General features: G+C 72.3%; 157 protein-coding genes. 67 read left to right on the top strand and 90 right to left on the bottom strand.

Going from position 1 to position 172,907, the window contains the following annotated elements:
* Positions 1-740, bottom strand: a 740-nt coding sequence (locus tag J2X46_RS21120; RefSeq protein ID WP_310254076.1) for a DNA alkylation repair protein, incomplete at its 3' end; no start/stop codon positions are given.
* Positions 741-771: 31 nt separating this feature from the next.
* Positions 772-1,866 (bottom strand): class I SAM-dependent methyltransferase, encoded by a 1,095-nt coding sequence (locus tag J2X46_RS21115; RefSeq protein ID WP_310254074.1) that lies wholly within the window; start codon positions 1,864-1,866, stop codon positions 772-774.
* A gap of 114 nt (positions 1,867-1,980) precedes the next feature.
* Here J2X46_RS21115 and J2X46_RS21110 point away from each other — a divergent pair, with 114 nt between their 5' ends.
* Positions 1,981-4,104: an alpha/beta fold hydrolase gene (locus J2X46_RS21110; RefSeq protein ID WP_310254072.1), complete on the top strand. Its 2,124-nt coding sequence runs from the start codon at positions 1,981-1,983 to the stop codon at positions 4,102-4,104.
* Here J2X46_RS21110 and J2X46_RS21105 read toward each other — a convergent pair.
* The 12 genes from J2X46_RS21105 to J2X46_RS21050 all read right to left on the bottom strand — a co-directional run bounded on the left by J2X46_RS21105 (position 4,041) and on the right by J2X46_RS21050 (position 15,125).
* Positions 4,041-7,241 (bottom strand): AAA family ATPase, encoded by a 3,201-nt coding sequence (locus J2X46_RS21105; RefSeq protein WP_310254070.1) that lies wholly within the window; start codon positions 7,239-7,241, stop codon positions 4,041-4,043. The genes J2X46_RS21110 and J2X46_RS21105 overlap by 64 nt on opposite strands.
* Positions 7,242-7,282: 41 nt before the next feature.
* Positions 7,283-7,663 carry a DUF3037 domain-containing protein gene (locus J2X46_RS21100; RefSeq protein WP_310254069.1) on the bottom strand — a complete coding sequence of 127 codons (381 nt, stop codon included), beginning with the start codon at positions 7,661-7,663 and terminating at the stop codon, positions 7,283-7,285.
* The gene (locus J2X46_RS21095) at positions 7,660-8,433 is read right to left on the bottom strand and encodes a HipA family kinase (protein ID WP_310254068.1); all 774 of its coding nucleotides are present in this window, start codon (positions 8,431-8,433) and stop codon (positions 7,660-7,662) included. The genes J2X46_RS21100 and J2X46_RS21095 overlap by 4 nt, the downstream gene beginning before the upstream one ends.
* Positions 8,433-9,302, bottom strand: coding sequence for a PPK2 family polyphosphate kinase (locus tag J2X46_RS21090; protein ID WP_397215533.1), 870 nt, complete (start codon positions 9,300-9,302; stop codon positions 8,433-8,435). The genes J2X46_RS21095 and J2X46_RS21090 overlap by 1 nt, the downstream gene beginning before the upstream one ends.
* Positions 9,292-10,041, bottom strand: a complete 750-nt coding sequence (locus J2X46_RS21085) for a GNAT family N-acetyltransferase (protein ID WP_310254064.1) — start codon at positions 10,039-10,041, stop codon at positions 9,292-9,294. Before J2X46_RS21085 ends, J2X46_RS21090 begins: the two co-directional genes overlap by 11 nt.
* Positions 10,042-10,047: 6 nt before the next feature.
* The gene (locus tag J2X46_RS21080) at positions 10,048-10,539 is read right to left on the bottom strand and encodes a phosphoribosyltransferase family protein (RefSeq protein ID WP_310254063.1); all 492 of its coding nucleotides are present in this window, start codon (positions 10,537-10,539) and stop codon (positions 10,048-10,050) included.
* A gap of 15 nt (positions 10,540-10,554) precedes the next feature.
* Entirely contained in the window at positions 10,555-11,283 is a 729-nt protein-coding gene (locus J2X46_RS21075) for a regulatory protein RecX (RefSeq protein ID WP_310254061.1), read from the bottom strand.
* A complete protein-coding gene (gene recA / locus J2X46_RS21070) occupies positions 11,283-12,335 on the bottom strand; it encodes a recombinase RecA (RefSeq protein WP_310254059.1) in 1,053 nt (350 codons plus the stop codon). The genes J2X46_RS21075 and recA overlap by 1 nt, the downstream gene beginning before the upstream one ends.
* Positions 12,336-12,539: 204 nt before the next feature.
* Positions 12,540-13,796 carry an MFS transporter gene (locus J2X46_RS21065; RefSeq protein WP_310254057.1) on the bottom strand — a complete coding sequence of 419 codons (1,257 nt, stop codon included), beginning with the start codon at positions 13,794-13,796 and terminating at the stop codon, positions 12,540-12,542.
* A complete protein-coding gene (locus tag J2X46_RS21060; protein WP_310254056.1) occupies positions 13,793-13,987 on the bottom strand; it encodes a DUF3046 domain-containing protein in 195 nt (64 codons plus the stop codon). Before J2X46_RS21060 ends, J2X46_RS21065 begins: the two co-directional genes overlap by 4 nt.
* Complete coding sequence (locus J2X46_RS21055) at positions 13,984-14,601, bottom strand: class I SAM-dependent methyltransferase (RefSeq protein WP_310254053.1); 618 nt, start codon at positions 14,599-14,601, stop codon at positions 13,984-13,986. Before J2X46_RS21055 ends, J2X46_RS21060 begins: the two co-directional genes overlap by 4 nt.
* Positions 14,598-15,125, bottom strand: a complete 528-nt coding sequence (locus J2X46_RS21050; protein ID WP_310254051.1) for a DinB family protein — start codon at positions 15,123-15,125, stop codon at positions 14,598-14,600. Before J2X46_RS21050 ends, J2X46_RS21055 begins: the two co-directional genes overlap by 4 nt.
* A 43-nt stretch (positions 15,126-15,168) precedes the next feature.
* Between J2X46_RS21050 and J2X46_RS21045 the strand changes: the two genes are divergently transcribed.
* Positions 15,169-15,648 (top strand): N-acetyltransferase family protein, encoded by a 480-nt coding sequence (locus J2X46_RS21045; RefSeq protein WP_310254050.1) that lies wholly within the window; start codon positions 15,169-15,171, stop codon positions 15,646-15,648.
* Position 15,649: 1 nt separating this feature from the next.
* Here the strand turns inward: J2X46_RS21045 and J2X46_RS21040 are convergent, their stop codons facing one another.
* From J2X46_RS21040 to J2X46_RS21005, 8 genes are all read right to left on the bottom strand, one after another.
* Positions 15,650-17,266: an AMP-binding protein gene (locus J2X46_RS21040; RefSeq protein WP_310254047.1), complete on the bottom strand. Its 1,617-nt coding sequence runs from the start codon at positions 17,264-17,266 to the stop codon at positions 15,650-15,652.
* A gap of 342 nt (positions 17,267-17,608) precedes the next feature.
* Positions 17,609-18,415, bottom strand: coding sequence for an ABC transporter permease (locus tag J2X46_RS21035; RefSeq protein WP_310254045.1), 807 nt, complete (start codon positions 18,413-18,415; stop codon positions 17,609-17,611).
* Position 18,416: 1 nt separating this feature from the next.
* Positions 18,417-19,223: an ABC transporter permease gene (locus J2X46_RS21030; RefSeq protein WP_310254042.1), complete on the bottom strand. Its 807-nt coding sequence runs from the start codon at positions 19,221-19,223 to the stop codon at positions 18,417-18,419.
* Positions 19,223-20,137: an ABC transporter ATP-binding protein gene (locus tag J2X46_RS21025; RefSeq protein WP_310254077.1), complete on the bottom strand. Its 915-nt coding sequence runs from the start codon at positions 20,135-20,137 to the stop codon at positions 19,223-19,225. The genes J2X46_RS21030 and J2X46_RS21025 overlap by 1 nt, the downstream gene beginning before the upstream one ends.
* Positions 20,138-20,179: 42 nt before the next feature.
* Positions 20,180-21,010, bottom strand: a complete 831-nt coding sequence (locus J2X46_RS21020) for a hypothetical protein (RefSeq protein WP_310254041.1) — start codon at positions 21,008-21,010, stop codon at positions 20,180-20,182.
* A gap of 28 nt (positions 21,011-21,038) precedes the next feature.
* Positions 21,039-22,463 (bottom strand): hypothetical protein, encoded by a 1,425-nt coding sequence (locus J2X46_RS21015; protein WP_310254040.1) that lies wholly within the window; start codon positions 22,461-22,463, stop codon positions 21,039-21,041.
* Positions 22,460-23,449, bottom strand: a complete 990-nt coding sequence (locus tag J2X46_RS21010; protein WP_310254039.1) for a hypothetical protein — start codon at positions 23,447-23,449, stop codon at positions 22,460-22,462. The genes J2X46_RS21015 and J2X46_RS21010 overlap by 4 nt, the downstream gene beginning before the upstream one ends.
* A complete protein-coding gene (locus J2X46_RS21005; RefSeq protein WP_310254037.1) occupies positions 23,446-23,901 on the bottom strand; it encodes a hypothetical protein in 456 nt (151 codons plus the stop codon). Before J2X46_RS21005 ends, J2X46_RS21010 begins: the two co-directional genes overlap by 4 nt.
* A 191-nt stretch (positions 23,902-24,092) precedes the next feature.
* Between J2X46_RS21005 and J2X46_RS21000 the strand changes: the two genes are divergently transcribed.
* From J2X46_RS21000 to J2X46_RS20970, 7 genes are all read left to right on the top strand, one after another.
* Positions 24,093-24,800 (top strand): hypothetical protein, encoded by a 708-nt coding sequence (locus J2X46_RS21000; protein WP_310254035.1) that lies wholly within the window; start codon positions 24,093-24,095, stop codon positions 24,798-24,800.
* Between the two features lie 144 nt (positions 24,801-24,944).
* Positions 24,945-25,292: a YciI family protein gene (locus J2X46_RS20995; RefSeq protein WP_310254033.1), complete on the top strand. Its 348-nt coding sequence runs from the start codon at positions 24,945-24,947 to the stop codon at positions 25,290-25,292.
* Between the two features lie 35 nt (positions 25,293-25,327).
* Complete coding sequence (locus tag J2X46_RS20990) at positions 25,328-26,611, top strand: sigma-70 family RNA polymerase sigma factor (RefSeq protein ID WP_310254030.1); 1,284 nt, start codon at positions 25,328-25,330, stop codon at positions 26,609-26,611.
* Between the two features lie 55 nt (positions 26,612-26,666).
* Positions 26,667-29,738 carry an FtsX-like permease family protein gene (locus J2X46_RS20985; protein ID WP_310254028.1) on the top strand — a complete coding sequence of 1,024 codons (3,072 nt, stop codon included), beginning with the start codon at positions 26,667-26,669 and terminating at the stop codon, positions 29,736-29,738.
* A complete protein-coding gene (locus tag J2X46_RS20980; RefSeq protein WP_310254026.1) occupies positions 29,738-30,565 on the top strand; it encodes an ATP-binding cassette domain-containing protein in 828 nt (275 codons plus the stop codon). The genes J2X46_RS20985 and J2X46_RS20980 overlap by 1 nt, the downstream gene beginning before the upstream one ends.
* A complete protein-coding gene (locus tag J2X46_RS20975; protein ID WP_310254024.1) occupies positions 30,562-31,215 on the top strand; it encodes an ATP-binding cassette domain-containing protein in 654 nt (217 codons plus the stop codon). The genes J2X46_RS20980 and J2X46_RS20975 overlap by 4 nt, the downstream gene beginning before the upstream one ends.
* Before the next feature lie 40 nt (positions 31,216-31,255).
* The gene (locus tag J2X46_RS20970) at positions 31,256-32,089 is read left to right on the top strand and encodes an SCO6745 family protein (protein WP_310254022.1); all 834 of its coding nucleotides are present in this window, start codon (positions 31,256-31,258) and stop codon (positions 32,087-32,089) included.
* 4 nt (positions 32,090-32,093) lie between these two features.
* Here J2X46_RS20970 and J2X46_RS20965 read toward each other — a convergent pair whose 3' ends face one another.
* Positions 32,094-32,939, bottom strand: coding sequence for a LysR family transcriptional regulator (locus J2X46_RS20965; protein WP_310254020.1), 846 nt, complete (start codon positions 32,937-32,939; stop codon positions 32,094-32,096).
* A 103-nt stretch (positions 32,940-33,042) separates the two neighbouring features.
* Between J2X46_RS20965 and J2X46_RS20960 the strand changes: the two genes are divergently transcribed.
* From J2X46_RS20960 to arr, 3 genes are read left to right on the top strand one after another with little or no spacing between them, the layout of a single operon-like run.
* Positions 33,043-33,777: an SDR family oxidoreductase gene (locus J2X46_RS20960; RefSeq protein WP_310254019.1), complete on the top strand. Its 735-nt coding sequence runs from the start codon at positions 33,043-33,045 to the stop codon at positions 33,775-33,777.
* A 53-nt stretch (positions 33,778-33,830) separates the two neighbouring features.
* Positions 33,831-34,730, top strand: a complete 900-nt coding sequence (locus J2X46_RS20955) for an NAD(P)-dependent oxidoreductase (protein WP_310254017.1) — start codon at positions 33,831-33,833, stop codon at positions 34,728-34,730.
* Position 34,731: 1 nt separating this feature from the next.
* Positions 34,732-35,181, top strand: coding sequence for an NAD(+)--rifampin ADP-ribosyltransferase (gene arr, locus J2X46_RS20950; protein ID WP_310254015.1), 450 nt, complete (start codon positions 34,732-34,734; stop codon positions 35,179-35,181).
* 260 nt (positions 35,182-35,441) lie between these two features.
* On the opposite strand, the gene J2X46_RS20945 is transcribed toward arr, so the two are convergent.
* Positions 35,442-36,143, bottom strand: a complete 702-nt coding sequence (locus tag J2X46_RS20945; protein ID WP_310254013.1) for a hypothetical protein — start codon at positions 36,141-36,143, stop codon at positions 35,442-35,444.
* Positions 36,144-36,334: 191 nt separating this feature from the next.
* On the opposite strand from J2X46_RS20945, the gene J2X46_RS20940 reads away from it, so the two are divergent.
* Positions 36,335-40,852 (top strand): ATP-dependent helicase, encoded by a 4,518-nt coding sequence (locus tag J2X46_RS20940; RefSeq protein ID WP_310254011.1) that lies wholly within the window; start codon positions 36,335-36,337, stop codon positions 40,850-40,852.
* The gene (locus J2X46_RS20935; RefSeq protein WP_310254009.1) at positions 40,845-41,639 is read left to right on the top strand and encodes a DNA-formamidopyrimidine glycosylase family protein; all 795 of its coding nucleotides are present in this window, start codon (positions 40,845-40,847) and stop codon (positions 41,637-41,639) included. The genes J2X46_RS20940 and J2X46_RS20935 overlap by 8 nt, the downstream gene beginning before the upstream one ends.
* A gap of 8 nt (positions 41,640-41,647) precedes the next feature.
* Here J2X46_RS20935 and J2X46_RS20930 read toward each other — a convergent pair whose 3' ends face one another.
* Both J2X46_RS20930 and J2X46_RS20925 read right to left on the bottom strand, forming a co-directional pair.
* The gene (locus J2X46_RS20930) at positions 41,648-41,956 is read right to left on the bottom strand and encodes a helix-turn-helix transcriptional regulator (protein WP_310254007.1); all 309 of its coding nucleotides are present in this window, start codon (positions 41,954-41,956) and stop codon (positions 41,648-41,650) included.
* 45 nt (positions 41,957-42,001) lie between these two features.
* On the bottom strand, positions 42,002-42,538 hold the full coding sequence (locus J2X46_RS20925) for a CinA family protein (RefSeq protein ID WP_310254005.1): 537 nt from the start codon (positions 42,536-42,538) through the stop codon (positions 42,002-42,004).
* An 18-nt stretch (positions 42,539-42,556) separates the two neighbouring features.
* Here J2X46_RS20925 and J2X46_RS20920 point away from each other — a divergent pair, with 18 nt between their 5' ends.
* A complete protein-coding gene (locus J2X46_RS20920) occupies positions 42,557-44,323 on the top strand; it encodes a glycoside hydrolase family 15 protein (RefSeq protein ID WP_310254003.1) in 1,767 nt (588 codons plus the stop codon).
* A 36-nt stretch (positions 44,324-44,359) separates the two neighbouring features.
* On the opposite strand, the gene J2X46_RS20915 is transcribed toward J2X46_RS20920, so the two are convergent.
* The 5 genes from J2X46_RS20915 to J2X46_RS20895 form a co-directional block, all read right to left on the bottom strand.
* A complete protein-coding gene (locus J2X46_RS20915) occupies positions 44,360-46,654 on the bottom strand; it encodes a bifunctional UDP-sugar hydrolase/5'-nucleotidase (RefSeq protein ID WP_310254001.1) in 2,295 nt (764 codons plus the stop codon).
* A gap of 164 nt (positions 46,655-46,818) precedes the next feature.
* Positions 46,819-47,454: a CDP-diacylglycerol--glycerol-3-phosphate 3-phosphatidyltransferase gene (gene pgsA / locus J2X46_RS20910; RefSeq protein ID WP_310253999.1), complete on the bottom strand. Its 636-nt coding sequence runs from the start codon at positions 47,452-47,454 to the stop codon at positions 46,819-46,821.
* Complete coding sequence (gene rimO / locus J2X46_RS20905; RefSeq protein ID WP_310253997.1) at positions 47,451-48,935, bottom strand: 30S ribosomal protein S12 methylthiotransferase RimO; 1,485 nt, start codon at positions 48,933-48,935, stop codon at positions 47,451-47,453. The genes pgsA and rimO overlap by 4 nt, the downstream gene beginning before the upstream one ends.
* An 81-nt stretch (positions 48,936-49,016) precedes the next feature.
* Positions 49,017-50,633 (bottom strand): helix-turn-helix domain-containing protein, encoded by a 1,617-nt coding sequence (locus J2X46_RS20900; RefSeq protein WP_310253996.1) that lies wholly within the window; start codon positions 50,631-50,633, stop codon positions 49,017-49,019.
* A complete protein-coding gene (locus tag J2X46_RS20895; protein WP_310253994.1) occupies positions 50,633-53,248 on the bottom strand; it encodes a DNA translocase FtsK 4TM domain-containing protein in 2,616 nt (871 codons plus the stop codon). Before J2X46_RS20895 ends, J2X46_RS20900 begins: the two co-directional genes overlap by 1 nt.
* 283 nt (positions 53,249-53,531) lie before the next feature.
* Between J2X46_RS20895 and J2X46_RS20890 the strand changes: the two genes are divergently transcribed.
* The gene (locus tag J2X46_RS20890; protein ID WP_310253992.1) at positions 53,532-56,762 is read left to right on the top strand and encodes a M4 family metallopeptidase; all 3,231 of its coding nucleotides are present in this window, start codon (positions 53,532-53,534) and stop codon (positions 56,760-56,762) included.
* A gap of 88 nt (positions 56,763-56,850) precedes the next feature.
* Here J2X46_RS20890 and J2X46_RS20885 read toward each other — a convergent pair whose 3' ends face one another.
* The gene (locus J2X46_RS20885) at positions 56,851-57,714 is read right to left on the bottom strand and encodes a M56 family metallopeptidase (protein WP_310253990.1); all 864 of its coding nucleotides are present in this window, start codon (positions 57,712-57,714) and stop codon (positions 56,851-56,853) included.
* 21 nt (positions 57,715-57,735) lie between these two features.
* On the bottom strand, positions 57,736-58,104 hold the full coding sequence (locus J2X46_RS20880) for a BlaI/MecI/CopY family transcriptional regulator (protein ID WP_310253988.1): 369 nt from the start codon (positions 58,102-58,104) through the stop codon (positions 57,736-57,738).
* A gap of 102 nt (positions 58,105-58,206) precedes the next feature.
* Between J2X46_RS20880 and J2X46_RS20875 the strand changes: the two genes are divergently transcribed.
* Genes J2X46_RS20875 through cydD form a run of 3 tightly spaced genes read left to right on the top strand, consistent with a single transcriptional unit; the run spans position 58,207 to position 64,021 of the window.
* A complete protein-coding gene (locus tag J2X46_RS20875; protein ID WP_310253985.1) occupies positions 58,207-59,655 on the top strand; it encodes a cytochrome ubiquinol oxidase subunit I in 1,449 nt (482 codons plus the stop codon).
* A 20-nt stretch (positions 59,656-59,675) separates the two neighbouring features.
* The gene (gene cydB, locus J2X46_RS20870; RefSeq protein WP_310253984.1) at positions 59,676-60,695 is read left to right on the top strand and encodes a cytochrome d ubiquinol oxidase subunit II; all 1,020 of its coding nucleotides are present in this window, start codon (positions 59,676-59,678) and stop codon (positions 60,693-60,695) included.
* Positions 60,692-64,021, top strand: coding sequence for a thiol reductant ABC exporter subunit CydD (cydD, locus tag J2X46_RS20865; protein WP_310253982.1), 3,330 nt, complete (start codon positions 60,692-60,694; stop codon positions 64,019-64,021). Before cydB ends, cydD begins: the two co-directional genes overlap by 4 nt.
* On the opposite strand, the gene J2X46_RS20860 is transcribed toward cydD, so the two are convergent.
* The 3 genes from J2X46_RS20860 to dapA form a co-directional block, all read right to left on the bottom strand.
* Complete coding sequence (locus J2X46_RS20860) at positions 63,981-65,762, bottom strand: GAF domain-containing sensor histidine kinase (RefSeq protein WP_310253980.1); 1,782 nt, start codon at positions 65,760-65,762, stop codon at positions 63,981-63,983. The genes cydD and J2X46_RS20860 overlap by 41 nt on opposite strands.
* Positions 65,763-65,828: 66 nt before the next feature.
* On the bottom strand, positions 65,829-67,514 hold the full coding sequence (locus tag J2X46_RS20855; RefSeq protein WP_310253978.1) for a ribonuclease J: 1,686 nt from the start codon (positions 67,512-67,514) through the stop codon (positions 65,829-65,831).
* A gap of 29 nt (positions 67,515-67,543) precedes the next feature.
* Positions 67,544-68,434 carry a 4-hydroxy-tetrahydrodipicolinate synthase gene (gene dapA / locus J2X46_RS20850; RefSeq protein ID WP_310253976.1) on the bottom strand — a complete coding sequence of 297 codons (891 nt, stop codon included), beginning with the start codon at positions 68,432-68,434 and terminating at the stop codon, positions 67,544-67,546.
* Between the two features lie 62 nt (positions 68,435-68,496).
* On the opposite strand from dapA, the gene J2X46_RS20845 reads away from it, so the two are divergent.
* Positions 68,497-68,835, top strand: a complete 339-nt coding sequence (locus tag J2X46_RS20845; protein ID WP_310253974.1) for a TfoX/Sxy family protein — start codon at positions 68,497-68,499, stop codon at positions 68,833-68,835.
* On the top strand, positions 68,835-69,623 hold the full coding sequence (locus J2X46_RS20840; protein WP_310253972.1) for a nucleotidyltransferase domain-containing protein: 789 nt from the start codon (positions 68,835-68,837) through the stop codon (positions 69,621-69,623). Before J2X46_RS20845 ends, J2X46_RS20840 begins: the two co-directional genes overlap by 1 nt.
* A gap of 6 nt (positions 69,624-69,629) precedes the next feature.
* On the opposite strand, the gene J2X46_RS20835 is transcribed toward J2X46_RS20840, so the two are convergent.
* The 4 genes from J2X46_RS20835 to J2X46_RS20820 form a co-directional block, all read right to left on the bottom strand.
* On the bottom strand, positions 69,630-70,028 hold the full coding sequence (locus J2X46_RS20835) for an NUDIX domain-containing protein (protein ID WP_310253971.1): 399 nt from the start codon (positions 70,026-70,028) through the stop codon (positions 69,630-69,632).
* A 205-nt stretch (positions 70,029-70,233) separates the two neighbouring features.
* Positions 70,234-70,590, bottom strand: coding sequence for a GntR family transcriptional regulator (locus J2X46_RS20830; RefSeq protein ID WP_310253969.1), 357 nt, complete (start codon positions 70,588-70,590; stop codon positions 70,234-70,236).
* On the bottom strand, positions 70,583-71,065 hold the full coding sequence (locus tag J2X46_RS20825; protein ID WP_310253967.1) for a dihydrofolate reductase: 483 nt from the start codon (positions 71,063-71,065) through the stop codon (positions 70,583-70,585). Before J2X46_RS20825 ends, J2X46_RS20830 begins: the two co-directional genes overlap by 8 nt.
* The gene (locus J2X46_RS20820; RefSeq protein WP_310253966.1) at positions 71,055-71,849 is read right to left on the bottom strand and encodes a thymidylate synthase; all 795 of its coding nucleotides are present in this window, start codon (positions 71,847-71,849) and stop codon (positions 71,055-71,057) included. The genes J2X46_RS20825 and J2X46_RS20820 overlap by 11 nt, the downstream gene beginning before the upstream one ends.
* A gap of 215 nt (positions 71,850-72,064) precedes the next feature.
* Here J2X46_RS20820 and J2X46_RS20815 point away from each other — a divergent pair, with 215 nt between their 5' ends.
* The gene (locus J2X46_RS20815; RefSeq protein ID WP_310253964.1) at positions 72,065-73,543 is read left to right on the top strand and encodes a von Willebrand factor type A domain-containing protein; all 1,479 of its coding nucleotides are present in this window, start codon (positions 72,065-72,067) and stop codon (positions 73,541-73,543) included.
* 33 nt (positions 73,544-73,576) lie between these two features.
* Here the strand turns inward: J2X46_RS20815 and J2X46_RS20810 are convergent, their stop codons facing one another.
* On the bottom strand, positions 73,577-74,353 hold the full coding sequence (locus tag J2X46_RS20810) for a methyltransferase domain-containing protein (RefSeq protein WP_310253962.1): 777 nt from the start codon (positions 74,351-74,353) through the stop codon (positions 73,577-73,579).
* A 159-nt stretch (positions 74,354-74,512) separates the two neighbouring features.
* Between J2X46_RS20810 and J2X46_RS20805 the strand changes: the two genes are divergently transcribed.
* Positions 74,513-75,154, top strand: coding sequence for a PilZ domain-containing protein (locus tag J2X46_RS20805; protein WP_310253960.1), 642 nt, complete (start codon positions 74,513-74,515; stop codon positions 75,152-75,154).
* A 15-nt stretch (positions 75,155-75,169) separates the two neighbouring features.
* Here J2X46_RS20805 and J2X46_RS20800 read toward each other — a convergent pair whose 3' ends face one another.
* The 3 genes from J2X46_RS20800 to gcvT are packed head-to-tail and all read right to left on the bottom strand — an operon-like array spanning position 75,170 to position 77,439.
* On the bottom strand, positions 75,170-76,030 hold the full coding sequence (locus J2X46_RS20800) for a hypothetical protein (protein ID WP_310253959.1): 861 nt from the start codon (positions 76,028-76,030) through the stop codon (positions 75,170-75,172).
* Between the two features lie 46 nt (positions 76,031-76,076).
* Positions 76,077-76,328, bottom strand: coding sequence for a hypothetical protein (locus J2X46_RS20795; protein WP_310253957.1), 252 nt, complete (start codon positions 76,326-76,328; stop codon positions 76,077-76,079).
* Between the two features lies 1 nt (position 76,329).
* Positions 76,330-77,439 carry a glycine cleavage system aminomethyltransferase GcvT gene (gene gcvT / locus J2X46_RS20790; protein WP_310253955.1) on the bottom strand — a complete coding sequence of 370 codons (1,110 nt, stop codon included), beginning with the start codon at positions 77,437-77,439 and terminating at the stop codon, positions 76,330-76,332.
* Positions 77,440-77,505: 66 nt separating this feature from the next.
* Between gcvT and J2X46_RS20785 the strand changes: the two genes are divergently transcribed.
* Positions 77,506-79,014, top strand: coding sequence for a leucyl aminopeptidase (locus J2X46_RS20785; RefSeq protein ID WP_310253954.1), 1,509 nt, complete (start codon positions 77,506-77,508; stop codon positions 79,012-79,014).
* Positions 79,015-79,026: 12 nt separating this feature from the next.
* On the opposite strand, the gene J2X46_RS20780 is transcribed toward J2X46_RS20785, so the two are convergent.
* On the bottom strand, positions 79,027-79,398 hold the full coding sequence (locus tag J2X46_RS20780; RefSeq protein ID WP_310253952.1) for a hypothetical protein: 372 nt from the start codon (positions 79,396-79,398) through the stop codon (positions 79,027-79,029).
* A gap of 158 nt (positions 79,399-79,556) precedes the next feature.
* On the opposite strand from J2X46_RS20780, the gene lpdA reads away from it, so the two are divergent.
* The 4 genes from lpdA to J2X46_RS20760 all read left to right on the top strand — a co-directional run bounded on the left by lpdA (position 79,557) and on the right by J2X46_RS20760 (position 87,601).
* Entirely contained in the window at positions 79,557-80,933 is a 1,377-nt protein-coding gene (lpdA, locus tag J2X46_RS20775) for a dihydrolipoyl dehydrogenase (protein WP_310253950.1), read from the top strand.
* 51 nt (positions 80,934-80,984) lie between these two features.
* Positions 80,985-82,877, top strand: coding sequence for a 2-oxoglutarate dehydrogenase, E2 component, dihydrolipoamide succinyltransferase (gene sucB / locus J2X46_RS20770; protein WP_310253948.1), 1,893 nt, complete (start codon positions 80,985-80,987; stop codon positions 82,875-82,877).
* 275 nt (positions 82,878-83,152) lie between these two features.
* Positions 83,153-86,665, top strand: coding sequence for an ABC transporter ATP-binding protein (locus J2X46_RS20765; protein WP_310253946.1), 3,513 nt, complete (start codon positions 83,153-83,155; stop codon positions 86,663-86,665).
* A gap of 45 nt (positions 86,666-86,710) precedes the next feature.
* Entirely contained in the window at positions 86,711-87,601 is an 891-nt protein-coding gene (locus J2X46_RS20760; protein WP_310253944.1) for a TIGR01777 family oxidoreductase, read from the top strand.
* Here J2X46_RS20760 and J2X46_RS20755 read toward each other — a convergent pair.
* Positions 87,547-88,110, bottom strand: a complete 564-nt coding sequence (locus tag J2X46_RS20755; protein WP_310253942.1) for a hypothetical protein — start codon at positions 88,108-88,110, stop codon at positions 87,547-87,549. The two genes, J2X46_RS20760 and J2X46_RS20755, sit on opposite strands and share 55 nt — an antisense overlap.
* Positions 88,111-88,202: 92 nt before the next feature.
* On the opposite strand from J2X46_RS20755, the gene lipB reads away from it, so the two are divergent.
* Positions 88,203-88,943 carry a lipoyl(octanoyl) transferase LipB gene (gene lipB / locus J2X46_RS20750; protein WP_310253940.1) on the top strand — a complete coding sequence of 247 codons (741 nt, stop codon included), beginning with the start codon at positions 88,203-88,205 and terminating at the stop codon, positions 88,941-88,943.
* A 6-nt stretch (positions 88,944-88,949) separates the two neighbouring features.
* Here the strand turns inward: lipB and J2X46_RS20745 are convergent, their stop codons facing one another.
* Positions 88,950-89,588, bottom strand: coding sequence for a MerR family transcriptional regulator (locus tag J2X46_RS20745; protein WP_310253938.1), 639 nt, complete (start codon positions 89,586-89,588; stop codon positions 88,950-88,952).
* 72 nt (positions 89,589-89,660) lie between these two features.
* Here J2X46_RS20745 and J2X46_RS20740 point away from each other — a divergent pair, with 72 nt between their 5' ends.
* Genes J2X46_RS20740 through J2X46_RS20730 form a run of 3 tightly spaced genes read left to right on the top strand, consistent with a single transcriptional unit; the run spans position 89,661 to position 91,985 of the window.
* Positions 89,661-90,230, top strand: a complete 570-nt coding sequence (locus J2X46_RS20740) for a DUF4188 domain-containing protein (protein WP_310253936.1) — start codon at positions 89,661-89,663, stop codon at positions 90,228-90,230.
* A gap of 54 nt (positions 90,231-90,284) precedes the next feature.
* On the top strand, positions 90,285-91,226 hold the full coding sequence (gene lipA, locus J2X46_RS20735; RefSeq protein ID WP_310253935.1) for a lipoyl synthase: 942 nt from the start codon (positions 90,285-90,287) through the stop codon (positions 91,224-91,226).
* A gap of 51 nt (positions 91,227-91,277) precedes the next feature.
* A complete protein-coding gene (locus tag J2X46_RS20730; RefSeq protein WP_310253933.1) occupies positions 91,278-91,985 on the top strand; it encodes a DUF4191 domain-containing protein in 708 nt (235 codons plus the stop codon).
* 49 nt (positions 91,986-92,034) lie between these two features.
* Here J2X46_RS20730 and J2X46_RS20725 read toward each other — a convergent pair whose 3' ends face one another.
* On the bottom strand, positions 92,035-92,436 hold the full coding sequence (locus J2X46_RS20725; protein ID WP_310253931.1) for an RDD family protein: 402 nt from the start codon (positions 92,434-92,436) through the stop codon (positions 92,035-92,037).
* A gap of 378 nt (positions 92,437-92,814) precedes the next feature.
* On the opposite strand from J2X46_RS20725, the gene glnA reads away from it, so the two are divergent.
* Positions 92,815-94,236 (top strand): type I glutamate--ammonia ligase, encoded by a 1,422-nt coding sequence (glnA, locus tag J2X46_RS20720; protein ID WP_310253929.1) that lies wholly within the window; start codon positions 92,815-92,817, stop codon positions 94,234-94,236.
* A 186-nt stretch (positions 94,237-94,422) separates the two neighbouring features.
* Here glnA and J2X46_RS20715 read toward each other — a convergent pair whose 3' ends face one another.
* Genes J2X46_RS20715 through trxA form a run of 3 tightly spaced genes read right to left on the bottom strand, consistent with a single transcriptional unit; the run spans position 94,423 to position 95,458 of the window.
* Positions 94,423-94,689: a metal-sensitive transcriptional regulator gene (locus tag J2X46_RS20715; protein ID WP_310253928.1), complete on the bottom strand. Its 267-nt coding sequence runs from the start codon at positions 94,687-94,689 to the stop codon at positions 94,423-94,425.
* Positions 94,689-95,099 carry a DUF302 domain-containing protein gene (locus J2X46_RS20710; protein WP_310253926.1) on the bottom strand — a complete coding sequence of 137 codons (411 nt, stop codon included), beginning with the start codon at positions 95,097-95,099 and terminating at the stop codon, positions 94,689-94,691. The genes J2X46_RS20715 and J2X46_RS20710 overlap by 1 nt, the downstream gene beginning before the upstream one ends.
* A complete protein-coding gene (gene trxA, locus J2X46_RS20705; protein WP_310253925.1) occupies positions 95,099-95,458 on the bottom strand; it encodes a thioredoxin in 360 nt (119 codons plus the stop codon). The genes J2X46_RS20710 and trxA overlap by 1 nt, the downstream gene beginning before the upstream one ends.
* A 190-nt stretch (positions 95,459-95,648) precedes the next feature.
* On the opposite strand from trxA, the gene J2X46_RS20700 reads away from it, so the two are divergent.
* The 7 genes from J2X46_RS20700 (at position 95,649) to J2X46_RS20670 (ending at position 102,677) form a co-directional block, all read left to right on the top strand.
* The gene (locus J2X46_RS20700) at positions 95,649-95,969 is read left to right on the top strand and encodes a rhodanese-like domain-containing protein (RefSeq protein WP_310253922.1); all 321 of its coding nucleotides are present in this window, start codon (positions 95,649-95,651) and stop codon (positions 95,967-95,969) included.
* A 59-nt stretch (positions 95,970-96,028) separates the two neighbouring features.
* On the top strand, positions 96,029-97,402 hold the full coding sequence (locus J2X46_RS20695) for an MBL fold metallo-hydrolase (protein WP_310253920.1): 1,374 nt from the start codon (positions 96,029-96,031) through the stop codon (positions 97,400-97,402).
* Complete coding sequence (locus tag J2X46_RS20690) at positions 97,399-98,229, top strand: sulfite exporter TauE/SafE family protein (protein ID WP_310253918.1); 831 nt, start codon at positions 97,399-97,401, stop codon at positions 98,227-98,229. Before J2X46_RS20695 ends, J2X46_RS20690 begins: the two co-directional genes overlap by 4 nt.
* 49 nt (positions 98,230-98,278) lie before the next feature.
* Positions 98,279-100,471: an MMPL family transporter gene (locus J2X46_RS20685; protein WP_310253916.1), complete on the top strand. Its 2,193-nt coding sequence runs from the start codon at positions 98,279-98,281 to the stop codon at positions 100,469-100,471.
* 45 nt (positions 100,472-100,516) lie between these two features.
* Positions 100,517-100,717 (top strand): hypothetical protein, encoded by a 201-nt coding sequence (locus J2X46_RS20680; RefSeq protein ID WP_310253914.1) that lies wholly within the window; start codon positions 100,517-100,519, stop codon positions 100,715-100,717.
* Between the two features lie 317 nt (positions 100,718-101,034).
* On the top strand, positions 101,035-101,703 hold the full coding sequence (locus J2X46_RS20675) for a hypothetical protein (protein ID WP_310253912.1): 669 nt from the start codon (positions 101,035-101,037) through the stop codon (positions 101,701-101,703).
* 32 nt (positions 101,704-101,735) lie between these two features.
* Entirely contained in the window at positions 101,736-102,677 is a 942-nt protein-coding gene (locus J2X46_RS20670) for a formylglycine-generating enzyme family protein (RefSeq protein ID WP_310253911.1), read from the top strand.
* On the opposite strand, the gene J2X46_RS20665 is transcribed toward J2X46_RS20670, so the two are convergent.
* Together J2X46_RS20665 and J2X46_RS20660 are read right to left on the bottom strand one after the other, a co-directional pair.
* On the bottom strand, positions 102,599-103,444 hold the full coding sequence (locus J2X46_RS20665) for an AI-2E family transporter (RefSeq protein ID WP_310253909.1): 846 nt from the start codon (positions 103,442-103,444) through the stop codon (positions 102,599-102,601). The genes J2X46_RS20670 and J2X46_RS20665 overlap by 79 nt on opposite strands.
* 447 nt (positions 103,445-103,891) lie before the next feature.
* Positions 103,892-104,113 (bottom strand): hypothetical protein, encoded by a 222-nt coding sequence (locus J2X46_RS20660; RefSeq protein WP_310253907.1) that lies wholly within the window; start codon positions 104,111-104,113, stop codon positions 103,892-103,894.
* A 186-nt stretch (positions 104,114-104,299) separates the two neighbouring features.
* Here J2X46_RS20660 and J2X46_RS20655 point away from each other — a divergent pair, with 186 nt between their 5' ends.
* Positions 104,300-104,587 carry a YetF domain-containing protein gene (locus J2X46_RS20655; RefSeq protein ID WP_310253905.1) on the top strand — a complete coding sequence of 96 codons (288 nt, stop codon included), beginning with the start codon at positions 104,300-104,302 and terminating at the stop codon, positions 104,585-104,587.
* Here the strand turns inward: J2X46_RS20655 and J2X46_RS20650 are convergent.
* The 5 genes from J2X46_RS20650 to J2X46_RS20630 all read right to left on the bottom strand — a co-directional run bounded on the left by J2X46_RS20650 (position 104,542) and on the right by J2X46_RS20630 (position 113,066).
* Positions 104,542-105,843, bottom strand: coding sequence for a DJ-1/PfpI family protein (locus J2X46_RS20650; protein WP_310253903.1), 1,302 nt, complete (start codon positions 105,841-105,843; stop codon positions 104,542-104,544). The genes J2X46_RS20655 and J2X46_RS20650 overlap by 46 nt on opposite strands.
* Positions 105,840-107,276 carry an MFS transporter gene (locus J2X46_RS20645; protein WP_310253901.1) on the bottom strand — a complete coding sequence of 479 codons (1,437 nt, stop codon included), beginning with the start codon at positions 107,274-107,276 and terminating at the stop codon, positions 105,840-105,842. Before J2X46_RS20645 ends, J2X46_RS20650 begins: the two co-directional genes overlap by 4 nt.
* Positions 107,277-107,380: 104 nt before the next feature.
* Positions 107,381-108,850 carry an MFS transporter gene (locus J2X46_RS20640; RefSeq protein ID WP_310253899.1) on the bottom strand — a complete coding sequence of 490 codons (1,470 nt, stop codon included), beginning with the start codon at positions 108,848-108,850 and terminating at the stop codon, positions 107,381-107,383.
* A gap of 39 nt (positions 108,851-108,889) precedes the next feature.
* Positions 108,890-110,275 (bottom strand): alpha/beta fold hydrolase, encoded by a 1,386-nt coding sequence (locus tag J2X46_RS20635; RefSeq protein ID WP_310253897.1) that lies wholly within the window; start codon positions 110,273-110,275, stop codon positions 108,890-108,892.
* 61 nt (positions 110,276-110,336) lie between these two features.
* A complete protein-coding gene (locus tag J2X46_RS20630) occupies positions 110,337-113,066 on the bottom strand; it encodes an AAA family ATPase (protein WP_310253896.1) in 2,730 nt (909 codons plus the stop codon).
* A 130-nt stretch (positions 113,067-113,196) separates the two neighbouring features.
* Here J2X46_RS20630 and J2X46_RS20625 point away from each other — a divergent pair, with 130 nt between their 5' ends.
* Positions 113,197-114,195 carry an NAD(P)-dependent alcohol dehydrogenase gene (locus J2X46_RS20625; RefSeq protein WP_310253894.1) on the top strand — a complete coding sequence of 333 codons (999 nt, stop codon included), beginning with the start codon at positions 113,197-113,199 and terminating at the stop codon, positions 114,193-114,195.
* A gap of 25 nt (positions 114,196-114,220) precedes the next feature.
* On the opposite strand, the gene J2X46_RS20620 is transcribed toward J2X46_RS20625, so the two are convergent.
* Complete coding sequence (locus tag J2X46_RS20620) at positions 114,221-115,996, bottom strand: histidine kinase N-terminal 7TM domain-containing protein (RefSeq protein WP_310253893.1); 1,776 nt, start codon at positions 115,994-115,996, stop codon at positions 114,221-114,223.
* Between the two features lie 110 nt (positions 115,997-116,106).
* Here J2X46_RS20620 and J2X46_RS20615 point away from each other — a divergent pair, with 110 nt between their 5' ends.
* The gene (locus J2X46_RS20615; RefSeq protein ID WP_310253892.1) at positions 116,107-117,753 is read left to right on the top strand and encodes an ABC-F family ATP-binding cassette domain-containing protein; all 1,647 of its coding nucleotides are present in this window, start codon (positions 116,107-116,109) and stop codon (positions 117,751-117,753) included.
* Here J2X46_RS20615 and J2X46_RS20610 read toward each other — a convergent pair.
* Positions 117,750-118,313, bottom strand: a complete 564-nt coding sequence (locus J2X46_RS20610) for a GNAT family N-acetyltransferase (protein ID WP_310253890.1) — start codon at positions 118,311-118,313, stop codon at positions 117,750-117,752. The two genes, J2X46_RS20615 and J2X46_RS20610, sit on opposite strands and share 4 nt — an antisense overlap.
* 36 nt (positions 118,314-118,349) lie before the next feature.
* On the opposite strand from J2X46_RS20610, the gene J2X46_RS20605 reads away from it, so the two are divergent.
* The 4 genes from J2X46_RS20605 to J2X46_RS20590 all read left to right on the top strand — a co-directional run bounded on the left by J2X46_RS20605 (position 118,350) and on the right by J2X46_RS20590 (position 123,796).
* Positions 118,350-119,282, top strand: a complete 933-nt coding sequence (locus J2X46_RS20605; protein ID WP_310253888.1) for an NADP-dependent oxidoreductase — start codon at positions 118,350-118,352, stop codon at positions 119,280-119,282.
* Positions 119,283-119,451: 169 nt separating this feature from the next.
* Positions 119,452-119,892 (top strand): hypothetical protein, encoded by a 441-nt coding sequence (locus J2X46_RS20600; RefSeq protein WP_310253887.1) that lies wholly within the window; start codon positions 119,452-119,454, stop codon positions 119,890-119,892.
* Positions 119,892-123,542: a choice-of-anchor D domain-containing protein gene (locus tag J2X46_RS20595; protein ID WP_310253886.1), complete on the top strand. Its 3,651-nt coding sequence runs from the start codon at positions 119,892-119,894 to the stop codon at positions 123,540-123,542. Before J2X46_RS20600 ends, J2X46_RS20595 begins: the two co-directional genes overlap by 1 nt.
* A gap of 23 nt (positions 123,543-123,565) precedes the next feature.
* Complete coding sequence (locus J2X46_RS20590; RefSeq protein WP_310253884.1) at positions 123,566-123,796, top strand: hypothetical protein; 231 nt, start codon at positions 123,566-123,568, stop codon at positions 123,794-123,796.
* A 3-nt stretch (positions 123,797-123,799) separates the two neighbouring features.
* On the opposite strand, the gene J2X46_RS20585 is transcribed toward J2X46_RS20590, so the two are convergent.
* Positions 123,800-125,263: a phospholipase D-like domain-containing protein gene (locus J2X46_RS20585; RefSeq protein ID WP_310253882.1), complete on the bottom strand. Its 1,464-nt coding sequence runs from the start codon at positions 125,261-125,263 to the stop codon at positions 123,800-123,802.
* 157 nt (positions 125,264-125,420) lie between these two features.
* On the opposite strand from J2X46_RS20585, the gene J2X46_RS20580 reads away from it, so the two are divergent.
* The 3 genes from J2X46_RS20580 (at position 125,421) to J2X46_RS20570 (ending at position 131,153) form a co-directional block, all read left to right on the top strand.
* Complete coding sequence (locus J2X46_RS20580) at positions 125,421-126,110, top strand: hypothetical protein (RefSeq protein WP_310253881.1); 690 nt, start codon at positions 125,421-125,423, stop codon at positions 126,108-126,110.
* Positions 126,107-127,687: a DNA polymerase Y family protein gene (locus J2X46_RS20575; RefSeq protein WP_310253880.1), complete on the top strand. Its 1,581-nt coding sequence runs from the start codon at positions 126,107-126,109 to the stop codon at positions 127,685-127,687. Before J2X46_RS20580 ends, J2X46_RS20575 begins: the two co-directional genes overlap by 4 nt.
* A gap of 70 nt (positions 127,688-127,757) precedes the next feature.
* The gene (locus J2X46_RS20570) at positions 127,758-131,153 is read left to right on the top strand and encodes an error-prone DNA polymerase (RefSeq protein ID WP_310253878.1); all 3,396 of its coding nucleotides are present in this window, start codon (positions 127,758-127,760) and stop codon (positions 131,151-131,153) included.
* Positions 131,154-131,156: 3 nt separating this feature from the next.
* Here the strand turns inward: J2X46_RS20570 and J2X46_RS20565 are convergent, their stop codons facing one another.
* From J2X46_RS20565 to J2X46_RS20545, 5 genes are all read right to left on the bottom strand, one after another.
* A complete protein-coding gene (locus J2X46_RS20565; RefSeq protein WP_310253876.1) occupies positions 131,157-132,047 on the bottom strand; it encodes a universal stress protein in 891 nt (296 codons plus the stop codon).
* 20 nt (positions 132,048-132,067) lie between these two features.
* Positions 132,068-133,003, bottom strand: a complete 936-nt coding sequence (locus tag J2X46_RS20560; protein WP_310253875.1) for a universal stress protein — start codon at positions 133,001-133,003, stop codon at positions 132,068-132,070.
* Positions 133,004-133,107: 104 nt separating this feature from the next.
* Positions 133,108-134,475 carry an MBL fold metallo-hydrolase gene (locus J2X46_RS20555; protein ID WP_310253873.1) on the bottom strand — a complete coding sequence of 456 codons (1,368 nt, stop codon included), beginning with the start codon at positions 134,473-134,475 and terminating at the stop codon, positions 133,108-133,110.
* Positions 134,476-134,612: 137 nt separating this feature from the next.
* Positions 134,613-135,815: a glycoside hydrolase family 16 protein gene (locus tag J2X46_RS20550; RefSeq protein ID WP_310253872.1), complete on the bottom strand. Its 1,203-nt coding sequence runs from the start codon at positions 135,813-135,815 to the stop codon at positions 134,613-134,615.
* A 45-nt stretch (positions 135,816-135,860) separates the two neighbouring features.
* Entirely contained in the window at positions 135,861-136,139 is a 279-nt protein-coding gene (locus J2X46_RS20545) for a DUF2218 domain-containing protein (RefSeq protein WP_310253870.1), read from the bottom strand.
* Positions 136,140-136,246: 107 nt separating this feature from the next.
* On the opposite strand from J2X46_RS20545, the gene J2X46_RS20540 reads away from it, so the two are divergent.
* Positions 136,247-136,786, top strand: a complete 540-nt coding sequence (locus J2X46_RS20540; RefSeq protein WP_310253868.1) for a cupin domain-containing protein — start codon at positions 136,247-136,249, stop codon at positions 136,784-136,786.
* Here J2X46_RS20540 and J2X46_RS20535 read toward each other — a convergent pair.
* Together J2X46_RS20535 and J2X46_RS20530 are read right to left on the bottom strand one after the other, a co-directional pair.
* Positions 136,783-139,002, bottom strand: a complete 2,220-nt coding sequence (locus J2X46_RS20535; protein WP_310253866.1) for a family 78 glycoside hydrolase catalytic domain — start codon at positions 139,000-139,002, stop codon at positions 136,783-136,785. The genes J2X46_RS20540 and J2X46_RS20535 overlap by 4 nt on opposite strands.
* A gap of 4 nt (positions 139,003-139,006) precedes the next feature.
* Positions 139,007-140,158 carry an alpha/beta fold hydrolase gene (locus J2X46_RS20530; RefSeq protein WP_310253865.1) on the bottom strand — a complete coding sequence of 384 codons (1,152 nt, stop codon included), beginning with the start codon at positions 140,156-140,158 and terminating at the stop codon, positions 139,007-139,009.
* Positions 140,159-140,267: 109 nt separating this feature from the next.
* On the opposite strand from J2X46_RS20530, the gene J2X46_RS20525 reads away from it, so the two are divergent.
* Both J2X46_RS20525 and J2X46_RS20520 read left to right on the top strand, forming a co-directional pair.
* The gene (locus tag J2X46_RS20525; protein ID WP_310253863.1) at positions 140,268-141,506 is read left to right on the top strand and encodes a family 1 glycosylhydrolase; all 1,239 of its coding nucleotides are present in this window, start codon (positions 140,268-140,270) and stop codon (positions 141,504-141,506) included.
* 170 nt (positions 141,507-141,676) lie between these two features.
* Positions 141,677-142,366, top strand: a complete 690-nt coding sequence (locus J2X46_RS20520; RefSeq protein WP_310253861.1) for a pentapeptide repeat-containing protein — start codon at positions 141,677-141,679, stop codon at positions 142,364-142,366.
* Here J2X46_RS20520 and J2X46_RS20515 read toward each other — a convergent pair.
* On the bottom strand, positions 142,347-142,514 hold the full coding sequence (locus J2X46_RS20515; RefSeq protein ID WP_310253860.1) for a hypothetical protein: 168 nt from the start codon (positions 142,512-142,514) through the stop codon (positions 142,347-142,349). The two genes, J2X46_RS20520 and J2X46_RS20515, sit on opposite strands and share 20 nt — an antisense overlap.
* A 108-nt stretch (positions 142,515-142,622) precedes the next feature.
* Here J2X46_RS20515 and J2X46_RS20510 point away from each other — a divergent pair, with 108 nt between their 5' ends.
* From J2X46_RS20510 to J2X46_RS20500, 3 genes are all read left to right on the top strand, one after another.
* Positions 142,623-143,318 (top strand): 4a-hydroxytetrahydrobiopterin dehydratase, encoded by a 696-nt coding sequence (locus tag J2X46_RS20510; protein ID WP_310253859.1) that lies wholly within the window; start codon positions 142,623-142,625, stop codon positions 143,316-143,318.
* A gap of 74 nt (positions 143,319-143,392) precedes the next feature.
* A complete protein-coding gene (locus J2X46_RS20505; RefSeq protein ID WP_310253858.1) occupies positions 143,393-143,833 on the top strand; it encodes a hypothetical protein in 441 nt (146 codons plus the stop codon).
* 48 nt (positions 143,834-143,881) lie between these two features.
* Positions 143,882-144,751, top strand: coding sequence for an SDR family oxidoreductase (locus J2X46_RS20500; protein ID WP_310253857.1), 870 nt, complete (start codon positions 143,882-143,884; stop codon positions 144,749-144,751).
* Between the two features lie 12 nt (positions 144,752-144,763).
* Here J2X46_RS20500 and J2X46_RS20495 read toward each other — a convergent pair whose 3' ends face one another.
* The 9 genes from J2X46_RS20495 to J2X46_RS20455 form a co-directional block, all read right to left on the bottom strand.
* On the bottom strand, positions 144,764-145,279 hold the full coding sequence (locus J2X46_RS20495) for an ACT domain-containing protein (RefSeq protein WP_310253856.1): 516 nt from the start codon (positions 145,277-145,279) through the stop codon (positions 144,764-144,766).
* A gap of 35 nt (positions 145,280-145,314) precedes the next feature.
* A complete protein-coding gene (locus J2X46_RS20490; protein ID WP_310253855.1) occupies positions 145,315-146,178 on the bottom strand; it encodes a fumarylacetoacetate hydrolase family protein in 864 nt (287 codons plus the stop codon).
* A complete protein-coding gene (locus J2X46_RS20485) occupies positions 146,175-146,930 on the bottom strand; it encodes an SDR family oxidoreductase (protein ID WP_310253854.1) in 756 nt (251 codons plus the stop codon). The genes J2X46_RS20490 and J2X46_RS20485 overlap by 4 nt, the downstream gene beginning before the upstream one ends.
* Position 146,931: 1 nt before the next feature.
* Positions 146,932-147,879 (bottom strand): VOC family protein, encoded by a 948-nt coding sequence (locus J2X46_RS20480; protein ID WP_310253853.1) that lies wholly within the window; start codon positions 147,877-147,879, stop codon positions 146,932-146,934.
* A 62-nt stretch (positions 147,880-147,941) separates the two neighbouring features.
* A complete protein-coding gene (locus tag J2X46_RS20475) occupies positions 147,942-148,715 on the bottom strand; it encodes an SDR family NAD(P)-dependent oxidoreductase (protein WP_310253852.1) in 774 nt (257 codons plus the stop codon).
* Positions 148,712-149,131 carry a VOC family protein gene (locus J2X46_RS20470; protein WP_310253851.1) on the bottom strand — a complete coding sequence of 140 codons (420 nt, stop codon included), beginning with the start codon at positions 149,129-149,131 and terminating at the stop codon, positions 148,712-148,714. The genes J2X46_RS20475 and J2X46_RS20470 overlap by 4 nt, the downstream gene beginning before the upstream one ends.
* Positions 149,128-150,504, bottom strand: a complete 1,377-nt coding sequence (locus J2X46_RS20465; RefSeq protein ID WP_310253850.1) for an NAD-dependent succinate-semialdehyde dehydrogenase — start codon at positions 150,502-150,504, stop codon at positions 149,128-149,130. Before J2X46_RS20465 ends, J2X46_RS20470 begins: the two co-directional genes overlap by 4 nt.
* Positions 150,504-151,484, bottom strand: a complete 981-nt coding sequence (locus J2X46_RS20460) for a fumarylacetoacetate hydrolase family protein (RefSeq protein ID WP_310253848.1) — start codon at positions 151,482-151,484, stop codon at positions 150,504-150,506. The genes J2X46_RS20465 and J2X46_RS20460 overlap by 1 nt, the downstream gene beginning before the upstream one ends.
* Positions 151,484-151,777, bottom strand: a complete 294-nt coding sequence (locus tag J2X46_RS20455) for a putative quinol monooxygenase (protein WP_310253846.1) — start codon at positions 151,775-151,777, stop codon at positions 151,484-151,486. The genes J2X46_RS20460 and J2X46_RS20455 overlap by 1 nt, the downstream gene beginning before the upstream one ends.
* Positions 151,778-151,931: 154 nt before the next feature.
* Between J2X46_RS20455 and J2X46_RS20450 the strand changes: the two genes are divergently transcribed.
* The 5 genes from J2X46_RS20450 to J2X46_RS20430 are packed head-to-tail and all read left to right on the top strand — an operon-like array spanning position 151,932 to position 157,312.
* Positions 151,932-152,927 carry a sugar ABC transporter substrate-binding protein gene (locus J2X46_RS20450; RefSeq protein ID WP_310253844.1) on the top strand — a complete coding sequence of 332 codons (996 nt, stop codon included), beginning with the start codon at positions 151,932-151,934 and terminating at the stop codon, positions 152,925-152,927.
* A gap of 9 nt (positions 152,928-152,936) precedes the next feature.
* A complete protein-coding gene (locus J2X46_RS20445; RefSeq protein ID WP_310253842.1) occupies positions 152,937-154,043 on the top strand; it encodes an ABC transporter permease in 1,107 nt (368 codons plus the stop codon).
* A 4-nt stretch (positions 154,044-154,047) separates the two neighbouring features.
* The gene (locus J2X46_RS20440; RefSeq protein WP_310253841.1) at positions 154,048-154,833 is read left to right on the top strand and encodes an ATP-binding cassette domain-containing protein; all 786 of its coding nucleotides are present in this window, start codon (positions 154,048-154,050) and stop codon (positions 154,831-154,833) included.
* Complete coding sequence (locus J2X46_RS20435) at positions 154,830-155,966, top strand: FAD-dependent monooxygenase (protein ID WP_310253839.1); 1,137 nt, start codon at positions 154,830-154,832, stop codon at positions 155,964-155,966. The genes J2X46_RS20440 and J2X46_RS20435 overlap by 4 nt, the downstream gene beginning before the upstream one ends.
* Positions 155,963-157,312, top strand: coding sequence for an FAD-binding oxidoreductase (locus J2X46_RS20430; RefSeq protein ID WP_310253837.1), 1,350 nt, complete (start codon positions 155,963-155,965; stop codon positions 157,310-157,312). The genes J2X46_RS20435 and J2X46_RS20430 overlap by 4 nt, the downstream gene beginning before the upstream one ends.
* Here J2X46_RS20430 and J2X46_RS20425 read toward each other — a convergent pair.
* Positions 157,302-158,243 (bottom strand): LysR family transcriptional regulator, encoded by a 942-nt coding sequence (locus J2X46_RS20425; RefSeq protein ID WP_310253835.1) that lies wholly within the window; start codon positions 158,241-158,243, stop codon positions 157,302-157,304. The genes J2X46_RS20430 and J2X46_RS20425 overlap by 11 nt on opposite strands.
* Positions 158,244-158,269: 26 nt before the next feature.
* On the opposite strand from J2X46_RS20425, the gene J2X46_RS20420 reads away from it, so the two are divergent.
* Positions 158,270-159,211, top strand: a complete 942-nt coding sequence (locus J2X46_RS20420; RefSeq protein ID WP_310253833.1) for a LysR family transcriptional regulator — start codon at positions 158,270-158,272, stop codon at positions 159,209-159,211.
* On the opposite strand, the gene J2X46_RS20415 is transcribed toward J2X46_RS20420, so the two are convergent.
* Positions 159,152-160,390, bottom strand: a complete 1,239-nt coding sequence (locus J2X46_RS20415) for a multidrug effflux MFS transporter (RefSeq protein WP_310253831.1) — start codon at positions 160,388-160,390, stop codon at positions 159,152-159,154. The two genes, J2X46_RS20420 and J2X46_RS20415, sit on opposite strands and share 60 nt — an antisense overlap.
* A 118-nt stretch (positions 160,391-160,508) precedes the next feature.
* On the opposite strand from J2X46_RS20415, the gene J2X46_RS20410 reads away from it, so the two are divergent.
* The 5 genes from J2X46_RS20410 (at position 160,509) to J2X46_RS20390 (ending at position 163,876) form a co-directional block, all read left to right on the top strand.
* The gene (locus J2X46_RS20410; protein WP_310253829.1) at positions 160,509-161,441 is read left to right on the top strand and encodes an MBL fold metallo-hydrolase; all 933 of its coding nucleotides are present in this window, start codon (positions 160,509-160,511) and stop codon (positions 161,439-161,441) included.
* A 371-nt stretch (positions 161,442-161,812) separates the two neighbouring features.
* Positions 161,813-162,466, top strand: a complete 654-nt coding sequence (locus J2X46_RS20405; RefSeq protein ID WP_310253828.1) for a hypothetical protein — start codon at positions 161,813-161,815, stop codon at positions 162,464-162,466.
* Between the two features lie 15 nt (positions 162,467-162,481).
* The gene (locus J2X46_RS20400) at positions 162,482-162,676 is read left to right on the top strand and encodes a hypothetical protein (RefSeq protein ID WP_310253826.1); all 195 of its coding nucleotides are present in this window, start codon (positions 162,482-162,484) and stop codon (positions 162,674-162,676) included.
* Positions 162,677-162,759: 83 nt separating this feature from the next.
* Positions 162,760-163,020 carry a hypothetical protein gene (locus tag J2X46_RS20395; protein ID WP_310253825.1) on the top strand — a complete coding sequence of 87 codons (261 nt, stop codon included), beginning with the start codon at positions 162,760-162,762 and terminating at the stop codon, positions 163,018-163,020.
* Positions 162,986-163,876, top strand: a complete 891-nt coding sequence (locus J2X46_RS20390) for a hypothetical protein (protein ID WP_310253823.1) — start codon at positions 162,986-162,988, stop codon at positions 163,874-163,876. The genes J2X46_RS20395 and J2X46_RS20390 overlap by 35 nt, the downstream gene beginning before the upstream one ends.
* Before the next feature lie 28 nt (positions 163,877-163,904).
* Here the strand turns inward: J2X46_RS20390 and J2X46_RS20385 are convergent, their stop codons facing one another.
* The 10 genes from J2X46_RS20385 to J2X46_RS20340 form a co-directional block, all read right to left on the bottom strand.
* Positions 163,905-166,202: a family 78 glycoside hydrolase catalytic domain gene (locus tag J2X46_RS20385; RefSeq protein ID WP_310253822.1), complete on the bottom strand. Its 2,298-nt coding sequence runs from the start codon at positions 166,200-166,202 to the stop codon at positions 163,905-163,907.
* 62 nt (positions 166,203-166,264) lie between these two features.
* Complete coding sequence (locus J2X46_RS20380; protein ID WP_310253820.1) at positions 166,265-166,762, bottom strand: VOC family protein; 498 nt, start codon at positions 166,760-166,762, stop codon at positions 166,265-166,267.
* 64 nt (positions 166,763-166,826) lie between these two features.
* The gene (pcaC, locus tag J2X46_RS20375) at positions 166,827-167,198 is read right to left on the bottom strand and encodes a 4-carboxymuconolactone decarboxylase (protein ID WP_310253819.1); all 372 of its coding nucleotides are present in this window, start codon (positions 167,196-167,198) and stop codon (positions 166,827-166,829) included.
* A 17-nt stretch (positions 167,199-167,215) separates the two neighbouring features.
* Positions 167,216-168,178 (bottom strand): lyase family protein, encoded by a 963-nt coding sequence (locus J2X46_RS20370; RefSeq protein ID WP_310253817.1) that lies wholly within the window; start codon positions 168,176-168,178, stop codon positions 167,216-167,218.
* Positions 168,171-168,698: a protocatechuate 3,4-dioxygenase subunit alpha gene (gene pcaG / locus J2X46_RS20365; RefSeq protein ID WP_310253816.1), complete on the bottom strand. Its 528-nt coding sequence runs from the start codon at positions 168,696-168,698 to the stop codon at positions 168,171-168,173. The genes J2X46_RS20370 and pcaG overlap by 8 nt, the downstream gene beginning before the upstream one ends.
* Positions 168,695-169,477, bottom strand: coding sequence for a protocatechuate 3,4-dioxygenase subunit beta (gene pcaH, locus J2X46_RS20360; RefSeq protein WP_310253815.1), 783 nt, complete (start codon positions 169,475-169,477; stop codon positions 168,695-168,697). The genes pcaG and pcaH overlap by 4 nt, the downstream gene beginning before the upstream one ends.
* Complete coding sequence (locus J2X46_RS20355) at positions 169,462-170,661, bottom strand: 4-hydroxybenzoate 3-monooxygenase (RefSeq protein ID WP_310253813.1); 1,200 nt, start codon at positions 170,659-170,661, stop codon at positions 169,462-169,464. The genes pcaH and J2X46_RS20355 overlap by 16 nt, the downstream gene beginning before the upstream one ends.
* An 83-nt stretch (positions 170,662-170,744) precedes the next feature.
* Positions 170,745-171,044, bottom strand: coding sequence for a chorismate mutase (locus tag J2X46_RS20350; protein ID WP_310253811.1), 300 nt, complete (start codon positions 171,042-171,044; stop codon positions 170,745-170,747).
* Between the two features lie 61 nt (positions 171,045-171,105).
* Positions 171,106-172,149 carry an iron-containing alcohol dehydrogenase gene (locus tag J2X46_RS20345; RefSeq protein ID WP_310253809.1) on the bottom strand — a complete coding sequence of 348 codons (1,044 nt, stop codon included), beginning with the start codon at positions 172,147-172,149 and terminating at the stop codon, positions 171,106-171,108.
* A 4-nt stretch (positions 172,150-172,153) separates the two neighbouring features.
* Positions 172,154-172,759 (bottom strand): adenylyltransferase/cytidyltransferase family protein, encoded by a 606-nt coding sequence (locus J2X46_RS20340; RefSeq protein ID WP_310253807.1) that lies wholly within the window; start codon positions 172,757-172,759, stop codon positions 172,154-172,156.
* Positions 172,760-172,907: the final 148 nt, after the last annotated feature.

Below are 172,907 nucleotides of genomic sequence, written 5' to 3'. Positions count from 1 at the left end.
GGGGCCCGCCGCACCCCCCCCCCTAGAGGGCCCGCGGGGGGGGCGGGCGGGGGGGGGGGGGGCGGGGGGGGGGGGGCGCGGGGGGGGGGGGGGGGGGGGGGGGGGGGCCGCCCCCCCCCCCCCCCCGCCGCGTCCGTCCGCGCGTGCTGGCGCAGCGCCCAGCCCAGCGCCTTGCGGATGAAGAACTCCTTGCCGAACGCCGTGTCGTCGAGGTTGGCGACGAGCACCCGCTCCAGCAGGTCGGTGTCGGTCGCGTCCTGGTGGTGGAGCTGCGCGATCATCGCCGTACGCCGGATCCAGAGGCTGTCGGCGTCGACCGACCACGCGTCCATCACCGGCGTGACGACCTCGCGGTGGTCGAGCAGCACCTGCCCGACGGGATGGGTGGCGGTCTCGTCGACGACGTCCCACCACGCACCCGTGCGCACGAGGTGCTCGAGCAGCGGCAGCAGGTCGGGGTCGAGCCACTGCCGGTAGGCGCGGTGCCGCAGCAGCGCGAGGGCCGCGTACCACTCCTCGCGGTGGGTGGCGTCGTCCCACAGCTCGAGGACGGCGTGCTCCCACTGGGCCCGGTCGATGAAGCGATGGTCGGTGAGGATCGGCCGGAGCAGGGCCCTGAGCTGCGGCGCGGCGAGGCCGACGTAGGGCAGCTCGGACTTCATGTAGGCGCGCTGCTGGGCGGCCCTGACCGGGTCCCCCTCCCCGGCCAGGGCCGCCCGCACCGCCCCCACGTAGGTCATGGCTCCATCGTGGCAGCCACCTCTGACACGGTCAGGGACGCGCCTCGTAGACGTGGTTGAACGGCGTCTCGGCCACCTTGCGGAACCGGGTGAAGCCGGCGTCGGTCACCACCTGGCGGATCGCGGCCTGGCCGGCCTGCGCGCCGAGGGCGTAGCCGCCCGGCTGGGAGACCGCGTTGGGCACGCAGAGGAACGTCGAGAAGCCGTAGAACACCCGGCCCACCGGGTTGAGGTTGTCGGCCACCGTGTCGCCGGCCGCGGGCTCGACGATCATCCAGGTGCCGTCGGGGGCCAGCGAGCGCCGGACGTGCTGCGCGGCCCCGAGCGGATCGCCCATGTCGTGCAGGCAGTCGAAGGTCGTGACCAGGTCGAGGTCGCGCTCGTCGAGCGTCTGCGCACCGGCCACGTCGAAGCGCACCCGGTCGCCGAGCCCCGCGGCGGCAGCCCGCTCGCGGGCGGACTCGATCGACCCCTGGTGGTAGTCCGAGCCCACGAAGCCGCTCGCCGGGAAGGCGTCGGCCATGAGGAGGGTGGAGGCGCCGTGCCCGCAGCCGAGGTCGGCCACGCGGGCGCCCCGCTCGAGCTTGGCCTGGACGCCCTCGAGCGCCGGGATCCACTCGGTGAGCAGGTGCATCAGGTAGCCGGGGCGGAAGAACCGCTCGCAGCCGGTGAAGACGTCCTCGTCGTGCTGGTGCCAGCCGTAGCCGGCGCCCGTGCGGAACGCCTGCTCGATCTCCGGACCCGCCTTGAGGGCCCCGAGCGCCAGCTCGAAGGCGCCGGGCAGGAAGACCGGTCCGGAGGGGTCGGTCAGCGCGAAGGCCTGCTCGGGGGTCATGGAGTACGTCGCGCTGCCGGCGTCGTACTGCACGTAGCCGCCGGCGGCCTGCCCACGCAGCCACTCGTCGACGTACCTCGGGTCGGTGCCGGTCCGCGTCGCGAGCTCGCGGGCGTCGGCCGGACCGGTGGCGAGCGCGCGGTAGAGGCCGAGCCGCTCGCCGAGCATGACGTTGCCGGCGCCGACCGTGGCGCCGAGGTCGCCGACGAACTTTCCGACGAACTCCATCAGCTGGTCCATGTCGATCGCCGGGGTCGCGTTCTCGTCGATGTTCTCTTCAACGGTGGTCATCTGGGTCTCCCTCGTGAGGGCATCTCGGGTGGATGCTGTGGGGAGACCGTGCTCCGGTGCGCTTGCGGAGCGATTGCAACGCCGCTGCAACCGGTCCGACGGAGGGTGGACGACGTGAGGGCACGGGAGCCGGACGAGCAGGGGTACGTCGAGCGCGCCGGGGTGCGCATCGGCTACGAGACGTTCGGCTTCGACGTGCCCGGCGCCGCAGACCGGCCGGTCGTGGTGTTCGTGCCGATCGACACGATCGTCCACAGCCGCGCGTGGAAGGGACAGGTCCCCTACCTCGCGCAGCACTACCGCGTCGTCACCATCGACCCCCGCGGCAACGGGCGCACCGACCGGCCGACCGTGTCCGCGGCCTACGACGACCTCGAGTTCGTCGAGGACACCGTCGCGGTGATGGACCACCTCGGCGTGGAGCGCGCGACCCTCGTGGGGATCTGCCTGAGCTCGTGGCACGCGGTCCTGGTCGCGCACCTCCACCCCGAGCGGGTGCAGGGAGTCGTCGCGGTCGGGCCGTGGGTCAAGGACGCGACGCCGCCGCACCCGTGGCGGCAGGAGGCCAAGGACGGCTTCGAGGAGGAGCGGGAGAGCTACGAGGGCTGGGGGCTGACCAACCGGCACGTCTGGCGCGACGACTGGCCGGCGTTCCCGCGCTTCTTCTTCGACCAGATGCTGCCCGAGCCGCACTCCACCAAGCAGCTCGAGGACGTGCTGGAGTTCGCCAACGAGACCTCCGGTGAGGTCATGCTCACCGCCGAGGACGGCGCCTACTACCCCGAGACCGTCGAGGAGGGCGAGCGGATCATGGCCGGCCTCACGGCCCCGGTGCTGGTGGTCCGCGGCACCGACGACCGCTGCCAGCCGCCTGGCCGGGCCGCGACCCTGGTCCGGCTGACCGATGCAGAGGAGGTCGTGATCGAGGGCGCCGGCCACCTGCCGATGGCGCGCCACCCGGTCGTGGTCGACCGGGCGATCAAGCGGTTCGTCGACCGGGTGAACGGGATCGCCCCGCCCCGACGTCGTACGCGTCGCGGGCGGCCGCGGGTGCTCTACCTCTCCTCGCCGATCGGCCTCGGCCACGTGCGGCGCGACCTCGCGGTGGCCGACGCGATGCGCGCGCAGCGGCCCGACCTCGAGGTCGAGTGGCTCACCCAGTCACCCGTCGCGGAGTTCCTCGAGAAGCGGGGCGAGTCGGTGCACCCGGCGTCGCGCCACCTGGCGAGCGAGTCGGGGCACTTCGAGGCCGAGTCGGGCGAGCACGACCTCCACGCCTTCGACGCCGTACGACGCATGGACGAGGTGCTGGTCAACAACTTCATGGTCTTCGACGACCTGGTCGAGCGTGAGCGGTTCGACCTCTGGGTCGGCGACGAGGCGTGGGACCTCGACCACTTCCTCCACGAGCACCCTTCCCTCAAGCGCGCGCCGTTCGTCTGGATGACCGACTTCGTCGGCTGGGTGCCGATGCCCGACGGGGGTGAACGGGAGGCGTTCCTCACCGCGGACTACAACGCCGAGATGGTCGAGCACGTCTCCCGCTCGCCCGGGCTCCGCGACCGGTCGGTCTTCGTCGGCGACCCCGACGACGTCGTGGACCTGCCGCTCGGCCCAGGCCTGCCGACCGCCCGCGCGTGGACCGAGCAGCACTTCGACTTCGCGGGCTACGTGATGGGCGAGCGGCCCGATCCCGGGCGGCGCGAGGAGCTGCGGGAGCGGCTCGGCTACCGGCCCGACGAGGTGGTGTGCCTGGTCTCCGTCGGCGGCTCGGGCGTCGGCCACCACCTGCTGAGGCGGGTCGCGGCGGCGTACGGCCCCGCGTCCCGCCGGATCGACGGGCTGCGGATGGTCGTGGTCACCGGCCCGCGCATCGACCGCGCCGCCCTCGACCTCCCCGACGGCGTCGAGGTTCACGGCTTCCTGCCCGAGCTCGACCTCCACCACGCCGCCTGCGACGTCGCGGTCGTGCAGGGCGGGCTCAGCACGACCATGGAGCTGACCGCGGCCCGACGGCCGTTCCTCTACGTCCCGCTCGAGCACCACTTCGAGCAGCAGGTGCACGTGCGCCACCGGCTCACCCGGCACGGCGCCGGACGGGCGCTGTCGTACGCCGACACGGACCCGGACCGGATCGCCGAGGAGCTGGTGGCCGCGCTGGCGCAGCCGGTGGACTACCTGCCCGTCCCGTCGGACGGCGCCGAACGGGCGGCCCGGCTGGCGCTCGAGGCGCTCTGACCGACCTCGCCAGCGATCGCCTCCACACGCTGCCGCAGGGCCGGCCACGACTCGGTGGTCGCCTCGCGCAGGGGGGCGATCAGGCGTGCGGCCTCTGCGTCGTCGCCGCGCACCTTGGCCGCACCCGCGAGCAGCAGGTAGGCGTCCGCCCCCATCACCCACGCCCGGCCCGGCGGGCAGTCGACCTCCGCGAGCGCGTCGGTGGCGCCGCGGGTCAGCTCCCCGGTCACGGCCGCCAGCGCCGACGCGCAGAGCAGCCGGCCCGGCCGCGCGGTGCCGCTCAGTGCAGCCAGCCCTGCGCGGGCGACCGACTCGGCCTCGTCGATGTCGCCGGTCTGCAGCAGGGTCGCGGCCAGGAGACCCGCCGCCCAGGAGTGCCACCACGGGTGGTCGACGGCCGACGTGGCCTCGACCGACAGCCGTCCGAGGCGGCGTGCGTCAGGCAGGTCACCGGCGAGCCGCGCGACCCAGCCCTCGTAGGCCTGGAGGTAGCCGGCGTAGGCCGGGAACCCGCTGCGGCGGTTGAGGTCGCGGGCGTCCTCGAGCAGCGCACGGGCTCCGTCCCAGTCGTCGCGCGCCGCCGGCACGAACGCCGACTCGAAGACCACCCACTGGAGCAGCCAGGGGTCCTGCCGCTCCCGCACCAGCGGCTCGAGCTCCTGCACGGCGCCGGCCAGGGTGGGGGCGTCGCCGAGGTGCCAGGCGACCGTCTTGAGGCCGTCGAGCGCCAGGACCACGCCGTCCGTCGACCCCGAGGCGCGGGCCCGCGCGAGCGCCCGGGCCGCCCGGTCGCTGGCGTCGACGAGCCTGAGCCGGCTCGCCTCCAGCACCGTGAGGCGACACGCGAAGTCGGCCTCGGCACGACGGTCACCCAGCTCGGCGGCGAGGCGTACACCGTCCTCGAGCGGCCCCAGCAGCTCGTCGGCCTGGATCTGCGCCCCGACGGCCGCGTCACCCCCGCGCGCCCGGAGCGCGGCGAGCTCGAGCCGACGCTCCCCGATGCTGCGGGCCCACGCGAGGGCCGCGTCGATGTCCTGGATGGCCGCCGACCAGCTCATCCCCGCCTCGTGCACGCGCCCGCGGACCAGCAGCGCGCGGGCCCGCATCTCCCCGGCCAGCCCCGGCACGGCCAGGCAGCGCTCGACGAGGGTCCGGGCGTCCTCGACGGCCGCGCGCCGCAGCGCCTCCTCGCCTGCCAGTAGCCAGCCCCGGGCGGCGCGGGCGTCGTCGCCCAGGGCGTGCGCGTGGGCCGCCATGACCTCGGGGCGGTCGCTGGTCAGGTCGGCGGCACGCCGGTGGTAGACCGCCGCGACCGCCTCCGGCAGCGCGGCGTACACGCACTCCTGGAACAGGTCGTTGGCGAACTCGTAGACCGCGCCGCTGCGCACGAAGAGGCCGACGCGGGTGAGCTCCTCGCCGTGGCGGGTGGCCGCGAGCTCGGACACCTCGGTGAGCGCGGCCAGCAGGCGCGGGTCGAGGCGGCGGCGCAGCACGGCGCCGGCCTCCACCACGGACCGCGACTCCGGTCCGAGCCGCTCCACCCGCGCCAGCACGCCCTGCGCCAGCGACGCCGGCACACCGGTGTCCCCGCTGCCGAGCGCGCGCAGGCACTCGACGACGCTCAACGTGTGCCCGGCGGTGCGCGCCATCACCTGGTCGCCGTGGGAGGCCAACCCGACCGCGGTGGCCAGCGCCTCGACCGCCTCCGGCCCGAGCGGCCCGAGCTGCACCCGCCGGGCGCGGTCGCCGAGGCGCTCCGCGACAGTCGGGTCCTCGCTGCGGACGGCCGCCACGAGCAGGACCCGGGCCGTGGCCACCTGACGGGCGAGGTAGCCGAGGAGGTCGACGGTGGCGGCGCCCGCGTCCTGGAGGTCGTCGAGCACGAGCACCACCGGGCGGGCAGCAGAGAGCCGGCGCAGGGTCACGGCCACGGCGTCGTACGTCGCCCGGCGCTGGAGGTCGCGGTCGGCCGGGAGCGCGGGGGCACCGGGGAGCACGCCCGCGAGGTCGGGGACGAGGGAGACCCAGGCGGCCTCGTGGTCGCGCACGGTCGCGGCCAGCTGGTCGCGCTGCAGGCCGGCGAGGGCCGGGCGCAGCGAGTCGACGTAGGGCTGGAGGAAGAGCGAGCGCTCGGCGGGGTGGCACCGGCCGCGCAGGACGAGCCCGCCCGTCGTCGTACCCAGGTCGGCGACGGCGTCGAGGAGCCGGGTCTTGCCGATCCCGCCCTCCCCCACGACGAGCACGAGGTCCGAGCCGTCCCCGGCGACCGTCGCCGCCCACGCCTCGCGGACGAGCGCGAGCTCCTCGTCGCGCCCGACCAGGCCTGCGCGCTCCGCGTCCTGCCGCGGTCGGGGCGGGGTCGGGGCCGCCTCGGCACGCGGGTCGGTCTCGCGGAGCAGCGCGAGGTGCAGGTCGGACGTGGCACGGTCCGGGTCGGTGCCCAGGTCCTCGCGCAGGGTGCGCGCCAGCCGGTCGTACGCCGTCAGCGCCGCGGCGACCTGGCCGTCTGCCGCCAGCGCGCGCATCAGGTCACGCACCGCGCGCTCGTCGTAGGCGTCGGCGGCGCTGCCCTCGCTCGCGACCCGGACCGCCGCGGCCGGGTCGAGCTCGAGGAGCGCCGTGACGCGGTGGTGCCGCGCCGTACGACGCAGACCCGCCACCTCGTCGCGCACCTGCAGCACCCAGTCGTCGTCGGCCTCGTCGAGCAGCGCCGGCTCGCTGCCCAGCTGGTCGAGGGCCGCCGCGGCCGCGGACTCGGCAAGTGCATGCTCACCCGCGGCCAGGCGCCCGGCGGCCTCCGCCACCCACTGCTCGGCCTCCACCAGGTCGAGCGACCAGGTGCCGCCGAGGGCATACGCGCCCGGCATCCCCTCGACCAGCGCTGTCCCCAGGGTGCGGCGCACCCGGCTCACGAGCGTCGCGACGTTGGCCGCCGGGTCGGCCGGCGGGCCCTCTGGCCAGAGCGCCTCGACGATGCGGTCCGTGGCCACCGGACGGCCGCGCGCGGCGGCCAGCAGGGCGAGCAGCGTGCGTGCCTTCCGGCTGCCGAGCTCACGTCCCGAGCGCGCGCCGTCGCCCGGGTCCACGGCGAGCGTGGACGACAGTCGGAGCCGGACGACGCCGCCGGGCGGGTTCACCCGTGCAGTATCCGCCGAGCCAGCGGCTCCCCCGCAAGGGCTCAGCCGACCAGCCGCTCCCGCAGGTGCTCGAGCTGTCGCGCCGGGTCGTCGGTGACACCACCGTGGACCGGACCGGGCTGCAGCACCGTGCTGCGGGGGGCCTTGAGGAAGCCGAAGCGCTGGCCGAGCGACTGGCGCGCGGCCTCACCCGCGCGCTCGTCACCCCGGCAGACCAGGTCGACGAAGGCCAGCGAGTCGCAGACCTGGTCGACGTCGATGGCGGCGTCGAGCGCGCGGAGCCGGTCGGCGTCGACGTTCCACATCACGTCGAGGAAGTCCGCGGACTGGCAGTGCAGCACGACCCCGACGTTGAGGAACTCCTCGCGATCGGGCCGCGGGACGCAGCGCAGGACGACGTACTGGTAGGCCATCCGGCTCATGACGCACCCCCCGGCAGCCACTGGCGCGTGCCGAGACGGGCGTCGAGGAAGTCGACGTACGCCGCCCGGAGCGCGTCGGGCGTCTCCGCTCCGGGTACGGGCTCCAGCCACACGTCGGGCACCGCGGCGACGACCTCCGTGAAGACGTCGCGGTCGAGCACGGCGGAGATCTCGTCGTCCAGCTCCTGGGCGCGGGCCGCGCACGTCTCGAACACGTGGCCGTCGACGTCCCACGGCTGGGCGGCGAACCGCGCGGGATCCGTGACCCCCGATCGCCAGCCGTGGTGGAAGTAGAGCGAGGCGCCGTGGTCGATGACCCAGAGGTCGCCGTGCCACACCAGCAGGTTGGGGTTGCGCCAGGAGCGGTCGACGTTGGCGGTGAAGGCGTCGAGCCAGAGCACCCGGGCACCCTCCTCGTCCGCGGCGCTGACCTGTCCGTCGACGCCGAAAGAGCCCGGCAGGAAGTCGATGCCGAGGTTGGGCCCGACGCTCGCGTTGAGCAGGTCCTGCACCTCCTCGTCGGCCTCGTAGCGGGCGAGCTCGGGGTCGAGGTCGAGGACCACGAGCCGCGGTGTGCGCAGGCCGAGGCGCGTGGCCAGCTCGCTGACGATGACCTCGGCGACGAGGACCTTCGCGCCCTGGCCGGCGCCGCGGAACTTGCACACGTAGGTGCCCAGGTCGTCGCCCTCGACGACGCCGGGCAGGCTGCCGCCCTCGCGCAGCGGCGTGACGTAGCGGGTGACGGTCACCAGCGGAAGAGCAGTGGACATCACTGGACGGGAGACTCCTCGTCGAGCCGCGCCTGCTGCTCCGCGACGTCGAAGTCGGCGGCCGGCCACTGGAGGTCGAGGCCGCGAAGGGTGCCGAGCAGCAGCTGGCCGATGGCGAGGTTGCGGAACCACTTCTTGTCCGACGGCACGACGTGCCACGGCGCGACGTCGGTGTTCGTGCGCTCCAGCGCGACCTCGTACGCCTCGCGGTAGGCCGGCCACAGCGCACGCTCGTCGAGGTCGCCGGGGTTGAACTTCCAGTGCTTCTCCGGGTTGGCCAGCCGCTCGGCCAGCCGCGCCTTCTGCTCGTCGGCGCTGATGTGGAGCATGCACTTGATGATCGAGACGCCCTGGCCGGCCAGGCGGGCCTCGAAGTCGTTGATCGCGCCGTAGCGACGCTCGATCTCGTCGGGCTCGGCGAAGCCACGCACCCGCGCGATCAGCACGTCCTCGTAGTGCGACCGGTCGAAGACCCCGACGTAGCCGGCGGCGGGCAGGCCCTTCTCGATGCGCCACAGGAAGTCGTGGGCGCGCTCCTCCTCGGTCGGCGCCTTGAAGCTCGTGATGCGCACGCCCTGCGGATCGACCAGGCCGATGGTGTGGCGCAGCACGCCTCCCTTGCCACTGGTGTCCATGCCCTGGAGCACGAGGAGCACGCGCCGCTCGGAGCCGGCGGTCCGCTCCGCCCAGAGCCGTTCCTGCAGGTCGGAGAGCTCGTCGCCCATCGCGAGGAGCGCTGCCTCGCCGTCGCTCTTCTTCCCGTCGAAGCCGGGAGCGGCGTCGGTGTCGATCGCGGTCAGGTCGACCGGTCCCGCGGGCAGGCGCAGGTGGGCGGCGATGTCGTCCGTCATGGGCACATCATGGCGCACGGTGCGGGGCGACCGGACCGAGGACGCGGGCCACGTCGAGGGTGCAGCCGACCACCGTCGAGGTCGTGCCGTCGCGCTGCGGCTCGTCGAACCAGGTGCCCTGCCGGAAGCCGGTCTTGTCGAGGATCCGCAACGACGCCGCGTTGGCGTGGTCCGGGGCGGCGAAGTACGCCGTCACGTCCGGGAAGCGCTGCCGCGCATTCTGCATCCACGTCCAGAGCACCCGCGCGCCCAGGCCGCGGCCGGCCCACTCCGGTTCGCCGATGGCGTAGTCGAGTCCGACGGCACCGGGGTCCGGCGTCAGCAGCGCGAACTGCGGGTAGTCCCGGATCCGGTAGTCCTGCACGAAGCCGATGGAGCGGCCGTTGACTTCGACGACCCACATCCGGGTCGGGGTCCGGCCGTCGACGCGCGGGCCGTACGACGTCGCCACCCGCTCCGGGGTCGGCTCGCCGTCGTGGTGCCACCACCGGCGTACGTGCGGCGCCTGCAGCCACCGAGCCAGCACTGGGAGGTCGCCGGGCACCATCGCCCGCAGGTCGATGCGCTGGTCGGGCTCGACCGCGAAGCGCAGCGGGTCGCCGGACAGGTCGTCTGCCACCGGCTCCCCGCCAGCCGTCGCGGACACCCGCGCGGCCGCCTCCGCCCACGACTCGCCGGGTCGCACGCTGCCGGTCAGCTCTCGGTCGCCGTGGCGGACGACGAGGGCAGGTCCGGCGCTGCCGTCGTGCTCAGGCACGCGTGCTCAGTGGGCCAGGGCGTCCGGGTCGACGACCGGCGGCAGCACCGACCACGGGAAGTCGATCCACCGCTCCGTGAGCCGCCAGGCGTAGTCGGGCTTGATCACCGACTGTGGCTTCTCGTAGATCACCACGGTGCGGGCCTCGGCGACGGTGCCTTCACAGAACTCGTGGACCAGCTCGAGGGTGCGTCCGGTGTCGGCGACGTCGTCGGCGATGAGCACCTTGAGGCCGGAGAGGTCCACCGCAGCAGGCGTCGGCGGAAGCATGATCGGGACGTCGAGGCGCTGGTCGACGCCGGTGTAGAACTCGACGTTGATCACTGAAAGGTTCTTCACCGCGAGCGCGTAGCCCAGGCCCATGCCGAGGCCGAGCCCGCCGCGGGCGATCGAGAGGATCATGTCGGGCTGGAACCCGGAGTCGGCGACCGCCTGCGCCAGCTCACGCGTGGCCGTGCCGAACAGCTCGTAGGTGAGGACCTCGCGCTCGTTGCTCACGGATCCATCCAACCACTAGAAGTCGGGGTGGTCGCCGATGCCGTCGTCGGCCTCACCAGCGTCGGCGAGCGCCTCGCGGACGACGGAGAACGCCAGCCCGGCGGCGTAGCCCTTGCGGGCGAGGAGGCCAGCCAGCCTGCGGGTCGCGACCTGCGGGTCGAGGCCTCGCATCGAGCGCAGCTTCTTGTCGACCAGCGCCCGGGCCGCGTCACGCTGGTCGGACTCGTCGATCTGCTCGAGCGCCTCGGCCGCGTCGTCGTCGCCCACGCCCTTGCGGCGCAGCTCCTGCTTGAGCGCCCGGGGCGCCAGGCCACGGCTGCGGTGCCGGCTCTCCACCCACTGGCGGGCGAAGGCCGCGTCGTCGATCAGGCCGACCTCGGTGAACCGGTCGAGCAGGCCCTTCGCGAGGTCGTCGGGGACCCCACGCTTTGCCAGCTTGTCGGCGAGCTCCTGACGGGTGCGCGCCTGGCCGGTCAGCGTGTCGAGCAGGATCTTGCGGGCGACTGCCTCGGGGTCGGCCTCGACCTCGGCGGCCGCGGCCTCCTCGCGCGCGACGCGGGCGGCCTCGCGCTCCTCCCACGTCCGACGAGGCTTCTTCTTGCCCGACCGGCCCGACCTCCCGGCCGACCGCGTAGCGGGCCGGCTCGGCTCGTCCGGCGTGGGCAGGGGCTTGCCCCCCACCCACGCCTGGACGCCGAGGCCGACGTCACCGGCCCATTCGGGGGCCGGGCGGGACTCCGACATCAGAAGTCGTTGACCCCGATGGGCTCGTCGCTCAGGTCGTCGGCGGGCTTGTCGACGGCGGGCGTCACGCCCAGCTTCTCGAGGATGAGCTTCTCGATCTCGTTGGCGAGGTCGGGGTTGTCGCGCAGGAAGTTGCGCGAGTTCTCCTTGCCCTGGCCGAGCTGGTCGCCCTCGTAGGTGTACCAGGCGCCGGCCTTGCGGATGATGCCCGCCTCGACGCCGACGTCGATCAGACCGCCCTCGCGGCTGATGCCCTTGCCGTACATGATGTCGAACTCGGCCTGCTTGAACGGCGGGGCCACCTTGTTCTTCACGACCTTGACGCGGGTGCGGTTGCCGACCATGTCGGTGCCGTCCTTGAGCGTCTCGATGCGGCGCACGTCGAGGCGCACCGAGGAGTAGAACTTCAGTGCGCGACCACCGGTCGTGGTCTCGGGCGAGCCGAACATGACGCCGATCTTCTCGCGCAGCTGGTTGATGAAGATGGCGGTCGTGCCGGAGTTGTTGAGGGCACCGGTCATCTTGCGCAGCGCCTGGCTCATCAGGCGGGCCTGGAGGCCGACGTGGCTGTCGCCCATCTCGCCCTCGATCTCGGCGCGCGGCACCAGGGCGGCGACGGAGTCGATGACGATCAGCGACAGGGCGCCGGAGCGGATCAGCATGTCGGCGATCTCGAGCGCCTGCTCACCGGAGTCGGGCTGGGAGACCAGCAGGGCGTCGGTGTCGACACCGAGGGCCTTCGCGTAGTCGGGGTCGAGCGCGTGCTCGGCGTCGATGAAGGCGACGATGCCGCCGGCTGCCTGGGCGCTGGCCACCGCGTGGAGGGCGACCGTCGTCTTTCCGGAGGACTCCGGACCGTAGATCTCGACCACGCGGCCGCGCGGCAGGCCGCCCAGGCCGAGGGCCACGTCGAGGGCGATCGACCCCGTGGGGATCACCTCGAGCGGGGCACGCGTCTCGTCGCCCAGTCGCATGACCGAGCCCTTGCCGAACTGCTTCTCCACCTGTGCGAGGGCGGCGTCGAGTGCCTTCTCGCGGTCTGCACCAGCCATTGCGGTGTCCCGTCTTCTCGTCGTTGTGTGAGGTACTTCTCCGACGCTAGGGCGAGCCACTGACAGTCCCTGATCAGGACGGTCTGACGCTGTGGACAACCTCGCCCCTCGTCGTACCTGTGGACGCACAGTAGCCCGAACAGGTGTTCGATGGCGCGTACGACACCGGCGTGTCGCGGGCGTGTTGCGAGGGACCTGACGGGGTCAGTCCCGAGCGCGGACGAACACTCCCGCTGCCACCACGGTGAGCGCCAGGAGCTCGGCGAAGACCGACAGCGCGGAGTAGCCCAGCCAGCCCACGATCACGCCGGCCAGCGCTCCTCCGCCGGCGGCGGTCAGCGCCATCGCCATGTCGGACGTGCCCTGCACGTCGGTGCGGGCACTGATCGGCGTCCGGTCGGCGATGACGGTCGAGGCGGCCACCGTGGCGAAGGACCAGCCGAGGCCGAGCAGGAAGAGACCGGAGGTGATCTCCCACGACGTGCCGTCCGGCGACACGGCGCACAGCGTGAGCGCCACCAGCAGCAGCACCCCGCCCGCGACGAGGACGGGACTGCGACCGAACCGGTCGGCCGCCCACCCGACGAGCGGCGAGAAGGCGAACATGCCGAGCACGTGGATCGAGATCACGAAGCCGATGATCTCGAGATGCGCGCCGCCGTGCTCCATGTGGAGCGGCGTCATGATCATCACGGTGACCATCGCCGCGTGGGCGCACGCCATGCCGACCACCGCTGCCCCGACGGCCGGCACCTCGCGCACGACCTCGGTGAAACGCTCCCACGACCGGCCGCGGGGCTGGACGCCGACCGTGGGAGACACTCCCGCCGCGGCCTGGGCCACGAGGAGCGGGTCGGGACGCAGCCGCACCCACACCCAGCCCGCGGTGAGGACGAGCACGACGGCGCCGATGGCGAAGCCGCCGGTGAGCTCGGGGATGCCGAGGGACCGGCCGGCCGCTCCCCCGACGCCCACCAGGTTGGGCCCCGCGACGGCTCCGATCGTGCTGGCCCACACCACGAGGGACAGCGCGCGTGCGCGGTGCGCCTCGGTCGCGAGGTCGGTCGCGGCGTAGCGCGAACCGGTGTTGACCGCGGTGGTCGCACCGAGGAGCAGGGAGCCGAGCAGCAGCACGGGCATCGAGTCGACGACGCCCGCCACCACCGCGAGCACGGCGCCGGTGGCACCCATCAGGTAGCCGGTGACGAGCCCGACGCGGCGGCCGCGTCGCCCCATCACCCGCGCCAGGCCGTAGGCCGCTGCCGCCGTGCCGAGCACCTGGAAGGTCTGCGCGAGCCCGGCCATCGTGTCGCTGCCTGTGATGTCGCGCGCGAGGAGCGAGGACGTCGTGACGCCGATCGTCACTCCGACGGCACCGACGGCCTGGGAGACCAGCAGCGTGCGGACGGTGTTGCGCTGGACGGCCTCGATGTCGAGGGCGGCCTCGGTGCCCGCGCTCACCGCTCGCTGTCCGGCAGCTCGAGCTGGCGCCACACGGCCGCCCACACCTGCTTCGGGGGCACGCCGGCGGCCAGCGCCTCCTGGGTCGTGCGGCCCTCGAGGTCGCGCACCACGGTCAGCTCGGCCCACGTGCGGGAGTAGTCACGCCCCAGCACGTGGTCGAGCCGGGCCCAGAACTCGGTGTGCCTCATCGCTGCATCGAACCACGGACCGCCGACAGCTCGAGCCACGTCTCCCCGCGCGTGCCGGGCACGCCCGAGCGGATCGCGACGTCGGACCATCCCGAGGACGCGACGACGTCCTCGAGGGCGGGCGCCTGCCAGTAGGTGAAGTGGCGCGGGTGGCTGATCGAGCCGTGGGTCGACCACCCCTCGCCGTCGCCCTCCTTCAGCGAGACGCGGAGGACCCCGCCGTCCCGCGTCACGTCCGCGAGCCGCGCCAGCACCGTCGGGAGGTCGGCCCGGTCGACGTGGAGCAGGGAGGCGTTCGCCCAGACGGCGTCGTACGGCCCCTCGGGCGAGGACAGGTCGTCGACGAGCGGGTCGAGGAGGTCGGCGGCATGGCCCTGCTCGCGGAGCAGCGCGACGAAGGCGGGCGTGATGTCGGTACGCCGCACGACGAGGCCGAGCTCCTCCAGCAGCGCGGCGTCGCGTCCGCCGCCCGAGCCGATCTCGAGCACACGTGCTCCCGTGCCGAGGCGTTCGACGAACTCCTCGATGTCGGCGCGCACGGAGTCAGGCATGACCGGGGACGCCTCGACGTAGGCGACGGCGTCGAGGTCGTACGCCTTGACGGTGTCGTTCATGTGTCGAGCGCCCCGACGTCGTGCAGGTGGTGGACCACGTCGTGGAGGTGGTAGCTGCCCAGCGACTCCACCGAGAACTGGTCGCCGTTGGACCTCGTGCCGCGTCGCGAGCTCGTCTCGTCGGTGACGGACGCGTAGATCCCCGCGACGGTCCCGGCGCCCTCGATCAGCGCGACCGCGACCTCGGCGGGGTCCTGGGCCGGGTAGTCGCGCTCCAGCGCCGTGGCGTCCTGGTCCCAGTTCGCGAAGGTCGGCGCGTCCTCGTCGAGCATCAGCCGCAGCCGTTCGGCGAAGAGCTCGTGGACGTCGCGCACGTGGCAGGCATACTCCAGCGGCGACCACACGTCCGGCGCCGGCCGCTCGCGGACGTCGGCACGTGCCAGCACGTCCGACCAGGTCATCGCCGTGTCGTGGACGAGCCGCGGCAGGTCGCCGAGGCCCTGCGCGGCGGGGTCGAAGCCGCAGTCCGGGCACGGACGGTCCAGGACCCACGTCCAGTCCTTGGTGTCGGGCGTGATGCTCATGGCCGCCATCCAACCAGTCGTCCGCCGGTGGACAATGTGCGGAATGGACATCCGCCGCGCACTTCCCGCCGACCTGCCGGCCGTGTCGGCGATCTACGCCCGCGAGGCGCGCGAGGGGTACGCCACCTTCGACCTCGAGCCGCGCCCGATGGCGCTCTGGGAGGAGAAGCTGGAGTCCGGGGACCACTTCCTCGTCGCGGAGCACGACGGCGACGTCATCGGCTATGCCTCGTCGGCGCCCTTCCGGCCCAAGCCGGCCTACGGCCACACGCGCGAGACGGGCGTCTACGTCGCGCCCGGGCACCAGGGGCTCGGCACCGGCCGCGCGCTGTACGACGCCCTGCTCGCGCGGCTGGTCGAGGACCGGGTCCACACGGTCGTGGCAGGCGTCGCCCTGCCCAACCCGGCCAGCCTGGCGCTGCACCGCGCGTGCGGCTTCGAGCAGGTCGGCGTGATGCGCGAGGTGGGGCGCAAGTTCGACCGGTGGATCGACCTGGCGTGGCTGCAGAAGGTGCTGGCCTGATTCAGGCCAGGCCGAGCTCCTTCGCCGACACCTCGCGCATCTCCACCTTGCGCACCTTCCCGGTGACCGTCATCGGGAACTCCTCGACCACCATGACGTAGCGCGGGATCTTGTAGTGCGCGAGCTTCCCGGTCGCGAACGCGCGGACGGAGTCGGCGTCGAGCGGCTCGGCGCCCGCACGCATCCGGACCCACGCGCACAGCTCCTCGCCGTACTTGTCGTCGGGGACGCCGATGACCTGGACGTCCTCGATGTCGGGGTGCGTGTAGAGGAACTCCTCGATCTCGCGCGGGTAGATGTTCTCGCCGCCGCGGATCACCATGTCCTTGATCCGCCCGGTGATCCGGACGTAGCCGGCGTCGTCCATCACCCCGAGGTCGCCGGTGTGCATCCACCCGTCGGCGTCGATCGCCTCGCGGGTCTTCTCCTCCTCGTCCCAGTAGCCGAGCATCACCGAGTAGCCGCGGGTGCAGAACTCCCCCGCCTCGCCGCGCGGCACGGTGTCGCCGCTGACCGGGTCGACGATCCGGATCTCCAGGTGCGGGCCGACGCTGCCGACCGTGCCGACCTTGCGCTCCAGCGAGTCGTCGGTGTGCGTCTGGGTCGACACCGGCGAGGTCTCGGTCATGCCGTAGCAGATCGTCATCTCGTCGATCCCGGCCGCGATGAGCTTCTTCATCATCTCCTCAGGGCACGGCGAGCCGGCCATGATGCCGGTGCGCACCGAGGAGAGGTCGAAGCTGTCGAGGTCGGGCAGCGCCCACTCGGCGATGAACATCGTGGGCACGCCGTAGAGCGAGGTGCACCGCTCCTCCGACACCGCCTTCAGGGTCAGTGCCGGGTCGAAGCCCGGCGCGGGGATGACCATCGCGGCGCCGTGCGAGGAGCACGCCAGGTTGCCCATCACCATGCCGAAGCAGTGGTAGAAGGGGACCGGGATGCAGACCCGGTCGACCTCGGTGTAGCGGCAGCCCTCGCCGACGAGGTAGCCGTTGTTGAGGATGTTGCGGTGGCTCAGGGTCGCGCCCTTGGGGAAGCCCGTCGTGCCCGACGTGTACTGGATGTTGATCGGGTTGTCGGGTGCCAGCGACGCGGAACGGGCAGCGAGGTCATCGGCGCTGATCCCCTCACCGTCTGCGAGCAGACCCGACCAGCTCGCCTCGTCGTCGAGGTAGACCACGCGCTCCAGGGCGTGGTTGCCCGAGGCCGTCTCCTCGACCATGCCGCGGTAGTCACTGGTCTTGAACGACGTCGCACACACCAGCAGCCGCATGCCCGACTGGTTGGCGACGTAGGCGAACTCGTGCGTGCGGTAGGCCGGGTTGACGTTGACCAGGATCGCGCCGATGCGCGCCGTCGCGAACTGCACCAGGGTCCACTCGGCGCTGTTCGGCCCCCAGATGCCGACCCGGTCGCCCTTGCCGACGCCGGCGCCGATCAGCCCGCGTGCCACCCGGTCGACGTCGGCGTCGAGCTCGGCCCACGTCCACCGCCGCCCGCTCGCGCACTCGACCAGCGCTTCGCGGTCGGCGTACGACGACACGGTGCGCGCCAGGTTGGCCCCGATCGTCTCCTCCAGCAGCGCCGGTGTGGACTCGCCCGTGGCGTAAGACTCCATGCCCGGCAACCTAGGACGGCCGTCGCGGCGTTGGCCAGAGGTTGGTCCGGGGTCCGCCGCCATGACGTCATGGAGACCGGTCGCCGGGTCCAACCCTCACCGTGACGCCGAGGGGCCTCGCACATCCTGATCTGGCGAGGTCTGGACAAAGCCGGAGCGTGCTCTGCGACGGACGCGCGCTCATGCCGCAATCAGATCGTCCGCACCCTGTCGCGTTGATCATCAGGCCTGAACGGCGTTCGCTCGAGAACGGCTCGGTTGCGCGGTTCTCGTGACGTGCCTGGTACGTCACGACGACCACACTCCGCACGAGGCCCGCTCGCGCGACCCCACTCCGCGCGATCAGGTCAGCAGCAGCCGGTCGAGCCGGCGGCGCACGACGAGCAGGCCGATCACGCCCATCACCACGAGGTAGACGACCGAGAGCCCGGACTCCCAGGTCACGACGCCGGTGGTGAGCTCACGGCACAGCACGACGCCGCGGTAGAGCGGGGTGGCCTCGACGACCCAGCGCAGCACGCCGTCACCGAAGGCCTCGACCGGGAAGAACGTCGCCGAGAACAGGAACAGCGGCATCTGCGCGAGCGTGATCTTGTCGAAGTCCTGCCAGGACTTCATCCACGTCGTCAGCGCCATGCACACGGCCGAGAACGCGAAGGCGATGAGGATCGCGGCCGGCAGCGCCAGCACGGCCCACCACGAGTCGACGAGACCCATCACCAGCATCACGACGAGGAAGGCGGCGGAGTAGACCGACCCTCGGATCAGGCCCCACGCGATCTCGCCGCGGGCGATGTCGCCGGTCGTGAGCGGGGTGGCGAGCATCTGGTCGTAGAGCTTCTCGTACTTCAGCTTGAAGAAGACGTTGAAGGTCGAGTCGAGCAGCGCACCGTTGAAGGCCGAGGTGGCGAGCATCGCGGGCGCGACGAAGGCGGCGTAGGGCACCTGCTCGCCGTGGAACTCGAAGGAGTCGATGAGCTGGCCGACGCCGATGCCGATCGAGAAGAGGTAGAGCACCGGCTCGAGGAAGCCGGTGAGGAAGAGCTTCCACGCCGACTTGTAGACGATGAAGTTGCGCAGCACCAGCAGTCGCGCGGCGTGGGCCGGCGTCAGCGGCGCGGGGATCGCGGTCGTGGAGAGGGTGGCCACGTCACACCTCCAGCCGCTTGTCGAGGCCGGTGACGGCCCAGCGCCAGCCGAGGACCGACAGCGCCACCAGCACGCCGAAATTCAGCGCGGCCAGCGGCCAGTCGACCGTGTCGAGGCAGAACATCCGCGACAACGAGACGCCGTGCCACAGCGGGGTCAGCCGGGCGACCCACTCCAGCACCGGGCCGAGGTTGGAGATCGGGAAGAACGCGCCGGAGAAGAGCGTCAGCGGCAGTACGCCGAGCCGGAACAGCACCCCGAAGCCCTCCTCGGACTTCAGCCGGGCGGAGTAGCCGAAGGTGAGGAGCGAGAAGGCGGTGCCGACGAGCACCTGCGACACCCACGCCAGCAGCGGCCCCCACCAGCTCTCGAACACCCCGAAGGGCGCGAGCACGAGCATGAAGACCGCGCACGCCGAGGCGACACGGAAGACCACGAAGGCGACGAACGCGTTGACCAGGTCGCGCACCGCGAGCGGCGTCGCGAGCTGGGCGAAGAACGTCTTGTGCCACTTGATGGCGCCCATCACGGGGTACGTCGACTCGCTCACCGCGATCGTCATGGCGTGGGACGCGACGAGCCCCGGCACGATGAACGCGAGGTAGGACGTCGCGCCCTCGAGCTTGTCGGGGTCGCCGTCGATGAAGCCGCCGAGCAGCACGCCCATCGCGACGACGTAGAACAGCGGGGTGGCGAAGGAGCTGACCACTCCCCCGCGCCAGGTGCGCTTGTAGACCGTCAGCCAGTAGTCGTACTGGCGGGCCATGCCCTCCCGGGCGGACAGCGAGCCCTGCAGCGACGTGGCCATCAGTCCGCCAGGCTCCGGCCGGTGAGGCGCAGGAAGACGTCCTCGAGGGTGGAGCGGCGCACCAGCGTCGCGATCGGGTGCAGGCCGCGCTCGAGCACGGCGGTGATGACGTCCTCGCCGCGGTCGCTGTAGACGAGCAGGCGGTCGGGCAGCACCTCGACGCGGTCGCCGAGGTCCTCGACCTTCTCCGCCAGCGCCTCGTGCTCGCCGACGCCGAAGCGGAGCTCGGCGACCTCGCGAGTGGAGTGGGTGTCGATCAGCTCGCGCGGCGAGCCCTCGGCGGCGATCAGTCCCTTGTCCATCACGACCAGGCGGTCGCACAGCTGCTCGGCCTCGTCCATGTAGTGGGTGGTGATCACCAGCGTCACGCCCGCCTGCTTGAGCCGGAACAGCTGGTCCCAGAGCACGTGGCGAGCCTGCGGGTCGAGGCCGGTCGTCGGCTCGTCGAGGAGCAGCACGTCGGGGTTGTTGATCAGGCTGCGCGCGATGGTGAGGCGACGCTTCATGCCGCCCGAGAGGTCCTCGACCTTCGACTTCGCCTTCTCGGTGATCTGGGCGAACTCGAGCAGCTCGTGGGCCCGGTCGCGGCACGTCGCGCGGTCGATGCCGAAGTAGCGGCCGTAGATGTAGAGGTTGTCGAAGACGTTGAGCTCGTTGTCGAGCGTGTCCTCCTGCGGGCAGACGCCGAGACGACCGCGGATGGCCGGACCGTCGGTGGCCGGGTCCATGCCGAGGATCCGCAGCTCGCCGGAGGTCACCGGGCTCACCGAGGCGATCATCCGCATGGTGCTCGACTTGCCGGCACCGTTGGGCCCGAGGAAGCCGAAGGCCTCGCCCTTGCGGACCTCGACGTCGATGCCCTTCACTGCCTCGAAGTCGCCGAAGGACTTGCGCAGCCCCCGCGCCGAGATCATGGATTCCGTCACGTGTCCCGACCTTAGTTGAGAGCGGGGACGCTACCCGGCAGGGCGCGGCCCCCACATCTGCTCCAGCCGGTCGTGGTCGCGACCGTGGTCGGGATTGATCTGGAAGTCGATCACGTCGGGGAACCCGCCGTTCGGCGTCTCGACCTTCACGCTGATGTAGTCGATCGGGCCGACCTCCGAGCGCCAGACGATCTCGGCGACCTGCTCCACGACGTCGTCGACGACGACCGCGTCGTCGGCCATCAGGTCGACGTCGGCCGAGGACCCGTTGGTCGGGGTGGCACGGCCGTACGAGGAACGCACCACGGCCGTGACACCCGGCAGCGCGGAGGCTTCGCGGGCGACGCCGCGCATCAGCTCGTGGCAGCCGTCGACCTCGCATCCCTCGAGGTCGTCGTCGTCCTCGGAGACCGGCGTCCACTCGCTGCCCTGGGGGCGCTTGCCCCACCGATCCTCGAAGGAGGTGCGGTCAGCACCGAAGTCGTAGAGCACCGTCTCGCCGTACCCGTCGCGGAGCGTGCCGACGACACTGAGGGTGTCGAGCGGGGTGACCCCGGAGCGCCAGGCCGCTTCGGCGACCGAGTCGAAGAGCGCGTCGAGGTCGGCCGAGACGACGTCCTTGCCGGCGAGGTCGACAGCCACGCCGAGGTACCCGTCGGTGGTCGTCTGTCGCCGGGTGCTGCGCACCGACCGGACCGAGTCGGACGACTCGAGGTCCGAGACGAGGTCGGCGACCTGGCTGGTGCACTCGCCGCAGCCAGCCGGCACCTCCGGTCCGGGAGGGGCGTCCAGGACACCGCATCCGGCCGTCGCGGCGACCAGCGCCGACGCCGCGAGCAACGTCCCGAGCCGCCCCCTCATGGCCGACACTCTGCCACGCGCGCCGGCATCACCGGGTGACCTGGTAGGACACCAACGGGCCGGAGGTGCCACTGCCGAGGTAGCCGTCGTCGTGCATCCGGGTGATCTCGTCCTGGATCGAGCCGTTGGTCGATGCGTCGGCCGCGGCGGCCCCGTTGGCGTAGTGGCCGAGCCCGTGGTTGTCGCCGATGTCGCTGCTGCCTTCGTCGAACTTCACCGTCGTCCGGTTGGGCTGGTCAGGGTTGTCCTCGCCGTCGAGCAGCGGCACCGCGTCGCCACGGTTCTCGAAGTGGATGGCGTGGGTGCTGTCGGGCAGGTGGGTCACCTGCGCGGTCGGCGAGCCCGCCGTCACCACGTGCTCGACGTTGAAGTGCCGGGCGAACTCGGGATCGGCGGCCAGTGACGTCGACACCATGCCGCCCTGCGAGTGGCCCACGAGCATGACGTCCTTGCCCTCGAGGCCGGCGTCCAGCATCGCCTGCTGGATCCCGCGACCGTAGGCGCTGTCCATGCCGCCGATGAGCTGGTAGTTGGTCTCCATGTCGCGAGCGTGCTCGCCGTCCTGCGGGATCGGGCTCATGTCGTCGGTGCCGGGGATGTAGACGATGTACTTGTCGCCGACCTGCTGGATCTGGATCGCGCCGTGGAGTCTCGGGTCGTCCTGGTCGATCTGGTTGGTGGCGTCGAGCTGCTTCATCAAGTCGCTGAGACTGCCCGGCACCTCGTTGGAGGCGCCTCCGGTGAAGTCGGCGATCGGGTTCACCTGGTAGTCGGTGTCGTTGCCGAGCAGCAGTGACAGCAGCCGCGCCGCGTCGTTGGTGGTCGCCTGGTTGATCGGGCCGTCGCCGGGGTTGAGCAGGCCGAGCCCGGGCACGAGGTTCTGCAGCAGCCCGCCACCGCCGTTGATGAGGTGCTGCGCCAGCTCGGGGTGGTCGTGGAGGAGCTGGCCGAGGTCCTCGGCGAGCTGCGCCTTGAGCGCCTCCTGCTCCTCGGGCGACAGCGTGGAGTAGTACGCGTAGCTGATCCCGCCGGCCGCGAGGAGCGCCGGCAGCGCCGCGACCGTGCCGGCCAGCAGCAGCTGCCCCAGCGCGTTGTCGAGCATCTCCATGGCGTGCCGCGAGAGCGAGTCGCTCGCCTTGAACGCCGCGATCACCGCTCGTACGCCGAGCGCGTCGGCCTCGATGCCGATGGCACGGACGGTCAGGCCGTTGGCGCCGGTCGTGGCGTCGAGGACCTGGACCTCGGCGTCGCCGAAGGAGATCGGCGAGAGGATCGCCGACTCGAGTAGGTCGCCGTTGGCCATGATCCGCGCACCCAGCCCGGCCATCTCGACGAAGTCGCCGGCCTGCCGCTCGTAGCGCTCGGCCAGGGCGAGCATCTGCTCGTAGCCTGCCTCGACGCCGTGGGAGCCGCCCGACACCGACTCGATCGGGGGAAGGGTGCCGCTGGTCATGAGGCCACCTCCGCCGCGAGGACCGCGAGGGCGCGGGGCAGGTCGGTCGGCTCCTGCCGCTCGATGCGGACCATCGCCCACCCGTCGCGGGTGAACGGGGTCAACGACCGCCAGCCGTCGTGGAAGAGGACCCACTCCACGATGCCGGCGCCGGGACGGCCGCGCTCGCTGCGGCCCATCACGGCCGCGTGCAGGCGACCGCGCGACGCGCTCTCGAGCTGCTCGTGCCAGCGTCGTACGTCGCCGTCGTCGGCGGTCTCGAGGTGCTCGAGGTCGGGACCGGCGAGCGTCATCCCGGAGTAGTCGGACACCATCTGGTCGAGGAGCTCGAAGCGGCGGCGCTGCACGGCCTCGCCGGTCGCGAGGAGCAGGTCCCACGAGGTCTCCACGACCGCCGGGAGCGGCTCGTCAGCGGTGTCGGCGCTGAGGGTCCGCGTGTCGATCCACGCGGCGCGGCCGAGCTCGAGCCACCAGTCGTCGGCGGAGAGCCAGGTCAGCTCGAAGGTCGCCCCGTCGGCGGTGGAGAGGCACACGACCCAGTCGTCGAGGTTGCGGTGCCAGCTGCGCACCCGGGCCTTGCCTCGGGCCAGCGACACGAGGAGCTCGAGCTCCACCGCGAGCGCCGGCGAGTGCCACACGGTGAGCACCGCGCCGCCCTCCTGCGAGGGCGTGCCGCCGTCGAGGAGCCCCGACGCCGCCAGCAGCGCGTCGAGGTCGGCCACCTCGTCGGTGGCCTCATCCGTGAGCTCCTCTGCGTGCTCCTCGGCCGGCACCTCGGGTCGCTCCGGCTCCTGGCCGAGGCTGCCGAGCCGATCACCGAGGCTCTCGAGCGAGCCGGAGGAGACGACCATCTGCTCGGCCGGCGACGGGACGCCGGCCAGCTCGGCGAGGCGGTCGAGCGCGGCTCGCGGGAGCCGCACGCGGCGCGGGGTCACCCTCCGCGGCTCGACCTCGTTGCCCTCGGCGTCGAGCAGCACCGCGCTCATCGGCCGGCCCCCGGGATCTGGTCGGGCACGTCGAGCCAGTCCTTGTGCCCCTCGGGCGGTGGCTGGAAGGAGGAGAGCATCTCGTCGATCGGGTCGGGGGTGACCTTCTTGATCAGGTCGAGCGCCTTGTCGGCGAGGTCGGCCAGGCGCGACTTGGCGCCCTCGATCAGGCCCTTGACGCGGTGGGCGATCTCGCGGATCAGGTCCTTGAGGCGGTCGACCTCGTCGGCGTGGTGGCGCAGCGCCTGGGCGGCGTCGTCGTGCTCGTCGGCGGTCGTGCGCAGGGCGACGGCTCGCTCCGCCATCCGCTCGCGCATCGCCTGCGCGGCGCGGCCCTCCCAGACCACGAGCTGGGAGGCGCTGACCAGCTCGTCGGCGTCACGACGGATCTCGGCACCCTGCTCGGCCATCTGCTGGGCCAACCGCCGGATGACTCCGGTGTCTCCGTACATCTGTGTCTCCTCGAGGAGGGGCCGGGGCGGCCGTTGCGGGCGTGACATCCAGATGCCCCGGGTGGCGGAGGTGCAAACCCGCGCGACGCCGGCTGTGGAAAGGTGCCGCGGACGTACCCGACGCGGGGCTGGCGGCGGCCTCCCCCACGGACCACACTCGGCAGGAGGGAGCAGGAGGGAGGGGGTGTCCGATGGGCGTCGCACTCGCACGGCTCTGGGCCGCCGCCGCGCTGGTGACGTCGGGCGCGCTGATGTACGCCGCCTCGTGGCAGCGCTGGGCGCACGACTGCCCGTGGGGCCACGACCCCGACTCCCTCGCGTGCAACCGGGCGCAGGACCACCTCTACGACTTCGTGCTGCCGACCGATCCCTGGGTGCCGATCGGCACCGCGGCACAGCTGGCCGGTGTGTCGTTGGTCGTCGGGGCCCTCGCCCTGCCGGGCCTCGCAGTCGCGATGCGTCCGGGCCGGCGCCCCGGCCCGGTGACGGTGCTGGCCGTGGTGGTCGCGGTGCTGGCCGCCGTCGATGTCGGGGTGGCCACGTGGCGCTCGGGCCACGAGGGCGTCGTCGTACCACCCGTGACCGACGACCTGGCGCTGTCGCTGTGGCTGCTCGCGCCGTTCGGCCTGCTGCTGTGGCTCGGGATCTCCGTGTGGATCGGCGAGCAGGCCCGCGTCCGGGCGGGTCTCGCGATGGCGCTGCTGCTCCTGGGCAGTCCGCTGATTGCGTTCTTCTCCTACGCGATCGGGCCCTTCGACGCGGCTCCCTGGTGGGAGGCGACGATGGGCGTGTTCACCGCGGCGGGCGGCCTCTGCGTCCTGCTGGCGGGCCTGCGACGGCCGGCTCGACGCACGTCCCCGATCGGCGCGGTCGCCACCGCGAGCCGCCCGGGATCGTGACACTGGCGGCTCCGGAAGACTCGTCGAAAAGTTCCGGACCCCGATGTCGAGAACCGCCGAGGCCGTTCGACGTACGTCCGAGAAGCACGATCCGACCCCAACACCAGGAGCACCGCAATGCCGCGATTCATGGGTTTCGTCAGGATGGAAGAGAACATCGGCACGCCACCGCAGTCGCTGTTCGACGCGATGGACGTCCACATCGGTGAGCGTGCCGCCAAGGGGATCTTCCTCGACGGCGGCGGCCTCTACGGCACCGAGGACGCCGTCAACTTCGTCGTCCGCGATGGTGAGGTCACCCGCGTCGACGGCCCCTACGCCGAGGGCAAGGAGGTCGTCGGCGGCTGGGCGATCATGGAGTACGCCGACCTCGACGCGGCCGTCGCCGACCAGCAGGAGTTCGCCCGGCTGCACGCCGAGCACTGGCCCGAGGTGACCGTCGTGGCCACGCTGCGCCAGATCTCCGAGGGCCCGGAGGCCCCGGACGCCTGAGTCCCGGTGCGGGTCGTCCTCACTACGCTGGCCGCGTGCCGGCGACGAGCGACGACCCCACCGATCGGATCAGGGAGGCCGTACGTGCCGCGTGGCGGGCCGACTCGGCCCGCCTCGTCGGCGCCCTCACCCGGATGACCCGCGACGTCGAGCTCGCCGCCGACCTCGCCCAGGACGCCCTCGTGGCCGCCCTCGAGCAGTGGCCGACGACAGGCGTCCCGGAGAACCCGACCGCCTGGTTGATGACCACCGCGAAGCGGCGCGGCATCGACCACTTCCGTCGCGCCGACACCCTGCGCCGCAAGGTCAGTGAGCTCGAGCGCGCCGTCGGAGAGGAGGGAGACGTGCCCGACCTCGAGAGCCAGGTGGACCACATCGAGGACGACGTGCTGCGCCTCGTCTTCCTGTCCTGCCACCCCAGCCTGACCGCCGAGTCCCGCGCCGCACTCACGTTGCGCCTCGTCGGCGGCCTCACGACCGCCGAGATCGCCCGGGGCTTCCTCACCTCCGAGTCGACGATGGGTCAGCGCATCTCGCGCGCGAAGAAGACCCTGGCCGAGGCGCACGCGGAGCTCGAGCTGCCGACCGGCGACGATCGCACCAGGCGCCTCGACGACGTCATGGCCGTCATCTACCTGATCTTCAACGAGGGCTACACCGCGACCGCCGGCGAGGACTGGATGCGCCCGGACCTCGTGGCCGAGGCGACGCGCCTCGCCCGGATGCTCTCCGCGCTGGCGCCCGACGAGCCGGAGGTGCTCGGGCTCCACGCCCTGCTCGAGCTGCAGGGCTCCCGGACCGCGGCGCGGGTCGACGACGACGGGGTGCCGGTCCTGCTCGAGCAGCAGGACCGCAGCCAGTGGGACCAGCTGATGATCCACCGCGGCACCGCTGCGCTCCGGCGCGCCGAGGCCGTCGCCGCACGCGGGGTCCCGGTCGGGAGGTACTTCCTCCAGGCCGCGATCGCCGAGCAGCACGCGATCGCGGGCCGCGCCGAGGACACCGACTGGCGTCGCATCGCCGGGTTGTACGACGTCCTCGCCGGGGCCGCGCCCGGACCGGTCGTCGAGGTCAACCGGGCTGTCGCCCACGGCCGTGCCTTCGGGCCCGAGGCCGGCCTCGCCGTGCTCGATGCGGTCGACCCGGCCGCGCTCGGCGACTCCCCGCTCGTGCCCAGCGTGCGCGGTGACCTGCTCGAGCGGGCGGGTCGGCACGCCGAGGCGGCCGAGGCGTTCACGGACGCGGGACGTCGTACGCGCAACGCGGGTGAGCGGGCGGTCCTGACGCGCCGGGCGGCCGACAACCGCGACCACGCGTGACGGGGCCCTTGCTGCCGGTACGCTCCCCGCACCGCACGAGCGACAGGAAGTGGCCATGAGGGGCTCGCGATCGCCGCGCAGCGCGCGCTGGTCGTCGCTCCGGTTCGCCTGGCGCTCGGCGTCGGGGCACCGGCTCGGGCAGACCCTCGCCCTGCTCGCCGTCGCCACCCTCATCACCGCGTGCACTGCCTTCGCGCCGGTCTACGACCGCGCGATGCAGCAGGCGCTGGTCGACACCCTGCTGGCCCGGGCCGGAACCGACGGCACGACCGTCATCGTCGAGTCCGCCGCCCTCAACTTCGCCGGCGGCGCGACCGAGGCACGCGACCCCCGCGAGCTGCAGGGGATGGTCCCCGCCGACATCTCCGCCGTGCTCGACCCGCCCGTGCTGGGCCGGACGGCGGTCGTCACACCGGTCGCGGGCGACGTACCCCCGACCGGGCAGCTGGTCTGGCGCGACGGGGGCTGCGACCACGTCCGCGTCCTCGACGGGGCCTGCCCGGCCGGGCCCGGCGAGATCCTGGTGAGCGAGGCGGACGCGGACCTCTTCGGCCTCGCCACCGGCTCGACCACGAAAGTGGGCTCGGAGGGCGACGGACCGCAGGTCCGGCTCGAGGTCGTCGGCACCTACGCCCCCGCCGACGAGGAGTGGTGGCAGGGCCTCACGCTCGTCGAGCACGCGCTGGTCACGGGCGGCACCGACCCGTCGGCCGCCCACGACGCCTGGCTGACGACGGAGAAGACCTTCGCCGGGAGCCCGGTCCTGCCCGGGGAGACCTCGCAGGTCTCCGCCGTGGTGCCCACACCGGAGACCGGCGTCGACGACGTGCTGGCCCTCGGCGACGGCGTACGCCAGCTCGCTCGCGACCTGCGCGGCGACGGCCAGGACCTGCACGTCCGCACCGACCTCGGCGACCTCGCCGCCGAGGTGCGCGCGCAGGCGCAGCAGGCCCACCGCACAGTGCCCCTGCTGCTGGCGCCGATGGCCGTGCTCACCCTCTTCGTCCTCTGGCTCGTGCTCACCGCCGCGACGCGCCAGCGCCGCGGGGAGGTCGCCGTCGCCCGGCTCCGCGGTCGCGGTCCGGCCGGCGCGGCCGCGCTGCTGCTGGTCGAGCTGCTGCCGGTGCTGCTCGTCGGCGTGGTGCCCGGCATCGCCCTGGCACTCGCCGGCGGCGCCGTGGCCAGGTCGCTGCTGCCGGGCTCGGCGCCCTTCGAGGCAGGCCCCGGGTTCGTCACCGCCGTGGCCCTCGCGGTCCTCGCCATCGTGCTGACAGCACTCGCGGCCGCCGTGCGCGTCGCCCGCGAGCCGCTCGACGACCTGGTCCGCAGCGGCTCGGTCGCCTCACGCCGCTGGTCGCTCGGCGCGCCCGACGCCGTCCTCGTCGCCGTCGCCGGGACGGGAGCCGTGGCCTTCGTCGCCGGTGGGCTCAGCGGGTCGTTCGCGCTGGCGGGACCAGCCCTGCTGGCGCTCTTCGTGGGCCTCGTCGTCGGGCACGTGGCCGCTCCGCTGGCCAGCGCAGCCGGGCGCCGGCTGCTGGGGCGCGGCCACCTCCTCGCGGGGCTCAGCCTGCTCGAGACCGGTCGCCGCCGCGACACCCGCGCGGTCATCGCGGTCATCACCGTGGCCTGTGCACTGGCCGTGTTCTCCCTCGACGCCCTGGCCGTCGGCGCCCGCAACCGCGCCAACGCCAGCGAGCACGACGCCGGGGCGCCCGTCGTCCTGCACGTGGAAGGCAGCGACCTCGACGGCGTACGTGCCGCGCTGGTCGACGCCGACCCGAGTGGGCACCGCGCGACGCCCGTCGTCGTGGCGTCAGGTACGACGCTGGCCGTGGAGCCCGACGGCTTCCGCCGGGTGGCCTACTTCCCGCGCGGCGCACCGAGCGACGCCGAGTGGCAGGCCCTCGCTCCCCCGGCTGCCGAGCCGGTGACGCTGACGGGATCGCGCATCTCCCTCGACGTGCAGTCGGGCGACGTGCTGACCGCGCAGGACGTGCTCGGCAGCGACTCCGAGCTGCGGCTCCGCCTGGTCGTCACCACCGCCACCGGCGTCCCCCACACGATCTTCCTGGGTGTCGTCCCGCCGGCGGGCGAGCGCACCACCCTCACGGTCCGGCAGGCCCCGTGCGTGGGCGGGTGCCTGCTGTCGGCCGTCGAGCTCTCGGCTGCGCAGGGGGTCCAGGTCGTCGGCGCAGTCGAGCTCAGCGACCTGCGCGTCGACGGGCGCCCGGTCACCTTCCCGGCGGCTGCCGAGGACTGGAACACCACCGAGGACGCGCACATGGTGCTCACTCCTCAGAGCACGTCGTCGGGCGCGCTGCGGCTGTCCCTCGGCATCCGTGGCTTCTACCCTGCCCCGATCAGCCCGGCCTGGGTGCCCGCGACCCTGCCGGCGGTGCTGCCCGACGACGGTCGCGACCCCGAGGGCCTCGTGGTGGCCGGCCTCGACGGCAGCGACCGGGCCGCCGCACCCGTCGGCGAGGTCGCGCTGGTCCCGTCGCTGCCGCGCCGCTCGGCGCTGGTCGGCCTCGACGCGGTCTCCCGCGGCGCCGAGATCACCGTCGACTCGTCGTTGCAGGTCTGGCTGGTCGACGACCCTGACCTCGAGACGGCGGTCGAGGCCGCGCTGCGCGAGCACGGCGTCGCGGTGACCGACGTACGCCGCGCGTCGACGGTGCGGCAGTCGTACGCCGACACGGTGGCGACGTGGAGCCTGGCCCTCGGCGCGGTCGTCGGCCCGGCGGTCATCCTCGTCTCACTGCTCGTCCTGCTGGTGCTGGCGGCCACGGGGTGGCGCGCGAGCGCCCGCAACCTGGCCATCCTGCGGCTCAACGGCGCCCGACGCCGTACGACGTCGCGGCTGGCCGTGCTGGCCCAGCTGCCGGCCCTGCTGATCGGGGTCATCGCCGGGGTCGTCGCGGGCACGGCCGGCGCTGCACTGGCGATGCCGGACGTGTCGTTCCTGCCGGCTCCACCGGGGGTGCCTGTGCTCGACACCGCGACCGCGTGGCCGGCCGTGCTGTGGGCAGCCGCCGCGTGTGCCGTGGTGCTGCCCGCCGTGGCTGCGGCGGCCGGGTGGGCCGTGTCCCGGCGCGCGCACCTCGACCGCGTGAAGGAGGGCGCCTGATGCCCGGACTCCCGATCCGCACCCGCGGGCTCGTGCACATCTACCACGCCGAGGGCCACGACGTCGCCGCGCTCTCCGGCATCGACCTCGACGTCACCGCCTGCGAGATGGTCGGCCTGCTCGGACCTTCCGGCTCCGGCAAGTCGACGCTGATGAGCCTGCTCGCCGGGGTGCTGCGACCGAGCGCCGGCAAGGTCTTCGTCGGCGACACCGAGGTGTCCGCGGCCCAGCCGCGCGACCTCGACCGGCTGCGTGCCCGGGAGGTCGGGCTGATGCTCCAGGGCGCCGCCCGCAACCTGCTCCCCAACACGACCGCGGCCGACAACGTCCGGTTCGCCCAGCACCCCGCCCGCCGGGCGGGCGCCGACCTGGCCGACCCGCTCGAGGTGCTCGACGACGTCGGGCTCGCCGACGACGCCGACCGCCCGCTCGACGAGCTGACGCCGGGCGGGCTCCAGCTCGCCGCGGTCGCCGTGGCGATCTCGACGCGGCCCGGGCTGCTGCTCTGCGACGAGCCCACCAGCCAGCTCGACCACGCCGCCCGCGACCGGGTCCTGGCCGCGCTCGCGCACGTCAACACGTCGTACGGCACGACGGTCGTGCTGGTCACCCACGACCCCGACGTGGCACGGGTGCTCCCCCGCACCGTCACCATCCGCGACGGCCGGATCGGTGGCGAGGGCCGCAGCGGCGAGGAGTACGCCGTCGTCACCGCCGACGGCTTCCTCCCTCTGCCCGGCCACGCCCGCGACCGGCTGCCGCCCGGCACGCTGGTCCGGCTCCACGAGGTCGACGACCACTTCGAGCTCCGGGCGGAGGAACCATGAGCGACCTGCAGGCAACCGGGCTGGGCGTCACCTACGGCACCACCGTCGCCGTGCACCCGATCGACGTCACGGTGCCCGGCGGACGGATGCTGGCGGTGACCGGTCCCTCGGGCGCCGGGAAGTCCTCGTTGCTGTGGGCGCTCGCCCGCGCGGTGCCGGGCGCGACCGGGTCGGTCACGGTCGGTGGTGTCGTGCTCGGGGACCGCGAGCAGGCCGCGCGGGCCGGCGTCGTACTGGTGCCGCAGGACAACGGCCTGAACCCCACCCTCTCGGCGGAGGAGAGTGTCCTCGTCCCACTGCTCGCGCTCGGCGTGCCCGCGCGCGAGGCCTCGCACCGGGTCGGCGAGTCACTGACGCGGGTCGGCCTGGCGGAGTTCGGCCGCCACCTGGTGGACCAGCTGTCCGGCGGCCAGCAGCAGCGGGTCGCCCTCGCTCGCGCCTTCGCACTGCGTCCGGCGGTGCTGCTCGCCGACGAGTCGACCAGCGACCTCGACGCCGCCAACCGCGAGCTGATGCTCGCCGCGCTGCGGGAGGAGGCCGCCCGCGGCGCCGCCGTCGTACTGGCCACCCACGACCCCGAGGCGGCCGCGGAGACCGACGGCACGCTGGCCCTCGACGAGGGCGCGGCCACCTGGGTCAGGTCCTGGTGACGACCTGTCGTGTCGGGGACCGCTCGTTCGTAGGACAGGTATGACGACACCTCACGCCACGGCCCGCCGGATGTTCGACCTCACCGAGCCGATCTGCCTGGTGAACTTCTTCTCCGACGAGCCCAACGAGTCCATGGCCGCGCTCGGCTTCTCCGGCTACTGGGACGGCTACTTCGCCGGCCGGTCGGCTCCCCTGGGCCGCGTGCCCGCCGAGGTGGTCGACGCCGCTTTCTACAACTTCGCGCCCGGCGAGGTCGCCCGGCACATCCCGAAGGTCTGGGCGACGACCACGCCCGAGGCCGCGCACGCCGCACGGCAGGCGGGCTGCGTGGCCGCGCTCCGCCGCATCCTCGGCGACCTCGTCGACTCCCCCGGGCTCCAGCGGGCCGCCGACCTCCTCACGCAGGCCGCGACCGCGGCGCCCGTCGAGGGCCGGGTGATGTACGCCGCCCTCCGCGCGCTCCCCGTGCCCGACGAGCCGGTCGCCCGGCTGTGGCACGCCGCCAACATGCTGCGCGAGCACCGGGGCGACGGGCATGTCGTCGCCCTCGTGGCCGAGCAGGTCGACCGCACCGAGGCGCACGTGCTCCTGGCGATCGACGCGGGGATCCACCCGCCGGAGACCTTCGGGCGCATCCACCACCTGCCGGCGTCGTACCTCGCCGGGGTGATGGCGCGCCTGCGTGAGCGCGGGCTCGTCGACGAGGACAGCCGGTTCACCGAGGCCGGGCGCGCGGCCAAGGACCGGATCGAGGCACTGACCGACGCACTCGCCGAGCCGCCGTACGCCGCCCTCGACGCCGACGACCTCGCCGAGCTGGTCGCCTGCCTCCAGCCGATCGCCGATCGGCTGAACGAGACCGGCTCCGCGTGACGAGTCAGAGCCGTGACGCGGTGCGCACCAGCCCGGCCACGCCGACCGACGTGCTGTGCGGTGGCCACGCGATCACGGTCGTGACGCGAGCCGCGTCGCTCAGCGCGACGACGGCGAGGCCGTCGCGCAGGTTGGCGCGTGCCGACTCGGGCAGCACGACCGCCGTCCGTCCGAGGCGCACCAGCTGGAGCACCTGTGTCAGGTCCCTGAGCTCGGGGCCGGGGCCGTCGCGATAGGTGCCGTCCAGCTCGGGCCAGCGCGGGAGCGGGAGGTCCGGGATCGAGCCCGCCTCCTCGACGGTCATCGACTCCCGGCTGCTGGCCGGGTGTCCCGAGGGCAGGATCAGCACCTGCGACTCGGACGCGAGCTCGTCGACGTCGAAGCCGCTCAGGTCGTCGAAGGGGCGGTGCAGGATCGCCACGTCGGCGCGCCCGTCGCGCAGCATCACGGCCTGGTGGCCCGGCGGGCTCAGCACCACCTCGACGTCGACGGCGTCGGGCTCGGCGGCATAGGCGTCGAGGAGCTTGGCCATGATCTCGCTGGAGGCGCCCGCCTTGGCCGTCAGCACGACCGGTGCCCGACCGCCCGCGTCCGCCACCCGCCGGGTGCGCCGCTCGGCCGCCTCGACCGCGGCCAGCGCCGCACGGCCCTCGTCCAGGAGGGTCCGACCCGCGGACGTGAGCGCCATGCCCCGCGGCGTACGCACGAAGAGGTCGGCGCCGAGGCGGCGCTCGAGCTGGGCGATGGCCCGCGACAGCGGGGGTTGTGCCATCCCGAGCCGCTCGGCCGCCCGACCGACGTGCTCCTCCTCGGCGACGGCGACGAAGTAGCGCAGCTCGCGGGTCTCCACGAGTTCGAGCGTACGCCGCTGACCTGCGCCCATACCTGCGCGGTATCGGCCCGCACCCGATCGGTCTTGGAACGACCGGCCATGACGACGGCACGCTCGAGGCATGTCAACGAACACCACGAACAAGAAGACAGCACTGGTCACCGGGGCCAACAAGGGCATCGGCTACGAGATCGCCGCGGGACTGTCGCGGCTCGGCTTCCGGGTGGGAGTCGGCGCGCGCGACGACGTACGACGTGAGCAGGCCGTCGAGAAGCTGCTCGCCGACGGGCACGACGTGTTCGGCGTCGCGCTCGATGTCACCTCCGACGCGAGCGTCGCGGCGGCCGCAGCACAGCTGGAGGAGCTCGGCGGGCTCGACGTCCTGGTCAACAACGCCGGCATCACCGGCGGGATGCCGCAGGAGCCTTCGCAGGTGACGGCCGAACAGGTCCTCGGCGTGGTCGACGTCAACGTCCTGGGCGTCATCCGGGTCACCAACGCGATGCTGCCGATGATCCGGCGCAGCAGCTCGCCGCGCATCGTCAACGTCTCGAGCACGGTCGGCTCGCTCGGCCTGCAGACCGCGCAGGACGAGCCGATCGGCCCGATCTCGGGCGCCTACTCCCCCACCAAGACCTACCTCAACGCGCTGACCGTCCAGTACGCCAAGGAGCTGGCCGGCGCCGGGATCCTCGTCAACGCCGGCTGCCCGGGCTACGTCGCGACCGACCTCAACGGCTTCCGCGGCACGCGTACGCCGGAGCAGGGCGCCGCGGTCTTCCTCGAGCTCGCGACGCTGCCCGACGGCGGACCGACCGGCACCTTCTCGGACGAGAACGGGGTGCAGCCCTGGTGAGGTGACCGGCTGGGGGTGCCGCCGCCTTGCGCTGCCACGGTAGGAAGGCCCACATGCGGATCTTCTTCACTGGCGGCAGCGGCAAGGCCGGACGGCACGTCGCGCCCTACCTCGCCTCCCAGGGGCACCAGGTCACCAACGCCGACCTCGTGCCCCTCGACCATCCCGACGTCCACGACCTCCGGGTCGACCTCACCGATGCCGGCGAGGTCTACTCGGCGCTCGCCGGGCTCGCCACCTTCGACGAGCTCGACCTGCCCGAGAAGCCGTCGTACGACGCGGTGGTGCACTTCGCGGCGGTGCCCGCGATCCTGCGCGTGCCGGACGCGGCGACGTACGCCACCAACGTGCTCAGCACCTACCACGTGCTCGAGGCGGCGACCCGGCTCGGCATCCGCAAGGTCGTCTTCGCCTCGTCGGAGACGACCTACGGCGTCTGCTTCGCCCAGGGTGAGCGCAAGCCGCGCTACGTGCCGGTGGACGAGGAGCACCCCACGGTCCCCGAGGACTCCTACGCGACGTCGAAGGTCGCCAACGAGGTGACCGCGCGCTCACTGCAGGCGCGATCGGGCGCCGACATCTACGGGCTGCGCATCAACAACGTCATCGAGCCGCACGAGTACGCGGAGCTGTTTCCCGCGTTCCTCGAGAACCCGGCGCTGCGGCGGCGCAACATCTTCGCCTACATCGACGTGCGCGACCTGGGCCAGATGGTGCAACGGTGCCTGGAGACCGACGGGCTCGGCTTCGAGGTCTTCAACGTGGCCAACGCCGACATGTCGGTCGCCGCCACCACGTCGGAGGTCATCGAGCAGTTCTACGACGGCGTCGAGGTGCGCCGGGAGATGGGGCGCGACGAGACGTTCTACGCGATCGACAAGGCCCGTTCGCTGGTGGGCTTCGCTCCCGCGCATTCCTGGCGCGACGTGCTCGGCGACCCGCGAGAGTCCTGACGTGGAGGCCCGGGTCGCGGTCACCTATGAACAGCACGACCACGTGACCGGCACCTTCCTGCACGGCACGAAGGCCGAGCTGCAGCCGGGCGACGAGCTGGTCGCCGGCTTCGGCTCGAACTTCCAGGAGGGGCGGACGATGAACCACATCTACTTCACGACGCTCGAGAGCACTGCGGCGTGGGGTGCCCAGCTGTCGGCGGCGCTCGCCGGCCCCGACTCGCGCGGGCACGTGTACGCCGTCGAGCCGCTCGGCCCGTTCGAGGACGACCCCAACGTCACCGACAAGCGGTTCCCCGGGAACCCGACCGAGTCCTACCGGACCCGCCACCCGCTCCGGATCCTGCACGAGGTCGAGGAGTGGCAGGCCCATCCGCCGGAGGCCCTCCGGGCGATGCTCGACGGGCTCGCGGACATGCGGGCCAAGGGGCTGGACGTCATCGAGGACTGAGCTGCTCAGGGCTTTCTTCTGGTCCTCCGGGACGCCGGGCACGAGGTGAAGAGCACCCGCGCCATGCCTCTCGATGCCGCACCGCGCCCGCGGCCCTGCAACACCTCTCCCTGGTGGTTGAGGTGCGAGCGGGGCGAGCCTCGAAGCCACTCCGTCCCAGGTGACCCCGCACCACGTGAGCGCCAGGCGTCAGTGTGGTCCTCCTGACGCGCCAGACACGTCACAGCGACCGCACTGACCTCGGTCACGACTCGTCCGCGTCACCGTCCCGCGACCGCGAGGGGCGCGTCGTCAGGACGGTCCGCCGGTCGTGCCCGCACCAGCCGTACGCCGGTGGCCACCAGCCACACCAGCCAGGCGGCGTACCCGGGCATCCCGACGAACAGGAGCGACGAGCCGTCCGCGATCGCGAGGTTGGCCGTCCCGACGGCGATGAGCAGGACTCCCCCGCCGAGGGCGAGCAGACGCTGCCACGGCGGGGTCAGCCCGCTCGCGTGGGTCCCCAGTGCGGCACCGACGAAGGTCGTACCGAGCGCCGGGAGCGCCAGTGCGAATGCTGCGGCGTGGAGCTGCCACGCGAGCTCGAGCAACGGGCTCGGCTCGACGAGGTCGCCGGCCGCGAGCACGACGCCGTCCCACAGGACCGCGTAGAGCGCGAGGACCGCCGCGAGCGTCGCTCCCGCGGCCACCGCGAGGCGTGACCAGTCGGTGCCCGCACCGCCGCGCCGACCGACGATCCCGTGGAGACCGGTCACGAACGCCAACAGCAGCGGCAGGTTCAGCGCCTCCAGTCCGACCACGAAGCCGACCGCGCCCCGGTGCTCCGCGTGGAACGTGAGGACGTCGCCGATCGGGTCGCCGTAGCCGGGCGCTCCGACCCAGACCACCACCACGTTCTGCACCACCACCGACACCGCCAACGCGATCGCCGTCGCGCCCACCACCCGCTCTGAGGTTCTCATCTCGTGCCTTTCGTCGCGGTCGTTCGACCGGTGCCTCCACGGTCGCTGATCCCGACCACCGACGGATCGGCTTCACGGTCGTGCTCGATCGGCCGATGGGACGATCCGACCCGGTCGTTCGGCTGGTAGGCGCCTCACGCCAGCCTCAGAGGCGGAGCGGGTTGTCGTACCTCGGTGACAGACTGCAGGGCATGACCGCCCTCGACCGCTTCAGCGCGCCCACGCGTGCATGGTTCGAGGCATCCTTCGCCAGCCCGACTCCGGCGCAGGAGGGCGCGTGGGAGGCGATCGCCGCAGGCCGGCACGCGCTCGTGGTCGCCCCGACCGGCAGCGGCAAGACGCTGAGCGCCTTCCTGCACGCCATCGACCGGCTGCTCAGCAGCGAGCGGCCCGACGACAAGCTGCGGCGCACGCGCGTCCTCTACATCTCCCCGCTCAAGGCGCTCGGCGTCGACGTCGAGCGCAACCTCCGTGCCCCGCTGACCGGCATCCGCAACACCGCCGAGCGACTCGAGGCCACCGTCCCCGACGTCACCGTCGGCCTGCGCTCCGGCGACACCAGCCCGGCCGACCGCCGCAAGCTCGGCACCACGCCGCCCGACATCCTGATCACCACGCCCGAGTCGCTCTTCCTGATGCTGACCAGCCAGGCACGCGAGACGCTGCGCGGGGTCGACACGGTCATCATCGACGAGGTGCACGCGGTCGCCGGCACCAAGCGCGGCGCCCACCTCGGCCTCAGCCTCGAGCGGCTCGACGCGCTGCTCGAAAGGCCGGCCCAGCGCATCGGCCTCAGCGCGACCGTCCGACCGCTCGACGAGGTCGCGCGCTTCCTCGGCGGCACGCAGCCGGTCGAGATCGTCGCCCCGCCCAGCACCAAGGAGTGGGACCTCCGGGTCGTGGTGCCGGTCGAGGACATGACCATGCCCGAGGAGTACGACGAGGAGTCGGGCGACCCCGGCCGTGCGAGCAGCATCTGGCCCCACGTCGAGGAGCACGTGGTCGACCTCGTCGAGCAGCACCGCTCCACCATCGTCTTCGCCAACTCCCGCCGCCTGGCCGAGCGGCTGACCGCCCGCCTCAACGAGATCGCCACCGAGCGCGCGGGCGCCGAACCGGACGCGCCCGGCAAGCCGCCCGCCCAGGTGATGGCGCAGTCCGGCCAGAGCAGCGGCGCCGAGACCGTCATCGCCAAGGCCCACCACGGCTCGGTGTCCAAGGAGCAGCGGGCCATCATCGAGGACGATCTCAAGCGCGGCCGGCTCCCCTGCGTGGTCGCCACCAGCAGCCTCGAGCTCGGCATCGACATGGGCGCGGTCGACCTCGTCATCCAGATCGAGTCGCCGCCCAGCGTGGCCAGCGCCCTGCAGCGCGTCGGTCGGGCGGGGCACCAGGTCGGCGAGACCAGCCGTGGCGTGCTGTTCCCCAAGCACCGCGGCGACCTCGCCCAGACCGCTGTCGCGGTCGAGCGGATGCGCACCGGCGCCATCGAGAAGATGTCCGTCCCGGCCAACCCGCTCGACGTGCTGGCCCAGCAGGTCGTGGCGGCGCTGGCGTTGGAGGAGTGGCAGGTCGACGAGCTGTTCGCCCTCGTGCAGCGTGCGGCGTCGTACTCCGGGCTCCCCCGCGCCGCCTTCGACGCGACCCTCGACCTGCTCAGCGGCCGCTACCCCAGCGACGAGTTCGCCGAGCTCCGCCCGCGCATCGTGTGGGACCGCGTCAACGGCCAGCTCAGCGGCCGGCCGGGCGCCCAGCGCCTCGCCGTGACCAGCGGCGGCACGATCCCCGACCGCGGCCTGTTCGGCGTCTTCCTCGTCGGCGAGAAGGCCAGCCGGGTGGGCGAGCTCGACGAGGAGATGGTCTACGAGTCCCGCGTCGGCGACATCTTCGCGCTCGGCGCGACCAGCTGGCGGATCGAGGACATCACCCACGACCGGGTCCTCGTCACGCCGGCGCCGGGCATCCCGGGCCGACTGCCGTTCTGGAAGGGCGATGCACTCGGCCGCCCCGCCGAGCTCGGTGCCGCAGTCGGCGCCTTCACCCGCGACCTCGCCGCCCTGCCCACGCAGAAGGCTGTCGACCGGGTGAAGGAGCGCGGGCTCGACGACTACGCCGCCACCAACCTCGTCACCTACCTCACCGAGCAGCGCGAGGCGACCCAGGTCGTGCCGAGCGACACCCAGGTCGTGGTCGAGCGCTTCCGCGACGAGCTCGGCGACTGGCGCCTGGTCGTCCACTCGCCCTACGGCACCCCCGTCCACGCGCCGTGGGCCCTCGCGATCAACGCCCGGCTCCGCGAGCGCTTCGACGTCGACGGGCAGGCCGTGGCCTCCGACGACGGCATCGTGATCCGGATCCCCGACACCGATGCCGAGCCGCCGACGGGCGAGGTGATCGTCTTCGAGCCCGAGGAGATCGAGCAGCTCGTCACCCAGGAGGTCGGCGGGTCGGCCCTGTTCGCCAGCCGCTTCCGCGAGTGCGCCGCGCGCGCCCTCCTGCTCCCCCGTCGTGATCCCGGACGGCGCAGCCCCCTGTGGCAGCAGCGCCAGCGCAGCGCCCAGCTGCTCGAGGTCGCCAGTCAGTACCCGTCCTTCCCCATCGTGCTCGAAGCCGTGCGCGAGTGCCTCCAGGACGTGTACGACCTCCCCGCCTTGGTGGCCCTGCTCGGCCGCGTCCAGCGCCGCGAGGTCGCGGTGGTCGACGTCGCCACGACCCAGCCCAGTCCCTTCGCCCGCAGCCTGCTCTTCGGCTACGTCGCCCAGTTCGTCTACGAGGGCGACTCCCCCATCGCCGAGCGCCGGGCCGCCGCGCTCTCGCTCGACCAGGGGCTGCTCGCCGAGCTGCTCGGCCGCGCCGAGCTGCGCGAGCTGCTCGACCCCGAGGTGCTCGCCGAGGTCGAGGCCGAGCTCCAGTGGCTCGCCCCCGACCGGCAGGCGCGCGACGCCGAGGCGGTCGCCGACCTGCTGCGCCTCGTCGGCCCGCTGTCGGTGGAGGAGATCCGCGCCCGTGCCGTGGACGGTGCCGACGTCGAGGGCTGGCTCGTCTCGCTGGCCGACGTACGCCGCGTCGTCGAGGTGCGCATGGCCGGCGAGGACCGCTGGACCGCGATCGAGGACGTCGGCCGGCTGCGCGACGGGCTCGGCGTGCCCGTCCCCGTCGGCACGCCCGATGCCTTCCTCGAGCTCCCCGAGGACCCGCTCGGCGACCTCGTCTCCCGCTACGCCCGCAGCCACGGGCCCTTCACCACCGCCGAGGTGGCCACCCGGCTCGGGCTCGGCGAGGCGGTCGCCCGCCAGACCCTGCAGCGCCTGGCCCACCGAGGTCGCGTGCTCGACGGCGAGTTCCGGCCGTCGGGCTCGGGCAGCGAGTGGTGCGACGCCGAGGTGCTGCGCAAGCTGCGGCGGCGCTCGCTGGCCCGCCTGCGCCAGGAGATCGAGCCGGTCGACCAGGCGGCGGTCGCCCGCTTCCTGCCAGCCTGGCAGCGGGTCGGCGGCAACCTCCGCGGCCTCGACGGCGTGGTCTCCGCGATCGACCAGCTCGCCGGGTGTCCGGTGCCCGCCAGCGCCCTCGAGCCCTTGGTGCTCGCCGCGAGGGTCAGGGACTACGAGCCCTCGATGCTCGACGAGCTCACCGCGTCCGGCGAGGTCATCTGGACCGGTCACGCACCCCTGCCCGGCAGCGACGGCTGGGTCAGCCTGCACCTCGCCGACCAAGCCCACCTCACCCTGCCCGAGGTCGAGGGCGACGAGCCGAGCGGCCTCCAGCGCGCCGTCCTCGACGCGCTCGACCCCGGCGGCGCGTGGTTCTTCCGGCAGCTCGCCGACCGGGTCGGCTCCACCAGCGACGCCGAGCTGAGCACGGCACTGTGGGAGCTGGTCTGGAGGGGCCTGGTCACGAACGACACCCTCGCCCCGCTGCGGGCGCTCGTCCGCAGCGGCACGCCCTCGCACCGCACCCGTCGTACGCCGCCCCGGCTGGGGCGCACGACCGGCGGCCGGATGCCCGTGCGCACCGGCCCGCCCGAGACCGCCGGGCGCTGGGCCGTGCTCCCCGAGCGCGACGACGACCCGACCCGCCGCGCCCACGCGCGAGCCGAGCACCTCCTCGAGCGTCACGGCGTCGTCACCCGCGGAGCCGTGGTCAGCGAGCGGATCGCCGGCGGTTTCGCGGGTGTCTACAAGGTGCTGAGCGCCTTCGAGGACACCGGTCGGTGCCGGCGCGGCTACTTCATCGAAGGCCTCGGCGCCGCCCAGTTCGGCAGTGCCGGCGCCATCGACCGGCTCCGCACCTTCTCCGAGCCCGAGAGCACCAAGGCGGGCGCCAAGCCGGCCGTCGTGGCGCTCGCCGCCACCGACCCGGCGAACCCGTTCGGCGCGGCGCTCCCCTGGCCGGAGGCGATCGGCGAGGCGTCGGGACACCGGCCCGGTCGCAAGGCCGGTGCGCTGGTCGTGGTGGTCGACGGGGCGCTGACGGTCTACGTCGAGCGCGGCGGGCGCACCCTCCTGACCTGGAGCGAGGACGCCGACCTGCTCACCCCGGCCATGGAGGCGCTCGCCGAGGCTGCCCGCCGCGGTGCGCTGGGGAGGCTCACGGTCGAGAAGGCCGACGGGCAGGCGCTCATCGGCGGGGGTGGCGACACCCCGATCCGGCAGGCCCTGAGCGCAGCCGGGTTCGTGGCAACCCCGAAGGGGCTGAGGCTGCGTGCCTGAGGGCGACACCGTCTACCGCGCCGCGGCCAAGCTCGACCGCGCCCTGAGCGGGCACCAGCTCATCGTGTCCGACTTCCGGGTCCCGGCCTACGCCACGCTCGACCTCCGCGGTGCCACCGTGCGCCACACGTTCGCGCGCGGCAAGCACCTGATCACCCGGATCGACCACGAACGCGACTGGACCCTGCACACCCACCTCAAGATGGAGGGGTCCTGGCACATCTACCCAACCGGTGAGCGGTGGCGCCGCCCGGCCGAGCAGGCGCGCATCGTCCTCGGCATCGAGGGTCGATCCGCCGTCGGCTTCTCGCTCGGAATCGTCGAGCTGGTGCCGCGGCACGAGGAGGCTGCCCTCACCGCCCACCTCGGCCCCGACCTGTTGGGGCCCGACTGGGACGAGGACGAGGCGCTCTCCCGGTTGCGCAGCCAGCCCGACCGCCCGATCGGCGAGGCGCTGCTCGACCAGCGCAACCTCGCGGGCGTGGGCAACATGTACATGGCCGAGCTCTGCTTCACCAGCGGCATCCACCCGACGGCCCCGGTCTCCACGACCGAGGCCCAGCTGCCGCGCCTGGTCCGGCGGGCCCACCAGATGCTGGCGGTCAACAAGGAGCGGGCGATCCAGTCCACGACCGGCAACCTGCGCGAGCGGGAGCGGCTGTGGGTCTACCGCCGCGACACGTCCCCCTGCCGAAGGTGTCGCACGCCCATCGCCGTCGACATGGTCGGCGAGCCGGGCCGCGAGCGGGCGGCGTACTGGTGCCCGAGCTGCCAGCCGGCGCCCTGAGCGAGCGGTCAGGCGGCGGAGGCGACCACGTCGCCCGAGGGGCGCGGGGTGATGTCCGGGCTGGTGACCACGCCGAGCGCGATCTCCTCGAGGGCGACCGCGTCGGCCACCTCGCGGAGCACGTCGGAGAGCGGCAGGTCCATCGCCTGGCACAGCGACGCCAGGAGCTCGGACGAGGCCTCCTTCTGCCCGCGCTCGATCTCCGAGATGTAGCCGAGGCTGACGCGCGCGTCGGCCGAGAGCTCTCGCAGGGTCATCCCGCGCTGCATCCGGGCGCCTCGCAGCACCTCACCGAGCAGTCGTCGGAAGAGAACCATGCGCGAAGTCCTTGCTCTGGGTCGAGTGGAGTCGTAGGCCCAACGCTACCCGAGGTCCGGTTCTTCCCGGGCAGGGATGCCTCGATCACCGGACGCGGATTCGCCGAGGAGGCGCTCCAGGAGCGACAGCGCCTCGCGCCAGGTGTCCTCGCGGATGGCGCTGCGGTCGCCGTCGAGCGCCAGTCGGAGGGCCTCCACACGCGAGGGTCCGGCGACCGCGACCCACACCGTACCGACCGGTTTCCCCTCCTGGGAGTCGGGCCCGGCCACGCCGGTCGTGGCCACGCCCCACGTCGCGTCGAGCCGGTCACGCACGCCGCGGGCCATCGCCTCGGCGCACTGCCCCGACACCACGCCGTGCTGCGCCACCACCTCGGGCGGCACGCCGAGGAGCGACTCCTTGACCCGGGTGGCGTACGACACCACGCCGCCGACGAAGCTGCGGGAGGCGCCCGGCACGTCGGTCAGGCGGGAGGCCAGCATGCCGCCGGTCAGCGACTCGGCCGTGGCGAGCGTCTCCCCACGGACGGCGAGGACCTCGAGCACGCGGCGCGCCACCGCCTCACCCGCCTCGTTGGTCACGTCCGCGAGACTAGCCGCATGGCTCTCCCCATCGAGGACTACGCCCTCATCGGTGACCGCGGCACCGCCGCCCTCGTCGGCAGGGACGGATCGATCGACTGGCTGTGCCTGCCGCGCTTCGACTCGCCGGCCTGCTTCGCCGCGCTCCTGGGCACCGAGGACAACGGTCGCTGGCTGCTGGCTCCGGCGGACGAGATCGTCTCCACCAGCCGCCGCTACGTCGACGGCACCGCTCTTCTGGAGACGACGTTCACCACGGCCGACGGCGAGGTGGTGCTGCTCGACGTGATGCCCACCGGCGACGGCCGCGCGGACGTCGTACGACGCCTCACGTGCACGCGCGGCACCGTGCGGATCCGGCACGACTGGGTCGTGCGCACCGACTACGGCCGGGTCCGGCCCTGGGTCGTCCGGGCGCACGCCCACGGCAACGAGGTGGTCGTCGCCGTCGCCGGCCCCGACAAGCTCGTGCTGCGCGGGCCGCACCTCCCGCACGGCCACAACGGCCACCACAGCGACGAGTTCGACATGACCGAGGGCGACGAGCTGACGTTCTCCACGACGTGGGTGCGCTCGTGGCGCGACGTGCCCGAACCCCTCGGCTTCGACGACCGGATCGAGGCCACCACCGCCGCCCAGCGCGAGTGGTCCGCGCGGGCGCCCGACGACCTGCCGCACGCCGACCGGGTCCGCCGCAGCCTGCTCACCCTGTTCCTGATGACCCACGAGGAGACGGGTGGGATCGTCGCGGCGCCCACCACGTCGCTGCCCGAGGACTTCGGCGGTGAGCGCAACTGGGACTACCGCTTCTGCTGGCTGCGCGACGCGGCCCTCACCCTGGAGTCGCTGATCGGCGCGGGCTACGACGAGGAGGCCCTCGGCTGGCGGCGCTGGCTGCTGCGCGCGGTGGCCGGCGACCCGGCCGACCTCCAGATCATGTACACCGTCGACGGCGGCCGCCAGCTGCCCGAGCGCGAGCTGCCGCACCTGCCCGGCTACGCCGACAGCACGCCCGTCCGGATCGGCAACGGCGCGGTGAGCCAGCGGCAGAACGACGTGCTCGGCGAGGTGATGATCGCCCTCGAGCTCGCGCGGCAGGCCGGGCTCGACGAGACGCGCAACTCGTGGGCGCTGCAGCGGGCGCTGGTCGACGAGCTGGCCGAGCACTGGGACGAGCCGGACAACGGGCTGTGGGAGATCCGCGGCCCGCAGCGCCACTTCACCCACTCGCGGGTGATGGTGTGGGTGGCCTTCGACCGGGCGGTCAAGGCGGTCGAGGACCACGGCCTCGAGGGGCCGGTCGAGCGGTGGCGCGACCTGCGCGACCGGGTGCGCGAGGAGGTCCTCGAGAAGGGGTACGACGCCGAGCGCGGCACCTTCACCCAGCACTACGACACGACCGAGGTCGACGCCTCGCTGCTGAACATCCCGCTGGTCGGGTTCCTGCCCGGTGACGACCCGCGCGTGCTCGGCACGATCGACGCGATCACCGAGGACCTGATGCGCGACGGCCTGCTGCTGCGCTACCGCACGCAGACCGGCGTCGACGGGGTGCCCGGCCACGAGCACCCGTTCCTCGCCTGCTCGTTCTGGCTGGTGTCCGCGCTGGCCGCGGCGGGGCGTCGTACGGAAGCCGGGGAGCTGATGGACCGCCTGTGCGGCCTGGCCAACGACGTCGGCCTGCTCTCGGAGGAGTACGACGCCGAGCACGGACGGATGGCCGGCAACTTCCCCCAGGCCTTCAGCCACCTCGCCCTCGTGCAAGCGGCCCTCGCCCTGCGCTGAGCAGGACGAGGGCCGCGAGCCTCAGAGGTCAGCGCCTCAGCGGCGGTGCACCTTGATCTTGACGACCGCGGTCTTGCTGCGGACCTTGCGGCTGCCGGCGTACTTCACGACGACGCGCTTCGTGCCAGCCTTGGTGAACTTCGCCAGCTTGACGACCGCCTTGCCCTTCTTCAGCTTGACGGTGTACTTCTTCCCACCGACCTTGACCACGACCTTGCCGGTCACGGCGCTGATGCCGAGGGCGGAGGCCTTGATCTTCACCCGCGCGCGGGTCTTGCCCATCACGATCCGCTTGGGCTTCACGCGGGCCGCGACCTCGCCCTTGGCCTTGCGGACGTCGATCGGCAGGGAGAAGGTCGTGCCGGTGGTGGGACCGGTGAAGGTCAGCACCTGCTTGCCGGACCTGACCTTGCCCTTGAGCTTCAGCGAGACCGCGGCCTTGCCGATCTCGTCGAACACCGAGTCGTCGTTGGCGTTGTTCACGGCCACCGAGCCCAGCGAGGCGTCGCCCGCCTTGACGGCCAGCGTCGCGTCCTTGGCGTCCGTCGCGCCGGTCATCGCGAGCGACGAGAGGGACAGCTCGACCTTCTGGCCGAGGCGGTAGAAGCGCGGTGCGGTCGCCGGCCAGGACACGCCGACGAAGTGCTGCGCGAGGTCGACGGGCAGCGGCTTGGTCTTGGCGTTGGCCGCCATGTAGTCGACCATCGCCTGCAGGTCGACCTTGCCGGTGTCGCGCTTGGCCGTGCCGTTGGCGAGCTCGCGGAAGTTGTCACCACCGCTGGCGAGGAACGAGTTCACCGTGACGGAGTACGACGTCGCGGGGTCGATCGCCTTGCCGTTGAGGTACATCCCGGTCACCCGGTTGCCCGCGGCCTTGGTCGCGTCGTAGGTCGCGAAGAAGCCCTTGGACGTGCCCAGGCGCAGGAACGGCCGGCTCGGGGCCTGGCCACCGGGGTTGGTCTGCCACTGCTGCTCGAGCACGGTCTTGATCTGTGCACCGGTGAGCTTCATGTTGACCAGCGTGTTGGCGAACGGCTGGACGACGGCGGCCTGCTTGTAGGTCAGGGTCGCCGGGAAGCCGCCAGGGTTGCCGACCATGTCCTGGCGGAGGCCGCCGGGGTTCATGAACGCGATCTGCGCGCTGCCGGACTCGGGGTTCTGCGTGGCCCAGCGCTGCACCTCGGCGACGAGGTTGCCGAGCGACGACTCTCCGCCGCGGTTCTCGGTCGTGCCGTTGTTGAGCTTGGCACGGCTGAACCCGCCGGCGACCTTGCCCAGCTCGACCGCACCGAGCACGTCGGCCTTGGCCTTCGCGTCGTTGACCATCGTGGTGGTGTTCGCGTCGGCGGGGTAGTTCGCCGCGTACGGCGTGGTCTGCGCCTTGAGGTACTTGATGTCGGAGGTGACCGACGTGACGGCACCCGTGGTGTCCTCGACCGTGAACTGGAGCTGGTTCAGCGCCATGCCGTACTGGCCGGCCGAGACGACCGGCACGTTGTTGTAGGTGCAGTTGTAGGCGAGGTGCGTGTGACCGGACACGATCGCGTTCACGTTGCTGGCGACGCCCTTGACGACCTTGCCGAAGGTGCTGTCGTCGGAGACGTTGGCGCAGTCGGACTTCGCCGCGCCCTCGTGGACCAGCATCACGACCACGTCGGCACCGTCAGCGCGCAGGGCTGCGGCGCCGGCGTTGACCTCCTGGACGATCGAGCTGATCTTGACGTCGGCGATGCCGGCGGGCGAGACGAGGCTCGGCAGGTCCTCGGTGACCGCACCGACGAAGCCGACCCGCACGCTGCCGAAGTCCTTGTACCAGGTCGCGCCGTCGGACGTGCCGGGCGAGGCCGCCACGTCGGGCAGGGCGTAGGAGTTGTCGGACCTCTTGCGCACGTTGGCCGCGAGGTACTGCCAGTCGGCACCGCCCTCGGGGTTGGTGGCGGCGTCCTCGGGCTTCATGACCCGGTTGACCAGGTCGGCGTAGCCCGCGTCGAACTCGTGGTTGCCAGCCGCCGAGACCTCGAGGCCGGCCTCGTTGAGCGCATCGAGCGTCGGCTTGTCGTGCTGGATGAAGGACTCGAAGGTGGAGGCGCCGATCATGTCGCCAGCAGCGGCGAAGACCGTGTTGGGGTTGGCCGCCCGGAGCTGCTTGACGGCGCCGGACAGGATCGCGGCGCCGGCGGTGACGCCGTTGCTGGTCCCGCCGGTGCCGTCCTCGTTGATGAGGCGGCCGTGGAAGTCGTTGGTGGCCAGGACCTGGATGGTGACCGGAGCTGCGTGCGCGGGCGCTGCCGTCGTGACCACGGCGAGAGGTGCTGCGAGCAGCCCCGTCATCGTCGAAGCCAGGGCGAAGCGGCGTCCTCGTCGTGATGCTGACACGAGATCAAGGGCCTTTCGTCGGGTGAGTGGGCCGTCACCCTAGCCGAATGAAAGCGCTGCCAGACCCCACCAAAGTAGGTTTTCCCGACCTTTCGGTCAGTGTTCTCCGACGGGCCGGATCAGGCCGTGCGTACCCGCTGGTTGCGCACCTCGCGGACGAACTCCCAGCCCGACCACAGCGTCATCGCGACGGCGCCGGCGAGCAGCACCTGGCTGGCGTAGAAGAGCACCTCGCCCAGCGGGCCGGGCCAGATGTCGAAGGCGCCGCCGTGCGCGTCGCCGTGCGGCAGCGGCCAGGTGAGGCCGGACAGTGCGATCGCCTGGAGCACCGTCTTGATCTTGCCGCTCATCGCCGCCGGGATCACCACGGACTTGAGCACCGAGAGGCGCAGCAGCGTGACGCTCCACTCGCGCAGCAGCACCACGATCGTGACCCACCACCAGATGTCGCCGACGATCGAGAGGCCGATGAACGCCATCCCGGTGATTGCCTTGTCGGCGATCGGGTCGGCGATCTTGCCGAAGTCGGTGACGAGGTCGTGCTTGCGCGCGAGATCGCCGTCGATCTTGTCGGTGATCATCGCGATCGCGAAGATCACGAACGAGACCCAGCGCCACGTGACGGAGTCGCCGCCGTCGTGCAGGAGCGCCCAGCCGAAGAACGGCACCATGATGATGCGCAGCGTGGTGAGCACGTTGGCGATGTTGAAGTTCGACACCTGGCGCTGCTCGGAGCTCGTCGGGTCGGTGGTCATCGGGGGGCTCCGTTCACTCGCGCGATCAGGTCGACGCCGTCGGTGCCGGTGACGGTCGCGCTCAGCAGGTCGCCGACCCGGGCACCCTCCGCGCCGGTGAGCAGCGTCGTACCGTCCACCTCGGGGCCCTGGTGGGCCGCCCGTCCCTCGACGTCACCGTCCACGGACTCGACGAGCACCTCGACCTCCTCGCCGATGCGCTCCTCGGCCCGCTGGGCGTTGAGCTCCTCCACGAGGGCGGTCACGTGCTCGGTGCGGGCGCGGATCTCGTCCTCGTCGAGCTTGAGGTCGTCGGCGAAGCCGGCGGCCTCCGTGCCGTCCTCGTCGGAGTAGCCGAAGACACCGGTGACGTCCATGCGAGCCGCCTCGAGGAAGTCGCACAGCGTCTCGAGCTCCTCCTCGGTCTCGCCGGGGAAGCCGACGATCACGTTGGAGCGGACGCCCGCCAGCGGCGCCAGCGTGCGGATCTGGTCGAGCAGGCCGAGGAAGCTCTCCGGGTCGCCGAAGCGGCGCATCCGGCGCAGCACCGTGGCGCTGGCGTGCTGGAAGGAGAGGTCGAAGTACGGCACCACGCCCGGGGTCGACGCGATCGCCTCGATCAGGCCCGGCCGGGTCTCCGCGGGCTGGAGGTAGGAGACGCGCACCCGCTCGATGCCGTCGATCCCCGACAGCTCGGGGAGCATCGTCTCGAGCAGCCGCAGGTCGCCCAGGTCCTTGCCGTAGGACGTGGAGTTCTCGCTGACGAGGAAGAGCTCCTTGACGCCCTGGGTGGCCAGCCACTGGGCCTCGTTGACCACGTCGCTGGGCCGGCGGCTGACGAACGACCCGCGGAAGCTCGGGATCGCGCAGAACGTGCAGCGGCGGTCGCAGCCGCTCGCCAGCTTGAGCGGCGCCATCGGGCCCGCGTCGAGGCGTCGTCGTACGGCACGGGGGCCGGTCGCGGGCGCGCCGGCGCCGATCTCGCTGGTGTCGGCAGCGACAGCCTCGTGGCCGGGCACCGAGATGCCCGACGCGTCGCGCTCGCCCTGCCGTTCAACGGGCGAGATCGGCAGGAGCAGGCGGCGGTCGGACGGCGTGTGCGGGTGGTGGGTCTCGCCTCCGACGATCGCGCGCAGCTTCGAGGCGATGTCGGGGTAGTCGTCGAAGCCCAGCACCGCGTCGGCCTCGGGCAGCGACTCGGCGAGGTCCTTGCCGTAGCGCTCGGCCAGGCAGCCGACCGCGACGACGGCCTGCGCCTTGCCGTGCTCCTTCAGGTCGGCGGCCTCCAGCAGCGTGTCGACGGAGTCCTTCTTCGCGGCCTCCACGAAGCCGCACGTGTTGACCAGGACCGTGTCGGCGTCCTCGGGGTCCTCGACCAGCACGAAGCCGCCGGCCTCGAGGCGCCCGGCGAGCTCCTCGGAGTCGACCTCGTTGCGGGCACAGCCCAGCGTCACCACAGCGACGTTGAGCGGGGTGGGGGGCAGCTCGGTGTCAGTCGTCATCGCACTCGTGAGTATGCCGGGTCACAGGCCGTGGTCCCTCACCCGCGGCGCGGTGAGCAGACTCACGACTCGTCCGCGAGGTCAGTCGGCGACGAACGTGCCCTGGCCCTCGACCCCGGGCTCGCCCACCGCACGCGCCTTGCCTCCGGCGAGCGACACGGTCACGGCGCCGTCGGTCGACCCCACCCGCACGGGCGGGGAAGCCTTCAGCTCGCGCGACTGGCCGACGGCCAGGGCGCCCTTGAAGACGATCGCGCCGGACGCGTCGCGTACGACGACCTGCGCACCGCCCGACGGGGCAGTGACCACCACAGCCACCGGGTCGGCGACCGGCGCGTTGCCCGTCCCCTCCGGTCCGCCGGACCCGTTGAGCACGGGCGTGTTGCCGCGCAGCTCGGGCGGGGTGTCCATGACGAGGCGGGCGATCGACCAGCAGAGCACCAGCGCCATCACCACGGCCACGAGCACCGACCAGTTCGGGCCGCCGCGCGTGCCGCGGATCGAGCCGTTGGCCCCGGTGGCCAGCTCGGCCTCGAAGACGCGGCGCGGGTTGATCGGCGCGTGCGCGTAGCGCTCGTCGTAGGACGCGAGCAGCGGAGCCACGTCGATGCCGAGCACCCGGGCGAGGGTGCGCAGGTGACCGCGCGCGTAGAAGTCGCCGCCGCAGGGCTCGAAGTCGTCGACCTCGACGGCCTCGATCACGTGCGGGCGGATCCGGGTGCGCTCGGCGAGCTGGTCGACGGTGAGGCCCAGACGGGTGCGGGCCGCGGCGAGCTCGGGACCGATGACCGGGTCCTCGGCGGGCTCGACCTCGAAGTCGTCGAGCACGAGCGGCTCGACCGGCTCACCCGGACGGGCGATGGCGCGGACGCGGTCGCCCCACGTCTCCTTCTCCTCGACCAGGCTGACCCGGCCGGGACGGCGCAGCTCGCGCCCGTCGAGCTCGTCGAGGTCCTCGGCCGCCACGAAGTCGCGGCGCACCTCGGAGCGGCGCGCGGACGTCGACTCACGCAGCGCGGCCGGCGTCGGGCTGGCCACGAGCGTGTCCTCGACCTCGGGCTCCACCACCTCGTCGGCAACCTCGTCCGTGATGTCGTCCGCGACCTCCGGCTCCAGTACGACGATCTGGCTGGCGTCGCGGGCCACCCGGCCCAGCGCCTCGGACAGGTCGCCGTCGGCGCCGACGACGCGCGTCGACAGGCCCAGCGGCACCGCGAACGGTGCACCGTGCAGCAGCCGCGAGAAGGCGGTGTGGCGCTTCCCGGCACCGGTCAGCTCCGCCTCGATCAGCTCGAGGTTGTGCGGCACCACGACGAGCCGGCCGTCGCGCAGCAGCCCGCGGCGCGGCGTGTGCTCGACGTGGTGGACCGCCGTCCAGGGCAGTCCGCGCCACGCGCGGCCGAGCCGGATCCGGATCCCCTGCGCGTCGGCCACCAGGAGCGGCGTGCGTGCGTCGACGAAGCCGGCCAGCCAGTAGCCGCCGAGCAGGCCCATCCCGATGGCGAACGCCCAGTCGAGGACCGAGCCCGTCTGGGTGGCGCGCCCGAGGTAGGCGATGGCGACCGCCGACGCGGTCAGGCCGACCACGGCGGCGAGGCCGGCATGGCGGCGTACCTCCACGTGGTCGGGGACCGCAGCGGGCCCGGCACCCGCGATGTGGTCGTCGACGACGTCGTTCTCGTTCAGGACCGTGCTCATCAGGCTCCCCCCTCCAACGTGGCGATCACGGAATCGAGCTCGTCGGGCTTGACCAGGACGTCACGCGCCTTGGAGCCCTCGCTCGGGCCGACGACACCACGGCTCTCCATGATGTCCATCAGCCGGCCGGCCTTCGCGAAGCCGACGCGCAGCTTGCGCTGCAGCATCGACGTCGAGCCGAACTGCGTGGAGACGACCAGCTCGATGGCCTGCACCACGAGCTCCATGTCGTCGCCGATGTCGTCGTCGAGCTCGCGCTTGGACTCCTTGGGAGCCGTGACGTCCTCGACGTAGGTCGGCTCGAGCTGGTCCTTGCAGTGCTTGACGACCTGGTGGATCTCGGCCTCGGTGACCCACGACCCCTGGACGCGCACCGGCTTCGAGGCACCCATCGGCAGGAACAAGCCGTCACCCTGGCCGACCAGCTTCTCGGCACCGGGCTGGTCGAGGATGACGCGGCTGTCGCCGAGCGAGCTGGTGGCGAACGCCAGGCGCGAGGGCACGTTGGCCTTGATCAGGCCGGTCACCACGTCGACCGACGGGCGCTGCGTGGCCAGCACCAGGTGGATGCCGGCGGCACGCGCCAGCTGGGTGATGCGGACGACCGAGTCCTCCACGTCGCGCGGCGAGACCATCATCAGGTCGGCGAGCTCGTCGACGATGACCAGGAGGTACGGGTACGGCGTGAGCGTGCGCTCGCTGCCCGCGGGCACCTCGACCTTGCCGGCCCGCACCGCCTTGTTGAAGTCGTCGATGTGGCGGAAGCCGAAGTTGGCCAGGTCGTCGTAGCGCATGTCCATCTCGCGCACGACCCAGGCCAGCGCCTCGGCGGCCTTCTTCGGGTTGGTGATGATCGGCGTGATCAGGTGCGGCACGCCCTCGTAGGCGTTCAGCTCGACCCGCTTGGGGTCGACCATGATCATCCGCACCTCGTCGGGCGTCGCGCGCATCAGGATCGAGGTGATCAGCGAGTTGATGAACGACGACTTTCCGGAGCCGGTGGCACCGGCGACCAGCAGGTGCGGCATCTTCGCCATGTTGGCGACGACGAAGCCGCCCTCGACGTCCTTACCGAGGCCGGCCACCATCGGGTGGTGGTCCGAGCGTGCGGTGGTGGACCGGAGCACGTCGCCGAGGGAGACGATCTCCTTGTCGGTGTTGGGGATCTCGATGCCGATCGCGGACTTGCCGGGGATCGGGCTGAGGATCCGCACGTCGGCCGAGGCGACCGCGTAGGCGATGTTCTTCGACAGCGCGGTGACCTTCTCGACCTTCACCGCGGGGCCGAGCTCTACCTCGTAGCGGGTGACCGTCGGGCCACGCGTGTAGCCGGTGACGGTGGCGTCGATGCCGAACTCGTCCATCACCTGCATCAGCCGCTCGACGACCGCGTCGCTGGCCTTGGACCGCGCCTTGTGCACGGAGCCGGGCTTGAGCGCGGAGTTGTCGGGCAGGGAGTAGGTGATGTCGCCGGACAGCGCCAGCTGCTCGACTCGCGCGGGCAGCGGCGTGTGCGGCGGCGGCTCGAGGGTGCCGGTCTCGTCCTTGCCCTGGGGGGCGTCGACGGCCGGGGTCACCTCGGTGGGCGCGTCGGCGAAGAGGTCGATGCCGTAGTCCTCCTCGGGTTCGGCGTCCTTCTTCTTGCGCCGCTTCTTCAGCTCGCGGTCCGCGAGGACCGGGCTGTCGTAGGCGGGGTCGCCCATCTCGGGGTCGACGTCGTCGTCGAGCATCGAGCGACGACGCGTGCGGACGGGCTTGGTGACCTCGTCGGCCGCGGGCTCCTCGACCGGGGTGCGGCCGAGCGCCTTGTCGCGCAGCGCGGCCAGCTTCACCGGGATCTGGTAGACCGGCGTGGCGGTGATGATCAGGATGCCGAAGGCGGCCAGCAGGACCAGCAGCGGCACCACGACGTACGACGTCTGCATCAGGTCGAGCAGCAGGCTCGAGGTGACGTAGCCGACCGCGCCGCCGGCGGACTGGAGGTTGGTGGCGTCGCCGAGCACGGGCTGCGGGTTGCCGTTGGCGATGTGCACGATGCCGAGCAGGCCGAGCGCGAACGCCGCCCAGCCGATGACCTGTCGACCGGCCGGGCCGTTGCGCTCGGGGTCGCGGAGCGTGCGCCAGCCGGCGTAGACGAGGAAGAGCGGGACGAACCAGCCGACCTTGCCCACCGCGCCTGCGGTGACCGAGCGGGCGAAGTCCATCACTCCCCCGGGCAGCTGCCACCACACCGCGGCAGCGACCACGGTGGCGAGCCCGAAGAGGAAGAGGCCGACGCCGTCGCGACGGTGCTCGGGGTCGAGGTCGCGGGCGGACTGCCCGATCGACCGGGCGACCGCACCCACCGCGTGCGCGATGCCGAGCCAGACCGCGGCGACGCCGCGACCCAGCGCGCCGAAGCTGCGCGCGACGGGGCCCGGCCCGTTGCGCACGGCACGCGGTGCCGGACGCGCTGCGGGACGGCGCGAGGACGCGCTCGACCGGCTCCGGCCCTTCGCGGGGCTGGGGCGCTTGCTGGTACTCCGTGATCGGGTGCTCGAACCCTTGTTCCTGCTCTTGGATCCAGACGTGCTCGAGCTCCGCGACCCCGGCGGGGAAGACGTACGGGTCGCCATGGTCCGACCCTACGGCCAAGTCACACCAGCCACACGGATCACAGGGCTGCGTGTCGTGGCGGTGCGTACGCGAGCGCCCCCGGCGATGTCCGTGTGACGCATCTCCGTGTCGACCGTCACCCCAAAGGCGGTGAAATGCCCCCGCAGCCGAAAACTTTCCCGTTCGGGGTGCGACTTACGGGTGAAACACCGGTTGCAGGTCTTCCCGCTAACGGCAGGTGTCCATATGGTGGCCCAGATCACTCGGGAATGGGATTCCGGGTGCGAGCGAGAGGTCACTCTTTTGAAGCAGCTCAACCGAGGCCAGGGAATCACCCTCGGCCTCGCTCTCATCGCAGCTGGGCTCGCCGCCCAGCCTGTGCTGGGCGCACAAGCCGCCGCGCCGGCGAGCAAGGCGGACCAGTCGTCCGTCAGCCGCCTGCGCGAGGCCGCGTCCGGCACCGTCGACCTGAGGTCGAACCCCGCCACCGGACGCGTCGGCTTCGCCCGCGCCGAGGGCACGAACGCCGACCTGATGCCCGGCGTCGCCGCCGAGGGTCGCCAGGGCGCCATCGCGAAGGCGAGCGCCTACCTCGACGAGTTCGCTCCGGCCTTCGGCGCCCGCGCCGCGGAGCTGAAGCAGACCGAGGTCTACGCCGGCAAGTCCGGCTGGTCGATCACCTTCGCCCAGTCCTACAAGGGCGTGCCCGTCTTCGCCGGTGAGCTGAAGGCCCACGTCGACACCGACGGCGACCTGACCGCCGTCAACGGCTTCGTCGCGCCCGGCCTCTCGCTCGACGTGACGCCCCGCATCTCCCAGGCCGACGCCTCGGCCAAGGCGCTCGAGGCCGTCAAGGCCCGTCCCGCCGGCTACGAGGACGGCGGCCCGTCGGGCTTCAAGAAGAACCTCGAGGTCCGCAAGGCCGAGCTCGTCGTCTACCGCACCGGCTCCCCGCGCGGCATCGACGGCGACAGCAAGCTCGCCTGGGCCGTCGAGGTGTGGAACAAGAAGACGGTCCGCGAGACCCTCATCCTCGACGCCGCCACCGGCAAGCCGCTCAACCGCTGGTCGATGATGGCCGACGCGCTCGACCGCGCGCTCTACGAGGCGTCCCTCAACGACAACGGCACGCCGACCGACCCCGACGACGACACGGTCGACTACGACGAGGTCTACGTCGAGGGCGACGACTTCCCCGGCACGCTCGACCAGGACCAGCAGAACGAGGTCCTCGGCACGGGCGAGGCCTACTGGCTGTTCCGCAACTCCTTCGGCTACAACGCCTGGGACGGCCAGGGTGGCCAGATGATCACGGTCAACAACGACCCGACCATCGACTGCCCCAACGCCAACTGGAACGGCGTCACCACCAACTACTGCTCCGGCGTCACCGGTGACGACACCGTCGCCCACGAGTGGGGCCACGCCTACACCGAGTCCACCTCCGGCCTGATCTACCAGTGGCAGGCGGGCGCGATGAACGAGGCGTACTCCGACATCTGGGGCGAGACCGTCGACATGCTCAACAACCGCATGAACGAGGTGGGCGAGCCCAACTCGACCGACGGCACCGTCTACCGCACCCCGGGCACCTGCTCGGACTACACCCGCTCGCTGACCGACATGACGATCACGGCCCCGGCCTCGATCGCCGGTCCGTGCGTCAACGTCCCGGCCTCGTTCGGCCCGGTCATCACCCAGACCGGCGTCGACGCCACCGCAGTGGTCGGCACCGACGCGGCCAACGCCGACGGCCCGACGACCACCGACGGCTGCTCCGCGCTGAGCAACGCCGCCGCGATCAACGGCAACTGGGTCTACGTCGACCGTGGCACCTGCACCTTCGCCACCAAGATCGCCAACGCCGAGGACGCCGGTGCCACCGGCATCGTCGTCGGCAACACGCCCACCGGCGCGCTCGGCTCCATCGCCGGCGAGTCCGATCTCTACGGCGTGATGGTCTCCAACGCGGACGGCACGAAGTTCAAGAACGCCGGTGGCCCGGTCAGCTTCCACATCGCCGCCCAGCCGGGCGACGCGGACCCGACCCACCGCTGGCTCTCCGGCGAGTCCGACCCCGCCTTCGGTGGTGCGATCCGCGACATGTGGAACCCGAACTGCTACGGCGACCCGGGCAAGGTCTCGGACGAGGAGTACGTCTGCGGCGACGAGGACTCGGGTGGTGTCCACACCAACTCCGGCGTGGTCAACCGCACGTTCGCCCTCCTGGTCGACGGCATGGACGGCCAGGGCACCGGCATCGGGCTCGACAAGGCCGGGTGGCTGTTCTGGCACACCCAGACCAACTACCTCACGCCCACGTCGTACTTCCCCGACCTGGCCGACGGCCTGGAGGCCTCGTGCGAGGACCTGCAGGGCGTCTCGCTCGAGGAGCTCTCGCTCGGCAACCCGCAGGCCGCTGACGGCCATGACGGTGGCGTCTCAGACCCCGAGGTGATCGCCGGCGGCACGACGGAGGAGGACTGCGCGATGCTCGCCGATGTCATCGACGAGACCGAGCTGCGCCTCGACCCGAGCGCCGAGTGCGCCTGGCAGCCCCTGCTCAAGCCCGGCGCCCCGGCGCTGAGCTGCGGTGCGGGCACCACGACCTCCACCACCTGGTCGGAGGACTTCGAGGACGGCCTCGCCGGCTGGACCCAGGACCAGGTCGTGACCTACCCGGGCGGCTCCAGCGTCCCGTGGGAGGCCTCTACCTCGGCGCCGAAGCACACGGGTGGCGTGGCCTACGGTCCCGACCCGCAGGGCGGCAGCTGCTCGGGTGCAGCTGGTGACCTGACCAGCCGCAACGGCCTCATCTCCCCCGCCATCACGGTCCCCGCGGGCACCACGCCCCGCATCCAGTGGGACCACTACATGGCATCGGAGGCGAAGTACGACGGCGGCAACGTCAAGGTGAGCGTCAACGGTGGAGCGTTCACGCTGGTCCCGGCCAGCGCGTACCTCTTCAACGCCCCGGCCGGCACGATGGACGCCGGCACCAAGCCGATGGCCAACGAGGCGGCCTGGACGGGCACCGACGGCGGCCAGGTCGGTGGCTCGTGGGGCACTTCGATCATCGACCTCGGCAAGGTTGCCAAGGCCGGTGACACGGTGATGGTCCGCTTCGACATGGGCCGTGACGGCTGCGGCGGTGTCGACGGCTGGTACGTCGACAACGTCAAGGTCCAGGTCTGCGCCACGCCGACCACCCCGACCCCGACCCCGACTCCGACCCCGGAGCCGGAGCCGGTCGCCTCGAAGACCATCGCCAAGGTGAAGCCCAAGACGCCGACCGTGGGCGAGGACTTCAAGGTCATCGTGAAGGTCAAGGCCAAGGGCGAGAAGCCCGAGGGCAAGGTCGTCGTCCGCATCGACGGCGTCAAGATCGCGACCAAGAAGCTCGACGACGGTCGGCTCGTGGTCACGTTCAAGGACCCGCTGCGTGCGGGCAAGCACCGCGTCACTGCCGCCTACAAGGGGTCCGACACGGTGAAGAGCAGCAGGGACGAGCTCTACTTCCGGATCGTTCGCTGATCCAGGAGCACAGCTGGTCTGAAGGACGGGAGGGCCCCGGCGGAGCGATCCGCCGGGGCCCTTCCCGTTGTCCGGGCTCGTCCTGCGCTCAGCGCAGACCGGAGAGCCAGGGCAGCACCACGAGCACCGTCGGGAGCGCCAGGATCGCGCCCGCGAGCAGCACCACGGAGCCGGCCTGGAGCCGGTGGTTGCCCTCGTCGCGCAGCACCTCGGCGCGGGCCGCCAGCGAGCCGGCCGACCCGAGGGCGCCGGCCGGTGCCGACGACCCGGCCAGCGCGACCAGCGCGGAGAGCAGCGCGCGCCGGTCCCCCCGTCGTACGGCGGCGCGGTCGGCGAGCACCTCGACCAGCACCTCGACCTCCGCGCGAGCCGCGCGACTCGCCACCCAGCGCGGGAACGCGCGGTGCAGCACGGTGAAGGCCTCGAGCACCAGGTCGTGCCGGGCCCGCAGGTGCGAGCGCTCGTGCTCGATGACCGCAGCGAGCTCGGCCGGGGCCAGGCTCGTCAGGGTCGAGCGCGAGACGACGATCCGCGAGCCGCTCATCCCCGGCACGCAGTAGGCCACCGGCAGGTCGTGCTCCAGCACGGAGACCCCCTCGTCGCGGCTGGCGACGAGGTCGACGCGCTCACGGTGGAGCCGACGCATCCGGCGCAGCGCCGTACCGGTGCGGTGGCCGCTCCACAGCAGGCGCGCGACGACGACGGCGGTGACGGCTCCGGCCAGCACGGCCACGACGACGTCGTGCCCGGCGACCGGCGGCTCCCAGAGCCGGTCGGTGGCCAGCGACAGGCCGGCGCCGAGAGCGGCCAGCACGGCCGCCGCCGCGGTGCTCTGCCACAGCAGCATCGCCGCGGCCGGCGTACGGCGCAGCCCGCGCCAGCGCGAGAGCACCCAGGGCACCGGCCCCGCGAGCAGCACGGCGAGGCCCCCGAGCACGACAGGGGTGAGCACGGCGCGAGGTCAGGCCCGGGATCAGGCGAGGTCGGCGAGCGCGCGGCGGAGAGCGGCGAGGTCCTCGTCGCTGGCCTCGCCCACGAAGGAGACGAGGGCCTGGTCGCGGTCGGCGCCGGTGCCGTCGAGGGCCTCGCGCATCACCTCCGCGGTCATCTCGGCGCGCGAGCGGCGCGGCGCGTAGCGGAAGGCGCGGCCCTCGCGCTCGCGGACCACGACGTCCTTGCGGGCCAACCGGTCGAGCACCGTCATCACGGTCGTGTAGGCGAGCTCCCGGCCGCCGCGGTCGGCGAGCTTCGCGTGCACCTCACGGCCGCTGGCCGAGCGCAGGTCCCACAGCACCTCGAGGACGGCCTGCTCGAGCTCACCCATCCGGGACCTTGGACTCATGGAACAGGAGTCTAGGTGCCCTGTGCGCAAAAGTACGACACGTCGTAGTATCTACTACAATTCGTAGTAACTCTGCGCCGCAGACCGACACAAAGGGTGCCCATGGACGTGCTCGACATCGCTCGCTGGCAGTTCGGGATCATCACCGTCTACCACTTCCTCTTCGTGCCGCTGACGATCGGGCTGACCGCCGTCATCGCCGGGCTGGAGACGGCGTGGGTGCGCACCGGCAAGGAGGACTACCTCCGGCTGACGAAGTTCTTCGGCAAGCTCTTCCTCATCAACTTCGCGATCGGCGTGGTGACCGGCATCGTGCAGGAGTTCCAGTTCGGCATGAACTGGTCGGACTACTCCCGCTTCGTCGGGGACGTGTTCGGCGCCCCGCTGGCCGTCGAGGGCCTGCTCGCATTCTTCCTCGAGTCGACGTTCCTCGGTCTCTGGATCTTCGGCTGGGACAAGCTCCCCCGCGGCCTGCACGCCGCCTGCATGTGGCTGGTCCACCTCGGCACCCTCGCGTCGTCGTGGTTCATCCTCGCGGCGAACTCATGGATGCAGCACCCCGTCGGCTACCGCTTCAACCCCGAGTCGGGCCGCGCCGAGCTGACCGACTTCTGGGCGGTGATGTTCAACAAGGTGCAGGTCGTCACGTTCCCGCACGTGATCTTCGCGGCGTACATGACCGCGGGGGCCTTCCTGCTCGGCGTCTCGGCGTACCTCTACATGAAGAAGAAGCACGAGGCCGACCGCCCGCTCTACCACCGCGCCATCCGGATCGGCGCCGCCGTGACCCTGCTCGCCGGCCTCGGCGTCGCCATCACCGGTGACCTCCAGGGCAAGGTGATGACCGAGGTGCAGCCGATGAAGATGGCCGCCGCCGAGGGCCTCTACGAGACCAGCGAGGGCTGTGCGCCGTTCTCCATCCTCACCATCGGCACGCCCGACGGGCAGCACGAGAAGTTCGCCGTGACCGTGCCGTGCCTGCTGTCCTTCCTCGGCACGGGCTCCTTCGACGGCACCGTGCAGGGCATCAACCCGCTCAAGGAGGAGTACGCCGAGAAGTACGGCTCGCTCGACAGCGCGGACCCGGCGCAGAGCGACGCCGACTACGTGCCCGTCATCCCGGTCACCTACTGGTCGTTCCGCTTCATGATGGGCCTCGGCTTCTTCGCCGCAGGCGGGGCCGCGCTGATCCTGTGGCTGACCCGCAAGGGCCGCACGCCCGGCGTCCGCTGGCTCGGCTGGCTCGGGCTGAGCCTCCCGATCGCGACGACCTTCGCGTCGTCGTGGGGGTGGATCTTCACCGAGATGGGCCGTCAGCCCTGGGTCGTCTTCGGGCTGATGACGACCGAGTCGGGCGTCTCCCCCGGCGTCAGCACCTTCGAGGCGGCGACGTCGCTCATCGTGCTGACCGCGCTCTACGCCGTGCTGGCGGTGATCGAGGTCAAGCTCCTGGTCACCTACGTGAAGAAGGGCGCGGAGCCCTTCGAGGAGCCGCCGGACGTGACGCTCGGTGGTGCCGACGACGACGCCCCCCTGACCTTCGCCTACTGACGCGCAACGGAAGAGACACCATGGAACTCACGACCGTCTGGTTCGCCCTCATCGCCGTGCTCTGGGTCGGCTACTTCTGCCTGGAGGGCTTCGACTTCGGCGTCGGCATGCTGCTGCCGGTCCTGGCCCGCAACGACACCGAGCGCCGCGTCATGATCAACACCGTCGGCCCGGTCTGGGACGGCAACGAGGTGTGGGTGCTCGTCGCAGGCGGTGCCACCTTCGCCGCCTTCCCGGAGTGGTACGCCACCCTCTTCAGCGGCTTCTACCTGCCGCTGCTGCTGATCCTGGTCGCGCTGATCGTGCGCGGGCTCTCCTTCGAGTACCGCCACAAGCGCACCGACGCGACCTGGCAGGGCCGCTGGGACCTCGCCCTGATCATCGGCTCGTTCGTGCCGGCACTGCTGTGGGGCGTGGCGTTCGCCAACATCGTGGCCGGCGTGCCGATCGACGCCGACAAGGAGTTCACCGGCAGCCTGCTCACCCTCCTCAACCCGTTCGGCCTGCTCGGCGGCCTCGTGACGCTGACGCTCTTCGCCGCTCACGGCGCGATGTTCGTGGCGCTGAAGACCGATGGCGAGATCCGGCACCGCGCCCGCGACCTCGCCGTGCGGATCGGTGCGGTCGCCGCCGTCCTGGCCGTCGTGTTCCTGGCCTGGACGCAGGCGAAGACCGGCACGGCGCTCAGCGCCGTCGTCTTCGTGGTGGCCGCCGGCTCCCTGCTCGCCGGCCTGGCCGCAGCACGAGCAGGCCGTGAGGGCTGGGCCTTCGTCGGCACGTTCGTCACGATCGCGCTGGCGGTGCTGGGCCTGTTCCTCGCCCTCTTCCCCGACGTGATGCCCTCGACCACCGATGCGGCGTACTCCCTGACGACGACCAACGCGGCGGCGACGGCGTACACCCTGAAGGTGATGACGTGGGTCGCGGTCATCTTCACCCCGATCGTCCTGGGCTACCAGGCCTGGACCTACTGGGTCTTCCGCAAGCGCATCTCCGTGCACCACATCCCGGCGCCCACCGCGGCCGACGCGGTCTCGTGAAGCCGCTCGACCCGGCGGTCCTGTCCCACCTCCGGCCCGCCGCACGGCCGCTGGCCGCGGTCGTCACGGCAGGCGTCGTCGGTGGCCTGGCGACCGTCGCGCAGGCGTTCGCGCTCGGGGCACTGGTGGTCGCCGCCGTCGGCGGCGCCGACTGGTCGGACGCCGCGTGGTGGCTGGCCGGGCTCGTGCTGCTGCGCTCCGCGACGTCGTACGCCGGCCAGCGGGCCGCGGTGCGCGCCGCGGGGGACGTCTCCGGAGCCCTGCGCCAGCGGCTCCTCGACGCAGCCCGCCGGGTCGACGACGTGGTCCCGTCGCGACTGTCCGTGCTCGCGACCCGCGGTGTGGCCGGCGTCGAGCCCTACGTCACCCGCTACCTCCCCGCCCTCGTCCCGGCCGCCGTGCTGCCGGTCGTGACGCTGGCCGCCATCACCTGGCTCAACCCGCTCTCGGGACTGGTCGTGGCGCTCACCCTCCCGCTCGTGCCGGTCTTCGCGATCCTGGTCGGGCTCACCACCCGCGACCGCGCGCGGCACCAGTGGCGCGCTCTCGAGGCGCTGTCGGGGCACTTCCTCGACGTGGTCCGCGGGCTGCCGACGCTCGTCGCCCACCGCCGCGCCGAGGCGCAGGTCGGCACCATCCGCGCCGTCACGCACCGCCACCGCCGCGCCACCGTGGACACGCTCAAGGTCGCCTTCGCGTCGTCGTCGGTCCTCGAGCTCGTGGCCACCCTGTCGGTCGCGCTCGTCGCGGTGACGGTCGGCCTGCGGCTGGCGTCGGGCTCCGTGGACTTCCGGGTCGCGCTCACCGTCCTGCTCCTCGCTCCGGAGGCCTACTGGCCGCTGCGCCGGGTCGGCGCCGAGTTCCACGCGGCCGCCGAGGGAACCGCCGCGCTCGCCGAGGCCGACGCGCTGCTCTCCCGTGCCACGACCGGTGCATCCGGCACCGCCTCGTCCTCGTCGCGCCTGGTGTTGAGCGGCCTGGGTGTCGGGTACGACGCCCCGCTGACCACGCCGCTCGACCTGGACCTCCCCAAGCGCGGACTCGTCGCGATCGCCGGCCCGTCGGGCTGCGGCAAGTCCACCCTGCTCGCGACACTGCGCGGTGAGCTGCCCGCCCTGCACGGGGACGTCCTCGTCGGCGGCACCCCGCTCTCGTCCGTCGACCCGGCGTGGTGGCGCGCCCAGGTGGCGTGGGCGCCGCAGCGCCCGTGGCTGCTGGCCAACACGGTTGCCGCCAACGTCCGGCTCGGTCGACCGACGGCGAGCGACGGCGACGTCTGGGACGCGCTGCGGGCGGTCGGTCTCGATGACGTGGTCCGCTCCCTGCCCGACGGGCTCGACACCACGCTCGGCGAGGACGGCGCCGGCCTGTCCGCCGGCCAGCGGGCGCGGGTCGCCCTGGCCCGCGTGGTGCTCGCCGCCCGGCCGGTGGTGCTGCTCGACGAGCCCAGCGCCCACCTCGACGAGGAGACCGAGCAGGTGCTCCTCGACACGGTCGCCCGGCTCGCGCGCACCAGCCTGGTGCTGGTCGTGGCCCACCGTCCCGCGGTCCTCGCCGCCGCCGACCGGGTGCTGACCCTCTCCCCCGCGGTCGTCGCGCCGAGGGTGGCGGCGCACGACATCGGATCGCGCCGCGCGGATGTCGTACGCCTCCACCCTGCGGCGGCACCGGTGACCGCCGACGACGAGCCGGCCCCACGGTGGGGACTGCGGACCGCCACCCTCCTCGGCGCGCTGTCCACGGCCTCCGGGGTCGCGCTGACCGCGACCGCCGGCTGGCTGATCACGCGCGCCAGCGAGCACCCGCCGGTGCTCTACCTGATGGTCGCGATCGTCGGCGTGCGGCTCTTCGGCCTCGCCCGGCCCGTGCTGCGCCACGCGGAGCGGATCCTCAGCCACGACGTCGTCCTGCGCGAGCTGGCCGAGCGCCGCGCACAGGTCTTCGCCGACCTCGTCCCCCTCGTGCCCGGCCGCCTCGGGCCCCGACGCGGCGACCTGCTCACGCAGGTCGTCGACGACGTGGACGCGCTGCTCGACGAGCGGCTCCGCGTCCGGCAGCCGCTCGTGACGGCCGTCCTCGTCGGCGGTGGCGCCGTCCTGCTCACCACCCTCGTCCAGCCCGCGGCCGGGCTCGTCGTGCTCGCGGTCGTCGCGACCGGAGCCGTCTCCTTCCTCCTCGGCCGGTCGGGTGCCACCCGCGCGGAGCAGCAGGTGGTCGACCGTCGCGCCGCCCTCGGCACCCGGGTCGAGGAGGTCGCCCACGGCCTGCGCGAGCTGGAGCAGTGGGGCGCCACCGGCCGCGCCCTGGCCGGGGTCCGGGCCGAGTCCGCCGCCCTCTCCGTCGCCGTACGACGCTCTGCGCGCGCCGTGGCCGCCGGCAACGCGCTCACCAGCGCGGCCGCCGGGCTCGGTGTGGTCGCCGTCGCGGCCGCGGTCCCGGTCGGCCCGGTCTCCCCCGCCGTCCTCGCCCTCCTGCTGCTCGTCCCGCTCGCGCTGGCCGACGTGACGACCGGCCTCGCCGACGCCGGTGCGCTCTCGGTGCGCTCGCGTGCGGCACGGGCGCGGCTGGACCGTCTCGCCACTACGTCACCGGCGGTGACCGACCCCACCGACCCGCGTCCGCTGCCGGACTGCCACGGCGTCGCCGTGCGTGGCTCGCTCGGCTGGGACGGGCGGCCGGTGCTCGCACTCGACGACCTGACCGTCCGACCGGGTGAGCACCTCGGCATCACCGGGGCTTCGGGCACGGGCAAGTCGACGGTCGCCGCCACGCTGGTGCGGTTCATCGACCCCGTCGCCGGCGACGTACGGCTCGGCGGGACCGACCTGCGCGACCTCGCGCTCCACGACGTCCGCGGCGTGGTCGGGCTCGTCGACGACGACCCACACGTCTTCGCTTCGACGGTGGCGGAGAACGTCCGCCTGGCGCGACCGGGCGCCGACGACGCGGAGGTCCGCTCGGCCCTCGACCGCGCGTGCCTCGGCCCGTGGGTCGACGCCCTGGCCGAGGGCCTGCACACCCACGTCGGGACGGGTTCGCGGGACGTCTCCGGCGGTGAGCGCGCCCGACTGGCGCTCGCCCGCGCTCTCCTCGCCGACCCGGCGGTGCTCGTCCTGGACGAGCCGACCGCCCACCTCGACGGGCCCACCGCCCGTCAGGTGGCTGCGGAGATGCTCGGCTCGGCGGCCCGTGCAGGGCGCTCGATCGTGTGGATCACCCACGGCACCGTGGGCCTCGACTCGATGGACCGCGTCGTGCGACTGGAGGCGGACGCACCGGCGTCGGTCAGTCGGCCGACTCTCGCGCGGACCTCAGCGGCAGGGTGAACCGGAACGTGCTCCCCTGACCCAGCTCGGAGGTCAGCGTCAGCGTGCCGCCGTGGGCCTCGGCGATGCGCTGGGCGATGGGCAGCCCCAGGCCGGTGCCGGGGATGGACAGCGCGTTGGGGTTGGTCGAGCGGTGGAACGCCGTGAACACGTGCGCCTGGTCGGCGGGCGAGATGCCGATGCCGGTGTCGGTGACCTCGACGCTGACGTGGTCGTCGGAGACGGTCATCGCGACCGTGACCGCACCGTCCTCGGGGGTGTACTTCACCGCGTTGTCGACCATGTTGTCGATGACCCGGGCGAGCTCCTCCGGGTCGCCGAAGACCACCACCGGCCCGAGCGCGCGGGTGGTGAAGGCCAGGCTGACGTTGGCCTGCTTGGCGCGGATGCTGAGCAGGTCGACGCTGGCCTCGCACAGTTCGGCGAGGTCCACGGCACGTCGTACGGTCTCGCGGCGGCCCTGGATGCGGGAGTAGTGCAGCAGGTTGGAGACGAGCAGGCCGAGGCGCTGGGCGTTGCGGATGATGGCGTCGATCGAGCTCATGTCGGGGTGGCGGTCGGCGATCAGCTCGGCATGGCCGAGGATCGCCGTCAGCGGGGTCTTGAGCTCGTGGGAGATGGTCGCGATCAGCTCGGAGCGGTAGCGGGCGAGCTCGCGCAGCTCCTGCACGAGCCGCTGCTCGGTCTCGAGCACGCGTGAGGCGCGGACGATCTGGCCGAGCAGGCGCCCGACCTCGAGCACCGCGTCGGCCTCCCCCGTCGTCATCGGCCGCGAGTGGCGCGCGAAGCCGAGCACGGCGTAGCCGACCAGCTCCTCCTGCGAGACCAGCGGGCACACCACCATCCGGTCGGCGTGGATCGCTCGCATCCGGTCCTGGAGCTTCTCGCGGCTCAGTGGCAGGTGCTCGGACTCACCGTCGTCGACACCGAGCTCGAGGAGCACGGGCATCGTGCCCATCGCCCGCAGGTCGTCGCGCAGCGCGGCCACGTCGGTCGCGGGGGTGAACGGTCGAGGCGTCGCGGCACCGAGCTCGCGACCCTGCGCGTCGATCGGGAACGTCCGCACCCACACCAGCACCGTGCCGAGGCAGTCGGCCACCGCGGTGACCGCCGTGCTGAGGGACTGCGCCAGGCCGTGCTGCGTGCCCGAGCCGGCCACGGTCGTCAGCATCCGGTCGAGGCGCACGCGGTCGGTCAGCCGCTCGCGCTCGCGCGCGTTGGAGAGCGCGACGCCGGCCTGGACGGCGAACATCTCGAGCAGCTCGCGGTCGTCGACGCTCGGCACCCGGTTGTCGGCCGGGAGGTCGACGGCCATGTTGCCGAGCAGCTCACCGCTGGCGGAGTAGAGCGGTGCGTAGAGCGCGTGCTGCGGGTGCCACGCACCGGGGTCGTCGTCGTCCGTGTCGAGCTCGGGGATCCAGGCCGCACGCAGTCTCTCCTCCGACATCCGGCCCGCCGGGACGAACCGGAGGATGCCCCACCGGTCGGCCTGGCGGAACTCGTCGAGGATCTGCTCGGCCGGCGTGCGCCGGTGGAGGATCTGCGCGACGACCTCGGGCGGGCCGGCGACGTTGGTCATCACCAGTGTGTCGCCCTCGAGCCGGGCGATCGCGGCGACCCCGTAGCCGAGCACGTCGACGACACCGTGGGCGATCTCCTCCAGGATCACCTCGGTGTCGGTCGAGGAGTTCACGCGGCGCATCAGCTCCGCGAGGCGCCTCAGTGCCCCCTGGCTCGGCATCGACACCTCCCCACCCGGATGCAGCCCTTCAGGGAGTCTAGGACGTCAGCCTCGATCAGGCCTCGATCACGCCTCGATGACAACGGGAATGATCATCGGGCGTCGCCGGTGCGCGCGGTTGACCCAGCGGCCCACCACCCGGCGCACGGTCTGCTGCAGCTGGTAGGGGTCGTTGACCCCGTCGGCCACGGCGGCGTCGATCGCGTCGATGATCGGCTGCTTGATCTCGTCGAAGGTGGTCTCGTCCTCGGCGAAGCCACGCGCGTGGATCTCCGGCCCGGAGACGACCTTGCCGGTCACGGAGTCGACCACGACGATCACCGACAGGAAGCCCTCCTCGCCGAGGATCCGGCGGTCCTTCATCGAGGACTCGGAGATGTCGCCGATCGTGGTGCCGTCGACGAAGACGTAGCCGACGTCGACCTTGCCGACGACCTTGGCCACCCCGTCGACCAGGTCGACGACGACGCCGTCCTCGGCCAGCACGACGTTCTGCACGCCGGTGGCGCGGGCGAGGTCGGCGTTGGCGCGCATGTGGCGGATCTCGCCGTGGACCGGCATCACGTTGCGCGGCTTGACGATGTTGTAGCAGTAGAGCAGCTCGCCGGCGCTGGCGTGGCCGGAGACGTGCACCAGCGCGTTGCCCTTGTGCACGACGTTGGCGCCGAGGCGCGCCAGGCCGTTGATGACGCGGTAGACGGCGTTCTCGTTGCCCGGGATGAGCGAGCTCGCGAGGATGACGGTGTCGCCCTCCTCGAGGTGGACGAAGTTGTGGCTGCGCTGCGCGATCCGGCTGAGCGCCGACATCGGCTCGCCCTGTGACCCGGTCGAGATGAGCACCTGCTTCTCCGGCGGGAGGTCGGCGAGCTCCTTGGCCTCGACCATCACGCCCGGCGGCACCGTGAGGTAGCCGAGCTCCTGGGCGATCGCCATGTTGCGCACCATCGAGCGGCCGACGTAGCCGACCTTGCGGCCGTGGGCGACGGCGGCGTCGAGCACCTGCTGCACGCGGTGCACGTGGGAGGCGAAGCAGGCCACGATGATGCGCTGGCTGCTCTTGGCGAAGACCCGCTCGAGGACCGGCGAGATGTCCTTCTCCGAGGTCGTGAAGCCCGGCACCTCGGCGTTGGTCGAGTCGGTGAGGAACAGGTCGACACCCTCGTCGCCCAGCCGCGCGAACTCGTTGAGGTCGGTGATGCGGCCGTCGAGCGGCAGCTGGTCCATCTTGAAGTCGCCGGTGTGCAGCACGACGCCGGCGCCGGTGCGGATCACGACGGCGAGCGCGTCCGGGATCGAGTGGTTGACCGCGACGAACTCCAGGACGAACGGCCCGAAGGTGATCGTCTGGCCCTCGGCGACCTCGTACTGCGCGGTCTCCTTGAGCCGGTGCTCGCGCAGCTTGGAGCCGAGCAGGGCGAGGGTGAGCTTGGAGCCCACGAGCGGGATGTCGCCGCGCTCGCGCAGGAGGTACGGCGTCGCACCGATGTGGTCCTCGTGCCCGTGCGTGAGGACGAGCGCCTCGATGGCGTCGAGGCGGTCCCGGATGGGTTCGAAGTCGGGGAGGATCAGGTCCACGCCGGGGTGGTGGTCCTCGGGGAACAGCACGCCGCAGTCGACGAGCAGCAACCTGCCGTCGTACTCGAAGACGGTCATGTTGCGCCCGACCTCGCCCAGTCCACCGAGCGGGATGACCCGGAGGCCACCTTCGGCGAGGGGGGCGGGCGCGCTCAGGTCAGGATGGGGATGACTCAAGGAATTCCTCGGTTCGGTGTCGGTGTCGTTCAGATCAGGCCGGCGGCAGCCAGGCCGGTGCGCAGCGCTGCGACCTCGTCGTCGTCCAGTGCGACGAGGGGTCCGCGGACGCGGCGGTTGTCGATCACCCCGAGCAGCTCGAGGGCTGCCTTCGCGGTGGTCGCTCCGTAGTTGGGGACGCCCATCACGGCGTCGAAGGCCGGGAGCAGCGCGGTGTGGATGCGCAGTGCCTCGGCGTGGTCACCGCGCACCCAGGCGTCGATCATTGACGCGAGCTGGGTGCCGGCGGCGTGGGCGACGACGGACACGAGGCCGACGCCGCCGTAGGCGAGGTAGCCCAGCGTGGCGACGTCGTCGCCGGAGTAGACGGAGTAGCCCATGTCGACCAGCTGCGCGGTGCGCGGCAGCAGTCCGCTGGCCTCCTTGACCGACACGACGTGGTCGTAGGCACGCATCGCCTCGTAGGTCGGGAGCTCGATCAACGTCGCCGTGCGGGCCGGGACGTCGTAGAGCATCACCGGCAGGTCGGTCGCCTCGACGACGGAGGTGAAGTGGTGGCGCAGGCCGACCTGGCCGGGCTTGTTGTAGTAGGGGCTGACCAGCAGCACACCGTCGACGCCGATCTTCGCGGCCTGCTGGGCCAGCTCGACGGAGTGGGCGGTGGCGTTGGTGCCGACGCCGGCGATGACGCTCGCGCGGTCGCCGACGGCCTCGTGGACCGCGCGGAGGATGTCGCCGTCCTCGGCCACGGACGTCGTCGGGCTCTCCCCGGTGGTGCCGCTGACGACGACACCGTCGTTGCCGTTGTCGACCAGGTGGGCAGCGATCTTCGCGGTGCCGTCGAGGTCGACGGTGCCGTCCTCGTGGAAGGCGGTGGCCATCGCGGTGAGCAGTCGGCCGAACGGGGCAGTGGAGCTCATGCCCAGAAGGTTATCGCTCCCGCTCCCGGCCGTTGTCGGTGCCGAGCCGCATACTCCTGTCCATGGCGTACGACGAGGTGCTGGCGCAGCGGATCCACGACCTGCTCGACGGGGAGGACGGGCTCACGTCGAAGAAGATGTTCGGGGGCCTCGGCTTCATGGTCGACGGCCACATGGCCGTCGCCGCGGCGAGCTCCGGCGACCTGATGGTCCGCGCCGACCCGGCGACCGGCGAGGAGTGGGTCGACGGTGACGCGGTCCGGCCGATGGAGATGCGCGGGCGGCCGATGCACGGCTGGCTGTTCGTCGCCAACGAGGCGGTCGCTGACGACGCCGCGCTGCAGCAGTGGGTCGACCGCGGCGTGGGCTACGTCCGCACCCTCCCTCCCAAGCAGACGTGATGCCCGACCTCCTCCTGCCCACGTGGCTGACGCCTGCCCAGCGCGCGCTCCTCGTCGACCTCGCCGACCGCAACGACGACGCGCACGGCGACGACCTGCTCGGCCTGGTGCTCAGCGGCTCGGCCGGTCGTGACTACGCCACCGAGCACTCCGACCTCGATGTCGCCGTGGTGCTGACCGACGAGGCCGCGGCGACGCGGTCGACCGTGCACTCCCCCGACCTCGACGAGGCCGTCGACTCCTGGAGCGAGATGGTCACGGTGCCCCCCTTCGGGTCCGACGGCTGGTGGTTCCGCTGGTCCTACGCCTGGGCGCCGGTGCTGCTCGACCGCACGGGCGGCGAGCTGGCCGCGGCCGTCCGACGCCAGGCGACGCTGTCGCCCGAGGAGGCCGACGGCGTGCTGATCGAGCACGACCGGCTCGACGGCTGGGTCAACTTCGCCTACCGCGCGCTGAAGAACCACCGCGACGGCCGCGAGCTGGAGACCCGGCTCGACGCCGCGGAGTCCGTGCCGTGGCTGCTCGACGTCGTGTTCGCGCTCGCCGGTCGGGTGCGTCCCTACAACAAGTACCTCCCCTGGGAGCTGCACACCCACCCGCTCGACGGCTGGCCCGCCGAGGAGCTGCTCGGCCTGCTCGAGCGGACACTGGACGGCGACGTCGGCGCGATCCGGGAGACCTTCGCGCGGCTGCGGCCGATGCTGGCGTCGTACGACAGCGGGCGGGGGCACACCCTCACCAGCGACATGGTCGACGGCTGGGGCGACGAGCTGGCGCTCTTCGCCTGACCGCGCTCAGACGGTGCGGAGCACCGGCAGGACGTGGTGCTCGAGCATCGGCGCCAGGTCGTCCGGGTGGCCGTCGAGCGGCGTCCACCGCACCTCGGCGATCTCGGCGGAGGCCACCGGCTCGGCGTCGGACTCGATCCGGAAGACGGTCGAGTGCAACGTGTGGCCCGGCTCGTTGGCCGCCTCCGAGTGGAACTCGCCGATCAGGTCGGCCTCCTCGACCGCGATGCCGACCTCCTCGAGCGTCTCGCGCAGCGCCGCGTCTCGCGCCGACTCCCCCGGCTCGAGCTTGCCGCCCACGAGCATGAACCGCTCGGTCCCCCGCTTGCGCACGGTCAGCACGTGGCCGTCCCGGACCAGCGCCACGGCGGCGACGACGATGTGCTTGTCGGCGGCGGGCTCCATGCGGCGAGCCTGCCACGTCGGCGCGGACAGCACACAGCCACCCTGACCGGGGCTTACCCGGCGGGTGGCTGCGTGATGCTGCTCGCTGACCCGTCAGCCGCCTCTCGGCGAAAGGCCGCTCGTAGCGGCAGGTGGTGAGGCCCGGGGGCATGATGCGGAATCAGCTGACCGTCACAACGACGGAGGTGCGGGGTTCATTCCCGGCTCACGACAGCGCGCGGCGCACGGCGTCGAGGGCGGCCGCCTCGGAGACGCCCAGCGTCCGCACCGTGGCGGCGTACGACGACGCGGCCTCGCGCAGCGAGCGCTCGACCCCGCTCCCGGAGACGAACGTGCCGGCACGGCCGCGGGTCTCGACGACGCCGAGGGCCTCGAGCTCCTTGTAGGACCGGGCGACCGTGTTCGCGGCGAGGCCGAGCGAGGTGGCGAGGGTGCGGACCGGCGGCAGCCGGTAGCCCGGAGCGAGCTCGCCGGAGTCGACGGACGCCCGGATGCCGTCGCGGACCTGCTCGAACGGCGGCACCCCGGAGGTGTCGTCGACGTGCAGCCTCAGCTCAGGCACGTTCCCACCACACCCACTCGCATCCCGGTCCGGACTCGCGTCGGGTCTCGTGCCACTCGGCGGGGTCGAACTCCGGGTAGAACGCGTCGCCCGGCACGTCGAGGTCGACCTCGGTGAGCACCTGGTGGGTCAGCAGCGGCATCGCCTCGGCGTACACCTGCGCCCCACCAGCGATCACGAGGTCGGCCGTGGGGTCGGTCAGGGCGAGGGCCGCGTCGAGCGAGTGGGCCACCTCGACGCCCTCGGCACTCCAGTCGGGGTTGCGGGTGACCACGATCGTGCGTCGACCGGGCAACGGCCGTCCGATGGAGTCGTAGGTCAGCCGGCCCATCACCATCGTCAGGCCCATCGTCTCGCGCTTGAAGTGCGCGAAGTCCTCGGGGATGTGCCACGGGATGCGGCCGTGGTCGCCGATCACGCGGCCGCGGGAGTAGGCCGCGACCGCGACCACGCGGCGCGCCGCGTCAGACGGCAATGGGGGCCTTGATCAGCGGGTGCGGGTCGTAGCCCTCGACCGTGATGTCCTCGAGGTCGAAGCCGTCGATCTCGGTGATGTCGGGGTTGAGCACCAGCCGCGGCAGGTCGCGCGGCTCGCGGGAGAGCTGGAGCCGCGCCTGCTCGACGTGGTTGAGGTAGAGGTGGGCGTCGCCCATCGAGTGCACGAAGTCGCCGACCTCGAGCCCGGTCACCTGGGCGACCATGTGCGTCAGCAGGGCGTACGACGCGATGTTGAACGGCACGCCGAGGAAGGTGTCGGCCGAGCGCTGGTAGAGCTGGCAGCTGAGCCGGCCGTCGGCGACGTAGAACTGGAAGAGCGTGTGGCATGGCGGCAGCGCCATGTCGTCGACGTCGGCGATGTTCCACGCCGAGACGATGTGGCGGCGCGAGTCGGGGTTGGTGCGGATGCCCTCGACGAGCCGGCTGATCTGGTCGACGTGGCGGCCGTCGGGCGTGGGCCACGAGCGCCACTGGTAGCCGTAGACCGGGCCGAGGTCGCCGTTGTCGTCGGCCCACTCGTCCCAGATGCTGATGCCGCGGTCCTGGAGCCACTTCACGTTGGTGTCGCCGCGCAGGAACCACAGCAGCTCACCGAACACCGAGCGGGTGTGCACCTTCTTCGTGGTCACCAGCGGGAAGCCCTCGGAGAGGTCGAAGCGCATCTGGTGCCCGAAGACGCTGAGCGTCCCGGTGCCGGTGCGATCGGTCTTCTCCACCCCCTCGTCGAGGATCCGCTGGATGAGGTCGAGGTAGGCGCGCACGGGACGACTCTACGACCTCGGCAGGCGCCCTTCGCGGTACGCCGCCGACGTGGGTCGAGGGGCTGCGTCCGCTCGGGCGGGGGCCGACGATCACCGGGCGATCTCGAACCGGTCACGAATCGATCGCGAGCGAGGATTCGCGGAACGACCCGCACGGAAGTCCCGTCGCAGCCCACATGACGACTCGACTGAGGGCCTGGCTCCCGATCGCACTGGTGAGCGCATTCACCCTGACCGCCTGCAGCGATGGCGACGGTGAGGACGCGGTCGGGCCCTCGGCCGGGGACGGCGGCTTCTACGTCGAGCTGGCGCCGCAGGCGACGGACGGGACCAGCGTGTCCGGCGGGGGGAACACGTTCCAGGACGAGGGCGTGAGCGGATACGCCGACGCAGCCACCGATGCGGAGTCGACGTTCGCGCTGGACGTGGACGACGGGTCCTACCGCGTGGCGCAGGCGATGGTCGCCGACGGACAGCGTCCCCCTGCGGAGTCGGTGCGCGTCGAGGAGTGGGTCAATGCCTTCGACTACGGCGACCCTGCGCCGACCGAGGACGACCTCGACGTCCGTGCGGAGTCCGGCGTCAGGTCCTCGGACGAGCCGGGCACCCAGGTCGTGCGGGTGGCCGTCACCGCGCGCGAGCTGGCGGCCGAGGAGCGACCGTCGGTGAACCTCACGCTGGTCGTCGACCGGTCGGGCTCGATGGGCATGGGCGACCGGCTGGGCCTGGTCCGGGACTCGCTCGCGCTCCTGACCGAGAGCCTGCGCCCCGACGACACGATCTCGGTGGTCGCCTTCGACGACGAGGTCCAGCTCGTGCTGCCGCCGACACAGGTCCAGCAGCGCGAGGCCCTCCTGGGCGCGCTGGACGGCCTGGCCCCCGGCGGCAGCACGGACGTCGCGGCGGGCCTGTCGCTGGGCTACGAACAGGCGCGGGACGCCTACCGTCCCGGTGGCGTCAACGTCGTGGTGCTGTGCTCCGACGGGGTCGCCAACGTCGGCCTGACCGACCCCGAGGGCATCGTCGCCCGGATCGCCGAGGAGGGCCGCCGGGGCATCCACCTGGTGTCCGTCGGCTACGGCATGGGCAACTACAACGACCACCTGATGGAGCAGCTGGCCGACCGCGGCGACGGGTTCTACCGATACGTCGACACCCGCGAGGAGGCCGAGCAGGTGTACGTCCACGAGCTCACCAGCCTGCTCGCCCCGGTGGCCGACGATGCCCGGACGCAGGTGGTGTTCGACCCCGACAAGGTCGCGTCGTACCGGTTGGTCGGCTACGAGAACCGTGCGATGGCCGACGAGTCGTTCGGCGACCTCGACGCCGACGCCGGTGAGCTCGGCGCCGGCCACCACGCGTCCGCGCTGTACGACGTCCGGCTCGCGGAGGGCGTGGAGCCCGGCGACCAGATCGGGCTGGCCAAGGTGCTCTGGAAGACTCCGGGCACCGACGCCCCCGGCTTCGACAGCGCGCCCCTCGTGGCAGCCGAACCTGCGTCCCCGATGACGGACTCGCTGGCCCTGGCCACGACCGTCGCGGACCTGGCCGCGGTGGTCAAGGGCGCCGAGGACGACCCGCGGGCCGGTGCCGAGGACGTCCTCACCAGCGCGATCGCGCTGGATCGCAGCGGGGTCCCGGGCGCCTCCGAGCTGCTCGAGCTGGTCTCTCGGCTGGAGGAGCTGGGGCTGTGACACCGCCGTGACGGCGCAGCGGCTCGTGGGGCACTACGACCGCGGGACCCGCGCCTCGGCCAGCACGCACTCGACGTCGAAGACCAGCTCGTCGCCGTCACGCCACGGCGCTCCCACGGCGTCGTACGCCGCTCGCAGCCGGTCCCGGACCTCGTCGGTCTGAGCCCGCCAGGCGACACCGAAGTTGCCGACCGAGGTGAGGCCCACCCAGAGGTCCTCCCGGTCGATGCGCCACTGCCAGGAGGTGGCGCCGGCGTGGACGACCGCGAGGCCGGCCTCCACGAGGATGCCCGCGAGACCGTCAGGCGACCGCTCGAAGTCCTTGTCGGCGGGCAGCCGGGGGGACGGCGGCCGGACGGCACCTGCCGCGTCCAGCAGGCCGCCCCACATCACCGCCTGCGGCGGCGGGGCGCTGCCCCAGATGGTCGCGCGCACCACGCCACCGGGCGCCGCCACCCGCGCGAGCTCGCGGGCACCCGCGCGCGGGTCGTCGACGTGGTTGAGCACGAAGCTCGCCACGACCGCGTCGAAGCCGCTGTCGGCGAGCGGCAGGTCGGGCAGACCGCCCACGAGCACGTCGCCGAGACGAACGGATGCGAGCTCGGCCATCTCCGGGTCGGGCTCGACCGCGACCACGTCGTGACCCGCCGCCCGCGCCGCGAGGGCGAGCTCGCCAGTGCCGCACCCGACGTCGAGCACCCGTCCGCGCGCCGGGAGCGAGCCCACCACCGCCGGGATCGCCCCCGCGCACAACGCTCCGAAGCTCTGCGCATACGCCTGCGCCACACCCGTCCACAACGCCTCAGCCACGAGGCGCGACCCTACGTGGTCGTCGGGGCTGCACGACGCCGACGCGGCGTCGGGTGCATCTCTCTGCCACGTTCTCCCACCAGGGAGCACCCGCTCGGCGTACGGTGGCCCCCGTTTCTGGCGCAAGCGGTGCGTCAGAGCCGCTGAGGGGGGCCTCGAGTGGGTGTGCCGGGGGTCGATGTGCCCGAGGTCAAGGACGTCGTCGACGTGTTCGCTGCGGACCGGGGCACGCCCCTGGTCAGCTTCGTGGAGGCGACGACCGACGACGAGGTCGTGCTCGCCGTGGCGCGGACGCGTGAGGGCACGCGGGTGCCCCTGCCGGTGGGCGAGCGGCTCGAGATCGTCTGGCGCGGCCGCGACGAGCTGCGCTCGGTCCCCGTCGAGATCGTGGCGGTCGAGCGCGGCGAGACCCCTCTGTGGCGGGTGCGCCCGGTCGGCCCGGCGACGAAGGGCCAGCGCCGGCGAGCCGTGCGCGCACAGATGGGCCGCACCGTCCAGGTGGTCGCCGAGGACATCCAGATGGACGGCGTCACCCTCGACGTGAGCGAGGGCGGCATGAAGGTGGTGCTGGGCCACGACGTCGTGACGCCACCCAGGGCCGGCGGGATCGTCGCCGTACAGCTCCAGCTGGACGGCGGCGAGGTCGCCTGCAACGCCGAGGTGGTCCAGCACTTCCACCGCCACGACGGCCGTCACGCCGTGAGCTTCCGGTTCATCGACCTGCCGAGCAGGACCGAGGACCTCATCCGTCGCGAGGTGTTCGAGGAGCTGCGCGTGCAGCGAGCCCGCGGGCTCGCCTGAGGCGCCGGGACCGGGTCAGCGCAGGCGGATCGAGCCGTCGGCCTCGACGATGGTGCGGGGCTCGCCGCAGACGTCGTCGGCGGTGCACACCACGAGCGCCCTGCGACCGGACTCGGACTGGCGGACATCGTCCTGCACACTGGCGCGACGCGAGGAGTCGAGGAGGTGCGCCCAGCCGCCGCCCGGCACGGGGGCGCTCTGGACGAGGACGTCGTACTCACCGATCGGGAGGTAGTAGGGCTGGCCGGGCGGCACGATGAGCGTCGCCGGCCTCCGGTCGAGCTGGTGCACGTCCCCGTCGGCGTCGATCCCCACCACCTCGCCGGAGCGCAGCGTGGCCGCGGCGCCGGAGCCCCACGCCACGAACTCGTCGATGTCCGGGATGTCGACCACGACCTCCTGGAGGTGGAGGCGGCCCTCGGCGTACCAGATCAACGGAAGAGGATTGTCCTCCCGGACGACCTCGCGCGGCTCCGGACGCGCGGCCCACCACGCCCACCCTGTCGCGAGCACCAGGAGGCAGGCACAGGCGAGGAACCCACGGCGCGTGCTGCGCCGGCGTCGTACGGCGCGGGCCGCCTCCGCCCGCGCGAGCCACGGATCGGGCCCGTCGGCCGGGTCCGAGCGGCGTACGCCGTGGGGTGCCTCCTCGCCCGGCCGCGCGGGCAGGTCGGTGCGCTCGCGCAGCTCGGCCCAGAGGCTGACGTCGACCTGTTCGTCACGGACCCGGCGCGACCACGAGCGTCGGCTGGCCAGCAGCGTCTCCGCAACCGCGAGCCGCGCGTCGTCGGCGGGCACGCCCTCGTCCTCGAGGCCGCCGACGAGGTCCGGCCAGCGCGCGGCGAGGTAGTGCTCGAAGTCGGATCCGTCCGCCATGGCCACCTCCCTGCGTGCTTCGGAGCAGTGACCGCCGGTGGATGGCTCAGGCGCTGAGCGACATGGGGCCGTAGACCTGGCGGTCGTGCTCGAAGAGCGTCACGGCCGAGACGCCGTGCTCGGCCAGGTCGGCCCAGATCTCCCCGACCCACGACTCGGCGTCGCCCTGGGTGCCGAAGCGCTGGTCGGCGTAGCCCGCGACCTCGACCGCCTCACCGGAGGCGTCCTCGAGGCGCCACCACCAGGGGCGCTCCGAGGCCGACGGCGGGCGGAAGGTCGGGGGCTGTCCGGGCAGCACGTCAGGACTCCTTCACCGAGGTGTCGACGAACGGCGGCTTCACCAGCTGGAAGATCTCGCGTCGCCCGCGGACGTCGACGCCGACCTCGGCGTCCTCCGCGACCATGACCGGGATCAACGCGAGGCCGATGCCCTTCTTCAGCGTGGGCGAGAACGTGCCCGACGTGATGTCGGCGAGAGGTACGTCCTGGGTGAGGGTCACGCCCATGCCCGGGCGCGGGATGCCGCGACCGACGGCGACGAGGCCGCGCAGCCGGCGCCTGGGGCCCTCCTCCTTGACCTTCTGCACCGCGTCGCGGCCCCAGAAGGCCTCCTTCTTCCAGCCGACGGCCCACGACAGGCCGGCCTCGACGGGGTTGGTGTCGAGGCTGATGTCCTGGCCGTGGAGCGGGTAGCCCATCTCGGTGCGCAGCGTGTCGCGGGCACCCAGCCCGCACGCGGCGATGCCGTACTCCTCGCCGGCGGCCATCAGCTCGTCCCAGAGCTGGCCCGCGGCGGAGTTCACGAGGACAAGCTCGTAGCCGCGCTCGCCGGTGTAGCCGGTGCGGCAGACCACCACGCCGACGCCGGTGTCGCCGAGCTCGGCCTCGACGAACGACATGTACTCGTGGCCGGTCGGCAGCCCGACCTTCTCCAGCACCTCGTCGGAGTGGGTGCCCTGCACGGCGAGCACGGCGTAGTCGTCGTGGTGGCTCACCACCTTGACGCCCTCGGGCGCCTCCGCCTGGAGCCGGCGCACCACCTCGGCGGTGTTGGCGGCGTTGGGGATCAGCAGGACGTGCTCGTCGTCGTGCCAGTAGGCGATCAGGTCGTCGACGATGCCGCCGGACTCGTCGAGGCACAGGGTGTACTGCGCCTTGCCGGTGTGGATCTTCGCGAGGTCGTTGGACAGGGTCGCATTGACGAAGTCGGCGGCGCCGGGACCGGACACCATCGCCTTGCCGAGGTGGCTGACGTCGAAGATGCCGACGGACTCGCGCACGGCGGTGTGCTCCTTGACGACACCGGTCGGGTACTCCAGCGGCATCGACCAGCCACCGAACTCGGCGAACTTCGCGCCCAGCGCCTCGTGACGGTCGTGAAGGGGCGACTGCTTGAGCGTTCCTGCCATGCCGCGAAACCTACCGCAGCCACTCCGCCCGCCTTGCTCACCCGACGCTCGCCTAACATGCGGCGGGTGACCTCGTACGCACTCCGTGCCGCCAGCCCTGCCAAGACCCGCGCCGACGCCGTCGTGGTGGGAGTCGTGGCAGGTGACAAGGGCCCCCGGCTCTGCGACGCGGCCGAGGAGGTCAGCAAGGCCTACGGCCGCCGCCTCCGACCGTTCCTCTCCACGATGGGCGTGACCGGCAAGGCCGGTGAGGCGGTCAAGGCCCCCACCCGTGACGAGGTCAACGCGCCGCTGCTGGTGTTCGTCGGCCTGGGCGAGGACCCCACCGACCCGATCGCCGTACGACGTGCCGCGGGCGTCGCCGCGCGCAGCGTGTCCAACGCCGCCTCGGTCGCCCTCGCCCTGCCGAGCGAGACCCCCGAGCTGGTCGCCGCGGTGGTCGAGGGCCACCGGCTCGGCGGCTACACCTTCACCGCCTACAAGTCGTCGAAGTCGGAGACGACCGAGCCCGCCGACGTCGTCGTCCTCACCTCGATCGCCCGTCGCGCCGAGGCCGTCGCCGCCCTTGGGCGCGCAGAGGTGCTCGCCGACGCCGTCGCGCTGTGCCGCGACTGGGTCAACACGCCGCCCGGCGACTGCACTCCCCCGCTGCTCGCCGAGCTGGTGACGGCCGCGCACAAGGAGGCCACCAAGGGCCGCGGCGCGCCCAAGGTCTCGCTCGAGGTCTTCGACCACGAGCAGCTCGCGGAGATGGGCTGCGGCGGCATCCTCAGCGTCGGCAACTCCTCCGTCGCGCCGTCACGCCTGGCCAAGCTGACGTGGGCGCCCAAGGACGCGGTCGCCCACCTCGCACTGGTCGGCAAGGGCGTCACCTTCGACTCCGGCGGCCTCACCATCAAGCCCTCCTCGAGCATGATGAACATGAAGGGCGACATGGCCGGTGCGGCCAGCGTCGTCGCGGCCACCCTGGCGATCGCCCGTCTCGGGCTCCCGGTCAAGGTCACCGCGTTCGCGCCGATGGCCGAGAACATGGTCTCCGGCACCTCCACCCGGCCCGGCGACGTGATCACCATGCACAACGGCACCACCGTCGAGATCGCCAACACCGACGCCGAGGGCCGGATGCTGCTCGGCGACGCGCTCTCCATGGCAGTCGAGGAGGGGCCCGACGTCGTCCTCGACATCGCGACCCTGACGGGCCACATGCAGCTCGCCCTCGGCGACAAGGTCGGCGCCGTGATGGGCACTGACGACCAGGTGCCCGCGGTGCTCGCGGCCGGCGTCGCCGCCGGTGAGCAGCACTGGCGGATGCCGATCCCCGAGGAGATGAAGGAGCGGATCACCAGCTCCAAGGTCGCCGACCTCCTGCAGCACGACTGGGTCCGTTGGGGCGGCGGGCTGTACGCCTCGGCGTTCCTGCGCGAGTTCACCGGCGGGCTGCCGTGGGCGCACCTCGACATCGCCGGCAAGGAGATGAACCTCGGCGGCCCCTACGGCCACGTCCCCTCGGGCGCGACCGGCTTCGGCGTCACCACGCTGGTCGAGTTCGCCCGCGCGCTGGCCGAGGCCGAGTAGCCGCTGGCAGCCCTAGTAGCCGCGGGACTTGCGCGCCGCCTTCTGGCGGGCGTTGTAGTCGCGCATCCGCTGCGGCACGCCGACCACCGCGGCGTCGTACGACGGCACACGGTGCTTGTTGGCGAAGTCGTGCGCCCACTTCACGCTCGGCACCCGCCGTCGCGTCCACTCACCGTCGTGCGCGACCAGCAGGAGGGTGACGTCGCTGACCGCCGTGCGCGGCTCGACGAAGCCCTCCACGCCCTGCTTGGTGGCGACGAACCTCTCGAGGTGGCGCACGTCCTCACCATCGGACGCCCGGACCGTCGTGGAGCCGGTGCGCTCGGCGTTCCGTGCCGGACGACGAGTGCGGCCCTTGCGCCGGAATCGGTCGAACATGCCCATGGTGACCATTCTGCCGGGACATCCCTCACCAGCGGCTCACTCCGGCCCAAGTCGTGTCGATCCGGCTCGGGAGACCCGGTGTGGACAGGCTCACGAAGAGTGCAAAGATGGGCGACGCCGAAGGATCAGCGAGCGAAGAAGTGTGTGGAGGGATTTCTGTGGCGGACGGTGAGTTCGACGTACTCGTCCTCGGGGCTGGTTCGGGTGGTTACGCCTGTGCCCTGCGAGCGGCCCAGCTGGGGCTGACGGTCGGACTTGTCGAGAAGGGCAACCTGGGCGGCACCTGCCTCCACGTGGGCTGCATCCCGACCAAGGCCCTCCTCCACGCCGCCGAGGTCGCCGACTCCGCGCGCGAGGCCGGTCAGTTCGGTGTCACCGCCACCTTCGACGGCATCGACATGGCCGGCGTGAACGCCTACAAGGACAAGGTCGTCGACCGGCTCTTCAAGGGCCTGACCGGCCTGATCAAGTCGCGCGGCATCACCGTCATCCAGGGTGCCGGCACGCTGACCGGTCCGCGTGAGGTCACCGTCGACGGCACGGCCTACACCGGCAAGGCCGTGGTCCTAGCCTCCGGCTCCTACAGCAAGTCGCTGCCCGGCCTCGAGGTCGACGGCGAGAAGGTCATCACCTCCGAGCACGCCCTGCGCCTCGACCGGGTGCCCGCGTCGGCCATCGTGCTCGGCGGCGGCGTCATCGGCTGCGAGTTCGCCAGCGTCTGGAAGTCCTTCGGCGCCGACGTCACGATCGTCGAGGCCCTCCCGCGCCTGGTCGCGGTCGAGGACGAGGCCTCCTCCAAGGCCCTCGAGCGCGCCTTCCGCAAGCGCAAGATCAGCTTCCTCACGAGCACGCCATTCCAGAGCGTCAAGACGACCGACACCGGCGTTGCAGTGACCGTGGAGGGGGGCGACGTGATCGAGGCCGAGGTGCTCCTCGTCGCGGTCGGCCGCGGCCCGTCGACCGACGGCCTGGGCTACGAGGAGCAGGGCATCGCGATGGAGCGCGGCTTCGTGCTCGCCGACGAGCGCTGCCGCACCAACGTCGAGGGCGTGTACGCCGTCGGCGACATCGTGCCCGGCCTCCAGCTGGCCCACCGCGGCTTCCAGCAGGGCATCTTCGTCGCCGAGGAGATCGCCGGCCTCGACCCGCGCCCGGTCGACGACGCCGGCATCCCGCGGGTGACGTACTCCCACCCGGAGATCGCGTCCGTCGGCCTCGACGAGGCGAAGGCGCGCGAGCTGCACGGCGACGCGGTCACCACGGTGACCTACGACCTCGGCGGCAACGGCAAGAGCCAGATCCTCCAGACGCAGGGCTTCGTCAAGCTCGTCGGCCTGGTCGACGGCCCGGTCCTCGGCGTCCACATGGTGGGCGACCGGGTCGGTGAGCTCATCGGCGAGGCCCAGCTGATCTACAACTGGGAGGCGCACGCCGACGACGTCGCGCCGCTGGTGCACGCGCACCCCACGCAGAACGAGGCGCTCGGCGAGGCCCACCTGGCCCTGGCCGGCAAGCCGCTCCACGCACACTCCTGAGAACGACCCCCTACTCCACCCTCTCCACCCACACGCGAGCGAAGGAACCACATGGCCTCCGAAGTCACCCTCCCCGCCCTCGGCGAGTCCGTCACCGAGGGCACCGTCACCCGCTGGCTCAAGCAGGTCGGTGACACGGTTGCCGTCGACGAGCCCCTGCTGGAGGTCTCCACCGACAAGGTCGACACGGAGATCCCCTCCCCGGTCGCCGGCACCCTGCTCGAGATCAAGGCCAACGAGGACGACACCGTCGAGGTCGGCGCCGTCCTGGGCGTGATCGGCGACGAGGGCGAGTCCTCCGGTGACGCGTCCGGCTCCGCCGAGGCCCCGGCCGAGGAGGCCCCCGCCGAGGAGCCGGCCGCAGCGGAGCCGGCCGCAGAAGAGGCTCCCGCCGAGGAGGCTCCCGCCGAGGAGGCTCCCGCCGAGGAGCCTGCCCAGGAGGAGGCCCCGGCCGAGGAGCCCGCCGCGGAGGCGCCTGCCGCCGAGCAGTCCTCCGGTGGAGGCGGTGGTGGTGGCGCCGGTACGGCCGTGACCCTGCCCGCGCTGGGCGAGTCCGTCACCGAGGGCACCGTCACCCGCTGGCTCAAGCAGGTCGGCGACGAGGTCGCCGTCGACGAGCCCCTCCTCGAGGTCTCCACCGACAAGGTCGACACCGAGATCCCGTCCCCGGTCGCCGGCACCCTCCTCGAGATCAAGGCCAACGAGGACGAGACCGTCGAGGTCGGCGCCGAGCTCGCGATCATCGGCTCCGGCGACGCCGCGCCTGCCCAGCAGGAGGCGCCCGCCGCCCCGGCCGAGGAGAAGGCCCCGGAGCCCGAGCCGGAGCCCGAGCCGGAGCCCGAGCCGGAGCCCGAGCCGGAGCCCGAGCCGGCCGCCGAGGAGGCGCCCGCTGCGCCTGCCGAGCCGGCCCAGCCCGCTGCCCCCGCCCAGCCCGCCGCCCCGGCTGCTCCGGCAGCGCCGGCCGCTCCCGCGGCGCCCGCTGCCAGTGAGGGTGGTCGCGACCAGACGGCGTACGTCACTCCGCTGGTGCGCAAGATGGCCGACCAGCACGGTGTCGACCTCGGCGCGGTGCAGGGCACCGGCGTCGGCGGCCGCATCCGCAAGCAGGACGTGCTCGACGCAGCCGCTGCCGCCCAGGCCGCCGCGGCTCCTGCCGCTCCGGCCGCTGCTGCTCCGGCTGCCGCGGGTGCTCCCCCGGCCGCTACCGCTCCGGCCACGGCGTCCCCGTCGCCGCTGCGCGGCACCACCGAGCCGCTCTCGCGCCTGCGCAAGGTCATCGCGACGCGCATGGTCGAGTCGCTGCAGGAGTCCGCCCAGCTGACGCAGGTGATGGAGGTCGACGTCACCGCGATCGCCCGCCTCCGGGAGTCCGCCAAGGCCGACTTCCTGGCGCGCGAGGGTGTGAAGCTCACCTACCTGCCGTTCTTCGCCAAGGCCGCGATCGACTCGCTCAAGGTGCACCCCAAGCTCAACGCGGCGATCGACGCCGAGAAGGGCGAGGTGACCTACTTCGACCGCGAGAACATCGCGTTCGCCGTGGACACCGAGAAGGGCCTGCTCACGCCGGTCGTCAAGGAGGCCGGTGACCTCTCGATCGCCGGTCTGGCCAAGAAGATCGCCGACGTCGCCGAGCGCACCCGCACCAACAAGGTGACGCCCGACGAGCTCTCCGGTGGCACCTTCACCATCACCAACCTCGGCAGCTTCGGGGCGCTCTTCGACACCCCGATCATCAACAAGCCGCAGGTCGCGATCCTCGGCCCCGGTGCCGTGGTGAAGCGTCCAGTCGTGATCGACGACCCCAACCTGGGCGAGACGATCGCGGTGCGCCACATGGTCTACCTGGCGCTGACCTACGACCACCGCCTGGTCGACGGCGCCGACGCCGGCCGGTTCCTCCAGGAGGTCAAGAAGCGCCTCGAGGCAGGCCAGTTCGAGGTCTGAGCCCAGCGGGCCGGAGCGCAGCGACGGCCCGCGTCGGGCGAAGAGGTTGAGGGATCGGCACACCGCGTCAGCGGGGTGCGCCGATCGTCTCGAAACCCCCTGAGCCCGGGCTGAGCATCCGGACATCCGTCATCCGATCCCGCACCCATCGGTGCGGGGTCGGATGACGTTTCCGGACACCTCTCCGGTGCCGCTTCCGGGTCTGGCGGAGGTGTCCGAGGCCACCTGAAAACCGGAGGCGGGATGTCGTACCCGACGTCTACCGTGGAACCACCGTGACTGCCACAGACCTCACCGCGCACACCTCCGCGGCACCCATCGATCCGTCACCCGCACCGCCTCCCGGTCGCGTGCCGGTGGACTGGCACCGCGTCCGCCGCCCGCTGACCAACCTGTGCCTCGGGCTCGCGCTGATCGGCGCGATCGCGGCCTCGCTGGGCACCGTCGTCGCCGGCCGACTGGCCGACTCGCCGACCTCCGCGCTGGTGACCACGCTGGCCCTGTGCGTCGTCGGCGGAGCCGTCGTCGACACGGCGGCGCGCACGCTGTGGGGCGTCATCGTCGACCGTGCCGAGGGCCAGCTGCGCGCCGACCTGATCGACGCCGCGATGGCCCAGCCGCTCTCCGAGCTCTCCGAGCAGGCCGTCGGCGAGGTGCTCGACCGCATCGACGACGACACGTGGGAGGTCGGCCAGCTGATGCGCTGGGGCGTGTGGATGGCGATCCGCACGGTCGCCTCCACCGGTCCGCTGTGGCTGGTTGCGAGTCTGACGTGGTGGCCGGCCGCCTTCTTGTTCCCGCTGTGCGGCGTCGTGGTGTGGCTCTTCATCCGCCGCCTGCTGCCCCAGATCGCCGAGCGCAAGGTGCTCGAAGAGGCAGCGTGGACCGACCACGCCGCCTCGACCGAGGAAGGCATCGCGGCGCGCGACGACGTCCGCACGTCCCTCGGCCAGCCCCACGTGCTGCGCCGCAACGCCGAGCTCGCGGCCGAGATCCACCGCCGCCTGCGGCGCGTGCTCGCCGTCGAGGTGAGCATCACCCGGCGCAGCGGCGGCCTGCTCCACGCCGTGCTGGCCGCCACCGGCCTCGTCGGCATCGCACTGGTCCTGCACGGCGACCTGTCCACGGCCCGGCTCGTGACGCTGTTCCTGGTGACCACGATGTTCGTCGGCCAGGTCGACATGCTGGCGCGCCACCTGCCCGACCTCCAGGAGGGCATGGGCGCGGTGCTGCGCCTGCGCGGCATGCTCGCCGTGCCCGCCGAGCCCACCGGCGGCACCTCGCTCCCGCGCGGGCCGCTCGACGTGGAGTTCCGCCACCTGGCGTTCTCCTACGGCACCGGCACCTTCGCCCTGCGCGACGTCGACCTGACCGTCCCGGCCGGCCACACGTGCGCGCTCGTGGGCCGCACGGGCTCGGGCAAGTCGACCCTCGCCTCGCTGCTGTCCCGGGCGGTCGAGCCGCCCCGCAGAACGGTCTTCCTCGGCGGCACCGACGTGCGCGACCTCGACCTGCAGCAGCTGCGCGCCGCTGTCGGCGTGGTGACCCAGCGCACCGAGGTCCTGGCCGGCAGCCTCGCCGACAACATCACCCTGTTCGGCGACGCCCCGCGCAGCACTGTCGAGGCTGCCGTCGACGAGCTCGGCCTCACCGACTGGGTGGCCGGCCTGCCCAAGGGCCTCGACACCCTGCTCGGCCCCGGTGGCACCAGCCTGTCCGCCGGCGAGGAGCAGCTGGTCGCCTTCGCCCGCCTCCTGGTGCGCGACGTGAGCGTCGTCGTCCTCGACGAGGCCACCGCCCGCATGGACCCCGTCACCGAGGCCCGGGTGGTCCGCGCCGCCGACCGCCTGATCCGCGGTCGCACCGGCATCCTGGTCGCCCACCGCCTGTCGACGACCGAGCGCGCCGAGCGGGTCGCCGTGCTCGAGTCGGGCCGGGTCGTGCAGCAGGGCACCCGCGCCGAGCTGGCCGTCGCCGACGGTCCGTTCCGCCGGCTGCTGGACGCCGCCGCCCACGAGGTCGCCGTCGAGGACCACCATGCCGATGCCGCGATCGGCACCGTGCGCCGCAGCACGACTCCCCCGCCGCCGCCCCAGGTGGACCCGCCGCTGGGCCTGATGCGCCAGGTGTGGCACTGCATCCGGCTCAAGCCCGAGTGGGGCCTGTTCGGTGCGGGGCTGTTCCTGCTCGCGTCGATCACCGGCGCCTACGGCGCGGTCACCGGCTTCGTCTGGGGCCACGTCGTCACCGGCCTCCAGCGCGGCGAGACCCCGGGACTGATGGCGGCCGCCCTGGTCGCCTCGCTGATGATCGGCCCGCTCCTGCTCTCGCAGGCGTTCTGGACCTACCCGCACTGGTGGGTGGAGGTCCGGATGCGCGTACGGGCAGCCGTGCTCGCCGGCCAGACCGACCAGCGGCGGCTGGTCCGCACTCCTCCGGGCGAGGTCGTGGCCCGCGCCATGGACGCCGACCGCATCGCGCGCTACACCGACCGCTGGGTCGACTTCGTCAACGGCCTCCTGGTGGCGTCGCTGACGGCGATGATCGCCGGGAGCTGGATCGCCGGCGCGATCCTGCTCGCGGTGATGACCGCCTCCGCCCTCGCCTCGTCGCTCGGACGCCGGGTCGCCGGTCGCTCGGCGGCCGCGTCGTCGGCCGCCCGCGCCCGGTTCGGGCAGGCGCTCGTCTCCACCCTGGAGTCGATCCGCACGGTCAAGCTCGCCGCGGCGACGCCCCACCTCCACCGCCACCTGCGCGCTGTCGACGGCGGGCGGGTCGACGCGGCCGTGCGCGAGCACCGCGTGCAGTCCCTGCTCGACGGCGTGCCGGTCGTCATGGTCCAGTGCGGCGTCGTCGCCGCCTGGGGCGGCCTCGTAACCGGGCACTGGGAGCTGGCGACCGCGCTGCTCGTCGCCAACGCGGTGAGTGGCTTCGACTGGTTCGGCCGCGTGGCCGGAGCCGTCGTCACCGAGGCGCCCGGCACCCGTGCCTGGATGCAAGCCACCAGCGCCCTCGCGGGCGGAGGCGACCTGATGGAGCTCCCCGCCGGCATGGACCTGGTCGCCGGCACAGCCGCCGCGCCGGGAGACCCCGAGCCCGATCCCCTGCGCACCCTCGCCCTGCGCGACCTCGCCGCCGTGCACGACGACGGCACGCTCGGCGTCCAGGACGTCGACCTCGAGGTGCGCGCGGGCGAGCTGGTGCTGCTGCTGGGACAGGTCGGGTCCGGCAAGTCGAGCCTGCTCGGCGCCCTCGCCGGCCTGGTCAGCACCACCGGTGAGATCCGCTGGAACGACCGCGTGGTCGACGACCCGCAGACCGACCTGCGCCCGGCTCGCGTGGCCCACGTCGCGCAGGTGCCGCGCGTGCTCTCCGGCAGCTTCACCGGCAACGTCGGGCTCGACCACCCGACCCGCCCGGTGATGCCGTCGCTCGAGGCCGCCCGGATGGGTCGCGACGTCAGCGAGGCCGGCGGTCCCGACGCGCTCGTGGGGCACCGCGGCGTACGCCTCTCCGGTGGGCAGGTGCAGCGCCTCGCCCTCGCCCGGGCGCTCGCGTCGCAGGCCGACGTGCTGCTGGCCGACGACGTCTCGTCCGCGCTCGACGCGGCGACCGAGATCGAGCTGTGGCAGGCGCTCCGCTCGCGCGGGGCGACGGTGATCGGTGCGACCAGCAAGGCCGCCGCGCTCGCCCAGGCCGACCGGGTCGTCGTCCTCGACTCCGGTCGCGTGGTCGACCAGGGCCCGTGGCGCGAGCTGTCGCTGCGCTGGGGACACCTGGCCGGCTGACCGGTTCGCCCCAGGCGGGCTTGGCGCACATGGTTGGGTGGTCGCATGCGCGTCGTGATCGCCGGAGCGTCGGGTTTCCTCGGCACCCACCTGACCGAGCACCTGCGGGTGCACGGCCACGAGGTCACCGCCCTCGTGCGCCGCGAGCCGGCCTCCGCGCAGGAGTCGCGGTGGGACCCGAGTGCCGGCACGATCGACGCCGCGGTCATCGAACGGGCGGACGCGGTCGTCAACCTCGCCGGCGCCGCCATCGCCGGCAACCCGCACTCGAAGAAGTGGGCCGTGGAGGTCCTCGACAGCCGGGTCTCCACGACGGGCCTGCTTGCCCGCACCATCGCGCACACCGAGCGACCGCCGGCCTTCATCGCCGGCAACGGGATCGCCTGGTACGGCGACCACGGCAACGCGCCGGTCACCGAGGAGACCGGCAGCGTCGGCGACGCCTTCCTCACCCGGGTCTCGCACGCGTGGCAGGACGCCACCGACGAGGCCCGCGAGGCCGGCGCCCGGGTGTGCGTCCTGCGCACCTCTCCGGTGATGGACCGCACGTCGCCGCCGCTGAAGCAGCTCAAGCTGCTCTTCCAGGCCGGCGGTGGCGCCCGGCTCGGGTCCGGCCGGCAGTACATGCCGATGATCTCGCTGCGCGACTGGATCGGCGCCGTCAGCTACCTGATCGAGTCGCGCGACGTGTCGGGGGCGTTCAACCTCTGCTGTCCGACCACCCCGACCAACGCGGAGTTCACCGAGGCCCTCGCCGCGAAGTTGCACCGCAAGGCGTTCCTGGCCGTCCCCTCGGCCGTGATGAAGGTCGCGGCGGGCGACCTGGCACCCGAGCTGCTCGGCTCGGTCAACGCGCGCCCAGCGGCCCTCGAGCGCGCGGGCTACGACTTCGAGGACGAGGACGTCCGCGAGGTGCTGGCCGCCGCGTTGGCCTGATCGCGGGCTCCCTCCCGGACCTCGGCCACGAGCCACCGCTCGGCCGGTCGCACCAGGACCACCCGCCGCGTCGAGGCCCGGTCGGCCGGCAGCGCGATCGGCGTCGGTCCGCCCACGGCTGAGCCGCCCACCACCCGGTCGGTGACCTCGAGCACGAGGCGGCGCCCGGTCTGGTCGACCACCTCGAGCGCGAGCACCTGGGTGGTCAGGCCCTCCACCCGAAGGCCCCGCGCGAGGTAGTGGCGCAGGAGCTTCGCGTCGGCAGCGCCCGTGCGTGAGCCGTCGGCGTACAGGCTGCGGAGCTCGGTGACGTCGCCGGCGGCCCACGCGGCAGCGCGCCGCTCGTCCCACTCCGCGAGGACGACCGCAGGGCCGGAACGCGGCACGGCCGCCTCCCGACGGGGTGCGGCCGGCGCATCGCCGGGGCGGGCCAGCCCGACCACGAGGGTCGCCACCACGCACGCAGCGGCGACCGCGGCCAAGACGGGAAGGAGGCGCCGGGGATCCACCTCGCCACCCTCGCCGATTTCCGCCGAGGGCGTCGGCGTCCATCCACAGGCGCGGGCGCAGCGGGCCGGGAGCGTGGGCGTAGGGTCGGAGCATGCCGCTGGAGCACGAGCTGGAGTTCGAGGTCGCCGGTCTCGGCGACGCCGCCGTCGACTACCTCGCAGCCTGGGAGCTCCAGCGCCGCGTGCACGAGACGGTCGTCGACGGCACCCGCCGCGACACCGTCCTGCTGCTCGAGCACCCGCCCGTGTTCACCGCCGGCAAGCGCACCGACCCGCACGAGCGCCCGCTCGACCCCGGTGGCGCGGCGGTCATCGACGTCGACCGCGGCGGCAAGATCACCTTCCACGGCCCCGGCCAGCTGGTGGGCTACCCGATCGTCACGCTGCCCGACCACGTCAAGGTCGTCGACTACGTCCGCCGCGTCGAGGAGGCCCTGATCGCGGTCTGCACGGACTTCGGCGTCACCACGGCGCGCGTGCCGGGCCGCAGCGGCGTCTGGCTGCGCGCCGACGAGCGGGGGCCCGAGCGCAAGATCGCCGCGATCGGCATCCGGGTGAGCCGCGGCGTGACGATGCACGGCTTCGCCCTCAACTGCGACGTCGACCTCGGCTGGTACGACCGCTTCGTCCCGTGCGGCATCGCCGACGCCGGCGTGACCTCGCTGAGCGAGGAGCTGGGCCGCGACGTCACCGTCGACGACGTGCTGCCGAGCGTGCGCCGCCACCTGGCGACGTACCTCGCCTGGGACCCGTACGACGCGACCCCCGACTACGAGGCGCGCCCCGAGCCGGCCCACGCCCCGCGCATCGAGCTGGTGCGCCCCGGCGCCTGAGCGACCTCAGTCGCGCTGGTCCTCGGCGAACCGCTCGTGGGAGTGGTGCTCCTCGGCGAGCCGCCGCAATGTGGTCAGCACCGTCGCGAACACGACCTGCCCCACGACCATCTCCTCGAGAAGGCCCAGCCGATCCTTGCGCCCATCGAGGTTGGCGATCTCGTGGCGGGCCAGCTGGTCGGCCATCGCTACGTAGGGCGCGATCTCCGCGGGGTCGCGCGGGTGGGTCTCGAACGCGCCGACCAGCTCGAGCGTGGCCGCCAGGTTGTCGCGGTCGACGGAGTCCTCGCGCACGCGGTCCCAGCCCGCCTGCTGGATGATCGCGTCGGCCATGGCCCGGGTCTCGGGCCGCCCGGGACCCGCCGCCGGCGGCGTCGGGGCGAGGGCGTCGGCGGCCACCGCGAAGAGGTCGTGCACGCTCCCCCGGGTCTCCGAGGCGGCGACGAGGCGCTTGAGCCCGTCGACCGGGACGTCCCCCACGTCGCGCAGGATCCGCAGCAGGCCCAGGCGGCGCACGTGGCGCTCGTCGTACTCCGTGAGGCGGGGCGTGCGCTTGTCGCCCTCGGGCAGCAGGCCCTCGCGGAGGTAGTACTTGATCGTCGCGACCGGCACCCCGGTCTGCTCCGACAGCTCGGAGATGCGCACGCGTGCCCCTTGACCATTGCTCTGGATAGTGCCACTGTCTACGTGGACAGTATCACTATCTAGGAGGCCGTCATGGCCGGTTCCACTCCTCGGCGTGTCCCCCGCGGGTACGCCACCGCCCCGGGTCGCTCCCCCAAGGGCGTCCGCGGCGGCCAGTACGTCGCCGACCCCACGACCGATGACGTGGTGGTGTTCGTGATCGGGATGCGCATCAACCGCCTGCGCAAGGTCCGCAGCTGGTGGCCGACGTTCACCGGCATGCCGAAGATGCTGCGCGAGCTCGAGAAGGCCGACCGGGGCCTGCTCGCCGTCGAGTCGTTCTGGGCGGGCCGGGTGCTGATGACGATCCAGTACTGGCGCAGCGCCGAGGAGCTCGGCGCCTACGCCCGCGACGCCTCGATGTCGCACGCCCCGGCGTGGGGTGCGTTCAACCGCGACTCGGCGGCCAGCGGTGACGTCGGCATCTTCCACGAGACCTACGTGGTGCCCAGCGACCGGATCGAGTCGGTCTACGGGAACATGACCGTGTTCGGTCTCGCCCGGGCCGTCGGGTCCGTCGAGCGGGGCGAGCGCAACGCGCGGACGACCGCCAACCAGCGCCTCGCCACCACCGAGCCGGACTACGTCGAGTCCTCCGTCTGACCAGCCCCGGAGGCTGATTCGGGAGCCTCGTCCCCGGCCCGTACAGTGGGGACCGTGACGACCGCTCCCGCCCCTGAAGGACGCAAGCTTCTCCGACTCGAGGTCCGCAACGCCGAGACCCCGATCGAACGCAAGCCGGAGTGGATCAAGACCCGCGCCAAGATGGGCCCCGAATACACCTCGCTGCAGAACCTGGTGAAGTCCGAAGGTCTCCACACGGTCTGCCAGGAAGCCGGCTGCCCCAACATCTTCGAGTGCTGGGAGGACCGCGAGGCCACCTTCCTCATCGGTGGCGACCAGTGCACCCGGCGCTGCGACTTCTGCCAGATCGACACCGGCAAGCCGCAGCCGCTCGACCGCGACGAGCCCCGTCGCGTGGCCGAGTCCGTGCAGAAGATGCAGCTCCGCTACGCCACCATCACCGGCGTCGCGCGCGACGACCTGCCCGACGGCGGCGCCTGGCTGTACGCCGAGACGGTCCGCGCGATCCACGAGCTCAACCCCGGCACGGGTGTCGAGAACCTGATCCCCGACTTCAACGGCAAGCCCGACCTCCTCCAGGAGGTCTTCGAGAGCCGACCCGAGGTGCTCGCCCACAACGTCGAGACGGTGCCGCGCATCTTCAAGCGCATCCGCCCGGCGTTCCGCTACGACCGCTCGCTCGACGTGATCACCCAGGCCCGCGACTTCGGCCTGGTGACCAAGTCCAACCTGATCCTCGGCATGGGCGAGACGCGCGAGGAGGTCAGCCAGGCGCTGCGCGACCTGCACGAGGCCGGCTGCGAGCTGATCACCATCACCCAGTACCTCCGCCCCTCCCCGCGGCACCACCCCGTCGAGCGCTGGGTCAAGCCCGAGGAGTTCGTCGAGCTCAAGGCCGAGGCCGACGAGATCGGCTTCGCCGGCGCACTGTCGGGGCCGCTGGTCCGCTCGTCCTACCGCGCCGGCCGGTTGTACGGTCAGGCCATGGACGCGCGCGCCGCCGCCGCCGTCTGACCCACCCTCACCACCACACCTAGCCACACCTAGCCGGACAAGGCCCACCTCATGTCGACCCCCGCCTCCACGCCGACGTCGCGCCGCGCGCAGATCATGCAGACCTACCAGATGGCCAAGCGCAGCGACCCGCGCCTGGGCCTGATCCTCCTGGGCGTCTTCGTCGCGGGTGCCGCTGTGGGCTTCGGCCTGATGTGGCTGCTGCCCGGCTCGGGCGTGCTGTCGCTGGTGATCTCGATCATCGGCGCCCTCCTCATCGGCATGCTGTGCACGCTGCTGGTCTTCGGCCGCCGCGCCCAGCGGGCGGCGTACCAGCAGATGGAGGGCCAGCCCGCCGCGGCCGCCGGTGCGCTGCAGATGCTGCGCCGCGGCTGGAAGGTCGACCCGGTCGTCGGGTTCACCAAGCAGCAGGACGTCGTGCACCGCGTGGTCGGTCCTCCCGGCATCGTGCTGGTCGGCGAGGGCTCGAGCCCGAGCCGCGTGAAGCAGCTGCTCGCCAACGAGCGCAAGAAGCACGAGCGCGTCGCCTACGAGGTGCCGATCCACGAGGTCGTCGCCGGCCGCGGCGAGGGCGAGGTGCCGCTGCCCAAGCTGGTCCGTCACGTGCAGAAGCTCGGCCGCTCGGTGAAGCCCGCCGAGATGACCGACATCCTCCAGCGCCTCAAGGCGCTCGACGCCCAGCGCGGCAAGCTCCCGGTCCCCAAGGGTCCGGTCCCGACCTCCATGAAGGGCATGCGCTCCCAGCAGCGAGGCCGCTGAGTCCCTCGTCGGTCGAGGTGCGAGCGCAGCGAGCCTCGAGACCTCCCAGCTAGATCCTCACGGTCCGCGTCCCCGCGGCGAGGTCGTGGAGCCCACGACCGTCGAAGGTCAGCAGCGGCGGGATGATCAGGAACGTGAGCACGGTCCGCACGACCGCGCGGAGCAGGCTCACCGGGCGTGACGGGTCGTCGTGGCGCACCACGCGGATGCGCGTCACCAGCTTGCCGAAGGACCCGCCCAGCAACGCGGTGAAGAGGGCCATCTCGACGACCAGGATGAGCGTGCCGGTGCTGCCGATCGTGCTGGGGTCGTCGGCCACCACGCCCAACGCGGCGAGGAGCTGGGCCACGGCCCAGCTGCTGAGCCAGTCGACGAGCAGCGCCAGGATGCGGCGACCCCAGCTCGCTGGGATCAGATCGGTCGGAGCGGGTGTCGGGTCAGGCTGCGGCACGCGCCCAGCGTAGGTGGCGAGGGACGAGCGGGCCCGACGTGGGCGTGTCGTCGCCACCGTCGTCCTCGCCACCACCCCCGCAGGCGGCGAGGACCACGGCCGCCGAGATACTGATGCCCCACTGCGTCAGTGCCCGTGCCCGAGTCATGCCTGACGGTAAAGGCAGCCCGGGTTTCGCGCGAGTAACCCAAAGGGTGGATTTCGTGGCACCGCGCCTCGCCGGCAGGCCACCCCGCGGACGACCTGTAACACGCCCGAAACAATCGGGATACGGTCTAGAAACTGCCCCCCTCTAGCGTGAGCGGCACGGTGCAACGAGGCTCCGCTCCCGAACGCTGCAAACTCGACGCGCGCTGGTCGCCGTCAAGGAGGAACCGAATGTTCAACAACTCCGATGAGCTCCTGAAGTTCATCAAGGACGAGGGCGTCGAGATGATCGACGTCCGCTTCTGCGACCTGCCCGGCGTGATGCAGCACTTCACGGTTCCGGCGTCCTCGTTCGACCAGAGCGTCTTCGATGACGGCCTCGGCTTCGACGGATCCTCGATCCGCGGCTTCCAGGCCATCAACGAGTCGGACATGTCGCTGTTCCCGGACCCGACGACGGCCTACCTCGACCCGTTCCGCCGGTCCAAGACGCTCAACGTGAACTTCTTCATCCACGACCCGATCACGGGCGAGGCCTACAGCCGCGACCCGCGCAACATCGCGCGCAAGGCGCTGGCGTACCTCGACTCGACCGGCATCGCGGACACCGCCTACTTCGCCCCCGAGGCCGAGTTCTACATCTTCGACAACGTCCGCTACAGCACGGGCGTCAACGAGGGCTACTACCACATCGACTCCGTCGAGGGCTGGTGGAACTCCGGCAAGGACGACGGCGAGAACAAGGGCTACAAGACCCGCCTCAAGGGCGGCTACTTCCCCGTCGAGCCCTACGACCACTACAGCGACCTGCGCGCCGACATGGTCAAGAACCTCGAGTCCTGCGGCCTCCAGGTCGAGCGCGCCCACCACGAGGTCGGCACCGCCGGCCAGGCGGAGATCAACTACCGCTTCGACACGCTGCTCAAGGCCGCGGACGACGTGATGAAGTTCAAGTACCTCATCAAGAACACCGCCTGGGAGCAGGGCAAGTCGGTCACCTTCATGCCCAAGCCGATCTTCGGTGACAACGGCTCCGGCATGCACGTGCACCAGTCGCTGTGGAAGGACGGCGAGCCGCTCTTCTTCGACGAGACCGGGTACGCCGGCCTGTCCGACACCGCCCGCTGGTACATCGGCGGCATCCTGGCCCACGCCCCGTCGCTGCTGGCCTTCACCAACCCGACGGTGAACTCCTACCACCGCCTGGTGCCGGGCTTCGAGGCGCCGATCTCGCTGGTCTACTCCTCGCGCAACCGCTCGGCCTCGGTCCGCATCCCGATCACGGGCGCGAACCCGAAGGCCAAGCGCGTCGAGACCCGCTTCCCCGACCCGTCGGCGAACCCCTACCTCGCCTTTGCGGCACTGATGCTTGCCGGCCTCGACGGTGTCCAGAACAAGACGGAGCCCGCGGCCCCGATCGACAAGGACATCTACGAGCTGCCGCCGGACGAGATGGCCGAGATCGACCAGGTGCCGACCAGCCTCGGTGCCGTGCTCGACGCTCTCGAGGCGGACCACGAGTACCTCACGGCCGGCGGTGTCTTCACCGACGACCTGATCGAGACGTGGATCCACTTCAAGCGGACCCAGGAGATCGCTCCGGTCCAGCTGCGCCCGCACCCGCACGAGTTCGAGCTCTACTACGACATCTGAGCCACACCGTCGTACGACGAAGGCCCCGGTCCTCTTCAGGAGGTCCGGGGCCTTCGCCATGCGGCGCAAGGCAGGAGCGTCGGCTCCTGCGCACGCTCTCGAGGGCAGTCCGGGGCGCGGGACAGGGATGCCACGGGTTCGTGGTCACTCCGGGGTGCAGGTCCTCATGTCAGAGGATGCCCGGGCTCAGGCGAGGGAGAGGAAGAGCTTCTCCATCTTCTTCACATCCAGGCTGTCGGCATCGCCGTCGTTCTCGACGAGGCACTGCTGCAGGCCGGAGGCCACGATGGCGAAGCCTGCGCGGTCGAGCGCCTTGGAGACCGCGGCGAGCTGGGTGACGACGTCCTCGCAGTCGCGGCCCTCCTCGAGGAGGCGCAGGACGCCGGAGAGCTGGCCCTGGGCGCGCTTGATGCGGTTGATGACCGGCTTCATCGTGGTCGGGTCGAGCTCCATCAGATCTCCTGGCTGTCAGTGGTGATTGCGGCGAGGGCCGCCGTCAGGCGCTGCTTGGCGTCGGTGGCTACCGCACCGAGTGCCTCGTTGTCGGCGAGCCCCATCATCGCGTCGGGGTCGAACGCTTCGACGAGGCTGGTCGTGTCGTCGAGGGCGCGGACGACCACGTTGCACGGCAGGACCGCGGCGATGGACGGGTCGACGGTGAGCGCCTCGTAGGCGAGCGCGGGCCGGCAGGCCCCGAGGATGACCTGGGGTGCGACGTCGGCGTCGAGCTTGGCCTTCATCGTGGCCTGGAGGTCGATCTCGGTGAGGATGCCGAAACCTTGCTCGGCGAGCGCCCGACGAGTGAGCTCGACGGCTTCGCCGTAGGGCTGGTTCAGCGTGGCGCTGAGCGTGAAGGTGGCCATCAGGCGCTCTGCTTCGGCTCGGCCGCGGCTGCCTCGACGTCGAGGTCTCGCACGGCCGTGATGATCTGCTCGAGCGCGGCGGCCGGCAGGGCGCCGGGCTGGGAGAAGACCAGCGTGCCGCCCTTGAACGCCATCAGGGTGGGGATGGACGTGATGTTCGCGGCGGCGGCGAGGGTCTGCTCGGCCTCGGTGTCGACCTTGCCGAACACGATGTCGGGGTGTGCGCCCGCGGCCTTCTCGTACACGGGGGCGAACATGCGGCACGGGCCGCACCAGGACGCCCAGAAGTCGACGAAGACGATGTTGTTGTCGGTGACGGTGCGCGTGAAGTTCTCCGCACCCAGGGTGATGGTGGCCATCGGGCTGGCTCCTCTGCTGTGTTTCGGGTGGTGGCTGCACCTGCTCAACCAGGATACCCCCTCCCGTATTCCCCTCGTGGACGCCGCGCGTGCGTTCGCCGACTTGCGGGAATACCCCCCGGGGTGTGTACCGTTGGGTCCGTCGATACCCCACTGGGTATTCATCCATCACAGGAGGACAACCGGACCCATGAGCACTCGCACGCCTGAGACCGACATCGAGCACCTTGCCGTCGCGCTGAACGGCGAGGCAGCGCTCATCGACGTGCGGGAGGCGGGCGAGTACGCCGCCGGCCACATCCCCGGTGCCGCGCTCATGCCGATGGGCCGCCTGACTGCTCGCATGGGCGAGCTGGACAAGGCGTGCCCTGTCTACGTGGTCTGCGCGTCCGGCAACCGCAGCGCTGCCATGACGGACCTGCTCGTCGCCAACGGCTTCGACGCCTACTCCGTCGCTGGTGGGACCCGGGCCTGGGCCGCGTCCGGCCGTGCTCTCGGTGTGGGCCTGTGATCACCGACCTGTACGACCCGCCCGCCCCTGGGTCGCGCGACCAGAAGGAGCCCTCAGCAATGTCCGACCTGACCATCATCCCCATCGGGACGCCCACGCTCGGCGACCGCAGCTACCTGGTCCACGACGGCGACGTCGCGTTCGTGGTCGACCCCCAGCGCGACATCGACCGGGTCCTCACCCTGCTCGACAAGCACGCGGTTCGCCTGACCCATGTCTTCGAGACCCACATCCACAACGACTACGTCACCGGCGGCCTGGCCATCGCGCAGCGCACCGGTGCCCAGTACCTCGTCAATGGCGAGGACGACGTGTCCTTCGACCGCTCACCCGTGGCGGACGGACAGGTCGTCGAGGTGGGTGGACGGATGCGCGTCACCGCGCTGGCAACCCCCGGCCACACGTTCACCCACCTCTCCTATGTGTTGACAGACGCCGCCACCGGCTATCAGGTCGCGGTGTTCTCGGGCGGCTCGCTGCTGTACGGCGCGACCGGGCGCCCTGACCTCCTCGGCGCCGAGCACACCCACGACCTGGTCCGGCACCAGCACGCCTCCGCGCACAAGCTGGCCGAGCTCCTACCGGACGACGCGGACGTCTTCCCGACGCACGGCTTCGGTTCCTTCTGCTCCGCCACCCAGTCCGACGCGACCTCCTCGACGATCGGCCGCGAGAAGGCGTCGAACCCGGTCCTCACCCAGGACGAGCAGACCTATGTCGAGGAGCTCCTGGCCGGGCTAGGCGCCTACCCGACGTACTACGCCCACATGGCACCCGCCAACGCCGACGGGCCGTCCGAGCCCGACCTCTCCCTTCCGTCTGTCGCCGACGCGGCCGAGCTGCGCCGTCGCATCGAGGACGGCGAGTGGGTGGTGGACCTGCGCTCACGGACCGCGTTCGCCGCCGGGCACGCGCCGGGCACGCTGAACTTCGGTCTCGACGGCGGGTTCGCGACGTACCTCGGGTGGCTCGTCACGTGGGGCACCCCGATCACGCTGCTCGGCGAGACGGCCGACGACGTCGCCGAGGCCCAGCGCGAGCTGGTCCGCATCGGCATCGACCGCCCGGCCGCCCACGCCACCGGAGGCCCGAAGGACTGGTCCGACCGTGACCTGAGCTCGTTCCCCACCGCCACGTTCGCCGACCTGGCGCAGGTGCGCCACCATCGCGAGGTCGTCATCCTCGACGTCCGTCGCGCCGACGAGCACGACAAGGCCCGCATCGCCGGCGCCGTCAACATCCCCATCCACGAGCTCCCGCGGCGCCTGGACGAGGTCCCGGCCGGCGAGGTCTGGGTGCACTGCGCCGGCGGGTACCGCGCATCGGTCGCCGCCTCCTTCCTGTCTGCCGCCGGTACGACGCTCGTCGCCGTCGACGACAGCTTCGACAATGCCGAGAAGGTCGGACTACACCTCGTGGGACCCGAGGCGTGACCCTCGCACTCCTCGGCGCCGTCATCGCCGGCGCTCTCATCGGGCTCAGCCTGGGCGCGCTCGGCGGCGGAGGCTCGATCCTCGCCGTCCCCGTGCTCCTCGCACTCGGCCAGACCGCGACCCAGGCCACCACCGGGTCGCTGGTCGTCGTGGGTGTCACCTCTCTCGCGGGAGCCGTGACCGCCCACCGCACCGGGAACGTCCTCCTCGCACGCGGCATCGCGTTCGGCGCGGTCGCCATCGGCGGCGCGGTCCTCGGCGCCCACGCGTCCGCTGCCGTCCCCGAGCCGGTGCTGCTGGCCGCGTTCGCGGGCCTGATGCTCGTGGTCGCCGGCCTGATGACCGTCCGGCAGCTACGCGACCGACGCGGCGCGAGCGCCGGCACCCACGCCGGCCGGCCCCGCCTGGACGACCCCATCATCACGTTCAGCCCGACCTTCATGTGCCAGTGCCCTCGCGCGCTGAAGGTGCTCGCCACCGCGACGGCGGTCGGGCTGCTCACCGGGTTCCTCGGCGTCGGCGGCGGGTTCCTCGTCGTCCCCGCCCTGACGCTCGCCCTCGCGCTGCCGATGGGGTACGCCGCCGGCACCTCGCTGGTCGTCATCACCATCACCAGCGCCGCCGCCCTCGCCACCCGCGCAGGCACCGGCATCGCACCCGACTGGTGGCTCGTCGCCGCCCTCACCGTCACCGCCGTCGGCGGCTCCATCGCCGGAGCACGCGTCGCCGCCCGCACCGACACCGCGAAGCTCACCGCCGCCTTCACCGGCCTCGTCCTGCTTGTCGCCGCCTACACCGCCGCGACAGCCGTACCCGCCCTCATCTGACCCGCCCCCTCACCGGCCCCACCTCCGAACACAGAAACGAGTTCTGCTCATGACGTCGACGGCCACCCGCCGCCACGCCCGACCTGCACCTGACGACGCAGACCCCGATGCCATCGGATACCGCCCGGGCCCCCTCGGCCGGCTCGGCCTGTGGGTCACCCACCACCGCAAGGCCACCGCCCTGGTCTGGCTGCTCCTCGTCATCGGCCTCGGCGCCTTCGCCCCCAAGGTCGAAGCCAACCTGTCCGGCGCCGGCTGGCAGGCCGACGGCTCCGAGTCCGTCGCCGTCCGCGAGCTCGCCACCGAGTCCTTCGGCGGCAACGCCAGCTCCGCCATCCAGGTCGTCATCCACTCCTCGGAGGGCCCCGTCACCAAGGGTGCCGGCGCGAAGGTGATCGACGATGCGACCGCCATCTTGAACGACGAGCCGCGCATCGCCGACGTCATCGCACCCCAGCCCGGCGCCACGCTCAGCCAGGACGGTCAGACCGCCGTCCTACTGGCCGGCGCCGGTGCCGAACCCAACGAGATGGTCCGCGTCGCCGACGACCTCAAGGGCGAGCTGGAAGGGCTGTCCGGAGACGGCATCGAGGTCAACCCGACCGGCGCCTCCCTGCTCTGGTCGGACTTCAACGAAGCCAACCTCGACGCCATGCTCACGTCCGAGATGATGTCGTGGCCGGTCACTCTGGCCATCCTCGTCCTGGCGTTCGGCGCCCTCGTCGCCGCCGGGCTGCCGCTCATCCTGACGCTGGCCGGCCTCGTCGCCTCCGCCGGTTCGCTGGTCCTCATCAACGAGCTCATCCCCGTGTCCATCTGGGCGATGAACTTCGCCATGATGTTCGCCCTCGCGCTCGGCATCGACTACGCGCTCTTCCTCGTCGTCCGGTTCCGCGCTGCCCGCATGGGCCACCACGAGACCCCACGCCAGGCCATCGCCGAGACCATGGACACCGCCGGCAAGGCCGTCCTGCTCTCCGGCGCCACCGTCCTCGTCTCCCTCTCCGCCGTCATGCTCGTCCCCTCCCCGGCGTTCCGGTCCATGGCCGGCGGCATCATGCTCGCCGTCGTCTTCGTCCTCGCCGCCACCCTCACCCTGCTGCCGCTCGTGCTGTTCAAGCTCGACGGACGGATCAACAAGGGCGCGTTGACGTGGGTCCACAGCGGCGAGCACCGCTCGGCGAAGTTCGCCGCCTGGGGCGAGCGCCTCTGGAAGCGCCCCGTCGCGTTCGGGCTCGCGTCCCTCGTCGTCCTGCTCGCCCTTGCCGCCCCGGTCCTGGGCCTGCGGACCGCGATGCCGTCCATCCAGGTCCTCCCTGACGACGCCAGCGCGCGTATCGGCTACGACCAGGTCAAGAACGCCTTCGGCGACGGAGCCCCCGGAACACTCCAGGTCGTCACCGACGCCGACGACGCCGACGCCACCGCCGAGGTCCTCGCAGCCGACCCCGGCGTCGCCGGCGCCATGCCCGCCCAGCCCGCATCCAGCGAGGCCGGCGCGGACGCCGACCTGGTGCTCATCCAGGCCGTCCCGACCGTCGATTCCTCCGACCCCGAGCTCTCCGACACCGTCGACCGGCTCCGCGCCGACCTCCCCGACTCCGCCCTCGTCGGCGGAGCCGCCGTCGAGAACCTCGACCTCAAGACCCAGCTCGACGACTCGACGCCGCTCGTCATCGGTGTGGTGCTCGGCCTCGGGTTCCTGCTGCTCCTCATCGCGTTGCAGGCTCCGCTCATCTCGCTGCTCGGCACCCTGGCCAGCCTGCTCTCGACCGCCGCGGCGTTCGGGGTGGCGCGCCTCGTCTTCCAGGACGGGATCGGTGCGGACCTGCTCGGGTTCGAGCACCAGGGCTTCCTCGACGCGTGGGCCCCGGTGTTCTTCTTCGCGATGATCTTCGCCATCGCGATGGACTACACGGTCTTTCTCCTCGCCTCCGCCAAGGAGCACTACGAGAAGTCCGGCGACCCCCGCGAGGCCATGGTCGGTTCGCTCGCCCACTCCGGACGCGTCATCTTCGCCGCCGGCGCCGTCATGGTTGCGGTGTTCTTCACCTTCGCGCTCTCTGGGCCCCTTCCCCCAAAGGAGATGGGAATCGTCCTCGGCGTCGCTGTCCTCCTCGACGCATTCCTCGTCCGCCTGGTCCTGCTCCCCGTCATGCTCCGCCTCACCGGCAAGGCCGCCTGGTGGACCCCACGCTGGCTCACCCGGGTCCTGCCCGACATCACCTTCTCCCACGGCTGAGCCACACCGCTCACCACCAACCGCCCACCAGAACGGAGTCACATCATGTGCCGACCCACCACCTGCAAGACCTGCCGCAAGACCACCTGGGCCGGCTGCGGCCAGCACGTCGCCGACGTCAACGCGATGGTGCCCAGCAACCAGTGGTGCAACGGACAGCACACCCCGGCAGAGAAGGCCGCAGCCGAGGCTGACAAGGCCACTGCCAGCCGTGGTGGCCTCCTGTCGCGCCTCTTCGGCCGCTGACCACGGCGCCATCACCCTCATCGACGTCATGCTCGCCATCCTCGCGTCGCCGCGTGTGTCAGCTCGCCGGCAGCAGCGTGACGGTGAAGGACGTCCCGGCTCCCAGCTCCGACCTGACCGCGTGTGGCCGTCATGTCGCTCGACGATGCGCCGCACGATGCTCAAGCCGAGCCCGGTGCCCGGAGCGTCCAGCGCCAACGGATTGCTGGAACGGTAGAACTCGTCAAACAGCCTGTCCTGGTCCTTGGGGCGATGCCGATCCCGGAGTCGCTGACATCGAGGCCATCGTGAGGGGAGTCGCCTGTAGCGAGATGGTGATGGTTCCGAGTCGGGCGCTGTACACCCCTGACGACCACAGCCAGGCCCACGACCTCGCCGACGAGCAGCCCGAACGGCTGGCTCGGCTGAAGGAGCTCTTCCTCGTCGAGGCCGCGAAGTACGACGTGTTCCCCCTGGACGACCGCAAGGCCGAACGACTCGACCCGAAGGCCACGGGACGCCCGGACCTGATGGGGGGACGGACCTCGCTCACCGTGTACTCGGGCGCCATGCACCTCGGGGAGTCCACGGTCCCGGACGTGAATAACCGCAGCCACGTCATCACCGCGGAGATCACCGTCGGGGACGAGCCCGCCAACGGCGCGATCGTGGCACAAGGCGGGAGGTTCGGCGGATGGACGCTCTTCCTGAACGACAGCGTGCCCGCCTACTGCCACAACTGGGTCGACCACGAGCGCTACTACGTCCGCGCGGAGGCGCCCCTCCCGCCGGGGCGGCACACCGTCCGCTACGAGTTCGACTACGACGGCGGCGGCGCCGGCCTGGGCGGCACGGGGCGCATCCTGGTCGACGACGACCTCGTGGCAGAAGGGCGCATCGAGCACACCTGCGGCTATCTCTTCGCCACCACGGACGCCCTCGACGTGGCTCCTGAGCAGCACAGTGACTCCGAGGGGCTCGCGCGCGCTCAGCTCGCCCGTCAGTAGACGCGCACGCGGACTGCCTCCATCCTGACGACATGTCCTCTCCCTGCTGTGGGCCGGGCCGCTCTAGCGGTCCCGACGACCGCGCCCACCCCATCCAGCCGGCCGGGACGTCCCGCGGACCGCTCGCCGGTCAAGCGTTGGTGGACGTGCCGGGCGGGTCCTTCACGATGGGCACGTCCGACCCGAGGGGCTACGTGGAGGACGGCGAGGGCCCCGAGCACGAGGTGTCGCTGCCCGCGTACTCGATCGGGGTCCACACGGTCACCAACGACGAGTTCGCGGCCTTCGTCGAGGAGACGGGGCACGTGTCCACGGCCGAGCAGATCGGCGACTCGTTCGTCTTCGCGGGCCTGCTTCCCGACGACTTCCCTCCGACCCAGGGCGTGGCGGCGGCGCCGTGGTGGCGGCTGGTCGAGGGTGCCTCGTGGCACCGACCGGAGGGTCCGCACAGCGACCTCGCCGGCCGAGGTGACCACCCGGTCGTGCAGGTGAGCTGGTACGACGCCCAGGCGTTCTGCCAGTGGAGCGGCACCCGCCTGCCCACCGAGGCCGAGTGGGAACGGGCAGCACGCGGCGGGCGAGCAGGCAGCCACTTCCCCTGGGGCGAGGAGCGCGAACCCGGCGGGGAGCACCGGATGAACGTCTGGCAGGGCGACTTCCCCCGCCACGACACCGGCGAGGACGGATGGATCGGGACGTGCCCGGTCGGGTCGTACCCACCCAACGGGTTCGGGTTGCACGAGATGACGGGCAACGTGTGGGAGTGGTGCGCGGACTGGTTCGACCCGCGGTGGTACGCCGTCTCGCCGCGGGAGGCGCCCACGGGCCCCCCCGCCGGCGGTGCGAGGGTGATGCGCGGCGGGTCCTACCTGTGCCACGACAGCTACTGCTGGCGCTACCGGGTCGACGCCCGTAGCTCGAACACCCCCGACAGCACGACCGGCAACCTCGGGTTCCGCGTCGCGGCGGGCTGACCGGCCCTCGTCACGCCGGCGTGCCCGGCGGACCGCCCTCCGGTTCGCCGACCGTCTCGCCCTCCTGCCCGCTCGACGACTCCTCGTCGAGGGGAGCGCCGATCAGGCCGGACATCCAGCGGGTACCGGGGTCGACATCGACGAACAACGCCTTGACGAGCAGGGTGAGCGGAACGGCGAGGACGGCGCCCGAGCGGTCCGAGGATCCACGACCACACCACGAGCGACAAGAACATGACGGACGCGGAGATGCCGACGGCGTCGCCGACGAGCTTGGGCTGGATCACCGACTGGATGACGACGTTGATGGCTCTGTAGGCGACCAGCACCACCACCATCAGGTCCGGTCCGCCGGTCAGGAGGGCGAAGACCGCGGGTGGCGCCAGGCCGAGGACGAACCCGATGTTGGGGATGTAGTTGGTCACGAGGGCGATGATGATCATCGACCCGAAGGGATAGGCAGGCAGGAGCAGCATCTGGGTCGCCAATGTTGAGGCCACCAGGGCCGAGCCGGCGATGCGCGCCCACGTCCGGCCCATCAGGATCGCGATCCCGGTGGCGAGGCACCCGCTGCCCGTGAGCAGGTGCACCCATCCCCACCCGGTGACGTCCAGGACCAGGACCCCGGACGGGGCTGTCACGAAGACGTCGTCGGCGAACACCGCAGCGAGCCCGCTGATGATGTTGAACAAGCCTGCAACAGCGATCATCATCGCGCCGAAGGCAATCGGCCCCACCCACAGCGTGGCCTTCTTCTGTGCCGTCATGCTGTCCTCCCCTCCAACGTCTCGCCTGGTAGAAGCGTGCATCGACGGGGCGAACGCGTCATCGCCCGCTGCGGGCGAGGTTAGGCTGGCGTCGCCGGGTCCTGCCGACCACAGTGTGCCCAGTCCCCCGTCTGGCTCACTCCCCTGTCGGCAGGACCCGGTCCTCGCGCGCCGAGGCTCTACCTGTTCTCCAGGACCGCGGACGAGCCGCACGTGGTGATGCTGGGCTCGGCCCACCTGACCGGCTTCGCCGCCGGCGTCCACGGGAACGACCTGGTCACCTTCACCGGCAGCGACGTGTGAACCGGCTCCGAGAACTGGTCGGACATCTCCCTGCTCAACGACGAGCTGGTCGATGATCCCGCGGATCGAGGTCCACGCGGCGTACCCCGATCGCTTCGCGAACGTCTGGGACCCTCACTCGCGCGCGTTCGAGCCGACTTCGGTTCAGGCCCGGTAGGGCGTGTCCTCGCTCCGCGGGTCGAGCTGCGGGTATCCCGCCTTCGGGTCGATGCCAACGGGGTTCGGCTCCTCGCCGCCGGGGCTCTGCTCCGGCGGCGCGTCGTCCCTGGGTCCGTCCGACGGGTCCTCGGGCGAGGTGTCGCGCATCCCGTCCGTGCCCACCCGGCCGGGGCCGGTGTGGCCGATGCGCTCGCTGCTCGACCCCATGCCGCCGGCCGACCCCCTCGGGTCCGGCAGAACCGGGGGTCGACTCGCGCTCCTCTCGGGCAGGTCCGCTCGTGTCGTTCGTCATGACGCCTCGTACCCCCGGCACAGCGCCGGCATGTGCCTTGCTCACCCCTCGAGGAAATGGTCCGGCACGAGCGGGAGCGATCGCACCCGGACACCCGTGGCGTGGAAGGCGTAGTCCTCTGCAGCCGGGTCGTCGGACGCGGACGCCGTGGCGTGCAGGCCGGGGTCGTCAACGGGTGCGCCCCACTCGTCGTGAAGCACGGCGAGATGATCGAGGACGCCATGAAGACCCAGCGCCTCGCGACGGCCGACCTGCTGATCGCCGCTCGCGAGCAGGGTGCCCGCCGTTTCTGCGACATCGAGTACGCCGTCCTCGAGGCGGACGGCACGCTGTCGTTCTTCCCCTACGAGGGCGACGCCGGTGCGCCGGAGAAGCCGGCGAGCGGCTGACGCCGACGACGCACGACCGGCACCGCACCGACCAGCAGGGCGAGCACCAGGCTCGCGCCTGCCAGCAGCGACGCACGTCGAGGACCGCGCGCGGAGCCCAGGTCGAGCTGCTCGGTCGGGTAGTCGATCATCTTGGCGGCGGACCGAGCCGTGGCGGCGCCTGACGTGCGCGCCAGCTGCTCGAGGGCTCCGTCGAAGCCGGCGCGGCCGCTAGGCCCCGTCACCCCCGGACGCAGTACGACGTCCACGTCGGGCGCCTCGCCGGGTGTGAGCGTCAGCAGCCTGAGCCCGTGGGCCGACTCGAGGATCCCGGTCCGACTGACCGCAAAGGTGCGAGCCGCGGCGGAGACGCCGTACACCTCGAACAGGCTGGCGGCATCGATCTCGCCGACGCCGTCGGCCAGCGTGATCGCGACGGTTGGCCGCCCCCACGGGAGTGCCGTGTTCAGCACGACCGGGTGATCGGCGAGGCTCCAGTGCTGGACCGGGATCTTCGTGGCCTCCGGTGACCAGCCCGGGTAGCCCACCTCCGCTCCGACCCGGCGGGCCTCGGCGGGACCCGAAAGGTCCTCGACGACCGAGAGGGCACCGGGGATGCCGGACGTGATCCCGGCTGTCGTGGTGATCCTCCCGTCCCGGACGAACCGCTCGCCCGACACCCAGCGCGTCTCGGGGTGGTGTCCACGCAGCCAGGCCAGTCGCGACCAGTGGCTGGTCGCGGTTCGCCCGTCGAGGAGGCCGGTCTCGGCCAGGAGCAGCGCTCCCGCGCAGACGCTGAGCACGTGCGCGCCGGCGTCGTGCTGCCGCACCACCCAGTCGCGCGCGACGACCTCGACGGTGGGATCCGTGACCGCCGGCACCACCACGACGTCAGGCGCGAGGTCCGCGTTCGCGTCGACCTCGGCGAAGGTGTGGTCGGGCAGGATCGAGGGTGCGCCCTCGACCAGCGCTGGAGACCGACGCTCGGCGACGGTGTAGACGGTGAAGCGGGAGGACCGGCCGAAGACCTCGAAGGGCCCCATCGCGTCCGTCGCGACGGTGCCGGACGTCCCCAGCACCACCGCGACGACGAGCCTGTCCCGGGTCGGCGCGATCGCGGGTGCTGGCAGCGGGTGGGACATCCGTGTGGTGGGCAGCCTGCTCTGCGACGCGGTGGTGCGCGCCCCGGCGAACCCGATCACTCCCAGGGTCGCCGCGGCCAGGAGCACGGACCCCGCGACCCGAACGGCCGTGGCTGCCGGTGCGGCGAGCCTCACGAGGTCACCGCCTCTGCCGACGGCCGAGCCGTGCGGCGCACGAGTCCCGCGCCCAGCGCCGCCGTGGTGAGCGCGACCATCCCGGCGGCTGTGAAGGCGGCGGAGAAGCCTGAGGCGTCGAGCGCTCCCCCGGCCTGCACCCCGGCCGAGGCGCCGACCACGATGAAGGTGGCCGTGCCCAGCGCGCCGCCGACCTGCATGCACGCTGCTGCCAGCCCGGACGCGAGCCCCGTGTGCGACGCCGGGACTGCCGAGGTCACGACGACGGTGGTCGGGGTGAAGCTGAGGGCGACCCCGGTGGCGACGAGGACGAGTCCCGGGAGGACTCCGAAGGCGTAGCCCGAGGCCGGCGCCCACGCCAGCCACAAGTGACCGGCCGCCAGGACGACGAGCCCGAGGACGAGGCACCGAGCCGCCCCGAGGTGTCCCAGCGCGCGGGGAAGGACGACCACGGACACCGCGAACCCGGTGAGCGATGTCGGCACGAGCGCGACTCCTGCCTGCTGCGGAGACATGGCCAGGACCTGCTGGACGTAGAGGGCGACGAGGACGAAGGTCGAGGCCCGGGTGGCACCGCCGAGCAGGGCGAGCGCGGTGCCGAGACGCAGCTGCGGGGAGATGAAGAGCTCCAGCGGCACGAGGGGGTCCGCGGCTCGCCGCTCGGCACGCAGGAAGGCCGCGGCCAGGGCCGCCGACAGGGCGAGCAGGCCGAGCACGCGCGGCGAGGTCCAGTCGTGGTCGACAGCGTCGACCGCGCCGTGGACGAGGGCGATCACGGCACCTGTGACGAGTGCCGCACCGGCCCAGTCGAAGGTACGACGCGCTCCGGGGGCGTCCTCGCGCAGCACCCGGCCGGCGAGGGCGACGGCGGCGGCCGAGACCGGGACCGTCACCAGGAAGACGGCTCGCCACCCGACCGTGCCGGCGAGCACTCCCCCGGCGACCACCCCGGTCGCCCCGCCGAGCGTCGAGGCGGCACCCCACGCACCCATCGCCCGGGCGCGCTGGCTCGCCGGGAAGGTGGCGAGCAGCAGGGACATGGCTGCCGGGCTGAGCCCGGCGGCCCCGATCCCCTGCACGACCCTGCCGACGATCAGCATCTCCTGGTCCACCGAGGCCGCTGCCACGAGGGTGCCGAGGGTGAACAGGCTCGCACCGGTCGTGAAGACGCGACGCCGGCCGAACAGGTCGGCCACCCGTCCGGAGAGGAGCAGCAGGCCGGCGAAGGCCAGGACGTAGGCGTTCACCACCCACGTGACGGCAGCGGGACCGAACTCGAGGTCCGCCTGCACGGACGGCAGCGCGACGTTGACGATCGAGGCGTCGAGCATCACGAGGAACTGGGCTGACACGAGCATGCCGAGGGCGAGCCGCTCGTGCGTCGTACGAGAGGTGGCCGGGCTCGTGTCGCGGGAATCGGAGATCTGCTGCATTTGTCTCACCGCCTGGCTGGTGGATGGTTGGTGGATGGCTGATGACGCCACGGTGCCGCTGGCGGGCGTCGGTCGGACCGGCCGAATGGCCGGGTTCGCACCCGTCAGTGCAGGTGCCCGTGGGCGGCGCCACCGGCGACGCGCTCCTTCGGCATGCGGAGGTGCGCGAGCACGGCGAACCCGCCCGCGATGACGGCGGCAGCGACGAACCCGCGCGAGAAGGCCGCGGCGGCACCGTCGACGGTGGCCAGTGAGCCCGCCGTGCTGGCGACGGCCGAGAGCACGGCGACCCCGAGCGCCGCGCCGATCTCGTGGCCGGTCATCAGGAACCCGGAGGCCACTCCGGCGTGCGACGACGGGATGCCCGCCATCGACGTCACCGACACGGGGACGAAGACCATGCCGACGCCGATCCCCAGCGCGACCAGGCCGGGCAGCAGGTCGACCGTGTAGGTCGCGTCGGCATCCGCGAACGACAGGAGCACGGCTGCGGCACCCGAGACGACCAGGCCGACGGCTGCGACGTGGCGTGGAGCCACGACGGCGAGCAGGTGGCGTGCGAGGACCGTGCCGACGGTGATGGCGAGCGCGAACGGGACGAAGGCGACGCCGGTGCGCAGGGCGGACCAGCCCAGGACGGTCTGCACGAAGATGGACGTCAGGAACACGGCGCCGACGAGCAGGCCGGTCACCCCGAGCATTACGGCAGTGCCCGACACGAGCGCGTCGAGCTTCCAGACGTGTGGCGGGAACAGCGGCCTGGCCGCGCGTCGCTCGACCCTGAGGAACGCCGTCAGCAGGGCCAGCGACGCCACGAGGCCGGCCACGGTCTGGGTCGACCACCACCCGTGGGTCGCGGTGGCACCGAGGGCGTAGGTCAGGGACGCGAGCCCGCCGATCACGGTGACGGCACCCGGCAGGTCGAAGTCGGCGAAGGTGGGTCGCGGCACGTCGTCCCGCGCGATGGTGCCAAAGCCGACGACCAGCGCAGCGAGTCCCACGGGGCCGTTGATCCAGAAGATGAACTGCCAGCTCGTCCAGGTCGTCACGGCGCCGCCGAGGAGCACGCCGGCGGCGACTCCCAGGCTGCCGACCGCTCCCCAGAGCGCGAGCGCGGTCCGCCTCTGGGCACCGTCGTACGTCGTGGTGATGAGGGAGAGGGCAGACGGGGTGAGCAGTGCGGCGCTCAGCCCCTGCACCGCGCGTGCGGCGACGAGCTGACCGGCGGTGCCGGCGAAGCCGCTGACGACCGAGGCGACCGTGAAGAGAGCGAGCCCGGTCAGGAAGACCCCGCGCCGGGAGAGCAGGTCGGACACCCGGCCGCCGAGAAGGAGCCCGCCGCCGGACATCATCACGTAGGCCGTGACGAGCCACTGCAGGCTGCCGCCCTCCACGTGGAGCGCGCGGCCGATGGTCGGCAGCGCGGTGTTGACCACCGAGATGTCGAGGACGACGAGGACCTGGGCGGCGAGGGCCACTGCCAGGAGCGTCCAGGGCCGGCGGGGGCCGTCGTCATCGGCTGCGGAGTGGGCCTCGACGGCGTGGGGGTGCGCGTGTGCTGGTGTGTCGGACATGGGGTCCTCCTCGGGTGGTGGGTGTGGGTGCGAGATGTGTCAGGGGGTGGCAAGGGGTGCACCGGTGCGGATCGCCCCGACGACGGACGCGATCGCCTGCACGGACGCCGCAGCCCCGTCCTCGTCCTCGACGAGGCCGGTGTGGCTGGTCGGCACGTCGCGTTGGAGGGCGTCCGTCGAGAGACCGGCCATGCGCTGCTGTGCCTCCGCCCAGCCGTCGGTGGCGTCGGCGTTCTCGGCGCTGGTGAGCACCACCAGGGGCCGGTCGCCGAGGGTGGTGAGCGCCTGGGCCTGCCGCAGCACGTCGGGAAGCACGTCCACCTCGTCGCGGGCGTTGCTCGCTGCCCGAGGGGAGGCCGACATCGCGTCGACCACTGCGGCGGCGGGGGCGGGAAGGTGGGATCCCCCGAGCAGGTGACCGAGTCCGACCCGCGCCAGTGAGGGCAGGACCCCGTAGACGCGACGCATCAGCTCGTGCTGGAGCCGGAAGCCGGGGATCTCGGTGAGCTGGTGGGGGCTGGTGCTGTCGAGGAGGACCAACCCGGCCACGTCGTCGGCGTACCTCGCCGCGTACGTCATCGCGTACGGGCCGCCGATCGAGTGCCCGGCGAGCACGAACGGTCCGCGCACCCCCGCCGCGCCGAGCAGGGCGTGGAGGTCGTCGGCGGCGGTGATCCCGTCCTGTGGCTCGGCGACGTCGTCGCTCCAGCCCTGGCCGGCGCGGTCGTACGCGCAGACCCGCGTGACGGGGGCGAGCCCGTCCTGGATCCGCGCCCACGAGGCGGAGAACTCACCGAGGCCGCTGACGAGGACCACGGTGGGCTGGCCCTGGCCGCGGCACTCGAGGTGAAGGGCGTGGTCGCCCACCTCGTAGCGGGTGCCGGGAGCCGGGTGCACCGAGGCGAAGGAGTCGGACGTGAGGCGGTACGCCGCTGCGCCAGTGGCCGTGAGCGCGAGGACCAGCATCGCGGTCACCACCGGCAGACGGCCACGACGCCCCAGGCTCCGACGCGCCTGGCCCCAGGTCCAGGTCGCCAGCACGAGTACGACCGGCGGCCACCCCCACGCGAGCGCCGACAGGACGCGGTCGGACGGGGCGGTGACGATCAGCACTGCTCCCGTCGACGACATCGCGACGGCCGGGACCGCGGCCCACTGCAGCGGCTGCGCCGATCGAGCGGTCAGGACGTGCAACACGCCCCAGCCGAGCCCGAAGCCCAGCAACGCGGCGCCGGTGGTCACGCCCTCGGTGGCTCCCGGGAGGACGGCCATGGTCAGGACGACGGCAGCAGCGAGGCCGGTCGCCATGGCGACGAGGACCGCTCGGTCGGCGGACCGGGTGCGGGTGACCGGAACGGGCTCGGTCGGGGTCGGGCGGACGACGGTGTCCATGGCGATCTCGCTCTCGCAGTGGGGAATGTGCACTGCGTCGAGCGTGGGCCGAGCGGCCCGTGCTCACCCCGGTCAGATGGCCGGGATGTGCCGGTCAGGCGAGGTCGAGGCCGGCCAGCTCTCCCCGGGACGTCACGCCGGTCTTGGCGAAGACGTTGCGCAGGTGGAAGGCGACGGTCCGCGGCGAGATCCAGCACTGGGCCGCGACGTCCTTGTTGGACAGGCCCGCGCTCACCAGCTGGGCGATCTTCAGCTCCGTCGGCGTGAGGTCGACGAGCGTGGAGGGGTCGCGCTTGCGGGCGGTCTCCCCCGAGGCTCGCAGCTCCTGCTCGGCCCGCGAGGCCAGCGCCTCGGCCCGCACGTCGCGGAACGTCTCGAGGGCACGACGCAGGTGGACCCGGGCGTCGACCCGGCGCTGGTGACGACGGAGCCACTCGCCGTACACGAGGTGGATGCGGGCCAGGTCGACGGGGCGTCCGGCGTCGGCGCCGGCCGCCAACGCAGCCTCGAACAGCGGCTCCGCGTCACCGTCGGAGGTCAGGGCGCGACCGAACGACACGGCTGCGAGGGCCGCGGCATGGCCAGTGGGCGCAGCGAAGACCTCGAGGGAGTCGGTCCAGGCGCGCACCGCGCCGACCTCTCCGGCGCGGGAGGCGACCTCCATCCGTTCCGTCGCAGCCAGACGCTGGATGAACGGCAGGCGCAGCTGGTCGAGGTGGTGGTGGGCACCGGCGACGTCGCCGACGCCGACCGCTCGGACGGAGCGGGACCAGGCGGCCAGGTCGTGCACGGGATCCGTGGTGATACCGAGCGGGGTGCCGGCCACGACCTCGTCCACCCTCGCGAGGAGGTCCTCGTGGTCGTCGCTCCCCTGCTGTGCCGCCAGCAGGGCCAGCCACGCGGTGGGGAGGGCCGTCATGGCCCGCTGGCCGATGCCCTCCGCCAGTGCCACGGCCTCCTCGGCGCTGATCCGCAGCGCGACGTGGTCCCCCGCGGCGTGGTGACCGAAGCACAAGCGTTGCAGGCAGTAGATCACCGCGGTGACGGCGCCGCTCTCGCGCGCCCGGGAGAGGGCGTACGAGTAGAACTGCTGCTGGCGGTCGTCGTGCCCGAGCTGGAGAGCGGCGTTGCCGAGGTTCCAGAGCACGTCGCGGTCGTCGACGTCCTCCCCGATCGCCAGCGCCAGCTCCAACGCCTCCGTGGCCTCGGACCACTGCGACTCGGCGACGAGGGTCATCGCCAGGAGCATCTGGCGCAGGCACCGGGTGCGGGCCGAACCGTCGTCGGCGGTCGCGTCGAGCAGGTCGACCGACCTCAGCGGGGTCCCGCTGTCGGCCCCGTAGGTGCGCATGACCGCCGCCGCCACGCCGGCCTCGAGCGCCCGGACCGGGTCGTACGACAGCACGTCGTGGGCGGCCTCGACGAAGATCCGGTGCGCCTCCGGTGCGGAGCCGATGTTCACCTCGATGTGCCCGCGCAGGCGAGCCACGTCGCACACCAGCACGGGATCGTCCGCGTCCTCGCGTGCCTCGGACAGCAGCACCTGCGCCCGGGTCGCCTGCCCGCCCGCCCAGGCGCTCCGCGCCGCGGCGAACGCCAGGGCGGCCCTCCGCGGCCGCTCGGCACACAGCTCGGCCGCACGCAGGTAGGCGGTGAGCGCCGCGGCGTACCCACCACGTCGCTGGGCCCGGTCGCCGACGCCTTCCAGCGCAGCGACCAGCGAGTCGTCCGGGCCGGCGGCCGCATGGGTCCGGTGCCAGACCTCACGGTCCTGCTCGCCCGCCCCCGCGAGCGCCTCGGCCAGGGCTGCGTGGATGGCGCGCCGTCGGCTGTCGGAGGCTGCCTGGTAGACGGCCGACCGGACGAGCGGGTGCCGCAGGGAGAGCGCGTTCGCGCCGCGGGTCAGGAGCCCGGAGGCGATCCCGCCCTCGACGACGTCCTCGTCGAGCCCCAGCGTGTCGCACGCCTGACGCAGCACGTCGAGCCGACCGGCGTCGTCGGCGGCGACGAGCAGCAGCAGGTCCTGGACCGGTTCCGGGAGCCGACGGCTGCGCTCGAGGAAGGCGCCCTCCACCCGGTCGGTGAGCTGGAGGTGTGCGGGCAGGATCGCCGTCCCGCCGAGCTGCGCCGCGGTGAGCCCGCCCGGGAGCTCGAGCAGCGCGAGCGGATTGCCATCTGCCTCCGCCAGCAGCCTCTCGACGACGTGCTCGACCAGTTCGGTGCCCACGCGCTGTGCGAGGAGGGCACGCGCGGCCTCGGCCCCCAGCCCGCGCAGCACCAGCTCGTCGACGCCGGCCGCCTCGAAGCGCTCCCCGACCCCCTCGCGGGTGGCGAAGAGCATCGCCACCCGGTCCGCGCCGATCCTGCGGGCGCAGAAGAGGAGGGCGTCCGCTGACGCCTGGTCCATCCAGTGCGCGTCGTCGAGTAGGCAGACGACGAGGCCGTCCTCGGCGGCGGTCGTCAGCAGGGAGAGCGTGGCGACGCCCACCAGGAACGGCTCCACGGGGGGGCCGTCTGCCTCGCCGAAGGCCACGCCCAGCGCCCGGGCCTGAGGGGCGGGCAACCGGTCTCGCAGCGGGAGCAGTGGTCTGAGCAGGCGGTGCAGCGAGGCGAACGCCAGTGGGGCCTCGACCTCAAGGCCGCGGGTGCGCAGCACCGTCGACTCGCCGGGGTCGCCCACGACGGCCTCCAGCAGGGCGGACTTCCCCACGCCGGGCTCGCCGCGCACGACCACGCTGCCGGCGCTGCCGTGGCGTGCCCGTTCGACCAGCGCTCCGAGCGACGCGAGCTCCGCCTCCCGGCCGACCAGCGGCTGCACCTGCACGCGCCGAACGTACACGCCGGTGCGCCCGGCATTCATCGGAGGAACCCCGGCGGTTTGACCGGGGCGACGGCCTCCCGCGAGCGGGAGTCTCGATCAACACCCACCCCTCCACCACTCCCGAGGAGCGACCATGACCGAGGCACTCACCACCCGCGCCGCCACGATGCACGCCATCACCCAGCCCCGCTACGGGAGCTCGGACGTCCTCCGCCTGTCGCGCGTGCCGCGACCGCTCGTCGGGGACGGTGACGTGCTCGTCCGGGTGCACGCGGCCGGGCTCGACCGCGGCACCGAGCACCTCATGACCGGCAAGCCGTACGCCGTTCGCCTCGCCACGGGGATCCGCCGCCCGAGGAACCCGGTGCCCGGACGCGACGTCGCGGGCATCGTCGTCGGCACGGGTCGCGGCGTCACCCGCTTCGCCCCGGGCGACCACGTGTACGGCGTCGCACCCGGGTCGTTCGCCGAGTACGCGCTGGCCCGCGAGGACGCCCTCGCGCACAAGCCGCGCAGCGTGTCCTTCGCCCAGGCGGCCGTCGTACCCATCTCCGCCGGGACGGCGTTCCAGGCGCTCACCCGGGCCGGCTGCGTGCGTGCCGGGCAGTCGGTCCTCATCACGGGTGCCTCGGGAGGTGTCGGCAGCTACGCGGTGCAGATCGCGTCGTGGCTCGGCGCCGATGTGACCGCGGTCTGCGGCCCGACCAAGGTCGACCACGTCGTCTCGTTGGGCGCGCACCGGGTGATCGACCGCAGTCGGGACGACTGGACCGCGAGCGGTGAGCGCTACGACCTCGTCCTGGACATCGCCGGCAACCCGACTGTGCGCTCGCTGCGCCGCGTGCTCGCGCCGCGTGGCACCGTCGTCTTCGTCGGAGGCGAGGGCGCCGGCGCCATCACCGGCATGCGTCGCCAGCTCGGAGGCGCCGTGCTGTCGGCCTTCGTGCGCGAGCGGCTCGTCCTGCTGATGGCGCGGGAGAGCGGCACCGACTACGAGCGCCTGGCCGAGCTCATCGACGCCGGTCACCTCTCGCCGGTGCTGGATCGGACCTACCCGCTCGAGGACGCGGTCGAGGCCGTGCGCCAGCTGGAGCAGGGCACGATCCGCGGCAAGGTCGCGATCACGACCTGACCCGCGGCCGGCGACTGGGTCGGCCTCAGAGGCGCTTGACCACCAGCATCGCGAGGTCGTCGCCGAGCTCGTCGCCGTGGAAGGCGCGGACGGCCTCGAGCACGGCACCCGCCAGCTCCTCGGCGGACAGGTCGCGGTGGGTGCGGAGCATGTCGGCGACCCGCTCGGCGCCGAACTCGTCCCTCCCCCGCCGTGCCTCGAGCAGTCCGTCGGTGAACATCACCAGCACCTCTCCCGGCGCGAGCTCGACCTCGGCGTCGTGGAGCTCCGGGTCGTCGAAGAGCGCGAGCGCGGTGCCGAGCGTGCCCACCTCGTCGACCGCGCCGCTGGTGGTCAGGCGCAGCGGCCAGTGGTGGCCCGCAAGGGACAGGGTGATGTGCACCGAGGCACCGGGGTCGCCCGCGGGCGGAGGCCGGAGGTGCCCGTGCACGAGCGTGCAGTGTCGTTCTGACTCGGTCTGCGCGAGCAGCGCCGTGTTGACCTCGCGCAGCGTGACCGCAGGTGAGGCATCCGCGGCCGCGAGCGCGCGCAGCGTGTAGCGGGTCGCGGCGCTGACGGCGGCGGCCTCGGCACCCTTGCCACTGACGTCGCCGAGCACGAAGCCCCACGTCTCCTCGTCGAGCGCGAACACGTCGAGGAAGTCGCCGCCGATCTCACCGCCGTCGCCCGCCGGGACGTACCTGCTGGCGAGCTCGCACCCGAGCACGGCCGGCAGCCTCGCCGGGACCATGCTCGCCTGCAGGGTGGCCGCGACCCGGGAGCGGTCGTCGAGGACGTCCTGGAGGTGCTGCTGGTCGCGGACCCGGTCGGTCACCTCGCGCAGCACCACGAGCTCCCCCGCCGTACGGCCGGAGACGTCCATGAGCGGCTGCTGGCTGACGTCGAACGTCCGACGGTCGTCGCTCGCGGGATCGCCCAGCACGAGGCCGCTCGGGCCGACCTCCGCGATCCCCGAGAGCTCCACCAGGTCGAGCAGCCTCCTGCCGACCAGCTCGACCCGGCTCCGGTCCGCCAGCGCGACGGCGGCCGGGTTGACGTCGACGATGCGCCCGAACGCGTCGAGGACGAACACGGCGTCGGCCATGCTCTCGACCACCGCGCTGCGGGCGAGCGGCGCGAGGTCGACGAGGCGCTCCTCGAACAGGCCCCACACCAGCAGTCCGCCCGTGACGATGAAGGCGAAGGGGGTCAGGTCGATCCGGGCGAACCAGCCGACCTCGAGGTTGTGCAGGATGTTCGCTGCCCATGGCAGCAGGGCGGAGGCCAGCAGCACCATGGCCATGCGGCGATAGGTCCGCGCGAGCCGCACCATGCTGGCGAGGAACAGCGCCGTCGCGGCGACCAGCAGCAGGTTGTTGTAGCCGAAGATCACCCAGAACGCCGGCCCCGTCCCCACGATCGGCAGCTCCTCCGTGCCGGCCGTGTCGGGGTAGAACCGGACGAGGTCGTGGGTGGCCGGCACCGCCAGCACCACCATCGCGGCGACCGGCGGGACTGCCAGCAGCGCCACCAGGCGACGGGTGATCAGCTGGCCGCGTCCGGTGTACTGCAGCACGAAGACCAGCCAGGCGGGAGCGAGCGTCACGACGCCGGCGTACTTCAGGTCGCCCCACATGCTCTTGACGGGGATCTCGCTGACGGACAGCTCCACGGCGTACGCCGTCCCCCACCACGCCACGGCGACGAGCATCACCGCCAGGCTCCAGCCCATCCGCGTCCCGCGGCGCCATGCGACGTAGGCCGCCAGCGCGGCCAGCACCAGGCCGGCCCCGGCCATGAGGGAGGCGAGCAGCGTCAGCACCCGGGTCCCTCCGAGATCATGCTCATCCACGCTGGGTCGCGTGGCCCGGCCTCCACGGTAACCGCCGTGGCGAAGGATCGTCCGGCGAACCGGTCGATAGGCTCGCGCCCGTGTCTGCCACGCTCGTCGCGAAGGACCTGTCCGGTGGGCACGGTCACCGCGTGCTCTTCGACGGCCTCGACCTCACCGTCGCCCCGGGCGACGTGATCGGGGTCGTCGGCGCCAACGGCGCGGGCAAGTCGACGCTGCTCGCCCTGCTCGGTGGTGCCGCGCAACCGATGGCCGGGTCGGTGAGCTGCGCGCCGCGCGACGCCTTCGTGGGCCTCCTCCCCCAGGAGCACGAGCGCGTCCCCGGCGAGACCGTGGCGCAGTACGTCGCTCGCCGCACGGGCGCGACCGAGGCGACCGAGGCCATGGAGACGACCGCGGCAGCCCTCGGCTCCGACGTGCCCGGCGCCGACGACGCCTATGCGACAGCCCTCGACCGCTGGCTGGCCAGCGGGGCCGCCGCCGACCTCGACGACCGGATCACCCCCGTGCTCGCCGACCTCGGCCTCGACGTCGGTCCCGGCGCGCTCATGACGTCGCTGTCGGGTGGCCAGGCCGCGCGCGTGGCGCTGGCGGCGCTGCTGCTGAGCCGCTTCGACGTGGTGCTCCTCGACGAGCCGACCAACGACCTCGACCTCGACGGCCTCGAGCGGCTCGAGGCATTCGTGCAGGGCCTGCGCGGCGGCGTCGTCCTCGTCTCGCACGACCGCGAGTTCCTCGCCCGGTGCGTCACCCGCATCGTCGAGCTCGACCTCGCCCAGGGGCAGGTCAACGTCTACGACGGCGGCTACGACTCCTTCTTGGAGGAGCGCGACATGGCGCGGCGCCACGCCCGCGAGGCCTACGAGCAGTACGCCGAGACGCGCGCCGACCTCGTGCAGCGGGCGCGCACCCAACGCGAGTGGAGCTCGCAGGGGGTGCGCAACGCGATGAAGAAGAACCCCGACAACGACAAGATCCGGCGCAAGGCGGCCACCGAGTCGTCGGAGAAGCAGGCGCAGAAGGTGCGCCAGATGGAGTCGCGCATCGCGCGGCTCGAGGAGGTCGAGGAGCCGCGCAAGGAGTGGGTGCTGCAGTTCGACATCGCCGCCGCACCGCGCTCGAGCGGGGTGGTCGCGACGCTCAACGAGGCCACCCGGCGCCTCGGTGACTTCGCGCTCGGACCGGTCTCGCTCCAGGTCGACGCCGGCGACCGGATCGGCATCACCGGGCCCAACGGCGCGGGCAAGACCACCCTCCTGCGGATGCTCCTCGGTCGCGACGCCCCGGACGCCGGGTCCGCGTCGCTCGGCGCCTCCGTGGCGGTCGGCACCATCGACCAGGCCCGGACCGGTCTCGACGACAGCCTTCCGCTGGGCGCTGCGTTCGAGGCCGTCGTGCCCGAGATGACGCAGGCCGAGGTGCGCACCCTCCTCGCCAAGTTCGGCCTCAAGGCCGACCAGGTCACCAGCCTCGTCGGCCGGCTCTCCCCCGGCGAGCGCACGCGCGCGGCGATGGCGCTCCTCCAGGCGCGCGGGGTCAACCTGCTGGTCCTCGACGAGCCGACCAACCACCTCGACCTGCCGGCCATCCAGCAGCTCGAGCATGCCCTGGCGTCGTACGACGGCGCCCTGCTGCTGGTCTCGCACGACCGACGCCTGCTGGAGAACGTGCGGCTGGACCAGCGGTGGGAGGTCGACGGCGGCCAGGTCGTCGTGCGACACGTCTAGCGGCCGGCGAGCCACTCGTCCCGGGTGAGGAGGTAGAGCCGGCTCTCGCCCTCGTACCACGGGTCCTGCCGCACGCCGACGAACGGCAGCCCCAGCCGCTCGGCGACCCGGCGCGACGGCTCGTTGCCGAGGAACATCCCGCACCACACCTCGGGCAGCCCACGGGCGAACACCTCGTCCAGCAGCAGCCGCGCCGCCTCGGTGGCGTACCCGTGCCCGGTCGAGTCGGGGTGCAGGTGCCAGCCGACCTCGTACTCGTCGAGGAAGTCACCGTTGCGGCGGTAGGCCCGGGCGACCGAGACCGTCCCCGCCACGATGCCGGTCGCGCGGACCACGATCGCTCGCGTGACGTCGAGCGGGTCGCTCTCCTCGCGCCTTCGCCTCCGCTCGATCCACTCGAGCGCCTCGTCGAGGTCGGCCATCGGCACGTGGGGCGGATCCCCCAGCCAGCGGATCACCTCGGGGCGTCGCTGGACGTCGAGGACCCGCGCCGCGTCGCCCGATTCGTAGGCACGCAGGGCGATCCGTCCGGCCTCCCGTCCGACCTGGGTGGTGGGCATGGTCCTTCCTACACCGCGCCGGGCTAGGTTCGACGCATGGCCCAGCACTGGATCGCGACCCGTCCGGGCGACCCGGGCGTCTTCTCCTTCGTGGACCACGACGTCCCTGCTCCCGACCCTGGCGAGGTGACGATCGAGGTGCGTGCCGCCGGGATGAACCCGGCCGACGCGAAGCACGTGGCGCGCGGCAACCCCGACGACTTCCCCCGGCCCGTTGGCTACGAGGTGGCCGGCGTCGTCACGGCCGTCGGGCCCGATACCGAGATCGGCTCGGGCCCGGTCGCGGTCGGCGACGAGGTGCTCGCCTTCCGCATCAGCGGTGGCTGGGCGACCGAGGTGACGGTGCGCGCCCGCGACGTGTTCGCGAAGCCTCCGGGCCTGTCCTTCGGCGAGGCCGCCAACCTGCTCCTTGCCGGATGCACCGCCGCGGAGATGCTGCACGTGACCGGCGTCAGTGCCGGCGACACGATCCTGGTCCACGGCGCGTCGGGAGCGGTCGGCGTCAGCGTGCTCCAGCAGGCCGCGATGCTCGGCGCGCGGGCGATCGGCACCGCGAGCGAGGGCAGCTTCGAGGTCGTACGCCGCTTCGGCGCCACCCCGGTGACGTACGGCGACGGGCTCGAGCAGCGCGTCCGCGAGGTCGCCCCGGACGGCGTCGACGCCGCGCTGGACTGCGTCGGGACCGACGAGGCCGTCGACGTGTCGCTCGCGCTCGTGGCCGATCGCGACCGGATCGTCACCATCGCCGCAGCCGAGCGGGCGACGGCGGACGGCTTCACAGCCATCGCGGGAGCGATGCCGGCCAGCCAGGCCTACCGCGACTCGGTCCGCGCCCACCTCGTGCGGCTGGCCGGCGAGGGCCGCCTCGTCGTACCCGTCGCGCGGACGTTCCCGCTCGCGGACGCGGTCGCCGCGACCGAGCTCCTGATGGGCGGGCACCCCGGCGGGAAGCTCGTGCTCGAGCCCTAGCCGGGTCCACTGGTCCAGACCCCGAGTGCCTGATCCTTGACCTACCCGGGCGTCGGATCACAATGGCGAGAGAGGCTGTCTTTACCTTTCGCGGTGCTCGGGAGCGACCGATCAGCTCGTCCTCGATGGATGCCCGCCCGGACTGGCGGTCCGCTGAGGAGGGGTTGTCATGGCTGCTGCCGACGACACGTCAGGTGGGGCGAAGCGTCCCGCGCGCAAGCGCAAGCCCACGCACGGCAACCCCAACGCCGACCCGGTGCTGGTGCACCGCCGCTTCGTCGAGCAGCGGCTCTGGAGCGGTGACGCCGAGCCCGAGAACACCGAGCCCGAGCCCGAGCCCGATGGCGGTCCCGAGCGGTCGATGCGGGCAGCCGACGACTCCGGCGGAGGCGGGGGCGGCGGAGGCGGCGCCGGCGGGGACGACGTACCCGAGGAGGTGCGCGAGCGGGACCTCGAGGACCTGGCCCGCGAGCGCTACGACCAGGCGATCGACCAGTGGCACCGGCTCCCCGGATCGGTGAGCCGGCCGCCCACCGAGGTGACCGGCCCGACGGAGGACGCAACCGATGACGACGCCGGGGACGACGCCGACGACGAATCGAGCTCGTGATGGCACTCATCGGCACCGCGTGGGCCCCGGTCGGGCCCAGCCCGATGGCCCAGGGCGGACGTCAGGACAACGGACTGACCAGCGCGATCGCGATCAGCCCCAACGACGGCGACGTCGTCTACCAGGGCACCGCCGGCGGAGGAGTCTGGCGCACCCTGGACGGTGGCGACCACTGGACCCCGATCTTCGACCGCCAGCTCTCGCTCGGCATCGGCGAGCCCGGCGCGATCGCCATCGACCCCACCGACAGCAGCACGATCTACGTCGGCACGAGCAGCCGGGTGACGCCGCAGGCACGGGCCGGGCTCTACAAGTCCACCGACGGCGGCGCCAGCTGCATCCGGCTCGGCTCGGGCTACCCGGCCGGGAACACCGGCAACGCCAGCCAGTTCTTCAGCTGCGACATCAACGTCATCGTCGTCGACCCCGCCGCCCCGCAGACGGTCTACCTCGCCGCGAGCAACGGCGTGTTCCGCTCCACCGACGGCGGCAACAACTGGACCCGCGGCGTCGGGCTCGCCGGTGACGCCCGGTCACTGGTGCTCGACACCACCTCGCCGGCCGGCGCGCGGATCCTCTACGCCGGCGTCACCGGCTCGGGCGTGCTCCGCTCGACCGACGGCGGCCAGAACTGGGCGTCGATCCTCAACGGCACCACGCCCGCGGTCGTCACGGCCGTCGGCGGCACCCCCGGTGCCGGCTTCTCCAAGGCGATCGTCGACCTCGCCCCACCGACCTCCCCGCCCAACGCCGCCGGCGTCCAGGTGCTCTATGCCGCGCTGTCGGGGAGCGGCGGTGCGCCCGACCCGGTGGGCCTGTTCCTCAGCACCGACCAGGGCACGACGTGGACCCAGCGCACCGCGACCGGGATGCCCGGCGGCACGCAGGGCGGCTACAGCTTCCACATGGCCGTCGACCCCGGCTCCCCCGGCGACGGCGCCAACGACACGGTGTACGTCGGCTGCGTCGGGCAGGGCCGTTCCACCGACTCCGGCAACACGTTCACCGGCCTCGCCGGCCTGCACGCCGACACCCACGCGTGGGCCTTCGTCCGCCAGCCGAGCCCGACGCCGACGACGGTGTGGTGCGGCAACGACGGCGGCCTGTTCCGCTCGACCGACGGCGGCACGACCTGGGTCGCCCGCAACTCCGGCAGCGTGCAGACGGCGCTGTTCTACAACCTGGCGGTGAAGCCCGACGCGAGCGGCAGCGTGCTGCTCGGGGCGCTCCAGGACAACGGCATCCAGACCACGGCCGGCGCCTCCAGCCCGGGCTGGAACAGCCCGCAGGGCGGCGACGGCTGGGACATCGCCTTCGACGGCGGCACCGCCGGCCGGGCCTACGGCACCAGCGGGTTCTGGTCGCCCGCACCCTGCACGCGCGTCTGGCGCTCGGACGACGACGGCGCGAGCTGGCCCACGGAAGTCACGCCCTGGGGCACCACCACCGACGCCGGCTGCTACCTCGCGCCGATCGCCTGTGACCCGAGCGCCGCCGGCCGCGTCTACGTCAGCGGCAGCCAGAACCTCTGGCAGAGCCAGGACGGCGGCGGCACCTGGCGGATCATCGGCACCGTGCCGGGCAACCCGGTCGTGGCCCCGTCCAACGGCAACAACGTCGCCGTCGCCCTCGGCACCCAGGTCTGGGTCAGCACCAACGCCCTCGCGGCCACCGTGGGCGCGCCCAACGGCGTCGTCTTCACCGACATCACCCGCAACCTGCCCTCGCGCAACGTGCAGCGGCTGGCGTTCGACCCCAACGACGCGACCGTCATCTACGCCGTGCTCGGAGGCTTCAACGGCGGCGGCGCACAGAACGGCCACGTCTTCCGCACGACGATCGCCGGCAGTGCGTGGCAGGACATCTCCCCCGCCCTCGACGTGCCGTTCGGCGGGCTCGCACTCGACGGCACCGACACCCCCACCGCGCTCTACGTCGGCACCGACCTCGGCGTGCTGCGCTCGGTCGACGACGGCAACACGTGGACCGTCCTCGACGACATCCACTTCCCGCGGGCGGCCGTCACCGACCTGTCGATCACCTCGGGCGGCGTGCTGCGCGCGGCGACGTACGGTCGCGGGGTCTTCGAGTTCCGCCGGCCCAAGGGACCGTCGCTCGCCGTCAACCTGCAGAACGGCCTGGACTTCGGCACGGTGTGCGGTGGCCCGGAGTACCTCACCCTCCAGCTGTTCAACGTCGGCCACCAGGACCTCGTCGTCACGAGCGTCCAGCGGCTGATGGGGTCGACCGGCGTCAGCGTGCTCGCCTCACCCGGTACGCCGCTGATCCTCGCGGCGGGCGAGGAGGTGGACTTCACTGTCGCCTTCACGCCCACGACTCCCGGCACGCCGGAGACCGCGACCATCCGGATCATCACCACCGACCCGCAGGCGCCCATCGTCGACATCGCGGCGACCGGGGCGGGCGGTGTGCCGGTGCTCGACGTCGCCGTGCCGGACACCGGTGACTTCGGTGATGTGTGCCTCGGCTCGTTCGTCGACCGCGGGCTGGTGCTCAACAACCGCGGCACGTGCACGCTCTTCGTCAAGCGGATCACCTCCTCCGACGCGGCCTTCGTGCCGCCGGGGGTCTCCACCTATCCCGTGGCGGTGGCGGCGGGCGACTCGGTCGAGCTGCCGATCCGCTTCCAGCCGAGCGCCCGCGGCCCGGCCTCGGCGACCCTCACCATCGTCAGCAACGACCCGGCAAGCCCGAAGACGGTCCGGGTGCGCGGCAACACGCCGTCACCGCGAATGGTGCTGTCGATCGCCGACCAGGGCGACTTCGGCGACGTGTGCGTCTGCTCGTTGCGCGACCAGACGCTGACGATCAGCAACAGCGGGGATTGCGCGCTGACGATCACGGGCATCGACTCCTCCTCGTCGGAGTTCGAGCCTCCCGGCGTGTTCGCCTACCCGATCGTGGTCGACGCGGGCGACACCGTCGAGGTCGAGCTGCGCTTCCGGCCCACGAGCTTCGGCGACAAGTCCGCGACGATCACCGTCCACAGCGACGACCCCGCCGACCCGCACACCATCGAGGTGACCGGTCGGGCTCCCAGCGGGCGGCTCTCGGTCAACGGCACCGGACACTTCGGCCCCGTCGACTTCGGCCGTCGGGCCGAGCGGGTGATCTCCATCTGCAACGTCGGGAAGTGCGACCTGAAGGTGCTGTCGGTCTCCTTCGTCCCCGATCCCCGCAAGGCCGGCTGCCGCGACTGCGACGGCTGCGGCTGCGGCTGTGGTGGCGGCGGAAGGGGCTGCGGTGGTGGCCGTGCGGGCTGCGGAGGCGGCGGGCACCACGACCACACCTACGACATCGACAAGCGGGAGCACGACGACCACCACGGCGACCACCACTCCCACCAGCACGGCTACGCGCACGACCAGTGCTGCGGCACCTTCCGGATCGACAGCAACCCGTTCCCGGCGTCCCTGAAGCCGGGCTCCTGCCTTCCGATCCACCTGCGCTTCACGGCCACGTGCGCCGGGCCGCAGTGCTGCGAGCTGAAGATCGTGACCGACGACCCGGACAACCCGGAGAAGATCGTCTTCGTCACCGGCTCCCTGCACCGCACGCTGCGCTCGGCCCTGAAGTGCTGGGCCGCCGACGAGCTCCAGACCCTGCTCCAGGCCGGACAGGACTGCTGACGACACCAACGAAGGGACACACCATGGGACGAGTGCTGGTCAGGTTCTGGGTGGAGGCCGTGCTCAGCGGCGCCTGCCTCGTGCTGATGGTCGTGACCCTGATCTCGCGGGAGTGGATCGAGTTCTTGTTCGGGGTCGACCCCGACAACGGCAGCGGCGCCCTGGAGTGGGCCCTCGTCGTCGCCCTCGGGCTGGCGGCGGTGGTCTCCGGGCTGCTCGCCCGCGCCAACTGGCGGCGCGTGCGCCTGGCCTGACCGTCAGTCGTTCTCCCAGTAGGGGCCCTTGAGCATGTGGTCGGGCTCGACCGTGGTCACCTTGCGGCGCACGGTCCGCCACACCTTGCGGCGGGTGCCGTCGGGACCCTCCACCCAGCGCGCGACGCGGAAGTTGGCGTACGTCGTGGTGTAGGCGTTGCGCGAGTTTCGCGGGCTGTTCCACTGGTAGTTGAAGTTCTTGAGGTACTTCTTCGCCACCCGCGCGCCGCGGACGGTGAACCAGACCTCGTCGTTGGCGGTGCTGAGGCTCGACCAGTTCACGGAGCCGGTGAGCACCATGCTCGTGTCGGGCACGCCGTTGTAGGTGCCCTGGATGACGAGGTACTTCTGGTGCGTGTAGTAGTCGAGGATCAGGTCGTCGATGCCGTCGTTGTTGAGGTCGAAGTTGTCGTCGGTGTTGTAGTCCAGACCGGTCGAGCGCAACGGGATGCGGCCTCGCCTGGTCGGGGCACCGAGCACACCCTTGGTGTGGAAGCCGATCAGGCCGTAGCTGACGCGGAAGTCGCAGCCCTCGGCGTACTTCCGGCGGATCGCGGCCGCGAGGTAGTCACCGCGGGCGCCGCGCATGGTGTGCATGGAGAGGGCCAGATGGGTGCGGGTCTGGCCGCCGTTGCCGTCGGGCGTGAGGCACTGCACCTTGTTGAGCAGGTCGATCACGAGGTCGTTCTTGGGTCCGGAGTTCTTCGGGAAGACCCACGTCGTGTTCTTGTCCACGGAGTCGTCGCAGACGCCGGTCACCGGCGTGCCGCAGAAGTACATCGGCGGCTGGCGGGTGGAGTAGTCCTTCTTCATGTCGTTGAAGAGCGACACGAACTGGCGGAACAGCACGTGGTTGCCGTCGCTGAAGTGGAGGTCGTTCCACTGGTGGCGGTCAGCATTGAGAGTCATGTTGGCCGAGCCGACCGCGATCAGGTCCTGGGCCTTGCCGGCCTGGGAGAACAGGTAGAACTTCGAGTGCAGGTTGTTGAACTCGTTCTTCGCGCCGCGGCAGCTGGCCTTGCACTTGTAGATGAAGCTGTCCTTGCGGCGGTTCTTGCCGATCTCCGCGCGGATCACCTTCATCGCGCGGTTCTCCCAGTGGTCGTTGAGGAGCATCTGCACCTTCACGCCGCGCCGGTGGGCCTCGACCAGCGCCTTGGCCACGGGCATCCGGTCGAGCGAGTAGATCGCGATCCGGATGGTGGAGCCCTTGGGGGTGTGCCGGATCGTGTCGACGACCCGTCGCTCGATGTTGAACCAGCCCTTCCTCAGGTGCGGGTCGTTGAAGTACGGCCCCTTGGGGGCCTTCCACTTCTTGGGCTTGGGCTTGGCGTGGGCCGCGACCGCGGCGCTGCCCTGGTCGGCGCCGGAGGAACCGTCGGACGACGCGGCGCCCGGACCTGCGGCCACCATCGAGGCGACCAGCACGAGACAGAGGCTCCCCACGAGCCTCGAGAACTTCGACACGACCCAACCCCCACATCGACGCGATTTCGCAGAGTCAGCATAGGCACCATTCCCATCCGTCACTACAGACGCGCCCCAGCCCTCTGTGGTTGTGGTCGAATGTGCGAGCCCTGCCGTTCCGCTTGACTCGTTCGAACACCTGTTCGATCATGGGGACATGTCCTCCAGCCGATCGATCGCCGCGCTCGACCCGGCGCGATCGGTCCTCGAGCAGCTCCGCGAGCGCGTGGCCGCGATGGAGCACAAGACGGCCGGCGAGCCCGTGCCCACGCTGCCCGGCCTGGCCGACGTCGTGCCGATGCGTGCCGGGTCGACCTATGCCGTCGACTCGGCCTCGCTCGCCCTCGCGCTGGCCGCCGGCGCGTCCCGCTCCGGCGAGTGGGTCGGCTTCGCAGGGTGTGCCGACTTCGGGGCCGAGGCCGCCGCCGAGCTGGGGATCGAGCTGTCCCGCACCGTGCTGGTCCCCGACCCGGGAGAGCACTGGCTGGAGGTGACGGCCGCGCTCGTCGACGTGCTGCGCGTGGTGGTGCTGCGTCCGCCGGCCTCGGTCTCCGAGCGGACGGCCGGTCTGCTCGACTCCCGGCTGCGCACCCGCTCGGCGGTGCTGGTCGTGCACGGCGACTGGCCGCGGGCCGAGGCCAGGCTGACTCTCGAGGACTCGGCATGGAGCGGCCCCGTCGCCGGCGCCGGCGCGCTCGTCGAGCGTCGCGCGCGTGTCGTCGTACGACGTGGGGCGCGGCCGCCGGTGCGCGCCGACCTCACCTGGCCCGGGGTCCACCGGGTCGAGCCTCGGGCCGAGCAGGGGGTGCGCGAGATCCGGCGGCGAGTCGATGGCAGGGCGGGATGAGGGTCATGGTCGTCTGGTGCCCCGACTGGTCGGTGGTCGCCGCCCTCGACGAGGCCGACCGGTCCCGCCGCTCCCCCGCCGCCGTCCTGTCGGCCAACATCGTCGAGGTGTGCAACGGCCCGGCGCGCACCGAGGGCGTGCGCCGCGGGCAGCGCCGGCGCGACGCGCAGTCGAAGTGCCCCGAGCTGCTGCTCCTCCCCGCCAACCCTGACCGCGACGCCCGGGCCTTCGAGCCGGTGCTCGCCGTGATCGAGGACCTGCGCCCGGGGGTGGCGGCGCTGCGGCCCGGATTGCTCGCCGTACGCGCTCCGGGCAGCTGGTACGGCTCCGAGGACAAGGCGGCAGCCGTGGCCTGCCAGGCCCTGGTTGAGAGCGGCGTGTGGGACGTGCGGGTCGGGATCGCCGACGACCTCTTCACCGCCGAGCAGGCCGCCCGCACGGCCGATGTCCAGTCGTGGGTGGTCGTGCCCGACGGGGGCTCCGCGTCCTTCCTGCGCGGCCTCCCGGTGCACGTCCTCCAGGACGACGGGCCGAGGGGACGCGAGCTGGTCAGCCTGCTGCAGCGGCTCGGACTGCGCACGCTCGGCGACCTGGCCGACCTGCCCGGCGACGCCGTGGAGCACCGGCTGGGCGCCCACGGTGCCTCCGTCCGGCGACGGGCGCGCGGGGAGGACCGGGCGCTGTTCGCGGCCCGCACGCCTCCCCCGGAGCTCTTCGCCGAGGTGCCCTTCGAGCCGCCGCTCGACTCGGTCGAGGCGATCACGTTCAGCGTGCGCACCACCGCCGAGCGCTTCGTCGCCCAGCTCGCCCACCACCAGCTCGTCGCGACCGGAGTCCGGGTCGAGGCGGAGTCCGACGGCGTCGTCTGCTCGGCGCGCACCTGGCTCCACCCACGCCACTTCACCGCGCGCGACCTGGTCGACCGGGTGCACTGGCAGCTCCAGTCGGCCGAGGTGGGCGGCGCGCTCCGCGGACGCAAGGACTCCGGAGCCGTGCGGGCTCCCATCGAGCTGGTCAGGTTCGTGCCCGAGGTGGTCGAGCCGGCGGCCGCCCACGGCGAGGCGCTGTGGGGCACCGCGTCCGACGACCTCGTCGAGCGGGGCGTGGCCCGGGTGCAGGGCATGGTCGGCTTCGATGCCGTACGACGCCCGGTGCTGCAGGGCGGCCGGAGCCCGGCGGCCCGGCAGTCGCTGGTTCCGTGGGGCGAGCGAGCCGTCGACCTGCGTCCCGTCGACCGACCGTGGCCGGGACGGGTCCCGGGGCCGGCACCGGTACGGGTCTTCGCGACGCCGCCGGCGGCCGAGGTCGTCGACGACGCGGGCCGCGACGTGCGGGTCACCGACCGGGGCGTCGTGACCGGCGAGCCACGGCGGTTCCGGGTCGGCGGCGCCAGCGCTGGGCAGGGCATGCCCTGGCAGCCCGTCACTGCGTGGGCCGGGCCGTGGCCCACCGACGAGGGCTGGTGGTCCGGCGGGTCCGGGCCGAGCGCCCGCTTCCAGGTGGTCGGCGCCGACGGCCGCGCCTGGCTCCTGGTCTGCGCCCCGGAGGGCTGGTCGCTGGAGGCCGGCTATGACTGAGGGTCTCGATACGCCTCGCTCGTGCCTCGCTCGGCTACTCGACCACCTATGGGGCGGAGGTGCCATGTAAATGGGCTGGAACAACCCGGCCATGCACTGGAAGGAGCTCGAGCGCCGGCTCAGCGGGCTTCCGGGAGCCGACGACGCGCCGGTGTCGCGGCGCAAGCACGCCTCGAGGGAAGCCCGGACGATCGAGCGCCCGGCCACCGTCACGCCCTACGCCGAGCTGCACTGCCACAGCCACTTCAGCTTCCTCGACGGCGCGAGCTCGCCCGCCGAGCTGGTGGAGGAGGCCGTCCGGCTCGGCCTGCACGCGCTGGCGATCACCGACCACGACGGGTTCTACGGCGCGCCGATGCTGGCCGAGGCAGCGGCGGCCTACGACCTGCCGACGGTCTTCGGTGCCGAGCTCTCGCTCGGGCTCACCGGCCCGCAGAACGGCGTGCCCGACCCGGAGGGCAGCCACCTGCTGGTGCTCGCGCGCGGTGTCGAGGGCTACCACCGGCTCGCCGCCGCAATGACCGAGGCCCACCTCCGTGGCGACGAGAAGGGGCGCCCGGTCTACGACCTCGACGAGCTCGGCGAGCAGGGGCGCGGCCACTGGGTGGTGCTCACCGGGTGCCGCAAGGGCACGGTCCGGCAGGCGCTGGCGCACGGTGGCGAGGCTGCGGCTGCCGAGGCGCTCGACCGGCTGACCTCGCTCTTCGGGCTCGAGCACGTCCTGGTCGAACTCTCCCCGCGCCCCGGTGCTGACCCGACCAACGCAGCCCTCGCCGGGCTGGCCGCGGTCCACGGGCTCGACCTCGTCGCGGCCGGCAACGTCCACCACGCCACCCCGCAGCGCCACCGGCTCGCCTCGGCGATGGCCGCCGTGCGCGCCCGGCGCAGCCTCACCGACCTCGACGGCTGGCTCGACCTGTCGGGCTCGGCCCACCTGCGCAGTGGCGTCGAGACCGCCTCCGCGCTGTCGTCGTACCCCCACGCGGTGGCGCGCAGCGTCACCCTGGCCGACGAGCTGGCCTTCGACCTCACGAAGGCCTCCCCCGCGCTGCCCAAGCGGCAGATCCCCGACGGGCACACCGCCGACTCGTGGCTGCGGGTGCTCGCGGAGCGCGGCTTCGCCGAGAGGTACGCCGGCGTGCCCCACGAGGCCGAGGCCCGCGAGCGCCTCGAGCACGAGCTGCGGGTCATCGCCGAGAAGGACTTCGCCGGCTACTTCGTGATCGTGCACGACATCGTCGCCTTCGCGCGTGGCCGTCGGATCCTCTGCCAGGGTCGCGGGTCGGCCGCGAGCTCCGCGGTCTGCTACGCCCTCGGCATCACCGCCGTCGACGCCGTCTTCTACAAGCTGCCCTTCGAGCGCTTCATCTCCGCACACCGCGACGAGGAGCCCGACATCGACGTCGACTTCGACTCCGACCGCCGCGAGGAGGTCATCCAGTGGGTCTACGACACCTACGGCCGCCGCAACGCCGCCCAGGTCGCCAACGTCATCGGCTACCGGCCGCGGATGGCGGTGCGCGACGCCGCCAAGGCGCTCGGCTTCTCCCCCGGCCAGCAGGACGCCTGGTCCAAGCAGGTCGACGGGTGGTCGTCGGTGGTGGCCGGCGACCAGGGCGACCCGGACGCCCACGACATCCCCACCCCCGTGGTGGCGCTCGCCCAGGAGATGCTCGGCGCGCCCCGCCACCTCGGCATCCACTCCGGCGGGATGGTGCTGACCGAGCGGCCGATCGGCGAGGTCTGCCCCATCGAGCGCGCCCGCATGGACAAGCGCACCGTGCTCCAGTGGGACAAGGACGCCTGTGAGTCGATGGGGCTCGTGAAGTTCGACCTGCTCGGGCTCGGCATGCTCGGCGCGCTCGACCACATGATGCGGCTGGCCGGCGACCACCTCGGCGAGCGGTGGGATCTCGCGACCATGCCCAAGGAGGAGCCGGCGGTCTACGACATGCTGTGCCGAGCGGACTCGATCGGCGTCTTCCAGGTCGAGAGCCGCGCCCAGATCGGCACCCTGCCGCGACTGCGCCCGCGCGAGTTCTACGACCTCGCCATCGAGATCGCGCTGATCCGCCCCGGCCCGATCCAAGGTGGCGCCGTGCACCCCTACGTCCGCCGGGCGACCGGGCAGGAGGAGGTCGCCTACGACCACCCCGAGCTCGTCCCCGTGCTCGAGCGCACCAAGGGTGTGCCGCTCTTCCAGGAACAGCTGATGGCGATGGCAGTGACCCTCGGCGACTGCAGCCGCGACGACGCCGACCTGCTGCGCCGGGCGATGGGGTCCAAGCGCGGGGTCGAGCGGATCGAGTCGGTGAAGGCCAAGCTCTACGCCGGCATGGCGAAGCGCGGCATCACCGGCGAGCTCGCCGACTCGATCTACGTGAAGATCCTGTCCTTCGCGAACTTCGGGTTCGCCGAGTCGCACGCACTCTCCTTCGCGCTGCTGGTCTACGCCTCGTCGTGGTTCAAGCTGCACTACCCCGCGGCGTTCCTGGCCGGGCTGCTGCGCAACCAGCCGATGGGGTTCTACTCCCCACAGTCCCTGGTCGGCGACGCGCGGCGTCACGGCGTCGACGTACGCCGTCCCGATGTCACGCGGTCGGCCGCGCAGGCCGACCTCGAACCTGTCGTCGTCGGCCCGGTGCGGGCCACCGGCCCGGATGAGTGCTGCCGGCCGCGCTTCGACCGGGCCGAGTGGGTGCCGGGCACCCCCGACCCGGTTCCGGCCCACCGTCGCGACACCGCCCTCGCCGTACGCCTCGGGCTCGACTCGGTGCGCGGCATCGGGCTCGAGGTGGCGCGCCGCATCGTGGCCGCTCGCGACGAGGCCGCCTTCACCGGGGTGACCGACCTGTCGCGACGCGCCGACCTGACGACCGCGCAGCTGGAGGCGCTGGCGACGGCGGGCGCGTTCGACGCGTGGGGTCTCGACCGGCGCGAGGCGCTCTGGGCCGCAGGCTTCGCCGAGGGTGCGGGACACCTCGCGGGCACGACGCCGGCCCCGGCCGCGCCCACCCTGCCCGGCATGAGCGGACCGGAGCTCACGCTGGCCGACCTCTGGGCCACCGGCATCTCGCCCGAGCGCCATCCCGTCGAGCACCTCCGCGACGACCTGCGTCGTGCGGGTGTGCGGTCGATCGCCGACCTGGCCGACACCGAAGGGGGTCGACGCGTGCACGTCGGCGGGCTGATCACCCACCGGCAGCGACCCGGCACCGCCATGGGTGTCACCTTCCTCAACCTCGAGGACGAGACCGGCATGCTCAACGTCGTCTGCTCGGTCGGCGTCATGAAGGCGCACCGCCAGGCCGCGCGCAACAAGGTCGCGGTCGTCATCCGGGGCAGGCTCGAGCGCAACGAGGGCGTGACCAACCTGATCGCCGACCGGGTGGAGGGCATCGACGTCGTCGTGCCCGGTGCCGGGGCCGTGCTCCAGGCCCGGGCGTCGTCGCGCGACTTCCGGTAGGCCTCAGCCGACCGGCACCACCATCACGGGGCTGCTCGCCTCGCGCAGGACCGTGCGGGCGATCGAGCCGACGTGGTGCGGCGCCCAGGAGCGTGGTCCGTGGCGTCCGACGACGACGAGCGAGGCGGCACGGGAGTCGTCGACCAGAACGTCGCTGGGCCACTGGTGGCGCACCTCGAGCACGACGCGCACGCCCGGGTGGGGGGACTCCAACCCGGCCACCACCTCGGCGAGGACGCGCTTCTGCTCCTCGCGCCACTCGGTGGCGACCCGCTGCGTGATGATGTCGTCGTACACCGCGTCGAGGCGCCAGGCGTGGACCACGCGCAGGGCGACCCCGGTGGCCTCGGCCCAGGTGAACCCGGCCTCGAGGACCTCGCGCGGACCGCCCTCCTCGTGCACGCCGACGACGACCTCGTCGTTCGTCACCCCCGGCCGCCAGTCCGGGGGCACGGAGACGACCGGGCAGGCCGCATGGGCTGCGAGGCCCGTCACCGTCGACCCGGTGAACAGGCGGCGCAGGCCGTGCGCCCCCCGGTGCTGTACGACGACGAGCCGCGCGCCGACGCTCATCTCGGCGAGCACCCGGGCCGGAGGTCCCTCCCGCCAGACGCCGCGGGCCTCGACCGCGCCGTCCGTCAGCTCCTTGAGCTCGCGACCCACCTCCTGCACGACCCAGGGGCCCACGTCGACGGCTGCCTCCCGGGCCAGCAGCACGCTGGGCGGCGGCGCCGGGTAGGGCTGGTGGACGGCGTGGACGAGCAGGATCGGCGACCCGTCGCGGCGCGCGAGCTCGGCGGCGAAGCGCAGCGCGGCCTGCTCCCGGCCGGGACCGGTGACCCCGACGACGACCGGGCCCGTGACCGGCTCGGCGGTGGTGTCCGTGGTGTCCATGGTGTCCTCCTTCGCGACGATCACGAGCTCGCCCGTTCGAGCGGGGCCCCGGCTGCCTCGAGGTCGAGGTCGAGCAGCACCGGCACGTGGACGGCGGGCACGACCCGGATCGGGCAGTGGGCGTAGAGCAGGACCGCGCGTGCGGTCGAGCCGAGGTGGGCGGCCGCCGGGAGGCCGTGGGACCGGCGCACCAGCAGGAGCTCGTCCGCCTCCTCCGAGGCAGTGACCAGCGCATGGGCGGCCTGGTCGTGCACGCACCGGAGCTCGACGTCGACGTCGGGATGGCTCGAGCGCCACGGGGCGATGGCGTCCTCGAGCTCGCGCACCGCTCGACCCGCCCAGTCCTGCACGGTGCCGGGGTCGCCGGCGAGCAGGTCGTCGTAGGCGATGGGGAGCCGCCAGGCGTGCAGCACGACGAGGCGGCTGCGGCGCTCCCGCGCCACCTCGAACGCCTCGGTCAGGAGCGCGCCCGCGTGCTCGGGATGCTTGACGCCGACGACCACCACGCGGGTGTCCCGGTCGACGGACCACGTCTCGGGCACGGACACGACGGGGACGGTCGAGCGGGCGGAGACGCCGGTGGAGACGTTGCCGGTCAGCAACCGCATCGACACCGGTCGGCGGTCGCTGCCCAGCACCACGGCCCGCGCAGTGCGCCCGGCCTCGGTCAGCAGCGGGACCACGTGCCCGCGCCGCAGGTGCGACCTCTCCTCGACGCGCCTCGGGGGCGGCCCGGCCAGCGCGAGGGAGGCCTCCAGCGCGGCCCGTCCGGCGGCCATGAGCTCGTCGGGCGGCACCGGCTGGAAGCCGCTCAGGGCCGGGACGTCGGGCACGACGTGCACGACGTCGACGGCGCCGCCGTTGCGGGCGGCCTCGGCCCTGGCGTAGCGGATCGCGTTGGCGCTGGCGGGCGTCCCGTCCACGCCCACGACCACGTCGTGGTTCCTGCTCGACATCGTCCGACCTCCTCCGCGGGGTTCCTTCACCTCCACCCTCGTCCTCGCAGGGCCGGCAGGGCAGGGCCTGACGGACCCGGCCGGCAGGACCAAGTGCCCGGAGGTCAGTCGAGCAGCACCCGCTCGCCGTACGACGGCACGACGGCGGTCCAGCCGAGCTCGTCGGCAATGCGACCCGCGAGGGCCTCGGCCGATCGCGGCTCGCCGTGGACGACGTACACGGTGCGCGGGGGCTGCGGGGCGCGTCCGAGCCACTGGAGGGTCTCCTCGGCGTCGGAGTGCACGGAGAAGTCCGGCACGTCGACGACCTCGGCGCGGACCGGGACGTAGCGCCCGTGGATCTTCACCTGGCGCGCCCCGTCGGCGAGCTGGCGCCCGCGGGTGCCCTCGGCCTGGTAGCCGGTGAGCACCACGCAGTTGCGGCGCTCGGGCAGCTGCTGGGCGAGGTGGTGGACGACGCGTCCGCCGCTCGCCATGCCCGAGGCGGAGATGACGATGCAGGGGCTGGACGGGTTGTTGAGCCGCTCGGAGCCGGCCACGTCACGGACCGCGTGGACGTTGCGCCCGTCGAGCGCGGCCATCAGCGTGCGCGCGCTGTCGCGGAGCTGGCTGCCGCCCCGTGCGGCCGCGTCGCGGTAGACGTCGAGGCTCGCCAGCGCCATCGGGCTGTCGACGTGCACCGGCACCTCGGGGACCAGCCCCTGGTCCATCAGCCGGCGGATCTCCAGCAGCACCAGCTCGGTGCGGTCGACCGCGAACGCCGGGACCAGCACGCTGCCGCCGCGCTCGACGGTGCGGGTGATCGCGTCGGCGAGCACCTGCGGGTCGGCGGGCGGGTGGGTCCGGTCGCCGTACGTCGACTCGACCACGATCGTGTCGGCGGGTGGCGGGTCGGCCGGTGGTTGCAGGAGCGGGTGGTGCCCGCGGCCGAGGTCGCCGCTGAAGACCACCCGGTGCTCGCCCATCCGCACCTCGACCGTCGCCGACCCGAGGATGTGGCCCGCGGGACGCAGCACGGCGTCGGTGTCGGGACCCACCGCCACCCGGGTGTCGTACGACGTCGGCGACAGGAGGCCGAGCGCGCGCTCGACGTCCCGGGAGTCGTAGAGCGGGAGCGCGGGGTCGTGCCGGGAGAAGCCGGCGAGGTTGGCGTACCTCGCGTCCTCCTCCTGCAGGTGGGCGCTGTCGCGCAGCACGATGGCGGCGAGCTCGGCGGTCTCGCGGGTGCAGGTCACCGGGCCGCGGAAGCCGTCCTTGACCAGTCGCGGGAGGTAGCCGATGTGGTCGAGGTGGGCGTGGGTCAGCAGGACGTGGTCGAGCCCGGCGGGGTCGGCGGGGAACGGGTCCCAGTTGCGCCGCCGGTGGACCGCGAGTCCCTGGTAGAGCCCGGCGTCGACGAGCGCGCGCGTCTGCGGCCCCTCGAGCAGGAACCGGCTGCCGGTGACGGTGCCGACCGCACCGAGGAACGTCATCGCCGGACGCGGCGACCTCCGCCGCCTCTCCGCCGCACCACCCGGGATCATGGCCGCCTCCTCCCGCCTCGACTCCGTCCAGCATGGGTCGGCGCCGGCGGCGCGGGGCAGGGCCGACCTGCCGCTCGTGGAGGGTCCTAGGTCCCGGTCTCCCAGACCCGGACCCAGTCGACGTACATGTGCTGGGGCAGCCGCTTCTCCTTGATCTTCGGGATCTCGTAGTTGGCGGCGATCAGGCTCAGGATCGGGAACTGGCGCACGGCCGAGACGCCCTGGCGCATCCGGCCGGTCTCCCGTCCGTCGATGCGGAAGACGAGCAGGCGTGGCGTCCACTCGACCGAGAAGACGTGGTAGCCCTTCGACCAGCCGTCCTGCCGGTTCGCGAGGTACGACGCCTGTTCGGGGATCCAGCCGCCGGTGGTGACCTTGCGGCGCCCCTCGTAGCGGTGCATGAAGGTGGCCAGCCCGCCCTGCGGGTGGTGGTCGCCGAAGTACTCCACGACGTCGATCTCCGTGCCGGTCGCGCCGGGGTAGACCCCGCCGGGCGCCTGCAGCCAGAAGGCGCCGTGCTGGCCGCGGAGCCGCTGGAACTTCACGCGTGCCGCGGCGACGCCGTACCGGAAGGAGAACTCGCCCTCCGTCCCGACGTGTCCGTTGAGCCGGTAGGCGAAGCGGCCCGGCACCGCGTCGCGTCCCTTGACCCGGCAGCGCTTGGTGGCGTCGGGGTCCTCGAGCACGCTCAGCCTCAGTGCGCCTCCCCCGACGCGGACCGCGCGCGGGTCGCCCTTCGTGCACGAGCGGCGGCTGCCGTGGGCGTAGTCGCGGCCGCGGTGGTTCCACACCGGCCGCAGCTCGGTGCCGGAGAACTCGTCGGTGAACGTGGCGTCGAGCCAGCGCGCAGTGCTGACCGGATCGCTGGTCAGGGCCGGGAGGCGGCCGGCCGCGAACGCCCGGACGCGGTACGTCGCTGCCCGTCCGTCGACGCGTGCCGCCGCGGCGAACTCGGCCCGGCCACGACGGTCCTGCCGGGTCCGGGCGACCGACGCCCACGTGTCGCCGTGCTGCACCTGGAGCCAGACCCGGCGGCCGGGGCGCACCGGCTTGATGGTGGCCACGACGGCAGTGGACGCGTCGTCGGGGCCGGCGACCTCACGCCCCTGCTGCACGATCTGCGGCAAGGCCTGCACCCGGATCCGCTGGCCGTGCGCCGAGTGGGCCGACTCGCTCGGGACCACCGGCTCGCCGGTGTCGTCGGCCGATCCGGCGCTGGGCGTGCTGAGGAGGGCGAGTGGCACGAGCAGCGAGATCGTGCCCAGGGTGAGGATGCGGCGGGCTGGCATGCGTCTGAGACGCAGCCGACGGCCCTCCGGTTGTCGGCAGGGGCGTCAGGCCCAGACGACCTCGAGCTCGTCGCGCTGGCCGAAGCGCTGGAGGTGGTCGGCGACGACCTGCGCCCAGCGGTCGACGTCGCCGTCCTCGGGCACGCTCGCCTCGATCTCCAGGGCACCCGCCACCGGACGCAGCACGACGGTCTGGCCGCCACCCATCACGAGGGTGCGGACGTCTCCGTCCTCGGTCACGGTCGCCTTCGCCGACCAGTGCCCGGCCAGCTGCTTGGCGTAGCGCTCGGGTCGGTCGGTGGCCATGGTTCCGTGCTTGCTCATGGCACCAGCCAAGCACCCGGACCACGCCCACGGAAGCGACGGAGCGGATGCCTCGGATCACCGAAGCGGATGCCCGGTCGCGCCGCCGCGCTCCTACGCTGACGGACATGTCCACCGTGCCCCGTCGCGTCGTCACCGGCCACACCCCCGACGGCGTCTCCGTCGTCGTCGCGGACGGGCCGGTCCCGGTCAGCCGCGAGCTGCCCGACGACGGTGTCGCCTTCCACGAGGTGTGGAACACCAGCGGCGCGCCCGCTCCGCTCTCCGCGGTCGAGGACGTCGACCCGACCGAGCGCGAGCTCGCCGTCCCGCCTCCCCCGCGCGGCACCAAGATCCGGATCAACGAGTTCGCCCCCGGCTTCCTCGACGAGCGCGGGCTCCAGTCGCCGGTGCACCGCACGGCGTCCGTCGACTACGGCATCGTGCTCGAGGGACAGATCACGCTCGTCCTCGACGACTCCGAGGTGACGCTGCACGCGGGCGACATCGTCGTACAACGCGGGACGGACCACGCCTGGGCCAACCGCGGCGACACCGTCGCCCGGGTCTGCTTCGTGCTCGTCGACGGCGAGTTCACTCCCGAGCTCGCGGCCACGCTTCCCGAGGGTGCTCTGGACCGGCTGTCGCGCAAGGGCCCGCGTGACTAACGGCCGTACGCCACCGAGTGCCGGCCGGCGCCGACGACGCTCGGACGGCCGTCGCCGAGGTCGACTTCTGCCTCGCACCCGACGGGGACCGTCACGTCGACCGTCGCGAGCACGCCCGCCGCGGCCGTCCACGCGACGCGGATCGGGCCGTGGGGTGAGTCCAGGCTGGTCTCCGCCCACGTGAGGCCACCGCCGGGCCGTGGTGCCACGCGGAAGCGGCGGTAGCCGGGCTCGAGCGGGGCGAGCCCGCCGACGGTGCGGTGCAACCAGTCGGCCACCGACGCGAGCGCGTAGTGGTTGAAGCTGGTCATCGTCCCCGGGTTCACCGACCCGTCGGGCAGCATCGAGTCCCACCGCTCCCAGACGGTCGTGGCGCCCATGGTCACCGGGTAGAGCCACGACGGGCAGCCGGTCTGCGTCAGCAGGGCGTAGGCGTCGTCGAGGTGCCCGGTGCCGACCAGCGCGTCGAGGACGAACGCCGTCCCGGCGAACCCGGTGCCGATGTGGTGGCCCTCCTCGCGCACGAGCTCGGCGAGCCGGTCGCCCGCCATGCCGCGGCGCGGGTCACCGTCGAGCAACCCGAGCTCCAGCGCGAGGGCGTATGCCGTCGGGCAGTCGCTGTGCACCCGCCCCCGCTCGTCGACGTAGTGGCGGAGGAAGGCCCCGCGCAGGTCGCGGGCCAGGTCGTCCAGCTCCGTGCGGTCGTGTCCGAGCACCTCGGCGGACCGTGCTGCGAGGACGACGCTGCGGTGGAAGACGGCCGTCGCCACGACGCCGGTGTCGGCACGCGAGCGCCCCGGCTGGTCGGGCGGCGCGCTCGGGTCGAGCCAGTCGCCGAACTGGAAGCCGCCCTCCCACAGCCCGCGCTCGGAGAGCAGCTGGTCGCGGGTGCGCTCGACGTGGGCCAGCATCGAGGGCCAGTGGTCGCGCAGCACCCCCGCGTCGCCGTACGCCGTCCACAGCGCCCACGGCACCCAGACCGAGGCGTCGGCCCAGATGGCCGACGCGTCCATCGGCGGCAGTCCCTCCGGCGGCTCCTCGAACTTCAGGCAGTCGGGCGCGCACAACGGCACCCTGCCCTCGGCGTGCTGCTGCTCGAGGGCGAGGTCGACGAGCCACTGCCGCAGGAAGGGGCCGACGTCGAAGAGGAAGGCGGCGCTCGGCGCGAAGACGGCGAGGTCGCCGGTCCAGCCGAGGCGCTCGTCGCGTTGCGGGCAGTCAGTCGGCACGCCGACGGAGTTGCCGCGCCAGGTCCACACGGCGTTCTCGTGCAGCCGGTTGACGCGCTCGTCGCTGCACGCGAAGCGACCGGTGCGCTCCTGCTCGGTGTGCACCACGACTGCCTCGACGTCGGCGGCGCGGAGCTCCCCCGGCCAGCCCGTAACGCCGGCATAGCGGAAGCCGTGCGTGGTCATGGTCGGCTCGAACACGTCGGTCCCGCCGCTGAGCACGAGCCGGTCGGTGGCCTGCGCGGTGCGGAGCGGACGCACGCACAGCTCCCCGTGCTCCAGCACCTCCGCATGGCGGACCGTGATCGTGCTCCCCGCCGGACCCTGCACGGTGAACCGCAGCCAGCCGACGAGGTTCTGCCCGAAGTCCAGCAGCACCTCGCCGCTCGGAGCGGTCCAGACCCGCTCGGGACGGATCGACTCGTGCCGACGGATCGCCGGGTGCGGAGAGGCGTCGAGCAGCGAGGTGTCGAAGTCGAGCTCGCGCACAGGGCCCCACGTGGTGGGCTCGAGGCGTCGGGCGTCGACCGTCTGGCCGTCGTAGAGGTCGTCGGCCAGGACGCCGGAGGCGCCGGACTGCCACGAGGCATCGGTGCCGATGACCTCGGTGCGCCCGTCGGCGTACTCGACCTCGAGCTGGGCGAAGGCGCCCGGGTCGGCGCCGTACAGGTTCCGGTTGCCGTGGAAGCCGAGGCGGCCGCGGTGCCACCCGCTGCCCACCAGGAGTCGGATCTCCGTGGCCGGTCCGACGAGATGGGTGACGTCGTGGCTGCGGTGTCGCAGCCGCCACTCGTAGCTCGTCCAGCCCGGCGCCAGCACCTCGTCGCTCACCGGGCTTCCGTTCACGCTCGCCTCGACCACACCGAAGGCGGTCAGGTGGAGCGTCGCTCGCCCCACCTCACCTGCCAGCTCGACCGCGCGCCGGAAGAGCGGCGCAGCGTCGAGCTCCACGTCCGGCGTGATCATCCGGGCGACCCACTCGACCACGGCGTCAGCCCAGCCCGGCGAACGTGTCCTCGACCCAGTCGGCGATGAACGCGTTGATGTGGGGCATGTGGTCGAGCCCGACGTGCTCGGCGGCGCCCTCGTCGACGGTGAAGACCCGCAGCTCGCGCTTGGGGCTGTTCACGGCCTGGTCGTAGGACCGGTGCGCGTAGTCGACGGAGATCTGGCGGTCGTTCTCGCCGTGCGCGATGAGGAATGGAACTGTGATCCTCTCGACGACGCCGTCGAGATTCACGCCCTCGGCGTAGTCGATGAACTTCTCGACGTCGTCGAAGCCCCAGACCCAGAGGACGTGCTCCCAGTAGTGCGGCACCGGGTTCTCGCCCTCGCGCTGCAGCCGCTTCTTCTGCACCTCACCCCAGTTGTGGTTGGCGCCCCAGACGGCGATGAGCTTGAACCGCTTCTCGAAGGCCGCGGCGCGCGGGACGTAGTAGCCACCGAGCGACCAGCCGACGAGGCCGATCCGGTCGCTGTCGACGTCGGAACGAGACTCGAGCCAGTCGACCTGGGCGCTCGCCCACTCCTCCGACTCGATGCGGGCCTTGAGGTCACCGAATCGCAGCGCCTCACCGGAGCCGGGGTTGTCGATCATCAGCACCGAGATCCCGCGCTCGCGCATCTCCTGGGCCCAGCCGGAGGTGTACATGTGCTCCTTGGTGGAGTCGAGGCCGTTCCACATGACCACGCACGGCACGGGCTCCCCGTCCTTGCTCGCGTTGGAGAAGTACGCCGGCAAGGTGGTGCCCTCGAACGGCACCTCGACCCGCGACGTGGCCGGGTCGGCGAGCTCGAAGACCTTCTCGAAGGCGTCGAGCGCCTGCTGGTAGAACGCGCGCCGGCCGGGGTCGGTGTTGCTGAGCATCCGCTCGGCCTGGCAGACGTAGAGGCCCGAGCGGTACCACTGCTGGCCGGCGGTGCGCAGGTGTCCGGCGGCCTCGGAGGCGCGGGCCTGGTCGGCGACCTGGTCGGCGACCGCCTTCCACGACTCCATGAAGATCCGGCTGCCCGAGTCGACGTCGGGCGCCTCGCGCGCGGGACGGCAGGCCCGGTCCACCTCGTCGATGGCACCTCCGTTGTTCAGCGTCGCGCAGACGCCGAGGTTCCAGACGTACTTGGGGCCGATGAAGTACTCGAACATGACCCCGACTGTGCCGGTCGTCACGGGCGCGGGGAATCAGCCAGTCGTGATGCGAGGTATCACCGCACTCCGGCTTCCGGGTGGGCGACCGCTGCGGTGTGCTGTGACCGTGACCACGCGATTCTTCCCGACCGACTTCCTCTGGGGCGTCGCCCACTCCGGCCACCAGGTGGAGGGCGACAACTCGAACAGCGACACCTGGTTCGCCGAGCTGGTGTCCCCCACCGTCTTCAAGGAGCCGTCCGGCCGCGCCTGCAACAACTGGGAGCTGTGGCGCGAGGACGTCGACCTCGCCGCCGGGATGGGCATGAACGCCTACCGCTTCTCCGTGGAGTGGGCCCGCGTCGAGCCGACCGAGGGCACCTTCGACGAGGCCGCGATCGACCACTACGAGGCGATCGTCGACCGCTGCCTCGAGGTCGGCCTGGCGCCGGTCGTGACCTTCAACCACTTCACCTCGCCGCACTGGTTCGCGATGCGCGGCAGCTGGCTCGACGAGAAGGCGCCCGAGCTGTTCGCCCGCTACGCCGACACGCTGATGGAGCGCTTCGGCGACCGCATCGCCTACGCCGTCACCCTCAACGAGCCCAACCTCACCCGCCTGCTCGCCTGGATGGACCTCCCCGACTTCGTGCACGACCTCGAGCGGGCGACGCTCGAGGCGGCGAGCAAGGCCGCCGGGGTGCCGGCGTACCGCCTCTCCAACGTCACCCTGCCCGAGGAGTCGGACGCGATGGCCGACGGCATGACCGCCGGCCACCGTGCCGCCAAGGCGGCCATCAAGGCGCGCCGGGCCGACCTGCCCGTGGGCTTGTCGATCGCGATCATGGACGACGTGGTCGACGGCGACGACGCGACCGTGCGCGACCGCAAGCGCGAGGACGTGTACGGCAGGTGGCTCGAGCTCGCCCGCGACGACGACTTCGTCGGCGTGCAGAACTACGAGCGCATCCACTACGACGACCGGGGCAAGGTCGCCGTGCCCGACGGGCTCCCCCGCAACCAGATGGGCTCGGCCATCGAGCCGGCCTCCCTCGGCGGCGCCGTGCGCTACGCCTTCGAGGCGACCGGGGTGCCGGTGCTGGTCACCGAGCACGGAATGGCCCACGACGACGACACCCACCGTGCCGCGTTCATCGCGCCCGCACTGACCGGGCTGCTCGACGCCATGGACGACGGCGTGCCGGTCCTCGGTTACTGCCACTGGTCGCTGCTCGACAACTTCGAGTGGATCTTCGGCTACGACTTCCACTACGGCCTGCACTCCGTCGACCACGAGACCTTCGAGCGCCGGGCGAAGCCCAGCGTCGCGGTGCTCTCCGCGATCGCGCGGGCGAACGGGGTCTAGGCCGACCGCATCGGCTCCTTGACACTCCTCGGGCGCGGCACCCCAATGGAATCCACGGATACCCAGCGGTGTCGCTCGACCTCCGCCGCACCCCGACGTCTGCGTGAGTGACGCCCGACCATCTGGAGGGCGAGATGTCTCGAGTACGCCGATTTGCCGCCGATCCCCTCATGACTCTCCTGTGGGAGGCCGTACTGGCGATCCTCGTCGCCGCCGTCGTCTTCGCCGCGACAGTGCGTCTGGAGTCCACCATGGCGGACCGACAACAGACGCAGGCCGACAGGATGGCCGCGAGCGCCGAGATCCTGGAGAACGTCCGCTTCGTGCGCGATGTGACGTCCTCGGGGTCGCGTCGTACGTTCGCAGGCATGCAGCTCGCAGGCGCGGACCTCAGCGGGTTGGACCTTGGCTGCGACGTCGGGGAGTCGAAGACACAGGTCGAGGCACGGCTCGCGCGACTCAAGGACAAGGCGCGGAACTGTGCGGACTTCGCCGCGGCAGACCTCCGCGATGCACGCTTCCTCGGCACAACGCTCGCAGGCGCGGATCTCTCGCGCGCGAAACTGCGTGGGGCTCGATTCATCCGAACTGACCTGCGCGGCGTCGACCTCACCGGCGCCTCGCCTGAGGGGGCCGTCTTCGAAGCCGTCTGCCATGGCCCCTCCACGGTGTGGCCGACGGGGTTCGAGGCGCCGGCTGTGAGTGAGCCGACCTGCCGCGAGCGAAGCGACGACGTCCTGATCGCCCGGCTGTTGCTGTCCGAGCGCATGGCGGCGCGCGCTGAGCAGGTCAGGCTGCTCCGCAGGCTCCAGAAGCTCCGTCACGATGCTGCGATGGATGTCATCGACGACCTTCGCTGACTGGGAAGGTCGGAGCCCGCAGCTTCGCCAGCGCCGACAGCTCGGCCGGAGTCAGCATCGGAGTGCCCGAGAAGTCGCCGGCGTAGTAGCCGTTGTGCCGCCGGCGGGTGCCGGTCCAGGTGCCGCTCTCTTCCTCGATCGTGAACATCTCGGGTCTCCTGCGTGGGTGGGTGGGCGTGTCTCGTACAGACGACGAACGGCACCGGCTGGATACGACACGTGCCGCTGTCGGACATCGCGGCTAGGGTCCCCGGGCATGGACATGCTGCGGGGGAACACGATCGCCGAGGCGAGGCTCACCGACTGGCGCAAGCTGGCGCAGGGGCTCCATGCGCGCTTCCTCGTCGACGACTTCGGTGCGGCCGCGCGCTTCGTCGCCGCGATCGGCGAGGCCGGCGATGCCATCGGCCACCACCCGCGCGTGCGGATCGGCTCGGGGCACGTCGACCTCGAGCTCGTCACCGACGACGCGATCTATCGCGCCGACGACGGGACTGACTACGTCGTGGAGTGGGTGACCCAGCAGGACATCGACCTCGCGCGCACGATCACCGACGTCGCCGCGGATCAAGGGCTGACCGCCGACCCGGCGTCGGTCAGCGAGGCCGAGCTCGGCCTCGACACCGCCGACTCGGCGAGGATCGCGCCGGTCTGGGCGGCCCTGCTCACCGGTAGCGCCGACTCCCAGGGCCGCGGATCACCGAGCGACGAGATCCGCGACGCCACCGTGCGGGTGCCGAACCTGTGGTTCGGCGACGAGCCCGGCGAGGGCCAGCGGATCCACGTCGAGGTATACGTCGCGCCCGAGGCGATCGAGGGCCGGATCGCCGCAGCGGTCGCGGCCGGTGGCACCGTCGTCGACAACAGCGAGCCTGGCCTCGTCGTGATCGCCGACCAGGACGGCAACCGGGGCGTCCTCTGCGTCGACATCTCCTCCGCGTCGACCGACTGATCCACCGCTACCCCGCTCGGGGTACGTCCGTGCACCGAACGGCCCGCAGCGACGCGTCCTGAGCACACTGCCTCATGGCGCACGTGTGGCACGTCGACGGTCTGAGGGTCGGTGAGCGGCGTCCGCCCTCGGCTCGGTCGGCCTGGTTCGGCCTCGCCCTCGCGACCCTGTGCGCGGCGTCGTACGTCGTGGCGCTGGTGCTTCCCTACTACGCCAACGGCTTCGCGGGTGCCACGCAGGAGGAGCTGTGGGCGCACGACCTGACGACGGTCTGGCCCTACGGCACCGCCCTCGGCCTGCCGATCGGCCTCGCCGGGATCCTCGCGGTCACCGTCGGTCCGTTCCTCGCGGCGGGCACGCTGTGGTGGTCGGGCCGGACGCTGTGGGTGCACCGCGGCGGGCTGGCGACACCCGTGCGCACAGTGCTCACGACCACCCTGCTGGTGTCGGTCGGGATCCTCTCGTGGCTGCCGACGCCGATGGCGGGACAGCTGTTCAGCTGGTTCATCGACTGACCGTCCGACCGGCGCTAGCGTCGAGGCAACGTCGCCGTAGGAGGAGCCATGGGATGGGAGCTGCGTGACAAGGTCGTCCTGATCACCGGGGCGGCTCAGGGCATCGGGGCGGAGACCGCCCGGCGGCTCGACGCCGAAGGCGCCCGACTGGTGCTGGTCGACGTCGACGGAGACGCCCTCGATGCGGTCGCCTCGAGCCTGGGGAGCGATCGCGCGGTCACGGCCGTGGCCGACGTGCGCGACTTCTCGGCGATGGAGGGCGCGGTCGCCGCTGGCATTGACGCGCACGGCGGCATCGACGTCGTCGTGGCCAATGCCGGGATCGCCAGCTACGGCTCGGTCCTGGCCGTCGACCCCGAGACCTTCAGGCGCGTGATCGACACCAACGTGACCGGCGTCTTCCACACGGTGCGCGCCTGCCTCCCGTCGGTGGTCGAGCGCCGCGGCTACATGCTCGTGGTGTCGTCGCTGGCCGCGTTCGGAGCGATGCCGGGCATGGCGGCGTACAACGCCAGCAAGGCCGGTGTCGAGCACTTCGCCAACGCCCTGCGACTCGAGGTCAAGCACCTCGGCGTCGACGTCGGCTGTGCGCACATGTCGTGGATCGACACGCCCCTGGTGCGCGACGCCCGGGCCGACCTGACCACGTTCGGCGAGGCGATCGCCTCGATGCCGCCACCGCTGAACCGCACCGCGACCGTCGAGAGCTGCGGCAGGGCCTTCGTCAAGGCCATCGCCGGTCGCAAGCGGCACGTGTACGTCCCCGGCTGGGTGGGTGCCGTCGCCCAGGCCCGCAACCTGGTCAACTCCCCCGTCGGCGAGCGCGACACCCTCAAGCACGTCGCCGAGCGGCTGCCCCGGATGGACGAGGAGGTACGCCGCCTCGGGCGCTCGACGAGCGAGCGCAACCTGGGGTGAGCTCGCGGCTTATCAGTCGAGCGAGAGGTGCACGTCCACCATGAGCCGGTCGGCCAGGTCCTCCAGCGCCGCGCTCAGGTCGGACGCGCTCATCGACTCCGGAGCCACGAGCACAGCGCGGGCCTCGAACAGCTTGCCGCCGGCCATGGGCGCGTCGGTGAGCTCGGTGACCAGGTCCTCGATGCTCACCCGGTGTTCGACCAGCAGAGCGGCGATCTGAGCGATGATGCCGGGCCGGTCGGCGCCGACGAGCTCCAGGCTGAACCTCGCGCGGGCTGTCTCCACGGGAGGGTCGGTCCGGTCGACCAACACGTGAAATCCTTCGTCCTCCAGCCCGTGCACGCTCGCGAGCATCGCCTCCGCCGCGTCCTCAGGCGCCGAGACCACCACGATGCCGGCGAACTTGCCCGCCGCCTGCGTCAGCTGGCTGTGCTCCCAGCTGCCGCCGCGAGCGCTGATGGCTCCGGCGATGTCCGAGACGAGACCGGGGCGGTCGTCGCCGAAGAGGGTCAGCACGAAGGTGGCCATGCCGCAGGCTAGTGCCAGCGCCCGGCGCCCACCAGTCAGCGCACGCTGCCCGACAGGGTGCCCAGCCCCTCCACCTCGAGGCGTACGACGTCGCCGGGCTCGAGCGGCGGTGGGTGCTGGGCTCCGTGGCGGCCCCAGAGCTCGGCGAGGCAGCCTCCGCCGCCGGTCGTGCCCGAGGCGAGCAGGTCGCCGGCCAGCACGACGGAGTCGCGCGAGGCGTGGGCGACCATCTCGGCGAAGGAGAAGTGCATGTTCGCGAGGTTGTCGTGGCCGATCAGGACGTCGTTGACGTAGGCCTTGCAGTCCAGCGCGAGCGAGGGCAGCTCGTCGGCCGTCACGATCCACGGTCCGAACGACGTCGCGAAGTCCTTGCCCTTGGCGGGGCCGAGACCGACCTGCATCTCGCGGGACTGGAGGTCGCGGGCGGACCAGTCGTTGAGGATCGTGTAGCCGAAGATCGCGGCCTCCGCCTCCTCGAGCGCGGCCGAGCGCAGCTCGGTTCCCACGACGCACGCCACCTCCATCTCGAAGTCGAGGGCGCGCGAGGTGAGCGGGCGCGGGATCGCCTCCCCCGGCCCGTAGAGCGCGTGCGGGTTGGTGAAGTAGAACTGCGGCGCGTCGTACCACGCCTCCGGCACGCCCGACGCGTGGTCGATCGAGCGGCGCACGCCCTCGACGTGGGACTCGAAGGTGACGAAGTCCCGCACCGAGGGTGGGCGGTAGGGCAGCAGCAGGTCCGCCTCCGTGAAGGGCACCGCCGGCGTCCGTCGGGCCTGCTCCCCCACGTCGAGCGCCCGCTCCAGGCCGAGCCCGATGAGGTCGCCGACGGAGGCGGGCAGCAGGTGGGCGACGTCCCCGTCGAGCACCGCGGGTCCCTGCCGGAGCTGAGCGATCCTCACGACGGCGGCCTCGTCGCGTCGGCGATCCGCTTGTGCGAGACGTGGGCGGACAGGCCGCCGTCGATCACCAGCTCTGCGCCGTTGTAGTACGACGACTCGTCCGAGACCAGGAACACGATCGTCGGCGCGATGTCGGCCGGCACGCCCACCCGGTGGAGCGGCACCTCGGCCACCGCCGCCTCGTGGAAGGCTGCAGGGGCCGACTCCATGAGCGGGGTGTCCACGAGCCCGGGCATCACCGCGTTCACACGGATGCCGCGCGTCGTACCGAGCTCGAGTGACGCCGAGCGGGTCAGGCCGCGCAGCGCCCACTTGGAGGCGGTGTACGCCGCCGCGGCGTGGCCCGCGACCGCGGCGACCGAGCAGATGTTGACGATCGAGGAGCCGGGCGGCATCAGGGGTGCCAGCGCCTGGATGCCGAGCAGCGGACCGGTGACGTTGATGTCGAAGGTGCGCTGCCACTGCTCCAGCGAGACGTGCGGGAGCCGCTCGCGGGCGGCGACGCCGGCGTTGTTGACCAGCCCGTCGACGCGACCGTGCTCGGCCTCGATCCATGTCGCCAGCGCGGCCCAGCCATCGGCGTCGGTGACGTCGAGCCGGCGCTGGACGTAGGCGTCGGTCGGCGCGAAGTCGAGCACGTCGGTGGCGACGACCGTCGCCCCCTCGGCAGCCAGGGCTCGTGCCTCCTCGGCGCCCTGGCCGCGGGCCGCGCCGGTGACGACTACGACCTTCCCCGCACAGCGTCCGGACATGTCAGACCGGCGGCGCGACGAAGACGCCCTTGTCGGGGTCGTTGAAGGAGTCCTTGGCGATGATCTCCGACATCGGGTCGGCCGTGCCCCAGACGTCCTGGGTCATCGGGTCGGCGATGTCGTAGAGCGCCGGGTGCCACTCGTCGGTCTCGATCTTCTCGAGCTCGGTCGTGTACTCCATCGTGTTGCCGCTCGGGTCGAGGAAGTAGGAGAACGTGTTGTTGCCGGCGTTGTGGCGGCCCGGTCCCCAGATCTTCTTGATGCCCGCGCGCATCACGCGGCCGGTGCCGCGCATGTACTCGTCGAGGCCGCGCATCTCGAACGACACGTGGTGCACCGAGGTGTGCGGGCCGCGGGCGATCGCCAGGCTGTGGTGCCAGTCGTTGCACCGCATGAAGTGCATCATCTCGCCCATGTGCTCGCTCCAGAGCGAGTCCGACAGCTTGAAGCCGAGCACGTTGGCGTAGAAGTCGCGCGTCGCGTTGGGGTCGTTGGAGTTCATCACCGCGTGCGAGATCCGCACCGGGATGGCCTCGCCCTCCTCGATGGCCCGGTGCTGCCGGGTCTCCACGTCGGTCGACACCTCGATCGTGCGGCCGTCGATGTCGAAGAATCGGAAGCCGTAGCCGCCACCCGCCGTCTGGAGCTTGTCGGGCTCGCTGACCAGCTGTACGCCGGCCTGGCCGAGGTGCTCGGCGAGCGCGTCGACGGTCTCGACCGACTCCGAGCCGAAGGCGATCAGGTCGAGACGCTTCTCGTCCGACTCGCGCAGCCGGATGACGTACTGCTCCGGGGAGCCCTCGGCGGCGAAGTAGGAGATGCCGGAGTCGGTGCCCTGCTCGGTGAGGCCCCACGTGTCCTTGTAGAACGCGCGCTGGGTGGCGTAGTCGGTGACGGCGAGGTCGACGTGGCGCAGGTGGGTGATGCCGTGCTGGTTGAGGTGTGACATGGGTTCGCTTTCTCTGATGTGGTTTCGAGGCTCGCTTCGCTCGCACCTCGACCACCACGGGGTTAACCGAGGACTGATCCGCCGCCGTCGACGACGAGGTTGGTGCCGGAGACCCACGACGACTCGTCGGAGGCCAGGAAGATGGCGGCGTTGACGACGTCGGCCGCCTGGCCGTGCCGTCCCAGCGGGAGGCGGTCGAGGACGACCTTCCTCATCCGCTCGGGCGGGTCGGCCAGCATGGGCGCGGTGTTGGGCGTCTCGACCAGGCCGGGGCTGATGCAGTTGGCCCGGATGCCGTGCGGGCCGCCCTCGACCACGAGCTGGAGGGTCAGCGAGATGACGCCGCCCTTGGCGGTGGAGTGGGCGTTCTGCGGCATGAACTCCACGCCGCGGAGCGCCGCGATCGAGCCGACGTTGACGATCGAGCCGCCGCCGTGGGCCTTCAGGTGCGGCCACGCCGCCCGGACCGTGTAGTAGACGAGGCTGAGCTCGTTGCGCATCGTGAAGTCCCACTCCTCGACGCTGAGCTCGTCGATCGCGCCGAAGCGCTGGGCGGAGGCGTTGTTGTAGAGCACGTCGATGCCTTCGTACGTCGCCACGGCGGCGTCCACCCACGCGCGGGCCGCGTCGGCGTCGCCGAGGTCGACCCCGCCCATGCAGGTGATCTCGCCACCCTCGGCCCGAACTGCGGCCTCGGTCGCTGCGGCACCGTCGGCCGACAGGTCGCAACCGACGACGCGAGCCCCTTCCGCGCAGAACATCGACGCGGCGACGGCGCCCATGCCCCCACCGACGCCGGTGATCAGCGCGATCTTCCCCGCGAGCCGCCCGGTCATGAGGCTGCCGCCGTCGTGCGGTCGAGCAGCTCGATCAGGTTGCCCTCGGGGTCGGCGACGTAGGCCATCCGCACACCCGGCTCCGGGGACGGGCGCGGCGACATCCGGTCCGTGGCACCTGCGGCCAGCAGGGCGTCGTACGCCTCGTCCACGACGGGTACGTCGAGCGCGACGTGCCCGAAGCCGCGTGTCAGCGCCGCCTCGACCGGGCTCCCCGCCTGCAGCCCGACGGCCGAGCCGGGGCGGTGCAGCAGCTCGATCCGGTAGCCGGACGCCGAGCGCAGCATCGCTCCGCGGAACTCGACGTGGTCGAGCGCGAACTCGAGCTCGACCTCCAGGCCCAGGGACGCGCAGTACCACTGCTTCATCGCGTCGAGGTCGCCCACAGTGAGGCCGACGTGGTCGAGGGCGTTCATCCGACGTAGACCGTTCGCACGTTGGTGAACTCGCGCGTCCCCTCGGCCGAGAGCTCGCGGCCGTAGCCGGAGCGGCCGATGCCGCCGAACGGCAGGCGCGGGTCGGAGGCCACCATCGCGTTCACGAAGAGCGCACCCGACCGGATCCGCCGGCCGACGGCGAGGCCGCGGTCGGACTGTGACCAGACCGCGGCGCCGAGGCCGTAGTCGGTGTCGTTGGCGAGCTCGACGGCGTGGTCGTCGTCGCGTGCACGGATGATCGAGGCCACCGGACCGAAGGTCTCCTCGGTGAAGGAGGTCATCCCGGGCACGACGTGGTCGAGCACGGTCGGCTCGAAGTAGAAGCCGGGACCGTCGATCGGCGAGCCGCCGCAGACGAGCGCGGCCCCCTGCGCCACCGAATCGGCGACCTGGCGGGCCAGGGCGGCGCGCAGGTCGTCGCGCGCCATCGGCCCGACGGTCGTGCCCGACTCGTTCGGCGGACCGACCTGGAGCGCGGCGACCTGCTCGACGAAGAGCCGCACGAACTCGTCGGCGACGGACTCGGCGACGATGAAGCGCTTGGCGGCGATGCAGCTCTGGCCGCCGTTGCCGTAGCGCGACTTCGCGGCGACCGTTGCAGCGGCCGCGAGGTCGGCGTCGTCCAGAACGACGAAGGGGTCCGAGCCGCCCAGCTCGAGCACCGACTTCTTCAGGAAGCGACCCGCGGCAGCACCGACAGCCTCCCCTGCCCGCTCGGAGCCGGTGAGCGTCACCGCGGCGACCCGCGGGTCGCCGATGATCCGCGGCGTCATCTCCGCCAGCTGCGCGTCGTCGAGCACGACCGTCGTGAAGAGCCCAGCCGGAGCACCGGCGTCCGCGAAGAGCGTCTCGATCGCCAGCGCGCAGCCGGTCACGTTGGGTGAGTGCTTGAGCACGCCGGCGTTGCCCGCGACGAGCGCCGCACAGGCGAATCGGAGCACCTGCCAGAAGGGGTAGTTCCACGGCATGACCGCGAACACCACGCCGAGCGGTTCGTAGGACAGCCACGATCGGCTGGCCGCCGACGCGACCTCGTGGTCGGCCAGCCAGCCCGGCGCGGAGTCGGCGACCACCTCGCAGTTCCAGGCGCACTTGTCGACCTCGGCGTAGGCCTCCGCGAGCGGCTTGCCCATCTCGGAGGTGATCAGCGCGGCGTAGTCGTCGCGTCGCTCGGTGAGCAGCTTGCCCACGGAGCGGAGCAGGTCGGTCCGCTCGGCGACCGGTCGCTGCGACCAGTCGAGGTAGGCCGTGTGCGCGGCCGCGAGGGCGGCGTCGACCGCGGCCTCGTCGTGGACGTCGTACGTCGACAGGGCGAGGCCGGTGGCCGGGTCGACCGTGGTGATCGTGCCCATCAGGCCACCTCGACGCTGCGGCGGCGTGCGGTGGGCACGGGCGGCACGTCCTCGTCGGACTCGACGACGGTGTTGCGGATCGTGCCGATGTTCTCGATCGTCATCTCGACGACGTCGCCGACCGCGAGCGGCGGCGGGGTGAGCCGGCCGGTGCGGCCCCACGACTCGGCGAGCGAGCCCGACGCGCAGGTGCCGGAGGCGAGCACCTCGCCAGCCTTCACCCACGACGCACGCGACGCGTGGGAGACCAGCTGCTCGAACGACCAGCCCATGTGGCCGGAGCGGTCCTCGCCCACCTGCTCGCCGTTGACCGCGACCGACATGCCGAGGTCGAGGAACCCCTCGTCGTCGCGGAAACCGTCGAGCTCGTCGGCGGTCACGACCCAGGGGCCGATCGTGGTGGCGAAGTCCTTGCCCTTCGACGGGCCGAGCTTGAGCCTCATCTCGCGGCCCTGGACGTCACGGGCGGACCAGTCGTTCATCACGCAGTAGCCGCCGATCGCGGACCGCGCCTGCTCCGGCGTCACGTTGCGGACGTCGCGGCACACCACCGCGGCGATCTCGAGCTCGAAGTCCAGCCGCTCGGTGTCGGGCGGCATGGCCACGTCGTCGAAGGCACCCGTCACGGCGTGCGGAGCCATGAAGAGGAAGACGGGAGCGGCGTACCAGTCCTCCGGGACCCCGGGGTTGCCGTGGCCGCGCTCCATGCCGTCGACGTGCGCCTCGAAGGTGAGGAAGTCGCGCATGGCCGGCGGGTTGACGGGCGGCAGCAGCACGACCTCGTCGGGCTGGTGGCCGTCGGACTGGGCGGCCCGGTCGGCCGCCCGCTCGCGCGCCTCCGGCTCCGCGGCGAGGAGCTCCACGAGGTCCGTGCCGTCATCGAAGGGGTGCACCCACCAGGCGCGCCCCTCCCCCACGACGAGGCCGACGCGACGCACATCGGGCGCGTCGGAGGTCAGCCGGAAGGCGGCGAGCTTCATCAGCCGCCGATCGTCTCGTAGAAGGCACGCTCGCGGTTGGCCAGCACGGGGATGGCCTGCTCGAGGGCGTACTGCTTGAAGTGGTCCGAGGCGCCGTGCGCGGCGTAGGCGTCCTCGTCGTCGTAGATCTCGAAGAGGCGGAACACGGAGGGGTCGGTGGGGTCCTGGTAGGCCTGGTAGAAGCGGTTCCCGGGCTCCTCCCGCGACGGCGGGGTGAGCTTCTCGATGGCGTCGAGGACGACGCCTTCGGAGCCGGGCTGGCTGGTCCACGTGGCACTGACTACGTATGGCATGTCGCCAAGTCTGTGGCGGTCGGCACACCGCGGGGAAAGCGATGGAGCCGATACCTGCCATCGGCGCGAACCGGGTTCCCCGTGATCGCCGTCACAGGTTTTCTGGTGGCCAGCGACAGGCAGCGATGTGCTGCCGCGGACACCAGGAGATGACATGCACCACCGCCACAACTTCCGTCGGGCGGCCGTTGCGGCCGTCGCGGTCGGCAGCCTCTTCTCGCTCGCCGCGTGCGGCAGCGACCCGCAGCCTGCCGACGGCGCGACCGACAGCGGCTCGGACGGTGACTCGGGCGCCAGCAAGACCATCGTGTTCTCGCCGCTGGGACTCCAGATCCCCGCGATGAAGCAGCTCTCCGAGGGCGTGCAGGCCTACGGCAAGGAGAAGGGGTACGACGTCACCGTCCAGGACCCCAAGCTCGACCCGCAGAAGCAGGTCACCGACCTCCAGGCGTCCATCGAGAGCGGCTCGGTCGCCGGCGCCTGGACCATCGCGGTCGCCCCGCCCGCCATGTCGGCCCTCGTCCAGACCGCCCTCGACAAGGGCGTGCCGATGATCCTCAACGGCGTCCCGGAGGACTACGGCCTCGACGGCCTCCAGCCGGGCGTCTCCTTCTCCACCATCGACTACGAGGCCGAGGGGGAGGCCGCCGGAACCGAGCTCGGCAACTGCATCAACGAGCGCTACGACGGGAAGTCGGAGGTGCTCTTCGCCGAGTCCTCCCCCGGCACCGCCGGCAAGGAGGAGTTCGAGGGCGCCGTCAAGAAGGCCCTCGCCGCCACCGCCCCCGACGCGAAGATCGTCACCACGATCACCGTCAGCGACCGCACGGCCGCCCAGACCGACGTGGGCAACGCGCTGCAGGGCAACCCCGACGTCACCGCCGTCTTCGCCCAGAACGACGAAGGTGCGCTCGGCACGATCGGCGCCTACAAGGCCGCCGGCAAGGACATCCCCTGCATCACCGAGGGCGGCGGCAACGAGGAGACCCTCGCCGCGGTGAAGTCCGGCGACATCTACGCCGTGGTGGCCCTGCAGTTCCAGGCCGACATGGCCCAGTCGTTCGACGCGCTCACCGCGATGATCGACGACCCCGAGGCGGAGGGCGTCCAGCTCACCGTCCCCCAGGAAGTCGTCAAGGCCGAGGGCTGAAGGTTGACCATGACGACGAGCAACTCGGAGATCACCTCCGGGACGACCGAGGACGGGGCTGTCGACACCGGCAGCCCCGCCCCCGGGGCGGTCCCCACCGGCCACGACGTCCCCCGGTCGGTGTCGGTGCTGGTCTTCCTGCGTGACCGGGGCATCTTCATGCTGTGGGGCCTGCTGATCGTGGCCTTCGCGGTCTGGTGCTCGCCGTACTTCTTCACGATCGACAACGCGCTGCTGATCGCCAACGCCGGCGCCCTGACCGCTCTCTTCGCGGCCGGCGTGGGCATCGGCATCATGACCGGCGTCCTGGACCTGTCCCTGCCCGGCACCGCCGCCCTGTCGGGGTGCGTGTGCGGCTGGCTGCTCACCCACGGGTACGGCACCTGGCTGGCGTTGCTCGCCGGCCTCGTCGTCGGCCTGGTGGTCGGCGTGGTCAACGGCCTGATCTCGCTGCGCGGCTTCAACCCGATCATCGTCACCATCGGAACCCTGTCGGTGCTGACCGGCCTGGCGGCGGTCGTCGCCGGCGGCTACACCTTCCCCGGCCTGACGCAGCTCGAGTTCATGGGCACCCACCGCTACCTGCGGACCGACTCGTTCCCGGGCATCCCGGCGCCGGTCTTCATCGTCGCCGCGGTCTTCGTCGTGGGCACGGTCTTCCTCACCCGCACCCGCGACGGCCTGCGGCTGATGGCGGTCGGCGCCAACGCCGAGGCCGTACGCCGCGCCGGCATCGCCAGCAACCGCTACGTCGTGCTCGGCTTCGTCATCTCTGGCGTCCTCGCGTCGGTCGGCGGCCTGGTCAACACCGCCAACGTGACCGAGGCCAACCCCAACGCCAGCCCGGCGATCATCTTCACCGCGCTCACGGCCGTGGCCCTCGCCGGAGTCTCGCTCACCGGCGGACGAGGCAGCCTGCCGCGCGTCCTGGTCGGAGCCCTCGTGCTCGCGACCATCAGCAACGGCCTCACCATCCGCGGCATCCAGCCCTACTGGGCCACGGTCCTCACGGGCGTGCTGCTGCTGGCCTCGCTGCTCGTCGAGCGGCTGCTGCAGACCAGCGTCGAGAACCGGCTGATGTCGGTGAACCTGTCCGTCCACGAGAAGAAGGTCTGAGGCCATGACTGCTCCCGCCCTCGAGCTCCGCGGCATCGAGCTCCACTACGGCTTCGTCCGGGCGCTCGCCGACATCAACATCCACGTCAACCCCGGTGAGGTCGTCGCGCTCCTCGGCGACAACGGCGCCGGCAAGTCGACGCTGCTCAAGGTGATGTCGGGGGCGCACCGCCCCACCCACGGCACGATCAGCGTCCACGGCACGGAGCACACCTTCCACGCGCCGAGCGACGCCTCGGCCGCGGGGATCCAGATGGTCTACCAGGACCTCTCGCTGGTCGAGCCGCAGGACATCTCGACCAACCTCAACATGGGCCAGGAGACCCTGCGCCGCGGCCCGCTCGGCTGGCTCGGCTTCGTCGACCGCAAGGCGATGCGCAAGAGCTCGGAGGCCGAGCTCGACCGCCTCGGCGTGCGTACGGCGTCGATGACGCGCCCGGTCGAGATGCTGTCGGGCGGCCAGCGCCAAGTGGTCGCGATCGCCCGCAGCGCCATCCGGGTCAGCGGCGAGCGAGGCGGCGTACTGCTGCTGGACGAGCCCACGGCCGCCCTCGGATACGAGCAGACGAAGAACGTCCAGAGCCTGATCCGGCGGATGGCCGACCAGGGCATCGCGATCGTGGTCGTCACCCACGACCTCCCGCTCTGCTACGAGGTCGCCGACCGGATCGTCATCCTCAACCGCGGTCGCAAGGTCGCCGACGTGCCCGCCAAGGGCTGCGACCGCGACCACGTCGTCGGCTGGATCACCGGCTCGCGCGCATCGATGTACGAGGAGGTCAGCGCATGAGCGCCGACACGCAGGTCCGCAAGGTCGTCATCATCGGCGGCGGCATCGCTGGCGGCGTGCTCGCGCTCGGGCTGCGCCAGCGCGGCGTCGAGGTCGTGCTCGTCGACCAGCGCAGCGAGCTCGGCGGCGTCGGCCACGGCATCACGCTCCAGGGCAACGCGCTGAAGGCGTTCGACGCGGTCGGTCTCTACGACCGCCTCAAGGAGCGCGGCTTCGCCTTCAGCCACCTGCGGATGAAGACCCCCGACGGCCACGTCGTCGCCGAGATGCCCACGCCCCCGATGGGCGGGCCGGACCTCCCCGGCACGATGGGCGCCGTGCGCGGCGACATCGCCGACCTGATCGAGGAGATGCTGGACGAGGCCGGGGTCGACGTGCGGCTCGGCACGACGCTGACGGCGATCGACGACCAGGGCGACTCGGTGCGCGTCACGCTCGCCGACGGCACCGTGGAGACCGCCGACCTGCTCGTGGGCGCCGACGGGATCCGGTCGAAGGTGCGCGAGATGATCGGTATCGACACCAAGCCTCAGCCGGTCGGCATGGGCATCTGGCGGACCGTCGCCAAGCGGCCGCCGGAGATGGACTGCTCGGAGCTCTACTTCGGCGGGCCGAAGTACAAGGCCGGCTACACCCCGATCTCCGAGGACCTCTGCTACGCCTTCCTGCTCGAGGAGAACCTCGACCGCTCCTTCATCGGAGAGGGCCCGAACGGCGCGCTGCTCAAGGAGCGCGGCCAGGGCTACGGCGGCATCTGGGGCCAGGTGCGCGACAGCCTCGCCGACGACGCGATCGTCAACTATGCGTGGATCGAGGCCATCTGCGTCGACTCCCCGTGGCACCGCGGCCGCACGATCATCATCGGCGACGCGGCCCACGCCTGCCCGCCGCTGATCGCCCAGGGCGCCGCCATGTGCGCCGAGGACGCGGTGATCCTGGCCGAGATGCTGACCTCGGGCGACGCGGTGGAGGACGTGCTGCCGGCCTTCATGGAGCGCCGCTTCCCGCGCGTGAAGATGGTGCTGGACAACAGCCTCACCCTCGCCGAGTGGGAGATGCACCCGGAGACCCCGGGTGCCGACCCGGGCCGGATCATGGGCGAGACCCTCGGCGCCCTGGTGGCACCCGCGTGATCGAGGTCGGCGCCGCTGGGTTCGAAGAGGCGCGGGTCGACCGGATCTTCAACCGGCGGCTGACCGACCGCCAGCCGGCCGCAGTGGTCCGCCCGACGTCGGAGGACGAGGTCGTCGCGGCGGTCCGGCTGGCCGTCGAGCGCGGCTGGCAGGTCGCCGTACGCTCCGGCGGGCACAGCTGGGCGCAGTGGTCGGTGCGCAGCGACGCGCTCGTGATCGACCTCGGCGACTTCAGGGAGATCACCTACGACGAGGAGACGCAGGTCGTGTCCGCGACCCCGTCGGTCAAGGGCGGCCTCGAGCTCGGCCCGTTCCTCGAGGAGCGCGACCGGTTCTTCCCCGGCGGCCACTGCCCCAGCGTCGGCATCGGCGGCTTCCTGCTGCAGGGCGGCCAGGGCTGGAACGCCCGCGGGTGGGGCTGGGCGGCGGAGTACGTCGTCGCCCTCGACGTGGTGACCGCCGACGGTGAGCTGGTCCGGGCCTCCGCCGACGAGAACGCCGACCTCTTCTGGGCCGCCCGGGGCGCAGGCCCCGGCTTCTTCGGCGTCGTCACCCGCTTCCACCTGCGCACGCTCCCCCGCCCGCAGCACCTCGGGCTCACCGTCCAGGCCTACGACCTCGCCGACTTCGACGAGGTGATGACCTGGCTGCACGACACCCACCACACGGTCGAGGACACCGTCGAGATCGTGGCGCTGACCAAGACCGACCTGACCGTCTCGCCCGACCCGGTGCTGCTGGTCACCGCGCTCGCGCTCGTCGACTCCGACGACGACGCCCAGCGGGCCCTGGCGCCGTTCCGGGCCAGCCCAGCGCTCGACCGGGCACTGATGGTGCTCGATGCCGTCCCGACGACGATCGCCGAGCAGCGCAAGCGCCAGCTCGACGACAACCCGGAAGGCCATCGGTGGGCCGTCGACAACGCCTGGCTCACCGGCTCCTCCGCCGAGGTGGTGCCGGCGATGCGCAAGGCGTTCACGACGCTCCCCCACCCCAGGGCGTTCACCATCTGGTTCTCGATGGCGCCGCTGCGCGAGCTGCCCGACATGGCGTTCTCGATGCAGTCGGAGATCTACCTCGCGGCCTACACGTGCTGGGACGACGAGTCCGACGACGAGCGCTGCCGGGCGTGGCTCGACGACGCGATGGCCGACCTCGAGCCGGTGACCGCGGGCCAGTACCTCGGCGACTCCGACCTCTCCCACCGCCAGGTCCGCTTCATGGCCGACGACAACTGGGAGCGGCTCGAGGCGATCCGCTCGGCCCGCGACCCGCGGGGCGTGTTCGTCGGCCACCTGGCCGGACCCGACGGCGCGACCAACCGCAACCACTGGGTCACGTCGTAGCGAGGTCCCCGGCCGGCTCCTCGACCAGCCCCTCCGCGAGCTCGTCGAAGCGGGCGAACAGCCAGCGGTGGGCGGGGTCGGACATCCGGTCGCGCCCGAACCAGTAGCCCTCGGCGAGCACCACCTCGTCGAAGGGCGGCTCGACGATGACCACCGGACCGCCCTCGCGCACATGCGTACGGGCCAGGCGCTCCGGCACCACCGCGACCATCTCGGTGCCGGCGATCACGAAGGGCAGCGGCAGGAAGCCGTGCACCTGGAGGGCGACGTGGCGGGTGATCCCGAGCTCGCCGAAGACCCGGTCGGCCGGGGTCAGGATGCCCGGGCCGAAGCCGGCGACGGCGTGCGGCACCTCGGCGAGCGCCTCGAGGGTGAGACCTCCCTCGTGCAGGCGCGGGTGGTCGTACGACGCCATCAGCACCATCCGGTCGCGCCACAGCGGGCGGGAGGCGCCGGGGAAGCCGAAGCCCAGCGGCGCGATCAGGGCGTCGAAGTCGACGAGCACCTTCTCGGAGCTGCGGATGTCGACGCCGAGCCCCTCGATCTCGAGTCGCACCCCTGGTGCGGTCGACTCGATCAGGCGGAGCAGCGGCTCGTGGACGACGGAGATGGCGTAGTCGCTCATCGACAGCCGGAACGTGCGCTCGCTGGTCGTCGGGTCGAACTGGTCCTCCAGCCGCAGCGCGCGGCTGAGCAGGCGTACGGCGTGCTGCACCTCCGGCAGCAGGTCCTTGGCCAGCGGCGTGAGCTCGTAGTCGCGGCCGGCGCGCACCAGGAGCTCGTCGTCGAAGCGGCGTCGCAGGCGGGCCAGCGAGGCGCTCATCGCGGGCTGGCTGAGCTCCAGACGCTGACCCGCGCGGGTCACGTTGCCCTCCTCGAGGAGCACCTTCAGGGAGATCAAGAGGTTGAGGTCGATTCCTCCCAGCGTCATGGGTGGTGAGACTACTGTCACACCCTGTGAGGGAGAGGCTCCGAGACGTCGACGCGAACCTGTTGCTGTCACTGCACGCGCTCCTCGAGGAGAAGAACCTCACCCACGCCGGCGAGCGGATGACGATGAGCCAGCCGGCCATGAGCGGCGCGCTCGCCCGGCTGCGCAAGCACTTCGACGACGAGCTGCTCGTCCGCGTCGGCCGTGGCTTCGAGCTCTCGCCGCTCGCCGAGGACCTCAAGCCGGCGGTCGCGGACGCCGTCGAGGCCGCCGAGCGATTGCTGGGAAACCAGCGCGCGTTCGACCCCTCCTCGAGCTCGCGCCCCTTCGCGGTGAGCATGTCGGAGTACGCCATGACGGTGCTGTCGGAGCCCCTCATGCGGCACCTCGCCGCGCAGGCGCCCGGGTGCTCCCTCGCGCTCGACCCGGTCAACGTCGGCGCCGGCCAGTTCGAGGCGCAGCTGCTGCGCCGCGACCTCATCGTCGGCCCGCTCGGCTTCGAGTTCCCGGGCCGCACGCAGCCGGTGTTCACCGACGAGCTCGTGTGCGTCGTGGACCGCGACAACCCCCGCGTGCGCGAGGGTGCGCTGTCGATCGACGACCTGCAGCAGATGCCGCACGCCGTCGCCGAGTTCGGCGCCGCGGGCGCGCGGCGGCGGCCGCTGGAGGTCGAGCTCGAGCGCGCCGGGATCGTCGACCGCACGGTGCTCGTCCGGGTCTCCAGCCTGCTCGTGCTCCCCTTTGCCGTGAGCGGCACCGGGATGTGCGCCTTCGTGCCGTCGCGACTGGCCCGGAAGTCGGCCGACATCCTCGGCCTCGCCATCGCCTCCACCCCGCTGGAGCCGGTCCGGATCACCGAGGCCGCGCACTGGCACCCCCGTCGCGACACCGAGCCCGCCGTGGTGTGGCTACGGGAGCTGCTCTACGACGTCGCCGTCTCGGTCGAGGACGACCTGGCCGACGGGTGAGTGCAGGGCGAGCCGGCTGGCGGTGAACCCGAGGCCCGAGGCGCACGCCATCACGACGGCCGGCACGAGCGCGGAGTGGTCACCGCCGAGGCCCACCAGCGGCGAGACGAGCGCACCGAGCGCGAACTGGGTGAACCCGAGCACGGCGCTCCCCGCACCGGCCACCGGCCGGACCTCCGACATCGCCAGGCCTGCCGCGTTGCCCATGATCCCGCCGTTGCTCATCACCGCGACGAAGATCGGCACCGGGTAGGTCCAGGCCGGTGCGTCCGTCGCCGCCAGCGCCACGAACGTCAGGGTGGCGCCGAGCTGGACGCCGATGCACGTGCGGAGCACGGTCGCCGGTGCCCAGCGGTCGATGACCCTGCTCGAGACGTAGCCCGCGCTGATCAGGCCGACAGCGTTGACGCCGAAGGCGAGGCCGTACTGCACCTCGTTGAGGCCGACCACGTTCTGGTAGACGAACGGCGAGGACGAGACGTAGGCCATCAGCACGCCGAAGGTGCACGCGAGGACTGCGACCGGGCCACGGAAGCGGCCGTTGCCGACGACCGAGCGCATCGCCGTGAGCGCCGAGGTCTCCCCCGTCGTACGCCGCTCGGGCGGGTGGGTCTCCTCGAGGACCAGCAGCACGGCGACCAGCATCGCCACGCACAGGCCGGTGACGGTCCAGAGCAGGCCGCGCCAACCGACCGGGTCCGCGAGCAGCCCACCGATGAGCGGCGCGAGCACGGGGGCGATGCCGCCCACGGTGAGCATCAGCGTGAAGGCCCGCGCGGCCGCGCGGCCGGTGACGATGTCGGCGATGACGGCGCGCCCGATCACCATGCCGCCGGCGCCGGCGAAGCCCTGCACCGCACGTGCGGCGATCAGGACCGGCAGGCTGGGCGCGAGGGCGCACACGACGCCCGCGACGACGCAGACGGTGGCGCTGGCGAGCAACGGACCGCGCCTGCCGTACCTGTCCGAGACCGGACCCATCACCAGCTGCCCGAACGCGAGGCCGATGAGGAATGCGGTGAGCGTGAGCTGTACGCCGCTGGGGCTCGCGTCGAGCGCCGCCGCGATCGCGGGGAACCCAGGGAGGTAGAGGTCCGTGGACACCGGCGCGACCGCGGCGGCAGAGGCGAGCACGAGGAGCAGCGGCAGGCGCACCTGCCCCTGCGTCTCGTGTGTCACGACCTCAGTCAACCAACTCCGTCGCGGGTTCGGAACCGGTCGTCGCGCATGCCAGTGATCGGTGCTGGTGATGGCCGTCAGCCTTGTGGTGACCGTCACCGTCGGGCTGACTTGGCGCATGACCTGGGACGACGGCAAGGCCTACCTCGACGAGCTCGCGCCGGGGGTGTTCGCCTACGTGCAGCCCGACGGCGGCTGGATGGTGAACAACTGCGGCTTCGTCGTCGACGACGCCGGTGACGCCGTGCTCGTCGACACCACGTCGACGGAGAAGCGCAACCGCTCGCTGCTCGCCGAGGTCGGCGGTGTGACACCTCGCTCGCCCCGGATCCTGGTCAACACCCACCACCACCCCGACCACACCTACGGCAACGGCTTCCTCCCCGAATCGACGACGATCATCGGCCACGACCTCTGCCGCGAGGGCGTCATCCGCGCCCAGCTCAAGGCGACCGCCGAACTGCCCGCCGACTACGGCGACCTGGTCGTGCGGCCGCCGGACCTGACCATCGGCTCGGACATCTCGCTGCACCTGTCCGACTTCGCGGTCGAGCTGAAGGTGATGGGGCCGGCGCACTCGACGAACGACATCGGCGTCTGGCTGCCGTCGCAGCGCGTGATGTTCGCCGGGGACCTCGCCTTCTCCGGCGGGCACCCGATCTTCCTCGAGGGCTCGCTGGCCGGCTTCCGGTCGGCTGCTCTCGCCATGAAGGACCTGGCTCCCGTGGCGCTCCTCCCTGGCCACGGACCTGCCTGCCGGGGCGACGAGGTGGGGCGCGTGCTCGACGACCTCATCGGCTACGTCGACTGGATCGCCGACCTCGCGCGGTCGTCGTACGACTCCGGGCTGACGCCGCTCGAGGCCGCGCAGAAGGCAGCCGGAGGACCGTACGCCGACTGGCCCGAGGGCGAGCGTGTCGTCTGCAACCTCCACCGGGCCTACGTCGAGCTGTTCCCCGACTACGAGCCCCCGACGCCGCTGATCATCCCCGCCCTCTGGCCGGAGATGGTCGCGCTCAACAGCGGGCGGCCGATCGAGACCCACGCCTGACCTCCGCGCTCGCCCCCGGCGGCGAATGGACTGCGCCGCGGCTGTCTGGTCCGCCGTGACTTGTGCGGCACAGCGCGCGATGCTGGTCCGAGCAGTCGGCCGGGCGCGAGCGACAGACGCTCGAGCTCGACCCGTCGCCTTCCGGGAGGGCCGTGCCGTGGATCCGCGCATCGCAGACGCACTGGGTGCGTGTCGCGTGGGACCACCAGTTCGTCGTCGAGGTCGCGCCGGTGTCCATCCCCGCCTCGACGGCCTGGCCATGGACGAGCGCCACCATGCCGTGGTCGTCGAGGTCGGGGATCGCTGTCATGCAGGAACTCTTCCGCAACGCGCTATTGACGTTGGCACAGTCCGAGGTCTAAATCTCAAAGATGGCTGTGCTGGCGGACGCCGCCTCGGATCGCACGCGCGTGCCAGGCACCGGGGAGCGCTCGAAGGATGTCTGGGCTTTCGTCCTCATGGCGCTCACGGTGGTCGTCTTTGCCGGCATAGCCACAATCACCGTCAAGAAGGTGTCCACGTTCAAGTCCGAGGACATCATCTCGCTCGTGGCAGCTCTGCTCACCGCCCTGATCAGTGTCGTCGTTGCCACCTACGGGTATCTCGACAGGAAGGCAGCGGCAGCTGAGCGCGGTGAGCAGCGCTACGAAGACATCGTGCTCAAGTCGTTGGAGTACTTCACCGGCGGCACTCAGCGGCGGAGCGTCGGCGTTGCCGTCGTTGAAGGTGCTTGGAACAATGCTCCGAACCTTCGACCAATATTCGTCTCGCTCCTGGCCAGCCAAGCGATATACCTGCTGGACGAGTCCAAGCAGGAGGACGCAGCTCACGAACAGCAGAATCTGAGCCAGATCATGGATCTGCTCGTGCGGTTCGAACGGGCCGGCGAGCTTTCGCACTCGAATCAGGTCGGGCTCGCCAGCGCTCTCCACCGGAAGGTCCCCGATGTGGTGAGCAAGAGGGGTGTGACTGTTTCCGCTGGTGACCTCGACGCTTGGAAAGGCGCGTTCCCCAAGCGGACGTAGACCCCACTGGACTCGGTGCGACCCGAAATCCGTCACGCCGCCGCCTGTGACCACACGATCGCCTCTGATGTGGGGGTGCTGCTCACCGAACCGGGCGACGTCGCCGGCATGAAGGAGGAGTACGCCCGCTGGTTCCCGACCGATCTGCCGACGCGCTACGCGGCCAAGTTGGGGCAGAGATCCCAGGCCTGCTCGTCTCGATCCGGATGACGGCGTGCCTCGGCTGAACAACGCCGACGGACGTCGGCGCGCGAGCTCTGGCCCCGGCTCCCTTCTCCGGCGAGACTGGGGACGTGGGTGCCGACGAGGAGGCCGTGGCCGAGGTGGTGACTGCGCGGACCGCGGCCTCGGTGTCCGGGGACGCCCGTCGGGTGCGGGAGATCCTGGCGCCCGACGTCAGCCACACCAACGCCAGTGATGGGTCGTGCGACCGCGAGGAGCACATCGCGTCGTACGTCGAGCCCGTGGAGCTGGTCTGGCTCGAGACCACCCAGGCCGGCGTCCTGTCAGGATCGATCGATGGTGGAAGCCACAGCGGCGGCGTACGCCGATGAGCGGGTGTCGCGGGTGCGCGACCTCCCCGAGTCGAGGTTGGAGCTCCTGCGCGAGCTCTACCGACTGCCGCCCGACGTGGACCGCGGCTACCTGCCATACCGGCGCGCTGCCTCGGCCTTCATGGGGTGGCAGCTGCGGCGTGGGCTGCTCGCTCCCCCGTCGTCGGCGACTCCGGGCAGCCCGTGGTGGCGGACCCTGAACGAGTCGCTGCTGCGCGACGTCTGTGAGGCATCGGCGCTGGCCTTCGGGCGCGCGGGCCGACCTCGCACTCCCGGGGCGGCGGCGACGCTCGACTTCATCGAACGGCCGACGGCGCGCACGTGGTACCGAGGGCACAACACCTCGATCGTGTCGGCGTACCTGGCGAACGAGCCCGTGGCATGGCAGGAGGGTCGCGTCGAACGCTTCTTCATCAACCTGGTCCTCGTTCGGGTCCTCCTCGCCCACGCCCTGGTGGCCGAGCCCCGACTGGCACTCGGGCGGCTCGCGCTCCTCGGCCGGCCGTTGGGAGATCCGCGGCTCGGCATGACCGGCGTCTTCCTGTCGCTGTCGCGGATCCTGCCCGACGACTACCCACTCGGTGAGGACGTGGAGTCGTACGTCGCGGCCGAGCACGGCTTCGGCCACCTCGTCGACGTGGGGGTGGTCCTGCCGAGGCTCGAGGAGCTGTACGAATGGTCGGCCGACGCGCTCGCGATGCCCGGCCTCCGTGCCCTGCTCGAGCCAGGACGCGTCGTGCCGTCCTACGCCTGGGATCCCGCGGACGCCATGGTGTGGCACCCGTCGCCCTTGCTGCTTGCCCGAGTCGCCCGGCGAGTGGTCGGGCCGGTGCCGGGGCCCGCACCCGGGCGATGACGCGTGACGCCTTCCACCCGAGCGTGGACTAGAAGGTGTGCGACCCCGAGCCGACCTCGTACGTCTCTCCGCTCGGAAGCACGACCTCGGCCACACACCCGTCCGGCACGGTGACCTCCAGCGAGAAGCCGTCAGAGGCATCCCACGCCACCGAGATGAGCCCGTGCACCGACAGGTGTGACGTGGAGGCGCGAGTGATCCCGCCGCCGGGCTGAGGCGCGAGCCGGAATCGCGTCCACGTCGGCTCGAGGCGCTGGAGCCCGGCGACGTGGCGGTGGAGGAACGAGATCACCGCGCCCTTGGAGTAGTGGTTGAGCGACTCGTGGGCCGAGCCGTCCTCGCGGATGCCGTCCCAGCGCTCCCAGACCGTGGTGGCGCCGCGGTCGATCATCGTCAGCCAGGAGGGCTCGGAGTCCTGGAGGAGCAGCTCGTACGCCAGGTCGAGGTGGCCGTGGTCGGCGAGGGCGGGGAGCAGGTCGGGGGTCGAGAGGAAGCCGGTCTGCAGGTGGGTCCCCGCGGAACGGACCAGCGCGGCGAGGTCGTCGGCCGCCCGCTGCCGGTGCTCCGGCGGCACCAGCCCGAACGTCAGGGCGCGCACGAGGTTGGCCTGGGTGTGCGGCGTGATGTGGCCGTCGGGGGCGACGTACTCGGTGCGCCAGGCCGCGAGCGCACCCTCGGCCAGCGCCTCGTAGCGGGCGGACGACTCCCCGATCAGCGAGGCGATCCGGGCCGCGTGGGAGGCGGTCCAGCAGTAGAACGCCGTCGCCACGTCGGACTTGTCCATCGCGATGAACGCCGGGAAGTCCGAGGGCTCTCCCCCGGGCTCGAGCCACTCGCCCCAGTGGAAGCCGGTGTCCCAGAGGTACTGCTCGTGCGGCTCGGGCTCGGGGTGCTTCGCGACGCGGTCGGGGTGGCGGGAGCCTGACGCCATCCGCTCGACGCGGTCGAGCCACCCCACCATCGCGGGCCAGATCGCCGACAACGTGGCGGTGTCGCCGTACTCGCTGTAGAGCTCCCACGGCACCAGCACGATCGCGTCGCCCCAGCCGGCGGAGCCGTTCATCTTCTCGAGGAAGCCGGTCTTCTCCGCGACCGGCATGGGCGCCATGTTGCCGAGGTTGCCGTCGGGCCACTGCGCCACGGCGAGGTCGCGCAGCCACTTCTGCGAGAACCCCTGCACGTCATAGAGGTACGACGCCGTCGGCACGTAGAGCTGCCAGTCACCCGTCCAGCCGGCGCGCTCGCGCGTCGGGCAGTCGGTCGGCACGTCGCAGGCGTTGCCGCGGAAGCTCCACACGGCCGCGTCGTGCAGCCGGTTCAACCGGTCCACATCGCACGAGAACGAGCCGCGCCGCCCCATGTCGGTGTGCACGACGACTCCCGTGACGTCGTCGGCGGTGAGCGGGCCGGGGTGGCCCTCGACGCGGACGTACTGGAAGCCGTGGGTGGTGAAGCGCGGCTCGAACACGTCGCCCTGGACACCGGCCGAGACGACGCTGTCGACCTGACCGGCACTCAGCGGCTCGGGCAGGAACGGCATGGCCGGCTGGAGGTGCGTCATCATCACGTCGCCGCCGGGGCCGAGCGCCTCGCCGTGGGTGAGGGTGATCTCCGTGTCGGCCGGGCCGAGGCTGGTGAGGCGCACCCGGCCGTTGATGTTCTGGCCGAGGTCGACGACGAACACCCCGGGCCGGGGCGAGGTGACCGACACGGGGCGGAGCTCCTCCACCGCCCGCACCGGCGGCGCGACCGGCGCCACCAGGGTGTCGTACCCACGAGTGGAGACGGCAACAGGCTGCCAGGAGAAGGAGTCGACGAGGCGCCGGTCCTCGCGCTGCCCCTCGATCAGGTCGGCGGCCACGATGTGCGAAGGCGACCACTGCCAGGCGGCGTCCGTGCCGACGACGGTGCGGGAGCCGTCGGCGTGCTCGAGCTCGAGCTGGGCGAGCAAGGCCGTCTCCGTCCCCCACTGGTCCGTGGCGCGCAGGATGCCGACCTGGCCGCGGTACCACCCGTCCGCGAGGAGCGCGTCGAGCGTGTGCGCCCCTTCGCCGAGGAGCGCGGTGACGTCGTAGGTCTGCACCTGGGTGTGGTGCGCGTACTCCGTGAAGCCGGGCGTGAGCTCGTCGGCCGTTACGCGCGTGCCGTCGATCGACAGCTCGTAGATCCCGTGCGCGGTCGCGTGCCACGTCGCGCGGCGTACGGGCGCGTCAACGCGGACCGAGCCGCGCAGCGCGTACGCCGGTCGGCGCCCGGGCACGTCCCCCGTCGCCGTCGGGGAGATCCACTGCGCCTGCCACTCGATGTCCGGTGTGTCGGTCGTCACCGCACCAGCGAACCGCACCGGCCGCACCGGCGGAATCAGCCAGCGGTGATGCCAGCCATCGACTACAGCACCTTGGTGCCGTACATCTCCCCCAAAGGGTCGGCGATCAGCTCGAGCCGCGCCCCGTTGGGATCGCGGAAGTAGATCGAGGTGCCGCTCTCCTCGAGGTACTCGACACCTGCGGAGTCGAGGTTGCCCTTGAGCCGCGCCCAGGCCTCGGGCTCGACGGAGATGGCGATGTGGTGCAGCCCGCCGAGCACCTCGGCGTAGGGCCCGATGTCGAGCCCCGGGAAGTCGAAGAAGGCGAGCAGGTTGCCGTGCCCGATGTCGAAGAAGAAGTGGTTGGAGCCCTCGTAGTCGCGGTTCTCGAAGATCTCGGTCAGCGGGAACCCGAGCACCTCCTGGTAGAACCGCACGGTCTCCTCGACGTCGCGCGCGACGACGGCGAAGTGGTGCAGGCCGCGGGCGCTCGACGCCGGTCGGCTCTCGTCGGGCTGGAGGTACGTCGAGCGGATCCGCTCGCGCTCGGCCTCGATGGCGGCACGGTCGATCGCAGTCATGCTCGTCCTCCTGGTTGCGCCTTCAACTGGGAAGGTACATCTCCGGAGGCGAGGCGGCCACGCCTCAGTCGTCCGCCTCCGCGAACACCTCGCGCGCGATGCGGAAGGCCGAGTTGGCGTCGGGGACGCCGCAGTAGATCGCGCTCTGCAGCAGGGTCTCGCCGATCTCCTCCCTCGTGACACCGTTGCGGAGCGCGGCGCGCAGGTGCATCGCGAGCTCCTCGTGGTGGCCGCGCGCGATGAGCGCGGTGATCGTGATCAGCGAGCGCGTGCGTCGGTCCAGCCCGGGCCGGGTCCAGACCGTGCCCCACGCGTACTCCGTGATCATGGTCTGGAAGTCGCGGTCGAGGTCGGTGATCCGCTCGGTCGCGCGGTCGACGTGAGCGTCGCCGAGCACCTCGCGGCGAACCTCCATGCCGTCGTCGTACTTCGTCATGGCACCTCCTGGTGGGGTCAGCGGGCCGCGTCGGCGGCGGCGAGGTTGGCGGCCATCCGGTCCGGGTGGATCTGGAGGCGGTCGAGCAGGTCGGCGGTCTGGCTGGTGGCGACGGCGGTACGCCGTGCCAGCAGGCGCAGCGTGTCCCACTCGGCGTGCCACGCACCGTCGGCGCGCTCGTCGACCTGGTCTGCGGCACAGAGGTGGAGCGTCGCGAGCAGCTGGGGCGTGGTCAGCGCCGCCCGTCGGACCAGCACGGACAGCACCGGGTTGGCCTTGTGCGGCATCGACGACGAGCCGCCGCCGGAGCCCTCGGAGACCTCGCCGATCTCGGGCCGGGACAGCTCGAGCACGTCGCGCGCGATCCGCCCGCACGCGTCGGTGGCCGCGGTGAGCGCGTCGGCGATCCGGGTGATCGGCCGGCGGTCGGTGTGCCAGGCAGGTACGTCGTCGAGGCCGAGGCGCGCAGCGATCCGGCCGTCGCGCAGGGTGCCCACCGGGCCGCCGCACTGCGCCGGGAAGGACAGCGAGACCAGATCCTCGTCGGCTGCCGCCAGGCCCGAGCGCCACGCGTCGAGCTTGTGGCCGAAGGTGATCGGCAACGCCCACTGGGTGAGCGTCCGGCCGACCATCGGGGTGTCACCGTGCCGCGCTGCGAGGTCGTCGAGGGCCCGGGTCGCCGAGGCCAGGTCCGCGCGCACCGCGCCCCCGGCCTCGCGCAGCATCAGCACGAGCGCGGTGTCGAGCACGTCCTGCGACGTGAGCCCGGTGTGCACGTCGAGGTCGGGGTGGGCCTTCTTCAACGCCTCGACGAGCGGGATGACCGCGTTGCCGCCGGCCTCCGCGTCGAACGGACCGAAGGGGACGTCGAGCTCGGCGCCGACCGACGCCGACTCGACCGCGACCATCGCCCGCACGAACGCCTCGTCGGTGAAGAGCGACCCGGCCCGGCGGTCACCCGGCCAGAGCAGGTCACTCATCGCCGAAGTCGAGGAAGACCGTCTCGTCCTCGCCCTGGAGGCGTACGTCGAAGCGGAAGCCGTCCTGGTCGGCGGTGGTCACGAGGGTGGCCCGCCGGTCGGCGTCGAGCCCGTCGAGGAACGCGTCGGTCCGACCCGGCAGGTAGGCCCGCGTGAAGAGCCGGTGCAGCAGCCCGCGGGCGAAGACGGTGATCGCGAAGAACGGCGCTGACTCCCCCGGCACCAGCGTGGTGAAGGAGTAGCGGCCCTCGCGGTCGGTGGCGCTGCGGCCGAAGCCGGTGAAGGTCCAGCCGTCCCGGTGCAGCGACCCCGCCTGCTGCACGACCTCGCCGGAGGCGTTGGCCTGCCAGAGCTCGATCAGGGCGTCGGGCACCGGCGTGCCGGCGCCGTCGTACACGATCCCGTGCAGCCGTACGGCGCCGGGCGCGCCGCGCGGCACCAGCTCGTCGTCGCCGTCGTAGGGCAGCGCGTAGTGGAAGAACGGCCCCACGGTCTGGCCGGGAGTCGGGGTGGGCGTCATGCGTGGTCCTCCTCGGTGTCCGACTCGAGCGGGGTGCGGTGCGATCCAGTCAACACGATGTCCCACCGGTAGCCGGTCGCCCACTCGTGCTGGGTCAGGTCGTGGTCGTAGGTCGCCACCAGGCGCTCGCGGGCACGCGCGTCGACGATCGACTGGTAGATCGGGTCGCGGTCGAAGAGCGGGTCGCCCGGGAAGTACATCTGGGTCACCAGCCGCTGGGTGAAGTCGGTGCCGAAGAGCGAGAAGTGGATGTGCGCCGGCCGCCAGGCGTTGTGGTGGTTGCGCCACGGGTAGGGGCCGGGCTTGATCGTGGTGAACCGGTAGGTGCCGTCAGCGTCGGTGAGGCAGCGGCCCATGCCGGTGAAGTGCGGGTCGAGCGCGGCCGGGTGCTGGTCGCGCTGGTGGATGTAGCGCCCGCCGGCGTTGGCCTGCCAGATCTCGACGAGCTGGTGGCGCACCGGCCGTCCGTCGCCGTCGAGCACCCGGCCGGTCACGACCATCCGCTCCCCCACCGGCTCGCCGCCACGCTGGATGGTGAGGTCGGACTCGAGCTCGCCGACGTCGCGTGCGCCGAACACCGGCGCCCACAGCTCGATGCCCTCGGGGTCGACCTGCTGGAGGTCCTTGGTGGGGTGGCGCAGCAGGGACGAGCGGTAGGGCGCGTAGTCGCGCCGCGGCTGGGTCTCCTCGACGCCCGCCTCCTGATACGACGCGGAGAGGTCGGCCATCTCCTTGTCGATGACCTCCTGCGGCTCGAGCCCGCTCATGCTGTCGGCCATCCGGTGTATCCCTCCGCGAGGTAGGTGGCGCCGGCCTCGGACGAGACCAGGCTGGTGAGCTCGCCGAGCTGGCGGAGCTCGTCGAAGTCCCGGTGCTCCTGCTGGCCCGGCACCTGGTGGAGCATCGTGGTCATCCAGTAGGAGAAGTGCTGCGCCTTCCACACCCGCGCAAGCGCGCGGTCGGTGTACTCCTCGAGCGCGTCGAGGTCGCCCTTGCCGAGCGCCCGCTCGACCACCTCAGCGAGGACCCGGGTGTCGGCGAGCGCGAGGTTGAGGCCCTTCGCGCCGGTCGGCGGCACCGTGTGCGCGGCGTCGCCGGCGAGCAGCAGCCGACCGCTGCGCATCGGGGTCTGGACGAACGACCGGAACGGCAGCACCGTCCGCTCGATGACCGGCCCCTCCTTCAGCTCGAAGCCGTCGGGCCCGGCGAGCCGCGCCTGGAGCTCGCTCCAGATCCGGTCGTCGGACCAGGCGCTCGCGTCCTCGGCCGGGTCGCACTGGAAGTACATCCGCTGCACGCTGTCGGTGCGCTGGCTGACCAGCGCGAACCCGCGGTCGGACCGGGCGTAGATCAGCTCGTCGCTCGACCGCGGTGCCTCGCAGAGGATGCCGAACCACGCGAAGGGGTACTCGCGCGTGTAGCGGCTGTGCCCTTCGACCAGGTTGCGGCAGATCGAGCGGGATCCGTCGGCGCCGACCACGAGGTCGGCGGTCACCTCGTGCGGCAGCCCCGCCTCGTCGTCGTACGTCACCCGGGGGCGGTCGCCGTCGACGTCGTGCACTGCCGTGTTGGTGATCCCGTAGCGCACGTCGCCGCCGTCGCGGGTCCGCGCGGCGTGGAGGTCCACGAAGACGTCGGTCTGCGGGTAGAGCCAGACCGAGGCGCCGACGAGGTGCTCGAAGTCGACGTGGTGGCTCTCGCCGCCGAAGCGGAGGTAGATGCCGCCGTGCCGGTCGCCGTCGGTGATCACCCGCTCGTGGCCGGCCTCGTAGACACCGGTCTCGGCCAGCAGCCGCACGCTGTCGCGCTCGAGGATCCCGGCGCGGTGGGTCGTCCGGATCTCCTCGACGCTGCGGTGGTCGACCACGACACTCTCGATCCCCGACCGGTGAAGCAGGTGCGACAGCATCAGGCCGGCGGGGCCGCCGCCCACGATGGCGACCTGGGTCCGGGTGCTCGTCATGGCAGGGACCGTAGAGAGGCTGCCACCGCGGCGGCACCCGGCGCTTCCACTGGGTGGAATAGGCGCAGGTCAGACGCTGCTGGTCACGCCTCGTTGGCGAACGCCTCGTGGTTGCGGATCACCTCGGCGATGATCACGCCGAGGACCTTCTCCGCGAAGACGGGGTCGAGCCCGCTCTCCTCCGAGAGCCGGCGCAGCCGGGCGATCTGGCGCTCCTCCCGGTCGAGGTCCGCGGGCGGGAAGCCCGCCGCCGCCTTGAGCCGGCCGACCTGCGAGGTGCACTTGAAGCGCTCCGCGAGCAGGTGGACGAGCGCGGCGTCGAGGTTGTCGATGCTCGACCGGAGCCGCAGCAGCTCGGCCTGGGGAGTCTCGTCGGTGTCCACACGACCATTCTCGACCCGGAGGGTGAGGTGCTCCTGCCGACCGTCCTACTGGGTGGACCGATCAGCCGTGCAGCGCGGAGCGGAGCAGCACCTCGAGCACCCCGAGGTCGACGGGAGCCGGGTTGGACGGCGGCACGGACGGCAGGATCGCCGCGGCGGCCTCGGCGACCTGGTCGTCGCGGAGACCGAGCTCGGCGAGGCTCCGTGGCGCGTCGAGCCGGTCGTAGAGGTCGGCGAGGCCGAGCACCGCAGAGGTGGAGCCGAAGGCCTCGGCCAGGCGCCGGTCCGCGGCGGGGGCGTGCGGCGCGTTCAGCGCGAGCACGTGTGGCAGCACGATCGCGTGGGTCGCGGCGTGCGGCAGGTCGAAGCGGCCGCCGAGGACGTGGCAGATCTTGTGGTGCAGCCCTGAGCCCGACGACGCGAACGCGGCGGAAGCGAGGTAGGTGCCGTAGAGCACCCGCTCCCGGGCGGTGAGGTCGTGCGGTGCGTCGAGCACGGCGGGCAGAGCGACGGCCAGCGCACGTACGCCCTCCCCGGCGAGGGCCGCGTTGATCGGGTCGGCGCGCGGAGCCCAGAGGGCGTCGACGGCGTGCGCCAGGGCGTTGAGCCCGCTGGTCGTGGTGAGCCCGGCCGGGAGGTCGCGCGTGAGCGCAGCGTCGTACACCACCGAGCGCGGGAGCACGCGGCGGTCGGTGCCCGTCGTCTTGGTGCCGTCGGTGGTCAGGCCCCAGACATCCGTGGCCTCCGAGCCGGCGTACGTCGTCGGCACGGCGACGAGGGGCAACCCGGTGGTCAACGCGACGGCCTTGCCGAGCCCGGTCGCGGAACCGCCTCCGACGCTCACGACGACGTCGACGTCGTGCTCGGCGGCGACCGCACGGGCGGCCTCCGCGATCTCCAGGGGCACGTGCTCGCGTACGCCGTCGTGCAGCACCGCGACCTCGATCCCGGCGGTGACGGCGCGCGCCACCTCGGTGCCACGTGGTGAGGCGATGACCATCGCCCGCCGGGCGCCGAGCAGCTCGACCTCCTCGCGCACGGCTGCGTCCGCCTCGCCGGCGGCGAAGCGGACCCGTTGCGGAAGCGTCTCGTGCGTGAAGCCCACGGGCTCAGTCGACCACGGCCGCGATGCGCGGGTCGCTGCGACCCAGCAGGTCGCGGGCGGTGGCCAGGTCGCCCGCGGCGAGCGCACGGCGTACCTCCGTCGAGGAGCAGGTGCGCTCGCCGTGGCAGACGAGGTCGACACCGCTGACGTCGAAGCCGAGCCGGCGGCCGGCCGCGGCGAGGAAGGCGACGTCTCCCTCTCCCCCGCGCCCGCAGTGGAAGTTGTCGCCCACGACGAGGGACCGCACGCCGAGCCGGGCGACCAGGCCCTGCTCGACGAAGTCGGCCGCGGGCTGCGCCGCGAGCTCGCGGGTGAACGGCAGCACGACGACACCGTCGAGGCCGAGCGAGAGCGCCTGCTCGACGCGGTCGTCGACGGAGAGGAGCTGGCGAGGTGCCCGCTCGGGGGCGAGCACCACGAGCGGGTGCGGCTCGAAGGTGACGAGGACGGTCGGCAGGCCGAGCCGGCGGCCCTCCGCCAGGGCGGCCTCGACGAGCGCGACGTGGCCGCGGTGGAAGCCGTCGAAGACACCGACGGTGACGACCGACGCGTCGAGCTCGGCGAGCGCGGGCCAGTCGCGCCAGACCTGCTGGCTGAGGGTGTCGCTCATCGTCTCGCTCCCGTCGGAGGGGTGGGGTCCGGTCGTGGGGGGGGGGGGGGGGGGGGGGGGGCCCCCCCCCCCGGGGGGGGGGGGGGGGGGCCGCAGAGAGAGGCGGAAGGCAGAGGCAAAAGCAGAAAGAGCATGGGCCGGCCGGGCC

Source organism: Nocardioides sp. BE266 (assembly GCF_031457855.1).
Lineage (GTDB): Bacteria > Actinomycetota > Actinomycetes > Propionibacteriales > Nocardioidaceae > Nocardioides.
The sequence above is the reverse complement of the archived record's forward strand: the minus strand, read 5'-3'. Positions and strand labels throughout refer to the sequence as shown.

What these genes read in the sequence shown, in the direction of transcription:
- J2X46_RS21115 (WP_310254074.1), bottom strand. Translation starts at nt 1,866, where the DNA reads ATGACCACCGTTGAAGAGAACATCGACGAGAACGCGACCCCGGCGATC.
- J2X46_RS21100 (WP_310254069.1), bottom strand. Translation starts at nt 7,663, where the DNA reads ATGAGCCGGATGGCCTACCAGTACGTCGTCCTGCGCTGCGTCCCGCGG.
- J2X46_RS21095 (WP_310254068.1), bottom strand. Translation starts at nt 8,433, where the DNA reads ATGTCCACTGCTCTTCCGCTGGTGACCGTCACCCGCTACGTCACGCCG.
- J2X46_RS21075 (WP_310254061.1), bottom strand. Translation starts at nt 11,283, where the DNA reads ATGTCGGAGTCCCGCCCGGCCCCCGAATGGGCCGGTGACGTCGGCCTC.
- recA (WP_310254059.1), bottom strand. Translation starts at nt 12,335, where the DNA reads ATGGCTGGTGCAGACCGCGAGAAGGCACTCGACGCCGCCCTCGCACAG.
- J2X46_RS21060 (WP_310254056.1), bottom strand. Translation starts at nt 13,987, where the DNA reads ATGAGGCACACCGAGTTCTGGGCCCGGCTCGACCACGTGCTGGGGCGT.
- J2X46_RS21055 (WP_310254053.1), bottom strand. Translation starts at nt 14,601, where the DNA reads ATGAACGACACCGTCAAGGCGTACGACCTCGACGCCGTCGCCTACGTC.
- J2X46_RS21050 (WP_310254051.1), bottom strand. Translation starts at nt 15,125, where the DNA reads ATGAGCATCACGCCCGACACCAAGGACTGGACGTGGGTCCTGGACCGT.
- J2X46_RS21045 (WP_310254050.1), top strand. Translation starts at nt 15,169, where the DNA reads ATGGACATCCGCCGCGCACTTCCCGCCGACCTGCCGGCCGTGTCGGCG.
- J2X46_RS21040 (WP_310254047.1), bottom strand. Translation starts at nt 17,266, where the DNA reads ATGGAGTCTTACGCCACGGGCGAGTCCACACCGGCGCTGCTGGAGGAG.
- J2X46_RS21030 (WP_310254042.1), bottom strand. Translation starts at nt 19,223, where the DNA reads ATGGCCACGTCGCTGCAGGGCTCGCTGTCCGCCCGGGAGGGCATGGCC.
- J2X46_RS21025 (WP_310254077.1), bottom strand. Translation starts at nt 20,137, where the DNA reads ATGATCTCGGCGCGGGGGCTGCGCAAGTCCTTCGGCGACTTCGAGGCA.
- J2X46_RS21020 (WP_310254041.1), bottom strand. Translation starts at nt 21,010, where the DNA reads ATGAGGGGGCGGCTCGGGACGTTGCTCGCGGCGTCGGCGCTGGTCGCC.
- J2X46_RS21015 (WP_310254040.1), bottom strand. Translation starts at nt 22,463, where the DNA reads ATGACCAGCGGCACCCTTCCCCCGATCGAGTCGGTGTCGGGCGGCTCC.
- J2X46_RS21010 (WP_310254039.1), bottom strand. Translation starts at nt 23,449, where the DNA reads ATGAGCGCGGTGCTGCTCGACGCCGAGGGCAACGAGGTCGAGCCGCGG.
- J2X46_RS21005 (WP_310254037.1), bottom strand. Translation starts at nt 23,901, where the DNA reads ATGTACGGAGACACCGGAGTCATCCGGCGGTTGGCCCAGCAGATGGCC.
- J2X46_RS21000 (WP_310254035.1), top strand. Translation starts at nt 24,093, where the DNA reads ATGGGCGTCGCACTCGCACGGCTCTGGGCCGCCGCCGCGCTGGTGACG.
- J2X46_RS20995 (WP_310254033.1), top strand. Translation starts at nt 24,945, where the DNA reads ATGGAAGAGAACATCGGCACGCCACCGCAGTCGCTGTTCGACGCGATG.
- J2X46_RS20985 (WP_310254028.1), top strand. Translation starts at nt 26,667, where the DNA reads ATGAGGGGCTCGCGATCGCCGCGCAGCGCGCGCTGGTCGTCGCTCCGG.
- J2X46_RS20980 (WP_310254026.1), top strand. Translation starts at nt 29,738, where the DNA reads ATGCCCGGACTCCCGATCCGCACCCGCGGGCTCGTGCACATCTACCAC.
- J2X46_RS20975 (WP_310254024.1), top strand. Translation starts at nt 30,562, where the DNA reads ATGAGCGACCTGCAGGCAACCGGGCTGGGCGTCACCTACGGCACCACC.
- J2X46_RS20970 (WP_310254022.1), top strand. Translation starts at nt 31,256, where the DNA reads ATGACGACACCTCACGCCACGGCCCGCCGGATGTTCGACCTCACCGAG.
- J2X46_RS20960 (WP_310254019.1), top strand. Translation starts at nt 33,043, where the DNA reads ATGTCAACGAACACCACGAACAAGAAGACAGCACTGGTCACCGGGGCC.
- J2X46_RS20955 (WP_310254017.1), top strand. Translation starts at nt 33,831, where the DNA reads ATGCGGATCTTCTTCACTGGCGGCAGCGGCAAGGCCGGACGGCACGTC.
- J2X46_RS20945 (WP_310254013.1), bottom strand. Translation starts at nt 36,143, where the DNA reads ATGAGAACCTCAGAGCGGGTGGTGGGCGCGACGGCGATCGCGTTGGCG.
- J2X46_RS20940 (WP_310254011.1), top strand. Translation starts at nt 36,335, where the DNA reads ATGACCGCCCTCGACCGCTTCAGCGCGCCCACGCGTGCATGGTTCGAG.
- J2X46_RS20930 (WP_310254007.1), bottom strand. Translation starts at nt 41,956, where the DNA reads ATGGTTCTCTTCCGACGACTGCTCGGTGAGGTGCTGCGAGGCGCCCGG.
- J2X46_RS20920 (WP_310254003.1), top strand. Translation starts at nt 42,557, where the DNA reads ATGGCTCTCCCCATCGAGGACTACGCCCTCATCGGTGACCGCGGCACC.
- J2X46_RS20915 (WP_310254001.1), bottom strand. Translation starts at nt 46,654, where the DNA reads ATGACGGGGCTGCTCGCAGCACCTCTCGCCGTGGTCACGACGGCAGCG.
- pgsA (WP_310253999.1), bottom strand. Translation starts at nt 47,454, where the DNA reads ATGACCACCGACCCGACGAGCTCCGAGCAGCGCCAGGTGTCGAACTTC.
- rimO (WP_310253997.1), bottom strand. Translation starts at nt 48,935, where the DNA reads ATGACGACTGACACCGAGCTGCCCCCCACCCCGCTCAACGTCGCTGTG.
- J2X46_RS20900 (WP_310253996.1), bottom strand. Translation starts at nt 50,633, where the DNA reads ATGAGCACGGTCCTGAACGAGAACGACGTCGTCGACGACCACATCGCG.
- J2X46_RS20895 (WP_310253994.1), bottom strand. Translation starts at nt 53,248, where the DNA reads ATGGCGACCCGTACGTCTTCCCCGCCGGGGTCGCGGAGCTCGAGCACG.
- J2X46_RS20880 (WP_310253988.1), bottom strand. Translation starts at nt 58,104, where the DNA reads ATGAGTCCAAGGTCCCGGATGGGTGAGCTCGAGCAGGCCGTCCTCGAG.
- J2X46_RS20875 (WP_310253985.1), top strand. Translation starts at nt 58,207, where the DNA reads ATGGACGTGCTCGACATCGCTCGCTGGCAGTTCGGGATCATCACCGTC.
- cydB (WP_310253984.1), top strand. Translation starts at nt 59,676, where the DNA reads ATGGAACTCACGACCGTCTGGTTCGCCCTCATCGCCGTGCTCTGGGTC.
- J2X46_RS20860 (WP_310253980.1), bottom strand. Translation starts at nt 65,762, where the DNA reads ATGCCGAGCCAGGGGGCACTGAGGCGCCTCGCGGAGCTGATGCGCCGC.
- dapA (WP_310253976.1), bottom strand. Translation starts at nt 68,434, where the DNA reads ATGAGCTCCACTGCCCCGTTCGGCCGACTGCTCACCGCGATGGCCACC.
- J2X46_RS20845 (WP_310253974.1), top strand. Translation starts at nt 68,497, where the DNA reads ATGGCGTACGACGAGGTGCTGGCGCAGCGGATCCACGACCTGCTCGAC.
- J2X46_RS20840 (WP_310253972.1), top strand. Translation starts at nt 68,835, where the DNA reads ATGCCCGACCTCCTCCTGCCCACGTGGCTGACGCCTGCCCAGCGCGCG.
- J2X46_RS20835 (WP_310253971.1), bottom strand. Translation starts at nt 70,028, where the DNA reads ATGGAGCCCGCCGCCGACAAGCACATCGTCGTCGCCGCCGTGGCGCTG.
- J2X46_RS20800 (WP_310253959.1), bottom strand. Translation starts at nt 76,030, where the DNA reads ATGGCGGACGGATCCGACTTCGAGCACTACCTCGCCGCGCGCTGGCCG.
- gcvT (WP_310253955.1), bottom strand. Translation starts at nt 77,439, where the DNA reads ATGGCAGGAACGCTCAAGCAGTCGCCCCTTCACGACCGTCACGAGGCG.
- J2X46_RS20780 (WP_310253952.1), bottom strand. Translation starts at nt 79,398, where the DNA reads ATGGGCATGTTCGACCGATTCCGGCGCAAGGGCCGCACTCGTCGTCCG.
- sucB (WP_310253948.1), top strand. Translation starts at nt 80,985, where the DNA reads ATGGCCTCCGAAGTCACCCTCCCCGCCCTCGGCGAGTCCGTCACCGAG.
- J2X46_RS20760 (WP_310253944.1), top strand. Translation starts at nt 86,711, where the DNA reads ATGCGCGTCGTGATCGCCGGAGCGTCGGGTTTCCTCGGCACCCACCTG.
- lipB (WP_310253940.1), top strand. Translation starts at nt 88,203, where the DNA reads ATGCCGCTGGAGCACGAGCTGGAGTTCGAGGTCGCCGGTCTCGGCGAC.
- J2X46_RS20740 (WP_310253936.1), top strand. Translation starts at nt 89,661, where the DNA reads ATGGCCGGTTCCACTCCTCGGCGTGTCCCCCGCGGGTACGCCACCGCC.
- J2X46_RS20730 (WP_310253933.1), top strand. Translation starts at nt 91,278, where the DNA reads ATGTCGACCCCCGCCTCCACGCCGACGTCGCGCCGCGCGCAGATCATG.
- glnA (WP_310253929.1), top strand. Translation starts at nt 92,815, where the DNA reads ATGTTCAACAACTCCGATGAGCTCCTGAAGTTCATCAAGGACGAGGGC.
- J2X46_RS20715 (WP_310253928.1), bottom strand. Translation starts at nt 94,689, where the DNA reads ATGGAGCTCGACCCGACCACGATGAAGCCGGTCATCAACCGCATCAAG.
- J2X46_RS20710 (WP_310253926.1), bottom strand. Translation starts at nt 95,099, where the DNA reads ATGGCCACCTTCACGCTCAGCGCCACGCTGAACCAGCCCTACGGCGAA.
- trxA (WP_310253925.1), bottom strand. Translation starts at nt 95,458, where the DNA reads ATGGCCACCATCACCCTGGGTGCGGAGAACTTCACGCGCACCGTCACC.
- J2X46_RS20700 (WP_310253922.1), top strand. Translation starts at nt 95,649, where the DNA reads ATGAGCACTCGCACGCCTGAGACCGACATCGAGCACCTTGCCGTCGCG.
- J2X46_RS20695 (WP_310253920.1), top strand. Translation starts at nt 96,029, where the DNA reads ATGTCCGACCTGACCATCATCCCCATCGGGACGCCCACGCTCGGCGAC.
- J2X46_RS20685 (WP_310253916.1), top strand. Translation starts at nt 98,279, where the DNA reads ATGACGTCGACGGCCACCCGCCGCCACGCCCGACCTGCACCTGACGAC.
- J2X46_RS20680 (WP_310253914.1), top strand. Translation starts at nt 100,517, where the DNA reads ATGTGCCGACCCACCACCTGCAAGACCTGCCGCAAGACCACCTGGGCC.
- J2X46_RS20675 (WP_310253912.1), top strand. Translation starts at nt 101,035, where the DNA reads ATGGTTCCGAGTCGGGCGCTGTACACCCCTGACGACCACAGCCAGGCC.
- J2X46_RS20670 (WP_310253911.1), top strand. Translation starts at nt 101,736, where the DNA reads ATGTCCTCTCCCTGCTGTGGGCCGGGCCGCTCTAGCGGTCCCGACGAC.
- J2X46_RS20665 (WP_310253909.1), bottom strand. Translation starts at nt 103,444, where the DNA reads ATGACGGCACAGAAGAAGGCCACGCTGTGGGTGGGGCCGATTGCCTTC.
- J2X46_RS20660 (WP_310253907.1), bottom strand. Translation starts at nt 104,113, where the DNA reads ATGGGGTCGAGCAGCGAGCGCATCGGCCACACCGGCCCCGGCCGGGTG.
- J2X46_RS20645 (WP_310253901.1), bottom strand. Translation starts at nt 107,276, where the DNA reads ATGCAGCAGATCTCCGATTCCCGCGACACGAGCCCGGCCACCTCTCGT.
- J2X46_RS20640 (WP_310253899.1), bottom strand. Translation starts at nt 108,850, where the DNA reads ATGTCCGACACACCAGCACACGCGCACCCCCACGCCGTCGAGGCCCAC.
- J2X46_RS20625 (WP_310253894.1), top strand. Translation starts at nt 113,197, where the DNA reads ATGACCGAGGCACTCACCACCCGCGCCGCCACGATGCACGCCATCACC.
- J2X46_RS20610 (WP_310253890.1), bottom strand. Translation starts at nt 118,313, where the DNA reads ATGCCCACCACCCAGGTCGGACGGGAGGCCGGACGGATCGCCCTGCGT.
- J2X46_RS20605 (WP_310253888.1), top strand. Translation starts at nt 118,350, where the DNA reads ATGGCCCAGCACTGGATCGCGACCCGTCCGGGCGACCCGGGCGTCTTC.
- J2X46_RS20600 (WP_310253887.1), top strand. Translation starts at nt 119,452, where the DNA reads ATGGCTGCTGCCGACGACACGTCAGGTGGGGCGAAGCGTCCCGCGCGC.
- J2X46_RS20595 (WP_310253886.1), top strand. Translation starts at nt 119,892, where the DNA reads ATGGCACTCATCGGCACCGCGTGGGCCCCGGTCGGGCCCAGCCCGATG.
- J2X46_RS20590 (WP_310253884.1), top strand. Translation starts at nt 123,566, where the DNA reads ATGGGACGAGTGCTGGTCAGGTTCTGGGTGGAGGCCGTGCTCAGCGGC.
- J2X46_RS20580 (WP_310253881.1), top strand. Translation starts at nt 125,421, where the DNA reads ATGTCCTCCAGCCGATCGATCGCCGCGCTCGACCCGGCGCGATCGGTC.
- J2X46_RS20575 (WP_310253880.1), top strand. Translation starts at nt 126,107, where the DNA reads ATGAGGGTCATGGTCGTCTGGTGCCCCGACTGGTCGGTGGTCGCCGCC.
- J2X46_RS20570 (WP_310253878.1), top strand. Translation starts at nt 127,758, where the DNA reads ATGGGCTGGAACAACCCGGCCATGCACTGGAAGGAGCTCGAGCGCCGG.
- J2X46_RS20565 (WP_310253876.1), bottom strand. Translation starts at nt 132,047, where the DNA reads ATGGACACCACGGACACCACCGCCGAGCCGGTCACGGGCCCGGTCGTC.
- J2X46_RS20560 (WP_310253875.1), bottom strand. Translation starts at nt 133,003, where the DNA reads ATGTCGAGCAGGAACCACGACGTGGTCGTGGGCGTGGACGGGACGCCC.
- J2X46_RS20555 (WP_310253873.1), bottom strand. Translation starts at nt 134,475, where the DNA reads ATGACGTTCCTCGGTGCGGTCGGCACCGTCACCGGCAGCCGGTTCCTG.
- J2X46_RS20550 (WP_310253872.1), bottom strand. Translation starts at nt 135,815, where the DNA reads ATGCCAGCCCGCCGCATCCTCACCCTGGGCACGATCTCGCTGCTCGTG.
- J2X46_RS20545 (WP_310253870.1), bottom strand. Translation starts at nt 136,139, where the DNA reads ATGAGCAAGCACGGAACCATGGCCACCGACCGACCCGAGCGCTACGCC.
- J2X46_RS20540 (WP_310253868.1), top strand. Translation starts at nt 136,247, where the DNA reads ATGTCCACCGTGCCCCGTCGCGTCGTCACCGGCCACACCCCCGACGGC.
- J2X46_RS20530 (WP_310253865.1), bottom strand. Translation starts at nt 140,158, where the DNA reads ATGTTCGAGTACTTCATCGGCCCCAAGTACGTCTGGAACCTCGGCGTC.
- J2X46_RS20520 (WP_310253861.1), top strand. Translation starts at nt 141,677, where the DNA reads ATGACTCTCCTGTGGGAGGCCGTACTGGCGATCCTCGTCGCCGCCGTC.
- J2X46_RS20515 (WP_310253860.1), bottom strand. Translation starts at nt 142,514, where the DNA reads ATGTTCACGATCGAGGAAGAGAGCGGCACCTGGACCGGCACCCGCCGG.
- J2X46_RS20510 (WP_310253859.1), top strand. Translation starts at nt 142,623, where the DNA reads ATGGACATGCTGCGGGGGAACACGATCGCCGAGGCGAGGCTCACCGAC.
- J2X46_RS20505 (WP_310253858.1), top strand. Translation starts at nt 143,393, where the DNA reads ATGGCGCACGTGTGGCACGTCGACGGTCTGAGGGTCGGTGAGCGGCGT.
- J2X46_RS20500 (WP_310253857.1), top strand. Translation starts at nt 143,882, where the DNA reads ATGGGATGGGAGCTGCGTGACAAGGTCGTCCTGATCACCGGGGCGGCT.
- J2X46_RS20495 (WP_310253856.1), bottom strand. Translation starts at nt 145,279, where the DNA reads ATGGCCACCTTCGTGCTGACCCTCTTCGGCGACGACCGCCCCGGTCTC.
- J2X46_RS20485 (WP_310253854.1), bottom strand. Translation starts at nt 146,930, where the DNA reads ATGTCCGGACGCTGTGCGGGGAAGGTCGTAGTCGTCACCGGCGCGGCC.
- J2X46_RS20480 (WP_310253853.1), bottom strand. Translation starts at nt 147,879, where the DNA reads ATGTCACACCTCAACCAGCACGGCATCACCCACCTGCGCCACGTCGAC.
- J2X46_RS20475 (WP_310253852.1), bottom strand. Translation starts at nt 148,715, where the DNA reads ATGACCGGGCGGCTCGCGGGGAAGATCGCGCTGATCACCGGCGTCGGT.
- J2X46_RS20470 (WP_310253851.1), bottom strand. Translation starts at nt 149,131, where the DNA reads ATGAACGCCCTCGACCACGTCGGCCTCACTGTGGGCGACCTCGACGCG.
- J2X46_RS20465 (WP_310253850.1), bottom strand. Translation starts at nt 150,504, where the DNA reads ATGGGCACGATCACCACGGTCGACCCGGCCACCGGCCTCGCCCTGTCG.
- J2X46_RS20460 (WP_310253848.1), bottom strand. Translation starts at nt 151,484, where the DNA reads ATGAAGCTCGCCGCCTTCCGGCTGACCTCCGACGCGCCCGATGTGCGT.
- J2X46_RS20455 (WP_310253846.1), bottom strand. Translation starts at nt 151,777, where the DNA reads ATGCCATACGTAGTCAGTGCCACGTGGACCAGCCAGCCCGGCTCCGAA.
- J2X46_RS20450 (WP_310253844.1), top strand. Translation starts at nt 151,932, where the DNA reads ATGCACCACCGCCACAACTTCCGTCGGGCGGCCGTTGCGGCCGTCGCG.
- J2X46_RS20445 (WP_310253842.1), top strand. Translation starts at nt 152,937, where the DNA reads ATGACGACGAGCAACTCGGAGATCACCTCCGGGACGACCGAGGACGGG.
- J2X46_RS20440 (WP_310253841.1), top strand. Translation starts at nt 154,048, where the DNA reads ATGACTGCTCCCGCCCTCGAGCTCCGCGGCATCGAGCTCCACTACGGC.
- J2X46_RS20435 (WP_310253839.1), top strand. Translation starts at nt 154,830, where the DNA reads ATGAGCGCCGACACGCAGGTCCGCAAGGTCGTCATCATCGGCGGCGGC.
- J2X46_RS20425 (WP_310253835.1), bottom strand. Translation starts at nt 158,243, where the DNA reads ATGACGCTGGGAGGAATCGACCTCAACCTCTTGATCTCCCTGAAGGTG.
- J2X46_RS20410 (WP_310253829.1), top strand. Translation starts at nt 160,509, where the DNA reads ATGACCTGGGACGACGGCAAGGCCTACCTCGACGAGCTCGCGCCGGGG.
- J2X46_RS20405 (WP_310253828.1), top strand. Translation starts at nt 161,813, where the DNA reads ATGGCTGTGCTGGCGGACGCCGCCTCGGATCGCACGCGCGTGCCAGGC.
- J2X46_RS20390 (WP_310253823.1), top strand. Translation starts at nt 162,986, where the DNA reads ATGGTGGAAGCCACAGCGGCGGCGTACGCCGATGAGCGGGTGTCGCGG.
- J2X46_RS20380 (WP_310253820.1), bottom strand. Translation starts at nt 166,762, where the DNA reads ATGACTGCGATCGACCGTGCCGCCATCGAGGCCGAGCGCGAGCGGATC.
- pcaC (WP_310253819.1), bottom strand. Translation starts at nt 167,198, where the DNA reads ATGACGAAGTACGACGACGGCATGGAGGTTCGCCGCGAGGTGCTCGGC.
- J2X46_RS20370 (WP_310253817.1), bottom strand. Translation starts at nt 168,178, where the DNA reads ATGAGTGACCTGCTCTGGCCGGGTGACCGCCGGGCCGGGTCGCTCTTC.
- pcaG (WP_310253816.1), bottom strand. Translation starts at nt 168,698, where the DNA reads ATGACGCCCACCCCGACTCCCGGCCAGACCGTGGGGCCGTTCTTCCAC.
- pcaH (WP_310253815.1), bottom strand. Translation starts at nt 169,477, where the DNA reads ATGGCCGACAGCATGAGCGGGCTCGAGCCGCAGGAGGTCATCGACAAG.
- J2X46_RS20355 (WP_310253813.1), bottom strand. Translation starts at nt 170,661, where the DNA reads ATGACGAGCACCCGGACCCAGGTCGCCATCGTGGGCGGCGGCCCCGCC.
- J2X46_RS20340 (WP_310253807.1), bottom strand. Translation starts at nt 172,759, where the DNA reads ATGAGCGACACCCTCAGCCAGCAGGTCTGGCGCGACTGGCCCGCGCTC.